Source organism: Collinsella sp. LCP19S3_A7 (assembly GCF_052121995.1).
Classification (GTDB): domain Bacteria; phylum Actinomycetota; class Coriobacteriia; order Coriobacteriales; family Coriobacteriaceae; genus Collinsella.
Map to the genome: position 1 here is coordinate 1 of NZ_JBQKDE010000001.1, position 230,686 is coordinate 230,686.

Annotated in this window: 186 protein-coding genes, 2 tRNA genes, 2 pseudogenes and 2 riboswitches; of the genes and pseudogenes, 139 read left to right on the forward strand and 51 right to left on the reverse strand. The window is 60.7% G+C overall.

What is annotated here, in order from left to right; genetic code table 11:
* Nucleotides 1-310: 310 nt before the first annotated feature.
* From ACTQV3_RS00005 to ACTQV3_RS00045, 9 genes are all read right to left on the reverse strand, one after another.
* On the reverse strand, nucleotides 311-1,021 hold the full coding sequence (locus tag ACTQV3_RS00005; RefSeq protein WP_441535642.1) for a metallophosphoesterase family protein: 711 nt from the start codon (nucleotides 1,019-1,021) through the stop codon (nucleotides 311-313).
* Nucleotides 1,018-2,934, reverse strand: coding sequence for a BMP family ABC transporter substrate-binding protein (locus tag ACTQV3_RS00010; RefSeq protein ID WP_441535643.1), 1,917 nt, complete (start codon nucleotides 2,932-2,934; stop codon nucleotides 1,018-1,020). Before ACTQV3_RS00010 ends, ACTQV3_RS00005 begins: the two co-directional genes overlap by 4 nt.
* A gap of 116 nt (nucleotides 2,935-3,050) precedes the next feature.
* The gene (locus tag ACTQV3_RS00015; protein ID WP_441535644.1) at nucleotides 3,051-3,818 is read right to left on the reverse strand and encodes a mechanosensitive ion channel family protein; all 768 of its coding nucleotides are present in this window, start codon (nucleotides 3,816-3,818) and stop codon (nucleotides 3,051-3,053) included.
* Nucleotides 3,819-4,151: 333 nt separating this feature from the next.
* Nucleotides 4,152-4,946 (reverse strand): ABC transporter ATP-binding protein, encoded by a 795-nt coding sequence (locus ACTQV3_RS00020; protein WP_117839998.1) that lies wholly within the window; start codon nucleotides 4,944-4,946, stop codon nucleotides 4,152-4,154.
* Nucleotides 4,939-5,862, reverse strand: coding sequence for an ABC transporter permease (locus ACTQV3_RS00025; protein ID WP_427718394.1), 924 nt, complete (start codon nucleotides 5,860-5,862; stop codon nucleotides 4,939-4,941). The genes ACTQV3_RS00020 and ACTQV3_RS00025 overlap by 8 nt, the downstream gene beginning before the upstream one ends.
* A gap of 203 nt (nucleotides 5,863-6,065) precedes the next feature.
* Nucleotides 6,066-7,046 carry an ABC transporter substrate-binding protein gene (locus tag ACTQV3_RS00030; RefSeq protein ID WP_427747699.1) on the reverse strand — a complete coding sequence of 327 codons (981 nt, stop codon included), beginning with the start codon at nucleotides 7,044-7,046 and terminating at the stop codon, nucleotides 6,066-6,068.
* A gap of 160 nt (nucleotides 7,047-7,206) precedes the next feature.
* The gene (locus tag ACTQV3_RS00035; RefSeq protein ID WP_427793561.1) at nucleotides 7,207-7,995 is read right to left on the reverse strand and encodes a hypothetical protein; all 789 of its coding nucleotides are present in this window, start codon (nucleotides 7,993-7,995) and stop codon (nucleotides 7,207-7,209) included.
* A 250-nt stretch (nucleotides 7,996-8,245) separates the two neighbouring features.
* Nucleotides 8,246-9,649, reverse strand: coding sequence for an asparagine--tRNA ligase (gene asnS, locus ACTQV3_RS00040; protein ID WP_441535739.1), 1,404 nt, complete (start codon nucleotides 9,647-9,649; stop codon nucleotides 8,246-8,248).
* Nucleotides 9,650-9,828: 179 nt separating this feature from the next.
* Nucleotides 9,829-10,392: a PTS sugar transporter subunit IIA gene (locus tag ACTQV3_RS00045; RefSeq protein WP_441032162.1), complete on the reverse strand. Its 564-nt coding sequence runs from the start codon at nucleotides 10,390-10,392 to the stop codon at nucleotides 9,829-9,831.
* Nucleotides 10,393-10,640: 248 nt separating this feature from the next.
* Between ACTQV3_RS00045 and ACTQV3_RS00050 the strand changes: the two genes are divergently transcribed.
* The 5 genes from ACTQV3_RS00050 (at nucleotide 10,641) to ACTQV3_RS00070 (ending at nucleotide 17,734) form a co-directional block, all read left to right on the forward strand.
* Nucleotides 10,641-11,540 carry an alpha/beta hydrolase gene (locus ACTQV3_RS00050; protein WP_441067680.1) on the forward strand — a complete coding sequence of 300 codons (900 nt, stop codon included), beginning with the start codon at nucleotides 10,641-10,643 and terminating at the stop codon, nucleotides 11,538-11,540.
* A gap of 365 nt (nucleotides 11,541-11,905) precedes the next feature.
* The gene (feoB, locus tag ACTQV3_RS00055) at nucleotides 11,906-14,317 is read left to right on the forward strand and encodes a ferrous iron transport protein B (protein ID WP_427748357.1); all 2,412 of its coding nucleotides are present in this window, start codon (nucleotides 11,906-11,908) and stop codon (nucleotides 14,315-14,317) included.
* Nucleotides 14,318-14,440: 123 nt separating this feature from the next.
* Nucleotides 14,441-15,637, forward strand: a complete 1,197-nt coding sequence (locus ACTQV3_RS00060; protein WP_441535645.1) for an MFS transporter — start codon at nucleotides 14,441-14,443, stop codon at nucleotides 15,635-15,637.
* Between the two features lie 153 nt (nucleotides 15,638-15,790).
* The gene (locus ACTQV3_RS00065) at nucleotides 15,791-17,167 is read left to right on the forward strand and encodes an alpha-amylase family glycosyl hydrolase (RefSeq protein WP_441535646.1); all 1,377 of its coding nucleotides are present in this window, start codon (nucleotides 15,791-15,793) and stop codon (nucleotides 17,165-17,167) included.
* Nucleotides 17,168-17,170: 3 nt separating this feature from the next.
* Nucleotides 17,171-17,734 carry a uracil-DNA glycosylase family protein gene (locus tag ACTQV3_RS00070; protein WP_441535647.1) on the forward strand — a complete coding sequence of 188 codons (564 nt, stop codon included), beginning with the start codon at nucleotides 17,171-17,173 and terminating at the stop codon, nucleotides 17,732-17,734.
* Nucleotide 17,735: 1 nt separating this feature from the next.
* On the opposite strand, the gene ACTQV3_RS00075 is transcribed toward ACTQV3_RS00070, so the two are convergent.
* Nucleotides 17,736-18,395 carry a hypothetical protein gene (locus ACTQV3_RS00075; RefSeq protein ID WP_441535648.1) on the reverse strand — a complete coding sequence of 220 codons (660 nt, stop codon included), beginning with the start codon at nucleotides 18,393-18,395 and terminating at the stop codon, nucleotides 17,736-17,738.
* A 93-nt stretch (nucleotides 18,396-18,488) separates the two neighbouring features.
* Here ACTQV3_RS00075 and ACTQV3_RS00080 point away from each other — a divergent pair, with 93 nt between their 5' ends.
* The 26 genes and pseudogenes from ACTQV3_RS00080 (at nucleotide 18,489) to ACTQV3_RS00205 (ending at nucleotide 45,277) form a co-directional block, all read left to right on the forward strand.
* A complete protein-coding gene (locus tag ACTQV3_RS00080; protein WP_441535649.1) occupies nucleotides 18,489-19,625 on the forward strand; it encodes a pyridoxal phosphate-dependent aminotransferase in 1,137 nt (378 codons plus the stop codon).
* 508 nt (nucleotides 19,626-20,133) lie between these two features.
* The gene (gene rplJ / locus ACTQV3_RS00085; protein ID WP_117646079.1) at nucleotides 20,134-20,655 is read left to right on the forward strand and encodes a 50S ribosomal protein L10; all 522 of its coding nucleotides are present in this window, start codon (nucleotides 20,134-20,136) and stop codon (nucleotides 20,653-20,655) included.
* 102 nt (nucleotides 20,656-20,757) lie between these two features.
* Entirely contained in the window at nucleotides 20,758-21,135 is a 378-nt protein-coding gene (gene rplL, locus ACTQV3_RS00090; RefSeq protein WP_154514707.1) for a 50S ribosomal protein L7/L12, read from the forward strand.
* A gap of 311 nt (nucleotides 21,136-21,446) precedes the next feature.
* Nucleotides 21,447-22,355: a UTP--glucose-1-phosphate uridylyltransferase gene (locus ACTQV3_RS00095; protein ID WP_368136490.1), complete on the forward strand. Its 909-nt coding sequence runs from the start codon at nucleotides 21,447-21,449 to the stop codon at nucleotides 22,353-22,355.
* Between the two features lie 559 nt (nucleotides 22,356-22,914).
* Complete coding sequence (gene rpoB, locus ACTQV3_RS00100) at nucleotides 22,915-26,343, forward strand: DNA-directed RNA polymerase subunit beta (protein ID WP_229770619.1); 3,429 nt, start codon at nucleotides 22,915-22,917, stop codon at nucleotides 26,341-26,343.
* A gap of 6 nt (nucleotides 26,344-26,349) precedes the next feature.
* A complete protein-coding gene (locus ACTQV3_RS00105; RefSeq protein ID WP_370450532.1) occupies nucleotides 26,350-30,825 on the forward strand; it encodes a DNA-directed RNA polymerase subunit beta' in 4,476 nt (1,491 codons plus the stop codon).
* 438 nt (nucleotides 30,826-31,263) lie between these two features.
* Nucleotides 31,264-31,641, forward strand: coding sequence for a 30S ribosomal protein S12 (gene rpsL / locus ACTQV3_RS00110; protein ID WP_154514699.1), 378 nt, complete (start codon nucleotides 31,264-31,266; stop codon nucleotides 31,639-31,641).
* A gap of 73 nt (nucleotides 31,642-31,714) precedes the next feature.
* Nucleotides 31,715-32,188, forward strand: coding sequence for a 30S ribosomal protein S7 (gene rpsG / locus ACTQV3_RS00115; protein ID WP_006235013.1), 474 nt, complete (start codon nucleotides 31,715-31,717; stop codon nucleotides 32,186-32,188).
* A gap of 19 nt (nucleotides 32,189-32,207) precedes the next feature.
* On the forward strand, nucleotides 32,208-34,307 hold the full coding sequence (gene fusA / locus ACTQV3_RS00120) for an elongation factor G (protein ID WP_154514697.1): 2,100 nt from the start codon (nucleotides 32,208-32,210) through the stop codon (nucleotides 34,305-34,307).
* Nucleotides 34,308-34,367: 60 nt separating this feature from the next.
* A complete protein-coding gene (gene rpsJ, locus ACTQV3_RS00125) occupies nucleotides 34,368-34,676 on the forward strand; it encodes a 30S ribosomal protein S10 (RefSeq protein WP_427717612.1) in 309 nt (102 codons plus the stop codon).
* Between the two features lie 140 nt (nucleotides 34,677-34,816).
* Nucleotides 34,817-35,971, forward strand: coding sequence for a cation diffusion facilitator family transporter (locus ACTQV3_RS00130; RefSeq protein WP_441535650.1), 1,155 nt, complete (start codon nucleotides 34,817-34,819; stop codon nucleotides 35,969-35,971).
* Between the two features lie 39 nt (nucleotides 35,972-36,010).
* The gene (locus ACTQV3_RS00135) at nucleotides 36,011-36,631 is read left to right on the forward strand and encodes a histidine phosphatase family protein (protein ID WP_441535651.1); all 621 of its coding nucleotides are present in this window, start codon (nucleotides 36,011-36,013) and stop codon (nucleotides 36,629-36,631) included.
* Between the two features lie 448 nt (nucleotides 36,632-37,079).
* On the forward strand, nucleotides 37,080-37,700 hold the full coding sequence (rplC, locus tag ACTQV3_RS00140) for a 50S ribosomal protein L3 (protein WP_089572481.1): 621 nt from the start codon (nucleotides 37,080-37,082) through the stop codon (nucleotides 37,698-37,700).
* Nucleotides 37,701-37,746: 46 nt separating this feature from the next.
* Nucleotides 37,747-38,373 (forward strand): 50S ribosomal protein L4, encoded by a 627-nt coding sequence (gene rplD / locus ACTQV3_RS00145; protein ID WP_006235032.1) that lies wholly within the window; start codon nucleotides 37,747-37,749, stop codon nucleotides 38,371-38,373.
* A complete protein-coding gene (gene rplW, locus ACTQV3_RS00150; RefSeq protein ID WP_006235033.1) occupies nucleotides 38,374-38,661 on the forward strand; it encodes a 50S ribosomal protein L23 in 288 nt (95 codons plus the stop codon).
* A gap of 179 nt (nucleotides 38,662-38,840) precedes the next feature.
* Nucleotides 38,841-39,671, forward strand: coding sequence for a 50S ribosomal protein L2 (rplB, locus tag ACTQV3_RS00155; protein WP_117583062.1), 831 nt, complete (start codon nucleotides 38,841-38,843; stop codon nucleotides 39,669-39,671).
* 32 nt (nucleotides 39,672-39,703) lie between these two features.
* The gene (rpsS, locus tag ACTQV3_RS00160) at nucleotides 39,704-39,964 is read left to right on the forward strand and encodes a 30S ribosomal protein S19 (RefSeq protein WP_006235035.1); all 261 of its coding nucleotides are present in this window, start codon (nucleotides 39,704-39,706) and stop codon (nucleotides 39,962-39,964) included.
* A gap of 14 nt (nucleotides 39,965-39,978) precedes the next feature.
* Nucleotides 39,979-40,350 carry a 50S ribosomal protein L22 gene (gene rplV, locus ACTQV3_RS00165; protein ID WP_006235036.1) on the forward strand — a complete coding sequence of 124 codons (372 nt, stop codon included), beginning with the start codon at nucleotides 39,979-39,981 and terminating at the stop codon, nucleotides 40,348-40,350.
* 6 nt (nucleotides 40,351-40,356) lie between these two features.
* Nucleotides 40,357-41,067, forward strand: coding sequence for a 30S ribosomal protein S3 (gene rpsC, locus ACTQV3_RS00170; protein WP_154514689.1), 711 nt, complete (start codon nucleotides 40,357-40,359; stop codon nucleotides 41,065-41,067).
* Nucleotides 41,067-41,483 (forward strand): annotated as a pseudogene (rplP, locus tag ACTQV3_RS00175) (50S ribosomal protein L16); the annotation flags it as partial. The gene rpsC and the pseudogene rplP, both read left to right, overlap by 1 nt.
* A gap of 86 nt (nucleotides 41,484-41,569) precedes the next feature.
* Nucleotides 41,570-41,785, forward strand: coding sequence for a 50S ribosomal protein L29 (gene rpmC, locus ACTQV3_RS00180; RefSeq protein WP_006235039.1), 216 nt, complete (start codon nucleotides 41,570-41,572; stop codon nucleotides 41,783-41,785).
* Between the two features lie 16 nt (nucleotides 41,786-41,801).
* Nucleotides 41,802-42,062 carry a 30S ribosomal protein S17 gene (gene rpsQ / locus ACTQV3_RS00185; protein ID WP_006235040.1) on the forward strand — a complete coding sequence of 87 codons (261 nt, stop codon included), beginning with the start codon at nucleotides 41,802-41,804 and terminating at the stop codon, nucleotides 42,060-42,062.
* A 118-nt stretch (nucleotides 42,063-42,180) separates the two neighbouring features.
* Nucleotides 42,181-42,549: a 50S ribosomal protein L14 gene (gene rplN / locus ACTQV3_RS00190; RefSeq protein ID WP_117734331.1), complete on the forward strand. Its 369-nt coding sequence runs from the start codon at nucleotides 42,181-42,183 to the stop codon at nucleotides 42,547-42,549.
* Nucleotides 42,550-42,562: 13 nt separating this feature from the next.
* The gene (gene rplX, locus ACTQV3_RS00195; protein ID WP_006235043.1) at nucleotides 42,563-42,868 is read left to right on the forward strand and encodes a 50S ribosomal protein L24; all 306 of its coding nucleotides are present in this window, start codon (nucleotides 42,563-42,565) and stop codon (nucleotides 42,866-42,868) included.
* A gap of 579 nt (nucleotides 42,869-43,447) precedes the next feature.
* Complete coding sequence (locus tag ACTQV3_RS00200; protein WP_154515174.1) at nucleotides 43,448-44,527, forward strand: Gfo/Idh/MocA family protein; 1,080 nt, start codon at nucleotides 43,448-43,450, stop codon at nucleotides 44,525-44,527.
* Nucleotides 44,528-44,530: 3 nt separating this feature from the next.
* A complete protein-coding gene (locus tag ACTQV3_RS00205; RefSeq protein ID WP_427717633.1) occupies nucleotides 44,531-45,277 on the forward strand; it encodes a DeoR/GlpR family DNA-binding transcription regulator in 747 nt (248 codons plus the stop codon).
* A 444-nt stretch (nucleotides 45,278-45,721) separates the two neighbouring features.
* On the opposite strand, the gene ACTQV3_RS00210 is transcribed toward ACTQV3_RS00205, so the two are convergent.
* On the reverse strand, nucleotides 45,722-46,381 hold the full coding sequence (locus ACTQV3_RS00210) for an RluA family pseudouridine synthase (RefSeq protein ID WP_441535652.1): 660 nt from the start codon (nucleotides 46,379-46,381) through the stop codon (nucleotides 45,722-45,724).
* 15 nt (nucleotides 46,382-46,396) lie between these two features.
* Nucleotides 46,397-48,892 (reverse strand): DUF3656 domain-containing U32 family peptidase, encoded by a 2,496-nt coding sequence (locus tag ACTQV3_RS00215; protein ID WP_441063345.1) that lies wholly within the window; start codon nucleotides 48,890-48,892, stop codon nucleotides 46,397-46,399.
* A gap of 299 nt (nucleotides 48,893-49,191) precedes the next feature.
* On the opposite strand from ACTQV3_RS00215, the gene ACTQV3_RS00220 reads away from it, so the two are divergent.
* Entirely contained in the window at nucleotides 49,192-49,569 is a 378-nt protein-coding gene (locus ACTQV3_RS00220; protein ID WP_152077077.1) for a RidA family protein, read from the forward strand.
* A gap of 244 nt (nucleotides 49,570-49,813) precedes the next feature.
* Here the strand turns inward: ACTQV3_RS00220 and ACTQV3_RS00225 are convergent, their stop codons facing one another.
* Entirely contained in the window at nucleotides 49,814-50,470 is a 657-nt protein-coding gene (locus tag ACTQV3_RS00225; protein WP_441535653.1) for a helix-turn-helix transcriptional regulator, read from the reverse strand.
* 351 nt (nucleotides 50,471-50,821) lie between these two features.
* On the opposite strand from ACTQV3_RS00225, the gene ACTQV3_RS00230 reads away from it, so the two are divergent.
* From ACTQV3_RS00230 to ACTQV3_RS00265, 8 genes are all read left to right on the forward strand, one after another.
* Nucleotides 50,822-52,216, forward strand: coding sequence for a uracil-xanthine permease family protein (locus ACTQV3_RS00230; RefSeq protein WP_441044594.1), 1,395 nt, complete (start codon nucleotides 50,822-50,824; stop codon nucleotides 52,214-52,216).
* A gap of 968 nt (nucleotides 52,217-53,184) precedes the next feature.
* Complete coding sequence (locus tag ACTQV3_RS00235) at nucleotides 53,185-53,919, forward strand: exonuclease domain-containing protein (protein WP_441535654.1); 735 nt, start codon at nucleotides 53,185-53,187, stop codon at nucleotides 53,917-53,919.
* 372 nt (nucleotides 53,920-54,291) lie between these two features.
* Entirely contained in the window at nucleotides 54,292-56,655 is a 2,364-nt protein-coding gene (locus tag ACTQV3_RS00240) for a hypothetical protein (protein WP_441535655.1), read from the forward strand.
* Between the two features lie 305 nt (nucleotides 56,656-56,960).
* Complete coding sequence (locus tag ACTQV3_RS00245) at nucleotides 56,961-57,167, forward strand: hypothetical protein (RefSeq protein WP_117773406.1); 207 nt, start codon at nucleotides 56,961-56,963, stop codon at nucleotides 57,165-57,167.
* A gap of 2 nt (nucleotides 57,168-57,169) precedes the next feature.
* Nucleotides 57,170-58,966, forward strand: coding sequence for a type I restriction-modification system subunit M (locus ACTQV3_RS00250; RefSeq protein WP_441535656.1), 1,797 nt, complete (start codon nucleotides 57,170-57,172; stop codon nucleotides 58,964-58,966).
* A gap of 2 nt (nucleotides 58,967-58,968) precedes the next feature.
* Entirely contained in the window at nucleotides 58,969-60,249 is a 1,281-nt protein-coding gene (locus ACTQV3_RS00255; protein ID WP_441535657.1) for a restriction endonuclease subunit S, read from the forward strand.
* A gap of 2 nt (nucleotides 60,250-60,251) precedes the next feature.
* Complete coding sequence (locus ACTQV3_RS00260; RefSeq protein WP_441535658.1) at nucleotides 60,252-63,344, forward strand: type I restriction endonuclease subunit R; 3,093 nt, start codon at nucleotides 60,252-60,254, stop codon at nucleotides 63,342-63,344.
* Between the two features lie 40 nt (nucleotides 63,345-63,384).
* Nucleotides 63,385-65,508, forward strand: coding sequence for a DUF262 domain-containing protein (locus ACTQV3_RS00265; RefSeq protein ID WP_441535659.1), 2,124 nt, complete (start codon nucleotides 63,385-63,387; stop codon nucleotides 65,506-65,508).
* A gap of 67 nt (nucleotides 65,509-65,575) precedes the next feature.
* Here the strand turns inward: ACTQV3_RS00265 and ACTQV3_RS00270 are convergent, their stop codons facing one another.
* The 4 genes from ACTQV3_RS00270 to ACTQV3_RS00285 all read right to left on the reverse strand — a co-directional run bounded on the left by ACTQV3_RS00270 (nucleotide 65,576) and on the right by ACTQV3_RS00285 (nucleotide 67,936).
* Nucleotides 65,576-65,998 carry a hypothetical protein gene (locus tag ACTQV3_RS00270; RefSeq protein WP_441535660.1) on the reverse strand — a complete coding sequence of 141 codons (423 nt, stop codon included), beginning with the start codon at nucleotides 65,996-65,998 and terminating at the stop codon, nucleotides 65,576-65,578.
* Between the two features lie 8 nt (nucleotides 65,999-66,006).
* Nucleotides 66,007-66,097: riboswitch (SAM riboswitch) on the reverse strand.
* Between the two features lie 421 nt (nucleotides 66,098-66,518).
* A complete protein-coding gene (locus tag ACTQV3_RS00275; protein ID WP_441535661.1) occupies nucleotides 66,519-66,887 on the reverse strand; it encodes a type I restriction-modification system subunit M N-terminal domain-containing protein in 369 nt (122 codons plus the stop codon).
* Nucleotides 66,888-67,721: a GIY-YIG nuclease family protein gene (locus tag ACTQV3_RS00280; protein WP_441535662.1), complete on the reverse strand. Its 834-nt coding sequence runs from the start codon at nucleotides 67,719-67,721 to the stop codon at nucleotides 66,888-66,890.
* Nucleotides 67,722-67,723: 2 nt separating this feature from the next.
* Entirely contained in the window at nucleotides 67,724-67,936 is a 213-nt protein-coding gene (locus tag ACTQV3_RS00285; RefSeq protein WP_229770608.1) for a YlcI/YnfO family protein, read from the reverse strand.
* Nucleotides 67,937-68,202: 266 nt separating this feature from the next.
* Here ACTQV3_RS00285 and ACTQV3_RS00290 point away from each other — a divergent pair, with 266 nt between their 5' ends.
* Entirely contained in the window at nucleotides 68,203-69,732 is a 1,530-nt protein-coding gene (locus tag ACTQV3_RS00290) for a hypothetical protein (RefSeq protein WP_441535663.1), read from the forward strand.
* A 343-nt stretch (nucleotides 69,733-70,075) separates the two neighbouring features.
* On the opposite strand, the gene ACTQV3_RS00295 is transcribed toward ACTQV3_RS00290, so the two are convergent.
* On the reverse strand, nucleotides 70,076-70,498 hold the full coding sequence (locus ACTQV3_RS00295; protein ID WP_441535664.1) for a hypothetical protein: 423 nt from the start codon (nucleotides 70,496-70,498) through the stop codon (nucleotides 70,076-70,078).
* Between the two features lie 8 nt (nucleotides 70,499-70,506).
* Nucleotides 70,507-70,597, reverse strand: a riboswitch (SAM riboswitch).
* 267 nt (nucleotides 70,598-70,864) lie between these two features.
* Between ACTQV3_RS00295 and ACTQV3_RS00300 the strand changes: the two genes are divergently transcribed.
* Nucleotides 70,865-72,187: an ATP-binding protein gene (locus tag ACTQV3_RS00300; protein ID WP_441535665.1), complete on the forward strand. Its 1,323-nt coding sequence runs from the start codon at nucleotides 70,865-70,867 to the stop codon at nucleotides 72,185-72,187.
* A 35-nt stretch (nucleotides 72,188-72,222) separates the two neighbouring features.
* On the opposite strand, the gene ACTQV3_RS00305 is transcribed toward ACTQV3_RS00300, so the two are convergent.
* Together ACTQV3_RS00305 and ACTQV3_RS00310 are read right to left on the reverse strand one after the other, a co-directional pair.
* Nucleotides 72,223-72,912 (reverse strand): hypothetical protein, encoded by a 690-nt coding sequence (locus ACTQV3_RS00305; protein ID WP_441535666.1) that lies wholly within the window; start codon nucleotides 72,910-72,912, stop codon nucleotides 72,223-72,225.
* Between the two features lie 121 nt (nucleotides 72,913-73,033).
* Nucleotides 73,034-73,687: a helix-turn-helix transcriptional regulator gene (locus ACTQV3_RS00310; RefSeq protein ID WP_441535667.1), complete on the reverse strand. Its 654-nt coding sequence runs from the start codon at nucleotides 73,685-73,687 to the stop codon at nucleotides 73,034-73,036.
* A gap of 267 nt (nucleotides 73,688-73,954) precedes the next feature.
* Between ACTQV3_RS00310 and ACTQV3_RS00315 the strand changes: the two genes are divergently transcribed.
* Complete coding sequence (locus ACTQV3_RS00315) at nucleotides 73,955-74,545, forward strand: nucleotidyltransferase family protein (RefSeq protein ID WP_441535668.1); 591 nt, start codon at nucleotides 73,955-73,957, stop codon at nucleotides 74,543-74,545.
* Between the two features lie 113 nt (nucleotides 74,546-74,658).
* Here the strand turns inward: ACTQV3_RS00315 and yqeC are convergent, their stop codons facing one another.
* On the reverse strand, nucleotides 74,659-75,396 hold the full coding sequence (yqeC, locus tag ACTQV3_RS00320) for a selenium cofactor biosynthesis protein YqeC (protein WP_441535669.1): 738 nt from the start codon (nucleotides 75,394-75,396) through the stop codon (nucleotides 74,659-74,661).
* A gap of 102 nt (nucleotides 75,397-75,498) precedes the next feature.
* On the opposite strand from yqeC, the gene yqeB reads away from it, so the two are divergent.
* From yqeB to ACTQV3_RS00440, 24 genes and pseudogenes are all read left to right on the forward strand, one after another.
* Complete coding sequence (gene yqeB, locus ACTQV3_RS00325) at nucleotides 75,499-76,293, forward strand: selenium-dependent molybdenum cofactor biosynthesis protein YqeB (protein ID WP_441535670.1); 795 nt, start codon at nucleotides 75,499-75,501, stop codon at nucleotides 76,291-76,293.
* Between the two features lie 9 nt (nucleotides 76,294-76,302).
* Nucleotides 76,303-77,346, forward strand: a complete 1,044-nt coding sequence (locus ACTQV3_RS00330) for an XdhC family protein (protein WP_441535671.1) — start codon at nucleotides 76,303-76,305, stop codon at nucleotides 77,344-77,346.
* Between the two features lie 298 nt (nucleotides 77,347-77,644).
* The gene (locus tag ACTQV3_RS00335; protein WP_441038792.1) at nucleotides 77,645-78,958 is read left to right on the forward strand and encodes a uracil-xanthine permease family protein; all 1,314 of its coding nucleotides are present in this window, start codon (nucleotides 77,645-77,647) and stop codon (nucleotides 78,956-78,958) included.
* A gap of 307 nt (nucleotides 78,959-79,265) precedes the next feature.
* Nucleotides 79,266-79,823, forward strand: a complete 558-nt coding sequence (gene rplE / locus ACTQV3_RS00340) for a 50S ribosomal protein L5 (RefSeq protein ID WP_154516073.1) — start codon at nucleotides 79,266-79,268, stop codon at nucleotides 79,821-79,823.
* 79 nt (nucleotides 79,824-79,902) lie between these two features.
* On the forward strand, nucleotides 79,903-80,088 hold the full coding sequence (locus ACTQV3_RS00345; protein WP_022094280.1) for a type Z 30S ribosomal protein S14: 186 nt from the start codon (nucleotides 79,903-79,905) through the stop codon (nucleotides 80,086-80,088).
* 119 nt (nucleotides 80,089-80,207) lie between these two features.
* Nucleotides 80,208-80,606, forward strand: coding sequence for a 30S ribosomal protein S8 (gene rpsH, locus ACTQV3_RS00350; protein ID WP_006235262.1), 399 nt, complete (start codon nucleotides 80,208-80,210; stop codon nucleotides 80,604-80,606).
* 33 nt (nucleotides 80,607-80,639) lie between these two features.
* Nucleotides 80,640-81,176: a 50S ribosomal protein L6 gene (rplF, locus tag ACTQV3_RS00355; protein WP_370450587.1), complete on the forward strand. Its 537-nt coding sequence runs from the start codon at nucleotides 80,640-80,642 to the stop codon at nucleotides 81,174-81,176.
* Between the two features lie 75 nt (nucleotides 81,177-81,251).
* Nucleotides 81,252-81,620 (forward strand): 50S ribosomal protein L18, encoded by a 369-nt coding sequence (gene rplR / locus ACTQV3_RS00360; RefSeq protein ID WP_118270231.1) that lies wholly within the window; start codon nucleotides 81,252-81,254, stop codon nucleotides 81,618-81,620.
* 14 nt (nucleotides 81,621-81,634) lie between these two features.
* A complete protein-coding gene (rpsE, locus tag ACTQV3_RS00365) occupies nucleotides 81,635-82,159 on the forward strand; it encodes a 30S ribosomal protein S5 (protein WP_154516070.1) in 525 nt (174 codons plus the stop codon).
* A 2-nt stretch (nucleotides 82,160-82,161) separates the two neighbouring features.
* Complete coding sequence (rpmD, locus tag ACTQV3_RS00370) at nucleotides 82,162-82,344, forward strand: 50S ribosomal protein L30 (protein WP_154516067.1); 183 nt, start codon at nucleotides 82,162-82,164, stop codon at nucleotides 82,342-82,344.
* Nucleotides 82,345-82,347: 3 nt separating this feature from the next.
* The gene (gene rplO / locus ACTQV3_RS00375; RefSeq protein ID WP_006235267.1) at nucleotides 82,348-82,797 is read left to right on the forward strand and encodes a 50S ribosomal protein L15; all 450 of its coding nucleotides are present in this window, start codon (nucleotides 82,348-82,350) and stop codon (nucleotides 82,795-82,797) included.
* On the forward strand, nucleotides 82,791-84,077 hold the full coding sequence (gene secY, locus ACTQV3_RS00380) for a preprotein translocase subunit SecY (RefSeq protein WP_370450586.1): 1,287 nt from the start codon (nucleotides 82,791-82,793) through the stop codon (nucleotides 84,075-84,077). The genes rplO and secY overlap by 7 nt, the downstream gene beginning before the upstream one ends.
* Nucleotides 84,078-84,095: 18 nt before the next feature.
* Entirely contained in the window at nucleotides 84,096-84,722 is a 627-nt protein-coding gene (locus ACTQV3_RS00385; protein ID WP_154516064.1) for an adenylate kinase, read from the forward strand.
* Nucleotides 84,719-85,507 (forward strand): type I methionyl aminopeptidase, encoded by a 789-nt coding sequence (gene map / locus ACTQV3_RS00390; protein ID WP_154516061.1) that lies wholly within the window; start codon nucleotides 84,719-84,721, stop codon nucleotides 85,505-85,507. The genes ACTQV3_RS00385 and map overlap by 4 nt, the downstream gene beginning before the upstream one ends.
* A gap of 232 nt (nucleotides 85,508-85,739) precedes the next feature.
* The gene (infA, locus tag ACTQV3_RS00395) at nucleotides 85,740-85,958 is read left to right on the forward strand and encodes a translation initiation factor IF-1 (RefSeq protein WP_035137443.1); all 219 of its coding nucleotides are present in this window, start codon (nucleotides 85,740-85,742) and stop codon (nucleotides 85,956-85,958) included.
* 150 nt (nucleotides 85,959-86,108) lie between these two features.
* Nucleotides 86,109-86,222, forward strand: coding sequence for a 50S ribosomal protein L36 (rpmJ, locus tag ACTQV3_RS00400; RefSeq protein ID WP_006363204.1), 114 nt, complete (start codon nucleotides 86,109-86,111; stop codon nucleotides 86,220-86,222).
* 14 nt (nucleotides 86,223-86,236) lie between these two features.
* Entirely contained in the window at nucleotides 86,237-86,611 is a 375-nt protein-coding gene (gene rpsM / locus ACTQV3_RS00405) for a 30S ribosomal protein S13 (RefSeq protein ID WP_154516058.1), read from the forward strand.
* Nucleotides 86,612-86,625: 14 nt separating this feature from the next.
* Nucleotides 86,626-87,030, forward strand: a complete 405-nt coding sequence (gene rpsK / locus ACTQV3_RS00410; protein WP_006235274.1) for a 30S ribosomal protein S11 — start codon at nucleotides 86,626-86,628, stop codon at nucleotides 87,028-87,030.
* A 19-nt stretch (nucleotides 87,031-87,049) separates the two neighbouring features.
* Nucleotides 87,050-87,646: a 30S ribosomal protein S4 gene (gene rpsD, locus ACTQV3_RS00415; RefSeq protein WP_006235275.1), complete on the forward strand. Its 597-nt coding sequence runs from the start codon at nucleotides 87,050-87,052 to the stop codon at nucleotides 87,644-87,646.
* Between the two features lie 32 nt (nucleotides 87,647-87,678).
* Nucleotides 87,679-88,620 carry a DNA-directed RNA polymerase subunit alpha gene (locus ACTQV3_RS00420; RefSeq protein ID WP_154516055.1) on the forward strand — a complete coding sequence of 314 codons (942 nt, stop codon included), beginning with the start codon at nucleotides 87,679-87,681 and terminating at the stop codon, nucleotides 88,618-88,620.
* A gap of 30 nt (nucleotides 88,621-88,650) precedes the next feature.
* Nucleotides 88,651-89,132, forward strand: a pseudogene (rplQ, locus tag ACTQV3_RS00425) (50S ribosomal protein L17).
* Nucleotides 89,133-89,224: 92 nt separating this feature from the next.
* A complete protein-coding gene (gene truA, locus ACTQV3_RS00430) occupies nucleotides 89,225-90,049 on the forward strand; it encodes a tRNA pseudouridine(38-40) synthase TruA (protein WP_441535672.1) in 825 nt (274 codons plus the stop codon).
* Between the two features lie 155 nt (nucleotides 90,050-90,204).
* Nucleotides 90,205-91,245, forward strand: coding sequence for a glycosyltransferase (locus ACTQV3_RS00435; RefSeq protein WP_441549779.1), 1,041 nt, complete (start codon nucleotides 90,205-90,207; stop codon nucleotides 91,243-91,245).
* Between the two features lie 132 nt (nucleotides 91,246-91,377).
* Nucleotides 91,378-91,815: an arginine repressor gene (locus tag ACTQV3_RS00440; RefSeq protein ID WP_154516043.1), complete on the forward strand. Its 438-nt coding sequence runs from the start codon at nucleotides 91,378-91,380 to the stop codon at nucleotides 91,813-91,815.
* Between the two features lie 172 nt (nucleotides 91,816-91,987).
* On the opposite strand, the gene ACTQV3_RS00445 is transcribed toward ACTQV3_RS00440, so the two are convergent.
* On the reverse strand, nucleotides 91,988-94,168 hold the full coding sequence (locus ACTQV3_RS00445) for a transglycosylase domain-containing protein (protein ID WP_441535674.1): 2,181 nt from the start codon (nucleotides 94,166-94,168) through the stop codon (nucleotides 91,988-91,990).
* Nucleotides 94,169-94,328: 160 nt separating this feature from the next.
* Here ACTQV3_RS00445 and ACTQV3_RS00450 point away from each other — a divergent pair, with 160 nt between their 5' ends.
* The 4 genes from ACTQV3_RS00450 to ACTQV3_RS00465 all read left to right on the forward strand — a co-directional run bounded on the left by ACTQV3_RS00450 (nucleotide 94,329) and on the right by ACTQV3_RS00465 (nucleotide 100,955).
* Nucleotides 94,329-96,287 (forward strand): U32 family peptidase, encoded by a 1,959-nt coding sequence (locus ACTQV3_RS00450; RefSeq protein ID WP_441535675.1) that lies wholly within the window; start codon nucleotides 94,329-94,331, stop codon nucleotides 96,285-96,287.
* 96 nt (nucleotides 96,288-96,383) lie between these two features.
* The gene (gene tyrS / locus ACTQV3_RS00455; protein ID WP_117769435.1) at nucleotides 96,384-97,595 is read left to right on the forward strand and encodes a tyrosine--tRNA ligase; all 1,212 of its coding nucleotides are present in this window, start codon (nucleotides 96,384-96,386) and stop codon (nucleotides 97,593-97,595) included.
* 538 nt (nucleotides 97,596-98,133) lie between these two features.
* On the forward strand, nucleotides 98,134-99,954 hold the full coding sequence (locus ACTQV3_RS00460; protein ID WP_441535676.1) for an adenine deaminase: 1,821 nt from the start codon (nucleotides 98,134-98,136) through the stop codon (nucleotides 99,952-99,954).
* Between the two features lie 206 nt (nucleotides 99,955-100,160).
* Complete coding sequence (locus ACTQV3_RS00465) at nucleotides 100,161-100,955, forward strand: Cof-type HAD-IIB family hydrolase (RefSeq protein ID WP_441535677.1); 795 nt, start codon at nucleotides 100,161-100,163, stop codon at nucleotides 100,953-100,955.
* A gap of 118 nt (nucleotides 100,956-101,073) precedes the next feature.
* Here the strand turns inward: ACTQV3_RS00465 and ACTQV3_RS00470 are convergent, their stop codons facing one another.
* The 3 genes from ACTQV3_RS00470 to ACTQV3_RS00480 all read right to left on the reverse strand — a co-directional run bounded on the left by ACTQV3_RS00470 (nucleotide 101,074) and on the right by ACTQV3_RS00480 (nucleotide 103,784).
* A complete protein-coding gene (locus ACTQV3_RS00470) occupies nucleotides 101,074-101,916 on the reverse strand; it encodes a Cof-type HAD-IIB family hydrolase (protein WP_441535678.1) in 843 nt (280 codons plus the stop codon).
* An 87-nt stretch (nucleotides 101,917-102,003) separates the two neighbouring features.
* The gene (locus ACTQV3_RS00475) at nucleotides 102,004-103,422 is read right to left on the reverse strand and encodes a citrate synthase (RefSeq protein WP_441067552.1); all 1,419 of its coding nucleotides are present in this window, start codon (nucleotides 103,420-103,422) and stop codon (nucleotides 102,004-102,006) included.
* A 74-nt stretch (nucleotides 103,423-103,496) separates the two neighbouring features.
* Entirely contained in the window at nucleotides 103,497-103,784 is a 288-nt protein-coding gene (locus tag ACTQV3_RS00480) for an ACT domain-containing protein (protein WP_006235289.1), read from the reverse strand.
* Nucleotides 103,785-104,133: 349 nt separating this feature from the next.
* On the opposite strand from ACTQV3_RS00480, the gene rpmE reads away from it, so the two are divergent.
* The 18 genes from rpmE to ACTQV3_RS00570 all read left to right on the forward strand — a co-directional run bounded on the left by rpmE (nucleotide 104,134) and on the right by ACTQV3_RS00570 (nucleotide 121,833).
* Nucleotides 104,134-104,559: a 50S ribosomal protein L31 gene (rpmE, locus tag ACTQV3_RS00485; RefSeq protein WP_154516018.1), complete on the forward strand. Its 426-nt coding sequence runs from the start codon at nucleotides 104,134-104,136 to the stop codon at nucleotides 104,557-104,559.
* 190 nt (nucleotides 104,560-104,749) lie between these two features.
* Nucleotides 104,750-105,853 (forward strand): hypothetical protein, encoded by a 1,104-nt coding sequence (locus ACTQV3_RS00490; RefSeq protein WP_441067550.1) that lies wholly within the window; start codon nucleotides 104,750-104,752, stop codon nucleotides 105,851-105,853.
* A complete protein-coding gene (locus ACTQV3_RS00495; RefSeq protein ID WP_441032946.1) occupies nucleotides 105,840-106,112 on the forward strand; it encodes a hypothetical protein in 273 nt (90 codons plus the stop codon). Before ACTQV3_RS00490 ends, ACTQV3_RS00495 begins: the two co-directional genes overlap by 14 nt.
* A 156-nt stretch (nucleotides 106,113-106,268) precedes the next feature.
* Nucleotides 106,269-109,076: a preprotein translocase subunit SecA gene (gene secA / locus ACTQV3_RS00500; protein ID WP_154516012.1), complete on the forward strand. Its 2,808-nt coding sequence runs from the start codon at nucleotides 106,269-106,271 to the stop codon at nucleotides 109,074-109,076.
* The gene (prfB, locus tag ACTQV3_RS00505) at nucleotides 109,076-110,224 is read left to right on the forward strand and encodes a peptide chain release factor 2 (RefSeq protein ID WP_441042315.1); all 1,149 of its coding nucleotides are present in this window, start codon (nucleotides 109,076-109,078) and stop codon (nucleotides 110,222-110,224) included. Before secA ends, prfB begins: the two co-directional genes overlap by 1 nt.
* Nucleotides 110,225-110,387: 163 nt before the next feature.
* Nucleotides 110,388-111,278 (forward strand): YitT family protein, encoded by an 891-nt coding sequence (locus ACTQV3_RS00510; RefSeq protein ID WP_441067548.1) that lies wholly within the window; start codon nucleotides 110,388-110,390, stop codon nucleotides 111,276-111,278.
* Nucleotides 111,279-111,485: 207 nt separating this feature from the next.
* Nucleotides 111,486-112,316, forward strand: a complete 831-nt coding sequence (locus ACTQV3_RS00515; protein WP_154516003.1) for a transketolase — start codon at nucleotides 111,486-111,488, stop codon at nucleotides 112,314-112,316.
* 1 nt (nucleotide 112,317) lies between these two features.
* Nucleotides 112,318-113,259 carry a transketolase family protein gene (locus ACTQV3_RS00520; RefSeq protein WP_441067546.1) on the forward strand — a complete coding sequence of 314 codons (942 nt, stop codon included), beginning with the start codon at nucleotides 112,318-112,320 and terminating at the stop codon, nucleotides 113,257-113,259.
* Nucleotides 113,260-113,709: 450 nt separating this feature from the next.
* Nucleotides 113,710-114,927 (forward strand): cell division ATP-binding protein FtsE, encoded by a 1,218-nt coding sequence (gene ftsE / locus ACTQV3_RS00525; protein ID WP_441067544.1) that lies wholly within the window; start codon nucleotides 113,710-113,712, stop codon nucleotides 114,925-114,927.
* The gene (ftsX, locus tag ACTQV3_RS00530) at nucleotides 114,914-115,834 is read left to right on the forward strand and encodes a permease-like cell division protein FtsX (RefSeq protein ID WP_154515997.1); all 921 of its coding nucleotides are present in this window, start codon (nucleotides 114,914-114,916) and stop codon (nucleotides 115,832-115,834) included. The genes ftsE and ftsX overlap by 14 nt, the downstream gene beginning before the upstream one ends.
* A 268-nt stretch (nucleotides 115,835-116,102) precedes the next feature.
* Nucleotides 116,103-118,238 carry a ribonuclease R family protein gene (locus ACTQV3_RS00535; RefSeq protein ID WP_441067542.1) on the forward strand — a complete coding sequence of 712 codons (2,136 nt, stop codon included), beginning with the start codon at nucleotides 116,103-116,105 and terminating at the stop codon, nucleotides 118,236-118,238.
* A gap of 315 nt (nucleotides 118,239-118,553) precedes the next feature.
* Complete coding sequence (locus ACTQV3_RS00540) at nucleotides 118,554-118,913, forward strand: arsenate reductase family protein (RefSeq protein WP_441067540.1); 360 nt, start codon at nucleotides 118,554-118,556, stop codon at nucleotides 118,911-118,913.
* A 310-nt stretch (nucleotides 118,914-119,223) separates the two neighbouring features.
* Nucleotides 119,224-119,297, forward strand: a tRNA-Gln gene (locus ACTQV3_RS00545).
* 17 nt (nucleotides 119,298-119,314) lie between these two features.
* Nucleotides 119,315-119,391 (forward strand) — tRNA-Glu (locus ACTQV3_RS00550).
* Between the two features lie 95 nt (nucleotides 119,392-119,486).
* Entirely contained in the window at nucleotides 119,487-120,404 is a 918-nt protein-coding gene (locus tag ACTQV3_RS00555) for a hypothetical protein (protein WP_427727424.1), read from the forward strand.
* Complete coding sequence (gene smpB / locus ACTQV3_RS00560; protein WP_006235325.1) at nucleotides 120,394-120,864, forward strand: SsrA-binding protein SmpB; 471 nt, start codon at nucleotides 120,394-120,396, stop codon at nucleotides 120,862-120,864. The genes ACTQV3_RS00555 and smpB overlap by 11 nt, the downstream gene beginning before the upstream one ends.
* Before the next feature lie 232 nt (nucleotides 120,865-121,096).
* Nucleotides 121,097-121,600 (forward strand): flavin reductase family protein, encoded by a 504-nt coding sequence (locus tag ACTQV3_RS00565; protein WP_427717758.1) that lies wholly within the window; start codon nucleotides 121,097-121,099, stop codon nucleotides 121,598-121,600.
* An 89-nt stretch (nucleotides 121,601-121,689) separates the two neighbouring features.
* Nucleotides 121,690-121,833: a rubredoxin-like domain-containing protein gene (locus tag ACTQV3_RS00570; protein ID WP_035137395.1), complete on the forward strand. Its 144-nt coding sequence runs from the start codon at nucleotides 121,690-121,692 to the stop codon at nucleotides 121,831-121,833.
* 469 nt (nucleotides 121,834-122,302) lie between these two features.
* On the opposite strand, the gene ACTQV3_RS00575 is transcribed toward ACTQV3_RS00570, so the two are convergent.
* Nucleotides 122,303-123,559: an Nramp family divalent metal transporter gene (locus ACTQV3_RS00575; protein ID WP_441067538.1), complete on the reverse strand. Its 1,257-nt coding sequence runs from the start codon at nucleotides 123,557-123,559 to the stop codon at nucleotides 122,303-122,305.
* Between the two features lie 512 nt (nucleotides 123,560-124,071).
* Here ACTQV3_RS00575 and gltB point away from each other — a divergent pair.
* The 5 genes from gltB to ACTQV3_RS00600 all read left to right on the forward strand — a co-directional run bounded on the left by gltB (nucleotide 124,072) and on the right by ACTQV3_RS00600 (nucleotide 134,679).
* Complete coding sequence (gltB, locus tag ACTQV3_RS00580; RefSeq protein ID WP_441067536.1) at nucleotides 124,072-128,769, forward strand: glutamate synthase large subunit; 4,698 nt, start codon at nucleotides 124,072-124,074, stop codon at nucleotides 128,767-128,769.
* A gap of 5 nt (nucleotides 128,770-128,774) precedes the next feature.
* Nucleotides 128,775-130,256, forward strand: coding sequence for a glutamate synthase subunit beta (locus tag ACTQV3_RS00585; protein ID WP_441067534.1), 1,482 nt, complete (start codon nucleotides 128,775-128,777; stop codon nucleotides 130,254-130,256).
* A 424-nt stretch (nucleotides 130,257-130,680) separates the two neighbouring features.
* Nucleotides 130,681-131,388, forward strand: a complete 708-nt coding sequence (locus ACTQV3_RS00590; RefSeq protein WP_441067532.1) for a hypothetical protein — start codon at nucleotides 130,681-130,683, stop codon at nucleotides 131,386-131,388.
* Between the two features lie 352 nt (nucleotides 131,389-131,740).
* Nucleotides 131,741-132,817: a hypothetical protein gene (locus tag ACTQV3_RS00595; protein WP_441067530.1), complete on the forward strand. Its 1,077-nt coding sequence runs from the start codon at nucleotides 131,741-131,743 to the stop codon at nucleotides 132,815-132,817.
* A 491-nt stretch (nucleotides 132,818-133,308) separates the two neighbouring features.
* Entirely contained in the window at nucleotides 133,309-134,679 is a 1,371-nt protein-coding gene (locus tag ACTQV3_RS00600) for an amidohydrolase family protein (RefSeq protein ID WP_441063529.1), read from the forward strand.
* Between the two features lie 90 nt (nucleotides 134,680-134,769).
* On the opposite strand, the gene ACTQV3_RS00605 is transcribed toward ACTQV3_RS00600, so the two are convergent.
* The 4 genes from ACTQV3_RS00605 to ACTQV3_RS00620 form a co-directional block, all read right to left on the reverse strand.
* Nucleotides 134,770-135,243: a hypothetical protein gene (locus tag ACTQV3_RS00605; RefSeq protein WP_427717775.1), complete on the reverse strand. Its 474-nt coding sequence runs from the start codon at nucleotides 135,241-135,243 to the stop codon at nucleotides 134,770-134,772.
* A 146-nt stretch (nucleotides 135,244-135,389) separates the two neighbouring features.
* A complete protein-coding gene (locus ACTQV3_RS00610) occupies nucleotides 135,390-135,662 on the reverse strand; it encodes a metal-sensing transcriptional repressor (RefSeq protein WP_154515956.1) in 273 nt (90 codons plus the stop codon).
* 48 nt (nucleotides 135,663-135,710) lie between these two features.
* Complete coding sequence (locus ACTQV3_RS00615; RefSeq protein ID WP_441067527.1) at nucleotides 135,711-135,932, reverse strand: heavy-metal-associated domain-containing protein; 222 nt, start codon at nucleotides 135,930-135,932, stop codon at nucleotides 135,711-135,713.
* Between the two features lie 147 nt (nucleotides 135,933-136,079).
* Entirely contained in the window at nucleotides 136,080-138,422 is a 2,343-nt protein-coding gene (locus tag ACTQV3_RS00620; RefSeq protein ID WP_441067525.1) for a heavy metal translocating P-type ATPase, read from the reverse strand.
* Between the two features lie 638 nt (nucleotides 138,423-139,060).
* Between ACTQV3_RS00620 and ACTQV3_RS00625 the strand changes: the two genes are divergently transcribed.
* From ACTQV3_RS00625 to ACTQV3_RS00635, 3 genes are all read left to right on the forward strand, one after another.
* Nucleotides 139,061-141,265, forward strand: a complete 2,205-nt coding sequence (locus tag ACTQV3_RS00625; protein WP_441067523.1) for a DEAD/DEAH box helicase — start codon at nucleotides 139,061-139,063, stop codon at nucleotides 141,263-141,265.
* 974 nt (nucleotides 141,266-142,239) lie between these two features.
* A complete protein-coding gene (locus ACTQV3_RS00630) occupies nucleotides 142,240-142,443 on the forward strand; it encodes a type II toxin-antitoxin system RelB/DinJ family antitoxin (protein WP_055252556.1) in 204 nt (67 codons plus the stop codon).
* Nucleotides 142,444-142,531: 88 nt separating this feature from the next.
* Complete coding sequence (locus ACTQV3_RS00635) at nucleotides 142,532-143,443, forward strand: lysostaphin resistance A-like protein (protein WP_441067521.1); 912 nt, start codon at nucleotides 142,532-142,534, stop codon at nucleotides 143,441-143,443.
* Here the strand turns inward: ACTQV3_RS00635 and ACTQV3_RS00640 are convergent.
* Nucleotides 143,440-145,584, reverse strand: a complete 2,145-nt coding sequence (locus ACTQV3_RS00640) for a YgiQ family radical SAM protein (RefSeq protein ID WP_441067519.1) — start codon at nucleotides 145,582-145,584, stop codon at nucleotides 143,440-143,442. The two genes, ACTQV3_RS00635 and ACTQV3_RS00640, sit on opposite strands and share 4 nt — an antisense overlap.
* 250 nt (nucleotides 145,585-145,834) lie before the next feature.
* Between ACTQV3_RS00640 and ACTQV3_RS00645 the strand changes: the two genes are divergently transcribed.
* The 4 genes from ACTQV3_RS00645 (at nucleotide 145,835) to ACTQV3_RS00660 (ending at nucleotide 150,743) form a co-directional block, all read left to right on the forward strand.
* Complete coding sequence (locus ACTQV3_RS00645) at nucleotides 145,835-146,551, forward strand: YoaK family protein (RefSeq protein ID WP_154515938.1); 717 nt, start codon at nucleotides 145,835-145,837, stop codon at nucleotides 146,549-146,551.
* Nucleotides 146,552-146,780: 229 nt separating this feature from the next.
* Entirely contained in the window at nucleotides 146,781-147,947 is a 1,167-nt protein-coding gene (gene fucO / locus ACTQV3_RS00650; protein WP_154515935.1) for a lactaldehyde reductase, read from the forward strand.
* A 264-nt stretch (nucleotides 147,948-148,211) separates the two neighbouring features.
* A complete protein-coding gene (locus ACTQV3_RS00655; protein WP_441067601.1) occupies nucleotides 148,212-149,231 on the forward strand; it encodes a M42 family metallopeptidase in 1,020 nt (339 codons plus the stop codon).
* Between the two features lie 138 nt (nucleotides 149,232-149,369).
* A complete protein-coding gene (locus ACTQV3_RS00660; protein ID WP_441067517.1) occupies nucleotides 149,370-150,743 on the forward strand; it encodes a hypothetical protein in 1,374 nt (457 codons plus the stop codon).
* Between the two features lie 8 nt (nucleotides 150,744-150,751).
* Here ACTQV3_RS00660 and mnmA read toward each other — a convergent pair whose 3' ends face one another.
* Together mnmA and cysK are read right to left on the reverse strand one after the other, a co-directional pair.
* Nucleotides 150,752-152,017, reverse strand: a complete 1,266-nt coding sequence (gene mnmA, locus ACTQV3_RS00665) for a tRNA 2-thiouridine(34) synthase MnmA (protein ID WP_441067515.1) — start codon at nucleotides 152,015-152,017, stop codon at nucleotides 150,752-150,754.
* A 17-nt stretch (nucleotides 152,018-152,034) separates the two neighbouring features.
* Nucleotides 152,035-152,973 (reverse strand): cysteine synthase A, encoded by a 939-nt coding sequence (gene cysK, locus ACTQV3_RS00670; protein WP_154515926.1) that lies wholly within the window; start codon nucleotides 152,971-152,973, stop codon nucleotides 152,035-152,037.
* Between the two features lie 252 nt (nucleotides 152,974-153,225).
* Here cysK and ACTQV3_RS00675 point away from each other — a divergent pair, with 252 nt between their 5' ends.
* Complete coding sequence (locus ACTQV3_RS00675) at nucleotides 153,226-153,654, forward strand: RrF2 family transcriptional regulator (protein ID WP_154515923.1); 429 nt, start codon at nucleotides 153,226-153,228, stop codon at nucleotides 153,652-153,654.
* Between the two features lie 137 nt (nucleotides 153,655-153,791).
* On the opposite strand, the gene ACTQV3_RS00680 is transcribed toward ACTQV3_RS00675, so the two are convergent.
* Nucleotides 153,792-154,157, reverse strand: coding sequence for a phage holin family protein (locus tag ACTQV3_RS00680; protein ID WP_154515920.1), 366 nt, complete (start codon nucleotides 154,155-154,157; stop codon nucleotides 153,792-153,794).
* 326 nt (nucleotides 154,158-154,483) lie between these two features.
* Between ACTQV3_RS00680 and ACTQV3_RS00685 the strand changes: the two genes are divergently transcribed.
* The 12 genes from ACTQV3_RS00685 (at nucleotide 154,484) to ACTQV3_RS00740 (ending at nucleotide 177,026) form a co-directional block, all read left to right on the forward strand.
* Nucleotides 154,484-154,783 (forward strand): YerC/YecD family TrpR-related protein, encoded by a 300-nt coding sequence (locus ACTQV3_RS00685; RefSeq protein ID WP_154515917.1) that lies wholly within the window; start codon nucleotides 154,484-154,486, stop codon nucleotides 154,781-154,783.
* Nucleotides 154,784-155,023: 240 nt separating this feature from the next.
* Nucleotides 155,024-158,122: a PD-(D/E)XK nuclease family protein gene (locus tag ACTQV3_RS00690; RefSeq protein WP_441535680.1), complete on the forward strand. Its 3,099-nt coding sequence runs from the start codon at nucleotides 155,024-155,026 to the stop codon at nucleotides 158,120-158,122.
* A 3-nt stretch (nucleotides 158,123-158,125) separates the two neighbouring features.
* Nucleotides 158,126-161,752 carry a UvrD-helicase domain-containing protein gene (locus ACTQV3_RS00695; protein WP_441067511.1) on the forward strand — a complete coding sequence of 1,209 codons (3,627 nt, stop codon included), beginning with the start codon at nucleotides 158,126-158,128 and terminating at the stop codon, nucleotides 161,750-161,752.
* Between the two features lie 262 nt (nucleotides 161,753-162,014).
* Nucleotides 162,015-165,818: a DNA polymerase III subunit alpha gene (dnaE, locus tag ACTQV3_RS00700; RefSeq protein WP_427727452.1), complete on the forward strand. Its 3,804-nt coding sequence runs from the start codon at nucleotides 162,015-162,017 to the stop codon at nucleotides 165,816-165,818.
* 162 nt (nucleotides 165,819-165,980) lie between these two features.
* On the forward strand, nucleotides 165,981-169,454 hold the full coding sequence (locus ACTQV3_RS00705) for a DEAD/DEAH box helicase (protein ID WP_441535681.1): 3,474 nt from the start codon (nucleotides 165,981-165,983) through the stop codon (nucleotides 169,452-169,454).
* Nucleotides 169,455-169,619: 165 nt separating this feature from the next.
* The gene (locus ACTQV3_RS00710) at nucleotides 169,620-169,982 is read left to right on the forward strand and encodes a desulfoferrodoxin family protein (protein WP_154515902.1); all 363 of its coding nucleotides are present in this window, start codon (nucleotides 169,620-169,622) and stop codon (nucleotides 169,980-169,982) included.
* A 117-nt stretch (nucleotides 169,983-170,099) separates the two neighbouring features.
* A complete protein-coding gene (locus tag ACTQV3_RS00715; RefSeq protein ID WP_441067507.1) occupies nucleotides 170,100-172,085 on the forward strand; it encodes a hypothetical protein in 1,986 nt (661 codons plus the stop codon).
* Nucleotides 172,086-172,379: 294 nt separating this feature from the next.
* Complete coding sequence (gene ruvC, locus ACTQV3_RS00720; protein WP_035137351.1) at nucleotides 172,380-172,901, forward strand: crossover junction endodeoxyribonuclease RuvC; 522 nt, start codon at nucleotides 172,380-172,382, stop codon at nucleotides 172,899-172,901.
* Complete coding sequence (gene ruvA, locus ACTQV3_RS00725; RefSeq protein WP_441067505.1) at nucleotides 172,901-173,521, forward strand: Holliday junction branch migration protein RuvA; 621 nt, start codon at nucleotides 172,901-172,903, stop codon at nucleotides 173,519-173,521. The genes ruvC and ruvA overlap by 1 nt, the downstream gene beginning before the upstream one ends.
* A complete protein-coding gene (ruvB, locus tag ACTQV3_RS00730; protein WP_128620210.1) occupies nucleotides 173,521-174,588 on the forward strand; it encodes a Holliday junction branch migration DNA helicase RuvB in 1,068 nt (355 codons plus the stop codon). Before ruvA ends, ruvB begins: the two co-directional genes overlap by 1 nt.
* Nucleotides 174,589-174,732: 144 nt before the next feature.
* Complete coding sequence (locus tag ACTQV3_RS00735) at nucleotides 174,733-176,400, forward strand: formate--tetrahydrofolate ligase (RefSeq protein WP_154515893.1); 1,668 nt, start codon at nucleotides 174,733-174,735, stop codon at nucleotides 176,398-176,400.
* Between the two features lie 122 nt (nucleotides 176,401-176,522).
* Nucleotides 176,523-177,026 carry a hypothetical protein gene (locus ACTQV3_RS00740; protein ID WP_441067503.1) on the forward strand — a complete coding sequence of 168 codons (504 nt, stop codon included), beginning with the start codon at nucleotides 176,523-176,525 and terminating at the stop codon, nucleotides 177,024-177,026.
* Between the two features lie 332 nt (nucleotides 177,027-177,358).
* On the opposite strand, the gene ACTQV3_RS00745 is transcribed toward ACTQV3_RS00740, so the two are convergent.
* Nucleotides 177,359-177,595 carry a hypothetical protein gene (locus ACTQV3_RS00745; protein ID WP_035137347.1) on the reverse strand — a complete coding sequence of 79 codons (237 nt, stop codon included), beginning with the start codon at nucleotides 177,593-177,595 and terminating at the stop codon, nucleotides 177,359-177,361.
* A 138-nt stretch (nucleotides 177,596-177,733) separates the two neighbouring features.
* Here ACTQV3_RS00745 and ACTQV3_RS00750 point away from each other — a divergent pair, with 138 nt between their 5' ends.
* On the forward strand, nucleotides 177,734-178,690 hold the full coding sequence (locus ACTQV3_RS00750) for a hypothetical protein (protein ID WP_441067501.1): 957 nt from the start codon (nucleotides 177,734-177,736) through the stop codon (nucleotides 178,688-178,690).
* 18 nt (nucleotides 178,691-178,708) lie between these two features.
* Here the strand turns inward: ACTQV3_RS00750 and ACTQV3_RS00755 are convergent, their stop codons facing one another.
* Nucleotides 178,709-179,890 carry a cation diffusion facilitator family transporter gene (locus ACTQV3_RS00755; RefSeq protein ID WP_441067499.1) on the reverse strand — a complete coding sequence of 394 codons (1,182 nt, stop codon included), beginning with the start codon at nucleotides 179,888-179,890 and terminating at the stop codon, nucleotides 178,709-178,711.
* Between the two features lie 218 nt (nucleotides 179,891-180,108).
* Between ACTQV3_RS00755 and ACTQV3_RS00760 the strand changes: the two genes are divergently transcribed.
* A complete protein-coding gene (locus ACTQV3_RS00760; protein ID WP_441067497.1) occupies nucleotides 180,109-181,446 on the forward strand; it encodes a hypothetical protein in 1,338 nt (445 codons plus the stop codon).
* Nucleotides 181,447-181,713: 267 nt separating this feature from the next.
* On the opposite strand, the gene ACTQV3_RS00765 is transcribed toward ACTQV3_RS00760, so the two are convergent.
* From ACTQV3_RS00765 to ACTQV3_RS00775, 3 genes are all read right to left on the reverse strand, one after another.
* On the reverse strand, nucleotides 181,714-181,935 hold the full coding sequence (locus ACTQV3_RS00765; protein WP_441067495.1) for a hypothetical protein: 222 nt from the start codon (nucleotides 181,933-181,935) through the stop codon (nucleotides 181,714-181,716).
* Nucleotides 181,936-181,970: 35 nt separating this feature from the next.
* The gene (locus ACTQV3_RS00770) at nucleotides 181,971-182,759 is read right to left on the reverse strand and encodes an ADP-ribosylglycohydrolase family protein (RefSeq protein ID WP_441535682.1); all 789 of its coding nucleotides are present in this window, start codon (nucleotides 182,757-182,759) and stop codon (nucleotides 181,971-181,973) included.
* A 139-nt stretch (nucleotides 182,760-182,898) separates the two neighbouring features.
* Nucleotides 182,899-183,351 (reverse strand): helix-turn-helix domain-containing protein, encoded by a 453-nt coding sequence (locus ACTQV3_RS00775; protein ID WP_441067491.1) that lies wholly within the window; start codon nucleotides 183,349-183,351, stop codon nucleotides 182,899-182,901.
* A gap of 198 nt (nucleotides 183,352-183,549) precedes the next feature.
* On the opposite strand from ACTQV3_RS00775, the gene ACTQV3_RS00780 reads away from it, so the two are divergent.
* Entirely contained in the window at nucleotides 183,550-183,819 is a 270-nt protein-coding gene (locus tag ACTQV3_RS00780) for a hypothetical protein (RefSeq protein ID WP_441067489.1), read from the forward strand.
* Between the two features lie 94 nt (nucleotides 183,820-183,913).
* Here the strand turns inward: ACTQV3_RS00780 and ACTQV3_RS00785 are convergent, their stop codons facing one another.
* The gene (locus ACTQV3_RS00785) at nucleotides 183,914-186,367 is read right to left on the reverse strand and encodes a phosphatidylinositol-specific phospholipase C (RefSeq protein WP_441067487.1); all 2,454 of its coding nucleotides are present in this window, start codon (nucleotides 186,365-186,367) and stop codon (nucleotides 183,914-183,916) included.
* Between the two features lie 467 nt (nucleotides 186,368-186,834).
* Between ACTQV3_RS00785 and ACTQV3_RS00790 the strand changes: the two genes are divergently transcribed.
* The 7 genes from ACTQV3_RS00790 (at nucleotide 186,835) to ACTQV3_RS00820 (ending at nucleotide 201,339) form a co-directional block, all read left to right on the forward strand.
* Nucleotides 186,835-187,467, forward strand: a complete 633-nt coding sequence (locus ACTQV3_RS00790) for a cyclodeaminase/cyclohydrolase family protein (protein ID WP_441067485.1) — start codon at nucleotides 186,835-186,837, stop codon at nucleotides 187,465-187,467.
* 2 nt (nucleotides 187,468-187,469) lie between these two features.
* On the forward strand, nucleotides 187,470-188,324 hold the full coding sequence (locus tag ACTQV3_RS00795) for a bifunctional 5,10-methylenetetrahydrofolate dehydrogenase/5,10-methenyltetrahydrofolate cyclohydrolase (protein ID WP_441535683.1): 855 nt from the start codon (nucleotides 187,470-187,472) through the stop codon (nucleotides 188,322-188,324).
* 98 nt (nucleotides 188,325-188,422) lie between these two features.
* Nucleotides 188,423-189,946 (forward strand): C69 family dipeptidase, encoded by a 1,524-nt coding sequence (locus tag ACTQV3_RS00800; protein ID WP_441067481.1) that lies wholly within the window; start codon nucleotides 188,423-188,425, stop codon nucleotides 189,944-189,946.
* 153 nt (nucleotides 189,947-190,099) lie between these two features.
* Nucleotides 190,100-190,510, forward strand: a complete 411-nt coding sequence (locus ACTQV3_RS00805) for a hypothetical protein (protein ID WP_229770640.1) — start codon at nucleotides 190,100-190,102, stop codon at nucleotides 190,508-190,510.
* Between the two features lie 8 nt (nucleotides 190,511-190,518).
* On the forward strand, nucleotides 190,519-192,282 hold the full coding sequence (locus ACTQV3_RS00810; RefSeq protein WP_441535684.1) for an ABC1 kinase family protein: 1,764 nt from the start codon (nucleotides 190,519-190,521) through the stop codon (nucleotides 192,280-192,282).
* Between the two features lie 585 nt (nucleotides 192,283-192,867).
* The gene (locus ACTQV3_RS00815) at nucleotides 192,868-200,439 is read left to right on the forward strand and encodes a DUF4430 domain-containing protein (protein ID WP_441535685.1); all 7,572 of its coding nucleotides are present in this window, start codon (nucleotides 192,868-192,870) and stop codon (nucleotides 200,437-200,439) included.
* A 9-nt stretch (nucleotides 200,440-200,448) separates the two neighbouring features.
* Nucleotides 200,449-201,339, forward strand: coding sequence for a DUF4430 domain-containing protein (locus ACTQV3_RS00820; protein WP_441535686.1), 891 nt, complete (start codon nucleotides 200,449-200,451; stop codon nucleotides 201,337-201,339).
* Between the two features lie 584 nt (nucleotides 201,340-201,923).
* Here ACTQV3_RS00820 and ACTQV3_RS00825 read toward each other — a convergent pair.
* The 3 genes from ACTQV3_RS00825 to ACTQV3_RS00835 form a co-directional block, all read right to left on the reverse strand.
* Nucleotides 201,924-202,331 (reverse strand): GtrA family protein, encoded by a 408-nt coding sequence (locus ACTQV3_RS00825; protein ID WP_370450581.1) that lies wholly within the window; start codon nucleotides 202,329-202,331, stop codon nucleotides 201,924-201,926.
* A 219-nt stretch (nucleotides 202,332-202,550) separates the two neighbouring features.
* A complete protein-coding gene (locus tag ACTQV3_RS00830; protein WP_427719820.1) occupies nucleotides 202,551-202,946 on the reverse strand; it encodes a GtrA family protein in 396 nt (131 codons plus the stop codon).
* A gap of 78 nt (nucleotides 202,947-203,024) precedes the next feature.
* Nucleotides 203,025-204,941, reverse strand: coding sequence for a fructose-1,6-bisphosphatase (locus tag ACTQV3_RS00835; protein ID WP_441535687.1), 1,917 nt, complete (start codon nucleotides 204,939-204,941; stop codon nucleotides 203,025-203,027).
* Between the two features lie 318 nt (nucleotides 204,942-205,259).
* Here ACTQV3_RS00835 and ACTQV3_RS00840 point away from each other — a divergent pair, with 318 nt between their 5' ends.
* Nucleotides 205,260-206,150 carry a DegV family protein gene (locus ACTQV3_RS00840; protein WP_441535688.1) on the forward strand — a complete coding sequence of 297 codons (891 nt, stop codon included), beginning with the start codon at nucleotides 205,260-205,262 and terminating at the stop codon, nucleotides 206,148-206,150.
* A 107-nt stretch (nucleotides 206,151-206,257) separates the two neighbouring features.
* On the opposite strand, the gene ACTQV3_RS00845 is transcribed toward ACTQV3_RS00840, so the two are convergent.
* Nucleotides 206,258-207,349, reverse strand: coding sequence for a hypothetical protein (locus ACTQV3_RS00845; protein WP_441063467.1), 1,092 nt, complete (start codon nucleotides 207,347-207,349; stop codon nucleotides 206,258-206,260).
* A gap of 191 nt (nucleotides 207,350-207,540) precedes the next feature.
* On the opposite strand from ACTQV3_RS00845, the gene ACTQV3_RS00850 reads away from it, so the two are divergent.
* Nucleotides 207,541-207,711, forward strand: coding sequence for a hypothetical protein (locus ACTQV3_RS00850; protein ID WP_441068396.1), 171 nt, complete (start codon nucleotides 207,541-207,543; stop codon nucleotides 207,709-207,711).
* Nucleotides 207,712-207,732: 21 nt separating this feature from the next.
* Here ACTQV3_RS00850 and ACTQV3_RS00855 read toward each other — a convergent pair whose 3' ends face one another.
* Both ACTQV3_RS00855 and ACTQV3_RS00860 read right to left on the reverse strand, forming a co-directional pair.
* Nucleotides 207,733-208,836: an RsmB/NOP family class I SAM-dependent RNA methyltransferase gene (locus tag ACTQV3_RS00855; RefSeq protein WP_441068394.1), complete on the reverse strand. Its 1,104-nt coding sequence runs from the start codon at nucleotides 208,834-208,836 to the stop codon at nucleotides 207,733-207,735.
* 151 nt (nucleotides 208,837-208,987) lie between these two features.
* Nucleotides 208,988-211,138 (reverse strand): methionine--tRNA ligase, encoded by a 2,151-nt coding sequence (locus ACTQV3_RS00860; protein ID WP_441068392.1) that lies wholly within the window; start codon nucleotides 211,136-211,138, stop codon nucleotides 208,988-208,990.
* Between the two features lie 132 nt (nucleotides 211,139-211,270).
* Here ACTQV3_RS00860 and ACTQV3_RS00865 point away from each other — a divergent pair, with 132 nt between their 5' ends.
* The 3 genes from ACTQV3_RS00865 to queA all read left to right on the forward strand — a co-directional run bounded on the left by ACTQV3_RS00865 (nucleotide 211,271) and on the right by queA (nucleotide 213,827).
* Nucleotides 211,271-211,840 carry a DUF3267 domain-containing protein gene (locus ACTQV3_RS00865; protein WP_441031447.1) on the forward strand — a complete coding sequence of 190 codons (570 nt, stop codon included), beginning with the start codon at nucleotides 211,271-211,273 and terminating at the stop codon, nucleotides 211,838-211,840.
* A gap of 129 nt (nucleotides 211,841-211,969) precedes the next feature.
* On the forward strand, nucleotides 211,970-212,545 hold the full coding sequence (locus tag ACTQV3_RS00870) for an epoxyqueuosine reductase QueH (protein ID WP_441014868.1): 576 nt from the start codon (nucleotides 211,970-211,972) through the stop codon (nucleotides 212,543-212,545).
* A gap of 70 nt (nucleotides 212,546-212,615) precedes the next feature.
* Nucleotides 212,616-213,827 carry a tRNA preQ1(34) S-adenosylmethionine ribosyltransferase-isomerase QueA gene (queA, locus tag ACTQV3_RS00875; RefSeq protein ID WP_441068402.1) on the forward strand — a complete coding sequence of 404 codons (1,212 nt, stop codon included), beginning with the start codon at nucleotides 212,616-212,618 and terminating at the stop codon, nucleotides 213,825-213,827.
* A 398-nt stretch (nucleotides 213,828-214,225) separates the two neighbouring features.
* Here the strand turns inward: queA and ACTQV3_RS00880 are convergent, their stop codons facing one another.
* Complete coding sequence (locus tag ACTQV3_RS00880) at nucleotides 214,226-215,998, reverse strand: hypothetical protein (protein WP_441068390.1); 1,773 nt, start codon at nucleotides 215,996-215,998, stop codon at nucleotides 214,226-214,228.
* A 233-nt stretch (nucleotides 215,999-216,231) separates the two neighbouring features.
* Between ACTQV3_RS00880 and tgt the strand changes: the two genes are divergently transcribed.
* Both tgt and ACTQV3_RS00890 read left to right on the forward strand, forming a co-directional pair.
* Nucleotides 216,232-217,371: a tRNA guanosine(34) transglycosylase Tgt gene (tgt, locus tag ACTQV3_RS00885; protein WP_154515785.1), complete on the forward strand. Its 1,140-nt coding sequence runs from the start codon at nucleotides 216,232-216,234 to the stop codon at nucleotides 217,369-217,371.
* 233 nt (nucleotides 217,372-217,604) lie between these two features.
* Nucleotides 217,605-218,363 carry a TIGR00730 family Rossman fold protein gene (locus ACTQV3_RS00890; RefSeq protein WP_441068388.1) on the forward strand — a complete coding sequence of 253 codons (759 nt, stop codon included), beginning with the start codon at nucleotides 217,605-217,607 and terminating at the stop codon, nucleotides 218,361-218,363.
* Between the two features lie 187 nt (nucleotides 218,364-218,550).
* Here the strand turns inward: ACTQV3_RS00890 and ACTQV3_RS00895 are convergent, their stop codons facing one another.
* Nucleotides 218,551-218,709, reverse strand: coding sequence for a DegV family protein (locus ACTQV3_RS00895; RefSeq protein ID WP_441068386.1), 159 nt, complete (start codon nucleotides 218,707-218,709; stop codon nucleotides 218,551-218,553).
* A 157-nt stretch (nucleotides 218,710-218,866) separates the two neighbouring features.
* On the opposite strand from ACTQV3_RS00895, the gene ACTQV3_RS00900 reads away from it, so the two are divergent.
* The 8 genes from ACTQV3_RS00900 (at nucleotide 218,867) to ACTQV3_RS00935 (ending at nucleotide 227,812) form a co-directional block, all read left to right on the forward strand.
* Complete coding sequence (locus ACTQV3_RS00900) at nucleotides 218,867-219,529, forward strand: HAD hydrolase-like protein (protein ID WP_441014858.1); 663 nt, start codon at nucleotides 218,867-218,869, stop codon at nucleotides 219,527-219,529.
* A 54-nt stretch (nucleotides 219,530-219,583) separates the two neighbouring features.
* Entirely contained in the window at nucleotides 219,584-221,020 is a 1,437-nt protein-coding gene (locus ACTQV3_RS00905; protein ID WP_441068384.1) for a M20 family metallopeptidase, read from the forward strand.
* 275 nt (nucleotides 221,021-221,295) lie between these two features.
* Nucleotides 221,296-222,249, forward strand: a complete 954-nt coding sequence (locus ACTQV3_RS00910; protein ID WP_441068382.1) for a phosphate ABC transporter substrate-binding protein — start codon at nucleotides 221,296-221,298, stop codon at nucleotides 222,247-222,249.
* A gap of 24 nt (nucleotides 222,250-222,273) precedes the next feature.
* Nucleotides 222,274-223,182 carry a phosphate ABC transporter permease subunit PstC gene (gene pstC, locus ACTQV3_RS00915; protein WP_427719566.1) on the forward strand — a complete coding sequence of 303 codons (909 nt, stop codon included), beginning with the start codon at nucleotides 222,274-222,276 and terminating at the stop codon, nucleotides 223,180-223,182.
* Nucleotides 223,175-224,101 carry a phosphate ABC transporter permease PstA gene (gene pstA, locus ACTQV3_RS00920; protein ID WP_441068380.1) on the forward strand — a complete coding sequence of 309 codons (927 nt, stop codon included), beginning with the start codon at nucleotides 223,175-223,177 and terminating at the stop codon, nucleotides 224,099-224,101. The genes pstC and pstA overlap by 8 nt, the downstream gene beginning before the upstream one ends.
* On the forward strand, nucleotides 224,098-224,970 hold the full coding sequence (gene pstB, locus ACTQV3_RS00925; protein WP_441068378.1) for a phosphate ABC transporter ATP-binding protein PstB: 873 nt from the start codon (nucleotides 224,098-224,100) through the stop codon (nucleotides 224,968-224,970). Before pstA ends, pstB begins: the two co-directional genes overlap by 4 nt.
* Nucleotides 224,971-225,175: 205 nt before the next feature.
* Nucleotides 225,176-227,035 (forward strand): ABC-F family ATP-binding cassette domain-containing protein, encoded by a 1,860-nt coding sequence (locus tag ACTQV3_RS00930; protein WP_441068376.1) that lies wholly within the window; start codon nucleotides 225,176-225,178, stop codon nucleotides 227,033-227,035.
* A gap of 6 nt (nucleotides 227,036-227,041) precedes the next feature.
* The gene (locus ACTQV3_RS00935; RefSeq protein ID WP_441068374.1) at nucleotides 227,042-227,812 is read left to right on the forward strand and encodes a Cof-type HAD-IIB family hydrolase; all 771 of its coding nucleotides are present in this window, start codon (nucleotides 227,042-227,044) and stop codon (nucleotides 227,810-227,812) included.
* A 98-nt stretch (nucleotides 227,813-227,910) separates the two neighbouring features.
* On the opposite strand, the gene ACTQV3_RS00940 is transcribed toward ACTQV3_RS00935, so the two are convergent.
* From ACTQV3_RS00940 to ACTQV3_RS00950, 3 genes are all read right to left on the reverse strand, one after another.
* Nucleotides 227,911-229,863, reverse strand: coding sequence for a heavy metal translocating P-type ATPase (locus ACTQV3_RS00940; protein ID WP_441068372.1), 1,953 nt, complete (start codon nucleotides 229,861-229,863; stop codon nucleotides 227,911-227,913).
* A gap of 99 nt (nucleotides 229,864-229,962) precedes the next feature.
* The gene (locus ACTQV3_RS00945) at nucleotides 229,963-230,181 is read right to left on the reverse strand and encodes a cation transporter (protein ID WP_195363207.1); all 219 of its coding nucleotides are present in this window, start codon (nucleotides 230,179-230,181) and stop codon (nucleotides 229,963-229,965) included.
* A 63-nt stretch (nucleotides 230,182-230,244) separates the two neighbouring features.
* Entirely contained in the window at nucleotides 230,245-230,613 is a 369-nt protein-coding gene (locus tag ACTQV3_RS00950) for an ArsR/SmtB family transcription factor (protein WP_441068370.1), read from the reverse strand.
* Between the last annotated feature and the right edge of the window lie 73 nt (nucleotides 230,614-230,686).

Below are 230,686 nucleotides of genomic sequence, written 5' to 3' on the forward strand. Positions count from 1 at the left end.
AAGGAAGATGCTCGAGTCCGGCCTCGAGCTTGCGGACAGGGTCGAGGCGGCATAGGATATCAACCGTATTCCAGATTCTGGGACGCCGGGCCGACTCGCTTCGGATCGGGCACTACACCAACTTTCTCGACACTACCCTCCTAGATGTTACAGATTGAGATTTTCGATTTCGTTATCGTGGTTAATCTCGATCTGTAACATCTATTCGAGTATTTGGACCCTAACTGTTACAGATCGAGATGAACCGGCAAAACGATCTGGACAAGCCGGTCAAAAACCACCACGAAGGTGCCTGCTCCTTTTGTGGCGGTTACCAGGGGGTTTTGCCGAATGAGGACTCGATTGCCTCGTGGCGCTTGAGCTCGCGGCGCATGGTTTGCGAATTGAGCCAGGCTGCCTGCCATCCACGGATGGGGTAGCGCGCCTCGTCCAGCTCAAACTGCGTATAGCCGCAGGCGTTGATGATCGTTGCCCCGCATGCGTGCTGGCGTTCGCGTTGAAAGTCGCGAACATAGCATTGGTGCACATGCCCGTGCACCATGTAGTCGGGATTCCATGTCTGGAGCGCTGCGTTAAAGCATTCGAATCCCCGATGCGGCAGATCGTCCAGATCGCCCATGCCGGCGGCGGGCGCATGAGTGAGCAAGATGTCGCAGCCGCCGACCATCCTCACTTTGCGGGACAGCTTGCGCACGCGCTTGGCCATCTCGTGCTCGGTGTACATGTTAGCGCCATCTCGGTAGCGCATGGAGCCGCCAAGCCCCGCAATGCGGACGCCGCGATACACGTACACGGTGTCTTCGACACAGATGCAGCCGCCCGGTGCATGACGCGCGTAGCGGTCATCGTGATTGCCACGCACGTAGATGAGCGGTCTGTTGATGACCGTGACCAAAAACTCAAGATAGTCCGGGTCCAGATCGCCAGCGGACAAAATTAGGTCGACACCCTCAAAGCGTTCCTTGCGAAAGCACTCCCATAGGCATCGTTCTTCGGTATCGGCTATGGCAAGGATTTTCATAGAGCACGGACCTTCGGCTCATCGTCGGGCTGCGGAATGGTGCCCACCACGTTGTCTGCCAGCCAGTCCATCTCGACGATTTGCGTGCTCGGCAGTGGGGGAAAGCCCTCAATCTGCACCACGCCGTCTTGGCTATGGAGCTCGCCGCCAAATGGATTGATGGAGCCCTCGACGATGCCATTGCGGAGGAGCTGAACAAGCTTGCGCGTCTGATAGGGCAGACCCGGAGCGTAGCGAATATCGATAACGCCCGAGCTCATGCCATACCAGTAGTTGACGGCGCGAAGCTGGCTGTCGTCACTGGTCTCATCCCAGGTGCCATGCAGTAGACTTCGCACGATAAGCTCGTAGTATCGGCCCCAGTTCCATACCGGCATGGCAATGCCGGCAACCTTGCCATCGACCAGGCGGTGGAGTCCGTAGGCCGTGGGGTCTTCGAGCGACTTTGACATGTCGGCGCCGGTCATGACGCTCACACCTTCGCGGCACATGGCCTCGGCAAGGCCTCCGGCGGGCACATCGCCCCAGGTCAGGATAATTTGCGCGCGGGGGTCGAGCAGCGAGGCGCCAATCGCAAAGGCATTGATCTCGCTGAGTGCACCCGAGGCGAAGACCGACGCGTGGTAACCGATGCGGTGGTTGTCCGCCATGCTGGCGGCAAGGGCGCCCAGGAGAAACTTGGCTTCGTACATCTTGCCAAAGTACGAACGGACGCTTTGGTGGGGAAGGCCGATGGAGCAGTTAAGGAACCGAACCCGGGGATATTCAACGGCAGCCCTGAGCGTGTATTCCATCAGGCGGTGCGAGGTCGAGAAGATGACGTTAGCTCCATGTTTGACAGCCGTTTCCACGGCGGCGTAGAACACGTCCGGATCGTGACAGTCCTCAAACGCCTCGGTGCGCACGATACCGCCAAAGTGCTCATCGAGATACTGACGCCCTTGGTCGTGCAGGCTGTCCCAGCTCGACGTCGCACAGGTGAATTCATGGATAAAGGCGATGCGCAGGGGGTTGGCCGCCGAATAGACGGTCTTGCCCATAAAGAAGTTGAGCATGCCGGAGGTGGACTTGGCGGGCAACCCCTCCTCATCGACGTTCGGCGCTTCGACAAGATCGACCTTGTCCTCGTCACTTTTCCCGGCAATGACCAGTTCGCGCCAGATCTTGCACAGGCGGTTTACGACGATATCTGTCGGCGTATCCAGCAGGCGGTCCTGGTTGTACACATTGAGGTAGACGAGCATGGCGTCGGCGGGCGTAATGTCCAGGTGGTCGCCGCCCGCGCGAAGGTAGGCGCGCTTAAAGAGTAGGAAGGTGTGGCGCAGGTAATCGACCTTTTTCTGGGGCCATTTTTCGATAAGGTTCTGGCCGAGCATCTTGGCGAGCGTCTCGTAGCTTCCCTCACGCGAGAACTCGATCTCGTATAGGGGGCAGACGCGCCAAAACGCGCAGAACTCGCCGTACAGGCGGCTTTCGACGGAATCCCATTTGCCGGGATAGAGACGGGTGACCTTGGCCGAAACCGTTGGAGCGTCCAGGAATTTGAGGACACTGACGCGTTTGTTGCCCTCCTGGACATAGAACCGATGCATGAACTCGGTGACGATGATGGGGTCGCGATAGCCCTCGGTTACCTGAATGTCGTAGAGGTTGGACCACTTGCGGGCGAACTCGGTGCTAAACGGCAGCAGGGGCATAAAGTTGCATGAAAAGGCGGACTGACGGCCCTTGGTAACCGTGCCGACAACCATTTCGAGCGGAATATCCCGCAGGCCGACATTCTCTCGCTGACCTAGGGGGAGCTGAGCAACCAAACTGTCGAGGTCCGTAAGGTATGGATGCTCGCTTTGGCTAATGGCGCGTCGACGTCCTTGCTCGCCGCGCTTGCGTGCTTGACGGTAGGCCTCTTCCATAGTTTGCTCCCTTAGTCGTTTAAACAACTGTATGAATTATGGTACCACGAATGAAAACCTCCCATTTCCCGATGTCAAAGAAATGGGAGGCAGTTCACTGTCCCCTTTGTGGTGCTTTAGGCGATGATGGGGGCGATGGCGCGGATGCAGGCGTCGGCTGCCGTGAAGGTGGTGCTGTCGTCGCTGACGATAAAGATGATCTTGCCCTTGATGCCAAAGTCGCCGATTTCGCTAAAGAGCACGTAGGGCTCCTGGTCAAAGCCCGAGATGGGCGAGACGGCCGTTTTGGTGGCGCTGGTCAGCTCATCTGCCAGCGCGTCAAGGGAAGCCCATTTAGACGTGTCCTTTACGGCAAGGGGCACGGCCACACGTCCAAAGGGCATCAGATGCACGAGCGTGTCCTTGGAGATGTTGGAGTTGGGCACAATGATGGTCTGCCCGTAGGCATCCTCGATGGTCGTGTGGCGCCAGGTGATGTCCTGGACCACGCCCGACACGCCGCCGACCTCGATATTGTCGCCGGGCTTGATGATGCCCATAAAGGTCACCTGCATGCCGCCGATAAGGTTAGACAGCGTGTCCTGAAAGCCGAGCGAGATGGCAATGCCGCCGACGCCAAGAGCGGCGACGAGCGCGTTTGCGTTAATGCCAAAGCAGTTGTCGAGGATAAAGCTGCCGCCAATCATCCAGATGACGGCGCGCGCAATGTTGATGAAGATACTCGATGCCGGAAGCGGGTTATCGTCGCGGTTGAGCAGGTGACGCAGCGTCTTGGAAACGACTTTGGCGGCGACGGCGGTGCCTATCGCCAAGATGCCGGCCCAGATGATGTTGTGGACCCACCGCTGCTCAAAGAAATGAAGAATCGGCTCAAACAATTCCATGTAGGGAAAACCTCCTCATGATCGTTCAACCATGATACCCACCAAAAAGCCCGTCCGATCACAACGGACGGGCCGATAGCTTGAGATGGGGCGTCCGCGGTGGCGTAAGCTGGGGCGCCGGCGAGTACGCCGGCAAGGAGTGCGGCGGTCAAGCAAGACGAGGAAGAGATCCTCTCATGGCAGTTTCCTTAGTTCTTAACCAGTGGTCCCTGCTGACGCTGGATTATCGACATAATATGCGAAAACCGCCGCAAAGTGTCTGTCCCTTTGCGGCGGTTTTGACGTCTGCGCAGATAAAACCTGCCAAAATAAACCTGTCCCTTTTTGGTAGGTTTAGCTCAGCAGCATGCGGTCGTTGGCGAGCTCGCCGCCCGAGACCTCCTCGAACTTCTGAAGCAAGTCGGCCACGGTGAGCGATTTCTTCTCATCGCCCGCCACGTCGTAGATCACGTGGCCCTCGTGCATCATAATCAGGCGATTGCCCAGACGGATAGCGTCGTTCATGTTATGCGTGACCATGAGCGTGGTCAGGTGGTTCTCGTCGACGATCTCCTCGGTCAGATTGAGCACCTTAGAGGCCGTCTTGGGGTCGAGTGCCGCGGTATGCTCGTCGAGCAGCAGCAGGCGCGGCTTGGTGAGCGTGGCCATGAGCAGGGTGAGTGCCTGGCGCTGGCCGCCCGAGAGCAGGCCGACCTTGGCGTTGAGGCGCGTGTCCAGACCAAGGTCCAGGCGTTTGAGCAGCTTGACGTACTCGTCCTTCTCGGCCTTGGTGACGCCCCACGAAAGGCCGCGACGCTGGCCACGACGCTTGGCGAGTGCCAGGTTCTCGGCAATTTGCATGTCGGCTGCGGTGCCGCGCATGGGGTCCTGGAACACGCGGCCCAGGTACTTGGCACGCTGCGACTCGCTCAGACGCGAGATGTCGGTGCCGTCGAGCTCGATAACGCCCGAATCGAGCGGATACACGCCGGCGATCATGTTGAGCAGCGTGGACTTGCCGGCGCCGTTGCCGCCAATCACGGTTACAAAGTCACCGTCGTTGAGGGTAAGGTCGACGCCGGTAAGAGCGCGCTTTTCGGTGACGGTGCCCTTGTTAAAGGTCTTCTTGACGTGCGAGAGCTTAAGCATCTGCCTCATCCCCCTTCGTGTAGGAGCTGCGGAGCTTATAGCGCTCCCAAACTACGGGCACGCATAGGGCCACGGCGACAATCACGGCGGAGAGCAGCTTCATGTCGTTGGCGTCCATGCCCAGCTGCAGCACGATGGCGCGGATGAGGAAGTACACCACGGAGCCAAAGACGGCGGAGGCAAGACGGACGCTAAACTGCGTGAGACCGCCGGGCAGCAGGCGGCCGAGCACCTCGCCGATAACAATGGCGGCGAGACCGATAACGATGGCGCCGGTGCCCATGCCAATGTCGGCGTACTTCTGGCTCTGGCAGATGAGCGCGCCCGAAAGGCCAATGAGGGCGTTGGAGAGCACGAGGGCGATCATCTTAGTGGAGTTGGTGTTGACGCCCAGGGCACGGATCATGTACTCGTTGTTGCCGGTGGCGCGCAGCGCCGAGCCGATCTCGGTGCCAAAGAACCAATACAGGATGGCGACGATAGCCACGGCGAGCAAGATGCCCAGGATGATGGCAACGGTGGACTGCGGCAGGCCCGTCATATTGCTGACGGCCGAGAACACGGTGCCCTTGGCAAGGATGGGCGTGTTGGATTTGCCCATGATGCGCAGGTTGATGGACCACAGGCTGATCTGGGTGAGGATTCCGGCGAGGATCGCGGGAATCTCAAAGACGGTGGTCAGAATGCCCGTGACCGCGCCCGCAATGGCGCCGGCGCACATGCCGGCCAAAACGGCGAGCAACGGGTCGGCATTGTTGTTGACGATGAGCACGGCGCAGACGCAGCCGCCGAGGGCAAAGCTGCCGTCACAGGTCATATCGGGGATGTCGAGCAGGCGGAACGTGATAAACACGCCAAGCACCATAATGCCCCAGAGGACACCCTGCGAAACGGCGCCCTGCAACGCAATGAGCATGCTTCATACCTCCTAGGATAGGGTGGACACGTGATTTTCCATAATAGCGGTACCAATGCATAAAAGAGCAGCGGACGGACATTTTGTTTTACCAAAAACAAGCAGGGCGAACGCCGGTCTTTAGCGTTCGCCCCAATGACTCAGATATTGAATAACGCAGCTATGGCGCAAGCGCGTGCCTAGCTGCGTTACCGCGCATGGCGCTACTCGTCTAGAGCGGAAAGGTCGATGCCCAGGGCCTCGGCCATCTCGTCGTTCTTGATGACGACCAGATCCTTGCTTGGGAGGTGCTTGATCGGCATATCCTCGGGCTTGGCCTCGCCCTTCAGAATCTTAACGGCCATCTCGCCCGCGGCGTAGCCCAGGTCCTCATAGTTGATGGAAAGGGTGAACAGGCCGCCGGCCATGCACATGCCCTCCTCGCCGGTCACAAAGGGAAGCTTGTTCTCCTTGCAGATCTGACCGACCTGCGAAGCGCCCGCGGCAATGGTGTTGTCAGTGGGGGAGTAGAGCGCGTCGACCTTGCCCACGGCAGACTCGACGACGGACTGGATCTCGTTGGAGCTCGAGACGGTGAAATCGGTGTACTCCAGGCCCAGCTTGTCGAGTTCCTTCTTGGCGGCCTTGATCTGGACGTCGGAGTTGGACTCGGCGGTGCAGTAGAGCAGTCCGACCTTTTTAACGTCGGGCAGGACCTTTTGCATCATCTCGAGCTGCTCGGCGACCGGGGTGAGGTCGGAGGCGCCGGTGACGTTGGTGCCGGGCTTGTCGTTGTCCTGGACCAGGCCGGAGGCGGCGTAGTCGGTGATGGCGCAGCCCACGATGGGGATATCGGCCGTGGCGCCGGCGGCAGCCTGTGCGGCAGGCGTGGCGATGGCGTAGATCAAGTTGACGTTGTCGCCCACAAACTTGTCGGCGATGGACTTACACGTGGACTGGTCGTTCTGGGCGTTCTTCTGGTCGATCTTGACCTTGAGTCCGCTCTTCTTGATGGCCTTGACAAAGCCGTCGTTGGCGGCGTCGAGCGCGGAGTGCTCAGTGAGCTGCAGAACGCCGATGGTGTAGTCGGAACCGGCGGCTGCAGAGCCGGAACCAGAGTTGCCGCCGCATCCGGCGAGCGGGGCCAGTGCGAGCAGGCCGGCGGAGACCAGAAGGCTCCTACGGCTGATGGTGATGTCGTTCATGTCATTACCCCCAGTATAGAAATTGCTGGAAACACTGCACTCAAACAAAGTGCAAGTGGGTCTATAGTAGCGCCGATGCCCATTTTTTCAACATGTCCTGTCGGGTTTTTTAATACTGAACCGGATGGACGGCGGGGGATTTGGCGGGCAACGGCAAGACTTAGGCGGCGGGCGCGGGCCGCTCCCCCTCGTCCAGCGCGGCAAAGAGCTTCTTGCCGTCGAGCAGGCGCGTGCTAACGTTTCTCATGCGGCCGACCTCGACGGTGCGTAGGGTGTCGTCGGAGCCGTGCCCGTCGACGACCGTTCCCAGCAGATACGAGACGCCGTCTCGCTGTTTGATGGCAAAAGGCCGAACGGTCATCCTCGTCACTTCGATCTTGTCATGTGTCGTGACGCTTGAAATGTCAAAGCTCACCGTGGTTCCGTGGTCGATGGCCCGCTCGATGAGCTCGCAGGTATCGATGCGTTTGGCGGGCGGTCGCGTGGTCTTGGCGGGTTTGCCTTCTGCGCTTGGTGCCGGCTCGGACGTATCGAGATAGCCGCGAACGTCGGCGCTTGCCATGGCGACCAGATGGCGCGCTATGCTTTTCCTGGTCGCGATGGGTGTGGAGCGGTTGCGCATGACCATGCCATGGAGTCGAATGATTTCCTCGTCGGAGAGCGGTCGGGTGAGAAGTCGGTAACCCGCGCCGCGCTTGTACTCAATCTCGTATCCGGCATGTCGCAGGGCGGAAATCGCGGTATGGATACTGCGTCGCGCTGCCGAGATGGGCATGCGAGCGGGGTCGTCGGGATGGGCGAGGCGCTCGATCAGCTCATCGGGAGGAAGCGCTTTGTCCTCACCGGTATGCTCGCTTAAGAGTTGCAGGATGCGCACAGCGCGATAGGCTGCCATGGAAGCAGCACCCCTGGTCGTGGCCTCGTAGTTCTCAACAGCGGGTTTGGCCATTGCGTTCACGTCCTTTCCGTTTTTGGGTGATGACGCTACGGAGCCTAGGACACGGGGTTTGCTTAGGGGCACAGGGCACTCTGGGTGGTCGGTAGTCGTCGGCAAGCGGCGGGTCGAGTTTTCAACAGCCCTGATCAGCTGACCAAAAGCTTGACAAAAGCCTGACGGATGCTGTTGAAAAAAGCGCCCCTCGGCTTGCCGAGAGGCGCTGGTGCGACACGCTGTAACGCGCGGGACGGAGCTGTGGCGATTAGAAATCGGCGTTGCCCACGGTGCGGGGGTGCGGAAGGACGTCGCGGATGTTGCCCACGCCCGTCAGGTACATGACCAAGCGCTCGAAGCCCAGGCCATAGCCGGCGTGCTTGCAGGAGCCATAGCGGCGCAGGTCAAGGTAGTACTTGTACTGCTCGGGGGCCATGCCCAGGTCCTTGATGCGGGCCTCGAGCAGATCCAGGCGCTCCTCGCGCTGGGAGCCGCCGATAATCTCGCCGATACCGGGAACCAGGCAGTCGGCGGCGGCGACGGTCTTGCCGTCGTCGTTCATGCGCATGTAGAAGGCCTTGATCTCGGCCGGGTAGTCGGTCACGAAGGTCGGGCGCTTAAAGTGCTCCTCGGTCAGGAAGCGCTCGTGCTCGGTCTGCAGGTCAATGCCCCAGCTGACAGGATAGTCAAACTTGTGACCGGCGGCGACGGCCTGCTCCAGGATCTCGACGGCCTCGGTGTAGGTGACGCGGGCAAAGTCGGAGTTGGCCACGTGGTTCAGGCGCTCGATCAGGCCCTTGTCCACAAACTTGTTGAGCATGTTGAGCTCGTCGGGGCAAGTGGCCATAACGTCCTTAAGAACGTACTTGAGCATGGCCTCGGCGTTATCCATGTAGTCGTTCAGGTCGGCAAAGGCCATCTCGGGCTCGATCATCCAAAACTCGGCGGCGTGGCGCGTGGTGTTGGAGTTTTCGGCGCGGAAGGTGGGGCCAAAGGTGTACACGTCGCCAAAGGCCATGGCAAAGTTCTCGGCATTGAGCTGGCCGGACACGGTAAGGCTTGCGTGCTTGCCAAAGAAGTCCTGGCTCCAGTCGACCTCTCCGGACTCGGTGAGAGGCGGATTTTTGGGGTCGAGCGTGGTCACGCGGAACATCTCGCCGGCGCCCTCGCAGTCACTCGTGGTGATGATGGGGGTGTTGACGTAGACAAAGCCCTGCTCCTGGAAGAAGCAGTGGATGGCGGCAGCCGCGACAGAGCGGATGCGGAACACGGCACGGAACAGGTTGGTGCGCGGGCGCAGGTGCTGCTGGGTACGCAGGAACTCGACGGTTGCGCGCTTCTTCTGCAGCGGGTAGTCCGGGGCGCTCGTGCCCTCTACCTCGATGGAGGTGGCAGAAAGCTCGAAAGGCTGGGGCGCATCGGGGGTCAGCTTGACGGTGCCGGTGCAAATGAGTGCAGCCGAGACGTTTTGGTGGGCGATCTCGTCGTAGTTGCCGAGCGTCTCGCGGTTCATGACGACCTGCAGGTCGCGGAAGCAGCTGCCGTCGTTGAGCGTGACGAAGCCAAAGTTCTTCATGTCGCGGACGGACTTGACCCAACCGGCGACGGTGACGGTCTGACCGCCGAGCGACTCGGCATCGGCATAGAGCTGCGCGATTTTGGTGCGGTTCACGTATCCTCCCATAACGGTTGAATGATAGTTATCCATACAGTTCGATATTCTAGCAGCTCGGCTCATTTGGGCTATACAGATAAGGCATTGACGGGACGGTTTTCAAACGAAAAGCGCCCGCGGCCAGATGGTCGTGGGCGCTTGGCGTGTTGCCTATTGGCTGTACGGCGCAGGACTCGTTACTTGGTCTTAGCCACCAGCAGCGGGTCGCCCAGCTTGACGAGCGGGTTGCCGCCGATAAGCGTTCCAGACTCGCCGACATGGTCGATGCTCTTAAGACGATCGAGCTCGGAGATGATGACGGTCACGATGTCCTCGTGGCCAGCGGCCTTAATGGCATCGCGGTCGAAACTGATGAGCGGCTGGCCTGCCTTGACCACATCGCCCATCTCGACAAAGCGGGCAAAACCCTTGCCGTTCATTTGTACGGTGCCCAGGCCGACATGGATGAACACGCGAAGGCCGTCCTCGGTGATCATGCCAATAGAGTGGTTGGTGACGGTGGTGGCGCCGATGCGGCCGTTAGCGGGCGCATAGATGGTGCCGGTGATGGGCTCGATGCCGTAGCCCTGGCCGAGCATACCCGAGGCGATGGTCTCGTCGGGAACCTCGTTTAGATTGACGAGCACACCGTTAACGGGAGCGTAGATGACGCCTTCGCGGGTGGCGAAGCTTGCTGCGGGCGGTACGGACGCCTCGCCCGACGAGTTGAACGTGGACTTGAGCGAATCGAGCAGACCCATAGATGCCTCCAACGTATCAAGTGCGCATGTGGCGCACGCGTAGTTTTGCCGGAAACGTTTCGTGTGTGTTTACCGGCTCGGTCAGCGTCCCTATTTTACGCTGCTCAACGACGGCCCTGAGCTGGGATTATGTGATATATCAGTTGAAGGGAAACTTATTGCGGATACGTTTCGATGCCGTGCGTCCAAGTGGGGTACGCTTGAAGGCGATACATAACGTGCGCACGAATCGCGCGAAGGGAGCATATATGATTGTCGAGAGCCATGCGCTGTGGGGCGAGGAGCCGACCGAGGAATATCCGGCGACGTTTACCTATATGGGGGCCGAACCGCTGCCCGGCAAGCCCAATGGTCGTCGCCCGGCAGTGATTATCTGCGGCGGAGGCGCGTTTACGCACATCGCCCCGCATGAGCAAGATCCGGTGGCGTTTGCCTTTTTGGATCACGGGTACCAGACCTTTGTTCTCAACTATGTCACGAGTGGCACGGGTGACGTGAGCTTTCCGCACCCCCAGGCAGATCTTGCCAAGATGGTCGCCACGGTTCGTGCGAATGCCGACGAGTGGCATGTCGATCCCAAGCGCGTGTGCGTTGTGGGCTTTTCGGCGGGCGGCATGATTTGCGCCTCGCTGGCAACGCAGTGGAAGACCGGCCCCTTCGCGGCACTTGTCGGGGCGCGTCCGGACGACATTCGTCCCGATGCCGTGGTGCTGGGCTATCCATTGCTCGACTTTGCCTATGTCCGCGACATGCAGACGCGCGATCCGCGCATCGACTTGCGCGTGCCCAAGACAGGTGGCAAGACGGGGCGCGATTTGCTCAACGACTACCTGTCGATGGTGACCGGCGGCGAGGCCACCGAAGAGCACCTGGCCGATATCTGCCCTACCACGCATGTTTCGCGTCAGATGCCGCCGACCTTTGTGTGGGGCGTGTCCGATGACAAGACAGCGCCGATCGCGCAGGTCTATCCGTTTGCTCAGCGCATGGCCGAGGAGGGCGTCGCTTGCGAGATGCACGTCTTTGACCAAGGCGGTCACGGCCTTTCGCTCGGCAATGCCAATACCGCGGTCGACAACGAGGACAAGCAGGTGGCAGTCCGCCCTTGGATTCGCCTAGCCTTCCGCTTCCTGGAGCGCCATCTGTAAGAGTAAGAGGGCCAGCCCCATCCCGTCCCTTATAACTTGCGGTGAAATAGTTCCTGTTTTTGCTGGTTGAAGCCCCAAGCAGGAACTATTCCACCGCAACTTCGTTTTGATGCCCGGACCGGAAACCGCGTCCCAGTTTTGTCCGCAGTCCCAGCTTCAGAGTGGGACGCGGTTTCCTCGAGAGGCCCCATCGGGAAATCGGGGACCGGAATTCGCCTGAGTAGTGGGATGCAGTTTCCGCAGCAGGCTCGTCTGGAAAACCGGGGCCCGGAATCCCCATTGCAACAATCTGTTGATTGAACGTCGCTGTATGTTCGCGCTATCATGCATGGTTAAAATTGGTTAGCCATGGCAAACGGTTAGCAATGGTGAACATAAATGCAACGCCCTGTGGGCGTCGGGGGAGGAACACGGACGTGAAGCTCGATACACTCGAGATTGGAAAGGACGCCGTTGTCGCATCGGTGGCATCGGACGATCAGGCACTCCGACAGCATATTTTGGACATGGGCTTAACGCCGGGCACCGAAGTCACCATGATGAAGTACGCCCCCATGGGCGACCCGCTCGAGATTCGCCTGCGTGGCTACGAGTTGACGCTGCGCAAAGACGATGCTGCTCGCATTGAGCTCGTGGGTATTCACGACACCGATACGAGCCCGCGCGTTAACGCCGCAATCGGCACGACGGAGCACCCGGCGCTCGGTGAGGGGACGTATTCGCCCCGCGCGGCAAAAACGGCCGTGCCCGAGGGCGCGCCGCTGCACTTTGCCCTCGCCGGCAACCAAAATTGCGGCAAGACCACGCTGTTCAACCAGCTGACGGGTTCCAACCAACATGTTGGTAACTTTCCCGGCGTGACGGTCGACCGCAAGGACGGTACTGTCCGTAACCACCCCGAGGCGAGCGTTACCGACCTGCCCGGTATTTATTCGTTGTCGCCGTACACGGGCGAGGAGATTGTCAGCCGTCAATTCATCCTTGACGAGCATCCCGACGCCATCATCGACATCATCGATGCCACCAATATCGAGCGGAACCTCTACCTGACGCTGCAGCTTATGGAGCTCGACTGCCCCATGGTCATCGCGCTCAACATGATGGACGAGGTGACGGCCAACGGCGGCGCCGTGGACGTCAACCTGCTCGAGAGCCTGTTGGGCGTGCCTGTTGTCCCCATTAGCGCTGCCCGCAACGAGGGTATCGGCGAGCTGGTGGATCACGCTCTGCATGTGGCGCGGTTCCGCGAGCGCCCGGGTCGCCTGGACTTCTGCGCGCCCGATGGCCCGGACGGCGGTGCGCTGCATCGCTGCATCCACGGCATTGCCAACCTGATCGAGGACCATGCCGTGACGGCCCGCATTCCGGTACGTTTTGCGGCGACCAAGCTGGTTGAGGGCGACGAGCTGGTGACCGAGGCACTTCACCTGGATCGCAACGAACTTGACGCTATCGAGCACATCATTACCCAGATGGAGGGCGAGGCTGGCACCGACCGCCTGTCTGCGCTGGCCGATATGCGCTTTAGCTTTATCGGCGACGTGTGCGGGCGCTGCGTGGTGAAGCCGCACGAGAGCCGCGAGCACGTGCGCTCCGTTAAGATCGACCGCATCCTGACGGGTCGCTACACGGCCATCCCGGCGTTTCTGGTGATCATGGGCCTCGTCTTTTGGCTGACGTTTGGCGTGATCGGCGCGGCGTTGCAGGGACTTATGGAGGACGGCATCGCTGTCATCATCGCCTCGGCCGATGCGGGTCTCAAGGCGTTCGGAACCAACGACGTGGTGCGCTCGCTGGCTGTCGACGGCGTGCTTACGGGCGTGGGCAGCGTGCTGACCTTCCTGCCGATTATCGTCGTGCTCTTCTTGTTCCTCTCCATTCTGGAAGACTCCGGCTACATGGCGCGCGTGGCCTTTGTCATGGATAAGGTGCTGCGTCGCTTTGGCCTGTCGGGCCGCAGCTTTGTGCCCATGCTCGTTGGTTTTGGCTGCACCGTGCCGGCTATCATGTCGACCCGTACACTCCCATCCGAGCATGATCGCAAGATGACGGTCATGCTCACGCCGTTCATGAGCTGCTCGGCCAAGTTGCCGGTTTACGGCTTGCTGTGCGGAGCATTCTTCCCGCAGGCGACGGTCCCAGCCATGGTCTCGCTCTATCTGATTGGCATTGCGGTCGGTTGCATCGCGGCTTTGGTGCTCAACCGCACGGCATTTAAGGGCGACCCGGTGCCGTTTATCATGGAGCTTCCCAATTACCGCCTGCCGAGCATCAAGACGACGGTGATGCTGGCGTGGGATAAGGCCAAGGACTTTATTACCAAGGCCTTTACCATCATCTTTGCCGCCACCGTGGTCATCTGGTTCCTCCAGACGTTTGACATCCGCTTTAATGTGGTCGCCGATCAGTCGCAGAGTCTACTTGCCGGTCTGGGTAGCATCATCGCGCCGGCGTTGGCGCCGCTTGGCTTTGGCGACTGGCGTGCATCCACGGCGCTCGTCACCGGACTTATCGCCAAGGAGAGCGTCATCTCGACCCTCACCGTGCTTTTGGATGCAACGTCACCCGCGGCGCTGTCGACCATGTTTTCGCCGTTTACCGCCTACGTGTTCTTGGTCTTTACGCTGCTGTACCCGCCCTGCGTGGCGGCAATCGGTGCCGTCAAGAGCGAGTTGGGCGCGCGCTATGCCGTTGCCGTGTTCGCGTTTCAGGTGATGGTCGCCTGGATTGTGGCGTTTGTCGTGCATTCGGCGGGCATATTGCTGGGGTTGGCTTAGCTATTTATTGACGGCGCAACCTCTGTGTATTGAGTTGATTGCGGCCCCGCATCTGTACTGACGGATGCGGGGCCGTTGCTATATAATCGCCCACCGCCCAAGACAATCGGAGAGGTTTCCTACATGACTCAGGCAAGACAAGATGGCATCTCGCTCAAGCAGTGGCTCCCGCTTATCGGGCTCGCCTGCTGCGCGTTCGTGTTCAACACATCGGAGTTCATGCCCATCGGCCTTCTGACTGATATTGCCGTATCGTTCTCGCTCACCGAGGCCCAGGCAGGCATCATGATTTCGGTCTACGCCTGGGGCGTCATGCTGCTGTCGCCGCCGCTTATGGTGTTTGCCTCGCGCTTTGAGTTCAAGCGTATGCTGCTCGGCGTGCTCGCCGTGTTCTCTCTGGGTCAGTTCCTGTCCGCCGTGGCGCCCACCTATCCTATTTTGGTCTGCGCACGCCTGGTGGTCGCTTGCGCACATGCCGTGTTCTGGTCGGTCGCCTCGATTATGGCCTCGCGCCTGGTCGACACCCGTCACGGGGCGCTCGCCATCAGCATGATCGCCACGGGCTCGTCCATCGCGCAGATCTTTGGCCTGCCGATCGGCCGCGCCATCGGGCTGGCTGTGGGCTGGCGCATGACATTCGCTGTGGTCGGGGCCTTTTCTGCCGCCGCGGTGGTGTACCAGGCAGCGGTGTTCCCGGCCATGCCGGCGGGTGAGCGCTTTGCCGTTAAACAGCTGCCCGAGCTGCTCAAGAACCCGTTCCTCATCGCGCTCTACGCGGTCACGGTTTTTATGGCGACCGGCTATTACACAGGCTACAGCTATATCGAGCCCTTCCTGGCGCAGGTCGCGCACGTCGACGCGGGCGCCATTACCATGACGCTGACGGCGTTTGGCTGCTCCGGTCTGGTGGGCAGCTGGCTGTTTGGCCGCCTGTTCGACGGGCATCGCTTCCCGTTTTTGGCTATCACGCTCTCCGGTGTGCCAGCGGCCCTGCTGCTCATAGGTTCGGCCGCATCGTCGCTCGCAGCAGTGCTTGCCGTCTGCGTGCTGTGGGGCTGCTGCGCCACGGCCTTCAATGTGGCGTTCCAGGCCGAGCTCATCAAGTACACGCCCGCGGATTCGTCGGCTGTCGCCATGTCGATCTTCTCGGGCCTGTTTAATCTGGGTATCGGCACGGGCACCGCGATCGGCGGCGCCGTGGTTTCGGGTCCCGGTATCGCCTGGATCGGCTTCGTGGGCGGGGCGATTGCCGTCGTGGGCGTCATCCTCGCCATCACGGTGATGTTCCCGGCCATACGCCGCGCAAAGCCCGTCGCCTAATCACGTTTCCTCATCAGTTGCGGTGGAATAGTTCCTGTTTAAGGCCTCTGAAGGCCCAAGCAGGAGCTATTCCACCGCAACTTATTTTGGGGGAGGGGATACAAGCTGGGCATACAATGTATGTCGTTGTGTTGAGCTTACCGGGAGGTTGCTATGTGGGCATACGAGACGACGTTCTATCAAATCTATCCGCTGGGCTTTTGTGGAGCTCCGCGCGAAAACGCCGCGCCCGTTGCCGAGGATGAGCTTGCCCAGGCTGCCAACGACGCGCCCAACCCCGATGCCCCCATCATGAAAATCGCCCAATGGGCCGACTACCTGCAGGAACTAGGTATTGGCGCTGTGCTCATCAACCCACCGCTCGAGTCCGATAGCCATGGCTACGACACGCGCAGCCTGCGCCACATCGACCGTCGCCTGGGTGGGGATGCCGACTTTGCCGCCGTGTGCGAGACGCTGCATGCCCACGGCATCCGCGTGGTGCTCGACGCCGTCTTCAACCACGTCGGTCGCGGCTTTTGGGCCTTCCGCGATGTGCAGGAGCGCAAGTGGGACTCGCCCTACAAGGACTGGTTCCACATCAGCTTTGACGGCGACTCGTGCTACGGCGACGGCTTTTGGTACGAGGGCTGGGAAGGCCATTTTGAGCTCGTGAAGCTCAACCTGCAAAACCCCGCCGTGGTCGATTACCTGCTCGAGTCCGTGCGCCGTTGGGCCGAGGTCTTTGGCGTCGACGGTCTGCGCCTGGACGTCGCCTATATGCTCGACCGCGACTTTATGCGCCGCCTGCACGCCTTTGTCCGTGAGCTCAAACCCGATTTTGTCCTGATCGGCGAGACGCTCCACGGCGACTACAACCAGATCGTCAACGACGAGATGCTCGACTCCTGCACCAACTACGAGTGTTACAAGGGACTGTACTCCAGCTTTAACTCGATCAACATGTTCGAGATCGCCCACTCGCTGCACCGTCAGTTTGGCGGCGACCCGTGGTGCATCTACCGCGGCAAGCACCTGCTGTCGTTTGTCGACAACCACGACGTGCCACGCCTGGCGAGCATCCTTACCGACAAGTCGTGCCTGCGTCCCGCCTATGGCATGCTCTTTGGCATGCCGGGCATCCCGTGCATCTACTATGGCAGCGAGTGGGGAATTGCTGGCGAAAAGGGTGGCCCCGATGGCGACTGGGCGCTGCGCCCTGCGCTCGATGAGCCTGCACCCAACGAGCTGACGGCGTTCGTCACACAGCTTGCGCACCTGCGCTCGGCCGACGACGCGGCGGCACGCGCCCTCAACTACGGTGCCTATCGCAACGTGGTGATCCAGAACAAGCAGCTGCTGTTCGAGCGCGCCTGCGACGACGCGACGGTGCTCGTGGCGGTCAATGCCGTGAACGAGCCTTATACCTTTGGAGCCGGCGAACTCAACGGCTCCTTCGTCGACCTACTTGCCGACGATGCACCCACGGTCGAGCTGACGGGCTCTCTTGAACTTGCGCCCTACGAGGTGCGCTATCTGTTGAGGGCCTAGGTCATGGCGGCGTCAGACGAGGGCTATCAACATATTGAGCATGGGTTTGAACCCGTGTTCGACCAGCACTCGCGCGTTTTGGTGCTCGGGTCGTTTCCCTCGGTGCTTTCGCGCGCCAATGCCTTTTATTACGGCAACCCTCAGAATCGCTTTTGGCGCGTGATGGCCGCGTGCCTTGGTGTGCCTGTACCACCCAACGAGGGCGACCCTTTGGTGGGCGGCGAGCCCGCGACGCTCGACGCCTCTATTGCCGCCAAGCGATCCATGCTGTTGAACGGTGGTGTGGCCCTGTGGGATGTGGTCGAGAGCTGCGACATTAAGGGGTCGAGCGACGCGAGCATCAAAAACGTTGTGCCGGCATATATCGAACGCATCACTGGAGCTGCGCCCATCGAGCGGGTGGTATGCAACGGAGGTACGGCGGGGCGCCTCTATAAGCGCTATCTACAAGAACGCACCGGGCTGCCCGCTGTCGTATTGCCGTCAACTAGTCCCGCTAACGCGGCCTGGCGCCTGGAGCGGCTTGTCGAGCGCTGGCGCGAGGCAGCTGACTGGACCGCACGGTAATCTAGATCCTTGATTGAGCATGGGCACCGAGGCGTTTGATGATGGCATGCCAGATTGGTGCGGGCACGGCGGGCTTGGCGCGCACCATGCCGTCGGCATCGACACTGCCGGCATCGCCGCCGCCAAGCAGCTGCGCATGCTCTATGGAGCAGCCCATGCGTACGGCGCCTACAAGCTTATCCATCGCTTCGGAAAATGGCCGGCGTAAGAGGCCCATACGCGGGGAGTGGCGAAGCGCCGCAATACCGCTGCCGGCACAGATGACAACGCCACCGCACCACGACAGGTCACGAAGACGACAGGCCCGGCGCAGCCGCACGGCGGTTTCGTGTGCCCGTTCGGCGTCCTCGGACCCAGCAAGAACGACGACATAGACGCGTGTCTCTGTATCCCCGAAGCGATCGAGTATCTGCTCGACAGTGATCATCGCCTCATCATCAAATGCATCATCAACAGCGAACACCATGCCATCGACTACACCGGCATCATCCGCCTCCAAGTCGACCGAACGGGGGAGCGCGGTGTCGGAAAGCTGAGCATAGGCGGCGATGGCATCCTGCAGGTCCCAAAGCAAAAACTCAAGATCGGCGCTCTCGGGAATACTGATATATGCAATGGTTTGCAGCGTTTTTGGTACATCGCCGCGTGCAGTTGTCTCCATGCCGCCTCCTTTCCGGTTGGTTTCCGTTTAGGTTACACCGTCTGGTGGCGCGCGGGCGCGCTATCCTAGTGCAACCCTTGCGAAAGGAACGCCATGCGTCTACCCATGAACACCTCGCTTGCCACGCTTAAGCCCTCCGGTATCCGCCGGATCAACGCACTCGCCGCCCAGCATCCGGGGTGCATCGCGCTCGCGCTTGGCGAGCCCGATTTTCCCACGCCCGATGTGATTAGCGCCGAGGTGACCGCCGCGCTGGGCCGCGGCGACACGCACTATCCGCCCAACAACGGTCGCCCCGCCCTGCGCGAGGCGCTGTCTACCTACATGGGAGACGCGGGCCTTACGTTTTCGGCCGACGAGGTCATCCTGACCGACGGCGCGACCGAGGCCCTGTCGGCAACATTTATGGCCATGCTCAACCCCGGCGACGAGGTTATTATCCCCACGCCGGCCTTTGGTCTGTACGAGAGCATCGTCGTGGCCAACCACGCCAAAGCGGTCTTTTTGGATACGGAGCCCGCGCAATTTCAGATTGACGAGGACGCGCTTCGCGCCTGCGTGACGCCGGCGACTAAGGCCATCGTCATCTGCACGCCCAACAATCCCACGGGCTGTATCCTCGACGCGGCATCGCTCGACGCCGTGGCACACGTGGCAGAGCAAGCGGGCATCTACGTAATCTGCGACGACGTATATAACCGCCTGGTCTATGTGGATGGCTATGAGCGCTTTGCCCAGCGCCACCCGGAGCTACGCGAGCAGACGGTGGTCATCGAGAGCTTCTCCAAGCCATGGGCTATGACCGGCTGGCGCCTGGGTTGGCTCGCAGCTGCAGCCCCCGTCATCGCCGAGATCGCAAAGGCCCACCAATACTTAGTATCGAGCGCCGTCTCCTTTGAGATGGACGCCGCAGCCCGAGCCCTGACCGTCGACCCAACCCCCATGCTCAAAGTCTACCGAGCTCGCCGCGAACGCGTGCTCGCAGCCTTAGACACCATGGGCCTCGACGTAGTGGAACCAGCCGGCGCCTTCTACGCTTTCCCCAGCATCAAACAATTCGGCCTAACAAGCGAAGACTTCTGCATCAAAGCCATCAAAGAAACCAACGTAGCCCTAGTCCCCGGAGATTGCTTCGGAACCGAAGGCCACATCCGCCTCAGCTACTGCGTAAGCGATGAAAATCTGGACGAAGGCCTCCGCCGCCTGTCCACCTTCGTCTCAACCCTATAGCCCACCGGGACCCAAAACCATCAGCCCACCGACCCAAGCATTATGAGTGGGGCGCGCCGGCCAACGGAAAACCGGGCTGCCCCATAGTTGACGCAGGCCGCGCCGCCGAAGGCCAGGCGCAAGGTTTTCGTAGATTCCGCACGAGCCGAAGGCCACTTAATGTGGCCTTCGTGCGAGCCCAGGACTTGACCGAGCGAAAACCTTGCGCCTGGCCTTCGGCGGAGCGTGCCGGATGGTGGAATTGTGTGCAGCCCGGTTTTCCGTTGACCGACGCCGGGGTCCCCGCCATAATACTTTCGGTTCACGCACGAATCCGCTGCCAGAGACAGCCGGTGCAAACGGGCATTGCCCGCGAGCTCAATGGGATATCCCGCCAGCCGAGGTGGTCGAGTAGATATGTCTTCTCGCCCCCGTCGCTCATGCAGCGCGGGGGCTTTCTTTTTGGACATGCCCCCGTCACGTCCTTGTGGCGGACCGTGCCCGGAAAGAATTCGAGGAGGTGTAATTCATGCCCCAGCAGTACAAAATCGACAAGGTTGCAGAGATCGAGTCCCGTATCGCCGAGAATGCCGGTCTGTTCGTCGTCAACTACAACGGTCTGACGGTTAAGCAGGCTCAGGAGCTGCGTCATCAGCTTCGCGAGTGCGGCGCCGAGATGAAGGTCTACAAGAACAACCTGGTCAAGATCGCTCTCAAGAACCAGGAGCAGCCCGAGCTCGACGAGATCCTCGCCGGCCCCGTCGCTTATGTGTTCTACGAGACCGAGCCGGTCGAGGCCGCTAAGACCCTTAAGGACTTCTCCGCTAAGTCCAAGGGCGTCCTTGAGATCAAGGGCGGTATCTCCGACGGCAAGGCCGTTTCCGCTGATGATGTTAAGGCTATCGCCGAGCTGCCCACCAAGGACCAGCTTCTCGGCCAGATCGCCGGTCTCATCTCCGGTTTCGCTCGCGACATCGCTGTCTGCGTCAACGGCGTTTCCTCTGGTCTCGCTCGTTCGATCCAGCAGGTCTCCGAGCAGAAGGCAGCCTAGTCGCTGTTTTCACCCGCGGCGGCAACGCCGCACCCCTGGCGCATTCGCGCCGTGTTTTAACTGATCTCCGTGCACAGACACGGAAACCGAAAGGACTTAGAAATGGCTAAGCTTACCACCGATGAGATCATCGATGCTCTTAAGGAAATGACCCTTCTCGAGGCTTCCGAGCTCGTTAAGGCTATCGAGGACACCTTCGGCGTTTCCGCCGCTGCTCCTGCCGCTGTTGTCGCCGCTCCCGCTGCTGGCGCTGCTGAGGCCGAGGAGAAGACCGAGTTTGACGTCGTGCTCGAGGGCTTCGGCGACAACAAGATCCAGGTCATCAAGGCCGTCCGTGAGCTCACCAACCTTGGCCTGAAGGAGGCCAAGGAGGTCGTCGAGAGCGCTCCCAAGGCTGTTCTCGAGGGCGCCAAGAAGGAGGACGCCGAGGCTGCCAAGGAGAAGCTCGAGGCTGCTGGCGCTGCTGTCACCCTCAAGTAATCAGGCTTTCTCGCCAGATTTCTTTGCAGACGGGGTTCGCATTGCGAGCCCCGTCTTTTTTGTTTTGGCCCCTCATTCCCATTGCTCGGCACGCAGAACACCGCTGTCTTCGCCGTGCCAATCCCGTTACCGCTGGGGCATAAAATTGCACCATTCGAGCAATAATTTGCGTTGACCTGCTGAAGAATTGCGTTTGCCTTACGGCGACGTATGTCTCCGGCGGTAAGATACTTCGGTATCGCAATTTGGTCTGCGGCCGCCGTGCCGCACGCTTGGGGCGCTTTGCGCCTGCGAAAGGATCCTTGAATAATATGAAGGCAATCATCCCCGCCGCCGGTCTAGGCACGCGTTTTCTGCCTGGCACTAAGTGCACGCCCAAAGAGATGCTGCCGGTTCTCGACAAGCCGGTTATCCAGTACGTCGTTGAGGAGGCACTCGACCCCGAGGAGGTCGACGACGCCATCATCGTTACCTCTCCCGGTAAGCCCGAGCTGCTGAGCTACTTCCAGCCCGACCGTTCGCTCGAGAACCTGCTGCGCGAGCGCGGCAAGAACGCCTATGCCGATGCCGTCGCCCACGCTGGCGGTATGCCGGTCGACTTCCGCTATCAGTACGAGCCCAAGGGTCTCGGCCATGCCATTCGCTCGGCGGCCGATGCTGTGGCGGGGGAGAACTTCCTGGTTCTTCTGGGCGACTATGTTGTGCCCAACCATGACATTTGCGACAAGATGCTTGCCGTCTCCAAGGAGCATGGCGGCGCTTCGGTTATCGCTGTTGCCGCGTGTGCTCCCGAGGAGGTCAGCCGCTATGGCGTTATCGCCGGCGAGCGCGTGGGCTCCCTCGAGGGCGCTGAGGGCGTTGGCGATGCCGAGCCTGGCGCCGTGTGGCGTATCGGCGGCTTGGTGGAGAAGCCTGCTCCCGAGGCTGCGCCTTCTAACCTTTACATCGTCGGACGCTATCTGCTGAGCCCGCTGGTCATGGAGCTGCTTGCCGACCAGCAGGCCGGCAAGGGCGGCGAGATCCAGCTGACCGACGCCATGGCCCGTTCGCTCGACCGCGAGGCCATGTACGCCGTCGTCATCGATCCTCTGTCGGGCTACGACACCGGCACGCCTTCTGGCTGGATGGCCACCAACGCCCTTATGGCCGCAAGCGATCCTCGCTTTGCCGATGCCTTCTGGGATGCCATCGACGAGCGCGGCGGCTTGATGCGCAAGTAAACAGCGCTTACGGGTGCGGACTTCGGTCTGCACCCGTTTTTTTGCGAAGTGCCGCTTAGCTCCGGAAAGTGCGACCCACAATTTGGTCGAATTCTGGGATGCGCTTTCCGGCTGAGGACCCTAGCGGAAAGCGCATCCCAGAATATCGGCTCAGGACGGGATACAGTTTCCCAAACGGGGCTCAATCGGAAACTACGACCCAGTTTGAGGCCTCAAAACGGGACGCAGTTTCCGCCCGATCAGCCTTCGCCGCCATTCCGCCATTCAGCGACGCGCATCAGTAACTCTGTTCACAGAAAATATATGAACATATGTTCGATATATGCACATCTACCTGCGTATTTTCTGTCGAAAAAATTTGCTACTCCAAAAACCCAATCGCGTCAAGGCTTTTCTTGCCCAACGGTCGGTACCTGATAAACTATTAGGTTGCGATAACTGGCGAAGCTATGCCTCGCCAACCCACCGAGCATTTCCGTGAAGGAGGAAAAACCTGGTGACCTACGCATACACTGCCACTGAGCGCAAGCGCGTCAGCTTCGGGAAAATCCCGGAGGCCATGGAGCTCCCCAACCTTATCTCTGTTCAAAGGGAATCCTTTGAGCGTTTTAAGGACGAGGGCCTTCGTGAGGCGTTTAAGGAATCCAGCCCCATCCAGAGCCAGAACCATGTTCTCGAGGTTACTTTCGGCGAGCATCAGTTTGGCGACCCCGCGCATACCGTCGAGGAGTGCCGCGAGAAGGATATGACCTATCAGGCTCCGCTTCTGACCGACGTCCGTCTCACCAACAAGGAGACTGGCGAGATCAAGGAGCAGCTCGTCTTTATGGGCGACTTCCCCATGATGACTGATCAGGGCACCTTCATCATCAACGGTACCGAGCGTATCGTCGTCTCGCAGCTCGTCCGTTCCCCGGGCGTGTACTTCAGCTCCGAGATGGATTCGGGCAAGCAGATCTACAAGGCCCAGATCATCCCGTCCCGCGGTGCCTGGCTTGAGTTTGAGGTCGACAAGCGCGACCAGCTCATGGTCTCCATCGACCGTAAGCGCAAGCAGAGCGCCACGATGTTCCTGCGCGCCCTTGGCATCGCCGTCACCAACGACGACATCATCGAGCTGCTCGGCAACTCCGATGTGATCAAGCGCACCCTCGAGCGCGATACCGCCCTTACCCGCGAGGATGCTCTTATCGAGATCTACCGTCGCCTGCGCCCGGGCGAGCCTCCCACCGTGGATGCTTCCCGCAGCCTGCTCGAGGGCCTGCTCTTTAACCCGCAACGCTACGACCTGGCCCGCGTCGGTCGCTACAAGGTCAACAAGAAGCTCAACCTCACTACCGAGGAAGAGGTCACGGTGCTCACCGACGAGGATATCGTCGCGACGCTCCGCTACCTCCTGTCCCTCGCTGCCGGCGAGCAGGGCTTCAAGGTTGACGACATCGACCACTTTGGCAACCGCCGTATCCGCACCGTCGGCGAACTCGTCGCCAACCAGTTCCGTATCGGCATGAGCCGTATGGAGCGCGTCGTCCGTGAGCGCATGAGCTCCCAGGACATCGACGAGATTACCCCGCAGTCGCTCATCAACATCCGCCCGATCGTGGCCTCCATCAAGGAGTTCTTCGGTTCCTCGCAGCTCTCGCAGTTCATGGACCAGGCGAACCCTCTGACCGGTCTGACCCACAAGCGCCGTCTGTCCGCACTCGGCCCTGGCGGTCTTGCCGGCCACAAGTCGGGCTCCAGCCGCCGCACCAACGTGCCGACGGCCGTCCGCGACGTTCACAACTCGCACTACAGCCGCATGTGCCCGATCGAGACCCCCGAAGGCCCCAACATCGGCCTGATCGGCTCGCTTGCCCTCTACGCCCGCGTCAACGAGTATGGCTTCATCGAGGCCCCGTTCCGCCGCGTCGAGAACGGCGTTGCCACCGACCAGATCGACTGGATGACCGCTGACGAGGAAGAGAAGCACGTTATCGCGCCGGCCAACACGCCGCTCGATCCCAAGACCAACGAGTTCATCACGACCGATGCCGAGGGCAAGATCGTCCGTCCGCATTCCGTGATCGCCCGTACCCGCGACTTCGACGGCTCCTTCGGCGCTCCCGCCGACGTGCCCGTCGAGGACGTCGACTACATGGACGTCTCACCGCGCCAGATGCTCTCCGTCGCAGCCACGCTGATCCCGTTCCTCGAGCACGACGACGCTAAGCGTACGCTCATGGGCGCCAACATGCAGCGTCAGGCCGTGCCGCTGGTTCACCCCGCCGCTCCCTATGTCGGTACCGGCATGGAGCGTCGCGCCGCCCTGGACTCTGGCGAGGTCACCCTGGCCAAGAACGCCGGCGAGGTCATCTTTGCCGACGCCTCCAAGATTATCGTCAAGCATGCCGGCGGCATGGACGAGTATCACCTGGCCAAGTACCAGCGCTCCAACCAGTCCACCTGCATCAACCACCGCCCGCTCGTGCGCGTCGGCGACACCGTTGAGCAGGGTGAGCCTCTGGCCGACGGTCCTTCGACCGATCACGGCGAGCTCGCACTGGGCCAGAACCTCACCGTGGCCTACATGCCGTGGGAAGGCTTCAACTACGAGGACGGTATCGTCGTGTCCGAGCGCCTGGTGGCCGAGGACCTGCTGACGACCATCAACATCACCCGTCACGAGATCGACGCCCGCGATACCAAGCTCGGCCCCGAGGAGATCACTCGCGAGATCCCGAACCTCTCCGAGGACATGCTTGCCAACCTCGACGAGGACGGCATCATCCGCATCGGCGCTGAGGTCGGCCCTGGCGACATCCTGGTCGGCAAGGTTACCCCTAAGGGCGAGAGCGCTCTGACTGCCGAGGAGCGCCTGCTGCGCGCCATCTTCGGTGCCAAGGCTCACGACGTTCGCGACACTTCCCTTAAGATGCCTCACGGCGCTTACGGCCGCGTCATCGACGTCGTCCGCTTTAGCCGCGAGAACGGCGACGACCTGGCCCCCGGCGTCAACGAGCAGGTGCGCGTCTACGTCGCCCAGCGCCGTAAGATCCAGCAGGGCGATAAGATTGCCGGCCGCCACGGTAACAAGGGTGTTATCTGTAACGTTCTGCCGGTCGAGGACATGCCCTACATGGCTGACGGTACCCCGATCGACGTTATCCTCAACCCGCTGGGCGTTCCTTCGCGTATGAACGTCGGCCAGCTGCTCGAGTGCCACCTTGGCTGGGCTGCTGCCTGCGGTTGGGATACCGAGGATGCCGATTCCGACAAGTACGTCCCCGGTCCGTTCTTTACCGCGACGCCCGTCTTCGACGGCGCCAAGGAGGACGAGATCGCCGAGGTCATCCGTCGTGCCAACAAGAATATGCTCAACAAGGCCACCGCTGCCTTTGGCGATCACATGCGCCCCGAGTTTGTCACCCAGCTTGACGAGCGCGGAAAGACCCGCCTGTTTGACGGCCGTACCGGCGAGGAGTTCCGCGAGCCCATTACCGTGGGTACGTCCTACATCCTCAAGCTCGGTCACATGGTCGACGACAAGATCCACGCCCGTTCGACTGGCCCTTACAGCTTGGTTACCCAGCAGCCGCTGGGCGGCAAGGCCCAGTTCGGCGGCCAGCGCTTCGGCGAGATGGAAGTTTGGGCACTGTACGCATACGGTGCTTCCAACGTCCTGCAGGAGATCCTGACCGTCAAGTCCGACGATACCGTGGGCCGCGTCAAGACCTACGAGTCCATCGTCAAGGGCGAGAACGTCCCGGTTCCGGGTATCCCCGAGTCCTTCAAGGTTCTCGTCAAGGAGATCCGTTCCCTCGCACTGGACATCGAGCCCATGCGCGATGCCGACGAGGACGCCTCCGCCCCCGTGACCGCCGAGGAGACCTCTGCCCTCGATGACCTGGCTGCGCTCGCCGGCGTTGACGCCGACGTCGAGGCCCAGGATGCCGAGACCGCCGAGGCACCCGAGGCTGTCGCCGCCACGACCACTGATAAGGAGTAGTTGACTGTGGCAGATTTCGAAGCTACTGAATTTGACTCGGTAAAGATCTCCCTTGCCTCCGCCGACCAGATCCGTTCCTGGTCGCACGGTGAGGTCAAGAAGCCGGAGACCATCAATTACCGTACCCTCAAGCCCGAGAAGGACGGCCTGTTCTGCGAGAAGATCTTCGGTCCCGCCAAGGACTGGGAGTGCTCCTGCGGCAAGTACAAGGGCATCCGCTTTAAGGGCATCGTCTGCGAGCGCTGCGGCGTCGAGGTCACCTCGGCTAAGGTGCGTCGCGACCGCATGGGCCATATCGAGCTCGCCGCTCCCGTGTCCCACATCTGGTACTTCAAGAGCCCCACGAGCTTCCCGATGAGCCGTATGCTCGACATCAAGTCCAAGGACCTCGAGAAGGTTCTGTACTTTGCCAGCTACATCATCACCGAGGTCGACTACGAGGCTCGCGAGGCCGACGCTGACGATCTGCGTGAGGAGCTCGCCGCCGATCTGGAAGAGATCGATGCCGAGTGCGCCCGCCAGATCGAGTCCCTCAAGGAGCAGGGCAACCCCGAGAACTTTGACGAGTTCTCCGACGAGGAGCCGCTGACCCCCGAGGAGATCGCCTCCGGCATCGTCGACATCGAGGAAGAGTGCAAGGACGAGAAGCAGCTCCGCACGGACGCCTTCAACGCCTTCATGAAGCTCACCGAGCGCGACCTCATCTCCGATGAGCCGCTGTTCCGCGAGATGACCCGTTACTACTCCATGTACTTCAAGGGTGGCATGGGTGCCGAGGCCGTCCGCGACCTGCTCGCTGCCATCGACCTCCCCTCCGAGGCCGAGAAGCTCAAGGCCATCATCGCCGACGAGGACTCCCAGAAGCAGAAGCGCGAGAAGGCCGTTAAGCGCCTCGAGGTCGTTGACGCCTTCCTGAAGGGCGGCAACAGCCCCGCGAACATGATTCTGGATGTCATCCCGGTCATTCCGCCCGATCTGCGCCCGATGGTCCAGCTCGATGGCGGCCGCTTCGCCGCGTCCGACCTCAACGACCTGTATCGTCGCGTGATCAACCGTAACAACCGACTCAAGCGCCTGCTCGACCTGGACGCCCCTGCGATCATCGTGAACAACGAGAAGCGCATGCTCCAGGAGTCCGTGGACGCCCTGTTCGACAACGGCCGCCGTGGGCGCCCGGTCTCTGGCCGTGGTGGTCGCCCGCTTAAGTCGCTCGCCGAGGCCCTCAAGGGCAAGCAGGGTCGTTTCCGCCAGAACCTGCTGGGCAAGCGTGTCGACTACTCTGGCCGTTCGGTAATCGTTACCGACCCCAAGCTGCTGCTGCACCAGTGCGGTCTGCCCAAGACCATGGCGCTGGAGCTCTTCAAGCCCTTCGTCATGAAGCGCCTGGTCGAGCTTGGCAAGGTCGAGAACATCAAGGGCGCCAAGCGCGCTATCGACCGCGGTGCCACCTTTGTGTGGGACATCCTCGAAGAGGTCATCGACGGCCGTGTCGTGCTGCTCAACCGTGCACCGACCCTGCACCGTCTGTCCATCCAGGCCTTTGAGCCGGTGCTGGTCGAGGGCAAGGCTATCCACCTGCACCCGCTGGTCTGCGCGCCCTTCAACGCCGACTTCGACGGCGACCAGATGTCTGTCCACGTGCCGCTGTCCAGCCAGGCTCAGGCCGAGGCCCGCGTGCTCATGCTCTCTGCGAACAACCTGCGCTCGCCGGCATCCGGCAAGCCGGTCAACATCCCCTCGCAGGACATGATCATTGGTGTGTACTACCTGACCCAGGTCCGCGACGGTCTGCCGGGCGAGAACCACGTGTTCTCGAGCTTCGACGACGCGCTGCACGCCTATGACTGCCGCTCCGAGGTCGACATGCAGGCCAAGATTCAGGTCCGCGTGTCCGCCGAGAACGCCAACGTCATCAACGAGGACGGTACCCGTATCTTCCGCGTCAAGAACGGCAAGAACGAGTTCGTCGACTACGATGTCACCGGCAACAAGACCGCACGCTTCGAGACGTCTATCGGCCGCATCATCTTCAACCGCCAGTGCCTGCCCGAAGACTACGAGTTCATGAACTACAAGATGGTCAAGGGCGATGTGGCCAAGCTGGTTGCCGACTGCTGCGATCGTTACCCCGAGGCCAAGGTCGGCCCGATCCTCGACTCTATCAAGTACTCCGGCTTCCACTACGCTACCCGCGCCGGCCTCACCATCTCGGTGTGGGACGCTCTCATCCCTGCCGAGAAGCAGGAGCTGCTCGACCGCGCCCAGGCCAACGTCGACCAGATCAACGAGTACTTCGAGGAGGGCTTCATCAACGAGACGGAGCGCCACATCGAAGTCGTTAACGAGTGGACCGCTTGTACCGACAAGGTCGCAGCGCTCATGCTCGACATGTTCGACGAGGAGAACCCGCTGTACATGATGGCCGACTCCGGCGCCCGTGGTTCTAAGACCCAGCTGCGTCAGCTCGGCGGCATGCGTGGCCTGATGGCAGATATGTCCGGCGAGACGATCGACCTTCCCATTAAGGCGAACTTCCGCGAGGGCCTGCTGCCGCTCGAGTACTTCATTTCGACCTACGGCGCCCGTAAGGGCCTGGTCGATACCGCATCCCACACCTCGGACTCTGGCTACCTGACCCGTCGTCTGGTCGACGTGGCCCAGGACGTCATCGTCCGCGAGGAGGACTGCGGTACGCACGAGGGCGTCACCTACAACCTCATCATCCCCGGCACCACCGACCTCAACACCGATCTTGTCGGCCGTTGCTTCATTGAGGACGTCGTGGCTCCCGATGGCACCGTGCTCTTTGAGCAGGACGGCTATATCGAGAAAGTCGCTGACATCCAGAAGATGGTCGATGCGGGCCTTAAGAAGGTCAAGCTTCGCGCGCTGCTCACCTGCCGCTCCAAGTACGGCGTGTGCCAGAAGTGCTACGGCTGGGATCTTTCCACCCGTCGTCCGGTCGCCATCGGTACCGCAGTCGGCATTATTGCCGCCCAGTCCATCGGCGAGCCCGGTACGCAGCTTACGATGCGTACCATTCACTCCGGCGGCGTCGCTGGCGTCGACGATATTACGCAGGGCCTGCCTACGGTCAGCCGTATGTTCGATATCGTCGGCAACGTCAACGAGAAGATCCTGGGTCGCGAGGCCGAGCTGGCTCCGTACTCCGGCCACCTCTCGATTAAGCCCGAGAAGTCCGAGTACGTGCTGACGCTCACCGACTCCGAGGATCACACCCGTGTCCTCGACGAGCGTCGCGTCCCCGCTTCGGTGCGCTTTATGCCCGAGATCGAGGACGGCTGCGAGGTTCGCGCCGGCGACCAGATCACCAAGGGCTTCGTCAACTTCCGCAACCTGCGCAAGCTGACCGACATCGAGTCGACGATGCACACCTTCGTCGAGAGCGTCAAGGACGTCTACACCAGCCAGGGCGTCGACCTGAACGACAAGCACATCGAGGTGCTCGCACGTCAGATGCTGCGTCGCGTTCAGATCACCAACCCCGGCGACTCCAAGTACCTGCTTGGTCAGTACGTCGACCGCTACGAGTTCGCCGACGAGGTCGAGCGCGTTGCCCGTCTGGGCGGTCAGGCTCCCGTGGCTGAGCCCGTCATCTTGGGTACGCTCAAGGTTGCGTCCAACATCGACTCCTGGCTGTCGAGCGCTTCGTTCATCCGTACCGCCGGCGTCCTTACCGAGGCTGCTATTGAGGGCAAGGTCGACCACCTGCTCGACCTTAAGTCCAACGTCATCGTCGGTAAGAAGATCCCGGCTGGTACCGGCCTCAAGCCGTACGCTAACGCCAAGCTGACGTATCGCACGGCCGACGGCTACGTGGACATCGATGGTCCGGCTTCGCCCAACGCCAAGTCGCTGCCCGAGTGGGCTCCCGTGGAGCTCAAGGACCTGGACGAGCGGCTCCCACAGCAGCTCGACTGGGCCGGCTACGACGAGTTTGGCGGTGCTGACGGTTCGTTCACCCGCAACGGCCACACCATCTCCGCCGAGAAGGCTCGCCTGTACCTGTTCGACGACCTGGGCGTGTCGCAGCGCTGGACCAACAAGTTCAGCGAGGTCGGCATCGAGACGGTCGGCGACCTGGTTGGCAAGTCCGAGGAGGATCTGCTGCGCATCGATGGTATCGGTGCCAAGGCGATCGAGGAGCTCCGTGACGGCCTCGAGGCCCACGACCTGCTCTACATCCTCGAGAACAACGACGACGTTGCCGACGAGGAAGACCTCTCGCAGCTGCTGCAGATGGTCTTTAGCCCCGACGGTCCGGACGACATCCTGCTGGGCACCTCCGCTCCGACGCATCACGCCGATGCCGACGAGGAGCTCCTGGGCGCCCCGATCGACGACAAGAAGGCTTCCGCCAACGGTGCCATCAACGAGGACATGGCTTCCCTCGACGAGCTGCTCAACCAGCTCGTGGACACCGACGACGCCGAAGAGGCCAAGGACAACGACGGGGAGTAATTTCCCAGTACGTTAACCGCCCTTCCAAAGACCCGCTTCCCAACAGGGGAGCGGGTCTTTTTTGTTGAGGAACGTTGCCCTGACGAGCACGTAGGATTCCCGGGACGGGCGGCCCTGGGGTTAAGTTTGTCGCGAGTTCCGCACGCAAAGGAAAGCACTTAATGTGCTTTCCGTCTTGCGCAGGACTGTAGAGCAGCAAACTTAACCCCTGGGCCGCCCGTCCAGGAAATCCGCCCTCGCGCACAGGAGGGGATTCCTTTTGTGTAGGCTTTGCGGAAATGTGGCTATTTTAGGATACGCCCGGCGGCGTGGTCTGTTGACGACACAGCTAACGGCACGTATCCTATCGAACTGCGTGTTTCGTAGGGGGATGCTGACCCCTCGATTCAAGCCGTTGCACTTTACAGAAAGCTGGAATCATTCGAGAAGGAGTACGCTTTGCCTACTATTAACCAGCTGGTTCGCCAGGGCCGTCGTTCCGCGCCCAAGAAGTCCAAGAACGCTGCTCTGCAGCACAACTCCCAGAAGCGCGGTGTGTGCACCCGCGTCTTCACCACGAGCCCCAAGAAGCCGAACTCGGCGCTTCGTAAGGTTGCCCGTGTTCGCCTCGTCAACGGCATCGAAGTTACTGCTTACATTCCGGGTGAGGGCCACAACCTGCAGGAGCACTCCATCGTGCTCGTCCGCGGCGGTCGTGTTCGTGACCTCCCTGGTGTCCGTTATCACGTCATCCGTGGCGCCTACGATGCTGCTCCGGTCCAGAACCGTATGCAGGCCCGTTCCAAGTACGGTGCTAAGCGCCCCAAGGCCAAATAAGCCAGATAACGTTTTGATACTTTCGCCGTGTGCCGCCTAAGCGCCGCACGGTAGACACTTAAGGAGATTTCACATGCCGCGTCGTGCAGCAGCTAATCGTCGTGAGGTTCAGCCTGACGCCGTTTACAACAACCGCCTGGTGACTCAGCTCATCAACAAGGTCCTTCTTGACGGCAAGAAGGCCACCGCTGAGCGCATCGTTTACACTGCTTTCGAGATCGTTGCCGAGAAGTCCGAGGGTGGCGACGCTCTCGCTACCTTCAAGAAGGCTATGGACAACGTCAAGCCCACGCTCGAGGTTAAGCCCAAGCGTGTCGGTGGCGCTACCTATCAGGTCCCGATGGAGGTCAACTCCCGCCGTTCCACCGCTCTGGGCATCCGCTGGATCGTCAACTTCTCCCGCGCTCGCAAGGAGAAGACCATGGCTGAGCGTCTCGCAAACGAGATTCTGGACGCTTCCAACGGCCTGGGCGCTTCCGTCAAGAAGCGTGAGGACGTCTTCAAGATGGCCGAGGCCAACCGCGCGTTCTCTCACTATCGTTGGTAAGTTAAGGTAAGGAACTAACATGGCTAAGGCTAAGCACAAGCTTTCCGATACCCGTAACATCGGCATCATGGCCCACATCGATGCCGGTAAGACCACCACGACCGAGCGTATTCTTTACTACACCGGTAAGACCCACAAGATCGGTGAGGTCCATGAGGGCGCTGCCACCATGGACTGGATGGTTCAGGAGCAGGAGCGCGGCGTAACCATTACCTCCGCTGCTACCACGTGCTTCTGGAACAAGGACGGTAAGGACTACCGCATCCAGATCATCGACACCCCGGGCCACGTTGACTTCACCGCCGAGGTCGAGCGCTGCCTGCGCGTCCTCGATGGCGCTGTCGCCGTCTTCGACGCCGTTGCCGGCGTCCAGCCCCAGTCTGAGACCGTTTGGCGTCAGGCTTCTACCTTCAACGTTCCCCGCATCGCCTTCATCAACAAGTATGACCGCGTGGGCGCTGACTTCTTCAACGCTATCGAGACCATGAAGGATCGTCTCGACGCCAACGCCGTGGCCGCTCAGGTCCCGATGGGCGCCGAGGACAACTTCTGGGGCGTCATCGACCTGGTCACCATGACTGCATGGGACTTCAAGGCCGACGAGAAGGGCATGACCTACCCCGAGCCGATGGACGAGATCCCGGCTGAGTTCGCCGACATCGCTGCCACCAAGCGCGAGGAGCTCCTCGACGCCGCTGCCAGCTTTGACGACGAGCTCATGGAGAAGATCCTCATGGAGGAGGACTTCACCGTCGAGGAGCTCAAGGCTGCTCTGCGCAAGGGCGTTCTGGCCAACGAGCTCAACCTCGTCTTTGTGGGCTCCGCCTACAAGAACAAGGGCGTTCAGGAGCTGCTCGACGCTGTCGTCGACTACCTGCCCAGCCCGCTCGACGTTGAGGCCGTCACCGGTACCGATCCGGAAACCGGCGAGGAGATCGTGCGTCATCCCTCCTTCGACGAGCCCTTCTCCGGCCTGGTCTTCAAGATCATGACTGACCCGTTCGTCGGTAAGCTCACCTACGTCCGCGTTTATTCCGGTCGCGCCGAGTCCGGCTCCTACGTGGTCAACGCCTCCAACGGTCAGCGCGAGCGTCTCGGCCGCATCCTCGAGATGAACGCCGCCGAGCGTATCGACCGTGACGACGCTTGCGCCGGTGACATCGTCGCCTGCGTCGGCTTCAAGAACTCCACCACCGGTGACACCCTGTGCGCCGAGGGCAAGGAGATCGTCCTCGAGAAGATCGAGTTCGCCAAGCCCGTTATCGACGTTGCCATCGAGCCCAAGACCAAGGCCGAGCAGGACAAGATGTCCCTGGCTCTGACCAAGCTCGCCGAGGAGGACCCGACCTTCACGGTGTCCACCAACCACGAGACCGGCCAGACCATCATCGCCGGCATGGGCGAGCTGCACCTCGAGATCATCGTTGACCGTCTGCTCCGTGAGTTCAAGGTTGACGCTAACGTCGGTAAGCCCCAGGTTGCCTACCGCGAGACCGCTGGTCACGACGTCGAGAGGGCTGAGGGCAAGTTCGTCCGTCAGTCCGGCGGTCGCGGTCAGTACGGCCACGCCGTCATCAAGCTCGAGAAGATGGAGGAGGGCTTCGGCTACGAGTTCGTCAACGCTATCGTCGGCGGCGTCGTGCCCAAGGAGTACATCCCGTCCATCGACAAGGGCATCCAGGAGGCCCTGAACACCGGTGTTATCGCCGGCTTCCCGGTCCTCGACGTTAAGGTCACCCTGTTCGACGGTTCTTACCACGAGGTCGACTCCTCCGAGGCCGCCTTCAAGATCGCCGGTTCTATGGCTATCAAGGACGCCCTCAAGAAGTCTGATCCGCAGCTGCTCGAGCCGATCATGGCTGTCGAGGTCGAGACCCCCGAGCAGTACATGGGCGACGTTATGGGCAACCTCTCCGGTCGCCGCGGCAAGATCGAGGGCATGGAGGATCGCAAGAACACCAAGCTCATCCGTGCCAAGGTGCCGCTGGGCGAGATGTTCGGTTACGCTACCGACCTTCGCTCCCAGACCCAGGGCCGTGCATCCTACACGATGCAGTTCGACTCTTATGAGCCTGCGCCCAAGTCCATCGTGGACGAGGTCATGAGCAAGAACGCCTAAGTTCGAGCTCCCTGTTACGTAATCCGCGAGAACATCTCTCGCACTCTTTGGAGGTTTAAGTTGGCTACCCAGAAGATCCGCATTCGCCTCAAGGGCTATGATCACGAGGTCGTCGATCAGTCCGCGAAGCTCATTGTCGAGACCGCTCAGAAGACCGGCGCTCGCGTTTCCGGTCCTGTCCCCCTGCCCACCGAGCGCAACCTCTACACGGTCATCCGCTCGCCGCACAAGGACAAGGACTCCCGCGAGCAGTTCGAGATGCGCACCCACAAGCGCCTCATCGACATCCTCGACCCCACCTCGGGCACCGTTGATTCGCTCATGCGTCTCGACCTCCCCGCTGGCGTCGACATCGACATCAAGCTCTAAGCTTTTTGCTCGATAGTGCGATTTGTAAGGCCGCAGCCCTAAGGGTTGCGGCCTTTTTTGTATCGATGGGGTAAAGGGTCTACACTACTGAGCTATTCGACAAACGAGTGTATGAGTAAAACTGTTGGGGGCAGATATAGATGGTCGAGTGGATCGTTCGTCGTGCGCAGGGCGACCGTGCGCGTGTGGGCACGTTGGCGGGCGTGATGTGTATTCTCGCCAATGTGGCGCTATGCGCTGCGAAGGGTGCAATTGGCGTGCTGTCGGGATCGGTTTCGATTGTGGCGGACGCCATGAACAACCTGTCTGACGCCAGCTCAAACATCGTGAGCGTGCTTGGCTTTAAGCTGGCTGGCAAGCCGGCAGACCCCGAGCATCCTTACGGCCATGGCCGCTACGAGTATCTCTCGGGTCTGGTCGTGGCGGCGCTCGTGCTGCTCATCGGCCTCGAACTGGTGAAGTCCTCGTTTGAGCGTATCGTCCACCCCGAACCCGTCGAGTTCTCGCTTGCCCTGGTGGCAGTCTTGGCGCTTTCGATGGTTGTTAAACTGTGGATGGCGGCCCTCAACCAAAAGCTCGGTGACCGTATTGAGTCTGAGACGCTGCATGCGACCGCGCAGGATTCCAAGAACGATGTCCTTGCTACAGGCGCCGTGTTAGCGTGCGCAATTGTTTCGCAGGTGACGCATATCAATCTTGATGCTTGGGTCGGCCTTGCCGTTGGCGCCTATATTGGCTGGAGCGGTTTTGAGCTCATCCAGGATACGGTGAGCCCGCTTTTGGGTCAGGCGCCCGATCCCAAGCTGGTCGAATATATTCGCGGCAAGATCATGAGCTACCCTGGCGTTTTGGGCGTTCATGACCTAATGGTTCACGACTACGGCCCGGGCAGGAAGTTCGCAAGCGCTCACGCCGAGATGGCGGCCGAGGCCAGCCCGCTGGAAAGTCACGACACGCTCGACAACATTGAACAGGCATTTAGGGACGAAGACGACATGATTGTCACGCTTCACTACGATCCCATCGTGACCGATGACCCCAAGGTGGCGAGCATGCGCTTGCGCATTCACGCCATGGCCCAACAGATCGATAGCCGCCTTTCGATTCATGACCTGCGCTGTGTGCCGGGTCCTACGCACACCAACGTAATCTTTGACTGCGTGCGTCCCTCGGATTTGGGCATGGGGTCCGATGAGCTCAAGCACGCGTTGGCCCAGAGGGTCGAATCGGAATTTCCCAAGTCGATTGCCAAGATTACGATCGACGATGACTACGTAGGGCATACCCACGAGTAGGTCTGCGCCGGCAAAGCACGTTATACAGAAGGGGAGAATATGAAGAGGCTGTATCTGCTCCGCCACGGCCAGACGGAATTCAACGTAATTAAGCTCGTCCAGGGTCGCTGTGATTCACCGCTTACCGATTTGGGCCGTCAACAGGCCCAAGCGGCAGCCGAATGGCTCAAAGCCCACGGCGTTGTCCCCGACAAAGTGGTCTCATCGCCTTTAGGCCGAGCCATGGACACGGCAAGTCTCGTCGCATGCGAGATCCTCGGTCCGGATGCCACTGTCGAACCCTGCGAAGGCATCATCGAGCGCGGCTATGGGACCTTCGAGGAAGGCCCGCACGACGCATTGCCTACCGACGTTTGGGATCCGGGCGAGGATTTGGTCCCCTTTGGAGGAGAAGGAAGCCGCACGCTGCAAGAACGCATGGTAGACACCCTCACCAATATCATGGGCGCCGAGGGCATCGAAACCCTCCTAGCAGTAAGCCACGGCAGCGCCAGCCGCCAATTCATCAAGGCTGCAGCTCCAGAGGGCTTCGAGCTCCCAGCAAAACTCCCCAACTGCGCCATTATGATCTTCGATTTCGACGATGCGCGAGAAGAGGACGATACGCCCCAATGCAAGTTCACCTTGCAGCAAATTGTGGATCCCCAACAAAGTCATTAGCTGAGCGAGCAGAGTTAAGCAGACATCAACGTGTCGTCTCCCGAGCTTGGCAGAGGGGCGGCGAAATATATTAAGTTTGTCGCGAGTTCCGCACGCAAAGGAAAGCACTTAATGTGCTTTCCGTCTTGCGCAGGACTGTAGAGCAGCAAATTTAATAAATTTCGCCGCCCCTCTGCCAAGCCCAGGCGACTTCACGCACTTTACCTGCGTAAACAATGTGAGTGAAATATGAATCTCGATGGATACGCCCGCAGCCGTGTATACTAAACAGCTGTGTGAAACCAGGGGAGTATTCTGGCTGGACAAAATGCCTGCTTAATAGGGTTGTCAGGTAGTCCGGACGCAATACAAGGCTGGGGAGCACGTCGTGTAAGTAGTGGTCCTCTAGGGGCGTACGCTCGGTGGTGTACGCATTGTCCCAAGACCACGCGAGAGTTGGGATCATATCTTGATCAGCATGATTCTCGGCCGCAAGATTGGCATGACCCAGGTTTGGGACGAGAACGACAACGTCGTTCCCGTCACGGTCATCCAGGCTGGCCCCTGCGCTGTCTCGCAGGTTAAAACTCAGGCAACCGACGGCTATGACGCCGTCCAGATCGGTTTCGGCGACATCAAGGCCAAGAATGTGAACAAGCCCATGGCTGGTCACTTCGCCAAGGCCGGCGTCGAGCCTGTCCGCTTCCTTCGTGAGGTCCGCGTCGAGAACGGCGAGGAGCACAAGGTCGGCGAGGTCGTCACCGTCGCTGATTTCGCTGATGTCGAGAAGGTCGACGTCATCGGTACCTCCAAGGGTAAGGGCTTCCAGGGTCGCATCAAGCGCTGGGGTCAGCGCCGCGGTCCTATGACGCATGGTTCTCACTTCCAGCGTCACCCCGGTTCTATCGGTCAGTGCGCCTATCCTGCGCGCGTCCTCAAGGGCGTCAAGATGGCCGGCCACATGGGTAACGAGCGCGTTACCGTCAAGAACCTTTCCGTTGTCCGCATCGATGCCGAGCAGAACCTCATCTTGGTCAAGGGCGCTGTCCCGGGTGCCAAGAATGGTCTCGTCGCCATCCGTATGGCCTAAGGGCCCAGCCCATTTAGCCCAGCGTCATACCAAGGAGAACACTTAAATGGCAAAGTTTGAAGTAAAGAACAGCGAGGGCAAGAAGGTCGCCGAGGCCGAGCTCGCCGCTGAGGTGTACGGCATCGAGCCGAACATCCACGTTATGCACCACATCGTCAAGTGCCAGATGGCCTCTTGGCGTCAGGGCACCCAGTCCGCTAAGGGCCGCTCTGAGGTTTCCGGTGGCGGCAAGAAGCCTTGGCGTCAGAAGGGCACCGGTCGTGCCCGCCAGGGTTCCATCCGTGCTGCCCAGTGGCGTCACGGTGGCGTTGTCTTCGCCCCCAAGCCCCGTTCCTACGCTAAGCGTATGAACAACAAGGAGGTCAAGCTGGCTATGCGCTCTGCGCTGTCCGCCAAGCTGGCCGATGGCGAGCTCGTGCTCGTCGACGACTACGGCTTCGAGAAGCCTTCCACCAAGGCTGCCGTTGCCATGCTCAAGGCTCTTGGCCTTGAGGGCAAGCGTCTGACCATCATCGTTCGCGATGAGGACGTCAACGCCTACCTGTCGTTCCGCAACATTCCCAAGACGTTCATCATCACTGCCGACGAGGCCAACACCTATGATCTCGTCAACAACAACGCTGTGCTGATGCCCGCCGACATCGCCGCTCACTTCGGGGAGGTGCTTGCATAAATGACCGCCCACGAGATCATCATCCGTCCGATCGTGTCCGAGCGTTCCTTCTCCGGCATGGAGCAGAACAAGTACACGTTCGAGGTCGCCAAGGATGCTAACAAGTATCAGATCAAGGACGCTGTCGAGGAGATCTTCGGCGTCAAGGTCGTTCGCGTGAACACCCTGACGGTCAAGCCCAAGACCAAGCGCGTGCGCTATGTCGCCGGCAAGACCCGTTCTTGGAAGAAGGCCATCGTTACGCTGGCCGAGGGCGACACCATCGAGGTCTTTGGCAACCAGGCCTAAGACTCGCTGCTGTTGAGTGAGCTCATGCCTCCCAAATAGGGGAGGCGAGAGCTCAAGGTTTTGGGCGTATAAAATGGACACGCCCGGAACCGTGTATACGTCCGGTGTCATCGCACCCGAGGCAGAACCTCGAATCCCTGTCTGCGATGGCTAACGGATACCTATTGAAAGGGATTGTAATGGCTGTAAAGCACCTTAAGCCGACCTCCGCTGGTAGGCGTTGGCAGACGATCTCCGACTTCTCCGAGATCACCTGCACCAAGCCCGAGAAGTCTCTTCTCGAGCCCCTGCCCAAGAAGGCCGGTCGTAACAACAACGGCCGCATCACCACCCGCCACCAGGGCGGCGGCGTGAAGCGTCGTTACCGCGTGATCGACTTCAAGCGCAACAAGGACGGCGTGCCCGCCAAGGTTGCCACGATCGAGTACGATCCGAACCGTTCCGCTCGCATCGCTCTGCTGCACTATGCTGACGGTGAGAAGCGCTACATCCTGGCCCCCAAGGGCCTCGAGGTCGGTCAGACCGTCATGTCCGGTTCTGACGCCGACATCAAGCCGGGCAACGCTCTGCCCCTCGCCGACATCCCCGTCGGTACGCTCATCCACGCCGTCGAGTTCCAGCCGGGCAAGGGCGCCGCTATCGCCCGTTCCGCCGGTAACTCCTGCCAGCTGATGGGTAAGGAGGGCAAGTACGCCATCGTCCGTATGCCTTCCTCTGAGATGCGCCGCATCCTCGTTACCTGCCGCGCCACCGTCGGTGAGGTCGGCAACGCTGATCACGCCAACATCGTCATCGGCAAGGCCGGCCGTAAGCGTCACATGAACGTGCGCCCGACCGTCCGCGGTACCGTTATGAACCCTGTCGACCACCCGCACGGCGGTGGCGAGGGCAAGAACCACACCTCTGGTCGTCCCTCTGTTACCCCCTGGGGTAAGCCGACGAAGGGCCTTCGTACGCGCAAGAAGAAGAAGGTCTCGAACCAGCACATCATTCGTCGCCGTAAGAAGTAATTTCGGATACCGAGTTTTAGGAGAAAGCACTTATGAGCAGAAGTCTCAAAAAGGGCCCGTTCGTGGAGACTCGCCTTCTCTCGCGTATCACCGCGATGAACGAGGCTGGCAAGAAGGACGTCGTGAAGACTTGGTCCCGCGCGTCCACCATCTTCCCCGAGATGGTTGGTCACACCATCGCCGTCCACGACGGCCGCAAGCATGTGCCCGTGTATGTTACCGAGTCCATGGTTGGTCACAAGCTCGGCGAGTTCGCGCCGACTCGTACGTTCCGTGGCCACAAGGCCAAATAGGGGGTTAACCGTAAATGGCAACTAAGTCTATTGAAACTGAGGCCACCGAGGTTCGCGCCGTCGCTAAGTACGTGCGTGTTTCCCCCAGCAAGGCCCGCCTGGTGGTCGATCTGATCCGCCGCAAGCCTGTCGCTCAGGCCTTCGACATCCTCCACTTCTGCGACCGCGCCGTCGCCGTGGATGTCGAGAAGGTTCTCCGTTCCGCCGTTGCGAACGCCGAGAACAACAACGGTCTGCGTGCCGACAACCTGGTTGTCGCTGCTGCCTATGTTGACGAGGGTCCGACGCTTAAGCGCATCCGTCCCCGCGCCAAGGGTTCCGCTTCTCGCATTCTGAAGCGTACTTCCCACATCACCGTCGTCGTTGCTCCTCGAAAGGAGGCGTAAAGCTGTATGGGTCAGAAAGTCTACCCCACCGGCTTCCGTCTTGGCATCACCGAGAACTGGCGCTCCCGCTGGTTCGCAGAGAAGGATTACGCTAAGACCCTCGGTAACGATCTCGAGATCCGCAAGTACCTCGAGAAGCGTCTCTCCCGCGCAGCTGTCTCCCGCGTCGAGATCGAGCGCGCTGGCGACAAGGTGAAGGTCATCATCTTCACCGCTCGCCCCGGCGTTGTCATCGGTAAGAAGGGTGCCGAGATCGATACCCTCCGTACCGAGCTCGAGAAGGTCGCTGGCGTCTCCAAGGGCCAGCTCTCCGTCGACGTTGTCGAGATCAAGCGCCCCGAGCTCGACGCCAACCTCGTTGCTCAGTCTATCGCTGAGCAGCTCGAGGGCCGCGTTGCCTTCCGTCGCGCTATGCGCAAGGCTGTCCAGTCCGCCCGCAAGGCCGGCGCCAAGGGCATCCGTATCCAGTGCTCCGGTCGTCTCGGCGGTGCCGAGATGGGCCGTCGTGAGTGGTACCGTGAGGGTCGCGTGCCTCTGCACACCCTCCGTGCCAAGATCGACTACGGCACGGCTGTCGCCAGCACCACCATGGGTGCCTGCGGCGTGAAGGTCTGGATCTACCTGGGCGAGAAGCTCCCGGGCCAGCCTGTTCCCAACCCTGCACTCGAGGGCTCTTCCCGTCCTCGTCGTCGTAACTCCGAGAGGAGGGGTCAGTAGTGCTTGCCCCTAAGCGTATTCTTCACCGCAAGGTGCAGCGTGGCTCCATGAAGGGCCAGGCCAAGGGTAATACCGAGCTGCATTTCGGCGAGTTTGGTATCCAGGCTCTCGAGGCCCATTGGATCACCAACCGTCAGATCGAGGCCGCTCGTATTGCCATGACCCGCTACATGAAGCGTGGCGGTCGTGTCTACATCACGATCTTCCCCGATAAGCCCATCACCAAGAAGCCTGCCGAGACTCGCATGGGTTCTGGTAAGGGTAACCCCGAGGAGTGGGTGGCCGTCGTCAAGCCCGGCCGCATCATGTTCGAGGTCAAGGGTGTTCCCGAGGAGGTCGCTCGCGAGGCTCTGCGTCTTGCGCAGCACAAGCTCCCCATCAAGACCAAGATCGTTGCTGCCAAGAACGCCGAGCAGCGCATCGAGAAGGAGATGGCTGAGGAGGCCGCTCTCGAGACCAAGTGGGCTGCTGAGGACGCCGCCGCCGCCAAGGAGGAGAACTAATGAAGCCCGCAGAGATTCGTGAGCTCTCGGACGCTCAGCTCGTTGAGAAGCTGAAGGAAATGCGCGCCGAGCTCTTTAACCTTCGTTTCCAGATGGCCACCAGCCAGCTGGACAACACCGCTCGCGTCAACACCGTGAAGAAGGACATCGCTCGCGTCCTCACGGAGCAGCGCGCCCGCGAGATCGCAGCGGAGAAGTCCGCTGTCGCCGAGTAGGACCTAAGGAGAGAACATGACTGATTCGCGTAACTCGCGTAAGGTCCGTACGGGTGTCGTTACCTCCGTCTCCGGTGCTAAGACCATCGTTGTCACCATCACCGAGCGCAAGCGTCACCCCAAGTACGGCAAGATGATGACCAGCTCCAAGAAGCTGCACGCTCACGACGAGGAGTGCACGGCTGGCGTGGGCGACACCGTCCGCGTTATGGAGACCCGTCCTATGTCCAAGATGAAGCGTTGGCGCCTCATCGAGGTCGTCGAGCGCGCTAAATAAGCAGTCGCTCTTACGACTTATACGTTTCCGAAGATGTGCGTATGCCTGGCTTGCATACCACGGGCCGCATAAAGGCTGCGCACCTCTCTTCGGTTCTTAGTTCGGAGGAACATCTACCATGATTCAGATGCAAACCATGCTGAACGTCGCCGACAACTCCGGCGCTCGCAAGATTCGCTGCATCAAGGTGCTTGGCGGTTCCAAGCGTCGTTATGCAGGCATCGGCGATGTGTTCATCGGTGCTGTCCAGGAGGCTACCCCTGGCGCCAACGTCAAGAAGAAGGACGTTGTCCGTTGCGTCGTCGTTCGCACCGTTAAGGAGATCCGCCGCAAGGATGGCTCCTACATTCGCTTTGATGATAACGCCTGCGTTGTCATCAACAACGATGGTTCGCCCGTCGGCACCCGTATCTTCGGGCCCGTCGCTCGCGAGCTTCGTGACAAGAAGTACATGAAGATCGTCTCGCTCGCTCCCGAGACCCTGTAGTTAGGGGAGATATATGTATATCAAGAAGGGCGATAAGGTCCAGGTTCTCTCTGGTAAGGATCGCGGCAAGCAGGGCGTTGTCCTGCGTGCTCTCCCTGCCGAGAACAAGGTCGTTGTCGAGGGCGTTTCGGTCGTCAAGAAGGCCGTCAAGCCCAACGCTGCCAACCAGCAGGGCGGCATCGTTTCGCAGGAGGCTCCTATCGATGCCTCCAACGTCAATCTCGTTTGCCCCGAGTGCGGTAAGGTTACCCGTGTCGGTCACGAGAAGGACGGCAAGAACAAGCTGCGCGTCTGCAAGAAGTGCGGCCACAAGTTCTAAGCTGCCCGCAACATCTAAGTTGCTAGCAAAGGCCCGGATGCCACGGCACTCGGGCCTTTTTCTATCCCTACTCATTGGGGACAGACTTAAATGAGTGGCTACTTCTGACATACTCATTGGGGACAGACTTAAATGAGTGGCTATACTCATTGGGGACAGACATAAATGACTAGTCGTTGGGGACGTTCTTAAACGGCTAGTTGATGGGGACAGTCTTGCCACGAAAGCGTCGTACGGGAAACGCCCCCAGGATTCGACAGCCTGGGACAGTCCCTATGTGCCGGCAGTTAGGGATGATCTTTTGATGTCTGATGCCCCTAGGGGGCAGAGTAAGACAGCCTGCTTTGCCTTTAGGGGTTTTGGTGTTCCGCCTTTTTCTGCATCATAACGATCGATGCATGCGTATTTACGCACAGAGTCTTGCGCGATAATGCGCATAGCCGCGCAAATATCTGCTAATTATGGTTTAATTATAACCGATAAACAAATAAACACGCAAATACAAGCAAATGCGCGCAAATTTGTGCGAATATAAGGCTGTTGGAAATGAAGAACTTCCGGTGACTCAGGAGGCACATGATGACAGATTCCAAACAGGCTCCGCTCGACGCCGAAGCAGCCGCTAAGGCGGCGTTTGCCTCGGTCCAAGATCAGCCGTTCCCTAACGACATCTTTACGGCTCCCGAGCTTCGTTGGGCTGTGATCGGCTGCGGCGTTATCGCCAACCAGATGGCCCAGTCTCTCGCCCTTGCCGGCCGCAAGCTTGCGGGCGTCGCCAACCGTACGCTTTCCAAGGCCCAGGCTTTTGCCGAGCAGTATGGCGTCGAGAAGGTGTACGAGACGGTTGAGGACCTCTACGCCGATCCCGACATCGACGCCGTTTATATCACCACGCCGCATAACACGCATATCACCTACCTGCGCGCCGCTCTGGCAGCAGGCAAGCACGTGCTTTGCGAAAAGGCCATCACCCTCAACTCCGCCGAGCTCGACGAAGCACGTGCCATTGCCGACGAGCATAACGTGGTCCTTATGGACGCCACCACGGTGCTCCACATGCCCTTGTATCGGGAGCTGCGCCGCCGCATGGATGCCGGCGAGTTTGGCCGCATGAACCTCGCTCAGCTCAACTTTGGCAGCTACAAGGAATACGGCGACCTGACCAACCGTTTCTACAATCGCAACCTTGCTGGCGGTGCCATGCTCGATATTGGCGTGTATGCCCTGTCCGTCATGCGTCTCTTTATGGCAAGCCAGCCTGTTGAGGTCGTTTCGCTCGGCAACACCTGTGAGACCGGCGTTGACGTTGCGGGCGGCATCGTCTGCCGTAATGCCGAGCAGCAGCTGGGCGTGGTGAGCCTTACACTTCACTCCAAGCAGCCCAAGCGCTCGGTCATCAGCTTTGACAAGTGCTATATCGAGGTCAACGAGTATCCCCGCGCCGATCACGCAACGATTGTGTGGACTGCGGACGGGCACCGTGAGGAGGTCCACACCGGCACCGAGGCATACGCTCTGTGCTACGAGATGGCCGACCTGGAGAAGGCCGTTGCCGGCGATGATTCGAAGCGCGAGCTTCTGGATTATGCTTCTGATGTCATGGAGCTTATGACCAAGCTCCGCGCCGACTGGGGAGTCGTGTACCCCGAGGAGGAGTAAGCGATGCTTGCGGAGGATAGGCTCAACGCGATCGTCTCGATGGTCCAGCAGGCTGGCTCGGTTACTGTGCAAGAGCTTGCCGATACCCTGGGCGTGACGGCGTCTACCATTCGGCGCGACCTGCAGACGCTCGATCGAGCACACCGTATCGCCAAGGTCCACGGCGGAGCGACAAGTCTTGAGCGCGCGCACGTGACGCGCGACCTAACGCTCAATGAGCGCAGCGACCTCCATAACGACGATAAGGAGCGTATCTGCGCCCGCGCCGCGGCGCTGGTGGAGCCCGAGAGCTTTGTATACATCGATTCGGGCTCGACGACGCTCAAGCTCATCGAGCATCTTCCACACCTTGAAGATGTCACCTATGTGACCGATTCCGTGCTCCATGCTCAGCACCTCGCTTTGCGCGGCATGCGTACCGTGGTGCTGGGCGGCGAGCTCAAGCCCGAGACCGAAGCACTCGTTGGCCCCGATGCCTTGGCAACCTTAGACCGCTACAATTTCAACTGTGGCTTTTGGGGTTCTAACGGCATTGCCGCCGAGCAGGGCTTCACGGCGCCCGATATCGAGGAGGCGCAGGTTAAGCGCATCTCGATGCGCCATACGGCCAAGCGCTTTGTAATCTCGGATGCCAGTAAATTTGGCATGGTGGCGCCCGTCAAGTTCGCGGACTTTCGCGACGCTACAATCATTACCGCGGGCGAGGTGCCCGCCAAGTATCGGGCAATGGACAACGTCATCACGGTCTAGCGACGGGACAAGGCCAAAACCATCACAAAGGTGCCTGTCCCCATTGTGGTGGTTAGTAACGAAAACCGAGTAGTTTTCTCAATAGAAAAGCGGCAACGTCCATCACAGGCGTTGCCGCTTTCGTTGTCCGCCGGTTTGTCTAAGTCTGTAACAACTGGACCGTTAAAAGTGGGCTAGATGTTACAGATTGAGATACTTCCGAACCGCGCCATCCCTTTGTCTCAATCTGTAACATCTGGGATCGATTTTGCCGAGTTATTGTTACAGATCGAGATTTTCCCTTGAGGGGGATTTGAGTGTCTCGATCTGTAACAGATAGGCCGGAAAATGGGTTCTAACTGTTACAGATCGAGATGTTTTGGGGCCGCGGCTGAGCCATCGTGGCGGCTTGACGTTTGCCCAGATAAAACCTGCCAAAATAAACCTGTCCCTTTTTGGCAGGTTTTAGGGCTCCCAGGGGCAGGGGGCTTCGATGTAGATGTGCTCGCCGGTTACGGGATGGGTAAAGGATACGCTGTGGGCGTGGAGCATGAGGCCACAGGGGCGCGGCGTTCCGTACAGGTCGTCGCCAACCAGGGGATGATGCTCGCTTGCCAGGTGCACGCGAATCTGGTGTTTGCGGCCCGTGAGCAGCTCAACATCGATATACGAACGGGTGGGCAGGCCTCGACGGCTCTTAAGGCGCTTGAGCACCTTGACGCGCGTCTGCGACGGCTTGCCGCTGGCGCCGACGCGCATCTTGCGGCTATCGTGGCGGTCGCGGGCGATGGGCTTGTCGATGAGTTTTTCGTTCCAGTCGATCTTGCCCTCGGCGAGCGACAGATAGTGCTTTTCGAAGGCGTGGTCGATGACCATCTGGTCAAAGGCGGGCTGCGTCTGCTTGTCGAGCGAGAACAACACCACGCCGGTAGTGTCGCGGTCCAAGCGGTTGAGCGGCTGCATGTCGGTCGCGGCAAAGCCGTCGCCCATCGCCAGCAAAAGGTCGCTGGCATAGTCGGTAAGCGTGCGCTCGCCGGTGCCGTCGCCGTGGACGATCATGCCGGCGGGCTTATCGATGGCCATGAGCCAGGCGTCGCAATAGAGGACTTGGGGTTCTTCGTTCACGTGTAAGCCTTTCGGTTAGCTAATTCCCACAAACATGCAGCCCGAAGTGGCGCCGCGCAGGCGGGCGGCGGGCTTACGGCCGGCCTGCGCGGCCTCGACGGCGCGACGGACGCGTGCGACGGCGCGGCCAATCTCATCGGCCTCGAGCAGGGTTCCGTCGACCATGAGACGGCGCACGCCGGCGTCGAGCAGCTGTGGAACCTGCGGTGTGAGGTCGATGGGGTAGGCGTCGTACAGGCGCGAGCGGCCGTGGATGTCGGTGCGCACCGGCATGACCTTGCCGTCGATATTCTTGAGCGACAGCTTGCGGGCGCGCAAGCGGCAGTGGGCGCAATCGTGGATGCAGCCATTGGCCACCTGCAGGATGCAGTGCTCGCTCGTCATAACGCGCGGGCGCCCGAAAACGGTGATGCCCAGGGCCGCGGGCGCGGAGGTACCAAGCGAGATAATCTCGTCGAGCGTGATCTCGGGCGAGAGCCAAAACGCCCCGGCTCCGCGCTCGGCGAGTGCCTCCATGCAAGGCGTGTTGTGCACGGGCAGGCAAGAGCGAATCTCGGCCGTGGCACCAACCTGGGCGGCCAGGGCAAGCTCAGAGATGTTGCCAATAGCGACCGTGGCACCGGCAACAACCCACGGGTCGACGCGCGCGTGGTCGACGGCGCGGCAGACCTCATCGAGCACGGGAACAATACCCTGCTCAAACGCATCGGCGGGGGAGAGCTCGGCCGCATCGAGCGCGTCGGTGGTCATGTAGATGCGCGCGGCTCCCTCCGCGCGCGCTGCCTCGGCGGCCTCGAGCGAGGTGACGGTGGCACAGATCTGCGGCTCATCGCGGTAGTGCTCGGGCGCGGGGCGGGAATCACTGGTGACAATCGCCGGAATCTCGAGCGTTTTCGCGCGCTCCTCGTAAGGCGCCAGAATGGCCTCCTCGAGCGCCTTGCAAGCGGCGGCGCGCACCTTGTGCACAGCGGAGAAGCCCATGCCACAGCCCTCATCGAGCGCCACGTCAAAGCTCGCGGCCTCAAAGGGCGAGGAGCCCATGCGGCCCACATGCTCCACCAGATCGGACGCCTCAACCGCGCGGGTCTTGGCGGTCTCGACGGTAAAGCCGGTGGCGGTGGCGGTGAGCGTGGGGTCGTCGCAGCAGGTGAGCGTGACGGTAAACGGCTCGCCCAGACGCGCCGCGACGGACACGTCTACGGCGCGGCGGCGTAGCACGTCGCGCTTGAGCGCGGCGCCGGCAGCGTCAATGGCGCGCTGACTGCGAATCACACGCACGCGGCAGCCCTCGGGCATACTACGGGGCACGCGGCACTCGATGATGTCGCCGGCGGCGGCATCATCGGCGGCGATGGTAGTCAGGAACTGGTCGAACTCATCGTCGTGACGAAGCTCCAACAGGTCGCCCTTGCCCACGGGCTCAAACAGCTCAATGCGGGCGATGGCGGCGCGGCGACGACGGTCGTCGGGTTTGAGCCCGCGCACGTCGCGGTTGGCCATACGGCTGCCCAGCACCGTGCCCACGATCTGGCCGCGGTTGTTGGAGCGCCCGTAGCTCATCATCTCGTCGCCCGAGGTGCCGTCCTGATAGGCGTGCGTAAAGTCGCGGTTAAAGCAGCGCTTGAGTTGGCGCTGGCGAGCGGCGTCCTCGTCCTTATCTACGACGGCCCCGGCCAGCATGTCATCGATCTGATGACGATACACATCGACGATGGAGTACACGTAATCGGGCGCCTTCATACGGCCCTCGAGCTTGAGCGATGCGGCGCCGGCGTCATACAGGCGGCGAACAAGCTGTGAAGTGTTGGTGTCGCGCGGGCATAGCGCGCGCTCGCGACCGGCGGGGGAGAGCGTGCGGCCGTTCTCGTCAATTAGCTCGTAAGGCAGGCGACAGGGCTGGGCGCACATGCCGCGGTTGGCCGAGCGGCCCGCCATGGCAAAGCTCGAGAGCAGGCACAGGCCCGAGTAGCAAAAGCAGATGGCGCCGTGGCTAAAGACCTCCAGGTCAACGTCGGGCGCGGCGTCGTGGATGGCGGCGATCTCGTCGATGGAAAGCTCGCGCGAGAGGGTCACGCGGTCGGCGCCCTGCTCGCGGCACCAGATGGTTCCACGGTCATCGTGGATGTTCGCTTGGGTCGAGATATGGGTCTCGATGCCGGGCATGGTGCGCTTGACCTCAAAGAACAGGCCCCAGTCCTGGATGATAAAAGCGTCGGCGCCCAGCGTGGAGCAGCGGTGGATGAGCTGCAGTGCATCGCTCATCTCGGACTGCTTGATGACGATGTTGACCGTGACGTAGACGCGCGAGCCGGCCAGGTGCGCGGCGCGGCAGGCCTGCTCAAAGGCCTCATCGGTAAAGTTGGTGGCCTTGCGGCGGGCGTTGAAGCTGCCCATGCCGCAGTAGATGGCGTCTGCCCCGGCGGCGAGCGCGGCGGCAAAGGGCTCCGGGCCTCCGGCGGGGGCCAGAAGCTCGGGCCTGCGGTTGGTGGTTCGGCTGGCGGTTGCGGTCATATCCTGCCTTTCAAAATGCTCAGATACTCAAAAGTATAGTGGCACCGTCGCGATGGGCGATGCCCGCAGCCTAAGCAGGACAAAGTCTTCAGCAGCCTGGGCTGGCTGACCCCGTGGAGAACCGTTCAGCGGTTCGGGGAAACCGTTGGGCGATAAAATATTCTCGCATTCTGATAATTATCTTGCAGCGGGCAAAATCATCCCCTACTATCCCAATCAAGCGCGGTATTCAGACCGAACTGTGCCTCCCGGTGCGAACGCCGCGCTCACGCTCTCTATTTGATCGTAAGGAGAAAAACATGAGCAAGACCGTCGTGTCTTCCGATAACGCGCCCGCAGCCATCGGCCCGTATTCCCCCGGTATCCAGACCGGCAACATGGTGTTCCTGTCCGGCCAGCTGGGCATCGATCCCGCGACCGGCAAGCTGCCCGAGGGCATCGAGGCCCAGGCCAAGCAGTCCCTCGCCAACGTCGAGGCCCTGCTGACCGCTGCCGGCGCTACGTTTGCCGATGTCGTCAAGACCACGGTCTACCTGGCTGACATCGCCGACTTTGCCGCCGTGAACGAGATTTATGCCTCCAAGTTTGAGGCCCCGTTCCCCGCGCGCAGCGCTTTCCAGGTTGCCGCTCTTCCGGCTGGCGGTCTGGTCGAGATCGAGGTCGTCGCCGCTCTCTAAGGCGTTGGCAACAACTAAACATGACATGCAAAAAGACCCTGCAGCGCGTGTGAGCTGCAGGGTCTTTTGTCACGTGACGGATCGCTTGCGGAGCCACCAAGGGCAGTCTTTTTGGGACGGGGCCATTTTAGCTACCCCTATATGCAGGATTGATTTTACTTGCGGCTCATCGAAATCGTGGGCAGAGGGAGGGTAGCTAAAAGAGCCCCGTCCCAAAAAGACTGCCCGCGCTCCATTTTGCTCGTTAGCCCTCCTTGCGAACTTTTTGCAGGTAGCGGTAGACGCTGGGCTCCGAGATGCCCAGCGAGGTGGCAGCGCAGGCAACAGCGCCCTTGAGCATAAATACGCCGTTGCCGTTAAGGTGGCGAATAACGTCCACGCGATCGGCCTGCCCAAGCGAGGCGACATCCTGGCCGCGGCTTTCGAGCAATTCGGAAATGCTGTGGTCGATGAGCTCCTGCGTGGACTCCGAAAGGCTTTCGATCTCGATGGGGGAGGGCTCCGTGCGGACCGGCGCGGCGTCGAAGCAGGCCATGAGCTGCTGAGCCATGGCGTTGATGGAGCGTACCGTGGAAAGATCGGTGTTGACGCAGAGCATGCCGACGATCTCGTTATCCTCGCGAATAAAGTACGTTGCGGATTCCAACGCCTTGCCACCGGCGCCGCGCCCCTCGTAGCCCGTAATAAACGGCAGGTCGCGATACTTGGGGTCGTGCATGATCTTGAGTGCCAGATCGGTGGCGGGACCGCCGACCTTGCGGCCGCTCACGATGCCGTTGCGGATATCGACGATGGCGTGGTCGGGATCCGAGAAATCGTGCAGCACGATTTCGCTGTTTTTGCCGAGTATCTGCTCCAGGAAATCGACCATCGGCAAAAAGCGACGTACAGTCTCGTTCACGGGCAACTCCTTTGGATGAAATCGGAAGTTTTATAACAATTTTTTCTCATGGTAACACGGTGTCTATTGACTCGTATATTCGCAGGTACATTGCGTAATACAGACGAACGGTAGGATTTTGGCGGTAAGCGGTCGACCAAAAGAAAAGTTAGATGTTATTTTGACCAGACACTTTCCTGACCTGCGGAAATGCGTTGTCTCAGCTGAAAAATAGTCTGATAACAAAAAATTATTATTGAGAATGAGAAAATTCTTAAATACGATATTCACCGAAGGCACAACCTCAACCCCGCACTGCGTCACAATAGAGCGCTAGATGCGAAAACAACTACTTCGAGGATTGGTGGTCAAATGGCCCAGGAGACGGTTACGAACGGCACTGAAGCCCTGTTCACTCGCGAAGGCATGCCGCCCGTTAAGGAAATGATTCCGTGTGCCCTTCAGCACGTGCTGGCATCGTTTGCCGGCATCATTACCCCGGCGGTCATCATGGCCGGCGTCTACGGCTTTAACAGCCAGCAGAGCACCGACATCATTCAGGTGGCGCTCATTCTTTCGGCAATCGACACGGCCCTTCAGGCCTTCGCTCCTTTCCGTCGCATCGGCGGCGGCCTGCCCATCGTCATGGGCGTCTCGTTCGCGTTCCTGCCGGCCCTGCAGGCTATGGGTGCCTCGGGCTTTAGCTTTGGTGCGCTGCTGGGCGGCGAGATTGTCGGCGGTGCCGTCGCGGTCCTCTTTGGTCTGGCCTACAGCAAGATTAAGTGGCTGTTCCCGCCCGTCGTTACCGGTACGGTCATCTTCTCCATCGGCGTTTCCCTGTATCCCACGGCCGTCAAGTATATGGCCGGCGGTATGGGCACGCCGCTGTGGGGCACCCCGCAGGCCTGGTGCGTCGCTCTTATCACCTTCGCCGTGGTCTTCGCGCTCGCCAACTTTGGCAAGGGCACGTTCAAGCTGGGATCCGTGTTCTTTGGCATGATCGTTGGCATGATCGTCTCCATCCCCTTTGGCATGATCGACTTCTCCAGCGTCGCCACCGCTCAGGTCTTCGCCCTTCCCAAGCTCATGCCCTACGCGCTCGAGTTTGATCCCGAGGTCTGCATTACCCTCGCCGTCGTGTTCCCCATGGTTGCCATCCAGGTTATCGGCGATGTCTCCGCCGCCTGCCTGGGCTCCATCGACCGTATGCCCACCGAGCGCGAGCTTTCCGGCGCCATCGTGTCTCAGGGCCTCACTTCTATGGCCGGCGGCCTGCTGGGCGGTCTTCCCACCAGCGCCCTTGGCCAGAACGTGGGCATCATCTGCTCCAATAAGGTCGTCAACAAGTGGGTCTTTGTGATCATCGCGTCCGTCTTTGCCATCGCCGGCCTGTTCCCGCAGCTTTCTGCCGTCCTTTCCGCCATCCCGCAGCCCGTCATCGGCGGCGCGACCGTCGGCGTCTTTGGCACCATCACCATGAACGGCGTGCGCATGTTCACCCGCGAGGGCCTTACGCAGCGCACTACCACCATCGTCGGTACCTCCGTCGTCTTTGGCTTGGGTATCTGGATGGCCAGCGGTTGCCTTGCCGGCGAGGGTATGCCCACCTGGGTGTCCACCGTCATCGGCTCCAATGCCGTAACCCCCACCGCCATCATGGCCATCGTGCTCAACCTGATCCTTCCGCAGACGCCGGTCGTGGCTCAGCACATCGATGCTGCCAAGGACGCTGCCGTGGATCTGGTCTTGCCCGAGAGCAAGAAGTAACCCATTTGGTGCTATTCGTCGGCGGACACATCGCCTCGTCCGCCGACGTCATGCGGCGCCAAGCCGCACTTCAAAGGGTTTGTCCCGTGGGTAAAATAAGGCTGACGGCAGCCCAAGTGGTGAAGAGCTGGGCAGTGTCGTTGTTTAGATTAAGGGGTCGATGCCTTAACGGCGTCGACCCCTCTTTTTATGCTTCGGACGCTGCTTGAGTGCCTCGGAAAGTCCGATGAGCGCTGTGAGGAGCGAGACCAGAGCGGTCAGGAGCTTCCGGAACGGTCCGTGTGCGGTGGTGTACCGCCCCTTTTGCGTGCGCCGCTTGTCGAATTACGTTATAGCTAGCTATATTATCGGAAAGTATAATATAGCTAGCTATAACGTAAAGGAAGCTGAGGGTCCGTCCTGTGTTGTTGGTGACGGGGCTTTGCCCGATCGCGTGGTCTTTAGCATTTGCGGTTGAGTGCTCCGTGGATGTTGAGTGGTGGCTGGAGTAGAGCGACGAGTTGAGCGAACGCAGGAGCGGGCGCCGAGGCCTCGTTACTGAAAATTCATTTGTTAAACCTGGCAACCGTGGGTAGAATGAAGTCGACGGCAGCCCAAGGGTGATAGCTGGGCAGCGCCGTTACTTAGTTCAAGGGGTCAATGCCTTAACGGCGTCGACCCCTCTTCTTTTGCTTCGTACGCTGCTTAAGTGCCTCGGAAAGTCCGATAAGCGCGGTGAGGAGCGAGACCAAAGCAACCAAGAGCTCTACGAGCTCTGATGGGCCCGGGATGACCGCTGATTCAAGTCACCGGGCCTCAATCTTTTTCATGCATTTGAATAGAGCGGGCGACTCTCTTGGGGCCGTCTGCATGGCGTGCGACCGGCGCATGGCATTGCGCCCCGCTTTCATGTCCGCACGGGCGCCTATCCTTACGGCAATGTAGCCGCCTATGTAGCAAGCGGCAGGCAACGGAGAGAGGCCATAACCGTGTCAGCTGAAAAGACGCCGGGTATCTCGGCTATCGATACGACAAACTTTGCGCGCCAGATCGTGCTGGACTTTGAGTTTGCGCCGGTGCCAAAGCAGCGCCAGCGCCGTGGGCTGCGCAACGAGATTATCGAGGTCGGCGCCGTCAAGCTCGATTACCACGGCAACGTTATGGGCGAGTTCTCGCAGTTTGTGCAGACGGAATTTACCGAAGGCGTTGCGTATCCCGTCCGCGAGCTCACGGGGATATCGGCCGTGGACACCGCGATGGCCGATCCACTCTATGTGGTGATCAAAAGGCTCAGCGATTGGATCGGCCGCTACTCCGCCCAGATAGTTTGCTGGAGCGGGACGGACCGTCGACAGCTTTTGACCGAGTGCCAGGCAAAGCGCATCGACCTTTCCGTATTTCCTACGGACTGGGCCGACCTGCAGGCGTTTTACACCTCGATCATGGATGTGGGCAGCCATGGGCGCGTTTCGTTGGGCGACGCGGCGATGTGGTTTGGCATCGAGTTCGACGAGTCGACGGGCCACGCCCACAGCGCCCTAGCCGATGCGCGCGTGACCGCCAAGCTGCTCAAGCAGGTGATGGACGGGGACTACCACGTGAGCCCGCGCGCCCAGGAAGTCCGCCAGCGGTGGGGGATGGGCGAGCGAGCCGAGACGTGTCTTTCTAGCAAGTGCCCCGAGCTGGGCGACTTGCTGCTGAAGCTGAAGGCGGAGGGGAGGTAGGGGGCTCATTTGGCGACAAGCGGACGGAATGGTTGCGCGAAGGATTCTAGGATCAGCAGCAGATGACTGCGTTTGGGATCCTGCTCAAGGACGTGCTGACACTCGCTGGGACCAAGCGGGTCAAGAGCGTGGACATCGAGATGGCTTCCATTATCGAAGAGCGGCTTGCTAACATGATTCGCTGGACGGATAGGCAGAGACCCGTGACGCTGTGCGCGTTATCGTGCACAATGAGGCGTGCAGGCTGCCAGAGGCGAACTGTTCCGACGAGGTTCTGAGCAACTGCATCATCGAGATTATCGGGTACTTCTACGAGAGGGATTTGGCGGCGTAGAGCAATCTGATTTTACGCGTTTGCAGGAGGAAGCCGGTATGGCAGACGAGCTTGTTTTTAGTGGCGGCAAGATAGTTTACACCATGCCTCAACTGCCCAAAGTTACATCTGTGCCGCTGAACGGTAGCGCCGTGCTGGTTGGTTTTAAGGACGCTCCCAATGGGGAGGAGGTCCTCTTTGATTTTGACCCTCGGGCTGAAAAGGCTACGAAGCTCGACTATGAACTTGCAGCCGTTAGCGGGCTCCTCACGGGCGCGTTGAATATCCTGTGGCAGAAAGACTTCAACCTAGAGGGTGCCAAAGAGTGGGGCGACGAGAAGGTTGGCAAATTCGTTCTTACGATTGCAAAGTCTGCGGGTATGACAAAGGCGGATGCAACTCTAGAAGACGCCATTCGCTTTCTAGAGAAAGAGTATCCTCTTGCCGCGGACAAACTGACTGCCGAGTTTGGCGGCGGGCTCCAGCATCATCTGCGGGACTTCTCGCACCACCCGAGCTTGGTTGGCCTTGCGTGTTCGATTCTTTCGCAATTCACGTGCAAAGGCTATGGTACCGATACGGCCGGCCGGTTTGTCGCCTTTGACCTGCCTACCGCCGCCTTCGATCCCGACTGCCCTCTTATAGGCAGGAACGTTCCAGAGAAAATCGCGTTTGGCACTCTGTTCTGGGCGATGCATCTCGTGAGCGACATGGCGGGGTCTAGTTCAAACCCCGGTAAGGGGACGGGTGTTCCCGGTGTCGTGCTGTCCCTGCTAAAGGAGCTCTCCTCCCTGCCTGTTTTTCAAGACATACAGATTGCCTATAAGGGCGAGGATATTCGCATTCAGCAATGGATCTCAAAACTGTTTAACGGAACGGCGTTCAAAACCGAGGACGGCAAGCCCATTCGCTTCGACCTTCGGACGGAAGTCGGTCTTCTCGATCAGGCTTTAAGCCAGGTGCCAGCTGTCGTGGCCAACGAGGTTATCGTTCGTTGTCTCTACATGCTTTCAAGGCTCAAGGCCGAGCTAGAGCGTTGTGAAGTGAGCAAGGTCTCCGGCTTGAACAAACTCAAGGCTTCGCATTTTATGCCCTATAACAGTAGGGCCCTCACTCGCATGGTCACGGTTTCGAGCACTTCGTTTGTTCTGGCGAATCTGGCGACGGCGGCGGTCAGGGCGGGTATCGAATGCGAGGGGAACAAGGTCGTTTTCGCCCAGAAGTTCTTCTTGCGAATAAACTACATTGGAGTTGGACGCCTTGCGTTTGCCCTCCATGCGGACTGGGGCTATATGGCGGAGGAAATGTCCGAGGCTTGGGCCGAGCGCGCCAGGCGCCGCCAGGATATCTTCGATGGATTCCACTTTTATAGCCTAGATAGAGAAACGACGAGGATTGCCTTCTCGCTGAAGCTTGCCGCCATCAACTACGACTGCGGGAACGAGAAGAACGAAGTGCGCAAAGGGCAAAAGAGGAGCTGGGCTCGCGCGTGGCAGGATTCGGTCGCGGATGGCCTAGGCATTGATGCAGACGGCTACTTTTTGAGCGAGGAAGATGCGTACGGAGCCCTTGAGGCTATTTCGCGGCGGCGAGGCGGTAAAGTGCGTGCCTTGCTTGTTGCACAGGAGTTGGTTGAGTTTCGCCCCTATTCGCAGTTGGAAGATGAAGAGAAGAAGGAATACAAAGGTTTGAAGGAGAGTGGGTCTTGGGTTAAAGATGAATTTCCCAGGAGACAAGACGCGGTTGATTTGGACGCCGTACGTTCCCTAGAGAAGCAATGCGGGGCGCATATCCGTGAGCTTTCAGGTACATTGCCAAAGGTCTTGGTGGGTGGCGTCATTGCCGTGGCGGCGGCCCTGGGCACAGGAGGAGTGGCCGCGGCATTGGCTCCGGATATTGCTGTCGGTATCTTTGGAGGCTCGTTTGTCGGCCTTCACGGGGCTGCGCTTGTCAATGCGAGCCTTGCTGCGGCTGGCGGCGGTGCCTTAGCCGCCGGCGGCATGGGCATGGCCGGTGGCACTGCTTTGATTACGGGCGGCGGCGCCGCGCTTGGTCTATTGGGTTCCGGCGGCGTTGCCTTGGCGGCATCGATGGGGGAGAACTACGCGCAGTTCGTGCTCGTCGAATGTTCGAGGCTCCTTGCTTTTCTTGATGTGGCAACTGACCGCTGCCCGCATGAAGGGGCCATTTTGGTGTGGAAGGCAGCCGAGGCCGTGCGGCGCAGCATCGCTGGTGTTGAGGAAGATGTCGAGAAGGAGAATGGAAAGGGGGACCGCAGGGATAGCAGGTTGCTTAAGCAGCTGAAGAGGGGTCTTGGGTATTTGACTTCAACCCTTAAGCGGATTGAGAAGATGCAGAAGCGCCTTGGTACTGACGATGGGAGTGAGCCGCTCAACAGCTTGCCGGCAACAAGTGATGAATAGGTTCGGGCAGTCTGGCTGCAATTCTATGCCATTAGCGCCCTCGCTCAAGCTGGCGTCATGCTTACCCATCTCTTTGTGGAACGTGATAAGTGTGTTAGCGGCTTGCTCGGTGTCTTTTTGAGTTGCCGACTAGTTCTCGTCGAGCTCCTTCAGGCGGGAGAGACGACGGTTCAGAATGTTATTCCCCCTTCTTATTGGTGTTAATTACTTGTCTATCCATCTGTGCTAGACGGTAATTAGTTTTCAGTCCTTTGCTAGAATCATAGGCACATTTGTATTGCATCATGCAATCGTGGAGGTTGCCAATGAAATACGCCGAGCTTGTCGACGGAGAGGCCAAGACAAGCGAGCTCAAGAGCTTTCTTGTGGATGGCGAGAACGTTGCCGTGACCATTCGCATACCTAAAAACATGCGTGATGCGGCGAAGGACGCCGCTGCGCTTTCTGGCATCAGCTTTACCTCACTGGTAAAGATGAGCCTCATCGAATACCTGACCAAGAAGGAGAAATAGCAGTGGCGGATAGCGACGATCTCATCAAGGCCGTTGGTGCCAATATTCAAGAGAAGGCATCTCTCATCTGGGGCGCAGCCGATACCCTGCGCGGCCCTTACAAGCCGCATGAGTACGGCCTGGTCATCCTCCCCATGACAGTTATCAAGCGCTTCCATGACTGCCTCGCGCCCACCCACGACGCCGTCCTCGCCGCCGCCGAGAAATACAAAGCTTTCTCTGTAAAAGACGGCTTTCTGCGCGAGGCCTCCGGCTACCCCTTCTACAACACCTCTAAGTTCACCTTCGAAACGCTCAAGGCCGACCCGGAGAACATCGAGGACAACTTCAGGGACTTCATCAACGGGTTCTCGGACAACGTGCAGGACATTCTGGCGCGCATGAAGTTCGCCGACCAGATCGAGCGTCTTTCCGACCCGGACGCACCGCTGCTCTACCAAGTTGTCTGTGACTTCTGCAAGCCGCAAGCCGACATGTCGCCCGACAAGATCAAAGCTGTGGACATGGGCTACATCTTCGAGAACCTCATTCAGCGCTTCTCTGAGTCTTACGACGAGGACGCCGGCGCCCACTTCACGAGCCGCGACATCGTGTATCTCATGACCGACCTGCTCATTCAGGCCGACTCGCACGTATTCGACGGCGACCGCATCACAAAGACGGTTTACGACCAGACCATGGGCACCTCGCAGATGCTCGGCTGCACCGAGGAGCGTCTGCGCCAGCTCGACGCGGAGGCCCATGTAACTTGCTATGGCCAGGAGTTCAACCCCTTCACCTTCGGCATCGCGAAGGCGAGCGCGCTCATCCGCGGCGAGGACGACACCAACATGCGGTTTGGCGACACGCTTTCGGCGGATAAATTCGAGGGTTTCAAGTTCGATTACTGCATCTCAAATCCTCCGTTCGGCGACCCATGGAACCCACAGGCCGCAGCGGTGGAGAAGGAGTTCAAGTCTGCCGGCGGCGGGCGCTTTCCCGTCGAGAAGCTCCCGGCAAAGGGCGACGGGCAGATGCTCTTCGTGCTCAACGGTCTGTCGAAGCTCAAGGACGATGGGGTGATGGCGATCATCCAGGACGCGAGCCCGCTCTATAAGGGCAAACCCGGTAGCGGCGAAGACTCCATCCGTCGCTATGTGCTGGAGAACGACTGGCTCGATGCGATTGTGCAGCTGCCCTGCGACTCGTTCTACAACACGGGGATCGCCACCTATGTGTGGCTGTTCAGCAAGGCGAAGGCACCCGAGCATCGCGACCACGTGCTGCTTATCGACGCCTCCCAGTGCTTCGAGAAGCGCCGCAAGGGCATCGGCGACAAGAAGAACGACATAACCAAATCCTGCCGTGACCTTATCGTCCAGGCGTATTCCGAGTACCGCGACGGAAACTGGACGGGCATTGGATCAAACGGGCAAGAGGTTGCAGTCGAGGCTCGCCTGATGGAGACGGTCGAGTTCGGCTTCAACCGCGTGACTGTCGAGAGCCCCGTCGTCGAAGAGGATGGTAGGCCCGTCCTGAACAAGCGCGGCAAGATGCAGCCCGACAAGGCGAGGGAGGATACCGAGGACATCCCGCTGACGCAGGACATCGACGCCTACATCGAGCGCGAGGTGCGTCCATACAACGAGTACGCCTGGGTGGACAAGAAGAAGACCAAGGTGGGCTACACCATCCCGTTCACGCGCGTCTTCTACAAGTATGCCGAGCTCGAACCAGCTGACGAGATCGCAAAGCGCATCCTCGAACACGAGAAGACGCTCGAGAAGAGCCTCGAGACCCTCTTCAGAGAGGTGCGTTAGCTATGCGGGAGATGAAGGATAGCGGCGTCGAGTGGCTCGGCGAGGTGCCCGAGGAATGGACGTTGCGCCAAGCCGGCCAGCTTGCGTACCAGACGAAGGCACCCAACGAGGGCATGATCGAGACGAATCTTCTCAGCCTCAGCTACGGCAAGATCAAGAGGCGCGACATCAATGCCACCGATGGCCTGTTGCCGGCTAGCTTCGAGACCTACAATGTCATCGAGCCCAACGACATCGTTCTCAGGTTCACTGACCTGCAGAACGACCAGAAGAGTCTGAGGGTCGGCAGGGCCACCGAGCGTGGCATCATCACGTCTGCCTATGTGACCGTTCGGCCGCTTAACCCGTCCTACTCGAGGTTCATCTACTATGCTCTGCACGCCTACGACCTGCGCAAGGGTTTCTACGGCATGGGCGCAGGCGTTCGCCAGGGTCTTAAGTGGCAGGAAGCCAAGTACATAAAGCTGCCGTGGCCCGACGACGCCGAGCGCGACCGCATCACGGACTTCCTGGACGAGAAGTGCGCCGAGATCGACCGCGCCGTCTCTGCCGCTGAGAAATCTATTGAGGAGTACAGGGCATATCAAGGAACCTTAATTAGGCGTGCGATTATCTGTGGCGTGTCCTCATCTCCTAAAATGAAGAATAGTGGGATTTCAGCGATAGGGGCGATGAATGCGAACTGGCACTTAGCGATGTTGAAGCGCCTTGCGTCTTTTCTCAACGGGGACAGGAGTGGCAACTATCCCTCGGGCGAAGACATCAAGGATGCCGGGGTTCCGTTTGTCACATCTGCTGACCTTAGCGCTCGATATCTATCCGGCTCCTTTTCAAAGTACATTTCTCGAACTAAATACGACTCTCTTAAGGGCGTAAAGCTGCAGCGAGGTGACATTGTCTTTTGCTTACGCGGAAGCGTTGGCAAGTGCTCGATGAATCGGACTGAGGATTGTGGTTCCGTCGCCTCTTCGCTGGCGGTTGCGAGGCCGACTCGCTGCGTTCCCGAATGGCTAAACTACGCGTTGAGCTGTTCGACGACTACTGACCAGGCTATAGCAACCGCAATTGGCGCGACGAGCGCAAACCTTGCGGTAAATGTGTTGGAACAGGTGCTCGTTCCCCTCCCATCTCTCCCCGAGCAGCGCTGTATCGCGGACTACCTGGACGAGAAGTGTGCGCAGATTGATGCTGCCATCGCTGCCAAGCAGGCCATCATTGCCGATCTCAAGGCGTATAAGCAGTCGCTCATCTTCGAGGCCGTTACCGGCAAAAGGGAGGTCTAGCCATGTCTGCGCAGACCAAGGAAAAGAACCTCGAAGAGGATATCGAGGCGTTTCTCTGCTCGCTTGCAGGCGGCTTTCTCAAGTGCGATGACAAGCACTCGCTCCTCTACGTCGAGGACGGTACCTATCAGATGGTCGGCGGCGGCTACATGGAGCACCGAGACCGCGCGCTCGACGTCGCCACCCTGGTCAACTTCATTCAGACGACGCAGCCCAAGGCTTGGGAGCGCTTCGAGCGCATGTGCAACTCCGACCCCACGGCGAAGTTCGCCAAGGTCTTCAACGACGCCGTCGACCGCCTGGGCATGGTCTCGGTGCTCAAGCACGGCTTCAAGCACCGCGGGATCCCGTTCAAGGTCGTATTCTTCAAGCCTGAGAGCGGGCTCAACGAAAGCGCCGCCGACCGCTATGCCAAGAACGTCTGCCGCTGCATCCGCCAGTTCCACTTCGCCGAGACGGGCAACCAGACCATCGACATGGTCCTGGACGTGAACGGCATCCCCCTGGTGGGCATAGAGCTCAAGGACCAGTTCACCGGCCAGGATGTCGAGAACGCCATGCGCCAGTGGCGCGAGGACCGCGACCCGCGGTGCCGCTGCCTCAGGTTCAACACGCGCATGGTGGCGTTTTTCGCCGTCGACCTCGAGAACGTCTACATGACCACCAAGCTGGAGGGCTCGAAGACCTTCTTCCTGCCGTTCAACCAGGGCTCCGCCGGGGCGGGAAACGACGGCGGCGCCGGCAACCCCGCAAACGCGCACGGCTATGCCACGAGCCATCTGTGGGAGGTCGCCCTGCAGAAGGACAGCCTGCTCGACATCGTCAACAAGTTCCTCCACCTGGAGGTCAGGGAGGAGACGGAGCTCGATGCGCGCGGCAACGAGGTGAGGCGCAAGAGGGGGCGCATCATCTTCCCGCGCTACCATCAGCTCGACTCCGTGCGCAAGGTTATCGCCGACGTGCGCGCGAACGGGACTGGCAAGAACTACCTCGTGCAGCATTCGGCGGGGTCGGGCAAGTCAAACAGCATCGCCTGGACGGCCTATCGCCTGGCGTCCCTCTTCGTGGACGACGCCCCGCTCTTCGATTCCGTGATCGTCGTCACCGACCGCCGAGTGCTCGACAGCCAGCTGCAGGAGACCATTGCGGGCTTCGACCACGCCATAGGATCGGTCGTGACCATCGGCAAGGACAAGACCTCGGCCGACCTGCGGGACGCCATCAACGGCGGCGCCCGCCTCATCGTCTCGACCCTGCAGAAGTTCCCCGTGATCTACGAGCAGGTCGAGAGCGAGGGCAAGCGCTTCGCCATCATCGTCGACGAGGCTCACTCGTCCCAGACGGGAACGAGTGCGCTCAAGCTCAAGAGCGCCCTTGCCGACAAGCGCGACGCGCTCGAGGAGTACGCCGAGATCGAGGCGGAGGCCGAGGAGGCCGCAGCCGATTGGGAGGACCAGCTCGCCGACGAGCTCGCGAGCCACGGCCGTCACCGGAACCTGACCTTCGTGGCCTTCACCGCCACGCCGAAGGAGCAGACGCTCGAGATGTTCGGCGACGAGTGGCCCGACGGGACCTTCCATCCGTTCCATATCTACTCGATGCGCCAGGCAATCGAGGAGGGCTTCATCATGGACCCCCTCGCCAACTACGTGAGCTATTCGGAGGCGGTCGAGCTCGCGCGCACGGTCCCCGACAACCCCGACGTGCCGAGCAGTCCCACGCTCAAGCTGCTCCGCAAGTACAAGGAGCTGCACCCCTACGCTCTCGGCCAGAAGGCCGAGATCATCGTGGAGGCGTTCCGCAACGTAACGCGCACCAAGATCCGCGGCAAGGGCAAGATGATGGTGGTCACGGCGTCGCGCCTCGCGACGGTTCGCTACTACCACGAGATCAAGCGCTATATGCAGAAGAAGGGATACGACGACATCGAGGTGCTGGTGGCATTCTCGGGAGGCATCAGCGATCCCGCGGATGGCCCCGACGGCCCCGAGTACACCGAACCGTCCCTTAACGTCGGCCACGACGGCCAACGCGTCGCCGAAAGCCAGACGAAGGCCGAGTTCCACAACTACGGCGACGTGCTCGTCGTCGCCGAGAAGTACCAGACGGGCTTCGATGAACCCCTGTTGCACACGCTGGTGGTGGACAAGAAGCTCAAGGACGTGAAGGCGGTCCAGACGCTCTGCCGCGTCAACCGCATCCACCCGGACAAGGAGGACACCTACATCCTCGACTTCGTCAACAAGCCCGAGGACATCCAGAAGGCGTTCGAGCGCTTCTACACCGAGACGTCGCTCTCCGAGCAGATCAACACCGACCTCCTCTACCAGGTACAGACCGACATCCGCGGCTACGGGCTCTATGACGAGTCCGATATCGAGGCGGCTGCCGAGATAGTCTTCACCGATGGCAAGGGCAAATCGCAAGGCAACGTGCAGGGTAAGCTCGCGGCCGTCTTGAAGCCGGCGGTTGCGCGCTACAACGAGCTTGACGATGATGAGCGCTATCAGGTCCGTCGCAAGGTGCGCAGCTTCTGCAAGTGGTACACCTACATCACCCAGATCGTGCGCATGTTCGACCGTGACCTGCATAAGGAGTACGTGTATCTAAGCTACCTGCGTCATCTCCTCAAGGTCGAGAAGATTCCCGTCGAGGCGGTGGACGACAAGGTCGAGATGCGCTTCTACAAGCTCAAGCGCGAGTTCGAGGGGAGCATCTCGCTCGAGGGTACTGGCGGAGTGCTCGAACCCGGCGGCTCGGCCAAGACTGTTGTGCCCGACAAGAAGCGCGACCCGCTGCAGGTGCTCGTGGACAAGTTCAACGAGCAGTGGGCGGGCAACTTCACCGAGGGAGACCGCGTGGTGATCGATACGCTATGGAAGCGCATCGCCGACAACCCGCAGGTCGCCGATACTATCCGCCGCGATGGCAGACAGGTCTTCGAATCGAGCCTGCTGCCCAAGGTGTTTGACGAGGAGGCACGTAGAGCTTACGTGGAGAACACGGACTCCTTCACCAGCCTCTTTGAGGACAGTGAGAAGTATCGCGCCATGATGAGCGCCATCGGGCAGTTGCTGGTGGAGAAGTTCAAGTAGGATTCCTGAGATTGATGTTGGAAAAAGGGGACAACCGCAAATGAAAGCAACCGAGGCAAATCTACTCGACCTTATGGGCGTGGCGAAGATGCAGTTCGTCATTCCCGTGTACCAGCGAGTTTACTCGTGGAGTGTCAAAGAGTGCGAGGTGCTTTGGGATGACGTCATGCGAGCGGGTCGTGATGGCGTATCGCACTTCGTGGGGTCAATGCTTTATATCCCCGAGTCCGAGAGCTCTGCCACGAGTATATCGCGCGTGCTTCTAATCGACGGGCAGCAGCGCATGACGACGTTTTCGTTGATGATCGCTGCCTTGGCTGATTATCTGGAGAACAATCCCGACAAGGCCGGCTTCCTTGGCGACCTCAAGATTTCGGCGTTGCGGAAGAACTACCTCTTTAACGATGATGACTACAACGGTCTGGCGCGCTACAAGCTGGTGCTCTCGCAGGACGATAAGGAGACGCTGTTCTCCATCGTATCCGGGTCTCCCGTGCCGGATGAAAAATCGGATCGCATTGTCGAGAACCATGCGTTCTTCCGCGAAAAGATGCGCGGGAAATCATTCGATCCGGCAAGGCTTTGGGCGGGGCTAAACCGCGTGCAGGTCATCGACACTAAGCTCACCGCTGGCGTTGACAATGCCCAGCTCATATTTGAGTCCATGAACTCCAAGGGCAAGCCGCTCACGCCCATTGACCTCATCCGTAACTACGTTCTAATGTCGCTTCCCAACGACGAACAGACCAAGCTTTACGAGGGTTACTGGCATCCACTCGAGCACTTGTTCGGAAAAGGCGGCGAGGACGAGTTCAATGCATTTATCTGGTACTGGCTGTGGCTTAAAGTTCCCAATAGGATGCCAAAGGAGAACGAGGCCTACTACGAGTTTAAGCGCTATTTCACCGACGACTACGATGGTGACACCGAGGGCCTGCTTAAGGAGCTGCGCGGGTATGCACATAGATACGCCAGCCTGTTCCTTGGTAAGGAGAAGGACGACGGACTGCGCCGAGTGTTCGGCAGAATCGTAAGCCTCGACGTGAAGCAGATAAGGCCCCTCTTAATGTTGCTTTACTCGGTTTACGAGGGGAATGGGCTAAGCCGCAATGCGTTTCTACGTATCTGCGAGACTATCGAGTCGTTCCTGTTCAGGCGTGCGGTTTGCGGCAGACTTACCACGGGCCTAAATAATTTCTTTGCCGGCATGTATCGCAATCTCGAGCAGCAGGACGATATAGAGGAGTACGTTACGGCGATGCTCCTTATCCATGGCAGTGGCATGACTGCGTACTTCCCGACAGACGAGTATTTTGTCGAGGAGTTTAAGACGCGCGACTGCTACAACCGCTTCTCCAAAAAGCGCTATTACCTGGAACGCATGGAGAACTGGCACCACCCGAAGGAGCCCATCTCGGCTGACGATTACCAGATCGAGCACGTCATGCCCCAGACGATTGATGATGAGCACGGCTGGAAGGAATCGCTTGGCGAGAACTGGGAAGACATCCACGACAGGCTGTGCAACAACTTGGGAAATCTAACGCTGACGGGTTACAACCAGGAGTACTCAAACCGGTCGTTCTCGGACAAGCTCAATCTTCCGAACGTGGGACTTATGTGCAGTCCGCTCCACCTGAACAAGTCGATCGCCTCGCATGAAAAATGGGGCGAGGAGGAGATTAGGCAGCGTGCGGACGAGCTGGCGAAAGAGGCGTGCGAGATATGGAAGTACCCCGATCTTCCGGCAGATGTCGTCGATAAGTATCGCCCCTCTCGCGGGGAGTCCGACAAGGCTCCTGTCTGGACTCTGCAGGAGAATCACCCTACTTTTGCTGAAGGCGGACTCAACCAGAAGCTTTTCGATGAGGTATGCGAGTCTGTTCTGAGTGGTAACCCTTCGTGGGAGTCCTATATAGCCAAGTACTATGTAGGCTTCAGGTCGGGCAAGCGAAAATTGCATGCCGTGCTGGAAGGCAGGACCAGCAACGGTGGTTGGATTGCCGTCGGCCTGGCAAAGAGTGTGGACGAGCTGATTGACCCGGAGGCCATGTGTCAGGACAAGCGCACTCAGGGCGGATTTGGGCCGGGTATGCCGACCTATGTTGCACTCCGTAGCGCTGACGATATCTCCGCGGTGCTCGATCTTATAAAGCAGTGCTAGGTTGAAGGCCGGGAATCTAATTCCCGGCCCTTGCCAGCTCAAAATTGTCGATGGCTCATCCGCCCGTCTACACCCCCGCAATCCCGCGGGCCGCGCTCAGCAGCTCGTACTCCCTCTGGCTCCACTGGTGCAGTTCGGCCGCGCGCACGGCGTCGCGGCACAGGTCCAGGAATACCTCGGCTCCCTCGCAGAAGCACTCACGGGTAAAGGTGCCAGATCCGTCCGCAACGCACACGCCGTCGGCGAAGAGCTTCCAGCTAGACGGTTCGCGCGAGTCGTCTCCGAGCAGCTTGATCTGCAACACATGCGGATTGCCGGCGGCGCAGAGCTCTTCCTCGAGTACCTGCACCGTAAAGCGCATCTGGTAGGAGAGACTGCTCTTGACCATGGCCGAGGCATAGCCGTTCGGCCCGTCCAGAAGATGCATTCGTTTTGGCTTGGCTGCCAGGTTGTGGAAGTTGCGCTCGCTGCGCACGGAGAAATTGTCCATACGGACTCCTTTTATCGATGTTGGCAGGGCCACCGTGCCTCTTGGCCGGTTGGCGTCGGGATCGTGGAGCCAACTCTCTACCCCGACTCTGGATAAAACGCACCCGCTCCTTGCGGGCACGATGGAGTGTATCAGCGCGCGCGGACACAAATCAAGCGCGCCTGCGAAATGATGTGCAGACGGCGCTTGATTACGCGGCAATTATTCGGCCTGTATTCGGATAAGTGTCGAAATCGGCCGTAAGAAAGTACGGAAAAGTGTCAAATTCGAGCCGCCTAAATTACGGAAAAGTGTCGATTCGACCGTCATTTAACTACGGAAAAGTGTATCCTAGTGCTAAAACAGCACGTAACAAGGGGTGCGCTTATGCTGCAGAGAAAAGCGAAAGCACAGTTTGAATCTTGGCTTGCCTCGTCGCCTAACAAGGCTCTTTTGGTCAAGGGCGCCCGACAGGTAGGAAAGTCATATCTGGTCAACGTCTTTGCAAACGAATCGTTCGACAATGTCGTGACGTTCGACCTTATCGCCGACGCGTCCGTGCGCGGCGTGCAGGATCGATATTGCGGCTGAAAGCGGAAAGCGCGTTGCGAACGTTCGAAATCTCGAAGTCGCCGCCCTTTGCCACCCAGGTGGAGAAGAGGTTGTCGTAGGCGATGAAGTAGCCGCACTCGCCCTTGACGAACTCGACTGTCTCCTCGTCGTCTTCCACCAGGCTGGGCAGGTTCTCCTCGGCGAAGTCGCGCGCCTTCAGGCGGGCAACCTCGGTCTCGGACAGGAACTTGTAGAAGATGAATCCCAGAATGTAGTCCTTGTACTCGTTAGCCTCGATCTTGGATCGCATCTTGTTGGCGGACTCCCATATCTTGGAGGCCAGCCGCTGCTTGTTCATCTAGTTTTCCTCACTTCTATAGACTTGGCTGAGCGTTTCTCCGTCGTCATTTACCCATTCGATCCAGCCGTTCTGGCTGCCGCCGAGCACGAACACCGCTGCGGCGCTGGGCGTCGGGAGCTCGAGGTCCTCGACGAGTTCTGCGATGCCGCCCGAATCGCCGAAGATTGCCCTGCGCACGGCCGCCACGCCCGCGTTTTTCAGCACGGGCCTCGAGAGATTAACTTTCGAGCCGGCGAGCACGGTGAAGCGCCCGGTGGCCTTGTCGTAGCGCCCCGCTCCGCGTATGCCATTCTGCTTCGTGTGGAAGATTGCCGGCGCACCCGCGGGACCCTGGTCGACCCCGTCGAGGTCGTACCCCAGAGCCGCCATCCTGAAGAGGATCCTCTCGTGCAGGCGCTCGACGGCCTCTTCCTTGTACGGGTCGACGTAGGGCTTGGGCGTCGCCGAGTTGTCGGTCTCGTACGAGCCGTGGGTGCGCACGTAGTCGATGGCCTTCGCTTCGAGGACGTCCAGCGCATCCCTGCTGATGTTCTGGTCGTCATCGAGGAACATGATGGCCTTGTTCCAGAACTCCTTCTTTGCCTTGTGTACGTCGAGCCGGGCGATGCCCTGGGTCGTCTGTCCGGCGTAGACGCGGCTCACGTTGCCGTGGTCCTCGTCGAGCAGGTAGTAGATGCCGCACTGCGGGATGTTCGGCAGCGACTTCGCCTCGGCGAGGTCTTCCCTCGGAACGACGACGGTCACAAGCGACTCGCCGTCGATGCGGCAGATGCGGATGCGGTTCGGCTGCGCGTCTATGAGCTGGACGGTGAGAGTCTTGACCCGGATCATGCTCACGCCCCTTTCTTCGCGAGCTCTTCGATCATGCACGTGCGCACGAAGGCGGAGAAGCTCATGCCCCGCAGGGCCGCCGCCTCCTTCGCAGCGTCGCGCAGGGTGTCGGGGATGCGAAGGGTCACGGAGACCTGGTCACCGTCCACCAGGAAGCTCCTGATCTCGGTCTCGTCGGGATTGCTCTTGATGAGCTCCTTGTAGCTGTCGGGCATCTGCGCTCCCATCGCTCGAAATGCAATACAAATGCGTTCGCAACATTATACTGCGACAAGTTTTGGGGCGAAGAAGGGCTCAAGAGTTTCTAGACTCTTTGGCCTAAAACACCGAGACTTGCGTCGCCACAAGGCTTACTGTATGTAACGGGGTCTGCAAACTTCCCGAATTCAATTGCCCTGATGAAGTATTACGCAAGTGCATCGAGGGGATATACAACTACTTCTATGGCATGGACCGCGCGGCATAGTTGTTGGAGGATGCAATGACGATTGACTTGCAAAAGTGTTTAGATAACCGCGAAGGCTTTCTCGTTACGGGAACTCATGACGAACTGGCCGAGCTCGTATTCTCAGATGAGTCGGATGAGTACGCTTTTGTGGGCGCTCGCGGTTTCTTTGACACCGGTAAGAAGCGCAGTCTTATTCCGGATGGTTACATCCTGCGCGGCGCCTTTGAGCTCGGGGACATCCTGTCTGGGACTTCGCTTTTCCTCATGCTTTATGTTTTCGCACGACCCGGCTTCGGAGAGTGTCGATTTTCGACGCTCAAGCTCAAGAAACCGCTTGTCGCCAAGGCGCGTGGCTCGCGCAGGACTGACAATCTCTGCAAGATTCCGGCCGATCGATTCAGCGACGATTATCTCGCATATCTTCGGGCGGTCGAAGATTATGCAAATGGAGGGACTCCCGACTGCCCGTCTAAGTGCGGAGCTTTTTACGGTATGCCTCCAAGCGAACTTATAGAAGGAAGATTTACCCCCGCATTCTATTCTCCTCGAAATCGTAAGATACGTAGCACGCTTGCGAGTTCAAAGACCGTAGAGCTTTCGGAAGTCGCCAGCATTCTTTTGCCGCGAAAGGTTAGCGACGCCGCCAGAAACGTCTTGGTTCTCAGGCCAAGAAACATTAGATTCCCAGTTGATCTTGACTCGTTGGAGCGGGGCGAGGCAACAACGGTGCCCCTGCGCAAGGGTGATATTGTCATGTGCCTCATTGGCGAGGAGAATCACGCCATCGTCTTTGACCGCGATGGGCAAGAGCCCGTTTATGCGGGCACGAGTATGGCTGTTATTCGTGCCAACGGGATATCTCCGGAGTATCTCTGCTTCTACCTTTCCAGCGATATCGCAAAGCAGGCCCTGTCATCGTTGGCAGGTGGCGTCATCATGAAGCGTCTAGCGCTTCGCGACCTCAGTGTTTTTCCCGTTGTCGAACCATCGATGGACGAGCAGTACTATCTCACCGAATATGCCATCCTGTCCGGACGTGCGCCGAGGAACTACCAAGACCTCGAAGGCCTAAAGGGTGCGGAACCGTCTGCGGCGGAACAGATCCTTAACGCCGAAATCGCCGATAGGATTCAGGCATATAACGAGGAACAGTTACGCGCTTTCCTTTCCTCGGACATCCGTGAGCTAAATACTTGTTTTTCGCACGGCGCTTATAAGGCGTCAATCATCCTTGCCGGTTCCATTCTTGAGGCGGTTCTTATCGACTGGATTTCTGAAATCAAGCACGTTAACTACTTTGCGGAAAAGTATATGGTGCGGGACAGGAAGAGCGGCAAGATGAAACCCGCGGCCCTTATCGACTACATCAACGAGATTAAGTATCTGGAGAGGCCTCGTTGGATGAAGGAGGCGGACATGGCTCACCAGATTCGCAAGAAGAGGAATCTGGTCCATGCGAAACTTTGCATCGCTGCGGATGAGGTGAACGAAGAAACCGCGCGTATGGTTATCGAGTATCTCGACAAGGTTCTTCGAACCAGAGGGGCACACTGTCTAGGCTGATTTCGCTGAACTACACTCTCTCGTACCAAGCATTCAGCCATCTCTCATCAGCCCTTCCAAGCCGCATGTCGCTCGAAATGTCGACGCAATCGTTGCTGGGTGCCGGTACTTCGGCAATCAGGTCGCGGAAGGCGGGCATGTCGTGATTGGCGAGCTATCGGCCGTTGTATATGCCGTTGTGGTTGCCCAGTTTAGATCACTGACACTTGTGTATGTCAAAAGGCATACACAAGTGTCAGTTTTTTGACACCGTGTGGCCTATGTGGCCGCGCGCGACGGTGGCTAAGGGCTACGGTATTGTCGTTTTGGCGACATTGGGGTGCGCAAGTCTATTTCATCCTGTCTACATCCCCGCGATCCCGCGCGCGGCGCTCAGCAGCTCGTACTCCCTCTGGCTCCACTGGTGCAGTTCGGCCGCGCGCACGGCGTCGCGGCACAGGTCCAAAAACACCTCGGCTCCCTCGCAGAAGCACTCACGGGCAAAGGTGCCAGATCCGTCCGCAACGCACACGCCGTCGGCGAAGAGCTTCCAGCTGGATGGCTCGCACGAGTCATCTCCGAGCAGCTTGATCTGCAGCACATGTGGATTGCCAGCAGCACAGAGCTCTTCCTCGAGCTTCTGTACCGTAAAGCGCATCTGGTGGGAGAGGCTGTTCTTGACCATGGCCGAGGCATAGCCGTTCGGCTCGTCTAGAAGATGCATTCGTTTTGGCTTGGCTACCAAGTTGTGGAAATTGCGCTCACTGCGCACAGAGAAATTGTCCATACGGACTCCTTTCATCGATGTTGGCAGGGCCACCGTGCCTCTTGGCCGGTTGGCGTCGGGATCGTGGAGCCAACTCTCTACCCCGACTCTGGATAAAACGCGCCCGCTCCTTGCGGGCACGATGGAGTCTATCAGCGCGCGCGGACACAAATCAAGCGCGCCTGCGAAATGATGTGCAGACGGCGCTTGATTACGCGGCAATTATTCGGCCTGTATTCGGATAAGTGTCGAAATCGGCCGTAAGAAAGTATGGAAAAGTGTCAAATTCGAGCCGCTCAAATTACGGAAAAGTGTCGATTCGACCGTCATTCAACTACGGAAAAGTGTATCCTAGTGCTAAAACAGCACGTAATAAGGGGTGCGCTTATGCTGCAGAGAAAAGCGAAAGCACAGTTTCAATCTTGGCTTGCCTCGTCGCCTAACAAGGCTCTTTTGGTCAAGGGCGCCCGACAGGTAGGAAAGTCATATCTGGTCAACGTCTTTGCAAACGAATCGTTCGAAAATGTTGTGACGTTCGACCTTATCGCCGACGCGTCCGTGCGTGATTCGTTTTTGGCGGCGAAAAGTGCGGATGACCTGCTTATGCGCATGTCTATCGCTGCGACGCAGCCGATGGTTGCGAACAAGACCGTCGTGGTTATCGACGAGGTGCAGCGATGTCCCAACGTGGTGACGTTTATCAAATACCTGGTCCAGCGCGGCGACTTTCGATACATCCTTACCGGTTCGCTCCTTGGCGTTGAGCTCGAGGGCATCGATTCCCTGCCGGTGGGCTATGTCGAGCAGGTCCAGATGTACCCGCTCGACTTTGAGGAGTTTTGCTGGGCAAATGGCGTTGGTGCCAGCGTTTTTGACATGCTCAGGGGCTGTCTAAAGGATGAGGAGGAGCTCCCCAGCTACCTGTATGACCGCTTGCTCGATCTGTTCCATCAGTATGTGGTGGTGGGAGGCATGCCCGACGCGGTCAATTCCTTCTTGGCGACGCGCAATGTCGACGAGGTTCGAAACATCCACCGCGATCTTCACGCCCTGTATCGCGATGACATCGCAAAGTACGCTCCGCCCGAGCTGCGCCTGGTTATTCGCGATATCTACGATTTGATTCCCAGCGAGGCTGGCTCCAAAAACAAGCGATTCAAGCTGTCGTCGATTAACGGTGTCAAACGTTTTTCGCAGGTGACAGACCATTTTCTTTGGCTCTCGGAGGCGGGCGTTGCGCTTCCCGTGTATAACGTAACGGCGCCCGTGGCACCCCTTTTATTGGGGGAGCAGCGAAATCTGTTTAAGCTGTTTTACTTGGACACCGGAATGCTCATGTCGTCGTATTCCAAGAAGGTTGCCCAAGGGGTTTTTGATGGAGAGGCAGAAGGCCCCTTTGGCATGAATATGGGGGCGGCGTTTGAGGGCTTTGTCGCGCAAGAGCTCAAAGCCCACGGATTCAGATTGCGCTACTTTACGTCCAAAAAGGTTGGCGAGCTCGATTTTGTTGAGGAGACGCTCGATGGGGAGGTTCTTGCCATCGAGGTCAAATCGGGCAAGAGCTTTAAGTCCCACGCGGCACTCGACAACGCACTGGCAACGAAGGGCTACGGAATCGATCGCGCCCTGGTACTTGCGGAATGTAATTTGCATCGCGATGGTGACGTGCTGTATCTGCCCATCTTTATGGCAGGGCTCTTGGAGCCGTAGCGCACCGCTGACTATGTGGTCGCCCTCAGCCCTCGCTACTCGTCCCCGTCGTTGGGGTCGCCCTTGAGGTTGTTGACGTCGAGGTAGTCGTTGCTCTCGTCCTCTTTTTGCTGCGTTGCCAATTCGGACTCGACGGGGCTGCGGAACAGCTGAAATCCCTCAAACGCAATGACGCCAAGCAGCACCACGACGATCGCTATAAAGATAATCTTTGCTACTGGATTGAAATCCAAAAAGCGCGGCGCCTCTTCCGCAGCGTAGTAGTCGCCATAATAATCGTCGTTATCAGTGTGGCTATCGGTGTATGAGGATGTGGGTATAGCTTGCGCATGGTCGTCCGGCTCGTATTCGGAAGCGGACGCGGCGACAAGTGGATTTACCGGCTCGCCGAGCGTCGGCGCGCCGGCAGATGTTTCGTCCAGATCGGCATCAGCCCAGGAATCGAAGGCAAGCTGACGGGTCGCAAAGTCGTCGAGATCTGCAACGGGCGGTTCGGGCGCAAGATGCTGCGCCGCGGCGATAAACGATGCCGTCTCGGAAGGATCGCCTGCCGAATGGGTTTTGCCGCCCATGAGCTCGTCGGCGGTCCAAGGGCGGTCGCTCATCACGTCGTCGAGGCTCAACGCAAACAGATCGTCTTCGCCCTCGTCAAACACGCGTTTCGCATGCCTGGCGCCAGAAGCGAAGCCTCCGCGGCCGTTGCGCGATGCGTTGCTCGACCCCATCTTGTTCCATCCTTTCGAACTGTCTCGTCCTTCGATTATATGGAACTTGCCTTGCGGCCGAGTCTTGGATTCGTGCATTCCAGAACTCACGCCCAAAAGGGGAGGGGCGCAGGCGCGCTGACTATTTGTCGCCGGCGGCAGCCTTTGCCTCGTTGAGGTAGCTATAGAAGCTGTACTTAGAGATGCCAAAGAACTCGCAGGCACGCTCGCTCGACTTGGAAATGAGGAAGGCGCCGCGACGATCGAGGTAGCCAATGGCGCGAATGCGCTCATCTTTGGTCATAAGGGCTGCGGGCTTGCCCACGTATTGCTCGCACTCGCGCAGCAGATCTTCGAGCAGGTCGCCGATGGTTTTGGTAATGGGCTCGGGCTCGGTGTAGCCCGTGCCGTCGGTGCCGGTAAAGGCATCGAGCGAGCGCTCAAAAGCTTTCATGAGCGTAATGTCAAAGTTAATGCCCAAAATGCCGACAGGCTTGCCTTCGTCGTTGCGGATAAAGATGGTCGAGGACTTAAGCAGCTTGCCATCGGCGGTTTTGGTGAGGTATGGCTCGCGGTCGTGCACGTCGGTGATGTCCTCGTGCATGGACTCAAACACAATATGGCTGGGACCGTCACCCAGCTTGCGCCCGCTGACATGGCCGTTTTCGATTACCACGATAGAGTGATCCACGTCCTCGGTCTCCAGGTCGTGGACGACGACTTCGCAGTTAGGGCCAAACTGGAGCGCCAGGCCGTGTGCAAGGCGCTTATAAAACTCAATCTGTGCGGGGGTCATGGGTGCCTTCCTAAAAATTAGTTTGGGCACACTTTGCCATAAACCCCACTTGTTCGCAAATAACGAAAGCGTCTCAGCGTTATGAGCGCAACGCCGTCCGTTGGTTTCAGGCCTAAAGCCGGGTTGAGGTAAGCCATGTAAAGGGGGCGCCCTGCCAACCGGCGGGGTGCCCCCTTTTTGCATCGTGGGCGTGCGGGATAAGCGCTTTCGATGTAGGTGCCCCGCGGCGCGCGTTATGGGTACGATGGCTTCAGGGGAGGTATCGCCATGAAACTTGGTTGCGTCATTATGGCTTCGGGCGAGGGCAAGCGGTTTGGCTCTAACAAGATGCTTGCCGATATCTATGGCGAGCCGCTGATTGCCCGGACCATCGATTCGGTTCCCCGGGGCTTTGACGTTGTGGTTTCGACGCGTTGGCCCGAGGTTGCCGAGATCTGCCGTGAGCTGCGCTGCGCGTGCGTACGGCACGATGGCGCGCTCAGGAGCGAGAGCGTGCGCGCCGGCCTTACTTGGGGAGCCGATCGCGATTGGAGGGGCTGCCTCTTTTTGCCGGGCGACCAGCCGCTCGTGAGTTCGGATTCCTTTGAGGCACTCGCCGGTGCTTTTAAGGCCAACGGCGGTGTCGCGCCCGTGCGTCTTGCCCTGAACGGCGAGCCGGCCTCTCCGGTGCTGTTCCCCGCGAGCTTCTTTCCTAACCTTATGGGGCTTAAGGGCAAGGACGGCGGATCATCGCTGCTGCGCGGCCGTGCCGATATCCAGTTGGTCGAGGCACGTGCCTACGAGCTGTGGGATGTCGACACCGCCAAGGGCCAGCGCCGCGTCTCAGAACACGTTGCGGCCTGCTACGCGCCTCGCTAGCAGGGGGTGCCGCCAGGGTAGCTAATTTGGGACGGGGCTCTTTTAGCTACCCTGCCTACCTGATGATTTTTCTCTCAACATGGGGTAGCTAAAAGAGCCCCGTCCCAAATTAGCTACCCCTGGAGGCTGGTGGCGACGACGGGGCGGCCGAGGGCAGCCTCGAAGCGGTCGGCCATCGTGGGGTCGCTGAGCGCGTCGACTTGGTTGAGCATGACGCGTGCGGTGCAGAGTCCCAGCGCCTGCATCTCGGCATTGAGCACCTGGGCGACGCGCTCGGGCGTGGCGGTATCGGTGGGCTCGCAGCCGCAACGCTCGCAAAAGAGCTCGGGGCGGTGGACGGCTTCGTTGATGGGCTTGCCGAGCCCCGAGGCGCCAACGATCCAGACGATGTTGGCCGTGCCAGAGGGAATCACCGGCTCCCAGGCGGCGTGGGCCTTGAGCGGGAGCCGCTTGCTGCCGTCCGCCTCGGCCAAGACGTAGTTAAAGCGCTGTGCCAGCTTGCCGAGCGGCTCGGCGGGGGCGGAGAGCTTGCCCGTCTCGGGGTCCAAGACACCTGCTTGGCAGATGCTTCCCCGCGCAAGGCTCGCGCAGGCCTCGCAGGTGCAACCGGGGACATGTGAGGCGCCCGGCTTCCAAGGTGCGGCGTCCAGGCGACGACTCGACCCGTCCCATGGCACGCCGGCGACGGGAAACATATGCGTGGTGGTGCAGAGGAGCACGCGGCCGCCCGCGCGCATAAGCTCAAGGCCGAGCGTCTTTAGCAAGGTCGACTTGCCGCCACTGCCGATAATTGCGGTGATGCCCGGCTCGATCCTGAGCGCCGAGGCGAGATTGCCGCTAACCGTTTCCATCTGTTCACCGCCGTATAATACTGTGATAATAAATAATCATCAGAGTAGCGGTCGAACCGCTTTTGCTCTGCTCAAACCGTAGCACAGGGAGGTGCCCCGAAAATGCTCGTTTATGTTCGCGGCGCCGGCGATATCGCCACGGGCGTCGCCGCCCGTTTGGTGCGCGCCGGCGTGTCGGTTGTCATGGCCGATATCGCGGTTCCCACGTGCATCCGCCGCACAATCAGTTTTTGCGAGGCCATTCGCCTGGGCGAGGTTCAGGTCGAGGGCATTCGCGCCCGCTTGGCGCAGACGCCGGCAGAGGCGCTTGCAATTACCCAGGCCGGAGATGTTGCCGTCGTGGTGGATCCCCAGGCCAAGATGCTCGGCGAACTTAAGCCCGCTGCCGTGGTCGACGCGATCCTGGCCAAGCGCAATTTGGGCACCACGCGCGATATGGCGCCTGTCGTCATCGCCGTAGGGCCGGGCTTTACCGCGCCGGTCGATTGCGATGCCGTGGTCGAGACCATGCGCGGTCATTTCCTCGGCCGCGTCATCACCCAGGGCTCGCCCCAGCCCAATACGGGCGTGCCGGGTGTCATCGCCGGCTATGGCAAGGAGCGCGTTATCCACAGCCCCGCCGCCGGCGTGTTTAGGTCCGACCATGTGATTGGCGACATCGTGAGTGCCGGCGATGTGATCGGGTATGCGGGCGACACTCCCATGGTCACGCAGATTGACGGCTGCTTGCGCGGCCTTTTGGCCGACGGCGTTCTGGTGACCGAGGGCTTTAAATGTGCCGACGTCGACCCGCGCGGCGATGCCAGCTATATCAACTATATTTCGGACAAGGCGACGTCGGTCGGCGGCGGCGTACTCGAGGCGCTTGCCATGTTCACCGACGTTTTTAGGGGATAGGAAGCGACGATGGAAAAGCTCGATGTGGTGAATGCTGCGCTTGGCGCTCTGAAGGCCGGTAAGACGTGCGAGCTGGTGGTAGTTGCCGGCACGGCAGGGTCATCGCCGCGCGGCGTGGGTGCCTGGATGGCCGTCTTTGCCGATGGCAGCCAAGCGGGCACCATCGGCGGCGGTAAGATCGAGCTCTTTGCGCTGGACGAGGCGCGCGAGCTGTTGGCCGCAGGGCAATCGCGCCTGGTCCGCTACACCATGGGCGGCGAGAACTCCGATACCGGCATGATCTGCGGCGGAGCCATCTGCCTGTGCTATCTGCACCTGGATGCATCGCAGGCGCCGTTGTTCCAGTCGGTTGCCGACGTCTTGGCGTATCGACGCATCGGCGACTTCGTCATCGACTTTGAACCGTTTATCGCAAGCGCGCTCGAAAGCGACGCTGCCGAATACCATGGCGAGGAGTCGCGCCGCACCATTGTGGGTTGCCCCGGGCTTTCGCTGACGGAAGAGGGGAGTAAGGTCACCTACACCAACGCCGCCTCCGAGATTCCCCCGGCGCACATCGAGACGCTTTGCCCCGAGGGCCTGACATACATCTTTGGCTGCGGACACGTGGGCGCCGCGACGGCGCGCGTGCTCACGGCGGCGGGCTTTGCCGTCGTGACGTGCGATGACCGCCCCGGCACGTTGACGCCCGAATGGGTGCCCGGCGTCTACGATCGTCGTCTGGTCGACTACAAGAACCTGGACGAGCAATGCCCCATCGGTCCGCGCGATCTGGTAGTCGTCGCCACGGCGGGCCACAAGTCCGATATCGATGTGGTGATTCAGGCCTTGCGCGCCAAGCCCGCCTATTTGGGTTGCCTGGGTTCGCGCCGCAAGACGGCCTTTGTGCGGGCTCGCTTGGAGCAGGAGGGCTTTACGCAGGACCAGATCGACGAGCTGCACCTGCCGATCGGCGTTGCCATTCAGGCCGAGGACCCCGAAGAGATCGCCATCTCCATCGCCGCCGAGATGATCCATCTGCGTCGCACCAAGCTCGTCCCCCGCAAGCGCTAGTCGCATCCCAGGGGTAGCTAATTTGGGACGGGGCTCTTTTAGCTACCCTGCCTGCTCGATGATTTTTCTGGGACGGGGATTAAAAAATCATTAGGTACGCAATGATTTATAAATCCCCGTCCCAGAAAAATCATCTCGAGGCGTTCGCTCACTGTTGGGTAGCTAAAAGAGCCCCGTCCCAAATTAGCTACCCCAGCCCTCTGCCGCATGCGGGTCAAAATGCTACCTGTGCCATATGCCCTATAATGTTCGCCCGTTGGGCGGCATAGGGCCGCTGCCTAGGGTATGGGAGGCGCAAATGGCAGAGTCGGTGGCAGGGGACGCCCTGTTCGAGCGTACGGGAAAAGTTTCGTTTGTGCAGGTATTGCCCCATGCACTGCAGCATGTGCTGGCGGCATTCGCGGGTATCGTCACGCCCGCTATCATCATCGCGTCGGTCTGCGGCTTTACCCCTCAAGAGGAAGCCGCCGTCATTCAGGCGTCGCTCGTCCTCTCGGCGCTTGACATTTTCCTTCAACAGTTCCCCATAAAAGGCATCGTCGGCTCGGGCCTGCCCATCGTGATGGGCGCGAGCTTTACCTTCGTGCCGGCACTTAAAGCGGTCGGTCTTGAGCTTGGTTTCGAGGCCGTGCTGGGCGCTCAAGTTATCGGCGGCGCGCTCGTCGTGCTCTTCGGTCTTTTGTTTAAGCGCGTGAGCTTTTTGTTCCCAGCTCCGGTGCTCGGTACCGTCATCTTTGTCATTGGCCTGTCGCTGTGCCCGGTTGCCGTGGCGTCCATGGCAGGCGGGGAGGGCGCGGCCGATTTTGGCAGCGTCACCAACTGGACCGTCGCGCTCGTGACGTTTGTCGTCACCTTTATGGTCGGTAACTACGGCAAGGGCGCGCTCAAGCTGGGCAGCATCCTGGCCGGTATCTGCGCAGGTTTTGTCGTTGCGGCGGTGTTGGGGATGGTCGACTTCTCGGCTGTCGCGACTGCAAGTTGGTTTGCCCCACCGGCGTTTGGCGCCCATCGTCTGGTGTTCGATCCGGCGGCGTGCGCCGTGGTGGGCGTTGTGGCCATCGTGAACGCCGTGCAGGTTATGGGAGAGTTTGCCGCCGTGTCCTCTGCGGCGCTCGATACCCCCGCGACCGATAGTCAGATCTCGGGCGGATTGATCGCCAATGGTCTCGTCGGTATGCTCTCGGGCTTTTTGGGCGGCGTCCCCACGGCAACCTTTGGCCAGAATGTGGGCATCATCGCCGAGAACAAGGTCGTCAACCGTATGGTCTTTACGCTCGCAGCCGCCATTCTGCTCGTCGCGGGCCTGCTGCCCAAGTGCGCGGCAGTGCTCACGTCCATTCCGCAACCGGTGATTGGCGGCGCCACGATCGGCGTGTTCGCAACCATCGGCATGAACGGTGTGGTCATGTTTTCCCGCCACGGCCTGTCTCAGCGCGATACCACGCTCATGGGTCTCTCTATCGCCTTTGGCACGGGCATTGAGCGCACGGCCGGCGCGCTTGCCGGCGCTGGATTCCCCGCATGGGTCGACACCGTCTTTGGCGGATCCTCCATTGCCGTCGCCGCACTTGTCGCCGTCGTCCTCAACCTGGTCCTGCCTCGCCAAAAATAACGCCCCATATATGAGTTGCGGTGAAATACGGATTGTTTAAGCCGGTTAAGCTGTCAAACAGTCCCTATTTCACCGCAACGGCTTTTTGGGACCCATTTGTGCGAGGGAGTTGTGGAGTTGTGCAGGCAGACGATGTTTTTCTGGAAATACGCACCCAATGCGCGTATAGTACCGATTGTTTTGTCGGCTCCTGCTGCGTCGAGTCCAAACCGCGAAATGCCATGAGCGGCGCGGATGCAGTCAGGAGGCACGAGGACAACCCACCGTGGCCACGCCCCGTGCTTAAAACCCCAAGAAGGAGTGAACAATGGCAGAAGAGAAGTATGTGCCGCGTCTGAAGGCCAAGTACAACAACGAGGTCAAGCAGCAGCTTCAGGACAAGTTCCAGTACGAGAACGTCATGATGATCCCCAAGTTTGAGAAGATCGTCGTGAACATGGGTGTCGGCGAGGCCGCTACCGATTCCAAGGCCATCGACGGTGCCGTGCGCGACCTGCGCGCCATCACCGGCCAGCAGCCGATGATCACCCGTGCCCGCAAGTCCATCGCTACCTTCCGCCTGCGCGCTGGTATGCCGATCGGCTGCAAGGTTACCCTGCGTGGCGACCGTATGTGGGAGTTCTTCGATCGTCTGACCTCCGTCGCTATCCCCCGTATCCGCGACTTCCGCGGCATCTCCGCCAAGAGCTTCGACGGCCGTGGTAACTTCTCCATGGGCGTCACCGAGCAGCTCATCTTCCCCGAGATCGACTTTGACTCCGTCGATCACCAGCGTGGTATGGACATCACTTTCGTGACCACCGCCAACACCGATGAGGAGGCCAAGGCCCTTCTGGACGCCTTTGGTTTCCCGTTCAAGAAATAGGTTCACCTGCCCTATAAGCGCCGTTCCCACAAGGGGGCGGCGCTTGGGGCGAACAATACTCTATGTGAGGAGGATATAAGTGGCTAAGACATCGATGATCGTCAAGTGCAATCGCAAGCAGAAGTTCTCTACTCGTGAGTACACGCGCTGCCAGCGCTGCGGCCGTCCGCACTCTGTGTACCGCAAGTTCGGCCTGTGCCGTGTCTGCTTCCGCGAGCTTGCACTCAAGGGCGAGCTTCCCGGCGTTAAGAAGGCCAGCTGGTAAGTCACTACCAGCGTTTCAAGCATCCGTTTGGAACAGGGAAAACGTGCTAGTTAGGCTTTGCCGTTAAGGGCGGCGAAGAACCAAGAGCACGTGTTCATCAAGAACGAAGGAGAATCTGTATGAACCTTACAGACCCGATCGCAGATATGCTTACGCGCATTCGTAACGCTAACTCTGTGAACAAGGCCACGGTCTCCATGCCGAGCAGCAAGAAGCTCGTCGAGATCGCTCGTGTTCTGCACGAGGAGGGCTACATCGAGGGCTACGATGTCGAGGACACCGTTCCCCAGAAGACTCTGCACATCACGCTTAAGTATGGTCCCAAGAAGGCTAAGGTCATCAACGGCATCCGCCGCATTTCCAAGCCGGGCCTGCGTAAGTACACCGGCGTTGCCGACATGCCCCGCGTCCGCGGTGGCCTTGGTACCGCCATTATTTCCACCAGCCATGGCGTCATGACCGACCGCGATGCTCGCAAGCACAACGTCGGCGGCGAGATCATCGCTTACGTCTGGTAATTCGCTCGGTAGGTAGAAGGAAAGGAGATCACCGTGTCTCGTATCGGTAATAAGCCTGTCCAGATTCCCGCCGGAGTCGAAGTGGCAGTCAACGGCAACAACGTTGTCGTCAAGGGCCCCAAGGGCCAGCTCGAGCTCGATGTCTATGAGAAGCTCGCTATCAATATCGAGGACAACGTCCTCACCGTTTCCCGTCCCGACGACGAGCGTGAGACCCGTGCCCGCCACGGCCTCACCCGCGCCCTCATCCACAACATGGTTGTTGGCGTTTCCGAGGGCTTCGAGAAGAAGCTCGAGCTCGCCGGCGTCGGTTACCGCGTGCAGCAGAAGGGCAAGAACCTCGAGTTCTCCCTGGGCTTCTCGCACCCCGTGATCGTCGAGGCTCCCGAGGGTATCACCTTCGAGGTTCCCGACAACACCCACGTGAACGTCAAGGGTATCAACAAGCAGCAGGTCGGTCAGATCGCCGCTGAGATCCGCGGCCATCGTCCTCCCGAGCCTTACAAGGGCAAGGGTATCCACTACGTTGGCGAGCACATCCGCCGCAAGCTGGGTAAGGCCGCCAAGTAGTCGTAACCGACTCACTCGCATAAGACCAGCACCCCGTTAGGTGCTGGCAAGATCAACCTTTTTAGGAGTTTACGTATGAACAAGCATAAGGCGAAGCTGGAAGGCCTCAAGCGTCGTCAGCGTCGTGTTCGCGGCAAGATCTCGGGTACCGCCGAGCGTCCGCGTCTTCGCGTGACCCGTACTAACGCCAACATCTATGCCCAGATCATCGACGACAGCAAGGGCTCCAGCCTGACGCTCGTCTCTGCCTCGACCCTCGAGGCCGAGTTCAAGGGCACCCACACCTCGAACAAGGAGGCTGCGGAGAAGGTCGGTCAGCTCGTTGGCAAGCGCGCCATCGAGGCCGGCATCACCAAGGTCGCCTTCGATCGCGGTGGCCGTATCTACCATGGCCGCGTCAAGGCCCTCGCCGACGGTGCTCGTGCCGCCGGTCTCGAGTTCTAGGAGGTATGTAGCACATGGCTCGTAATCAGAAGCAGCAGCGCGAGGCCTCCGAGTTCGAGGAGCGCGTCGTTTACATCAACCGCGTGTCGAAGACCGTCAAGGGCGGCCGTCGCATGAGCCTCGTCGCTCTCGTCGTCGTTGGCGACGGCAAGGGCAACGTCGGCGTTGGCATGGGCAAGTCCGCTGAGGTGCCCATGGCCATCTCCAAGGCGTCTCTCGATGCCAAGAAGAACATGTTCCACGTGCCGGTGACCGAAGAGGGCACCATTCCGCACGAGGTTATCGGCCACTTTGGTGCCGGCCGCATCATCATCAAGCCCGCTGTCGAGGGTACCGGCGTTATCGCCGGCGGCGCTGTGCGTCCCCTCTTTGAGCTTGCTGGCATCAAGAACGTCCTGTCCAAGTCTCTCGGTACCGACAACGGCCTCAACATCATCAAGGCTGCCGTCGAGGGCCTCAAGGAGCTCTCCAGCCCTGAGGACGTCGCGGCTCGCCGTGGCCTGACGGTCTCCGAGATGTTCGTCGGTAAGGAGAACTAAGCATGGCTGACACCATCAAGATCAAGCAGGTCCGCAGCACCAACGGTTGCAAGCAGGACCAGGTCCGTACTGTCCGTGCCCTCGGTCTCCACAGGATCCGCGAGGTTCGCGAGATTACTGACAACGAGTCCGTCCGCGGCATGATCTTCAAGGTCAAGCACCTTGTCGAGATTGTAGAGGAGTAGCAAATGCAGCTTCACGATCTTACTCCCGCGCCCGGTTCCACCAAGAACCGCAAGCGCGTTGGCCGTGGCAATTCTTCGGGTCACGGCACCACTTCTGGCCGCGGCCAGAAGGGCCAGGGCTCTCGCTCTGGCGGCACCAAGGGTGCCGGCTTCGAGGGTGGCCAGACTCCGCTGGCTATGCGCCTGCCCAAGCTTCCGGGCTTCCGCAACCCCCGTCGTATCGAGTACACCGCTGTTAACGTTGAGCGTCTCGAGCGTAAGTTCGAGGATGGCGCTGTGATCGACGGTGCCGCTCTTAAGGCCGCTCGCATCACCAAGAGCGAGTTCGAGCCCGTCAAGGTGCTCGGCAATGGTGAGCTTACCAAGAAGTTCACGGTCAAGGTCGACAAGGTCAGCGCTTCTGCGCAGGCCAAGATCGAGGCCGCCGGCGGAAAGGTCGAGCTGCCGTGCTAAATGGTCTTAAGAATGCTTTCCGCATCAAAGAACTGCGCGAAAAGATTCTTTTTACCATAGCTATGCTCGTCGTGTACCGCATTGGTGCGCACGTTCCTGTGCCCGGCATTCCCTTCCAGGGGATGCTGGGCCTTTTCTCGACCGATAACAATTCGGTCGCCGCAGGTGCTATGGCCCTCCTGAATCTTTTCTCTGGCGGCGCGTTGAGCTATGTGTCGGTGTTTTCGCTGGGCATCATGCCTTACATCACCAGCTCGATCATCCTCCAGATGCTCCAGGCCGTTGTGCCTTCCCTGCATGAGCTTGCCCGCGAGGGCGAGGTCGGTCAGACCAAGATTACGCAGTATTCGCGTTACCTCACCCTGGCTCTGGCAATCCTCAACTCCGTGGGTTACCTCTTTCTCTTTAAGAGCTTCGGCATCAGCTTTAATGGCGCCGCCGCTCCCGAGATCATCTTCGACCTCATGATCGTCGGCACGCTCACCGCGGGCGCCATGCTGATCATGTGGATTGGTGAGCTCATTACCCAGCGCGGTATCGGCAATGGCATGTCGCTGATCATCTTTGCGAACATCATGGCCGGTCTGCCGCAGGCGATCTTCTCCAGCACCGAGGGCAATGGCGGTGGCATCATCACTATGGTGATCATCTGCGCCATCATCCTGCTGGTTATCCCGCTGATTGTTTTCCTTGAGCGCGGCCAGCGCCGCATTCCGGTCTCCTACGCTAAGCGCGTCGTGGGCCGTCGCATGATGGGTGGCCAGACCACCTACCTGCCCATCAAGGTCAACACCGCGGGTGTCGTGCCGATCATCTTCGCTTCGGCGCTGCTGTACTTCCCGGCTCAGGTTGCCGTGTTCTTCCCCGGCATCGGCTGGATTCAGGCAGTTGCCTCTGCGCTTTCGACCGGTTGGCTCAACTGGGTGCTTAACGTTGTCCTCATCGTGTTCTTCGCGTACTTCTACACCTCCATGGTGTTCAATCCCGATGACACGGCCGACAACCTTAAGAAGCAGGGCGGCTTTATTCCGGGCGTTCGTCCGGGTAGGGCTACCGCGGCCTACATCAAGAACGCGCTCAACAAGATTACGCTTCCCAGCGCTGTCTTTTTGGCGCTCATCGCCATCGTGCCTTCGATCATCTTCTCCTTCACGGGCAATCAGCTGATCCAGGCATTTGGCGGCACGTCCATCCTCATCATGGTCGGCGTCGTGCTCGACACGGTCGACAAGCTCGAAGGCCAGATCAAGATGTATGATTACGATGGATTCTTTAAATAGGCTAGAGGAGGATTGCTCATGAACCTCGTATTGCTCGGAGCTCCGGGTGCCGGTAAGGGCACCGTTGCACAGGAGCTCGTCGCCGAGTTTGGCGTCGCCCACATCTCCACGGGCGACCTGCTGCGTGCTGCCGTCAAGGGTGGCACCGAGCTTGGTATTCAGGCTAAGAAGTACATGGACGCTGGCGAGCTCGTTCCCGACCAGCTCGTGATCGACCTTGTCAAGGAGCGCCTTGCCGCCGATGACGCCCAGCAGGGCTTCATCCTCGACGGCTTCCCGCGCAACACCGCCCAGGCTGTGACGCTCGATTCCGAGCTCTCCACCATGGGTCGCGAGATCGACTGCGCCCTTCTGGTCGACGTTGCCCCCGAGGTCATCATCGATCGTCTGTCTTCGCGTCGCACCTGCCGCGCCTGCGGTTACACCGGCACTGCTGCCGATGTTACCTGCCCCAAATGCGGCGGCGAGATGTATCAGCGCGACGACGATAAGCCCGAGACCATCAAGAACCGTCTCGACGTCTACGAGAAGTCCACGAGCCCGCTTGTCGATTACTATCGTGGCCAGGGTCTGCTCAAGTCGGTCAACGGTGACCAGGCTCGCGAGACCGTATACGGGGATGTCAAAGAGGCCCTCGGTCTATGATTAAGATTAAGTCTGCAACGCAAATCGAGCAGATGAAGAAGGCAGGAGCGCTATCTAAGATGGCGCTCCGCCACGTTGGAGCCATGGTGCGCCCCGGCGTTTCGACTTTTGAGCTCGATCAGCTCGCGGAGCAGATTATCCGCATGCATGGCGGCACCCCGGCCTTTAAGGGTTACGGCGGGTTCCCGGGGACCATTTGCGCATCGATCAACGATGCCGTGGTCCACGGTATTCCCAACCCCGATATGATCCTGCGCGATGGCGATATTATCTCTATCGATACGGGAGCCGTTGTCGACGGTTGGGTTGGCGATAACGCATGGACGTTTTTCGTCGGCACCCCTACGCCCGAGGCCAAGGCCCTGTGCGAGGTTACGCGCGATTGCCTTAAGGCTGCCATTGAGCAGGCTGTTCCCGGTAACCATATCGGGGATGTTGGCCATGCCGTCCAGTCCCTCGCCGAGTCTCACGGTTATGGCGTGCTTCGTGACTATGTGGGCCATGGCATTGGCCGCGTGATGCACGAGGACCCCAACGTTCCTAACTATGGAAAGAAGGGGAGGGGCGTTCGCCTCCAGGCCGGTATGGTCATTGCCATCGAGCCGATGGTAACGATGGGTTCCAACCATGTGAGCACGGGCTCCGACGGTTGGATCGTCACCACCAACGACCACCTGCCCGCCGCGCACTACGAGAACACCGTCGCCATCACCAATGACGGTCCGGTGATTCTCACCACCGATGCGCAAGGATCCTGGTGTTCGCTCCAAGGCGGAGAAATGTAAAAGTCGCCGCCCCCTGATGCCCAACCTCGCCTTTCAATTTCGAAGGCATGACCCCAAGGTCTATGCCTTCTCATTTCAAGGCGATCTTGGGCATCAGGGAACGGCTTTGTTTTACATTTCAAATGTAACAAGTTCCACGTAGTTGTGGAGCCATTACGAAGTTATTACGATGCGTGTATACGTGTTGTAGAATACTCAATCGCTGTCGTTTTCTAGAGAAAGATGATTGCTTGTGAAGAAGGAAGACGCAATTGAGCTCGAGGGTACGGTGAAGGAACCGTTGCCTAATGCCATGTTTAAGGTCGAGCTCGAGAACGGTCATTCGGTTCTGTGCAACATTTCTGGCAAGATTCGAATGAATTACATCCGTATTCTCCCCGGTGACAGGGTTGTCGTGGAGCTTTCCCCGTACGACCTGACCCGCGGCCGCATCACCTATCGCTACAAATAGCGGCACGCATACACGCACTCTATTTCCGACTGCAGGCTTAGCTCAACCTACGGTCGGATTGTGTGTGAAGACCAGCCATAGTTTTAAACGCCTGCGGCTGGGCGAGTAGATAGTAGGGAAGTAGTTTGAGCGCTACCGAAAGGAAGAACGATGAAGGTACGTCCTTCGGTCAAGAAGATGTGCGATAAGTGCAAAATCATTAGGCGCCATGGCAAGGTCCTCGTCATTTGCGAGAACCCCCGTCATAAGCAGCGTCAGGGTTAAGAGAGGAGACTACGTTGGCCCGTATTAATGGTGTCGACCTCCCGCGTGAGAAGCGCGTTGAGATCGGTCTGACCTACATTTACGGCATCGGCCGCACCACTGCGACGAAGATTTGCGTCGAGTGCAACGTTAACGTGGATACGCGCGTTAAGGACCTCACCGAGGATGAGGTTAACGCCATCCGCGAGTATATCGACAAGAACCAGATCATGGTTGAGGGCGACCTCCGCCGTGAGCGCAACCAGAACGTCAAGCGCCTTATGGACATCGGCTGCAACCGCGGCCTTCGTCACCGCAAGGGCCTCCCGGTCCGCGGCCAGCGCACCCACACTAACGCTCGTACCCGCAAGGGCCCGAAGCGTCAGATCGGTGCTAAGAAGAAGAAATAAGGAGCGCTAGATAGATGGCTACTGCTAAGAAGAACGTTCGCGCTGCCCGTCTGAAGCGCGCGGACCGTAAGAACATTTCCGTGGGCCAGGCTCACATCCGTTCTACGTTCAATAACACGATCGTTTCGATCACCGATCCCCAGGGCAACGTCATTTCCTGGAAGTCGGCTGGCCAGGTGGGCTTCAAGGGCTCCCGTAAGTCCACGCCGTTCGCTGCCCAGATGGCTGCCGAGGCTGCTGCCAAGCAGGCCATGGAGCACGGTATGAAGAAGGTTTCCGTCTTCGTCAAGGGCCCCGGCTCCGGTCGTGAGACCGCCATCCGCTCCCTCCAGGCTGCTGGCCTCGAGGTCTCGAGCATTCAGGACAAGACCCCCATCCCGCACAACGGCTGCCGCCCCAAGAAGCGTCGCCGCGTGTAACTGAAAGGATCGTATCAATATGGCAATCGACAGGACTCCTGTTCTTAAGCGCTGCCGTCAGCTCGGGATCGATCCCGCTGAGCTCGGTTACAGCAGCAAGAAGGAATCTATCCGTCAGCCCAAGCGCCGTCGCAAGGAATCTGAGTACGGCATGCAGCTGCGCGAGAAGCAGAAGGTCAAGTTTATCTATGGCGTTCTGGAGAAGCAGTTCCACGGCTACTTCAACAAGGCCCGTAAGATGAACGGCGTCACCGGTGAGAACCTCATGATCATCCTTGAGTCTCGCCTCGACAACGTTGTTTTCCGTCTTGGCTTCGCTCGCACCCGTAAAGAGGCTCGTCAGTCCGTCCGCCACGGTCACTTCACCGTGAACGGCAAGCGCGTGGACATCCCGTCCTACCGCGTCAAGGCCGGCGACGTCGTCGCTGTCGGCGAGAAGTTCCGTGACCTCCTCCCCATCAAGGAGGCTCTGATTTCCTCCGAGCGCTTTGAGGTCCCTGGCTGGCTTGAGGTCGATATCGAGAAGCTGTCTGGTAACGTGCTCGCTCTGCCGACGCGTGAGCAGATCAGCGGTGATATCAACGAGCAGCTCATCGTCGAGCTCTACTCTAAGTAGTCCATCCGGGCTGCTGAGGCTGGAGGTAATACATGTCAGAATTCATTAGGCCTCAGGTTCAGGTCGAAGAGATCAACGAGACGTCTGCTCGTGTCTCCGTCGAGCCGCTCGAGCGCGGTTACGGTGATACGCTGGGCAACTCCTTGCGTCGCGTTCTTCTGTCCTCGCTCGAGGGTGCCGCTGTCGAGGCTATTCAGATCGATGGTGCGCAGCACGAGTTCATGACCATCCCTAACATGGTCGAGGATGTCACTGACATCGTCCTGAATGTCAAGGGTCTTGTCTTCAGGGCTCTCGGCACGACCGACGAGGCGACCGCCACCATCTCGGTTGACGGCCCCTGCGAGGTCACCGGTGCGGACTTCTTTATTCCGTCCGAGTTTGAGTTGGTCAACCCCGAGCAGCACATCGCTACGCTCACCGAGGGTGGCCATCTCACCATGAGCATGCGCATCGGCTATGGCCGCGGCTATGTCTCTGGCGAGGCCAACAAGCGCGACAACGATCCCATCGGTGTGATCCACGTCGACTCGCTGTACTCGCCGGTATCCCGTTGCGCCAAGCTCGTTGAGGCTTGCCGTGTCGGTCAGCACACCGACTACGACCGCCTTGTCCTCGAGATCGAGACCAACGGCTCCATCGCCCCGCGCGACGCCGTGGTCCAGGCTGCCAATATCATCAACCAGCATATGGCTGCCTTTATGAACCTTGCCGAGACCCCCGAGGTCGAGGAGGAGGTTTCGATCTTCGCTCCCGAGGTCACCAACGACAACGCCGAGCTGGATAAGCAGATCGAGGATCTGGACCTTTCTGTCCGTTCCTACAACTGCCTTAAGCGTGCCAGCATTCACTCGGTCCGTCAGCTCGTTGAGTTCTCGGAGAACGATCTTCTGAACATCCGCAACTTCGGTGTTAAGTCGATCGAGGAAGTGAAGGACAAGCTTGAGTCCATGGGCCTGAGCCTGAAGGCTTAATGCTTCGCATATTTGAGGAGAAACTAGACCATGCGTCACAACGTTAAGAAGGGCCTGAAGCTCGGCACCGATGCGAGCCACACCAAGGCCATGAAGAAGAGCCTGGCCAAGGCCCTCTTCGAGAACGACCGCATCAAGACCACCGAGACCCGCGCTAAGGCGCTGCGTTCGGTTGTCGAGCCGATCATCACCTGGGCCAAGAAGGGCGACCTGCACTCTCGTCGTCTGGCTATCGCCAAGCTCGGCGATAAGCAGCTCGTTGCCGAGATCTTCGACAAGGCTGCTCAGGGCATGTGGCAGGATCGCAACGGCGGTTACACCCGCATCATGAAGCTCGGTAACCGTAAGGGCGACAACGCTCCCATCGTTATCATGGAGCTCGTCACCGAGCCTTGCACGCCCAAGGCCAAGAAGGCTGCTCCGGCCCCAAGAAGGCCGCTGCTCCCAAGAAGGTCGAGGCTGTCGAGGAGACCGCTGCCGAGGAGGCTCCTGCTGAGGAGACCGCTGAGTAGACAATTCGTCTGCATAGGCTATATTCGAGGGGTACGTTCGCGTACCCCTCTTTTTTTGTCGCGATACCGTTGTTTGTTTGTTGGGAGCGCCCATGACCGCGCCGTCTGATTTCAATTTGACTCCAGAGCTCGATGCCACGTTGGTGTTTCGTGTTGCCTATGACGGCTCGTCCTATAGCGGATTTGCCGAGCAGCCAGGGCAGACGACGGTTGCCGGAGAGCTGCGTCTTGCCATAGAGACGCTCTTGCGCCGCTCAGTCGATTTGACTTGTGCCGGGCGCACCGATGCAGGGGTGCATGCGGTGGCCCAATACATCAGCGTGCCCGTTACGGACGCAGAGCTCGCTTTAACGCGCCGCAGGTGGCTGCGAGCTATGGATGCGCTGCTGCCCAAAGATATCGCCGTTAATGAGGTCTACAAGGCCCGTAAGGGCTTTTCTGCGCGTTTTGACGCACGCTCTCGGACCTATACCTACCGCATTGCCGATCGCGATGCGCGTCCGGTGCTATCGCGTGGTGCGGTATGGTGGCATCGTTATCCTTTGGACGTGGATGCGATGGCAGCCGCCTGCCCAGCGCTTTTGGGCGAACAGGACTTTAAGAGCTTTTGTAAGGTCGCTTCTGCCGTGGGCAAGCCAACGCATCGTTGCGTGATGCGTGCCGAGTTTGGCCACGAGGTCGTCTTTGGCGAGGATATCCTTACGTTTACCATCGAGGGCAATGCGTTTTTGCATTCGATGGTGCGCACCATCGTGGGAACGCTCGTCGAGATCGGCATGCATCGCCGCGATCCCGAGTGGATGCGCGAGGTGATTGACGCTTGCGATCGTACTGCTGCGGGTCCCACGGCGCCGGCGTGCGGCCTTACCTTTATGGGCGTAGATTATGACCCCACCGAGCTCGTCGCGCTCGAATAGGGGAGAAGCGAGAGCCATCTAAGTATGCTGCTCGTGTGGGCGAGCCGTGTGCAACATCTGTTCTTGGCGTGCAGCGCATCAGGCGACTCATTGCGTATATTGCCGGGGTGTACCATGAACGGCAGTTGATTATTGCTGTCGAGAGGATGGATAACTTGCTTCGACGTGGCTCGCTTCCGCGACTTTCGGTGATCCTTGTTGTGGAGGGTTCGCCCAGCTACGCGATGCGCGCACTCGAAAGCGTCCAAAACCAAGACCTCTACGATATGCAGATTGTCGTTGCATGTCGCAACGCTGCGCCGGGCGTTCGTCATTCGCTCGATGTTGCCGCGGGCAGAGATATTCACATCGATTTGATAGACGTTGACGATCCGTCGAGCGGAGCTTGCCTTCGCGAGGGTTTTGCCGCTTCGCGCGGGGCCCACATTATCGCAATGAGCGCCGACGAGTGGTTTGCGCCGCACGCGTTTTTGGCAATGCTCGATGTCGCTTGTGAGACCTCGGCAGATATCGTATTTCCCTCGGTGTCGCTCGATCGCTACGATACGCATCGGGAACGCCATTCTCGTATGTTGGACGCGCAATCCATTGCCCTTGCCGACGATGGAGACCGGGCTTCAGGCCTGGCCAAGCTGGTCGAGAGCGGTCTGGTTTGTCAACATTCCGGTGTGATGTATGAACGCTCCCTGTTTGAGTTGTGTCTGCAGCATGCCGAGTCGTATCGTGCGATCGCCTTTTTGGCGCCTGCCCTTTCGCATGCGGAACGCGTATTTGGGTGCGCCGAAGCTTGTTTCCATACGGCCGCGCGATCGGTTGCGGATTCATTCGACCCCACTATGTTCTCGCGACTTTCCGATGACGCCAAGGCGCTTGAAGAGCTTTGCGTGCCATTTGACGCAATAGATGACGATAACCATCTAAAGCTGGCCTGCCAACGGTTTTACTATGGCCGCCTGGTTGCTTGTATCGAGAATTTGTGCCTGAGCCCCCATGGGGTGTCTTCAATTGAGCGCACGGCACGATTGCGTGATATGCTCAATGACGTGCGGACCCGCCAGATGGCGGTGGCCCTTAAGGGAGAGCGCCGAGGCCTTGGACTTTTGTTTGGGCCGATTGCCAACGTTAAGCCTATGCGCTGCGTTATGTATGCGCATCTGGCTGCTTTTTTGAACAGAACGGGCGCAAGGATAGCCTAGCTGTGTCATATTCGCAAATAATTTGCATATAATTGTTTCGAAATGCGTTCTTATTCACAAATAGCCTCAAATAGCGCTAAACTATTCAATCACTGATAGATTGTCTTCGCCATCTATGGAGTGAGGTTTTATATGGCTAAAAAACGCAACGGGCGCCAGGATGCCATCAGAGATATCGTGCGCAATAAAGACGTGCGTACGCAGCGCGTGCTGGTGGACGAACTCCGCGCCATGGGCTTTGATTGCACGCAGGCGACGGTTTCGCGTGACATCGCCGATATGGGGCTGCGCAAACTGCCCGAGGGCATCTATGTTCTGGCTGAGGACCTGCACCTGCAGCGCATGGTCTCCGAGCTGGTTACCGGTGTGTTGCGCACCGACAACCTGGTTATGATTAAGGCTCAGCCCGGCACCGCCTCGGGCATTGCCGCGGCTGTCGATGCGGCCGAGCTGCCCGATGTGCTCGGGTCGCTTGCCGGCAATGACACGATTTTGGTTATCGCTCAGACTGCCGAGGATGGCGAACGCCTCGAAGCGCTGATTAACAAGCTCAGTGCCGCGCGTAAATAGCTTTACGCGCGTAAACAACGCCAGCTAAGACGGCAGAAATACAGGGGCGTCGGTTTTGAGCCGACGCCCTTTTTGTGGCGGTCCTGTCGTGGCATCTCGATTGCGCGCGATATGCCATGTATGTCCCAACAAAAAGCGCCCGAGCATTTGAGCTGCTCGGGCGCTTTGCTATCTACTGACCTGTGGAAGGATCGGGGGTCGGGCTAGGGCTGGGATCGGGGGTCGGGCCAGGGTCGGGGCTGGGGCTGGGATCGGGGCTGGGGCTGGGGTCGGGAGTAGGGGTGGTACTGCCGCCATCGCCTTCGCCGCCGGTGTTACCGCCCTCGTTGCCGCTCCCGCCGGTGGTCTCCGTCTCTTCTTCCTCGTCTTCGTCCTTATCCTCGTCCTCTTCCTTCTTCTTGTTGTTTGTGCCGTAGAACTTCCAGACGTTATTGTTCTTGTACGTGGGAGCCGTTCCGGTCGGGAACTCCTCGCGCTCGGCGCCCGCAAGAACGGTGTTCATGAACTTCTTAAAGACGGGCAGGTTGGTGCTGTCGCCCAGCAGGTCCGAACCGTACTTTTGGATGGGAATCTCGCCTGCGGAATAACCGGTCCACAGGGCGCATGCCAGTTGCGGCGTGTAGCCGCAGAACCACAGGTTGGTGGTGTTGTCAGTGGTGCCCGTTTTGCCGGCATAGGGCTGGTTGACGCTCAGCGCGCCGGCGGCACCCGTGCCGCTGCCCTGCATGACGCCGGATAGAACGTCGGTAACCGCGGCAGCCTCGCCTTCGGTGAGCACCCGCGTGGGATTGTCGGTGTGCTGGTACAGAACCGAGCCGGTACGCGAGTCGATCTCGGTGATGGCGATCGGCTGGCGATAATAGCCGCCGTTGGCAAAAGCGGCGTAGGCCGATGCCATCTCGAGCGGTGAGATGGACCCGGTGCCGAGCGTCATGACGGGAACGTCCTCGATATTGTCCTTGGCGGGATCGATGCCGAGCTTTTTGACGAGCGACATGATCTTGTCATTGCCGATGGCTTCGGCCACCTGAATGTAGCCGGTGTTGGATGAGTATGCCGTTGCCTGCTTAAGCGTGATGTTGCCATAGCTCTGCTTGTCATAGTTTTGCACCTCGGTCGTGGTGCCCTTGGCCTTGAGTGGCGAGTTGCAGTTGAGAATAACGTTGGGGTTCATGCCGTTTTGGATGGCAGTTGCCAGCGTAAAGGCCTTAAACGTGGAGCCCACGGGGCGCTTTGCCGTAGCGTGGTTCACGTGATTCTCGTCGGCGTTGTAGTCGTAGCCGCCCACCATGCACTTGATGTAGCCGGTCTTGGGGTCAACGACAACCATGCCCATGTCCAGGCCATCGAGCGAAAGCGTGTCGAGCTGGGCGCGCACAGCCTCCTCGGCCACCTGCTGCATGGTGGGGTCGATGGTGGTCTTAACAGTCAGGCCACCCTTAAAGAGTACGTCGGTGGAGAACTCCTGCTCGAGCAGCTGTTTGACATAGGAGACAAAGTAGGGCTGTGAGTATACGTCGACGCCGCTGCCCGAGATCTCGGTCACGTTGAGGGTGATGGGCTCAGCCTGCGCGGCATCGTGCTCTTCCTGCGTGATGTGGCCCAGGCGCAGCATGTTGTCGAGCACCTTATTGCGGCGGGACAGCGCCAGGTCGGGATTGACCGTGGGGTCGTACTGTGAAGGCGAGTTGGGCAGACCGATGAGCAGCGCGGCCTCGCTCAGGGTGAGGTCGGAAGCACTCTTGGAGAGGTAGGTCTCGGCGGCGGCCTCGATGCCATAGGCGCCGTGGCCATAGTAAATGGTGTTGAGGTACATCATGAGGATCTCGTCTTTGGAGTACATGTCCTCCATCTTGATGGCGATATAGGCCTCGCGCACCTTACGCTCGATGGTCGAGTCGAACTGCTCCTCCTGCAGGATGGTGTTGCGCACCAGCTGCTGGGTGATGGTCGAGGCTCCTTCGTGGCCGCCGGCAAGGGTTGCCACCGAGGCACGCGCGATGCCCAAGAGGTCGATGCCGCCGTGCTCGTAGAAACGCTCGTCCTCGACGTCGATCGTGCCCTGCAGGACGTACGGGGAGACCTGGTCCTTGGTGATGGACTTGCGGTTTTGGGTATAGAAGCTGGCGATCTTGTTGCCGTTGCAGTCAACAATCTCGGTGGGCTCGCTGACCAGATAGGCGTTGGCGTCGGTGTAGTCGGGCAGGTCGGACAGCCAGCGGTTGACGTTGCCGATCATGCCGATGCCAAATGCTACGCCCGCGATGAGCAAAAAGCCCAAAAGCGAAAGCAGGATGACGGGCAGGACGTGCGTCTTAGAGCGACCGTGTCCCTGTCGTTGGCGAGGACCCATATGTTGACCTCCAAGTATGTCGTGCCAGGCGGCGGGTGTGCGTCGGGCAGGATGGACATAAGTTATTACACGATAAACCAATCGAGCCGCGCGAAGCCTCGTGTATGCTGGTTGACGGCAATTAACAGAGTGATTGCATACCTTGGTAAGGAGTTTGCCGATGGCGATTTGGGCGACGGAGCCTAGCAGACAATGCGGGAATGGGACGCCAACATCGGGTCTGGCACTGCCCGAGCTGTTGGCTCCGGCTGGCGGGCTCAGTCAGATGCTCGCCGCGATCGCGGCAGGTGCCGATGCCATTTATGCCGGGTTGAGCGGATTTAACGCCCGCGTGAGTGCGCACGGGTTTAGTGACGACGAATTTGCGCGCGGGTGTGCCGTGGCGCACGCCCATGGTGTGCGCGTGTACGTGACGCTCAACGTATTCGTGTTCGACGACGAGCTGTCCGAAGCCGTGGCACTGGGGGCACATGCGCATGCGCTGGGCGCCGATGCGCTGATCGTGGCGGATGCGGGCCTAGCCCGCGCGCTGCATGCGGCAATTCCGGGGGTCGAGATTCATCTGTCCACCCAAGCGGGCGTCCATAGCAAGGGGGCCGTGCGTTTGGCGGCTGACGAGCTGGGGGTCGAGCGCGTGACGACGGCGCGCGAGCTGACCGTGGCAGAGATTGCGATGCTCTGCGCTACCGGTGTGCCCATCGAGGTGTTCTGCCATGGCGCCATATGCATTGGCTATTCGGGCGCGTGCGAGTTTTCGGCCCTGCGGCGCGGACGGTCGGCGATGCGTGGCGACTGCACGCAGCCGTGCCGCCTGGCATACGACTTGGTGGATGAGGCTGGGGAGAGCGTCGTTGCCGTCGAAGGCGATCGTCTGCTCTGCCCGCGTGACTATCTGGGCATTGCTCATTTACCCGAGCTTGTTGCTGCCGGGGTGGCGTCGCTCAAGATCGAGGGGCGTATGAAGAACCCCGACTACGTCTACAACGTGGTGCGGGCGTGGCGCCGGGCGCTCGATATGCTGCGTGATGGCGCGTGGGATCCCGATGCCGTGCAGGCGCTCGAACGTGAGCTGGGAAGGTCGTTTAACCGCGGGTTTACCGACGCGTATCTGCGAGGCCGCTCGGGCGAGGAGCTTATGAGTTTTGAACGCGCGATCAACCAGGGCGTGCATGTGGGCCGTTTGGTTGCCGTGGGACACGAGGAGGTTACCGTCGAGCTCGATGCCGCCGTGGCGGCGGGCGATACGCTCGAGATCAGGTTTTACCCGGGCGCCGACGCTCGGCCCGATGTACCTAAACGCTGGCCGCAAGTTCCCTGCCCGGTGGATGCCGCGGCGGGGGAGCGCATCGTTGTCCATTGCAAGCGCAAGGTCGACGCGGGCTGCGAAGTGTATCTGATTCGCAGCGCTGGCGTGCTTGAGCAAACGGCGGCGGCACTGGAGCGCATGCGGGCCGAGGCCGATACGGCCGTGCTTGCGAAACGCGCTGTCGAGACGCTGCCGTTTGCGGGCGTTCTGATGGATGGTGGCGCGCAGCCGGAAGAACCTGCAGAGTCTGTCGCCGCTCGCTTGGTCTTTGCCTGGCAGCTGATGGACCAGGACCCGAACGAAGAGCTCGACCTGTCCGATGCGACTGTTGTGCTCGACGAGGTCTGCCGTGTGGGCGATATCGAGCGTATTCGGTCGCTCATGCAGCGCGCCGGCCGCATCGTCTGTCGTAATCTGGGACAAGTGGCGATAGCTCGCGAACTGCGCGTCGCCTTTGACGTGGCGGCGCCGGTGTTCTGTGCGAACCGGGCAACGCTCGCCTGGTTGCGAGGGCTTGGGGCGCAGCGCGTGTTTTTGCCTGCCGAACTTGTCGCTCACGATGCGAAACGCGTTGCCGAGCTTGCCGCCTGTCCTGGCGTCCTGGGCCCCGTCGACACCGATCGTCCCGAGCTCATGGTGTGCGAGCACTGCCTGCTGACCGCCGAGGGCGTCTGTGCCACCGATGCGACGGGACAGGCCTGTTGCCGCGACTGCTTGCGTCGCCGGCAGACGCGCTATCTGGTTGAGCGTGACGGTACACGTCTGCCAGTTGCCATCGACGCATGCGGCAGGACGAGGATTTTCCTGTCGTAGGTGCTGCGTCGCGTCAGTTTGTTATCATATGAGAGTTTATGGACTTCCAGCACCGCCGTTTTCGGCGAGGGTGCTATAGCAAAAGGAGGATACCCAATGCTGTCTGTTGACGAGCAAATGCGTATCATCACCTCGGGCGCCGCGAAGATCGTCCCCGAGGCCGACCTTCGCAAGAAGCTTGAGAAGGGTGAGCCCCTCAACATCAAGCTCGGCGTCGATCCCACCAGCCCCGACCTACACCTGGGCCACGCCGTGCCCCTGCGCAAGATGCGCCAGTTCCAGGACCTGGGCCATAACGTCACCCTGATCATCGGCAACGGTACCGCGCTGATCGGCGATCCTTCGGGCAAGAACTCCACCCGCCCGCAGCTTTCTCAGGAGCAGATCGAGGCCAACGCCGAGACCTACGTGAGCCAGGCCATGAAGATCTTGGACCCCGAGAAGACCACCATCGTGCACAACGGCGACTGGATCTTGTCGATGGACCTGGCCGGTCTGCTGCAGGTGTGCTCCAAGTTCACCGTCGCCCGCATTCTTGAGCGCGATGACTTTACCAAGCGCTATCAGTCCCAGACGCCGATCGCCCTGCACGAGTTCCTGTATCCCGTGATGCAGGCATACGATTCGGTCATGATCAAGGCTGACGTGGAGATGGGCGGCACCGACCAGCTTTTCAACCTGCTCGCCGGCCGTGAGCTCATGGAGAAGATGGGCATGGAGCCGCAGATCGCGCTCACCATGCCGCTGCTCGAGGGCACCGATGGCGTCCGTAAGATGTCCAAGTCCTATGGCAACTACATCGGTCTGACCGACGCGCCCAAGGATATGTTCGGCAAGACTATGTCCATCCCCGACGAGATGATCGGCAAGTACTACCGCCTGGCGAGCTCGCTCACCCCGGCCGAGGTCGACAAGATCGACGCTGCCCTGGCCGATGGCTCTGCCGATCCCTATGAGCTCAAGCGCGCTCTGGGCCGCGACCTGTGCGACACCTACCACGGCGCCGGTGCCGGCGACGAGGCTCAGGCCGAGTTCGACCGCGTGTTCAAGGAGGGCCAGCTTGCCGACTTCCCCGAGAAGCACGTTGAGCTGACTGTTAACGACGAGGGCCAGATCTACCTCGCCGGCCTGCTCAAGGACCTGGGTCTTTCGGCCAGCGCCGGCCAGGCCCGCCGCGACATTGACGGCGGCGGTGTCAAGATCAACGGCAAGGCCGTGGCTCCCAAGAGCTACAACATCGACCCCAGTGCCCTCAAGCTGGGCGACACCCTCTCCGTGGGCAAGCGCAAGGGCTTCAAGTTGATTTAGTTACGCGGTTTTACCAAACCGCGTAACAGCTCGACGCTGCCCTCAGTTCCGCCGTTCTAACGAACGGCGGACCGGTCGACGCTGCGCGGGCTCCAGAGCGACAACTTGTCATTCAAAGAGGACGGCATGACCAGAATTTAGTTACGCGGTTTTACCAAACCGCGTAACGGCTCGACGCTGCAAACCCGCCAGAGCGGCAATCTGCCTTTCAACTTCGGCGGCATGACCAGAAGGTCAATGCCGCCTCGTTTCAAGGCACCTTGCTCGCTCTGGCGGGCTTTCGCTGGCGTTAGCAAAACATCGGCGTTTCCGTGGTTGGCACTTGGGTGGTGCTTAGGGGCGATCCTTTTGTGCCGGCACTTTGGGACACTCCTTGTCAGTGGTGCAAAGCAGCCTGTCCCCATTGCGCCAAGCGGTGTGTGCCGTTAAGCAGAGGGGCGTATTGCTGGCCCATCGTTTGGGCATACAATGGCTATTGGCTTGCTGCGGTGAAGGTCTGTCCGCTCCGCAGCTTTTTTCTACGGTTAAAGGAGTATGTATGTCCGTTGAGGTCATGAGGTCTGTGATCGATGCCGCCGAGGGCCGCGTGCCCGTCGACACGCTGTTTGCCAACGCACAGATCGTCGATGTGTACGGTCAGCGCGTGGCGCCCGGTAGCGTCGCCGTCAAGGACGGCGTGATCGTCGGTGTTCTCTACGATGGTCGAGATGACGCTGCTGGTACGTACGAGGCAGCTGAGGTCATCGACTGTCAGGGTCGCTATCTCGCACCCGGTTTTATTGACGGACACTTGCATATCGAGTCTTCGAACATCCGCCCTGCCGAGTATGCGCGCATGGCGGCGACGCGTGGCACCACCACCGCTATTGCCGACAGCCACGAGATCGCTAACGTTTCCGGCCTAGACGGCCTGCGCTTTATGATTGAGGACGGTTGTCGCGCGCCCATCTCCATCAAGTACATGATGCCTTCGTGCGTGCCCGCACTGCCCGACGAGCAGGCCGGTGCCGTCATCACCGCTGCCGATATGCAGGCGTTTTTTGCCGAGCATCCGGGCGATGTCTTTGGTCTGGGCGAAATGATGAACCTGCCGGGTGTCTTTATGGCCGACCCCGAGACCTGCGCTCGCATCGATGCTGCCAACCAGACGCCGTCCAAGCAGGTCGACGGTCATGCTCCGCTTGTTGCCGGCAAGGATCTCAACGCCTATGCCGCGGCGGGTATTATCGCCGACCACGAGTCGACGATTCCCGAGGAAGCGCTCGACAAGCTATCCCGCGGCATGTATGTCATGCTGCGCGAGGGCACCTGCAGCCATGACCTTGCCAACCTGTCGCCTATGCTGCTGGAAAACCCCGCCCGTGCTCGCCGCTGCTGCTTTGCGACCGACGACCGCGCTCCCTCCGATGCGCTTTCGACCGGCATGATCGACAACGCCTGCCGCGTGGCCATCGAGGCCGGCATCGACCCCGTGGTTGCCATCTCCATGGCGTCCCTTTCCACGGCCGAGGCCTTTGGCCTGGACCACGGTTGCCGCGATCCGCATGAGCTCCGCGGCGCCATCGCTCCGGGCAAGCGTGCCGACCTGCTGGTGCTCAACGATCTGACGTTTGCCACGGCCCCGCATCGCGTATATGCCGCCGGTGCTCTGGTGGCGCAGGATGGCACCTTTGTGGGCGAGATCGCACCCGAGATGGCTGAGGTTGCGGCCCTTGCCGACGAGCTGCGCGCTTCCGTTAAGCTGCCGAAGCTTTCGCTCGACGTTTTCGACTATGCCTTTAAGCCGGGCGAGGCTGTGATTGACGTGGTGCCGGGTAAGGCCATCACGGGTATGGCTCGCCCCGAGAGCGCCGAGGGCCTGCGCCGCATTATGCTGATTGAGCGCCATGGCCGCGGCGTGTCGCTGCAAGCCGAGGGCGTCGACGGCGACGGTCCCGCTGGCCTGGGCCTGGTCGGCAAGCATATCGGTCGCGGCTGGGTGCGCGGTTTCACCATCACCGGTGGTGCCATTGCCTCCACGATCGGCCACGACTCGCACAACGTGTGCGTGGTGGGCGACAACGCCGCCGATATGATGGCTGCTGTTGAGGCCGTGGGCCAGGGCGGTCACGTGCTGGTGCACAACGGCGAGGTCGTGGCGCGCATTCCGCTGGCGCTCGGTGGCCTGATGAGCGAGGGCACGGCCGAGGATGTCGCGGCGCAGCACGACGACTTTATGGTCAAGGCACGCGCCATGGGTATTGAGCCGCCGCTCGATCCCATCATGGGCATCATCTTCCTGCCTCTGCCGGTGATCCCGACGCTCCGCATCCGCCCCGAGGGCATGTTCGACGTCACCACCTTCACCTACGCCGACTAGTCATCGGGGACGTTCTTAAACGACTAGTCGCTGGGGACACTCTTTGGCGTGTCGCCTGACACCGCGACCGTGGGCTCTCTGGCGCGCGTGAGCTATTTGCCAGGTCTTTGTAACGTTTATGACTGCGGGGTCTTATTTGAGCTCCCTTTGGGTACGTTGGAATCGGATACACGTTCGATTCCAGCAAGCCCGAAGGGAGCTTTACTATGTTTAAGCTGATTGCATCCGATATGGACGGCACGCTGCTTGACGAAAACGGCCAGGTGCCTCCCGAGACCTACGAACTGATCCTGGCACTACGCGAGCATGGCGTGCATTTTGCCGCGTCGTCAGGCCGCCGCTACGATCGCCTGTGCGAGTTCTTTGCACCCGTTCGCGACAAGATGGACTTTGTCGCAGCTAACGGTGCCCAGGTCTACGCGGACGGCAAAATGGTAGACCGCGAGGTGTATTCGCACCTGGCGATTCGAAAGCTCGCCCAGGCCGTCGCGACGTTTCCCAATTTGCATCTTGCACTCTTTGACCGAACCAAGTCCTTTTTGCTCGATGACGAGTGCAAGTTCGTGCGCGAGGTCGATAAGGACCTTCCCAATGCCGAGCGCATTTGGGAGCTGCCCGATCCCAGCGTAAATATCATCAAGGCGAGTATCTTTTGCGATGACTGTGCCGTTATGGACAGCGCCTACGTGCTACAGCGCGAACTCGGCCAGTTCTTTACCTTTGCGCCTTCGGGCAACGCGTGGATCGATGCCATGCAGCCCGGTGTGTCGAAGGCCTCGGGCATCGCACAGCTCATGGAGCACTATGGCGTCGAACGCGACGAGGTCATGGCGTTTGGCGACTCGATGAACGACTACGAGATCATTCGCTTTGTCGGCACGGGCTGCGCGATGGAAAACGCGCGCCCCGCGCTCAAGGCAGTCGCCGATCGCGTGGTGGGGCGCAACCGCGACCACGCCGTCCAGCAGGAGCTCCGTCGCGTGCTGGAGAGTCTCGCCTAATTCGGCAGATGGGGACAGTCCTTGCAGCGCCCCGCGAAGAGTGCCCCCAACGACTACTGTGACCAGGGTAGCTAAAAAAGCCCCGTCCCAAATTAGCTACCTTGCCGGGTTGCTGCTGCTAGGCGAGGGCGGCCATGACGGCGCGGGCGACGCCGTCGTGGTCGTTGTCGTATTCGGTGATGGCGCCGGCGGCTTCGCGGTCCTCGGGCTCGGCATTGATCATCGCCGTACCGTGGCCCGCTGCCTGCAGCATGGGGATGTCGTTGATGTTGTCGCCGAACGCCCAGGCGTCGGCGAGAGGCTCGCCCAGATGCCCACATAGCCAAGCCAATGCCGTTCCCTTGGTGGCGCCCCCGCCCATGACCTCGATATTCATGGCGTACGAACGCGTGACCTCAATGCCTTCGAGTGTGTCGAGCGCCGCCACGATAGCGTCGCGGTCGGCTGAGTCGTGCCAGTACATGGCGATGCGTTCGAGCACCTCGACCTCGTCGATTTTGCTGTCGATATCCATGTCGATCGGCGTTCGCGTGCGCTTGAGCGAAGCCGCGATGTGAGGATCTCCGCCGCAGAATTCGTCCAGGCGCGTGTAGAGCGAGCGGGGGAGGAAGCACTGCCCGTCCGCGAAGATATCGAAGGTCACATCGTGGCCGGCGGCAATGCTATGGACGCGGTGGGCGATGGCGCGGTCGAGCGGTCGGCTCAATATGCGCGTGGCGCGTGAGGCATCGGTGGGCACATCCTCGTCGAGCTGCCAGACGCTAGCGCCATTGGCGCAGACCGCGTAGTGCACGGCGGGATGGGCGAGGATGGCCTCAAAGACGCCCGACAGCGGACGCCCCGTGCACGGTACAAACTCAATGCCGCGACGTGCGAGCTCGTCGAGCATCGCCCAGGTGGCGTCGCTCATCTGCTTGTCACTCGTCAACAGTGTTCCATCCATATCGGAAAAAACAATCATTCGATGCAGCCCTTTCTGCTGGCATAAAAAGCGTGGCCGAGGGCGGTGATGCCCTGGCCACGCTCGTGTTCTATAACGGTGCGCGTCCTAACGGTCGGCGAGCGGCTTGTACTCCAGTGGCTCGATCACCGGACGGTATGCCGGGCGAATAATACGGTGTGCGCAGAAGAGCTCTTCCATGCGGTGTGCCGACCAGCCTGCCATGCGGGCCACGGCGAACATCGGCGTAAAGAGCGTCTCGGGTACGCCGAGCATCTTGTAGATAAAGCCCGTGTACAGGTCAATATTGGCGCAGATAGGTTTGGTCATGCCGTGGTCGCGCATGACCTGGGGCGCCAGGCGCTCGATGCGCTCGATCAACGCGAATTCCTCGCCCAGATCTTTCTTGGCGGCGAGCGAACGTGCGTAGTGGCGGCAGACCTCGGCGCGCGGGTCGCTGAGCGTATAGACGGCGTGACCCATGCCGTAGATGAGCCCCGTGCCGTCAAAGGCCTGCTTGTCGAGAATCTTGCTCAGATATGCAGCGACCTCGTCATCGTCTTCCCAGTTGGAAACATGCGCGCGAATGTCCTCGTGCATGGATACGACCTTGGCGTTGGCACCGCCGTGACGCGGGCCCTTGAGCGAGCCGATAGCCGCGGCGTAGGCGGAATACGGGTCGGTGGCCGAAGACGACAGCACGCGGCAGGCGAAGGTGGAGTTGTTGCCGCCGCCGTGCTCGGCGTGGAGCATGAGCATCACGTCGAGCAGCATGGCCTCGTCGCGGGTGAACGCCATGCCGCCGCGCAGGACCTGCAGAATGGTCTCGGCGGTGGAGAGACCGGGCGTGGGGTGTGGCACGTGCATCTCCGAACCGTGGCACTTTGCGATCGATGCCATGTGCGCAAAAGCGGCGATGCGGGGCAGGCGTGCCAGCATGGAAATGGCAACGTCGATCTCGTGCTCGGGTGTGATTACATCGGGCTCGGCATCGAAGGCATAGAGCAGCAACACGGCGCGCTGAAGCACGTTCATGATGCTCGAGGATACCGTGGTCATGGGGAACACGCGGACGTATTCGTCGCTCAGGTGCCTAAAAGCACCCAGGCGTTCGCAAAAACCGTCAAGCTCTTCCTTGGTGGGCAGAGAGCCCGTGATGAGCAGGTAGGCGACTTCTTCGTAGCCGTAGCGGTTCTCGGCCTGGGCATTGTTGACCAGATCTTCGATGCTGTAGCCACGAAGCGTGAGCTTACCCTGATCGGGCACAACCTTTCCGTCGACCTTGTTGTAACCATGCACATCCGAGATGCGAGTGAGGCCCGCAACCACGCCCGAGCCATCTGCATTGCGCAGGCCGCGCTTGACATCGTGCTCGACAAACAGCTCCTCGTCATAAGGGTCGGTCGGCAGGCCGTAGTATAGATTTTCGCTTTCGGGCGAAATCTGGCGGCTTGCTTCGTAGTCCAAGACCAGGCGGCTCAGGTGGTCGTCGAAGCGGTAATAGATTTTCTTGGCGTCGTAGGCCATGCGCGCTCCTCTCCGGGCTATGTGGCGACGTTGCGCCTGGGCGCACGTTGGGCCGTCGTCACGCAGCCTGTTCGCTACAGGCGGTACATAAAGTTAAAGACGTCCTCGCGCTGGATGGACACGTTGACGCCCGAAAGCTCGCCGGCCTCGGCCAGGGCCTTCTGCAGCTCGGCGAAGTCGAGCTTGGACTCGGCGGTGTCGGCCAGCATGGTCATGGTGAAGATGTCCTCGATAATGGACTGCGTAATGTCGCGGATGTCGACATTGGCTTCGCCCAGGACGCGGGTGACGCCGGCGACAATGCCGGGGCGGTTCTTGCCAAGGACGGTGATGACGATACGGGAGGACGAGATCTCGGCCATGGGAAACCCTTTCGCGTGTTGGCGGCGCGCGGCGGCGCTCCGCTACGGTACAGTGTTCATCATTGTACCTGTCCCGTGCAAAAAGGGGCACCTTTGCTGCGGCGTTACACGTCTGCAACATGGAGCGCTTGTCTCGTAGGGTGTATTTTTGGCACCCTGGACAGCTCGGGCGGCTCTGTTGGCGCTGCGATCGGGCAGATTCGCCTGTGCGCTCCGGCGTAAAGACCGTGAACCTTTTGTGGGACGCTCGACGCCGTGGTAACATAGCCGAGTTTGTTGTCTTGGTCGGAAACCAAGACGCCTTATGCGCTGATCGGTAACCAGCGCCTGACCAATAAGGAGTCCTACCATGAAGCAGGGTATCCATCCCCAGTATGTCGAGTGCACGGTGACGTGCTCCTGCGGCAACACCTTCAAGACGCACGCTACCGTGTCCGAGATGAGGGTCGAGCTTTGCAACGAGTGCCACCCGTTCTACACCGGCCAGCAGAAGTTCGTCGACACCGGTGGACGCGTCCAGCGCTTCGCCGACAAGTTCGGTGGCGCCGCTGCCGCCCAGCTCAAGAAGGCCGAGGAGGCCAAGGCTGCCAAGGCCGCCAAGGCTGCTGAGGCCGAGGCCGCTCGCAAGGCCGCCGCTGAGGCTAAGGCTGCCGAGAAGGCCAAGCGTGCCGCTAAGTTTGCCGAGGAGGCTGCCAAGCAGGCCGCCGAGGCTCCCGCAGAGGCTCCCGTCGAGGAGGCCGCTGCCGAGGCCGAGACCACCGAGGCTGCTGAGTAAATAGCTCGCCGAGGAATCGCTCGCATTCATGGCAAAAGGGCCGTGCATCCAATTGGTGCACGGCCCTTTTCTTATCGACGCAAAGTAGCACGTCCTCTTTGCACCGAACGGTGGGGATTTTTCGTTTGCCCAGATAAAACCTGCCAAAATAAACCTGTCCCTTTTTGGCAGGTAACCGATAGGAGGCTACGTGGACACATCGACGTCCTTGGGCAATCGCGAGCTCGCGGTGGCAAAGAAGCGTGCGCTCGATGCTGCCTATTTTAGGAAGGGTATCGCTGTCGCGGCGCTTTCGAGCTGCATGTATGCGCTGTACACGGCCTTTGTTACCGCCGGTCAGCTCTTTGGCGTTTGGGCCGGTTGGTTCGATGCATTTGCTCCCTCCGGTCTTTTGGCGGTATTCATCTTGCCCACAATCGCCTCGGGCGTCAATGATGTGCTGAGTGCCGTCTGGGCCACGTTTTTCACTGCCGGTCAGGGCAAACTCGCCGACCTAGGCCGCTGCATCGCCTCAAAGCCCGGCGTCATCGTTATCGCCGCCGCCTTCATTGGCGGGCCCATCGCTTCTGCCGCCTACGTTATCGCGCTTTCGCAGGCAGGCACGCTTGCCGTGCCCATCGCCGCGCTCAACCCCGCGATCGGTGCGGTGCTCGCCCGCGTGCTCTACCGACAGCCGCTTAGCCCCCGTGTCGTCACCGGCATCGTTGTCTGCGTGGTCGCCGGCGCCATGATCGGTAGCGCCGGCCTGAGCGGGCAGGCATCTTCCGGCATGGCGCTTGGCCTGGGCCTGGCGCTGTTAGCCGCCCTGTGCTGGGGCGTCGAGGGATGCGTGGGCGGCCGCGCCACCTGCATGATCGATCCTCAGATCGCCATCAACATCCGTCAGCTTGTCTCGGGCGTCGGCAACCTGTGCTTGGTACTGCCGGCCCTAACCTTGGCATGCGGAGAGCCCCTTGGTCAGAGTTACGTCCTTGTCGCCCAAGCGCTCACCGACAAATCCTCCGTCGTGTTTTTCGCCTGCTCCGGTTTTGCCGCCTACTTTTCGTTTATGAGCTGGTATCGCGCCAACTCCATGTGCGGAACGGCGCTGGGCATGGCCATCAACGGCACCTATACCTTTACAGCGCCGCTGTTTACGTGGATTATCGTCGGCCTGGTCTTGGGCTTTGACGGCTACGCGCTTCCGTCCGTCGCATGGGTGGCGGCCGTCGTCAACCTCGTCGGCATTTGCCTGATCGCCGTGAATCCCCTCGACATGGTTAAAAAGGACGGTGATCGGGATGCTTCCGCTTAACTATGCCATGCTCGATTATTTTGTTTGCCATGACGAGGCTTGCGTCGACGATGTGATGGCCGATCTCGCGGCCGAGTACGCATCGTTTGCCGCCTTTGCAAGGCCGCGCATGCAGGAGGCGCTCATGACCGCGCACAAGAATGGCCTGATTGACGAGACGCGCTTTGATTTGGATGCCGAAGGCGAGCTTCGCGTCTACTATCGGGCGAGCGCCGAGCAGCGCAAAGTTATCGGCGCCTATCTGGGCCGTAGCCACTAAAATAAAACGTCCCTTTTTGGCAGGTCGGTCGTAGTTATTACGTGGGGGATGAGGTCGAGCGTATAGCGTGCGTCCCGTTTGGCTAAAGTACAACTATCTGTGTTTAACTCGCCCAGTGCAGTGCGCTACGGGCGATGGCCAAAAAAGGAAAACCACATGGGATTCATGTCAAAGCTGCTGTCCTTTGGATCCGATAAGGACCTTAAGCGCTACTACAAGATCGTTGACCAGATCAACGGGCTTGAGCCTCAGTTTGAGAAGATGACCGAGGAGGAGCTTCGCGGCCAGACCGATAAGTTCCGCGAGCGTTATGCTAACGGCGAGTCGCTTGACGACATGCTCCCCGAGGCCTTTGCCACCGTGCGCGAGGCTTCAAAGCGCATCACGGGCATGCGTCACTTTGACGTACAGCTCATCGGCGCCATGGCGCTGCACGAGGGTCATATCGCCGAGATGAAGACCGGCGAAGGCAAGACACTCGTCTCCACCCTGGCCGGCTATCTTAACGCCATCGCCGGCAAGGGCGTGCATGTCGTTACCGTCAACGACTACCTGGCAAAGCGCGACTCCGAGTGGATGGGCCGCATCTACAAGTATTTGGGCATGACCGTCGGCCTGCTGCAGAACAACATGCCGCTCGAGCTTAAGCGCCCGGCCTACCAGGCCGATGTTACCTACGGCACCAACTCCGAGTTTGGCTTTGACTACCTGCGCGACAACATGGTCACCCGCCCCGAGCAGCGCGTCCAGCGCGGCCACAGCTACGCTATCGTCGACGAGGTCGACTCCATCCTGATCGACGAGGCCAGGACCCCGCTGATCATCTCGGGTGCCGGCACCAAGTCTGCCAGCACCTACAAGGACTTCGCGCGCGCCGTGCGCGGGCTGGAGCGCGGCGAGGACGTGTCGCACGATATGCTCACTGCCACCGAGGACGTGGAGCCCACGGGCGACTACGTCATGGACGAGGCCAAGCACACCATTGCCGCCACCGAGCGCGGCCTCAAGAAGATCGAGCGCCGCCTGGGTATCGAGGACATCTACGCCGACCTTTCGGGCCAGCTGGTCAACCACCTGCAGCAGGCGTTGAAGGCCCAATACATGTTCCACCGCGACAAGCAGTACGTCGTTACCAACGGTGAGGTCAAGATTGTCGATGAGTTCACCGGCCGCATCATGGAGGGCCGTCGCTACTCCGAGGGCCTGCATCAGGCCATCGAGGCCAAAGAGGGCGTGCTCGTGCGCGAGGAGAACCAGACCCTTGCCACCATCACCCTGCAGAATTACTTCCGTCTGTATGACAAGCTTTCCGGCATGACCGGTACGGCGCTTACCGAGGACGCCGAGTTCCGCGAGATCTACAAGCTGCCCGTCGAGGTCATTCCCTCCAACAAGCCCGTTCAGCGTGTCGATCACGAGGACCTGGTCTACCGCACCATCCAGGCCAAGTACAACGCCGTTGCCAATGATGTCGAGCAGCGTCACGCCAAGGGCCAGCCGGTCCTGGTCGGTACCGTCTCCATCGAGAGTTCCGAGAAGCTGTCGGCAGCCCTTACCAAACGCGGCATCGCGCACGAGGTCCTCAACGCAAAGCACCACGAGCGCGAGGCTCATATCGTTGCCCAGGCCGGACGCTACGGCGCCGTGACCATCGCTACTAACATGGCCGGTCGTGGTACCGACATCCTGCTGGGCGGCAACCCCGACGAGCTGGTGCGCGAGCGCCTTGAGTACGAGGGCCTGACCATGGAGGACGTGACGCCCGAGCAGCTCGAGCAGTTTAACGCCGAGGCCAAGGAGACCTGCAAGGCCGAGCGCGAGCGCGTGCTTGCCGCCGGCGGTCTGACCGTCATCGGCACCGAACGCCATGAGTCCCGCCGTATCGACAACCAGCTGCGCGGCCGTTCTGGCCGTCAGGGCGATCCGGGCGAGACCCAGTTCTACCTGTCGCTCGAGGACGATCTGATGCGCCTGTTCGGTGGCGACAAGATGGACCGCGTCTCCAAGATGATGGTCACGGCAGAAATGGGCGACGACATGCCCATCCAGCACAAGATCATCTCCAAGGCCGTCGAGAGCGCCCAGCACAAGGTCGAGAGCATCAACTTCTCCATGCGCAAGAGCGTTCTTGAGTACGACGACGTGATGAACAAACAACGCCAGGTTATCTACGCCGAGCGCAACAAGATTCTGGACGGTAAGGACCTGACCGACCACATCACCGAGGTCATGCACGACACCGTGTACCGCTGCGTGCAGGAGTTTTGCACTAAGGACAGCCACGACGGCGAGCGCGACCTCGATGGCCTGCGCAAGTGGGTCGTGGAGCTGACCGGCCATATCGATACGCCCAAGTTCCCCGACGAGGATTACGAGGCCCTTGCTGCCGATGTCCTGGCCTACGTCGAGAAGTGCTACAACATGAAGGCCGAGCGCCTGGGCGAGGACCTCATGCGCGAGCTCAATACTCAGGTTATGTTGCGCGTCATCGATACCCGCTGGATGAACTACCTGCAGGAGATGGACTACCTCAAGACCGGTATCGGACTGCGCGGCTTTGGTCAGCGCGACCCGCTGGTTGAGTACAAGACCGAGGCCTATGGTGCCTTCCAGATGCTCGTTGACACCATGTACGAGGATTACCTGCGCACCGTCCTGCGCATCGAGATCAAGGCCGCCCCGCAGGCTGTGGAGCGCAAGGAGGACCCCGCGCTCGAGGGTGCGCGCTTCTCCGGCCCCGCCGACGTCGATGGCGACAACGGCAACTCGGTCCTGCGCAAGGAGGCACGGGCACAGGCTCGCACGGCCGTCCAGGGCGGACCGGCAGCTGTCAACAACGGCGCTAAGGTGACCACCTACCGCAAGTCCGAGAGCGACGACCCGTATGTCAACGTGGGCCGCAACGAACCGTGCCCTTGCGGCAGCGGTAAGAAGTTCAAGTACTGCCACGGCAGGAATCGTTAATGGCCGAGGCTTTAGAGGTAACGCCCGCCGAGCTGGACAAGTTTGCGGACCGGCTCGGCGAGGTTGAGTCGTATCTTCATTTGGACGAGAAGCGCACCCACGTGACCGAGCTTGAGGCCAAGAGCGTCGCTCCCGGCTTTTGGGACGACGCCGATGCCGCTCGCGCCACGATGGAAGAGATTGCGCGCGCCAAGGAGGATATCGCCGCCGTGGATACCGCGCGCGGCGAGCTCTCCGATGCCCGCGCGGCGCTGGAACTTGCCGAGGAAATGGGCGATGACCCCGATGCCGCTGCACTGCGTGAGGAGGCTGCCGCCACGGCGGATCGTCTGGCGCGCGCCATCGATGAGCTCGAACTTTCGAGCTGGTTTACCGGCGAGTTCGATCACGGTGACGCGATTGTGACCATCAAGCCCGGACAGGGCGGCTTGGAGGCGCAGGACTGGACCTTCATGCTCTTTAAGATGTACATGAAGTACTGCCAGCGCCGCGGCTGGAAGGTCACCATCAACGATTGCCCCGCTGCCGAGGTCATTGGCATTGATCGCGCGACCTTTACCGTTGAGGGCAAGGATGCCTTCGGTATGCTTCGTGCCGAGGCCGGCGTTCACCGTTTGGTGCGCATTAGCCCCACCGATGACAAGAAGCGTCGACAGACTACGTTTGCCGGCGTCGAGGTCATTCCGGTGCTGCCCGACGATATCGATATCGAGATCAACCCCGACGATATCCGCGTCGACGTGTACCACGCAAGCGGCCCGGGCGGCCAGGGCGTCAACACCACCGACTCCGCCGTGCGCGTGACGCATTTTCCCAGCGGCATTGTAGTGACCTGCCAAAATGAGCGCAGCCAGATTCAGAACAAGGCCGCGTGTATGCAGATTCTCAAGGCCCGCCTGTACGAGATTGAGCTCGAGAAGCGCGCCGAGGCGCTCGACGAGATCCGCGGTCCCAAGACTACGATTGGCTTTGGCAACCAGATCCGCAGCTACGTGCTCTATCCGTATCAGATGGTCAAGGACCTACGCTCGGGCGTGGAGACCAGCAACGTCGACGCCGTTCTCGACGATGGCGACTTGGATCCGTTTGTGATCGGCTACCATCGCTGGGCTACCGGCAATGCTGATGCGGAGTCTCCGTCCGCTTAAGCCCCGGGTGAGTCACGGACCGACACTAAACTCTGGAAAGGGCGGTTTTATATCCAGAGCAAACCCGCCGCGGGGTGGTTTTTCCTCGGCGAATCGGTAGAATCAAATACGGTAAGAAGTTCAAAGCGCACCCAAGGGGGTGCGCTTTTTTGAGGGAGGTAGCATGGCATATCGTTTGGATATCAAGCGCATTCTTTCAATGAACTTCTTCCGCGATCTACCCCAGATCATGCTTGGGTGCGCTTTGGCGGCCATCGCGACCGACCTGTTTTTGATTCCCAACGGTCTTGCCGCCGGTGGCGTTACGGGCCTTGCGACTATTATCCAGGCGGTCGGTGCCGCGCGGGGCGTGTCGCTGCCCGTCGGTATCCAAACCATCGTGATGAATGCCTTGCTGTTGCTGGTCGTAATGCGCGAGGGCGGCATGTTCTATGTGGTACAGACGGCGACAGGCTTTGTGCTACTGGGTTTCTTTACCGACCTGTTTGCCCCGTTTGTAGCGCCTCTGGCAGATGCAGACCTGATGCTTCCCGCTATGTGGGGCGGCATTATCACGGGCATTGGTTACGGCATGGTGTTACGCGCCGGCGCCAACACCGGCGGCTCCGACACCATCGGCCAGATTATCTCACGTAACACCTCGCTGCCGGTGGGTTCGACCGTCATGGCGATCGATGTCGCCGTATGCGCGGCATCGGCCCCCGTCTTCTCTCTGGAGAACGCGCTGTATGCAGGGCTTTCGATGGTAATTAGCGGCTATGTGATCGACGCTGTGGTCGATGGCGGCAACAAGCGCCGTATGGTGCTCGTCATCTCGGAGAATTTCCCCGATATCGCGGCCGATATCATGTATGGCCTGGGTCGCGGCTGCACTAAATTTAAGGCGACCGGCATGTATTCGGGCGCTGAGAAGCCGGTGATTATGGTGATCGTTAGCCGCCGCGAGCTCAATACACTCAAGACCATCGTGCGTGAGCGCGATCCTCAAGCTATCGTGACGGTCGCCGACGTTACGGAAGCCTTCGGCGAGGGGTTCAAGGACATTAACGCGTAGGGTAGACTGCTCTCCATCCAAAAGACATTCACATTGATAAACCGATTCATCAGCGGGTCTGCCTGCTAAATTATTCAAATAATGATAAAAACTCTGGTAAAGCCTTCAGTTTCCAGCATAATGAATGGCGCACGTGCATTGCGGCTGGGTTGGGATTACCTTCTGCGCCGTGCGCATCTTGTCTAAAGAGGATGAAAGGAAGGCACAATGAGCGACGAAGAGCTCAAAAAGGTTGCCAACGAGGTAAGGAAGGGCATCGTCACCGGCGTGCACGCTGCCAAGTCCGGCCATCCGGGCGGTTCGCTCGGCTCTGCCGACATCATGACTTATCTGTACTTTGAGGAAATGAATGTCGATCCGGCCGATCCTCGCAAGGCCGACCGCGACCGCTTTGTGCTCTCCAAGGGCCATTGCGCTCCGGGTCTGTACGCCGTGCTCGCCGAGCGCGGATTCTTCCCCAAGGAGGACCTCGAGACGCTGCGCCATATCGGCAGCCACCTGCAGGGCCACCCCAACATGAACGACACCCCGGGCGTCGACATGTCCACCGGCTCGCTGGGCCAGGGCATCTCCGCCGCCGTGGGCATGGCCGTCGCCGCCAAGCACTGGGGCGATACTTACCGCACGTACGCCCTGCTGGGCGACGGCGAGAGCGAGGAGGGCCAGGTCTGGGAGGCCGCCATGTTTGCCGGCAATCAGCAGCTCGACAACCTCTGCGTGATCGTTGACCACAACGGTCTGCAGATTGACGGTCCCGTCGAGGAGGTCAACGATCCCATGCCGCTCGCCGACAAGTTCCGCGCCTTTAAGTTCCACGTGGTGGAGCTCGCCGACGGCAACGACTTCGGTCAGATTCGCGCCGCCTTTGCCGAGGCTCGCGCCACCAAGGGTCAGCCTACCGCCATTATCGCCGAGACCATGAAGGGCAAGGGCGTTTCCTTTATGGAGAACCAGGTTGGTTGGCACGGCAAGGCCCCCAACGATGAACAGTTTGAGCAGGCCATGGCAGAGCTCACGGCCGCCGGAGAGGAGCTCTAGGATGGCAGACGTCAAGAAAATCGCCACGCGTGTAAGCTACGGCGAGGCCCTCGTTGAGCTCGCTGCCGAGCACGACGACTTTGTGGTCCTCGACGCCGACCTGGCCGCCGCAACGCAGACCGGTAAGTTTAAGGCCGCCTGCCCCGACCGCTTCTTTGATGTGGGCATTGCCGAGAGCAACCTGATGGGTGTCGCCGCCGGTATCGCGACCACCGGTCGTACTGCCTTTGCGAGCACCTTTGCCATGTTTGCCGCCGGCCGCGCTTTTGAGCAGGTCCGTAACTCCATCGGCTATCCGCACCTCAACGTCAAGATCGGCGCCACGCACGCCGGTATTTCGGTGGGCGAGGACGGTGCCACGCACCAGTGCTGCGAGGATATCGCCCTTATGCGTGTTATCCCTGGCATGACCGTGATTGTCCCGGCCGACGACGTGGAGGCCCGCGCCGTGGTCCGCGCCGCCTACGAGTGCGACGGCCCCGTGTACATGCGCTTTGCCCGTTTGGCCTCGCCGGTCATCAACGACCCCGAGACCTACAAGTTCGAGCCGGGCCGCGGCATCGTCATGCGTGAGGGCGCCGATGTGACCATCATCGCCTGCGGCCTGATGGTTGGCGAGGCTCTCGAGGCTGCCGAGCAGCTCGCTGCCGAGGGCATCGACGCCGAGGTCATCAACATGCACACCATTAAGCCCATCGACGCCGATCTGATCGTCAAGAGCGCCGCCAAGACCGGTCACGTCGTGACCGTCGAGGAGCACTCCGTAATCGGTGGCCTGGGCAGCGCCGTTGCCGACGTGCTCTGCGAGCAGTGCCCGACGCCGCTCAAGAAGATTGGCATCAACGACACCTTTGGCGAGTCCGGTCCGGGCGCCGAGCTCCTGCACAAGTACGGCCTGGATGCCGCCAACATCGTGGCAACCACCAAGGAGTTCTTGGCCTAGGGCAAGACGAGGCGAAGTATCGCTTCGGCAACCGTAAGCAAGCCAGAACAGGGGCGCCCCCAAAGAGGGCGCCCCTGTTTTTGTCGGTAACAAACAAATCAGGCCCGCACCAAGCAAGGGCTTCCTCCGGGAAGCGGGCCCAGACCAGCAAAGTGCAACTCAGCCCTTCCAACTTTGTATATGCAGCACCCCAAGAAAAACGCGGCGATTCCTTAGTAGCCGCAGGCCGCGCACAGGGCTACCTCCCAAATCATTCCGCAGGACGGAGGAGTCCCCGCAGCGCGAAGCGCGCAGCGGGGACTCCGACATGTCCGAGGACGATTTGGGAGGTAGCCCTGTGCGCGGCCGGTGAGACCAAAACCCTGCCATGCTTCTTATGTGCAGTGAAGCTAATGCTGCTAAAATACAAAGCGCTCATGTAGTTTAAACGCACGATGATAAGGAGCACCAGTGGGTAACCACTTCCGTACCTCCGGTGCGGGCGATGAGGCCCCCAAGACACGGCAAGGTGTCCCGGGCACACGTTTCGCCACTCCGGATTCAGAGGGCCAGCATATTGCCCAGGCCCCCGCACAGCCGGCAGATCAGGCACGGCCGGCATCCGATCCCTTTGCCTACAATCCCACCAGCGATGTCGAGCTTTCCGCCGCTGCGGGCTTTGAGCCCGTCCAAAAGGTGACTGCTCGCGTGAACCAGCCTCAGACGTCAGCCGAGCCTCAGCCGACCATGGCGGGCATTCCCGATCCCATGGCTCCTGCTGCGCCCGCGCCGCAGCCGGCGCAGTCCGGCCTCTTTGCCGGCATTCCCGATCCTACGCAGCCCGCTGCGCCCATGGTCGAGAATGATCAGGCTGCCGAGGTCGCAAGTCTTGACAATGCGCTCAACAACCCCGATTTTACGTCGGTGTTCGCGCCTATCGATCCGCAGGCAAGTCGCAAGAAGATGGCCAAGCAGGCCGGTGTCGAGCCCGTCATTCTGATGGAGCATGTCACCAAGATCTACCCGGCACAGCCCAACAAGCCCGCACTCGACGACATCAACATCGAGATCTATCCGGGTGAGTTCGTCTTCTTGGTCGGTCATTCCGGATCGGGTAAGACCACGCTGCTTTCCACGCTCAACCGTGATGTCAGGCCTACGAGCGGTCGCATTTTGGTCGCCGGTCAGGATCTCATGAAAATCAAGAACCGCAAGGTTCCCTTCCTGCGCCGCCAGATTGGCGCCGTGTTCCAGGACTTTAAGCTTCTGCCGCAAAAGACCGCCTATGAAAACGTGGCGTTTGCCCTGCAGTGCATAGGCAAGCCCAAGGGCGTCATTCGCAGCCAGGTGCCCGAGGTACTGCGTCTGGTCGGTTTGGCCGATCAGATGGACTCGCTGCCCGATCAGCTTTCCGGCGGCGAGCAACAGCGCGTGGCCGTCGCCCGCGCCATGGTCAACCGTCCGCCGCTGCTGATTTGCGACGAGCCAACGGGCAACCTCGACCCGGCAATTTCGCTCGGCATCATGAAGCTGCTCGAGCGCATTAACCGCACCGGCACGACCGTGATCGTGGCTACCCACGATCGCGAGATGGTCGATAGTATGCATCGTCGCGTGATCGCCCTCGAGGGCGGCCACGTAATCCGCGACCAGGAGAGGGGAGGTTACGGCAACTATGGCACCAACTAACGTGGGCTATTCGCTCAAAGAGGCAATGAGCCACTTCTTCCGTAACTGGACCACCTCGCTCGGCGCCGTCATCACGATTTTCCTTTCGCTGTTTATCATCGGCCTGTTCATCATGGGTTCCGCGATGCTGAACTCCGTGATCGGCACCGTTGAGGACCAGGTTGTTATCAACGCGTTTATTAGCGATGACGCCGACCAGGCCGACGTCCAGGCTTTCGAGAGTGAGCTCAAGACGTGGAACAACGTTAAGTCCGTGACCTATAAGGACAAGGACGACGCGCTGGCCGAGTACACGAGCAAGATGTCGGGTAACGCCGACGCCACTCTGAGCGCACTTGACGGCCAGAATCCGCTGCCTGCTTCGTTCGCGATCGAGATGGACGATCCGTCCCAGGTCGAGAGCACGGCCAAGAAGCTCAAGAAGAACTCCGATTTCCAGAAGATCGCGGATGACGGTGACGTCGATGCGAGCGTTCTGTACGGTCAGGAGGAAGTGAGCCGCCTGTTCCAGGTGACGAACTACATCCGCATCGCTGCCGTTGTGCTTGTTGGTTTGCTGACGTTTATCGCGTTCATCTTTATCAACAACACGATTCGCCTGTCGATTACGGCTCGCCGCCGCGAGATTGCTATCATGCGCCTGGTGGGCGCCAGCAATGGCTTTATTCGCGGTCCGTTTATCACCGAGGGCGTGCTGCAGGCCGTTTTGGGCTCGCTGCTTTCCATCGGTGTTTTGGAGCTGCTTCGCAACCTGTTGGTTCCGCGTCTTCAGGAGAGCATTGGCTGGATGTCGTTTGCGCTGCCGATGCAATACTATCTGGTGACGTATGCCGCACTGATCCTGGTCGGCGTGATCATCGGTCTCTTTGGTTCCGCCATTGCCATGCGTCGCTACCTGCGTGTGTAGACACAGCTGGAATTAGTTTTGCTAACGGGCCGTCCCGCTCTGGGGCGGCCCGTTTTTTAATTCCCGTGCGACGGAGGAAAAGGGCTCACCGGCAGTTCGGCTTGTCTCGATAATTCGATTTTCTCCGTCACATAGGGATCATGACGCGAGGTGCGTGCCCTGTTGTTGATTGGGTAGACTCATTGATGCGTGCGGTTTAGGCCTGCACAGTGTTTTGACATGATGCGGTTGCGCCTGCGGGCCCCGCAACAGATAGTAAGGAGGCGCCATGGGGCGCAATAACAAACATAAGCGTAGCGCTCGCAACAAGCGCGCGCCGGTGCGTAGCGAGCGGCGTCCCAGCCTGACGGGCCGCGTGCAGCTCCATGAGCATAGCGCCTATGTTGTCACCGATAATGGCGACTATAAGGTTATGGGTCGCGGCAAGCGCGAGATTATGGACGGCGACATCGTGGCCGTGAGCATTAAGACCGGACCGCGCGGCGATCGCCGTGCCGTGATCGAGGGCGTTGTCGAGCGCGCGGCCATAAGCGTGGTGGGCACGTATCAGACGGCAGGCCCCCTCGGTGTGATCGAGCCGCTTGATTCGCGTCTCAAGGCCGATTTCTTTATTTTGCCCGAGGATACTTCGGCGGAGCGTTTGGGCGTGCATCCGGGCGATGCAGTTGTCGCACGCATCTTGACCTATCCGACACGCTTGGAATCGGGCACCGTGACTCTTGAGCGCCGCATTGGCGGCGACGATGCACCCGACTTGGGCGTTCAATATGTCATGGCTCGTTACGGCTATACCGATAGTTATCCCGAGACCGCCCTTGCCGAGGCCGAGGAGCTATCGCTCGACGTGGCGACAGCTCTTAAGGACCCACTTCGCCGTGATCTGCGCGACCGTTTTATCATCACGATCGATCCGGTCGACGCGCGCGACTTTGACGACGCCATCTCTTTGGAGCGCACGACGCAGGGCGGCTACAAGCTGGGTGTCCATATCGCCGATGTATCGCATTATGTGGCCTGGGACGGACACATCGACCTAGAGGCTCGCCATCGCACGACGTCGGTGTACCTTGCCGATCGCGTGCTCCCCATGTTGCCCGAGCGCCTGTCGAATGACCTGTGTTCCTTGCGCCCCGACGAGGACCGCCTGGCGTTTACCGTCGACATCGAGCTCGATGCGCAGGGGCACGTCCGCCACTACGATCCGTATCCCAGTGTGATTCGCTCGCGCGTGCGCATGGACTATGACGGTGCCGAGGCACTGCTGGTGCGTGCCGGTGCGGTGGAGTACTCCGTGTTGGAAGGTGCCGCCGAGGATGTTGCTGCAGCCGAGGCGTCGCGCGAGGAGGCGCTTGAGCGCGGTTTGACTGGCGAAGAGACTGCCCGCGACTACGACGTGGATCTGAGCGATTTCCTAGTCGCTGCCAACGAGCTTGCCGAGCGACGCCGTCGCATTCGCCGTGCGCGCGGCTCGGTCGACTTTGACACGGCGGAGATTCGCGCTTTGCTGGACGAGGACGGCATTCCCGTGCAGATTGTGGCCCGCGAGCGCTCGTGTGCCACGTCGCTCATCGAGGAAGCTATGCTGCTTGCCAACGAGTGCGTTGCCGAGTGGCTGGCAGACCGCGATATTGAGGCATGCTATCGCGTGCATGAGGATCCCAGCCCCGACAGCTTGCACGGGGCCGCTGTGGCGCTGGCGCAGCTGGGTATCATCGACGATCGCCGCGCGGCCGGCATTGCCCTGGGAAGTCCCGATGAGCTGCAGGCGGCGGTTGACGCTGCCGCTGGCACGGCAAATGCCCCGCTTGTCAACACGTTGCTATTGCGCAGCATGCAGCGCGCGCTGTACAAGCCGCGCAACGAGGGCCACTTTGCGCTCGCCGCGCCGTGCTACTGCCACTTTACGAGCCCTATCCGACGCTATCCGGACCTTGTTGTCCATCGTGTGCTCAAATTGCAGCTGGCGTATGAGCAGCTGGGCGGCAAGGATGCCTTGGCGCGCACGCCGCGGTTGATCGGCAGGGGTCACGAGTCGCTGCCGCGCATCTTGCCGCAGATTTGCCGTGCATGCAGCGATGCCGAGCGTGCGGCCGACGCCGCCAGCCATGCGACGCAAAAGATCAAGATTGCCCAGTATTACGAGGATCGTCTGGGCGAGCGCTATGCCGGAACCATTTCGTGGGTCAGCAGCATGGGCCTCTTTGTGCGCCTCGACCTGACACAGGTCGAGGGCTTGGTCTCGATTAAGAGTTTGGGAAGCGAGTGGTTCGAGTTTGACGAGGACGCGCTCACGTTGACGGGTGCCGACACGGGGCGCCGTTTTGAGTTGGGGCAACGCGTGATTATCGAGGTCTCGCGTGTCAATACCACGCGCGGGCACTTGGACTTTAAGCTCATCCATTAGTTTGGCCAGAAAAAACTTGGTTGGCGACCGGGTGCATAAGATTTTTGTTCCCGGCAGGCACTTCGACATTATTGACCTGGGTTTCGATGCTGCGGGCGATGTCACCGCTATCGTGCTGGTGCTGCTGGTGGCCGCGTTGGCGCGTTATGCCACTTGTCCCATCGGCGCCCATGCAAGACGTGTCTGGATACCCAAGATACTACCGGCATCGTTGGATACTCTTTATGGCAACCGGTTACAATGTCAACTGTCGATACGCGCCATCGACGCTTCGGCGCTTACCCAGACATGCGTCTTTACGAAGAGGAGATTCCTGTGGCAGTGCTATTTGTTGAGTATCCCAAGTGCTCTACCTGTAAAAAGGCTAAGGCATGGCTGGATGAGCACGGGGTTGAGTATATCGATCGCGATATCGTAGCGGATAACCCAACAGCCGAGGAGCTTTCCGCGTGGGTTGCGCGGTCGGGATTGCCGGTGCGACGCTTTTTTAACTCGTCGGGCATGAAGTATCGCGAGCTGGGGCTCAAGGCTCGTCTGGACGCTGGCATGACGGACCAGGAGTGCTTTGAGCTACTCGCGACTGACGGCATGCTGGTTAAGCGCCCGCTGCTGGTGGGCGATGACTTTGCGATCCCCGGCTTTAGGGAAGCGGCTTGGACCGAGGCGTTGCTGTAGCGACTGCGGGGAAGCTGTATCCCGTTTTGGATGCCGATTTTGGGATACAGTTTTCGCTGACAGACTTGCTCCGGTCAGTTTTTGAACCGCGGCCACCCGAGCGGGCCGAAGAGCTATGCGTGCTTGTCGAAGTATCGCTTCGCCATCCTTTGTCCATAAGGGGCAGATGTGTCGCTTCACAGGTCCTTCACGGGTTGGCTAAAATCAGGCCAATTTTAAAAAAGTCAAAATTAAGACTTGCGTCATCGCGATGCTTCCCGTATATTTCTTTCTTGCGCAAAGGCACAGCCGAGCGCAGCGATGCAATCATTGGGATGTCGTCTAATGGCAGGACAGCGGATTCTGGTTCCGTCAATGGGGGTTCGACTCCCTCCATCCCAGCCATTGCATTTGCTACATATGGCCCGTTCGTCTAGCGGTTTAGGACGCCGCCCTCTCAAGGCGGAGATCACCAGTTCGAATCTGGTACGGGCTACCACAAATTGAATGCCCGGGCCTCGCAAGAGACCCGGGTTTTGTGTATACACCGCATGTGTGGAATGAGCCGCGTTTCACCTGGACCGAGGAGTTGCTATGGACCTGCCCATCAGCCTACAAGACATTACGTATGCCGAGAATTACCTGGCGCAGGGAGACCTGGCCACGGCGACGCCGCTGCTGGAGCGTTTGGTGGAGCTCGCCGAGGAGTATATCGATGCCGAGTGCAAAACGGAGGAGAACCGCCAGTACTTTAGCTTCGATAGCAAGTTTGAGCGCCTGGCCTACCGCCGCGTGGAAAAGGATCCACGCGAGCTGGTGCAGGTCGAGGTGCCCTTTGATCGCCTGTACTCCGACATGGCGTTTGCCTACATCCGTCAGCAGGATTATGTTAGCGCCCGCAATGCCTTGATGCAGGCCGTGCGCTGGGACCCCATGAACTGCAACTACCGACTGGATCTGGCCGAGCTGTTCCGTGCGCTCGAGGACAAGCAGGAGTGGGCTTCGCTTTCGTTTTCGGTGCTGGAGCGTGCGAGTGACGGCAGGTGCGCCGCCCGCGCCTACGCCAACTTGGGCCAGTACTTTTTGGAGCCCGAGACCGAGAACGTCTCGGCGGCCGTGGGTTGCGCACGTCTGGCGCTGCGCTTGGCCCCTGGCGATTCACATACGACGCGCTTGCTCAGCAAGATCCATGCCACCTATCCGGATGCCGCCGACGAGAGTGATGAGCATGTGATGGGCGAGCTGGCGTTGCAGGGCGTACCGACCTCGCCTTCGGCCGAGATTGCCATTTGTCTGATTATGTGTGCGACCGACGCTGCGGGCGACGGTGACAAGCAGGAGGCTACACGCCTGACGGTCCGTGCCCGCGACCTGGTGGGCGAGGAGGCATGCGCGGCGATCATTAAGCTGGTGCGCGAAAGCGATGCCGAGCTCAACGCCGAGCGCAAGGCCAAACGCGAGGCCGCGAGCGGGAAAGCCGATGACGCCGAGGAGGCCGGCGATGCCCAGTAAGCGCGAGCGCAAGCTCATCTCCAAGAATCGTTCGGCGCATCACGAATACTTTATCGACGAGACCTTTGAGTGCGGCATTGAGTTGAGCGGTACCGAGGTCAAGTCGATTCGCGAGCGCGCCTGTCAGATTACCGATACTTTTGCGCTGATTCGCGGCGGCGAGTGCTGGCTGGTGGGTTTGCACATCCATCCCTATAGTCACGGTGGCGTGTGGAACCGTGATCCCGATCGCCGGCGCCGTCTGCTGCTGCATCGCAAGGAGATTGATTTTCTTGACGGCAAACTGCGCAACCGCGGCTATGCACTGGTGCCGCTCGAGCTCTACTTTAATACCGATGGTCGCGTTAAGCTGCTGTTGGGCCTGGGCCGTGGCAAAAAGCTCTACGACAAACGCGAGGACATGGCCAAACGTGACGTTCAGCGCGAAATCGATCGCGCGCTTAAGGAGCGTAATCGCTAAGGGTTGATATCCGGGCGGGCGGGGATGTTCATCCATCACTGTTGTCGTACTCCCGGTCTGCTCCTCGCAAGTTGCGGTGGAATAGTTCCTGTTTGTTGGGTATCCAGGCTTAAACAGGGACTTTTTCACCGCAACTGCGTGTGGCTCATTTTTCTTACCGTTCTGACACATATGTCTCATTGTGGGTATATACGTCTGCAAGGCTCAATTCCGAGTTAGGGGAGTGATCGTTTTGGATAAAACTGCGTTCTTTACGATGCCCTGCGGGCTGTATGTGGTGAGTGCCGCGGCAGATGGATCGCGCGCCGGCTGCATTATCAACACCGCGGTGCAGGTGACGTCCACGCCGCCGCGCATTTCGGTTGCCGTGAACAAGGAAAATGTCACGTCTGGCGTTATCTCGTCTGCCAAGGCCTTTGCGCTGACCGTGATCGATCAGACGGCCGATATGCCCTACATTGGTAACTTTGGATTCCGTACCAGCAGCAACTATGACAAATTTGCCAAGTACGAGACGCGCGAGACCGCACTGGGCATGCCCTATGTTCCCGAGCATGCGGCGGCCTTGTTTAGCTGCCGTTTGATCGACACAGTGGATGTGGGCACGCATCTACTGTTTATCGGCGAGGTCGAGGATGCCGAGCGCCTGAGCGACGAGACGCCGCTCACCTACGATTACTACCATAAGGTCCTGAAGGGCAAGACGCCGCCCAAGGCGTCTTCGTACCAAGGGTAGAAATGCGGTAAAACCGCTTGCATTATATTATTAAGAATATATACTAATAAGCAAAGTACATCAGCAGCCACGTTCGAGAGGAGAACATCATGGCCGAGGAAAAGAAGACGTACAAGTTCGTGTGCACCGTTTGCGGTTACGAGGTAGAGGTCGACACGCCCGAGCTGCCCGAGGATTACGTGTGCCCGGTGTGTGGCGTCGGTCCCGATCAGTTTGAGCTCGTCGAGGAGTAGCTCGTAGACACACGACTTGCAGCAACATATAGCTCTGTCCAAGGGCCCCGGTCGGATATCCCGGCCGGGGCCCTTTTCCTCCGTCCCCAAGGGATCACGGCTGCTATTAGCCGATCCTGTCTGTTGTGAGTCCGGCCGACCTTTTGTCTTAACCTGCAACATCTAACGGCTCAAAACGGGTCTTCCTGTTACAGAACGAGACAAACCAAAACCATCATTCTCAAAATCTCAATCTATAACATTTAGGCACGTAAACCCCCTCTACTTGTTACAGATCGAGACAAAAGGTTGGGGCTGAAGAAATATCTCGATCTGTAACATCTGGGCGCGGAAATTGGGTCCACTTGTTACAGATCGAGACAAACTGAAACTATCTCTCAGAAAATCTCAATCTGTAACATCTAAGGGCTCAAAGCGGCCTCACGTGTTACAGATTGAGACGTTATATCTGGACAGTCACGCCATCCCATTACATCCCCGTTAGCAGCACGATGTCGAGAATCGTCACGATGACACCGATCCCTACGAGCAACGCGTTGAGCGGGCGCGAGTTGGCGTATTTGCCCATGACGCGGGGCGAGCTGGTGAGTCGTATGAGCACAAAGACCGTAATCGGCAGCTGAAGCGACAACAGTGCCTGACTCCAAATGAGACCCTCAAAAGGATTCGGGACGATCAGGCACGCCGCCACTGCGCCGACGAAACAGGCCGCCACTCCGATCGAGGAATGTCGGTCGTGGATGTCGTATTCCTCGTCGAATATGCCCGCGGTGATGGTGCCCGCCGCCATGCCCGCCGTCACGCTACTCGATATGCCCGCAAACAGCAGTGCCACCGCAAAGATGGTCGAGCTTGCCGGGCCCAGAATGGGGGAGAGCGTGGCCGCTGCGACGGCGAGGTCGTCTACGACAATGCCGTGCGCAAAGAAGGTCGTTGCGGCCAGGATGACCATGGCCGAGTTGATTGCCCAGCCCACACCCATCGAAAAGAGCGTGTCGAAGAGCTCGTAGTGCAGGCGTTCTTCGATAACCTGCTCGCCTTGGCCTTCGAAGTGCATGGATTGGATGACCTCGGAGTGCAGGAAGAGGTTGTGGGGCATAACGACCGCGCCTAGGACACTTACGATAATCGCGACTGAGCCGGTGGGCATACTGGGTGTGATCCAGCTTGTGGCGGCTTGCGGCCAGTCGACCTTTACCAGCAGAAGCTCGGCTAAAAACGAAAGTCCCACCACGCCCACGAAGGCGATGATCCAGCGTTCGGCGCGTTTGTAGGAGCTTGTCATGAGCATGACAATCGATGCCGCCGCCACGATGATGCAGCCGACACGTACGGGCAGGCCAAAGAGCATTTGAAGTGCGATCGCACCGCCCAGGACTTCGGCCATGGCGGTGGCGACCGTGGCTAGATACGCGCTGCCGAGTATCGCACGCCCGACGAGGCGGGGCAGGTGGCGCGTCGTGGCCTCGGCAAGACACATGCCCGTGGCGATGCCCAAGTGAGCCGCGTTGTGTTGCAGCACGATGAGCATGATCGTGGACAGCGTGACGATCCACAGCAGCGCGTAGCCAAACTGCGAGCCGGCGGCCATATTGGAGGCCCAATTGCCCGGGTCGATAAAGCCGACGGTCACGAGCAGCCCGGGGCCGATATGCCGTGCGATGTCGAGTCCGCCGTGGCCACCGGTGCGCGGGGAGCCAAAGTGTTGTTTGATATGGTCGATCATGGTGCACTCCTGCGTGCCGTTTGTTTGACGCCGCAAAGGATACCCGTTTTAGGCTCGAAATCTGACCATGACTAACAAAATTGTTGTGATGGTAAAAGGGGGTTGCCGAAATGTCTTGATCTGTAACAACTAGGGATGGAAATTGGGCCTAGGTGTTACAGATCGAGACAGGAAGAAATGGTCCTATGGAAAATCTCGATCCGTAACAGCTGACCGCCAAAACCGGCCCTTCATGTTACAGATTGAGACATTCGTAACCGTCTCTCGAGAACATCTCAATCTGTAACAGTTAGTCGTCGAAATTGGGTCTTCCTGTTACAGATTGAGATGTTTGAAGCGGTGAGCTTACAGGCCGAACCTGGGCCCTTGTTGTTGCCCTTGAGGTCGGCGGTGTCCACTCGTAGGGCGTGCATTACGCAATTGTTTCGAAACGGGCGGGAAACACAATGGGCCGGCGATGCTTCTAGTATGCCTATTCAACTGACTGTCTAAATATCTAGGGGAGGATCGCGATGCAGGCAGATTCCGCTCAGCAGCAGGGCCTTTATCGCCCCGAATTCGACCACGATGCATGTGGCATCGGCGCGCTTGCCGATATCAACGGTGAGCGCCACCACCAGATTCTGGACGATGCGCTGTCCATTCTGGTCAACCTGGAGCACCGCGGTGGCACGGGACTCGAGAAGAATACCGGCGACGGCGCCGGCATCCTGTTCCAGGTTCCGCATCACTTTTTCCGCAAAGAGGCTCAAAAGTGCGGCCAGATTCTGCCGGCAGAGGGCGACTATGGCGTGGCCATGCTGTTCTTCCCGCAGGACGACAAGGGCGTAGAGGATGCCCGCCGCGTGTTTGAGGAAGGCTGTGCCGAGGCCGGCGTGCCGCTGCTCTTTTGGCGCGAGGTGCCGGTCGACCCTCACGATCTGGGCGAGACGGCCCGCGCCTGCATGCCCACCATCCTGCAGGCCTTCCTGGGCCGTCCGGACGACACGCCCGCCGGCGATGCCTTTGAGCGTCGCCTGTACGTGTGCCGCCGTGCCATCGAAAAGAAGGCCGACGCCGAGTTTGCCCTGCGCGACAAGATCTTCTATGTGTGCTCTATGAGCTCGCGCACCATCGTGTACAAGGGCATGCTGGTCGCCACGCAGATGCGCCGCTTCTTTATCGATCTCAACGACGCCGCCGTTAAGACGGCCGTGGCGCTCGTCCACTCGCGCTACTCCACCAACACCACGCCTAGCTGGGAGCGCGCACATCCCAACCGCTTTATTATCCACAACGGCGAGATCAACACCCTCAAGGGCAACGTCAACTGGATTCGCGCCCGCGAACCTAACCTGTACAGCCCCGTGCTGCAGCATGATCTTGAGCGTGTGATGCCCATCATCAACCGCGAGGGTTCCGACTCCGCGATTCTGGATAATGTGCTCGAGTTTTTGGTCATGAACGGCCGTCCGCTCACGCGTGCCGCGTCCATGTTGCTGCCCGAGCCGTGGGACCACAACGACAACCTGAGCGAGGAGCGTCGCGCCTACGATGCCTACCAGTCCATGCTCATGGAGCCCTGGGACGGCCCGGCGGCCATCGCCTTTACCGACGGCCGTACGCTGGGTGCCGCCCTCGACCGCAACGGCCTGCGCCCGGCTCGCTACTACGTGACGCGCGACGGCCGCTTTATGCTGGCAAGCGAGGTGGGCACCATCGAGGTGCGTCCCGAGAATATCCTGACAAGCGGTTGTTTGGGACCGGGCCAGATGCTCGAGGTCGATTTTGCCCGCGGCCGTGTGATCTACAATGATGAGCTGCGCGCCCGCTATGCCAAGGAAAAGCCCTACCGCGATTGGATTGCCGAAGAGACGCTGACCGTTGACGCGCTCGACAAGCCCGCCGCGGCAACGCCCGCCGAGGATGCCGAGGTGCCTGCCGCCGTGCGTATGGCCAAGCTCGGCTACCACTGGGATGATGTTGACGAGGTCGTGCGCCCCATGGCCCAGCAGGGCAAGGCCCCGCTCGCCTCGATGGGTATCGATGCGCCGCTGGCCTGCCTGTCCAAGAAGACGCGCTCGTTCTTTGACTACTTCTATCAACTGTTCGCCCAGGTCACGAACCCGCCGATCGACGCCCTGCGCGAGCATATGGTCACCTCGACCACGCTCTACCTGGGCAACCACGGCAACCTGCTCGAGGACTCTCGTACGGCCTGCCAACTGGTGCGTCTGGAGCGCCCGCTGCTGAGCGAGGAGGAGTTCGACCGCATTTGCGCGATTGACCGTGTTGGCTTTAAGACCTGCCGTTTCCGTGCCGTTTACCGCCGCGATGCCGGAGAGGGCGCGCTGCAGGCTGCGCTCAAGCAGCTTGCAGAGGACGTTGAGGCTGCGGTCCGCGACGGCGTGAACATCGTGGTGTTGAGCGATCGCGCCGGAGCGGACGAGGTACCCGTGCCGTCGCTGCTCGCCGTGGGCTGCGTGCACAACCACCTGATCCGCGCCGGCGTGCGTACCTTTGCCGACATTGTGGTGGAGTGTGGCGACGCCGTGTCTCCGCACGACTTTGCGGCGCTGGTGGGCTACTCCGCGAGCGGCATCTATCCGTACAACGCGCATGCGTGCATTCGCGACTTGGCGGCGCACGGCGATCTGGACGTGACAGCCGAGCAGGGCATCGCCAACTACAATAAGGCTGCGACCGCCGGCATCGTTTCCATCATGTCCAAGATGGGCATCTCCACGGTGCAGAGCTACCATTCGGCGCAGATCTTCGAGGCCGTGGGCTTTACGCCGGAGTTCGTCAACGCGTACTTCGCCGGCACGGTGAGCCGCGTGGGCGGTATGGGTGTCGAGGACGTTGAGCGCGAGCAAAACGAGCGCTACGACGCCGCGCTCGCAATCCTTAAGAGCCCGGCTCCCGATCAGCTGCCCACGCTGGGTCTGACCAAGTGGCGCCCGCTCGGCGGCGAGGATCACCTCATCGATCCGCAGACTGTCTACTTGCTGCAGACCGCCTGTCGTGAGGACAGCTACGACACCTTTAAGGAGTACAGCGCCCGCCTGCACCGCACCGGCCGTGCCGTGCGCCTGCGTGACTTGCTCGACTTTAATGCCAACGGCCGCACGCCGGTTTCGCTCGACGAGGTGGAGCCCGCGCGCAACATCGTCCGCCGCTTTAACACCGGTGCCATGTCGTACGGTTCTATCAGCAAAGAGGCGCACGAGTGCATGGCCATCGCCATGAACCGCCTGCATGGACGCTCTAACTCGGGCGAGGGCGGCGAGGATCCGCGTCGCGAGACCCCGCTGGCTAACGGTGACTCCAAGAACTCCGCCATCAAGCAGGTGGCAAGTGCGCGCTTTGGCGTAACGAGCCGCTACCTGTGCAGCGCCTTCGAGATTCAGATCAAGATGGCCCAGGGCGCCAAGCCCGGCGAGGGTGGCCACCTGCCCGGTAAGAAGGTCTACCCCTGGATCGCCGAGGTCCGTCAGTCCACGCCCGGCATCGGCCTGATCTCGCCTCCGCCGCACCACGACATCTACTCCATCGAGGACCTGGCAGAGCTGATCTTTGATCTTAAGAACGCCAACCCCGGTGCGCGCGTGTCGGTCAAGCTGGTCAGCGAGGCCGGCGTCGGCACCATCGCCACCGGTGTGGCCAAGGGTGCCGCCGACAAGATCTTGATCAGCGGCCACAATGGCGGCTCGGGTGCCGCGGCGCGCGATTCCATTTGGCACGCCGGCCTGCCGCTGGAGCTCGGCCTTGCCGAGGCTCAGCAGACGTTGCTGCAAAACGGCCTGCGCTCCCGCGTGGTGCTCGAGGCCGACGGCAAGCTCATGGACGGCACCGATGTTGCCGTCGCCTGCCTGCTGGGCGCCGAGGAGTTTGGCTTTGCGACCATGCCGCTCATCTCCATGGGCTGCCTCATGCAGCGCGACTGCCAGCAGGACACCTGCCCGGCCGGCATCGCCACGCAAAACTGTCGCCTGCGTCGCGGCTTCCGCGGCAAGCCCGAGCACGTTGAGCACTTTATGCTCTTTGTTGCCGAGCAGCTGCGTGAGGTCATGGCGAGCCTGGGCTTCCGCACCGTCGACGAGATGGTCGGCCATCCCGAGTGCCTGCGCCAGATCGAGGTACCGGGCAACCGCAAGGCCAACCTGCTTGATCTGTCGCCCGTGCTGGCGAGCGCGACCTGCGAGTTCGGTGCCCATATCCCGGGCGCCGACGGTCGCCACTTCCTGCCGCAGATGGCTGCGGACAGCGAGCTCGACAAGACGCTCGACTCCACGTTGTTTGTGCCCTATACGGCCGATGCCCGTGCGCACCTGCGTCCGATTCGCTTCCGCGCCGATATCGCCAACGTCAACCGTTGCGTGGGCACCATCCTGGGCAATGCGGTGACCAAGGCGCATCCCGAGGGTCTGCCCGCCGGCTCCATCACCATCGATTGCGATGGTTCGGCCGGTCAGAGCTTTGGCGCCTTTCTGCCGCGCGGCATTACGCTCAACGTGTGCGGCGACGCCAACGACTACTTTGGCAAGGGCCTTTCGGGCGGCGAGGTGTCGGTGCGCCCCAACCCGCATGCGACCTACAAGTTCGACGAGAACATCATCGTGGGCAACGTGGCGTTCTTTGGTGCCACGAGCGGCCGCGGCTTTATTAACGGCCTGGCAGGCCAGCGCTTTGGCGTGCGTAACTCCGGTGCCACCGTGGTGGTCGAGGGCTGCGGCAACCATGGCTGCGAGTACATGACGGGCGGCCTGGCGCTCATCTTGGGCGAGGTCGGGCAGAACTTCGCCGCCGGTATGACGGGTGGCGTGGCCTATGTCTTTGACCAGTACGGCACGCTCGAGGCCCGTGTGAACCACGAGAGCGTGGAACTCAAGGCCCCGACGGCTGTCGAGCTGGCGCAGATTCGCGCGCTCATCCAGGAGCACGTGGACGCGACGCAGAGCCCGCGCGGCATTAAGCTGCTCTACAGCTTCGAGACGATGAGCAAGCACTTTGTGAAGGTCATTCCGACCGAGTACGAGCGCGTGCTGGCGATTGTCGCTGCGGCCGAGGCCGTGGGCAAGACGCATGCGCAGGCCGAGGAGTTGGCGTTTGACATCGTGACCGGCCGCGCGAGCAACGCGGATGTCGCTCGCTTTGATGTCGCGGGCGGTGCAGCGGGCACTGCGCCCGTGGCTGTCAGCTCTGTTGCTTCGACCAAGAAGGAGGCGTAAGTGCCATGGGTAAGCCCGGTGCTTTTCTTGATATCGATCGCGTGACCCACGAGCTGCGCCCCGTGGAGGAGCGCAGCCGCGATTTCGATCCGCTGTATGTGGAGCTCGACGACGATACGCGCCGCGCCCAGGCGAGCCGCTGCATGATGTGCGGCGTGGCGTTTTGCCAGATGGGTGCGAGCTTTGGCAAGGCGCGTCCGAGTGGCTGTCCGCTGCACAACCTGATTCCCGAGTGGAACGAGCTGGTGTATCGCGGTCGCTGGGACGAGGCGGCCGAGCGCCTGTCGCTCACCTCGCCCATGCCCGAGTTTACGAGCCGCGTGTGCCCGGCACTGTGCGAGGCTGCGTGCAACCTGGGTTCGGTCGACGGCCAGCCCACAACGATTCACGATAACGAGCGCGCGATCAGCGACCACGAATGGGCAAACGGCGGCCCGCGTCGCTTTGAGCCGGCAGGGGAGGACGCGCCCTCGGTCGCCGTGGTGGGCTCCGGCCCGGCTGGCCTGGTGGCTGCATGGGAACTTGCGCGTCGCGGTGCCCGCGTGACGGTGTTTGAGCGCGACGACCGCCCAGGCGGTCTGCTCATGTACGGCATTCCCAACATGAAGCTCGAGAAGTCCGTGGTCGAGCGCCGCGTGGCGCTCATGCGCGAGCTGGGCATTGTCTTTGAGCTGGGTACTGACGTTACGAACCCTGCGGTGGCGGCCAAGCTCAATGGTTTTGACGCCGTTGTGGTGGCTGCCGGTGCTCGTACGCCCCGCGGTCTTTCGGCTACGAATGTGGATGCCCCGGGCGTGGTGTATGCCGTGGACTACCTGACGGCTTCGACCGTCTCGGTGCTCGACGGCGACGAGCCCGCGGTGAACGCGCGCGGCCTGGACGTTGTGGTCATTGGCGGCGGCGATACCGGCAACGACTGCGTGGGTACCGCGGTGCGCCAGGGTGCACGCAGTGTGCGTCAGTTTGAGTTTTTGCCGGCCGCGCCCGATAAGCGTGCGGCGAGCAACCCCTGGCCACAGTGGCCCAACGTTAAGAAGACCGACTACGGTCAGCAGGAGGCTATCGCTGCCATGGGCGGCGAGATGCGTGCTTGGGGCGTGGATACGCTTGAGGTATTGCTGGACAAGAAGGGCGCTGCCGCGGGCCTGCGCGTGGTCGATCTGGACTGGTCGGCCGGCAAGCCCGAACGCATTGCGGGCTCCGAGCACGAGGTGCCGGCCCAGCTGGTGCTGATCGCCTGTGGCTTTACGGGTCCGGAGCACGGCGTGTTCGATGCTGTTAGCGTGCCTATTGCCACGGCGGGCCGTCCGTTGCCCGTGATGGCCTCCGAGGACTCGCATCTTGCGGCTCGCGTGGATGGCGTTGCTGCGGATGCCGCGCCGGTGTATGTGGCCGGCGATGCCCGCAACGGCAGCTCGCTCGTGGTGAGTGCCATGGCCGACGCCCTCGCCTGCGCAGCCGAGGTCGCCGAGGCGCTGGGGCTGTAAGACAATCACGGAGTTACTCAACAATCGAATCGGCAAGGGCTGTCCCCAACGGCCGGCATATAAGGAACGTCCCCAAGTGCCGGCAGCTGGGGACGTTCCTTATATGCCGGCATCCGGGGACACTCCTTGCGGGTTTGCGAGCGTTTTGCTCGTTTGCCGACGTTTGGCTGCCTACCCGTTGGCGTTTGCGCTCGTTGCGCTCTGCTGTTTATGTGGCGGCTTTAGTTGTTTGCGGACAGCGGCGCGGGTGATTCGTCTAGTTCTACCTGCGATTTTGTGGCAATTTGTATAATCTGCAAGTATCCCGTCAAGTGCTTGGTCAGCATCTGGTTTGCAGCCCGATGCCCATTTCGCCCGTGATGGCGGCGACCACCCGCCCTCCTCGTAAGCTCAAATTGAGGTTTATCAGTTTGAGGAGGATGCCATGGCTGATCATGTTTTGGACCGGGGACGTCTGGCCGAGGCCGTCGGTGACGATATTGCCGGCATGGCCCAGTTTTGGATGCTGCGCAAGTTTCAGTTTTTGGAGGCGGCGCGTACACAGTTCGAAGTGATAGTCGATCCATGGCTCAGCTATTGCGAGGAGCCCTCGCAAAATGAAATCATGGCCTATAACATGGCATTTACCGATTGGCTGCTGTTCGAGCGTCCCTATTACCATGGCAAGACGCTGCTTGAGCTGTATGTTGACGAGCCGCCGGCGTCGCTTTCGCCCGTCTCGCTCAAGCGGCTCGAGCAGGTGCGCGACACGCACTATTTCTCTCGCTTTGGCATTTTGGATAAGGATCCCGCGACCGGTATGGTCGCGCTGCGTGACACGCGTACCGACCGTCGCTTTGACGTCTACGATCCGCATATCGTGCAAAAGGAACACTGGCGCGATGGCGCGATTGCGGTGCGCCTCGCGTGCGTCGACGATGTCTGGCTGACGGCGGGGCAGCTCTACCTCTACGACATTGCGCGCCTGAGCGATACGGCGGTCGACGGGCCTGGCGCCGTGCATCCTGAGGACCTAGAAGATGGCTTCGATACCTCGTGTATCAGCTTCTTCTTACGGCTGGTTCGCGACATCATGGGTGCCCAGGGGCGCTACGTAAAGTCACTCAACATCTACAAACAGGAATGGGAGTAGGGGATGGGCATCTGCCACCGCCGCCCGTCTATTTGTCTAAATCTGTAACGTTTAGGGGTCTGGAGAACGTCTAACTGTTACAGATTGAGACGTTTGGCACCTGGCAGGGGGGATGTCTTGATCTGTAACATCTGCAGGCCAAAACTCGATCCAACTGTTACAGATCGAGACGTTTGGCACCTAGCTGGGGAAATGTCTCAATCTGTAACATCTACAGGCCAAAACTCGATCCAACTGTTACAGATCGAGACAAAGGCTGGACGCGGTGCCGAACAATCTAAATCTGTAACAACTAGAGGCTCAAAGACTGTCTTCCTGTTACAGATCAAGACATTTGTCAGCGGAGGCAACGGTGACGATGGTCCATTTGTCTGACGTGGTGGTGATGGAAGTGTCTAATACCGTTTTCAAACACAAACATGCAGCACGTAGCACCTTGGCGCGGAATAGGATGCTTGCCAGGCTCACGGAGACGGCTGAACAAGGCGTGCTGCTTGCGACGCACGACAATGCCGAGCTCATGTGGCTGCGGCGCCATGTGGGCACAGACGATATTGCGGAGCCCGAATCGCACTTATTCTGTTTTCAGCATGAATGGGATGCGTTGACGCCGCCGGAGCGGGCTCGGCGGACCATCAAGGGGCTTGCGGAGTTTCATCCCGATTGGGCGTTTTGGGGATATGACGCTGCGCTGATATGGGGTCTGGAGGTGCCTAATGATCTGCTCGGGCCGCGTTACTTGGTCAAGACGGGTTGTTCGGTGGCGTTGAGTACGGGATATAGGCTGCTGCGTCCGCAGGCGGCGGGTGCGCTTGAGCGCGTCGACGGCGTGCGAGTGACGCCGTTTTGGCGCACGGTGGAGGATTGTCTGCTGCGTGCGCCGTTTTCATATGGTCTGGCGATTGCCGATTCTGCGCTGCGGGCGAAGGGCATATCGCGCGACGACCTCTGCGAACGGCTCCAGGCCGATTGCGAGGGCAGACGCGGGTATCGCAGAGCTCAGGTGATTGCGTCGCATGCGGACGGGCTGTCCGAAAACGGTGGCGAGTCTCGGTTCCGAGCGTTCTTTATTGCATACGGTTTTCCGGTGCCAGAGTTGCAGGTGGAGTTTCGCGATCCGCTCGATTCGAGCCAGGTGTTTCGGGTCGATTATTTCTGGAGGCTCGAGGACGGGACGTGCGTGATTGGCGAGCTCGATGGAAAGGGGAAGTATACCTTACAGAACGGTGGGGATCGGGAGTCGGTCGATCCGTTCGTAGCAGAGCGTCAGCGGGAATCTCATCTGACAATGCTCGGGCACAAGGTGCTGAGGTTCACGTTTGATGAGCTCAAGAACCCGGGGAAGCTGGCTGAAAAGATGAGGCTGGCGGGTATTTCGCAGCGGGCCGATTTGGCTGAGGGATGGAAGCGTCAGTGGTATGGGCGCTGAGGGATACGACTAACGCGGATGTGGTTGTTCCTGTCGAGTTTGTCTCGATCTGTAACAACAAGGGGCCGTTTGGCCTCGTAACTGTTACAGATCGAGACAGAAGGTTGGCTGCCGCTAAAAGATCTAAATCTGTAACATCTAGAGGCCGAAAACCCGTCTACATGTTACAGATTTAGATGTTTGACGACAGGGCTGGAGAATATCTCGATCTGTAACATCTAACGGCCAAAATTCGACCCAACTGTTACAGATTGAGACAAAGGCTGGACGCGGTGCCGAAAGATCTCGATCTGTAACATCTGACTGCTAAAACCTGGTCTACCTGTTACAAATCAAGACGTTTTGCTGGAACGGCTGGAGCATTGCCGTGCTGTCTCCGTTTGCCCTCACATCTCTCTCGTCCCTCCGCTAACCGATATGTTCGACTTTAGTTTGCTGCATTAGGTGATAATGGACAAATGTTCAAGTTAATCGTGAGGGAGGAGCTCGATATGGCGTCTGCCGATCGTTCCACGTTGTTTATCAATGCGACCGTCCTGGATGGTTCGGAGCATATGGAGCCGCAGCCCGACATGGCCGTGGCCGTTGAGCGCGGTGTCATCACGTGGATGGGGCCGAGTGCTGTGGCGCAGGCGCCTGCAGGTGCCGAGGTCCTCGACCTGGCCGGGGCGTATCTCATGCCGGGCCTCATCAATATGCATGTGCATCTGTGCGGCTCGGGCAAGCCGGTTTCGGCGGGCGATGCGGGCACGCTGATGAAGAAGCTCGATAATCCCGTGGGGCGCGCTATCGTGCGCCATATTCTTAAGGGCAGCGCCCAACAACAACTGGCAAGCGGCGTGACCACGGTGCGCGGCGCGGGCGACCCGCTGTTTGCCGATCTGGCTGTGCGCGATGCTATCGACGCCGGCAAGTATCAGGGTCCGCGTTTGGTGGCGCCGGGAACGGGCGTCACGGTGCCGGGTGGCCACGGCGCGGGCTTGTTCGCCCAGGTGGCCAACAGTCCCTCCGAGGCGGCCGAACAGGTGCGCGACCTGTATGCGCGCGGTGCCGACGTCATTAAACTGTTCGTAACGGGCGGTGTGTTCGATGCGACCGAGGTGGGCGAGCCGGGCGTGCTGCGTATGCCGGTGGAGGTTGCCGCGGCGGCGTGCAAGGCAGCGCACGATATGGGCCTTCCGGTTATGGCTCATGTCGAGAGCATCGAGGGCGTGAAGGCCGCGCTCGAGGCCGGCGTCGATACGATCGAGCACGGCGCTCCGTTGACGCCCGAGATCCTGGAGCTGTACCGCGGCGCCGCGGGAACTCAGCTCGAGGGGCGTGCGCCGAGTGTGACCTGCACGATCAGCCCCGCACTGCCGTTTGTGCTGCTCGATCCGGAGAAGACTCATTCGACTGACACGCAAAAGAAGAACGGCGATATCGTGTGCTCGGGCATTATCGAGAGCGCTCGTGCGGCGCTGGAAGCCGGTATCAAGGTAGGTTTGGGTACGGATTCGAGCTGCCCGTTCGTGACCCAGTACGACATGTGGCGCGAGGTGGCCTATTTTGCCAAGTACGTGGGCGTGAGCAATGCGTTTGCGCTGCATACGGCTACGCAGGTCAATGCTGAGCTGCTGGGGCTGGGCGGCGAGACCGGTGCGATCGAGTGCGGCAAGGCTGCCGATATCCTGGTGACGCGCGAGAACCCGCTCGATGACCTGTGCGCTCTGCGCGAGCCGATGCACGTGATGTGTCGTGGCGATCTGGTGCGCAAACTCAAGGTGAGGCGTATTCCCGAGGTGGACGCCGAGCTCGACACGATTATGGCCATGCCAGCCGAGGCGCTTGCCGAGGAGCTTGCCCGCGACGGCGTGGCGTAGGTGTGACGGGGGCGGGCCCTTTGTCGCATTCAAAAAAGCCGAGGTCCCAGTGCGAGGCCTCGGCTTTTATTTTGTCCTGCGGTATGGCGGCTACGAGCGCGTCTCCATCTTGGCGTGGCACTTGGGGCAGGTGACGCGGATCTTGCCTTTGCCCTTGGGAACGGAGAGCATCTGGCCGCAGTTGGGGCACTTGAGGTATGCCGTGGTCTTGCGACCCTTCCACATCTTCTTGGCCGTGCGCTTGGCACGCTCAAAGTCTTCCTTACTGGTGCCGGCCGCGCGTGAGGTGCTGGCCGCTGCAGCGCCGCCACCCAAGCTGGCGACAAACTTGCCCAAGCCGGGGACCTTAGCCGAGCCGGCGACAAAGGCCTCGTTCTCCTTGCGACGTGCGTCGATGTTTTTGGACAGGCCGCGCAGTACGCCGATCACGATGACGGCGATGGCGATCCAACTGAGCCACTGGACGCGGGCCATCGATCCGATCATCGCGATGACGATGCCCGCAAAACCCATCACGATGGTGAGCTCGTCGGCGCCATTGCGGCCCTTCATAAAGTCATTCATGCAAATTGCCTTTCATTCGATATGCCGCACGCCTTTATACCCGATTTAGAGCAAGGGGGACAGGTTAATCTGCACCAATGCGGTGCAAACATACCTGTCCTCGGAACATCAAGACGGTGCAAAGTGGTTTGTCCCCAATGCGCCGATTACTTAGAGAGCTTGTCGACGACGCGTTCGATCTCGGCGAGCTTCGCGGCTTTGAGGTCTTCGTCGCCCGATTCGATTGCCGAAGTCACGCAGCCCTCGATATGCGCCTTGAGCACGTCGGCGTTAATGCGCGCGAGGAGTGCCTGTGTGGCCATGAGCTGCGTGGAAATATCGACGCAGTAGCGGTCCTCCTCGACCATCCGCAGGATGCCGTCGATCTGGCCGCGCGCCGTCTTGAGCATACGGTTCACCGATTTGTGGTCTGCCATCATGGCGGGTCCTCGTTTCTGGTCGATGGGGTCGAATGCTTCTGGTAGCTGCTAGGCTGCGGTCACGGACAGGGCGTGGAACTTCTCGCCGGCGCCCTCGACGGCGGCAGCGAGCTGCTCAGCGGCCACGGTGTCGGCGCACTCCACCTGTACCGTCTGAGTCTCGTGATCGGCATCGGCGTCGGTCACGCCGGCCACGTTGAGCAGTGCCGTCTCGACAGTAGCGTCGCAGTGGCCACACATAAGGCCGGAAGTCTTAATTGTGTAACGCATGGGTATTCCTCTCTGTTATGTCGGCTTTCCCAGGCACCCGACCTTGACCTTCAAGCCGTCGCTCGCGTACCAAAGTACGCGTCGCTCCTCTTTCAGGTCAATCTCGGGCACCTGGAAAACCCGTGCTAAATGGACGTAATGGTGAGCCTATTTTGCCACTTTAGGCTTAAAGGATTTCAGGCGCAGAGCATTGGACACGACGCACACGCTCGACAGGCTCATGGCTGCGGCGCCAAACATCGGCGAGAGCTGCCAGCCGGTGAGGGGGAAGAACGCGCCCGCAGCGAGCGGAATGCCGATGCCGTTGTAGAACAGCGCCCAGAACAGGTCTTGCTTGATGTTGCGAATCGTGGCGCGCGAAAGCTCGATAGCGCGGGCGACGTCCATGAGGTCGCTGCGCATGAGTACCACATCTGCCCCTTCCTTGGCGATGTCGGCGCCGGTGCCGATAGCAAGGCCCACGTCGGCGCGCGCCAGGGCGGGGGAGTCGTTGATGCCGTCGCCCACCATGGCGACCTTGCCGCCCGCATCCTGCAGTTCGCGCACGTGGCGTTCCTTGTCGGCGGGAAGCACGTCGGCAATGACCTGCTTGCTGCTCAGTCCTACGCGGCGGGCGATTGCTTCGGCAGTGACGCGGTTGTCGCCGGTGAGCATATGCACGTCGACGCCGAGCGAACGCATTACAGCGATGGCCTCGGCGCTCGTCTCCTTGACCTCGTCAGCCACGGCAATGGTGCCGACAAGCTCGCCGTTCTTGGCAAAGAACAACGGTGTCTTGCCCTCGGCGGCGAATCGCTCCGCAAGTCCTGAGGGCACGGTGATACCCAGCTCGCTCATCAGGCGAACGTTACCGGCAGCGATGGCGTTTTGTCCCTCGCGCGCCGTAACGCCTCGTCCAGGCACGGCGGCAAAGTCCTCGACCATGCGCGCCACGATTCCGCGCGCCTCGCACTCGGTCATAATCGCCTCGGCCAGCGGATGCTCGCTCGAGCGCTCCAGCGCGGCAGCGAGCTTCAGTAACGCCTTTTCACTCATGGCGGGCGAGCCATCGGCGCGCGTGGCTACCACGATATCGGTCACGGCGGGTTTGCCGCGGGTGACCGTACCCGTCTTATCGAGCACCACGGTACCCACGCCGCGCAGGTTCTCCAGCGCCTCGGCGCTCTTAAACAGAATGCCCATCTCGGCGCCCTTGCCGGTGCCTACCATAATGGCGACGGGCGTGGCTAGGCCGAGCGCGCAGGGACAACTGATCACCAGCACGGCCACGGCGGAGGTGAGCGCCTCGTTTATGCTGCCGGTCAGTGCCATCCACACCGCAAAGGTCACGGCCGAGATCACGAACACCACGGGCACGAACACGCCGGCGACCTTGTCGGCCATGCGGGCGATGGGCGCCTTGGTGGCGTTGGCGTCCTCGACGAGCTGGATAATCTTGGCGAGTGATGTCTCGGCACCAACCCGCGTGGCGCGGAAGGTAAACGAGCCGGTGCGGTTGACGGTGGCGGCGTTGACGGTGTCGCCGGCGGCCTTTTCCACGGGGATTGACTCGCCGGTGAGCGCACTCTCGTCCACGGCCGAGCTACCCTCGAGCACCACGCCATCGACGGGGATTGACTCGCCGGGGTGCACACGCAGGACCTGGCCGGGAAGGATGTTATCGACGTCGACGGTGGTTTCGCTGCCGTCGTCGGCAACGACGGTCGCGGTTTTAGGCGCCAGATCGATGAGCGCCTCGATGGCGCCGCCGGTTTTGGACTTACTGCGCGTCTCGAGGTATTTGCCCACGGTGACGAGCGACAGGATCGTGCCCGCGCTCTCAAAATACAGATTGTCCATGCCTGTCATCATGGCCTCGTGCACCTGCCCCGTGGCCAGCTGGTCGGCCATGATGAACATGGCATAGAGCGACCAGGCAATGGAAGCGGTGGCGCCCACGGCGATGAGGGCGTCCATGGTGGGTGCGCCGTGCGCGAGCGATTTAAACCCGTTGATAAAGTACGCGTCGTTGACGTAGACGATGGGGATGAGCAGAACGAGCTCGGTGAGGGCGAGCGTCATGCTGTGGATATGGTCGGTGAAGATGCCGGGCAGCGGCCAGCCGAGCATGTGTCCCATGCCTATGTAGAACAGTGGGATGAGGAAGACGATCGAGACGATGAGGCGGGTGCGCATGGCAGAGGCGGCGGCCTCCAACTTTTTGGTGGGCGACTCCATATGGGCGGCGCCGGACCTGGCTTGCGCGCTGCCGTTTGAGCCGGCGGCACCGGTGCCCGTGCTGACGGGTGAGGCCGAGTAGCCCGCGCGGTCGACGGCGGTGCAGATATCGTCGGGGGAGACCTGCGCGGGGTCGTAGTCGACCATCATGGAACCGGCGAGTAGGTTGACCGCGACGCTTTGGACGCCGTCGAGTTTGCTCACGGCACGGTCCACGTGCGCCTGGCAGGCGGCGCATGTCATGCCGCCTACGTCGAACTTATCTTGAGCCATGGCTTCTCCTTTCTGTGGTTCGGTGTTGGAATTGTTAACCTCTCGATACTATACACCCATACCCCCTGGGGGTGTATGGCAAAAGTTGAAATGTATGACATTCCGATACGGGTGTCGACTGCCAAGTTAGTGCACCATCCTCGCCCTTCGTCTCAATCTGTAACATCTAGTTCCGTTTTTGCCGAGTTACTGTTACAGATTGAGACAAACAATTCGGAGGTTGCTTAACATCTCGATCTGTAACATCTGGCAGGGAAAATGACCTCTATCTGTTACAGATCGAGATGTTGTTTTGCGAGGCTTTGGTTTGTCTCGATTCGTAACGTGTAGACCTGGTTTTGCCTCGTAACTGTTACAGATTGAGACAATTGGCCCAGACCCGCCCCGCCCGCCCCGTCATCTGTGGTTTACGTGGGGGCATACGGAGTACGGGTATACTAACCGGCGGCGAATCTGCTCCATCGCTTAGAGCTGCTGCGTCTGGACGGCGCGTGATATGGCTGCCAAAGCGATCGCCAGCGTGCTGAGCAACGTCCTCTCTGTGCGCACCCGTTTTTGTATGTACTAGCGCACTACCAAGCACGCCCGCGCGGCCGCATGCCGTGCCCCTTGCGCGTGCAGATAAGGAACAACAACATATGCGTAATTCTGTATCCGACGTCACCGACGCCGAGATCCTGGACGAGACCCGCGAGGCCATGGCCCAGGCTGCCTTCGATGCGGCCGACGAGGCCAGCGCCGCCGAGACCGTCGAGTCCGCTACCGAGAACCTGCCCGCCTTTGACGAGCTGGGTCTTTCGGACGAGATACTTCGTGCCATCGAGAACCTGGGTTACACGGCGCCGACGCCCGTGCAGGCCGGCTCGATCCCCGTGGTGCTCGAGGGCCGCGACCTGCTTGCCGCCGCTCAGACCGGCACCGGCAAGACGGCCGCCTTTTTGCTGCCGACCATGAACAATCTGGAGCACATCGCTCCTCCCAAACCTGTGCGCGAGCGCGGCGGCCGTAACCGTCGTCGCGGTGCTAAAAAGCCCGAGGGCAACGGCCGCGGCCCCGTGATGCTCGTCATCACCCCTACGCGCGAGCTCGCCCAGCAAATCGACGAGGTCGCGAGCAAAATCGCCGACGTCACCGGCCATGTTGCCGTGACCGTCGTGGGCGGCGTGAGCTACAAGCCGCAGACCGCTGCCCTCAAGTACGGCTGCGACATCCTGGTCGCAACGCCGGGCCGTCTGGTCGATCTGATCGAGCAGGGTGCCTGCCACCTGGACGAGGTCAAGGTGCTGGTGCTCGACGAAGCCGACCGCATGCTCGACATGGGCTTTTTGCCCGCCGTTCGCCGTATTGTGCGCGAGACGCCGGCCGAGCGCCAGACGCTGCTGTTCTCGGCGACCCTCGACGAGGAGGCCGTGGGAGAGATCACCGACCTGGTGAGCGACCCGGCCCGCGTGGAGATCGCGCCCGCCACGTCGACCGCCGACACCGTCGACCAGTTTGTGTTCCCGGTGTCCATCGAGGCCAAGAACAACCTGCTGCCCGAGTTCCTCAAAAAGGAAGGCCCGGAGCGCACCATCGTCTTTATGCGCACCAAGCACCGTGCCGACAGCTGCTGCCGTCGCCTGGAGCGCAAGGGCATCAAGGCTGCCGCGATTCATGGCAACCGCAGCCAGGCCCAGCGCGAGCGCGCGCTTTCGGCCTTCCGCGACGGCACCGTCGACGTGCTGGTGGCAACCGACGTGCTCGCCCGCGGCATCGACATCAGCGACGTGCGCTACGTCGTGAACTTTGACGTGCCGGCCGAGCCGACCGACTACATCCACCGTATTGGCCGTACGGGCCGCGCCGGCGAGCTGGGCTGGGCCATCACGTTTGTGACCGAGCAGGACGTGGATGAGTTCTACGAGATCGAGAAGCTCATGGACAAGACTGCCGACATCTACGAGGCCGGCGACCTGCACGTGGGCCCCAATCCGCCCGCGGTTGATCCCGAGCGCGACCCTGCGGCCTTTAAGGTGAAGAAGAAGACCAAGCGCGGCAAGTCCAAGAGCAAGAAGAAGCTTGAGCAGGCGCGTCGCGACGGCAAGCGCAACGGCGACGATTACGGCGATGTGGCCGGTCGTTCCAACCGTGGTCGCGATGAGCGTCGCGGCGACAGCGAGCGCCCGAGCCGTCCCAAGCGCGGCGGCAAGACCCGCGTGCGCGAGGGCGTTCAGGCTCGCGTGGACGAGGCCGTGGAGAGCGTGGCCCGCGAGGTGGCTGCCGAGGAGCGTGCCGGTGCTGGTGCCGTCGAGCCGGCCCCGCGCGGCAACCGTGCCGAGCGCCGTGCCAAGCAGTTCCAGGGCGAGGCACATCGCCGTCGCCGCGAGGACGAGGACCGCGGCGGTCGTCGCCGTGTTGAGCGCGAGGAAGAGGGCCGTGGCTCGCGCGGCGGCAAGCGCGGCGCGGGCGACCGCCGTCGTTCCGGTCGCGATGGCGAGCGCGGCGGCCGCGGCGGCGAGTCCCGTGGCGGCAAGCGCTTTGAAGAGCGCGGTGGCCGCGGCGGTGAGCGTCGCGAGGATGCTCGCGGAAATGGCGGCCGCAGTGGCGCCGGCCGTTCTGGCGAGTCGCGCGATCGTCGCGATCCGCGTGCCAGTCGAGATCGTCGCGATGACTGGCGCAACTACGACGATACCCGCGAAGAGCGCCGCGGCGGCTATCGCGGCGGACGTGGCGGCAACCAGGCCGGCTCCCGTGGTGGCCGTGCCGGCGGTCGCGATAACCGTGGCAGCTATGGCAACAGCCGTGGCGGCAAGCGCGGCGGCAGCTCCCGTCGCCCCGGTGACGGCGGCGGCAGGCGCAAGTAACTATACGCGTCGCGCGGTAAGGCGACACGAGTTTGGGCCTCGAGCAGACTATGCTCGAGGCCCTTTTACTGAGCTCAGTATTAGTTGGGGCCAGTCTTCTTCGTGGAAACGCGCGGAGACGGTCGCGGCAAGAGATACGGGCTATCGACCTAGTTGGAGATTCGCGTATGCGGGGGCCGACATCAACGCAGGGCATGAGGTTTTCTGCTGACGCGCGGCGGCTGCGGTGCCCGGGCGGACACGCCGGGGATTTCGCCCGCTGCCTGGCGCCCTTGCCGCCATCCGGCTTTCGCGCTCGCATTCTTTTGGATGCGGGCGTGTTTTTTCACGGCACGCACGGGTCCCCTAGGGCGCGCCGTGCATTTTTGGGAGTTTTCAGCAAGCCGGGGTGGCTGCATACGCGCCGGAATCGTCTTTTTGAGCCAGCGGGATCCTTCGGCAGGCGATTTGGGTTGGCTGACGGCGTCCGGCGCGGCGATAACGCGCGTTTCGCGTCGCGCCGTGCCCCAAAACGACGCCAATCGCGCGGCGTCCACGATTCGCGGCACCGCCTGCGGGGGCCGCGATGCTGAAAACTCCGGTTTTTGCACGGTACAAGCGGGGGTACGTTGGGACGAGAAGGGGTGCCCCCGTCTTTTTATGCATGACGCAAGCGAAATTATGCAAGACAATAGGGCGCCATGCGCCGGATACCCAGCCTGGGCGCGCCATACGCCGACGCTTAGGCCCTCGATATCTCGGACATCATCACGCTCTAAATACTAACCCAGCAACAAAATCATCCGTCTTTTCTCCGTCCCCATGGGATCGGGTGTGGTATTCTATCTACTGGGTATAACTTAGGGATACCAAGTAATACCAACGCCGCAGAAACAAACTCCAGATGCGGGCCAATCGGGTTGCCTTCACAGCCCGTCGCCCAGCCGCGTGGCCCGCATCTATCCGCACTACCGTCGTTTCAAAAAGGAAGCGCCATGGCAGAACACATGACCCCGGTTGTCGCGAAGGTCTTGCCCGAGGAAAAGGCGGCCTTCGCGGCGGCAACCCAGCTCGTGGGCACCACGCCGTCCAACGCCATCCGCATGTTTATCGCCGCGTTCAATCGCTGCGGCACCTTCCCGTTCGATATCTCGCCCAACGGGGCCTTTGGCGCTGCACCCGATTCTCATCAACAATGACTGTCCCAAACTGCCGGTACTTGGGGACGTTCATTTTCTGCCGGCAGTTAAGGAACGTCCCCAAGTACCGGGTTTTGAGGAGGCTGGCATGCTCAATGCGATAGCGTGGGCGCTCGCCTGTTTTGGCGTTGTCGCTGCCGATATTGCCCTGAGCGTGGTTCTGTTTTCTGTTCTCGATGCCGTGTCGGTGCTGACGGGCTATCCGATTGACAATCTCGATATTCAATGGTTCCAAGCCGCCGCTCAGACGGCGTCGTTTTTGATGGCGCTGCTGTGGTGGCGTTATCTGTGGCCGCGCTCGTTTATGGCGCGCTCGCAAAGCGAGCATCCGCTCAGCGGGGGAGCGCGTGGGGCGTGGAAACGCATCGCCTGCGTTATCGTGATCGGTCTTGCCCTGCAGGTGGTCGTTAGCTACGTGACCGACGCCGTGCTGTCGCTGTTGCCCGATGCCGCGGCCGACTACAGCGAGCTTGTCGAGGAAACGGGCATGGGCGATACCAGTCCTCTTGCCGTCCTGACCACGGTGCTCGGCGCGCCGTTTTGCGAAGAGCTCCTGGTGCGCGGTGTTATCTTTGAGTTTTCGCTGCGTGCGTTTAATCCCCAGTGCCGTCCGCTCTGGAAGCGTCGGCGTCGTGCGAGTGCGCAAGACGGCGCCATAGTGCCCTGGGCGGCCCCAAGCACGTGGGGTGTCGCCGCGGCGATTGTGCTGCAGGCGGCAATCTTTGGTTTTATGCACATGAATTGGGTGCAGGGTTGCTACGCGGGTGCCGCCGCCCTCATCTTTGGTTGGGTGCTCGTGACGACCGGAAAGCTCCGCTACACGATCCTGCTGCACTTTGCCTTTAATGCCGGGTCGTATCTCATGGGCCTGCTCTGGTTTGTGAACACGCCGCTCGACGTGGCAATTACGGTCGCTATCGCCGGCGTCATCCTCGTTGAGGCAATGCGCTCGTTGCGCCACGCGTGTGGGATGGACGCAGCGAGCGCATTGCTGCCTTAGTTTCGGCGACCGCCTCCGTTGGCACCCTGACGCCCCTGAGCCGCACGGTTGCGCCCGGCGGTGTTCTGCGCGCGCGACATGCCGCTGTGCCCTCTGCTGCCCTTGGGTCCCTTGGCTCCAGCGCCGCCAGCGCCACCGTGGCCCTTGCCGCTCTTCTTACTGGTGCCATGTCCGCCGCCGGCAGATGTCTCGCCCGGGCGCGGCGGCACGGGACGGATCAGGCAATGCTTGGTGTAGCCGATCAGGTCGCGACGGCCGGCTTTCTCTAGCGCCTCGCGCACGAGCTTGTAGTTCTCGGGCTTGCGATACTGGATGAGTGCGCGTTGCATGGCCTTCTCGTGCGGGTCGCGCGCCACATAGATCGGCTCCATGGTGCGCGGATCCACGCCGGTGTAGTACATGCACGTCGACATGGTGGACGGCGTGGGGTAGAAGTCCTGCACCTGCTCGGGCATGTAGCCCATGTCTCGCACGGCTTCGGCAAGGTCCACGGCTTCCTTCATCGTCGATCCGGGGTGGCTCGAGATCAGATACGGCACCACGTACTGCTTGAGTCCGTACTCGCGGTTCAAGCGTTCAAATTTACGGCAGAATGCGTCGTAGACGGCTCGGCTCGGTTTGCCCATCACGGAAAGCACCGCGTCGCTCACGTGCTCGGGTGCTACGCGTAGCTGGCCCGAGACGTGGTGCTCCAGCAGCTCGCGCAAAAACTCGTCCGAGGCATCGGCCATGGTGTAGTCGAAGCGGATGCCGCTGCGGACAAAGACCTTCTTGACGCCCGGCAGCTGGCGCAGGTCGCGCAGCAGCTGGGTGTAGCCGCTCTCGTCGACCACCATGTTCTTGCACACGCTCGGCCACAGGCATCGCTTGTTCTTGCATACGCCGTGCTTGAGCTGCTTGTCGCAGGCGGGACGGCTAAAGTTGGCCGTCGGCCCGCCCACGTCGTTGATATAGCCCTTAAACTCGGGATCGCGCGTGAGCAGCTCGGCCTCGCGCATGATCGAGTCGTGGCTGCGCATCTGCAACACGCGACCCTGGTGGAAGGTGAGCGCGCAAAACGAGCACTCGCCAAAACAGCCGCGGTTGGAGCTAATGGAAAACTTGATCTCGGCAAAGGCCGGCACGCCGCCCGCCGCGTCGTAATCGGGATGCCAATCGCGTGCGTAGGGGAGCTCGGCCACCTCGTCCATCTCGTCGGTGGTGAGCGTCGCCGACGGCGGGTTCTGCACCACATAGACGCTGTTGGGGTAGGGCTCTACCAGGCGATGTCCGGTGATGGGGTCCATATTCTGCTGCTGCACGTTAAAGCTGCGCGCGTAGTTGAGCTTGTCGGCGGTAAGGTCGTCCCAACTGGGCAGCAGGTCATAGTCGTAGACCTCGTCGAGCGAACCCGTGCGGTAGACGGTGCCGTTGATATAGGTAATCTGATCGACGGGCAGTCCCGCGTCGAGCGCGTCGGCGATCTCGACAATCGCGTGCTCGCCCATGCCGTAGATGAGGATGTCGGCGCCCGAGTCGAGCAGTACCGAGCGCTTGAGCTTGTCCTGCCAGTAGTCGTAGTGGGCCAAGCGACGCAGGCTTGCCTCGATGCCGCCGATGATGATGGGGGCGTCCTTGAATGTCTGGCGGATGAGGTTGCCGTAGACCGTGACGGCACGGTTGGGGCGGTGTCCCTCCTCGCCACCGGGGGTATAGGCGTCGGTGTGGCGGCGGTGCTTGGTCACCGAATAGTGGTTGACCATGGAGTCCATGTTGCCGGCGCTGACGAGAAAGCCCAGGCGCGGCTCGCCGAGCACGGTGATGCTGGCGGGGTCGGTCCAGTCGGGTTGGCAGATGATGCCCACCTTGTAGCCGTGCGCGTCGAGGACGCGGCTGATGATGGCCATGCCAAAGCTGGGATGGTCCACGTAAGCGTCGCCGCAGATGTAGACAAAGTCGCACTGGTCCCAGCCGCGCGCATCCATGTCGGCGCAGCTGACGGGGAGGAACTTATCGCGGCCCGGGCGCCAGGGGCGGACAGGCGCTGCCGGGGCATGCGCGGGGCGCGAGCCCTGGGCTTTGCTTCCACGCTTTTGCTGCTGGCCGCGCTGGGCATGCTTGCCGTGCTGGTTGTGCTGAGCGTCCTGGGGCTTTTTTGCCACGATTCCTCCCGGTGTTTGTATGCTACACGTAATTGTAACCAGTCTTTTTGGGACGGGGCTAAAAAGACTGGTGGAGTACACGAGGTGTCGGGTGTCGATGCCGCGCCCGCCGTTTGTTTCCAGACGGTGTATCTGCGCGTTGGGGAGTCCGTCTCGAGGGCGCGCCATGTTGTCAATGGGTTACAGTATGAACGGCGGCTATGTTTCCGCCAACGCACGAGAGGGTCGTCAACAAGGAGGGCGCACGACGATGCAGCGTGCCAAACAGATATCGGAGTCTATTGAGCTGGGCATCATCTTGGCGCTCGCCGGTGGCTTTATGGACGTTTATTCGTACATTGGGCGCGACCATGTTTTCGCCAACGCGCAGACGGGCAACATCTTGCTGGTGGGCGTGAGCATCTCGGAGGGCAATTGGGCGCTCGCGGGGCGCTATTTCTTCCCTGTGGTGTCGTTTGCCGTGGGCATTATGCTTGCCGACCTGGTACACGAACGGTTTGGCAGCGTGATTCACTGGCGCCAGGTGACGGTGTTCTTTGAAGCCGTCATCTTGCTGGGCGTGAGCTTTATCCCCGGTGGCGGCTACAACTTGCTCGCCAACTGCCTCATCTCGTTTGCCTGCGGTATGCAGGTCGAGAGCTTTCGCAAGATCCACGGTCACGGCATTGCCACGACCATGTGCATCGGTAACCTGCGCAATGCGCTGCAAAACGTGGACGACTACATCATCACCCACAAGCGCGGCTTTTTGGAAAACGGCCTGCTGTACTTTGGCGTGATCTTTACCTTTGTGTTTGGCGCTGTGCTGGGAAACTGGTGTATTGAGCGCATGGGGCTGCACGCTATTGCGGTGGCGAGCGTGCTGCTGTTCGTGGCGTTTGCCATCATGTTTATCGACCGCGAGCGCGACCTGCGTTTTCGCTGGAAGCGCGCCTGCGAAGATTGGAAAGAGGCCTGCCAAAAATAGCGGCAGGGTGTGGCAAGGGGCTGACCCCTTGCCACACTGATCAATAATGGGGAGGGGGCGGTCATCTCGGCCGCCCCTTTTTTGTTTAGTGGTCAGGCAGTGACGATACCAGTTGTTGAAACGCTTTAAATAATCTGACGTTCTCACGCGTTTTTCGCTTCAAAAGCGTTAGGATGGGAGCCATAGCGTGGGGCGTAATGGGTGCCCCGCACACGATGGGAGGCTATCAATGGCTAATCGTTTCGTTCTCAACACCATCTCTTATCATGGTTCCGGCGCCATCAAGGAGATCCCCGGCGAGCTCCAGCGTCGCGGCTACAAGAAGATTTTCGTCTGCTCCGATCCCGATCTGGTCAAGTTTGGCGTTACCGCTAAGGTGACCGACGAGCTCGATGCCGCCGGCATCGCTTGGAGCCTCTACTCCGAGATCAAGCCCAACCCCACTATCCAGAACGTCAAGGACGGCGTCGAGGCCTTCAAGGCCGCCGAGGCTGATGCTATCGTGACCGTCGGTGGCGGCTCCTCTATGGACACTGCCAAGGCCATCGGCATCATCATCAACAACCCCGAGTTCGCCGATGTTCGCAGCCTCGAGGGCGTTGCTCCCACTAAGAACCACGCCGTGTTCACCATCGCCGTGCCGACGACCGCCGGTACCGCTGCTGAGGTGACCATCAACTACGTCATCACCGACCCCGAGAAGGTCCGCAAGTTCGTGTGCGTCGACACCAACGACGCCCCCGAGGTCGCCGTCGTCGACCCCGACATGATGGCTTCCATGCCCGCCGGCCTGACCGCTTCCACCGGCATGGACGCTCTGACCCACGCCATCGAGGGCTACACCACCAAGGGCGCTTGGGAGCTCTCCGACATGTTCCACTTTGAGGCCATCAAGCTGATCAGCGAGAACCTGCGCGACTCCGTTGCCGAGGCCAAGTCCGGCCAGCCCGGCTCCGGCCGCGAGGGCATGGCTCTTGGTCAGTATGTCGCCGGCATGGGCTTCTCTAACGTTGGTCTGGGCATCGATCACGCCATGGCTCATACCCTGTCCGCTCACTACGACACCCCGCACGGCGTCGCTTGCGCCATGCTGCTGCCGATTGCCATGGAGTTCAACAAGCCGGTTTGCGCCGAGCGCCTGGCCAAGGTCGCCGTCGCCATGGGCGTTGACACCACGGGCATGAGCACCGATGAGGCTGCCGACGCCGCTATCGCCGCCGTTAAGCAGCTCTCCGCTGACGTGAACATCCCGCACGTCTGCGAGGCCATGAAGGCTGACGAGATCGAGGTCCTGGCCAAGGACGCCATGGCCGATGCCTGCTTCCCGGGCAACCCGCGCGAGGCGACGCTCGACGACGTCATCGAGCTCTTCAAGAAGATCTGCCCGGCTGCCTAACATGGTTCGGCGGGCCCCTGCCCGTTAGCCCCACAATCGTCCTCGGACATGTCGGAGGCCCCGCTGCGCACTACGTGCGGCGGGGCCTCCTTCTGTCCTGCGGAAAGATTCTGGGGCTAACGGGCGGGGCCCGCCGGCTCGTTGTCGTGGTGGGCGCCGCTCTGAGAAGCCCGATGGGTTGTCTCGCTAGGTAAAAAGATGGTTCGCGGTGGTATCGTTGCTGTGGGTTTAATTCGATATGAAAGGGTGACTTTGGTGTCCAAGATGGATTCTATGCTCTCCTATATTACTGACCAGTTGAAGGCGCTTACCTCGATTGCTTCGCCTACGGGCTATACCCGTGCGGCGACTGATTATCTAATGGGAACGTTGCGCGATATGGGCTTTGGCCCCGAGCGTTCCAATAAGGGCAACGTGCTGGTTGAGCTTGGCGGCGAGGGCGAGCCGCTTGTGTTGGCGAGCCATGTCGATACCCTGGGCGCCATGGTGCGCTCCATTAAGGACAATGGTCGCCTGCGTCCCACGACGATCGGCGGGCATCAGTGGTCTACGGCCGATGGCGAGAACTGCACCGTCTACACGCGCGATGGCAATGTGTACACGGGTGTGGTCCTCAATACCGAGCCTTCGGCGCACGTGGCCGATGAGCCGGTCAAGACCATCGAGAAGAACATGGAAATCCTGCTCGATGAGAATGTCGACAGCAAGGATGACGTGCTTGAGCTGGGCATTCAGACGGGCGACATCATCGCTATGGATCCGCGCACCACGGTGACGGAGAGCGGCTATATTAAGAGCCGCTTCTTGGACGACAAGCTGTCGGCCTCCATTTTGCTGGGCTTGGCGCGTGCCGTCGCCGCTGGCGAGGTGACGCTTTCGCGCAAGGTGTCGCTGCTCTTTACCGTGTACGAGGAGGTCGGCCACGGTGGCGCTTTCGTGCCGGCCGACACGCGCGAGATGATCAGCGTGGACATGGGCTGCGTGGGCGACGACCTGGGCTGCACCGAGCGCATGGTGTCGATTTGCGCCAAGGATTCGGGCGGCCCCTACAACTACGATCTGGTGACCACGCTGTCCAATATCGCGCGCGAGCTGGAGCTCGATTACGCCATCGACGTGTACCCGCATTACGGCTCAGACGTTGAGGCCACGCTTTCTGCCGGCTACGACATCCGTCACGGCCTGATCGGCCCCGGCGTGTACGCGAGCCACAACTACGAGCGCAGCCACATGGACGGCGTTCGCAACACCTACGAGCTGGTTCGCGCCTACGTTCAGCGCTAGGGGAGCAGCTTGCGACTCGGCTGACCAATCGCTAAAGCCCGATTTCTCGGGCTTTTTTTCGCTTTAGGTCGTTTAGTATTATGATGTATCTAATCTATTAACTAAACGTGTAAATTACTTAACGAGGTGATGCGGTGTATGGATACGTCTGAGTACTTGTCTATGGGTGATGCTGCCCGCCTGCTGGGCGTTACGAAAGCCCGCATATCTCAACTTGCCGCATCGGGAACGCTCGCGTGCGATATTGTGGGCGGACGGAAGATGGTCGAGTACAATTCCGCGGTCGCTTATCAAAAGGTCCGCAAACGTGGACGCCGTCCTGCGGCCGATGTGGGGCGCAAGTTTACGCTGATGTCGGCCGACCATGAGGTCGCGCATCTCTCATTTGATCCGTCGCGCGAATTTCCCTTCGAAATCGCGGAGGTCCTCGATGCACAACGAATGCCGTTTGGCACGTGCTCGAGCTCTTCTCCTACGGTGAATAAACGGGAGCTCAACGTGTGGTGGAGCCATCGGTCGGTGCCCGATGTTCGCCCCGGACTCGTCTCGCGCTATCGCGAACTGGGAATTGCCAGTGGCATCGAGGTCCCGGTTCAGTGCCTGGGCCTCTCGCTTTCGGATTGCTATTGGCTGCGGCCGGCAGAATGCGACGGGCTCAAATGGCGAAACCTCAATTACTTCGAGAATGATTTTGAGCGATCGGCGCCCGAGGGACGTTCGGGTTGGCTGGAGGGCATCGGTCTTAAAAATCCCGACAACACATCCGAGGGCGAGCTCCCTAAATCGTGGGTGATCCGAAACGGCATTCGCGTTTTGGCTAAAGGTTGCGGCATGGACGATCAGCGTCCCTTTAACGAGGCGGTTGCAACGGCTCTACATCGTCGCTTGTTGTCGGAGGGCGAGTTTGTTCCTTATACGGTTGAGCGAATGTTCGATGGCCCTGTGTGTCTGTGCGACGACTTTCTTGACGGCCGCGAGGAATACGTTCCGGCTGTTTACGTTAAGGGCGCACTTGGTAGCCAGCGGGGAAACTCGACATACGACCGGTACTGCCGCTTCCTTGGTAAACATGGAGCAGACGAGGCTGCCGTGAGAAGGTCTATGTCGCAGATGATTGTCTGCGATGCCCTTTTGGCCAACAGCGATCGCCATTGGCGAAACTTCGGCATCATCCGCAATGTCGACACCCTGGAGATAAGGCCTGCTCCGCTGTTCGATAGCGGCAACTGCCTGTGGTACAACGTACCAACTGCCGTGCTCGCAGCTGGGGAGTTTGGGTTTTCTGCTAAGCCGTTTGGGCCCGACCCTTCCGTCCAGCTGGCGCTTGCGGACTCACTCGATTGGTTCGATTCATCGCGGCTCAACGGATTTGTTGATGAGGCGATCGAGATTCTTTCGCAGAGCGAATGGGCCACAGCGGAGGGCCGGCTCGAGTCCATTTGCCGCGGCCTCGAGCGTCGCGTTATCGAGGTGAATGCTGCTGTTGAGGTGCTTCGACACGTGCGGCGATAATCCTGCGGCTACCTGATGGCGGCGGTCACGGTGCCGCCGCCCAGGACGACGTCGCCGCGGTAGACTACAACGGCCTGGCCGGGGGCGATGGCTCGCTGCGGCTCGTCAAAGGTCAGAAGCATCTGTCCGTCGGCGCCACGTGTAAGGGTCGCTGCCTGGTCCTTTTGACGGTAGCGGTACTTGGCGCCCACGCGAATGTCGCCGGACGTGAGCTCTGCCTCCATGCGGTCGGCAGGGGCACTCCAGATCCAGTCGTTGGCCGTGAGTGCTGTCGCCGTCAGGTCCTCAGCCTCGCCCAGATGCACAATGTTGTTGGCGGCATCGACGCCCGTTACATACACGGGGCGCGCCATCGCGACGCCCAGGCCCTTGCGCTGGCCGACGGTATAGCGCAGTGCGCCGTTGTGGCGTCCGACCACGCTGCCGTCGCGCCATACAATATCGCCTGGCTCGGCGGCATGCCCGCAGCGGCGCTCGATATAGCCCGCGTAGTCGCCGTCCGCGATAAAACAGATATCCTCGCTCTCGGCCTTCTTGGCGTTGATGAAGCCCTGCTCGGCGGCAATGCGGCGCACGTCGCGCTCTTTGTCCAACCCTGCCAGCGGAAAGATTGTGCGTGCCAGGCGCTCTTGCGTGAGCGAATACAAAAAGTAACTCTGGTCCTTCTTGGAGTCTTCGCCGCGGTGCAGCTGCCAGGTGCCATCGGGCGCTTGGCTCGTTTTGGCGTAGTGACCCGTGGCAATGTAGTCACAGCCCATATCGAGCGCCGCGTCGAGCAGCGCGCCAAACTTAATATGGCGGTTGCAGATGATGCACGGGTTGGGCGTCAGCCCCTCCTGGTAGGCGGTCACGAAGCGCTCGATAACGTTGCGGTCGAAGGCCTGCTGCAGGTCGAGCACATGGTGAGGTATCCCCAGGCGATCGGCGACGGCCTTTGCATCGGCGATGTCACGGTCGACCTTGCTCATGCCCGTGACGGGATCGGGCGCAGGGCAGGTGAGGCGCATGGTGGCACCGACGCATTCGTAGCCTTGGCACTTGAGCAGATAGGCAGTCACGCTGGAATCGACGCCGCCGCTCATGGCGACGAGCACGCGCTTGTTGTGCATGGGGAGGTTCTCCTTGGTGGCATGTGGCCAAAAAAGAAAAGCGGCGCGGGAGGCTGGTTCCGCGCCGCAGACATTGTAGCAAGTTCGGACGTCTCGTGGGACACCCTGACGGGATGGGCTCAGACCGCCGGGAGAGAGAGGAGGCAGGTTCGTCCCTGAGCTCAACCTATGGGAAATAAGCTCTAGTCCTGGAACAGTGCCGTGGACAGGTAGCGCTCACCGGTATCGGCGAGCAGTGCCACGATGGTCTTGCCCTCGTTCTCGGGGCGCTTGGCCAGCTGCAGCGCGGCCCACACGGCGGCACCGGACGAAATGCCCACGAGCACGCCCTCCTTGTGGCCCACGGCGCGGCCGGTGGCAAAGGCGTCGTCGTTCTCGACGGGGATGATCTCGTCATAGACCTGGGTGTCGAGGACGTCGGGCACAAAGCCAGCACCGATGCCCTGGATCTTGTGCGGACCGGCCTGGCCCTTGGAGAGTACCGGGGAGGTGGCGGGCTCGACGGCGACAACCTGAATCTCGGGGTTCTGCTCCTTGAGGAACTCGCCCACACCGGTCACGGTGCCGCCGGTGCCAACGCCGGCGACGAAGATGTCGACCTTGCCGTCGGTGTCGTCCCAGATCTCGGGGCCGGTCGTGGCCTTATGGATGGCGGGGTTGGCGGGGTTCACAAACTGGCCGGCGATGATGCTGTTGGGGGTCTCCTTCTGCAGCTCCTCGGCCCTGGCGATGGCGCCCTTCATGCCCTTGGAGCCGTCGGTGAGCACGAGCTGTGCGCCGTATGCCTGCATAAGCTTGCGGCGCTCGACGGACATGGTTTCGGGCATGGTGATGATCACCTTGTAGCCGCGAGCCGCCGCCACCGAGGCGATGCCGACGCCGGTGTTGCCGCTCGTGGGCTCGATGATGGTATAGTCGCCGCCGCGCACGAGCTTGCCGGCCTTCTCGGCCTCGTCAATCATGTTCTTGGCGACGCGGTCTTTGACGGACCCGGCGGGGTTGAAGTATTCCAATTTGACGAGCACGCGGGCCTTGAGGTCCTCATCGGCCTCAAAGTGAGTGAGCTCCAAAAGCGGGGTGTGGCCGATAAGCTGATCGATGGACGTATAAACCTTGCTCATGGTGAACCTCCAAAGTGTTCAAATGACTGGATACCGTGTGGTTTTACGGTGGCCTAGTAGCTAAACCCATAAACCTTATAGGTTGTTTGTTTAGCTGTTGGCAAGCATAGTAGACACTAAAGCCTAGTAATGCAATAGGAAATAGAAGATTATTACGAGTCGATTAACCATCTTGACCGGAACGGGTATTTTCAAAGCCAATTTTTCGGCTAGAATTTCAACGGATTAAAAGACCGAAAGGCAGCACTATATATGTTGGTTTCTACTAAGGGCAGGTACGCCCTGCGCGTTATGGTCGACCTGGCCGAGCACCAGGCGGCCGGTCGCATCCCGCTCAAAGAGATTGCGGCGCGACAGGGGATTTCCGAGAAATATCTCGAGAACATCTTGGCTACGCTCGTGCGCGCCAACATGCTCTCGGGCATGCGTGGCAAGGGCGGCGGCTACGTGCTCACGCGCCCGCCCGAGCAGTACACGGTGGGAGAGATCTTGCGCCTGACCGAGGGCAGCCTGGCGCCGGTCGCCTGCCTGGATGGCGACTGCAAGGGCTGCTCGCGATCTGATGAGTGCCCCACGCTCGACGTGTGGAAGAACCTGGACAAGCTCATCAACGACTACCTCGACGGTGTGACGCTCGATGCGCTCGTCGCCCCCAACGGGGGCTACGACTACGTCATCTAGCCCCACCAGCCATTTGGGGACGGGGTAGAAATGGTAGATTCTTTTGTCCTCTGAGGCTTGACAAAGGCGAAGGCCGTCCATCGTTGCGATGGACGGCCTTCGTTTTGGCGTGTTGTGGCGGTCCGTATCCGGTTGCTTTAGTTCCTGGCGATGCTGTCGAAGATGCTTCGAGTGATGGACACCAAAATGCTACCCATAAAGGCCGACCCAAAGCCGGCAATGGAGATGCCCGCGCCCAGCAGATTTACCGATAGGTAGCTGGCAAGCTCGAGCATAAAGCTGTTGACTACAAGCTGAAAAATACCCAGCGTGATAATGGTGAGCGGCAGCGAGATGACCGTCAGGAGCGGCTTGACGAGCGAGTCGACGACGTTGAGGAACAGTCCCACAAAGGCAAAGCAGACCCAGGCGTCGGCCATGCCGAAGGGCTGAATGCCGGGGACGAGGAACGTGGCGATCGCGATAGCGATTGAGGTCAAAAGCCAGTTGAGCAAGAAGCGCATGGTAGGTTCCTTTCCGGTGCGCGTGACGTGTTGGTGGCGCGTAAGCTCGTTTGCCGCGGCGAATCGGATGGTTGCCTTGGCGTGCGCCTCTGCGTTGGGCGCCCATTGTCTCAGATATTCGTGGAGCTTGCGTGCGCATTCGGTTTCAAAACGGCGTTCGTCCTAAAAAACGCGCCGCTGACAGAGAGTCTTGTCACTTTAGTTTGGTGGTGTGCTAAACTGCTACGGGCAAAAGCCACATGCGTTGCCCTATTGCATAGAATGGGCGAACGATGCCCGGTGCCAGTATCAACTTCGATGCCTTTTGGCGGGTTTGGCGGTGATCGATGAATATCGAGAACATGTTTGACAAGCCTGATGTCAAGCAGCTAGTCCACGCATTTAGTCTTTTGGACGACGAGAAAGATATCCAAGCGTTTTTGACCGATATCTGCACACCGCGCGAGATTTGCGATCTATCGCAGCGTCTGCAGGTCGCGCGCTACCTGGACGAGGGCGAGCCCTATGTCGAGGTTCAGGTCCGTACCGGCGCTTCGTCCACCACGGTGAGCCGTGTATCCAAGGCGCTCAACGGCGAGTACGGTGGCTACCGCAAGATCCTCATTAAGCTGGAGGATGGCGAATAGGCCGCGGCAAAACGAATTGTGAAAAACCGCTCCTCCGGGGGCGGTTTTTATATGCCGAATAATTGGTGCAAGCGAGCCTGTCCCCTTTGCACCAACGGACGAGTCTGCCCCCTTGGCACCAATGTGGTGCAAAGCGACTTGTCTCCAAAGCGCCAAAAGATGAAGCTGCGGTGGCAATGTGTCCGCTTGGGCGGGTAGGATGGATGCACTGATTATTGCGAACAGTTTGAGTGGAGGACCATGCCTGTTCGAATCTATACCACTAATGCCGGCACGGATTTGAGCGATGCCGAGTCGGCGCTGCTTGCCGACCTTATTGCCCGCCACGGGCGTGCCGTGCTGCTGGCGCCAACGTTTGCCGAGCTCGACCTGTGCCGTCATGATGCGGCGGAAGCCGGCGTTTCGCTGGGCATCGATTACAAGACGCCCGCGTCGTGGCTTCGCTCGCTTTGGGAGCTTTTGGGCGACGGGCGCGGTTTCGTCGACAACCTGCAGCGCCAGATGCTGTTTTCGGACATGGTCACGCGTCTCGATGATGTCGACCTGCAGCCGCTTTCGCGCAGCCAGGGCACGGTGCGCATGCTTGCGCGCATGGCCCGCGATGTGCTGCCAGGTGTGGCGGGGACAGCTGCCGAGCGATGCCGTGGCAACAATTGCCGGCCTGAGCCAAAAAGCGATGCCGAGGCTCGTGTGTTCGAGCTTTTGCGTGCCTACGCGGGCGGTCTGGACCGTCGAGATATGGTCGAGCCCTGCGAGGCGGCTGACATTATGGCCAGCGCTCTGGCCGATAATCTGCCGGCGTGCGCCCGTGCCGTCTGTGTACGCGGCGTCACGTCGTTTACGCACGGTCTGCTCGAGCTGCTGTCTGCTGTGGCGAACAGTGGGGGAGAGGTCGTCGTGCTGCTTGCTCGCGAGCAGGCGGCGATGCGCGAGGAACTTGCCGCGGCATTTGATGCCAGCGGTGTGCTGTTTGAGGTCGCGCCGCTGAGGGAGGACGCCGTCGCGTCTGATGCCGCTTGTGGAGCTACCGCTCAGCCTGCCTTTATTGAGGTCGCGGGCCCCCACGCCCGCGCTCATGCTTATGCGGACGCAATTGATGATCTGGTAAAAGCGCGCCAGGGTTTCGGGGCCGACGATACCGCCGGCCTCTCCGCCGACCCCGTACGCGTGCTCGTTGTTTCTGCCCGGGCACCCCAGCTGTTCGGTGAGCTCGCCTCTCGTCTGGCGGCTCGTCATATCGCTGCCGAGACAACTGAATTCACGGCGTTTTCCCAATCCATTGCGGGCAGGCAGTTTGCGGCGCTTGCCAGCTTGATCGAGCGCATGAAGGCGGCCGATGAGGGTGTGGCGTCAAAGACCGAGTGGTGGCCCGCGCCTGAGCTTGCCGACTGGATCTACAGCCCGCTTTCGGGCGCTGATGCAGCCAATGCCCGTATCTTCGATAAGAATATGCGTCTCTCGCGTAGCAAGACTACCGCGGGCGTTAAGAGCCTGCTGCAGAGCGTGCAAGGCCAGGTGAGGGGCGCACGCAAGGCGGCGAGCGACGAAAACTGGTTTAAGAACGTACCGTGTGTGGTCTCGGACGTGTTCCAGGCACTGTGGCGCGACAAGCCCGTGACGGCGCTCAAGGCCATGCTTGCCGTTGCCGAGGCGTTGCCCGATCGCTCGCTGGGCAGCCTGGATGGCCAAGCTCGTCGCCAAGCGGAGGCGGCCCTGCTGCGCCACGCCATCGACATCCTTATGAATGACGCCCGCGCGCTCGACGTGTCGCAGGCCGCGACCGTGCCCGTGCTCGATGGCATTCGCACCAAGGTGGACAAGCGTAGCACCGCCTACGATTACGAGACCTACGAGGTTGACGGTGCGCCACGTGCCCAGGTTCGCTTTGCCTCGCTTGCCGATGTGGCGGCTCTGCGCCCCGGCAGCTACGATGCCGTGCTGTTTGCCGATGTCGATCTGGACAGCTATCCGCTCTCACACGAGGAAGGACCGCTGGCCACGTTGGCTGCGAGCCTTGGTCGCGAGGGCGTGACGCTTGAGCCTGCGGCCTTGTTGCGCGTGCGCTTTGGCCACGCGATGCGGGCGGCACGTGGCCCGGTTGCGCTTGCGCGCGTGACGCACGATCGCCAGGCGCGCGAGTGCTATCCGGCTGCCGTGTGGACCGAGTTGCGGGCGCATGCCGAGGCCACCGGTGCCGCTCAGGTGACATGCGTGGGCGAGGGCGATATCGTAGGTGATTTTGACCCTGCAGCCGGCAAGGGCCTCAAGCGCGAGCGCGTGGCATGCGAGGCTCCTCAGCATTTGAGCGAGGCGGCCGTGCCATATCTGGTCTTGCGCCGTCGGGACGGCGAGGGCGAGGACGCGCCGCTTGTACCGCGTCTGACGTCTGCCTCGCAGATCGAGGCCTATTCCACCTGCCCGCTGTGCTGGTTCGTCTCGTATCGCGTTAAGCCCCAGTCTATCGACGCGGGTTTTGGCAACATGGAGAAGGGCAACTTTGTCCACGACGTGCTGGAACATCTGCACGCCCGTTTGCCCCAAGAGGGCATGGAGCGTGTGACGCCCGAAAACCTGCCGCGTGCGCAGGAGCTGCTGCACGAGGTCTTTGCCGAGACCTTGGCCGAGCACGCCGGCAAACGTGGCAACGAGGGCCCGCTGGTGCCGCTCTCGCCGGTGGAGGAGCGTCAGGTGGCCGAGATCTTGCCGCAGCTGGAGGGCGTGCTTGCTTACGAGTCCGAGGCGCTTGCCCCCTTCGCTCCGCGCTACCTGGAGTTTGCGTTCAACGAGCTCCAGGTCGAGTATGCCGGTTGGCCGCTCAGCGGGCGCATTGACCGCGTGGATGTGGATGCCGAGAATCGCGCTGTGGTGATTGACTACAAACATCGCACGGGCGTTGAGGAGTTTAAGCTCGCCGATCCTACGGTGCGCGACGAGGAATCGGGCACGGCGCCCATCGACGATCCGCGCTGGTTGCCGCCACATACCCAAACGCTCATCTACGCCCAGGCCATGCGCCGGGCGCTGGATTTGGATACCCGTGCGGCGCTCTATTTTTCGACCAAGGGCGGCAAGCCCGCGTTGCGCGGTGCCGCGAGCGCCGAGCTGCTCGAGGAAGAGCGTGGCGACGGTCGCATCCCGGGCCTTAAGAAAGGTTTCCCCGGCGAGGGTGGCAGCATGGACTTCGACGCCCTGCTCGATCGCGTGGAGGCCGGCATCGCCGAGCGCTTGCGCGAACTCGAGGCGGGCAACGTCACTGCTGTCGACCCGGCGTCGACGCAGGCCGCGCATGCCCGCTGCTCGTATAACCACGAAGGAACGTTTGTAAGGAGGGACGTGTAGACCATGGATCTTTCGACCTTGATGCCGCAACAGCTGCAGATCGTCAAGACGCTCGACCGTCCGCTGTTTGTCTCGGCGGGCGCCGGTTCGGGCAAGACCTTTACCCTCACGCGCCGCATCGTCTACGCGCTCTCGCCCGAATCCGGTCCGTTCGTCGAGCATCTGGACCAGGTGCTCGCCATTACCTTTACCAAGGATGCCGCGGCCGAGATCCGCGACCGCGTGCGCCGTGCGCTTATCGACGAGGGCATGGACGAGGAAGCGCTGACCGTCGACGACGCGTGGATCTCGACCATTCACGGCATGTGCTCGCGTATCCTGCGCGCACACGCGCTGGAGTTGGGCATCGACCCCGAGTTCACGGTGCTCACCGATACCGACGAGCTCATGGACCAGGCTGTTGAGCATGTGCTGGGTCGCGCGACGGCACCCGATGCCGCCCCCGAGCTCGCGGCATCGCTCAAGGCCCTCTACGCCTGGTATCCCATGGCGGGCGAGGGCGGTCCCTTTGGCGCCGGCACGACCATCAAGGGTCTGGTGCGCGAGATGCTGGAGCTCTCGAGCCAGCTGCCGGGCGGTATGGACGACGTGTGCGTGGCGCGCGGCCAGGCCGATACCTCGGCGCTCACCGATGCCTATCGCGCGGCGCTGGGCGCAAGCAAGGCCGCGACCGAAAAGGCGCAGACGGCGCTCGACGCCATCGACGCGTTCGAGGCGAGCGGCAAGACCATGGTCGATGCGGCGCGACTCATGATGTCGTGCGCCATGCCGCGCGCGAGCAAGGCCTTCCCCAAGGAGCAGGTCGAGCTGCTCAAGGCCGAGGCCGCCGATGCATTTATCAATATCGTGCTTGCCTGCGGTGGCCCCGCGCTCGATGCACTGGTGGGCTTGGCCCGCTCTGTAGAGGCCGAGTATCGCGCACTGAAGGCTGCCCAGTCCGCCCTCGATAATAACGACCTGCTGCGCATGGCCTACGAGGCCCTGCGCGATTACCCTGCCATTCGTGCTGCGTACGAGGGCCGCTTTAAGATGGTCATGATCGACGAGTTCCAGGATACCGATCAGATGCAGGTCGATCTAATCCGCTACCTGACGGGTGCGGGGGAGCGCGCGCTGTGCACCGTGGGCGATGCGCAGCAGTCGATCTATCGCTTCCGCGGCGCCGAGGTCGAGGTGTTCCGTCGCCAGGAGCGCAAAGTGGAATCGACGGCGGCGTCGGAGACGGTTGCCACGTCCGACGCCCCCGCCGGCGAGCTCGTCAAGCTCGTGCGCAACTTCCGCAGCCACGACGAGGTGCTGCGCTATGTGGCCCGCGTCTTCGACGGCGACGACGGCGGCCTGATGCAGGGCTTTTTGGATCTTGAGGCGAGCGACGGCCGCAAGGACACGCTGGTGGCGGATGCCTCGCGCCGCCAGGCCCTCTTTGTTGCCGGCGGCAGTACGCAGGAGCGCACACAGGCCAAGGCCCGCGCGATCGCGGAGCGATTCCGCGCGCTTGCCGATGCCGGCCAGCCCCAGGGCGGCATGGTGCTGCTGCTGGGCCGCATGACCAACGCAGACGTCTACGCACAGGCCCTCCGTGACCAGGGGCTCGACTGCGTCATCGCGGGCGGCTCGGTCTTTGCCCAAGCTGCCGAGGTGCAGACGGTGCGCGCCCTGGTTTGTGCCCTCGCCAATCCGGCCGATACGGCGCAGGGTCTTATGCCACTGCTGGCCTCGCCGATGTTTGCGCTGGGCGCCCAGGAGTTCCTGGCGCTGGCGACCAAACTCGACGATCAGACGGGCGAGACGTCGCGCCGCAACATCGATGCGGGCATCATGAGCGATTCCGATGTGCCGGGCTTGCAGGGCTTGCCGCTCGTGACGCGTGCCCGCGAGGTTCTGCGCTACGCACTGCGTCGCGTGGGGCGTGATTCGTTCGCCGCCATCGCGCGCGACGCGGTCAATGCCTCCGGCTGGTTCGTGCGCCTGGCGCAGCGCGGCCCCGAGGGCAAGGCCATCGCCGCCAACGTGCTCAAGGCGCTCGATGCCGTGGCCGAGGCGGAGGCCGAGTTCGGTAACTCGCCGCGCTCCATTGCGCTTGCCTTCGATCGCTTCCTGGCGGGCAAGGAGGCCCCGGGCGCCCTCAACGAGGAGGGCGACGGCGCGGTGCGCATCATGACGGTTCATGCCTCCAAGGGTCTGGAATATCCGGTCGTGGCGGTCTCCGAGTGCTTTGGCGTGCGTAAGTCCTCGGGTGCGGCACAGATGGGTCGAGTCGAGGGCGGAGCGCGGGTCGTGGCGCTGCCGGCACGCTTCGACGGCGTTAAACTCGCGGACGGCACGTTCGTAAAGGGCGATGACGTCAAAAAACAGTTTGAGCATGCGTTTAAGGGCAAGGGCACGTCGCTGTGGCTACCGCCGGAGCTCATGGAGGACGTCTGTGCGACGGGTTCTCCCGCCGAGGCATTTGCTCGCCTGCGCAACGACGACCTGCAGCTTTCGCTCGAGGAGCGGGCCCGTTTGCTCTACGTTGCCATGACCCGTGCGCGCGAGCTGGTGATCTTGGCGATGGATGCCGGCGTGAGCCGTGGCAAGGTGACGGCGCCGACCTTCGATGTCGAGACCGATCTGACCTACGACGTGCTGCGCCGCATTCTGCCGACCGACGCTCTGGACATGCCGCAGCTCGATGCCGACCGCCTGGTATTCGACAACTCCCAGCCGGGCGACTACGAGCTCATTTCGCTTTCGGACTTTACCTTTGGCGAGCAGGCGTTTGAGGCCAACGCTTCGCTGGATGCCGAGGGCAGGCTCGTTCGTGGCGATACCGATGTCGCCGATAATGCTGCGCACTCAACCGTGCCCGGTCCTGCCGACCCCATGCCCGATTCGTTTGAACTCGTATATCCCCAGGCGGCGGGCGTGCGCATGGGCACGTGTCCGTTCCCGGCGCGTGATTCGTACAGCTATTCGTCGATCGCCGCGGCGCTCCATGCCGAGACGGAAGACCGTGCCGCCGAGGCGCGTGTTCCCATGGACGAGGCGGGCGACGATGCCGAGTCGGATGGCTCGGAGATGGCCGATGCAGACGTGGCTGCTGTCGAGCCCGCCGGCAATCCCATGGCGCTGGGCTCGGCGTTCCATGCCGCCTGCCAGTGGCTCATCGAGATGGGTGCCGATGCGCTGCCCGCTGAGCGTGCCGATGCGCTGACGCGCCTGTGGTGCCTGACGCCGGAGCAGCGCGAGCGTTTTGACGTTGCCCTGAATCGCTGGCTCAGGTCGTCGGTCCGTGCCGAGCTTCTTGCCTGGCCGTGCGTCCGTGCCGAAGTGCCGTTCTTCTCGCTGGGCTGCGAGGACAAGGACATTGCCCGCTACGGTGCATATGCCGAGGGCGCCATCGATGCGCTGGCGACCGACCCGGCCGATCCGTCACGCGCACTGGTTATCGATTACAAGACGGGTGGCACGCCGGATGAGACACCCGACCAGCTGCTCGAGAAGCACGCCCTGCAGGCGCGCGTCTATTCGGATGTTCTGCATAAGGCGGGCTTTAAGACGGTGACCGTCAAGTTCGTCCGCGTGGAGCAGACGGCCCCAGCTGTCTTAGTCGAGCTCGCCGAGCCCCAGGTGGTCACCTACGACCTCTAGCCCTCAATAACGTGCGGTGGAATCCTTTTCGATTCCACTGCAGCTCAGGGGTAGCTAATTTGGGACGGGGCTCTTTTAGCTACCCCCATACATCGGTTGAGATGTATTCCGACCCCGACTCGTTCGCCGTCAGTCAAAGGGTAGCTAAAAAAGCCCCGTCCCAAATTAGCTACCCGTGTGGGTTTGGCTAGGTTCGGGCGCTGTCCGTGCCGTGGGGTAAAATCGTTCAATCAGAACACGAACCCGCATCGGAGCTCATCACATGGCATTCGTCCATCTGCACAACCACACTGTTTTCTCCATGCTCGACGGCGCAACCCGTATCCAGGATATGGTCAACCGTGCCGTAGAGCTGGGCATGCCTGCCGTGGCCATTACCGACCACGGCTACATGTATGGCGTGCCCGATCTGGCGCTGGCCTGCGACGCCGTCAACCACAACACGCCCGAGTACAAAACGTGGAGCCACGACAAGGCCTTCTTGGAAAAGGACCGTCGCGACGAGCTGGTGGAGCCCGATCCCGAGGCAAACCCGCGCGAGCATGCCCAGTATGTGAAGGACATGGCCATGTGGGACGAGAAGGGCAATATCGACGAGCTCAAGCCGCCTCTGGTCATCAAGCCCATCTTTGGCTGCGAGGTCTACTTTACGCCGGACGAGACGCTCGCCCGCGACCACAAACCCGAGCTCTACCACATGATCCTTCTGGCCAAGGACCAGGAGGGCTACGTCAACCTGATGCAAACGGTCTCCGAGGCCGCCGTGCAGGGCTTTTACTACAAGCCGCGCGTGACGCTCGACAACCTGCGCCGCCACGCCAAGGGCATGATCTGCACCAGCGCCTGCATCGCGGGCATCATCCCCAAATACATCGACCGGGGTGACATGGAGGGCGCCATCAAGTGGGCCGAGACCTTCCGTGATACCTTCGAGCCTGGTGACTTCTACATCGAGATCCAGGAACACGGCATTACCACCGATAACGGCCTGACCGACGAGCAGATGGACCGCACGCTCATTGATATCGCCAAACAGGTGGGCGTCAAGGTCATCGCCACCAACGACTTCCACTACCTGCGCCGCGAGGACGCGCCCGTGCAGGACGTCATCATGTGCATCGGCATGAACGCCAAGGTCGACGACCCCAACCGCATGCGCATGACCGGCTCGGAGTTTTACATGAAGACCGAGGAGGAGATGCGGGCGATGTTCCCGTATTGCCCCGAGGCCTGCGACAACACGCTCGAGATCGCCGACAAGTGCTACGTTGAGCTGGACTGGGACTCCATCATCCTGCCGCGCTTCCCGCTGCTCGATCCCGGCGAGACGCACGAGAGCCAGTTCCGCCGCGAGTGCGAGAAAGGCCTGCGCCAGCACTACGGTGACGACTGGGCCACGCGCGAGATCGGTGGCGTCAACATCAAAGAGCGCTTTGAGTACGAATACAAGGTCATTTGCGACAAGGGCTTTGCCGCCTACTTTTTGATCGTCGCCGAGTACGTGCAATGGGCCAAGGACAACGGCATCGGCGTCGGCCCCGGCCGTGGCTCGGCCGCCGGCGCTATTGTCGCCTACGCCATGAACATCACCGCGTTCGACCCGCTCGAGAACGGTCTGATGTTCGAGAGGTTCCTGTCCCCGCAGCGTACCGAGATGCCCGATATCGATATGGACTTCGACGATGAGCGGCGTCTCGAGGTCGTGGAGCACGTTCGCCAGCTCTACGGTCCCGAGAAGGTCACCCACGTCATCACCTACTCGACCATTAAGGCCAAGCAGGCCATCAACGACGCCGCGCGCGTCCTGGACTACCCGGTCTACATGGGCCAGCGCCTGTCCAAGATGGTCTCGAGCGACCCCAAGGTCAAGCTCAAGCAGGTGCTCGAAAAACAACCCGGCAAAGAGGATCTGTTTAACCCCGACTTTGCCGAGGCCTATAAAAAGGACGACGACGCCCGCCGCATCATCGACACGGCGCTCTCGATCGAGGGCCTCACCCGTGGCGAGGGCGTGCATGCGTGCGCCGTTCTGATCTGCCGCGACCCCGTCAACGAGCACGTGCCCACCAAGCTCGACACCAAGGGCGGTGTCGAGATTACCCAGTACGAGGGCCATACCGTTGCCGACATGGGCCTGCTCAAGATGGACTTCTTGGGCCTGCGTACGCTGACGGTTATCTCCAAGGCCAAGGCAAACATCAAAAAGAACTTCGGCATCGACATCAAAGAGGAAGAGATTCCCTTTGACGATCCCGAGATCTTTAAGCTCATGGGCTCCGGCCACACCGCCGGCGTCTTCCAGGTCGAGTCCGCCGGCATGACGGCCACGATCAAGAACATGAAGCCCACCGAGTACAAGCACGTCGTGGCATTGATCGCCCTGTACCGCCCGGGCCCGCTGGGCGCCGGCATGGTTTCGTCCTACATCAACCGTATGAACGGCAAGGAGCCGGCCGTCTCCTACGACGACCGTCTGGACGACATCCTGGGCGAAACCTACGGCACCATGGTCTACCAGGAGCAGGTTATGCTCATCTCCGTCGAGATGTGCGGCTTCTCCAAGGGCGAATCGGACTCGCGTATCCGTAAGCCCGTGGCTAAGAAGAAGATCAAGCTGCTTACGTCGACGGTGCTCCACTGGGAGGATGGCTCGGACGAGACCACCTACGACCACTGGATGAACGGCGCCATCAAGAACAACTACACGCGCGAGGTCGCCCAGAAGATTTGGGACGATGTTCTCGAGTTCGCGTCCTACGCCTTTAACAAGTCGCACTCCGCCGGCTATGCCATCTTGGTTATGCAGACGGCGTGGCTCAAGGCGCACTATCCGCACGAGTACATGGCGGCCGTCCTGACGTCCTATACGGGCAAGACCGACAAGATCGTGCACTACGTCTCGGCATGCCGTCACGACGGCATCCCCGTGCTTTCGCCAGATGTCAACGAGTCCGGTACCGAGTTCACGGCTACCAAGGAAGGTGTGCGCTTTGGTCTGGCCGGCATCCGCGGCGTGGGCACCGGCGTGGCGCAGGCGATTATCGCCGAGCGCGAGGCGGGCGGTCCGTTTAAGACGCTGCATGATTTTGTCGAGCGCGTGGATTCGAGCCAGGCCAACCGTCGCGTGATCGAATCGCTCATCAAGGCAGGTGCCTTCGACTCCACGGGGTATCCGCGTCGTCAGATGATGCACTTTGTGGACAAGAACAACCCCGAGAACATCATCGATGCCGCGGCAAAGCGCCAGAAGGATCGCGCGAGCGGCCAGACGTCGTTCTTCGACATGTTTGGCGACGTTGAGGGCTCGGGCTTTGAGGTGAGCGTACCCGATCCGGATGGCCAGGAGTGGGACCGCCACCTTAAGCTGAGCCAGGAGAAGGAGGTTCTGGGCATCTATGTCTCGGACCACCCGCTGCGCCCGTTTGAGTATGCGCTCAGCAAAGCGCGCGACTTCTCGTTCTCGCAGATCGACACCGGCTACGAGGTGCAGAACCCCACGGGCGGCACCATCAACCAGGAAATTCCCGAGGGCAAGGCGCTGTGGTGGGCCGGTATGGTCTCGAGCGTGTCCAAGCGCGTGACCAAAAACGGCGACCCCATGGGCATCGTGCAGCTCGAGGACATGGAAGGCGAGGCCACGGTCGTGGTGTTCCCCAAGACCTTCAAGGAGGCCGAGGGGTATCTGTACGGCGAGGTCGACCCCGAGACCGGCGCGCAGCTGTCCGATGCGTTTGTGCGCATTAAGGGCAAGCTCGAGCGCTCGGACCGCGGCGACCAGATCATCGCGCAGGAGATTGTGCCGCTTGAGCTCAACGAGGAGAACAACAAGCCCAAGGTGTTTGAGGTCATGGTGCCCAACAGCCGCTTTAGCCAGGGCAACATGGCGCGTCTTGCCACGGTGCTCACCGCCAACCCGGGCGGCGACCGCGTAGAGATCTTTATCGAGCAGGCGGACGGACGCGTGCTGCGTGCCGAGGTACCTGCTAAGGTCAACGCACGCTCGATTCCGCTGTTGGCCGAGGCCAAGGCCATCGTGGGTAACCAAGGTCGCGTGACGGTGATCTAAGGACGCCGTTGGCGGGGTAGCTAATTTGGGACGGGGCTTTTTTAGCTACCCTTTGGCTGACGGCGAATGAGTCGGGGTCGGAACACATCTCAACCGACATATGGGGGTAGCTAAAATAGCCCCGTCCCAAATTAGCTACCCCGGGTGAGATTGGAGGAAGCGATGGCGCAGGGGACGTTTGTGCAGGCGCTTCGTAAGGAGGCGGCGCTCAGCAGTACCTTTATGAAGGGGCGTTCGCTCATGCTCAACGGCGCCGTGCTGTCGTTTGAGGACTCCGGCTCGCGCTTCTCCAAAAACGTGAATATCGAGGGTGCGGTGCGTGGTTCGCGCGGCGACCTGTATAAGACGCACGTGGCGCTCGATATGGACGAGCACGAGGTTGTCGACTACGACTGCGATTGCCCCGCCGCCTTCCGCTATTCCGGCATGTGCAAGCACGCCATCGCCACGGCGTTGGCGTATCTGGATGCCAGCGGCGCCGAGCCCGTCGAGGGTTTGCGCACGCCGGTCCGCACGTTTACGGTGCCGCCCGCACAGTCCAAGCAGCCCACACGCCCCGCACCCAGCGCATCTGCGGTCAACCCCAACTTTCCCTTCCCGGCGCCCGTGCCCACGAGCCCGAGCCTTGTGGCAGCGCTTTCCGATCTTTCGGACGCGCGCATGGATAAACTCGTGGCCATGCGCCGCAAGCTCGCTGGCACCATTGACCCCGATGCGCCCAAAGCAGTGCTGGAGCCCTCGCTGGTGCCGTACTACAATCCGCTGTTTGCCGATCGCTTTAGCTGGGCGCTTGAGTTTCGCATCCGCTGTGGCTCGGTGTCCTACGTGGTTAAGGATATCGACGGCATGGCCGATGCCTATGAGCGCGGCGGTACGTTCTCCTATGGCAAGAAGCTTACGTTCCTTCATGCGCCCGAGGCTTTCGATGATGTATCGGCAAAGCTGCTCGACTTTGTTGCAATGACGGTCGCCTACCTAGGCGATATTACGAGCTCGCGCTCGACATCGTACGACTTTACCCGCAGCGGTTTTGTCGCCGAGCGTCAGCTGCCGGTATCCGAGTATTCCATCGTGTCCGTGTTGGACCTGCTGCGTGGCAGGACCATGTCCTTTGAACCTGCTTGGTCGCGGGGGACGACGACGCACCGCGCCTACGAGGTGACAGTCGAGCCGTTGCCGGAAGGGGAGAACGAAGTCCCGGCTAAGCGCCCGCCGCTGATTGCTGCCAAGATTGTGCCGGCGGCGGGGGGCAGCTACGACTTGCGCCTTCCGGCCGATACATACTGCTTTGCCTCGGGCGACGTCGCCTATCTGGTCGATACGCGCCGCGCGCGCCGTACCGACACGGCGTTTGCCCAACATGCCGCGCCGTTCCTATCGCACTTGTTGCCCTGCCGCACACCGGTCCATATCGCCGCCGACCAGGTGGGTGAGTTTTGCCGCATGGCGCTGCCTATCTTGCGCGACTACACCGACCTTACCGCGCCCGCTGTGCTCGATACCGTGGCGCCCGAGCCAAGCTTTGCCATGGCGATCGGCGTCGACGATGGGCTCGTGACCTGCAAAATTACGGTTACCTACGGCGACTGGTCGGCAGATCTCTTTAGCATGGGCGCTCCGGGCAGCCCCTTCGAAGAGCGGCGCCCGGGCGTGCCGCCGCGCGACGAGGTGGCAGAGTTTCGCGTTATGGACACGGCGGCTCTGTATTTCGACTTTTACGAGGGTGGCCTGGCGTTTGAGGAACGCGATGACGAGAGCCTGTTCCACTTGCTGACTGAGGGCCTGTCTGCCCTGTCCGATCTGGGCGAGGTCATGCTCAGCGACCGTCTGCGCCAGATCTCGGTCCGCCCTGCGCCCAAGCTTTCGGTGCGCGCCACCGTCAAGAGTAACCTGCTCGACGTCGAACTGGGCGCGAGCGGCCTTTCGGCGGCAGACCTTGCCATCTACCTCGATTCCTACAAGCGTCACCAGACGTTTGCTCGTCTCACGTCGGGCGATATCATTCGCCTGGACGAGGGAGCGCGCGCCGCGTTTGGCCTTGCCGAGGATCTGGGGGTCGATGCTGTCGACCTGCTCGACGGCGTGCCGCTTCCCGCGTCGAGTACCCTGTTCGTCGACAGCATGCTTGCGCGCACGCCCGCGCTCGAAGCCGATCGCGACGCTGCATTCCGTCGCACCGTCGAGCGCCTGGACACGCTCGGCAAGATGGACTTTACGGTGCCCGCTTCGCTCAAGGCCACGCTGCGTGGCTACCAGGTCGACGGCTACCAGTGGCTCGGTTCGCTCGAACACCTGGGCCTTGGCGGCATCTTGGCCGACGACATGGGCCTGGGCAAAACGCTCCAGATGATCGCGCATATCCTGGCGCGCGTGGAGGCGGGGGACGCTAAGCCCACGCTTGTGGTGTGCCCTGCGTCGCTCGTGTACAACTGGACTGCCGAGCTGGAGCGCTTTGCCCCGTCGATTGATGTGTGCGCCATTGTGGGCACCAAGGCCCAGCGTCGCGTGCAAATTGCCGGCGTGGCCGAGCATAACGTGGTCGTGACGTCGTATGACCTCATGCGCCGCGATATCGACGAGTACGTCGAGCAGGACTTTGCCCGCGTGGTGCTGGATGAAGCCCAGTACATTAAAAACCCGCTCACGCAGGTGGCTCGCGCCGCAAAGCGTCTGCCTGCCGGCGTGCGCTTTGCCTTGACGGGCACGCCCATCGAAAACCGCCTGTCCGAGCTCTGGAGCATCTTCGACTTTTTGATGCCGGGCCTGCTCGGCACGCGCGAGTCGTTTGCCAAGCGCTTCGAAAGCCCGGTCGAGCACGCCGAGGGTGACAGCGCCGCTCGCCTGCAGGCGCTCGTGTCGCCGTTTGTGCTGCGCCGCGTCAAGGAAGACGTGGTGGCCGACCTGCCCGAGAAGATCGAGGACACGGTAATGGCGCAGCTCACCGGCGAGCAGCGCAAGCTCTACCTGGCCAACCAGGACCGCATTGCCCAGCAAGTGCAGCACCGCGAGGCCGGGGAGTTCAAAAAAGATAAGCTCAAGGTACTTGCCGAGCTCACCAAGCTGCGCCAGATCTGCTGTGATCCTCATCTGCATTACGCGGACTACAAGGCGGGAAGCGCCAAGCTCGATACGTGTATGGAGCTCGTCCACGGCGCGCTCGACGGCGGTCATCGCATCTTGCTGTTCAGCCAGTTTACGGGCATGCTCGATATCATCGGCAAGCGCCTGGCCAAGGAGGATATCGCCTTCCTTAAGCTTACGGGCGCATCGTCTAAAGAGAGCCGCGCCAAGATGGTTGCGCAGTTCCAAGCGGGCGAGGCGCCGGTGTTCTTGATTTCGCTCAAGGCGGGCGGCGTGGGCCTTAATTTGACGGCTGCCGACGTGGTCATCCACTACGACCCGTGGTGGAACGTGGCGGCGCAGGACCAGGCGACCGACCGCGCCCACCGCATTGGCCAGCAGCACACCGTGACCGTGTACAAGCTCATCGCCAAGGACACGATCGAGGAACGCATCATGCAGATGCAGGAGTCCAAGCGCGACCTGGTCAACAGTGTGCTCGGCGGTGACGGCATCTCGTCGGCGCTGTTTACCCGCGAGGATGTTCTGGCGCTGCTCGGTGGCGACGGTCGCTAGCTGCGCGCGGGATGGGGCTGCCGGGCTGGGCCAGGTCGCCGGTTCGTCCTGGCCCGACCGCTTGCCTCACCCGTTATGTGTTCATTTGCAATGCCATGGATGGTTCGGCGCTCTTTGGGCATAAGAACTAACGAGAACATTGGCACATCAGCAAAGGAGAACATCATGGCGAAATTCTTTAAAGACTCCGACGGCAAGCTCGTTGCCGCTCTTGGCGACGACGTTGCGACCCCTGCCGGCTGCACGGAGCTGACGGCAAACACCGAGGATGCGGCGCACGAGAAGCACGTGCCTGTTGTCGAGATCGAGCGCGATGGCCACGTCATTCGTGCGCGCGTGGGCTCGACGGAGCACCCCATGCTGCCCGAGCACTACATCGAGTGGATCGCGCTTGAGGCCGAGGGCCGCCTGGAGGTCCATTACCTTGAGCCCGGCATGAAGCCCGCGACGTTTTTCGCTGGCGGCTCCAAGACCGGTACCGTCTATGCCTACTGCAACCTGCATGGGCTGTGGTCCGCGACGTTCTAGGAGCGCGCCCCCGCTCGGGGTATCATAGCTAGCATATGCACATGCGAGCGCCGACTGCATTATGCGGCCGGCGCTTTTACTACGGTTTCGATGGTTTACGACGGAAAGGGCTGGGCCATGAAGCTCGCGCTTGCACAGATCGATATGCGCCTGGGTGATATTGAGGGCATTTGCGGTCGCATCGAGGACCAGGCTCGTCTGGCCCACGAGCGCGGGGCGCGCGTGCTGTGCGTCCCGGCTCCGCTCTTTATGGGTGCTCTGCCCGGCGGCCTGATGGGTACTGCCGACTTTGAGCACGACATGCTGACAGGCCTGACCGGTGTTGCCGAGCGTATCCAAGAGCTCGACATGATCTGCATCGTGCCCGCGGCGGTTTCGTTTGAGGGCCAGCCGCTGCTCGACTACATGATGCTCAAGGACGGTCATGTGGTGCCGGCGCGATCGAGCATTGCCCTGCAGCGTGGCGAGAACAACGACACGCGTTGGGCGCCGCCGGTGTTCGACGTGGACGGCGTGCGCATCGCCGTGATTTTTGACTTGGACCGCGAACTCGAGATGTTGCCGACCGGTGTTGACCTCATTGCGTATTTCCAATTCAACGCGTTTGACATGACCGACCGCGAGACTGCCGCCATCGCCGCCGTTCGCAGCGGTGCCTACCGCAAGATCGCATCTAAGCGCAGCGTGTGGTTTGCCTGCATGGCGCCGGTCGGTGCGTACGACGAGTCGGTATATACCGGCGGTTCGTTTGTGCTCGACGACTGCGGTCGCGTGGTGGCCCAGGCGCCGTGTTTTGAGGAGAGCCTGCTGGTTCAGGAGATTCAGCGCGGCGTGATGCTCGATGCCCTGGAAGATCACGAACTGCCCGAGTTTCGTTCCGAGGAGTGGCTGTGGCAGGCGCTGGTGCTCGCCGTGCGCGACAACGCCCGCGCTCGCGGCACGTCGCGTGCTGTGGTGGCACTCGAGGGTGACTTGCCGTCGTCCCTGCTGGCGGCACTTGCCGTTGACGCTCTGGGCCCGCGTAATGTGATTGGCCTTGTGCTGGGGCGCAACCGTATCTTTACGCCGGCTCAGGAAGAGGCCGAGGCTGCCCGCTGTGCCGCCGTCCGCGCGATTGCCGAGCGCCTGCACATTCGCGCTGTCGAGCGCGATGCACCGGATGCGGCGCGTGTGCTCGATCGCGACGTGTCGGCGGGCGATGCCGAGCGTCTGCGCTCGCGTGCGCTGGGCCTGATGTTGGAGGACACGGCGCTCGAGCTGGGCGCCATGGCGTTGAGCCCGCTCTCCAAGACCGAGTACGCGCTAGCGGCGCCCGCACTGTCCGGCGGCTACCAGGGCGACTTTGCGCCCTTTGGCGATGTGTACCTGTCGACGCTTGAGTTTGTGGCGCGCGTGCGCAACCGCACGTCTGCCGTGGTGCCCCAAGAGCTCGTGACGCTCAACGCGGTGGAAGATTGTATGGAGCGAGTGCTGGCGCAGGCGCTCTCGACGCTCGACGGTCCGGTCGATATGCTCGACCGCGCGGCACAGCTGCTCGGCGGGCTTGAGCCTGGTGAGGTCGATGGCGCGCTCGAGGCGCACGTGGACCGCAATCGATCTTTCGACGACATCCCGATGGCCGCTGGCAAGCCTGAGGCCTGCTCGCTGCTGCTGATGCTCGTTCGACAGGGTGAGGCTGCCCGTCGCATGTTGCCGACGGCGCCGATCGTTTCGGCCCGTTCGTTTGCCGAGCGCGCTTGGCCGTACATGCTTGCGTGGTCCGATTTGGGGCTCAACGGCAAGGAGCGCATGACGGTTGATTCACTGGCGCGCGCCGAAGTGCGCCGCTTTGCCGATAGCGATACGGGCGATCGCATGCGCGGTGAGATGATGGGTCTGTTGGGTGAGCTGTTGGGTATTTCGCCCGAGCAGATGGAGGAGCTGCGCTCTGAGGACGGTCAGCGTCGTTTGCACGAGGGAATGAAAAAGTTCGAGGGCGAGGTCCAGGACGCCATCGAAAGGATGATGAGCGGCCAGGGCGGACCGCAGGGCGGGCCCCAGGGCACGCCGATGCCACATCCGCCGGTGGATCCCCGTCAGTTTCCTTTTTTCTCGCAGAACTAAACTGGGGATGGGGCAAAGGTTACGCGGTTTTGCCAAACCGCGTAACGAGTCGACGCTACGCGAGCCCCTGCCGGGCCATCTGCCGCTCAAACCGTCGTTTGCGTACAGAAGTACGCGGCGCTCCTCTTTCGCGACACCTTGCCACGGCACGGACTCGCTCGCTGACTTATGCTCAACCTATGGTTCGACCTTGCTTGCCAGATACGGTCGCTGTTGTGTTATTCTAGAACAGACGTTCGTGAATAGTGCGTGGGGCCTTGCCTTGCGCTGCGCTTGTGGCGAGGGGAGGTTGGCTTGGTTATCTTGGGTATCGACCCTGGTTTGGCCCATACGGGGTGGGGGATTATCGAGGAGCGACGTGGCGAGGTTCGCTGTCGTGCCTATGGCTGCATCGAGACCAGTGCTGGAAGTCCGCTCGCGGTGCGCCTGTCGCATATCGCTCGCGACCTCAAGGGCGTTGTCGAACGCTATCGTCCCGATACCGCTGCTATCGAGAGCATCTACTTTGGCGCTAACGTTCGTTCGGCCATCCCCACGGCGCATGCCCGCGGCGCTGCGCTTGTGGCGCTTTCGGAGTGCGCGCTCGAGATTGGCGAATACACGCCCATGCAGATTAAGCAGGCTGTTGTGGGCACCGGCGCCGCAGATAAGCGACAGGTCGCCTACATGGTGCGTACGCTTACGCAGCTCGATCACGACCCGCACCCCGACCATGCCGCCGATGCCCTGGCCTGCGCCATCTGCCACGTTAACCTCAGCCGCACCCGCGCGCTTACCGGCGGCGAGTTCTATCAACAGAGAGGAACCGGATACTGATGATCTCCCAGCTCCACGGAACGCTTGTCGAGGCCACGATGAGCTCTGCTGTCGTCGATGTGTCGGGCGTGGGCTTTGAGCTCGGCATCTCGGGCAGCACTGCGGCCACGTTGCCGACGCCCGGCGGCGAGGTCCGCCTCTACACGCGCATGCAGGTGCGCGAGGACGCCATGACACTTTTCGGATTTTCCTCAAAGGATGAGCGCACAATGTTCGACCGGCTCGTGTCCGTCTCGGGCGTTGGCCCGCGCTTGGCGCTCGCCGTGCTCTCTACCCATACCGTGGGGCAGCTGTATTCGCTGGTGATGGCCGAGGACGACAAGGGCATGGCTAAGGTGCCCGGTGTGGGTAAAAAGACAGCTCAGCGCCTCATTCTGGAGCTCAAGAGCACCTTTGCCAAGGATAAGGGCTTTGTGCCGGTCGACGTGATTCCCGGACAGGCTGCGATGCCCGTGCCCGCTGCCGCTCCCTCGGCCATCGATGATGCCCGCGCGGCACTCCTTTCCATGGGCTTTAGCCCGCAGGAGGCCGATGTCGCTCTGAGCGGGTATGATGGGCAGGATATGCGTGTCGAGGATCTGCTCGGCGCGGCGCTTAAGCGACTCGGAATGGATGCGTGATGTGGGAAGCCGATGACTCTCAGGACCTGTGGGCGACGCCTGGCAGCTCGCCGGCGGCATCCATGGCGCACGGTGAGCGCATGGTGGGCTCGGAGCTGACGCCCGAGGACCTCGATGTCGACCGTACCCTGCGTCCCCAGCGCCTGGACGACTACTGCGGTCAGGAGCATATCAAGCAGAGCCTTCGCGTGCTGATCGAGGCGGCGCAGAGCCGTGGCGAGACGCTCGACCACGTGATCTTCTCGGGCCCTCCGGGTCTGGGCAAGACCACGCTGGCCACCGTTATCGCCAACGAGCTGGGCGCTCAGATTAAGACGACGAGTGGCCCGGCCATCGCGCGCACCGGCGACCTGGCGGCCATCCTTACCAACTTGCAGCCGGGTGACGTGCTGTTTATCGACGAGATCCACCGCCTCAACCGTTCGGTCGAGGAGGTCCTGTATCCCGCGATGGAGGACTTTGCGCTCGATATCGTGATTGGCAAAGGTCCGGCGGCGCGCTCGATTCGCCTGGATATCCCCAAGTTTACGCTGGTGGCGGCAACGACCCGCTCGGGTATGCTGACCGGCCCGCTGCGCGACCGTTTTGGTATTTCGTATCGCCTGGACTACTACACGGTCGAGGAGCTTGCCCAGATTGTGACGCGCTCGGCAACCATTTTGGGCGTGACAATAGACCATCCGAGCGCGCTCGAGATCGGCTCACGCTCGCGTGGCACGCCGCGTCTTGCCAACCGCTTGCTCAAGCGCGTGCGCGATTACGCCCAGGTGCGCGGCAACGGTCCTATTGAGCTTGATATCTGCCGTCAGGCGCTCGAGTTCTTTGAGATTGATGAGCTTGGTCTGGACTGGATGGACATTCGCATCTTGGAGACGCTCGCCAAGACGTTCTCCGGCCGTGCCGTGGGTCTGACGACCCTTGCCAGCGCGGTGGGCGAGGATCCGGGTACGCTCGAAGATGTCTACGAACCCTACCTGTTGCAGTGCGGCTTGATGATTCGCACACCGCAGGGTCGCCAGGCAACCCTGCGCACCTTTGAGCACTTGGGGATTGAACCTACCGTTTAGGGCGCTTTGTTTTGGCTGGTCTGTAGGCTATCGCTGGGCATTGGATAAACATATCGCCGTTCATCGGTTACGGGTGTTTTACTATTGCGCGCCCGTGCTATGCTGAATTGGTCTTTTTCTCATCCGGTAACGAAAGGACCGCCCATGCCTACTGACATCGAAATCGCACGTTCCGTCACGCCGCTGCCCATTACCGAGGTGGCCAAGAACGCCGGCGTCGACGTTAAGCACCTGATTCCGTACGGCTTCGACAAGGCTAAGGTCGACTATTCACTGCTCAACGAGCCGACCGATCACCAGGCCAAGCTTGTCCTTGTGACCGCTATCAATCCCACGCCCGCAGGCGAGGGCAAGACCACCACGACCATCGGTCTGGCCGATGGTCTGCGTCGTCGCGGCGTCAAGAGCGCCGTTGCCCTGCGCGAACCTTCGCTCGGTCCCGTCTTTGGCGTCAAGGGCGGTGCCGCCGGCGGCGGCTGGGCCCAGGTCATCCCCATGGAGGACATCAACCTGCACTTTACCGGAGACTTCCACGCTATCGGTGCCGCCAACAACCTTCTGGCCGCCATGCTCGACAACCATATTCAGCAGGGCAACCAGCTCGGCATCGATGTTAAGCGCATCACCTGGAAGCGCGTCGTCGACATGAACGACCGTCAACTGCGCCATGTTATCGATGGCATTGGCGGCAAGGCCCAGGGTGTGCCGCGCGAGGACGGCTTCGATATCACCGTTGCCTCCGAGGTCATGGCGATTCTGTGCCTGTCCACGAGCATCAACGATCTTAAGGAGCGCTTGGGCGAGATCGTTGTCGGCTACAGCTATGCCGGCGAGCCCGTCCGCGCCCGCGACCTTAAGGCCCAGGGCGCCATGGCCGCGCTGCTTAAGGATGCGCTCAAGCCCAACCTGGTGCAGACGCTCGAGGGCACGCCCGCGTTTGTCCACGGCGGTCCCTTCGCCAATATCGCCCACGGCTGCAACTCCATCATGGCCACCCGCATGGCCATGCGTTTTGGTGACGTCGCGATTACCGAGGCCGGCTTTGGCGCCGACCTTGGTGCCGAGAAGTTCCTGGACATCAAGTGCCGCATGACGGGCGTTCGCCCCAGCGCTGTCGTGGTCGTCGCCACTGCCCGCGCGCTTAAGTACAACGGCGGTGTCGCCAAGGCCGACCTCAACGAGGAGAACCTCGAGGCCCTCAAGGCCGGCATGCCCAACCTGCTGCGCCACGTCGACAACATCCAGAACGTCTATGGTCTTCCCTGCGTGGTCGCCATCAACCGCTTCCCGACGGACACCGAGGCCGAACTTGCGCTCATCGAGTCCGAGTGCCAGAAGCTCGGCGTCAACGTTAAGCTGTCCGAGGTTTGGGCTAAGGGCGGCGAGGGCGCGCTCGACCTGGCCGATGAGGTCATGCGCCTGATTGAGCAGCCGAGCGAGCTCAAGTTTGCCTACGAGGACGGTGCCGATGTGGCCGACGCCCTGGAGGCCGTTGCCACCAAGGTCTACCGCGCCGATGGCGTCGACTTTACGCCGGCTGCCAAGCGCCAGCTCGCCGAGCTGCGCGAGAACGGCTTTGGTAACCTGCCGGTGTGCGTCGCCAAGACCCAGTACAGCTTCAGCGATAACGCCAAGGCTCTGGGCGCGCCCGAGAACTTCCGCATCACCGTGCGCGAGCTCAAGGTTTCCGCCGGTGCCCACTTTGTGGTCGCGCTGACCGGCAGCGTTCTGACCATGCCGGGCCTACCCAAGGTTCCCGCGGCCGAGAACATCGACGTCGATAACGACGGCAACATCACCGGCCTTTTCTAAGCCTGCTGCTCATAGCCGCTTGCCCGCCCCGCCGTGCCTACCAAGGCCCGGCGGGGCTTTTTGATCCCTTGGGGACGGAAGGATTACGGATCATTTTGTGGCTGTTGGGTCAATGAGGTGAAGTGTCCGAGCTGAGCGCCGTGCTTACCAGCACCGAGGAGAGCGTAGCCAGCACCATCGCAACGGTGGCCACGACGCTGGAGCAGCTGAAGTCGAAGGACGATGACAGTGCGCAGGTGGGCTACGAAGCCGCCTCTGCTACGCAGGATGTTGACTTTACGGCTGCGGTTGGCGAAGGCCCGCTGGACCCGTCCCCCGATGACACGTGCCAGATTTCGGCTGCGTGGACCTATCCTCAGGTAAAAGGCCAGGGCGTGGGTGTTGCCAAGTTCAACAAGGATGTGATTCAGCTTGTCGCGGACACGCTCGATGCGAGCAAGCAGGCCTCGATGGATGACGAGGACAGCCGTGTGACCACGATGTATACCGCCGAGATCGTCTCGATTGACGGCGATATCGCCTGCGTGCGAACCTACACCGATAGCTACATTCCTCCGTATCGTTCGGAACAGGTGACGAGGTCGGCGTACTACAAGATTCGAGCTATTCCTGCGGTCAGGATGTGACGCCTGAGTATCCTTGCGCCACGCATGTGCCCAACGAGTAGGGCAAAGCAACAGGGAGTGAACTGAACAGTCCCCGGTGACGCAAAACGCAGCGCCGCCGGGGACTTTTTGATGCAAATTGGCTCCGAAACAAGCTATCTGGGCCAGCCATGCCACGAAAAGCGCCCATCTACTACGTTTACCAGGGTTGGACCGACCATGGAGCGTTTTTTAACAATGCGGCAAGACGTTTACCTGCGGTTTTGTTAACACAGATATGGCTATGGTTGGCACCCTTGGGTTAAACGTAGTAGATGGGCGCATTTCTTGGTTCACAGTCCAAGAAGAGGTCGTTACCCGCGCTGGAGGCCGAAGAGTTTGGCGTTGCGCTCGGCGACCATCATGTTGATATCGGCGATTTCCATCTCGCCGTCAATGTAGGGCTGGTAGGTGCCATATGGATCGCCGGCTCCCAAGCTGCAGCTTCCGCAGTTGTCGCAACTGCCGTTGCCGCAGCCAGCGAGCGCTAGCTTGATGATCTCCTCACGCTCGGCACGCGTCGTGTCCTTGATGAGCTTGCTTTTTGCCATGACATATCCTCGATTCGCTTGTGACCGTCGGCCGCGCATGTCTTGTAAATACCGGCAGGCTTTGCCCATCATAGACTTTTGCGCGGGTAGAATGCATGGATAACTTGATGCTTACAGGCGACGGAAAGGAATCGTTGCATGGACCAGGATAAGACGACCGTAATGGGTGGCTACGGCTCCCCGCGGACGGGCAATGGCGCCGATGAGACCCGCGTCGTGCCGAATCCCGGCTACGCTGCCCCCGATACGACGCAGGCGTCGGCCGATTCCACGCGCGTTGTGAATTACGGAAACGCAGCGCAGGACCCGTATGGCGCCTCGTCGCAGAGCCCCTACGGCAACGCGGCGGCAGACCCTTATGATGACCTGCTGCAAAATCCCATTCCGCAGCCTCAGCAGACCACGTATATGCCGCGCACGGCACAGCCGCGCTACGAGTCGCACGACCGATACGCGCGCGAGCCGTATCGTGAGTATCCCAAGTCCATCCCCCAGTATGGCGAGGACGAGGAGAAGAAGCCTTCGCGTTCGTCGAGCGTGATCAAGAAGATCCTCATCGTGCTGGCGATTTTCTTTGCCTTGTCGGTTGTGTTCGCCATTGTGTCGGGCATGCTCAACAAGCGGGGCGCCACGACTGATACCACGGCCGAGCAGACCGAGACTGCCCAGTCCGGCACCGTCGACCTGAGCGATATCCCGGGTCAGTACTGGTCAAACGCCAAGAAGCTCCTCAAGTCGCGCGGGGCCGACCTTTCGAACGCCGTGATCCTGACCGACGACGGCTCGACGCCCGTCGTCGATGCCAATTGGGTCGTGACGTCTGCCTACTATAACGACAACGGCAACCTTGAGATTCAGCTCACGCGCAAGGACGGCTCGTCGGGCAATGCGTCCGCTGATCAAGGCGCCACGGACAGCTCGAGCTCTAACACGCTGGAGGACCTGAGCAACAAGGCGCAGGAGCTTGGGGATAAGGCCCAAGAGCTGGGCGACACAGCCCAGAACCTCGGTGATACTGCTCAGAATCTGGGTGATATGGCAACGAACGCCTGGGATGCCCTGCAAAATGGCATTTCGGGCGCGCAGGGAAACTAGCGGTCGAGCGGAGCGGGGCTACAACTGTTCTGCCGGACGGTCGGGCGAGCTAAAACCCGAGTCAAACGTGACAACGCATGATGCATCGGGCCTGCGCTCGTGCACGATATGCGTTACGCGCTCCAACAGCTCGTCGTCGGAGATGCGAAAGCCGTCGGGACGCACCAGGTCAAATGACACAAAGCCATCGTGCTCGTGCAGGTCATGGATGGAGAGCGCGGGATCGATCTGCATGACGCCACGCTTGACCCAGCTGCGCAGGTCGTCGCCGGTGGTGGCGATGGGGTCGCAGTGCAGCGTGATGTCGATGCCCATCTGGCGTTTGATATCGTGCTCGATGGTGTCCAGGATCTCGTGGTGCTCAAAGGCATCGCCCTCGCCGGGCATTTCCACGTGTGCGCTGGCAAACTGACGGCCGGGGCCGTAGTCGTGCACCATGAGGTCGTGTGTGCCCAAGACCTGGGGGTACGACATGATCCTGCCGCGGATTTCCTGGACGAGCTTGGGGTCGGGCGCTTGTCCCAACAGCGGGCTGATGGCGTCGCGCACCAGGCCCATGCCGCTGATGCAGATGAAGATGCCCACACCCAGGCCTGCCCAGCCATCGAGGTCAAAGCCGGTCGTCTGCGAAATAAGCGCCGCCGCCAAGACCGAGCCCGAGGTGATGACGTCGTTTTTGGAGTCCTGCGCCGTGGCGATGAGCGTCTCCGAGTCGATGCGGTTGCCCAGCGCGCGGTTGAATGCGGCCATCCATAATTTGACGAGCATGGATAAGACGAGGGCGGCTAGGGAGACCAGCGTGTAGGCGGTGGGGGAGGGCTTGATGATCTTGGTAATGGACTCGAGCACCAGGTTGATGCCGACGGCACAAACGAGGACGGCGACAAACAAGCCGGCGAGGTATTCGTAACGGCCGTGGCCATAGGGGTGGCCCTCGTCTGCCGGACGGCTGGCGAGGCGGAACCCGAGCAAGCTCACAATGTTGCTCGAGGCGTCGGAGAGGTTGTTAAAGGCGTCGGCGACAAGTGAGACAGAGCCGGCGAGCAGACCCGCGATGCCCTTGGCCAGGCACAGGGTAATGTTGAGGCCAATGCAGATGAGGCTTGCGGCAAAGCCCGCGTTGGTGCGACAAGATGCATCGACCGGCTCGCCCTCGCTGCCAGGAACAAGTGTATGTACCAGCCGATTTACAAATAGCATGGCGGACCTCCTCGCATCCTCGTTTAAGGGGATAGTGTAGCTCGCATGGGCACGCCGTGCGCCGATGCTCAGAAAATGCAGCAATGGTCTGCTGGAGCTAACGATCGGGGCTTCTTGTCCGACCGGGTGCTCCATTTTGGGCCACATGGGTATGGGCTTGTGCCTGCCTGCTCGACATACTTAATGTCGACAGCCCCTGCGTAAAGGAGGACGTATCCATGGACGAGATGTTTGCCATCAAATGCCAAAACTGCGGCGGCCCCATGTACTCACACCAGGCTAAACGCAGCTTTGAGTGTGCCTATTGCGGCACGGTCGTTCCGTGGCAGGCCGATGCGGGGGAGCCCAAGAGCGCCCTGGGCATTCGCCATGCGCCGCTGACGGTTGTCGATGGGTTGCTTAAGCTCACCCATGTGTCGCAGCTCGAGCGCCCGGTGGACCCCGACTGGTATTTCTTTCATGCGCACTGGCGCAACCAGTCGGTTCTGGAGCATCTGCTGTGGGAGGACCGCGGCACGGCGCAGGAGTTTCAAGAGGCCACGCACGTGAGCATCCCGTGCCCCTTCTGTGGCGCATCCTTCGAAGGCGAGTCGACCCAGCGCGTGTTTGAATGCCCGTCCTGCGGCAATAAGATCGGCGTTGCAGACCTACTCAAGCCCGGTGCCTTTAGCAAGCGCCTGACCATGGGCGTTGGTGCGGAGTATGTACCCGATCAGGGTATTCCCTGCGAAATCTCGCCGCAGCAGGCACGTGCTAACGCACTTCAGCTGGTGCGCCAGTATGCGGAAGCCTTTGCCGGGCACGATGTAGAAGACGCGATCCAAAACGACATGATGCTCTTCTACTTTCCCATGGCGCTCGCGGATTTGCGCATGATGGCGTCCTTCCCGGGCAAGGGCCTGAGCAAGGAGACCTTGGTGTACTACGAGGTGCTCGACTGGGCATATCCGCGGGCAAACTACCTGGACGTTCGTCTTATGGGCATTTTGGAGCCGTGGGACTTTGCCAAGGTGGGGCCGTTCGATCCTGCCATGCAGGAAGGCGACTTCCGCGTTGTCTCCGTCGATGCATCTACCAAGGACCAGGTGGTCATTGATAAGCTGGCGCTCGACGTTGCCGGAAACGATGCCGAGGCGGTGCTGGGGCTCAATAAAAAGAGTATCCGCACGTGGGCGCGCAAGGCCCGCAAGCATAAGGACGGCCTGGTGATGGTGCCGGTCTACTTTGTCGATCGTCCGGCGACGGACAGCCGCGAAGGCGAGCAGGTGCGCATTGCCGTAAACGGCCAGACGGGCCGCGCGGCCGCGGTGGTGTTTAGCGACAAGCGCGAGACGCATGTGGTGGCACCGCTCAATCCCAACGTGATGCTGTCGAGCGAAAGCACCGTGCACGCCACGCCCATCGAGGTCAAATACGTTAAATCGCCGTTTCTGTACCAGATCGTGCGCCATGGAGGCGGCGGGCAACCGCGTCAGGTGGCAGCGGTGGCTGAGGGCTCCTACCGAGAGGAAAAGCCCAAACGCCGCGGCCTGCTGGGTGCGCTATTTGGGAAGTAGGGGGGTGGTACGGGACAGTGCGCGGTAGTGCGAGCTGTCCGTTGTAGTAGATCTAAATAAACGGTGGGACGGCTGCAAAAGAGCCGCCCCACCGGGTAAAATCAAGGTGTGCCGCGGAACCCGCTCCTCAGTCGGTCAACTTTGTAAGCGCGGGCAACGCAGGTGCTAATGTCTAAGGGGCCGGCTGCAACCGGCCCCTTTCTATGGCCCCTTTCTCCACCAACCTCATGGTTTGGAACAGTGTCGATCTAACGGGCAATCAAACCTCTAGCGCTCTTGGAATTGGCTAGTCATCTGCCCGAAGAAACTAAGTTCGGATGGCTCATAAAGGAGCAAGTCGCCGTCCGCGGTCTTGTAGACTCCGCAGGGGAGGTAACGCCCGTCGGGGAGGACATAGAGGTTGGCTTCTTCCTTTAGTCCTGCTGGAAATAGCGGAATCCCGTTTTCGTCTACTTGGAACTCGTCTATATTCGCGATCTTCCTCTCCATGATGCCACCTGGCTTGTTTCTGTTGCCGCCGCGATCTAAAACAAGCAGCTCTCAATCAGCTTTTTACCGCGCAGGGTGTCGACCCACTCCTGTGGAATTGCGTCCATGCCGTATGCCGTGCCGGCGAGGGCGCCTGCGACGGCTGCGGTGGTGTCGGTGTCGTCGCCCAGATTGACGGCGGTAAGCACGCAATCTTCGTAACAGTTTGTGTTGACGAAGCACCAGGTAGCTGCCTTAAGCGTGTCGCGCACAAAGCCGCCGGATCTGATTTCGTGCTCGGGCGCGCTTTTCAGCTGCAGCGCCCACGAGGGGAGTGCGCCGCTCAGCACGTCTCTCATCAGCTCAACAAATATGATGCATGACTCGGTCGACGTTCTGTGAGCGTGCGTGATCGCAGAGACCTCACGGATCTCTTCACCTGTCGCATCGGTGAACGCCAGGGGCGCGATGCGCATGAGCGAGCCGTTACCGTTGTCGCGTTCGCCGGAGCCTCCTTTGCCGGTGTGCAAGGCGCGGGCGGTTGTGCCGCCATAATCGAAAACGCCGTCGATCGTATACTCGCCACGGGCAATCCAGCCTACGAACTTGTCGCGCATGTCCGCGGTGTCGATATGCCCGAGCTCCCTAATCGAGTCACAGGTAGCAAGCGTCATAGATGTGTCGTCGCTCCAGGTGCCGGCGGGCTGCCCGTGCGTGCCGTAGCCGATCATGTTCGTGCATTCGAACGTGCCGCGGGGCCTGAACTCGTAGGGAACGCCCAGCGCGTCGCCGACGGCAAGTCCGTAGATGCAGTCGCGCAGTGTTGTTTTCGGTCTGTCTGTCATGGAAAACTCCTCTTACACTTCGGATTGGAGATGCGTGGCAATTAGCGGCAATATGTCCAGCTCGATTCGCGACGCAGTACGTAGCGAATCGAGAGAACTCAATGGTCAATATGTCAAAATGGTATGCATAGACGTCTCTTTACACGGCAACAGGCATTTCTTTCGGGCGTCCTGCCTTTGGCGCATCGGCGAGTCGTGCCTCGATGGAAGCTTTGGACACCATGCGCTTGGCGCCATCCTTCCATGAATCCAACAGTCCTGCATTTATCAGTTGCGATACCCGTGCTGAGCTAACACCGAGCATACGAGCGGCATCCGCTGCGGTGACGGCGGGGATGTCGCCGAGCTCGCGGCTGACGGCCACGGCGACAATCTTGCCGCCGTGTTGTGGCTGGTGTCCAAAGTCCGGCGCGGGAAGATCGACGCCGCCCATAAGGTGATCGTCGACCATACATGCGAGAAAATCGGCGGCGCTTTCGACAGCGTCGTTTAGGTCGGATCCGAACGTTCCACCTCCGCCCAGCGAGCCACATGGCACAGCGTCGACAACGCCGTCCGAATCAAAGAACTCGAATTCCCATACGTAAACCATGTAAGACCTCCTCCGATGCCGGCGATTTGAGGAACATCCCACGAGCTCACCAAGCGCATCAAACACCTTTATTGACTCTAGCTTAAAGCCTCGTGCGGACACGATTTTGGTGCTCTGCGCACGACCGCGAAAAGGGTTTGCGGTGACTAAAATGTGGCCATAGAGGCAGTTTTAGCGAACCCCGCGGGAGCGACACGCATGGATAACAACACTTTGCTGTTCCAGGACAAAGGTTCGGGTAGGTTTAAAGACGTTAAGATCTACCCCAACCGTATTGAGGTGCTCAAGAAGGGCACTTTCGGCGGCAAGCACACCGAGATTGTCTATCTTAAGGACATTACGGGCGTCAATAGAATCAAAGGCCGCGATGTTTTCCCACGTAACAGGCTGTTGACTGCTTGTGTCTTTACCCTGAGCAGCCGCTCCCAGGCCCAGGAATTTGTGAACGCGCTGAACATGGTGATGTAGCATATGGCGGCGTTCGGGCTACGGTAAAAATCGGGGGCGCAGAACGGTATTCTGCGCCCCCGATTGAGTCGATGTGTCCAAACGGTCGGCTTGCCTATTCGCTAGCGCCTTCGCTGTCTTCGCGGTCGTTGACAAGCATTGCTGCGCCGGCGACCGTTGTAGCTATGGCGGCGGCAGCGAGCCCGGCGGCAATGCCAGAGCCGTCGCCCGTGTCGGCGAGCTTTCCGCCCGAGCCCTTGCCCTTGTTGCCCTTACCGTTCTTGTTCGCGCTGCCCGCGTTGGCGCCGGCGCCGCCTGCACTGTCCGAGGCCGCTACGGTAAAGCTTGCGGCTCCGTCGCTGGCGAGCGTGTAGTTCTGCGCCGCGTCGCCCAACAGGTCTTTTTTCGCACGCACCCAGTACGTTCCCGCGGCAAATGCCTCACCCTCGGCCATCGCCGTTCCCGGAGCGCCGTTTGCATCGTGCATAAACTCGAGTTGGGCGGTGCAGGCATCGTTTTCGAGCTTGCCCTCGAGTGATGCCGTAATCTTGGCGCGCACGTCCTCGCCGGCCTTAAGGCCCTCGAGCCCCTTAAAATGGGGTGTCAACGCGCGCGGATCGATATCGATGGGCACGGAGCCCCGCAGCGCCGTAACGGTCTTGTTGCCCAAGGCGTCGACATCCACATATACGATTTCAAACACATGGCCCGAAGCCGCCACGTTGAGTACGTTGCTGCTGTCGACGAGGCGGAAATAGCCCTCGCCAGCGGTCTTGCCATCCTGGAGCGAGGCATCGCTCAGCGAGTCGCCGTACGTCATGCGCATGCGGGTCGGGAGGTGGTACGAAGCCGTCTGCTTGTGCTCCGTATCGTAATTGCGCTGATAGATGCTCCGGGCCAGCGCTGCATCAACAAAGTCGGATGCGATGATGCCAATGTGCTTGAGGTAATCTGGCTCTGTATCCTCGGTGCCGTCGGGATTGATGTACGGGCTCTTGTACAGATGCTCGTTGACCACTCGCGCTGCGGTAAAAGGGTTGTTTTGCGTGCAGCTGGTGTAGTTGATAGACCAGCAGCGCTCCGTTGCCTGCATCGTTGTTCCATCCGCGGCAGTGATATCTACAGTCTTGCGCTCGAGTTCGGACGCTGCCTTCAGGGCGCTATCGACCCATGCTATCTTACTGGATCCCGTGCAGCTGTAATGGTCTTGGGCATATACCTTTGTGCAATAGGGCTCTATGTTGCCCGCATTGCCCGTAGTCTCAAAGCCCTGCGCGTCTTTGACGAGACACATAGAGGAGCTGTCTGAGTGTGCTGCGATTTTTTTGTCCCATTCGGTGAGGTCGAGGCCCCACGTGCGGCCGTTTGCGCTGCTGCCGGCGAGTCCAAATCGACGCAGCAGGACGATCTTTCCGCGCGCCTCGCCCAGTGTGGGAACGTGGCTCGACGTGTAGAACAGATTGGGATTATCGTCCATAACCTTGGCGAAAGCCGTCGTAGCACTTTCGTCGGTGGCTTCGTTGTTGCCTCGTGACACAAGCATGATGAGCGCTTCTGACGAGTGTTCGTTCAAAAATGTTTTGAAGTAACCGATGACATCGGAGAGCTGCATATAGTGCCCGTCTTTTTTGAACAGGTAGCCTCTTCCATGGACGATTCCGGGGTCGTCGTGCTCGTTGTTCCCTCCAAGTCGGATATCAAAATAGCGAATGCCTTCGAGCAACTGCGTGGGTATGTAATCCTGCTGGCACTTTACAAGCGAGGTTTGGGGCTCGGTGTCGTTGTCGACGCTGCAGGTACTCGAATCGTGAGTTCCCGGGATGCTCAGCTCGTCGAGGTACTTGTTGTCGTCGACGTGGCTCATCCAACATGGTCCGTCGATGTAGCTGCTATACGTGGTCCAGTCGATGCTGCTAACTGTGGCATTGGTCTCGCCCATGTCGTAACCGACAAGTTCGAGTTCCCACGGAATGCTCGTCCTCTTGTGGCAGATCTTGTTGTCGTCTTGGTCTTTGCCGTCCTTTTCTATGGCCAGGTAATTAAAGTCTTTGTCCTCGTTTGTGCGGTCTCGGATGATGTAGGTTCCGTCTTGCTGGCGGTCGAACGCAAAAGAGCGGCTGGGCTTGTCGTCATGCTCGCCACTCCATACGTGGATGACCTTTCCATCTTCGTCCGAGTCGCCATCGACCGACCAAATGCTGTAGCCCGTCTTCTTGTGCTCTTCGAAATTGAGCAGGGTGCGGATGGCATACCATTTTGTATTATCTGTATCGGTCGCTACGTGCTCAAGGATGAGCTTGCTGGACGTGCCGTCATTAAATAGGTGGCAGACGTTGCCGATGACGTTGCCGTCTTCGTTGACGCTCGCGGTGCGAAAATAGCCCGCGGGGCGAAGGCGAATGACGAAATTGTCGAGGCTGGCCGCTGGATCGGCCGTGCCGTCCGCAAAGGCTGTCCGCGGACTAATGCCCAGCATGGCGGTTTCGGGCAGGCTTGCCAGAGGCGACAACGCTGCAAGTCCAAGGCCCAGCGTAAACGCTCGGCGACTGATGGCGTGATGTTTGGTCATAACTCCTCCATTCGCAGGGTGCGGCTGCGCGCTCGTTGTGGTCACTATACTGCCCAGACGTTTAAAGAAGCCGGTTTAATTGTCTGCGCGGCGCAATAAATCGGCGGGCGGACGTGTTGGGGTGCTTGCCGTTTTCGTACTGTTGCCACATTTGGGGTGGTTCCGGCATCCGGCATCCTCGCGTTCGTCGGCTACCGGCATAAGAAAGTTTTTTATGGTCGTGTCTCCTCGATCTGTAACCGCCCATGGATTACCTGCCTTTACTGTACGCGCGGGCGGCTCGCTCGGCTGGGCCATGTGTCCCATGCTTGCGGTGCCGACGCCTATCGTGTGTCATAGAAATCCGCGATGGCCAGATGCGCTGACGCTCATGTGCTTATGGGCTAGACTTAGCACCATTACTTGATCGATACAGTTGGCCGGCGGTTGCCGCCCGACCGATCTATATGACTTGAAGGTGCGTGCGTATGAGCCAAGAGATGATGGATAAAACCTGTCGCGGATTTGCCGAGGCACTTGCCGCGCGCGAGCCGGTTCCCGGCGGTGGCAGCGCGAGCGCCTTTGTGGGCGCGCTGGGAGCCTCACTTTGCGGGATGGTTGCCCGCTACGGTGCGACCAATCCCGCGCTTGCCGATCGAGCGGACGATTTGGCGCACGCGTTTGCCCAGGCGGATGAGTTGGCGCAGGAACTTGTGGGTCTGGTCGCCGAGGATGTTCGTGCCTACGGGCAGGTGTCCGCGGCGTACGGTATTTCGCGCGAGGATCCGGCTCGACCGGCTGCGATTCAGGATGCGCTGCACGTGGCGGCTATGCCACCGTATCGCATTATGGATGCCTGTGGGCGCGCGCTGGCGCTGCTCGAGGACATGGCGGATAAGGGGTCGCGCCAGCTGCTGTCCGACGTGGCTTGTGGCGCCGTGTTCTGCCGCGCCGCCATGCAGGGCGCGAGTCTGACGCTCTTTGCCAATACCACGTCTATGAAAGACCGGGCGCGCGCCGAGGAGCTCGAGGCGGCGTGCGATGAGCTGCTGGATACGTGGCTGCCGCGTGCCGATGCGCTGGCGCGCCGTGCCGCCGACGCAGCCAGGAAGAGGGGATAGCCATGGCAGAGCTGCTCAAAGGCGCTCCCGTTGCCCGTACTTTGACCGAGGAACTTGCCGCTCGCTGCGTTGCTTTGCGCGAACGCGGCGTTGTGCCGACGCTGGCCATCGTTCGTGTGGGCGAGCGCGAGGACAATCTATCGTACGAGCGCGGCGCCCTCAAGCGCTGCGAAAAGGCTGGCATCGATGCTTGCCGCGTTTTGCTTCCTGCCGATGCTTCGCAGGATGAGCTGCTGGCGGCTATTAAGGACATCAATGCCAACCCCGCCGTTCATGGCTGCCTAGTGTTTCGCCCGCTGCCCGCTGGGCTTGACGAGGATGCGGTTGCCGCGGCACTTGATCCCGCCAAGGATGTCGACTCCATGACGCCGGCCTCGCTGCTTACCACGCTTTCGGGGCGAGGCGAGGGCTTTGCTCCCTGCACGGCTGAGGCCGTGTTGGCGTTGCTGGACCATTACGGTGTTGAGCTGGATGGGGCCAAGGTCGCGGTCGTCGGTCGGTCTCTGGTGATTGGCCGTCCCGTTGCCGCCATGCTTACGGCTCGCAATGCCACGGTGACGACGTGCCATACGCATACGCGCGACCTTGCTGCCGAGTGTCGTGCGGCTGATGTTGTGGTTGCGGCCGTTGGACGCGCGCGCACGATTGGCGCGGATGCGGTTCGCGAGGGCCAGACGATCATCGATGTGGGCATTAACTGGGACGAGGCCGCTGGCAAGCTGGTCGGGGACGTCGATTTTGATGCTGCGGAGCCGATCGTTAGCGCCATCACGCCCGTGCCGGGCGGCGTGGGGGCTGTGACCACCGCGATTCTCGCCAAACACGTGATCGAAGCGGCCGAGCGCGCATCGAAATAGGCTTTTGACCACGGGGCTGCCGAGGCTGTGGTTTCGCCCTTTTTGCATCGAAGCGATACACTGTTGCCGTTTGATTTTTTCGCTCAAGGAGGATGCGCATGCCGTGCACAACGATTTTGGTCGGTAAGAACGCGAGCTATGACGGGTCGACGCTGGTTGCCCGCAACGAGGACTCGCCCAATGGGGTATTTGAGCCCAAGCGCATGCGCGTAGTGCATCCCGACGAGCAGCCGCGTGTCTACACGAGTGTCCTGAGCCACCTGACCGTTGAGCTGCCCGACAATCCCATGCGTTACACAAGCGTCCCCGACGTTGTCCCGGGTCATGGCATTTGGGCCGAGGCCGGTTTCAACGAGCTCAATGTTGGCATGTCCGCAACCGAGACGCTCACCACCAACGAGCGCGTCCGCGGCGCCGATCCGCTCGTGGACTACGTGCCCGCCAAGGGTAACGAGGGCGAGGACGGCTATGTGCCGGCGCAGCCCGGCGGTTTGGGCGAGGAGGATATGGTGACCCTGGTGCTGCCATACGCCAAGTCCGCCCGCGACGGTGTGCGCATTCTGGGCGACCTGCTCGAGCGCTACGGCACCTACGAGAACAACGGCATCGCCTTTAGTGACGTTGACGAGATCTGGTGGCTCGAGACCATCGGCGGCCACCACTGGATCGCCAAGCGTGTGCCCGACGACGCCTATGTGACCATGCCCAACCAGCTGGGTATCGACAGCTTTGACTTGGACGACGCCGAGGGCGCGCAGGTCGACCACATGTGCTCGGCCGACCTACGCACCTGGATGGCCGAGTGGCATCTGGACCTGACGTTGGGCGTTAAGGGCGACGGTCCCGCCGCGGTCTTTAACCCGCGCGAGGCCTTTGGCTCGCACAGCGACAGCGACCACGTCTACAACACGCCGCGCGCCTGGTACATGCAGCGCTGCCTCAACCCCAGCGATGTGTGGGACGGTCCCGACGCCGACTACACGCCCGAGAGCGACGACATTCCCTGGAGTCGCGTGCCCGAGCGCAAGGTGACCCTCGAGGACATCAAGTACGTGCTTTCGAGCCACTACCAGGGCACGGAGTACGACTGCTACGGCAGCAAGGGCACGCCCGCCACGCGCGGCGCCTATCGTCCCATCGGCATCAACCGCAACAGCCAGCTCGCCGTGCTGCAGCTGCGCCCCTATGCGCAGCCGGCGTATCGCGCCGTGCAGTGGATGGCGTTTGGCTCCAACTCGTTTAACGCGCTTGTGCCGCTGTACGCCAATGTCGAGACCATGCCCGAGTACTATGCCGACACGCAGGCTCGCGTGACGTCCGAGAATTTCTATTGGGCAAATCGCCTGATTGGCGCCTTGGCCGATGTTCGCTTCCATGAGTGCGGTCGCGCGGTCGAGGATTATCAGGAGAAGGTCGGCGGCATGGGCCACAAGCAGATCCACGACGTTGACGCCGTTGTAGCCGTACTGCCCGAGGCCGAGGTGCCCGCCGAGCTCGCCCGCGCCAACGAGGCCTTTGCCGAGCTTGTGCGCGTGGAGACCGATGCCCTGTTGGGCAAGGTGCTCTACACCACGAGCTGTGCCATGAAGAATTCCTTCGCGATGAACGATAACATTAGGTAAAAGCCACATTGCAGCGAGCGAGCGGGGCAAACGCCGTCAAAGGCTTTGCCTCGCTCGATTTCTATCCCGGTGACAAACGATTTTGTGTCGTTTGCCCAATCTTGGGTACAAGTAGGCCAATGAAGTTGTTCACGATTGGAGCCAACCATGGTTATGAAATTCGATCAGCTTGTTAACGGTGCCATCAACGTGGGCTTCGGCGCCGCCGCCGTTGCCGTCGAGGGCGGCAAGAAGGTCCTCGACGACCTCAATGCCAAGGGCGAGCAGGTGCGCAAGGACGCCGGCACCCCCGATATCGCCCGCAGCGTGTCCGACATGTTCGAACAGGCCGGCGGCACCATCTCCGACCTTACCGAGCGCCTGGGCATGCAGGGCGAGACTGCGGCCCAGCGCGTGCTCGACGAGCTCATCCTCGCCCGCGTGCGCGTCATGACCGCCCCCGAGCGCACGGCCTTTTTGGCCCATGTGCGCGACATCGTCGATTCGGTCGAGGACAACGTGACCTCGGTGCCCGTCGAGTCCGTTGAGCCCGACGACGCAGAGGACGCCGAAGAGGCCGAGTAGCAGCGCAGATGGCAGATTCCACCACCGATTACAACAATCAAGATCCCTTGGGTGACGAGGCGGCGGTTGTCGACGAGGTCGAGGCCGCCGTCTCGGGCGCTCGCAAGAAGCCGCGCGCTGTCGATATGGTCCCTGAGGAGCCCGACGCGATGGCGCCGGACGAGGAATACCAGCTCACGCCGGCAGGTCGTCGTGAGCGCATTGGGCAGATCGTTCGCCTGATCAAAAAGTATCGCGTGTGGGACAACCTTACGCCGGTGCGCCTGCGTCGTCTGCTCGAAGAGCTCGGCCCCATGTTCGTTAAGATGGGGCAGATTCTGGCCAACCGCTCCGAGATTTTGCCGCAGCGGTTTTGCGACGAGCTGCGCCGTCTGCGCTCCGACGTAGAGCCGGTGCCGTATGAGGTGGTGCTCCGCTGTTTGGAAGAGGAATACGGCCAGCGCCTGGGGCAGATATTCGACGCGATTGACCCCAACCCGCTCGGTAGCGCGTCGCTCGCGCAGGTGCACCGCGCCCGTCTGGTGACTGGCGAGGACGTGGCCGTTAAGGTGCAGCGCCCCGGCGCGCAGCAGGTGATGGCTCAGGACATCGACATCATTCGCTCGGTGGTACGCATCGTTTCCAAGTTCGTCAACACTGATCAGTTTGTGGACCTGCATGGCGTGGTCGAAGAGCTGTGGACCTCGTTTCGCGAGGAGACCAACTTTTTGGCCGAGGCCAAAAACCTCAACGATTTCTATGACTTCCACAAAAGCGTGCATGGCGTCTCGTGTCCCAAATCCTACTTGGACCTTTGTACCGAACACGTCGTGGTCATGGACTACATTGACGGCATCTCTATTGCCGATCCCGAGCGCCTGGTGGCCGAGGGTTATGACTTGGAAAAGATTGGCGCCGCGATTGTCGAGGACTACTCGACGCAGGTGCTCGACGACGGCTTTTTCCATGCCGACCCGCATGCGGGAAACATCATCCTCAAGGACGGCATCGTCTACTTTATCGACCTGGGCATGGTCGGGCGCATGTCGAGTCACGACCGCGGTATCGTCAAGGACATGATCTTTGCCGTGGCCGAGGGCGACGTGCCCAAGCTCAAGGATTCGCTTATGCGCTTTGCCGTGACGCGCGGCGATTCTGCCGAGCTCGACCATTCGGCCTTTTTGTCCGACTTGGACTTTATCGTCGCCGACTTTGCAGGGCTCGATCTTAAGGACCTGGATATCGGCGAGTTTTTGACCTCGCTGTTAAATCTGGCGCGCAAAAACGACGTTGAACTGCCGAGCGTGGTGACGATGTTCGCCCGTGGCATGGTGACGCTCGAGGGTCTGCTGACCGAGTATATGCCCGATGTCAACATGATCCAGATCATCCAGACGCACATCAAAAACGAGAAGAGCACCTATGCGCGCGTCCGCGAAATGGGGCACGATCTTGCCGCGAGCAGCTATCGCGCGGCAAAAGGCTCGCTCGAGGCGGCCGAGTATCTGGGCTTGGCGTCGCGCATGCTCACGCGCGGCCAGCTTAAGGTGAACACACAGATCATGAGCAGCGATAAGGCGCTGCGACAGCTGGGTGGAATTATCGACCGCATGTCGATGGCAATTGTGATCGCCGGCCTGTTTATCGGCTCGTCGGTTGTGTACTACGCGCGCATCGAGCCGGTTGTGTTCGGTATTCCGGTCATTGGCTTTATGGGCTACGTGAGTGCGCTGGTGCTGGCGCTGATGCTGGGCCGCGAGATCTGGCGCAACAGTCACGGCGGCAAGCGTTAATGGCCCCTGGGGGACGGAGGAAAACGGATCATTTTGCCTTGCGTCGCGCCGGCGTGGGCTGGTCCGAACAAAACTATGCCGGTTTACGGGGCTGGAGCGCCGAACCTCGAGCATACCGAAATTCGCGCTTTTAAAACCGCAGGTAGATGAGTCGTTGGTTTTCGAAAATGGCAGATATGGTTGCGAAGTGCTGAATTAGCCCCGTAAACCGGCATAGTTTTGAAACGGGCTGTTCTTGCAAGGTCCGACGACAGTCTTTCCTATCGCAAACCATAGCTTTTACCTTGGGCTTCGCCTGCGTGCGGGGCCCTTTTGCGTGCTACCATATTGACAGTAATAATCGATGGCCTAGATGGTGGTGCGGAGACGCACGAATGCGCGGTTTTCCTGCGTGTTTGGGAGAATCGGGGTGCAAGTCCCCGGCTGTACCAGTAACCGTAATTCCTCTTGGCTCGGGATGGTCGCGTCGCAGATCGGACGGCGCGCCCGGGTCGGTAAGGTTAAGTCGGATCGCCTCCCATCTTGCACGCGGCCGCGGCGCATGCCGCCGGTACGCGTTGGGCTCTGGAGGGAAGGGGGACCCCGATGGGGGTACTCGAGCGCAATGTGCGCGATGACGTGGGGCAGCCGCTGGGCAATGTTCCAAGTTTAGATAATAGGAGACAAATGGATATGTTTGAGGACGAGTGCCAGCGCGCCTCGTGGCGTCGTCATGGAGCGATTGCCCGCGGCATAGCCAAGCGCGGTCTGGTGGCGTTCCTGGCTTTTGCCATGGCTTTTGGCACCACGCCGGCGCAACTTTGGGCCGAGGGCGCCGAGGGCATTGCCGAGTCTGTGGCTCAGGCTGCGACGGCCGGCGAGGGCGCGGCGGCCGACGATGGCACTGCTGCCGATACCGGTGCGAACGGTGCTGCCGTGGAGGACGGCACGGGTACCAGTGACGCTGCTGCCGATCAGGGTGCGGTTTCGGGCGCCGCGAAGGGCGTTGACACCGCAGGTGATGCGGCTGATTCCGACAGTTCCACCGCGATGCCTGCTGTCGCTTCGGAGCAGGGCGAGCCGAAGGCCGCTGCCGCTTCCGCCACGACGCTTTCGAGCGAGGCCAAGGTCTACATTCAGGATTCCAAGGATAAGGACGATTCGGATTCCACGAAGCGGGGCGCGCTCAAGGCTGGCGAGACGCTTTGGGCAAACATGTACGACGAGGTGGATACCGAGGACTATTGGGGTGACCCCATCACCGAAACTCACTCCGTCGCCAACTCCAGCACCTGGACCTACACTTGGCTCGCCGACACGGTCAAGGCTAGTGATGTTGCCGATTACACTGAGGTCGTAGGCCACGAACAGTCGCTCAAAGTTACCGGCGCCATGGAGGGCAAGTACTTCATCTGCAAGGTGACGGTGGATGGCAAGGACTACTACGGGCCCTCGGTTCCGTACGGCTCGGGCATTAACGCCAAGGACATTCCTGGCCCCGTGCTGGGTGCCGGGCAGGCAAACCTCTACTCCGTCAAGCTGAGTAGCTCGTCTCCCGCCGTTGGCGACACTCTGACCGCTACGCCGTACACTGCGTACAACACGCCCGCCGCGAGCGATACCAAGGTGACCTACGCCTGGTACGAGTCGACGAATAAATCCTCTGGTTGGACCAAGATCGAAGGCGCAACGTCGGCGACCTTTACGGTGCCCGAGGACCTCGCCGGCAAGTATCTCAAGGTGGCTGCCAACGCGGGCGTCAATGACGTCGATGCGACGACCTCCGATGCCGTGCTCAAGGCCGGCGCGGTCAAGCTCGCAGGCGTCGAGCTCTCCGCTTCCTCCACGGAGATCGGCGCGACCCTCACGGCTAAGGCGTACACAGGCTTGAGCTACAGCCCCACCTACGTCGATAACTCTAAGGTCACCTACACCTGGAAGAAATACAAGGGCGCTGCGGCCCCAAACAGCTCCACAAAGTGGGAGACCATCGAGGGAGAGTTCGATCCCACGCTTACCGTGACTGACGACCTTGAGGGCTACTATGTCTCAGTGTCTGCGAACGCGGGCGCGAACGATGTCTCGTTCGGCAACTGGTCGGCCGGCTATGGCGTGGGTCCCTTCAAACAGGCCGGTGCTGTGGTCATCTACTCCGCCATTCTGGCCCCCGTGGGCTCGATCTCGGGAACCTACGTCTACACCGCCGCCGATACTGTCCAAGCCCTCGCTAAAGAGAAGGGCGCCTCTGAGTACATCGATGCGTCCAAGCTGAACTATCAGTGGCAGGTTGCGGATAAAAAGGGCGGCGACTACACCGATATCGAGGGCGCGACGTCCAGCACTCTGAAGCTCGCGCCTTACGAGGGCAAGTCGGTTCGTTGCTACATTACCGCAAAGATTGGCAACAGCGACTACATCACCAAGGGCTCGAGCCTTATCGGTGCTGCCGGCTCCGTCAACATCACGAGCGTTAAGCTCGACAAGACGGGCGAGGCCAGCGTAGGCGAGGCCATCACGGCGACCGCTAATGCGGCTTCGGGTGATGTGACCGCCAACGAGCACGTTGCATGGTCGTGGTACTGCGGCGACACGTCGACGACGTGCACGACGAAGATCGATGGCGCGACCATCAATACCTTTACACCCGATGCGTCCTACGCTGGTAAGTATGTCAGGGCATGTGCTAACGGCGGTTTTGGTGACGAGGAGTCGAGTGCTGTTCTCGTTGTCGAGGCCGGCTCTGTTGAGCTTTACGGTGTGACGGTTGAGGGTGCGTTGGCATCTGGTCAGATTGCCGCAGGCAACGTTCTGACCGCGAAGGCGACCAAGGGCAACTCCTACACTGACGTCTCCGCGACGGACACGGTCCACTATCAGTGGCAGTGCTCCAACGACAAGAGCTCCTACGACAGTCACTTCGTCAACATTCCCGATGCGACCGACTCCGCGACGTATGCGCCGACCAACGACATGGTGGGCAAGTACATCCGTGTGATCGTTACGAGCAAGAACTCGGTGAAGAGCACCGAGAAGAAGAGCACCTACGGCGGTACGCAGTCCGTCGACCCCGTTGGCCCCGTGACGCTTGCCGGTCAGTACAAGCTCAAGTCCGTTGCGCCCAACGAGGCTTCTTCGACGACGCTCTCCGTCGGCTCAGTGCTCACTCCACGCGTGAAGATCCCTGGTTCTTCGAGCTGGTCCGATTCCGATCTGCCCGAGGACGCTAAGCTCACGCTCGCTTGGTATGCCAAGGGTGAGGGCGATTCGGACTGGGCGGAACTCACCGAAGGCATTGACGCCGAGACCGGCGCGCTGACGCTCAACGATTCTCTCGTCGGAAAGCGCATCAAGCTCACGGCGTGCGCACTCGACAATACCGTCGAGTGGGTTTCCTCCGATGACGTCACGGCGGCGGGGGAGTATAACCTGCTGCGCGTGATTGCCGACCCGCAGATTAATAGCGATTCGACCCATCTCGTCTCGGGAGATAGCGTCAAGGCGACGGCGCAGGCTAAGCGCGCCGACGGTTCGGCCACCAACGGTATCGACGTCACCGGTCAGGCGACTGTTGCCTGGTATGCGGCCGACGACGCGAAGGCTCCGGCGGCCGACTGGACGCTGCTGTCCGATATGTCGGGTGCCACGGCAACGGTTTCGGCTTCTGCCGCGGGCAAGTATCTGAAGGCCGTCGCCACGAGCGGCGACTCGACGGTCGAGCTCGTCTCTGCCAACAAGGTTATCGCCGCGGGCTCGCTCGAGGCTGCAGTCCAAAAGCTCAACGATGCCAATAAGCAGATCTCCGTTGATTACAGCGCTAAGGGCGGCAACGTTAACGACGCGCTGAAGGCGCAGCTTGCCGATCTGGGATTTACCGACGTTGACGTCAAGGTCTCCGAGGGCGGCGTTGCCTTTAAGGCCGAGGACGCCAAGGCTACGGTCGGTATCTCCGACGCCCAGGATAAGACCAATGGCGATGTCACGTTCTTCTACATCGACCCCAACGACTACACCGGCTATAACATTGACGGCCTGCGCAGCGCCGACGTGGTGTTTGAGCTGTCGCGCGACGGTAAGACCGAGTACTATCTGCCTGGCAAGACGGTTCAGGTGGCTTGGGACGAGGCCCGCGTTCAGCAGATGCTCGACGATGCCGCCGAGCAGGTTGCCATCGGTTACGCCGCGGGCGATTCGGCTGAGTCCGTCACGTCCAACCTCACACTTCCGTACCGCGCAGGCTCCAAGAGCAAGTTCGAGGTTGAATGGAAGAGCTCCGACCGCGATGCCATTTGGCCTTCCGGCTATGGCTGGAGCGACTACACCGGCAAGGTGACGCGCGCATCGAGCGATCGCGAGGTTACGCTGACCGCGACGGTCTCGTTTGTAAGCGGTGGCCCGTCTGACGTTAAGGGCGCGCACGACTTCACGGTGACCGTCAAGGGTGATCCCGAGAAGGTCGCCGCCGACAAGAAGGCACTGCAGGAGAAGGTCGATGTGGCCTTTACCTACGACAACATCAAGTACTCCGGCACTGACGCGGTCGCCAACAAGGATGGCCTGACCGCCGACCTGCAGATGCCGCGCACGAGCACGCTCAATATCGACGGCAAGTATTACGAGGTCAAGTACTCTGCCAGCACCGATGACATCACGTTTAACGGTTACAAGGGCACGGTCTATCAGCCGCTGCCTGGCGCCGAGGCAGCGAAGACCAAAGTCACCCTTACGGTGACCGATAAGTCCAACGCCGAAGTCACGGCAAGCAAGACCCTCGACTTTGCGATTGCCCCGCAGGACCAGGACGAGCTCGATGCCGAGCTTTCTCTTATGGAAAAGGCGAAGGCCGGCTATGCTGCCGCCATTCTGAATGGCCAGGAGGCCAATTCCGTTTCGGCGGACATGCACGCCTTCCAGAAGGCGTATCTCGATGCCGACGGCAACCTTGCCTGGAGCTACAACAAGGCAACGACCGATTCGACGTCCCCTGGTATTGTTCCGGTCGATCTGCCTGGCTATGACGCGATGTCCGGGCAGGATTGGCGTCTGTTTAAGTCGAGCAACAGCTCTATTGTCTCCGCAGAGAACCTGAAGGTCACGCAGCCGCAGTACAACACGAAGGTTGTCGTTTCCTCGCGCCTGACGAGCGAGAAGTTCGCTCGCTATGCTGAGCGCTATCCCGACAATGCCACGTATGCCAAGCTTGCGAACCAGGATGTCTCGGCAACGTTGACGGTCGTGGGCACGAGCGGTCTAAACGATCTCGAGGTTACGGCGACGTGCACAGTTATCGGCGTCGATGCCAAGGGCAAACAGCAAACGTGGGCTGCCGCGACGCAGTACACGCTCAAGAATGGCTCGACGGCCGCCGATCTTTCCGAAGAGCTCTTTAAGCAGGCCGGTCTCAAGGCCGACTACGACCCCAATGGCTCTTGGGGCTGGGTGCTCAACTCCATTGCGTCGCCTTTCGATGCAGGCCGCACTCTTGCGTACGATTCAGCGACGGGCGCGTATTGGCAGCTGTTCATTAACGGTGTCGCCGCATCGGTGGGCGCTGGAAGCTACTCCCTCGAGGCGGGCGACTCCGTCGTCTGGTGCTACTCGAAGTACGGTGACGCTGCACCCACCGACCAGCTTTCGGTAAGCTGCACCGTTATCGGTCAGGACGCTTCGGGTGCCCAGCAGACGTGGGCGCAGCCTACGACTGCACTGGTGGAAGAGGGCGCAACTGCCGCCGATCTTTCCGAGCAGGTCTTTAAGCAGGCCGGCATTGGCGCCGACGTTCAAACCGGTTCGTATGGTTGGTTCCTCAATTCGCTGACTTCTCCGTTCAATAAGAGCGTGAAGCTTTCGACCGTACAGGTTAACGAAAGCACCTGGAAGTCCTGGCAGTTCTTCGTTAACGGCAAGATGGCCAATGTTGGCGCCGGCAACTACACGCTTAAGGCCGGCGACGAGGTTACCTGGGTCTATGGTTCCGATGGCGCCATGCCCGGTCAGGTCTCCGTCTCGATGGAGATCATCGGCAAGAAGGACGATAAGGCGCAGCGCTGGACCGATCCTTCGACGCAGGTGTTTGTTGAGGGCACGACGATTAAGGACGCCACTGCCGCCTACTTTGATGCTTTGGGCATCAAGTCCGAGATGTACGATCAGCTGGGCTTCTGGGGCGTTCACAGCCTTGTCTCTCCGCTTGACGGCACTAAGTTGGCCGGCGCTTGGTCGTTCTTTGTTAACGGTGTTCCCGGACCCCAACTCGATAGCGACTACGTTGTCAAATCGGGCGACACGATCGTCTGGGCCTATGCTGCCGGCGACACGGTGCCTAATCCCGACGAGGTCGTAGTCGATCCGAGCGCCCCGCGTCCGACCGATTGGAAGTCCGATTGGGACGGCCAGTCCAATGCGGCGGTCGAGAACGTTTCGACGCCTACGGGTGCGCTAGCGAGCTCCTGGACGTTCGATTGGAAGGCGTATTCCGGTTCGGCGTATCCCAACGCGAGCGAGCCTATTGTCGTGAACGGCAACGTGTATCTTGCCGTCAACAAGCGTTTGCTAAAGATTGACGCCGAGTCGGGCAAGGTCCTTGCCGAGTCGAAACTTAAGGCTGCGGTCGGTTATACCTCGCGCCCGATTTATGCGAACGGTTTGGTTGTCGTCCCGCTCAATGGCGGTGCGGTTCAGGCCCTGACTGCCGATGCTCTTACGACAGTTTGGATTACCGATGCGGTGAGCGACGTTGCCCAGTCGAATTCTCAGATGACGGTTGATGGCAACTATCTCTATGTTGGTACCGTTGATGTCGATTTTGGATCGGGTACGTACAACAACGGCCACCTGACGCGCATTAATATGCTGACAGGTGCTGTTTCCTGGCAGCATGTCAATGCCAATGAGGGCTATTACTGGACAGGCGCTACGGTGGGTGATGACTTTGTCTTGGTTCCCACCAGTGCCGGTACCGTCGAGATGCTCAGCAAGTCTTCGGGCGATGTGCTCGGCAGCGTTTCGGTTGGGGCGATTGTCAACTCCACCTGCGTGCTTTCGGCTGACGGCAGCCATGCCTATCTCATCTCGCGCGACGGCAAGCTGCACATGTTGGCGATTTCCGATGGCGACTCACGCGATGCGGATGCCGCTTCGCGTATTACCGAGGAGCGCGTTGTTGACCTTGGCCTTACCGGCTGCGCGTGTGCGCCTACGTCGTATGATGGCAACAAGCTGATTGTTGGCGGCGAGGTTGCTGGCGGCTCTGCGCTAGCGATTATTGATCCGGCCGACGACTTTGCCACGACGCTGGTTTCGTCTGCTGATGGCACTGCGCTTCCTGCTGGTGGCATCAAGGGTGCTCCGCTGGTGAGTGCTCAGGCCGATGGGACCTACTACGTGTATTTCACCGTCAACTATGGTGGGACCACTGCCCAAGGCAATTACACCTCGGGCGGTGGCGTATATCGTTACAAGTTGGGTGACACTGAGGCTTCTTGTGTGTTTAGTGCAGCAGGACACAACAACTACTGTGACTCGCCAATCGCTTGTGATGCCCAGGGCAACTTGTACTACATCAACGACTCTGGCGCGCTGTTCAAGCTGAATGCTGGCGTTAAGGTTTCGTTCAATGCCGGCGAGGGGTCCAAGGTCGATTTTCAGACTACGGCCGCCAACGGCTCTGTCGCCAAGCCGGCCGATCCGACGCGTGAGGGCTACACCTTTGGTGGCTGGTATACCGATGCTGCCTGCACCAAGGCGTATGACTTTAGCGCTGCGGTGACGGCTGATATGACGCTGTATGCCAAGTGGACCAAGAATGCCGTTACCCCTGGCGGTAACGGCGGCTCTGGCTCCAACGGCGGCAATGGCGGCTCGGGTAATGCTGGTTCTGGTTCCGGTAACGGCACAAACGGCCAGCAGGCTGGCGGTGCTGTTGCTCCGGGTCAGAAGCCGGTGTCCACCACGACCATGACCGAGACCAAGGACGGCAAGGATCCCAAGAAGGATTCCGACAAGTCCGACAAGAAGGACGACAAGTCCGATACGGGCTCGGCTGCCACGACTACCACCAGGAAGTCCGCTGAGGCTCCGGCACAGGAGTCTGGCTTCAACCCGCTCGCCATTGTCGGCGTAGCGGCCGGCGTGATCGGGCTTGCGGTCATTGGCGTGTTCGTGTTTACCAAGCGTCGGTAGGTGAGAGCTGTGTCCAATAAACCTCAGGATGCCGACTCCAAGCAACCCGACTCGTCGTTCATTCAGCTCGACGATGCTAAGCAAAAGGGCGCCACCTCGGCGGCGTCCGCCTCTCGGCGCAAGGCGCTGCTTGGCTCTCTGACGGCCGTCTGCATCGCGCTGATTGTCGTCTCGCTGGGCTTTGTTCACCCTTCCGCCAGCGGTGCCTGGTCCATCGATTGGATCGCTCGGGCCGTGGCGGGGAGGAGCGTTGCCGACTCTGGCTCTATCGCCTCTCGCAAGACGGAGACAGCGGGCTTCTCGTCTTCTGACGCTGTGGACTCCGAGTCCAAGGACTCGAATGAATCGGATTCCAAGGACGCTTCCGAGTCTTCGGACGAGAAGTCAGACAAGGATTCGAAAGAGAGGAAGTCCGAAGGCAAGGGCGGCAAGAAGTCCAACAACGCGTCTGCCGGACAGGGATCTGAATCCGCTGGTGGATCGAGTTCTTCTGACGGCTCCTCTTCGGGCGGCGGCTCGGTGTCTGGCGGTGGGTCTGTATCCAACGGCGACAGCGCCTCTGCTGGCAATCAGGGCGGCTCGCAGCAGCCTGGCTACGTTACTGTGACGGTCTCTGTGACGTCGAGTGCCGTGGGTAACCCGGTGTCTTCTGGCGGTACGTTCACCTTCAACGAGGGCGCTACCCCCTACGATGCCCTGTGCGCCCTGGGCCTTTCCGTAAATGCGCACGGCTCATCGTACGGCACGTATGTCGCCGCTATCGGTGGTTTGGCCGAGAAGGAGCACGGTGGTACAAGCGGCTGGATGTACTCTGTCAACGGCGTAACGCCCAACACGGCTTGCAGCAACTACGTTCTCTCCAACGGTGACAGCGTGGTCTGGTATTACGTAACGGGTTAAATGCCTCGACATAACACGCCAAACGGGCGGTTCGGACCAACACCCGAGCCGCCCGTCTTTATGCGAATGGGACGTCGTTTCCCAATCGAGGCTCAACCGGAAATTGCATCCCACTCTGAAGGTGAATTCCGGGACACAGTTTCCGCATCAGCATCCATTGGGAAAGCGCATCTCGTTCTAGACATCGATAACGGGATACGCTTTCCGTTTCGGCGTCCGCGGGAAACTGCGTCCCGGAATCCACGCTCAGACCGGGATACGGTTTCCCGATGGGGCGGGTTTCGGAAAGCGTGTCCCGCTCTGGGGGCTCATTCCGGGATGGATTTTCCGTATGGGGGCTCATCTGGAAACTGCGTCCCGTTCTGTTGGCTGATTCCGGGACACAGTTTCCGCTAGGACGGCGTTGCGGAAGCTGCATCCCATTCTGAGGCTGCAATCTGGGATACACTTTCCGGAACAGCGCTCATGCGGAAACTGCGTCCCATTCATGCACCGTAGCCCGCCTTCCTCGGCAGACTCTGCAAACAAAAACCGGCTGGAATGGGAATTCCAACCGGCTGCGAAGCGAGATTATGTTTGGCTGACTACGACCGTGCGCCTTCGAGGAAAAAGCGACGGCTAAAGTAGTTGTACCAGGTGACCAGGAACGTGGCGATGGCCTTCATGGCCTGGTAGCCGATGCTCAAAAACGTGACGCCCACAAACATGTACAGGTCGTTGAGGCCCAGACCGATCACCGACAGGATGGTAAAGATCGTGAACTCGCGCTTACGGCTCATGCCCTCGCGATGGTCGAACACGTACTTCATGCTGAGCCAGTAGTTGACCACGACGGACGTGGTAAACGAGACCGTCGTGCTCATCAAAAAGTCGAGGTGGAACAGCTCGACGAGCGCAATAAGCATGCCCCAGTCGACGCCAAAGGAGATAAGGCCCACGACAGCGAACTTGAGGAACTGCTTGGTATGAGGTTGTGCCAGCGCGTTGCGCACGTAATCACATCCAATGCGTTGATGAATCGAGCAACGAGATACTTTAGAGCTTTTGCATGGCAAACGTAAGGTCTTTGGCAAGAACTATACGAACTCGCCAAATATTCAAGAGGTAATCCGCAAACGCTGCAAATCTTCCCGTAAACGAGCAAGGCCCAGGCAACGCTACGCTTGACGCGCGTCATCCGCAGGTCCCCGTAGTGCAACGAGGAGGCCGACCTATTTGGCCTGCTCGCCCTCTAGGAAGATCTTTCGCGTTACAAAGTTGTAGACCATGACGAGCGCGGTAGCGCAAATCTTGGCGATATTGGCCTCGAGGCCCAGGCCGGCGTTGAGGGCCAGCACGATGCCGTCGTTGAGCGCCAGGCCAATAACGGATAGCACGACAAAGATGATGAACTCGCGGCGGCGGCTCATGCCCTCCTTGTGTGCAAACACGTACTTCATGCTCGCGACGTAGTTAAAGATGAGCGAGACGATAAAACCGCTGGTGTTGGCGATCAAGATGTTGAGGCCCAGGCCGTAGTGGAGCAGATTCATGATGCCAAAGTCGATGACGGTGGCAACGACGCCGACGACGCCAAACTTTATGATCTGCGCAAGGAGCTTTTGCATGGTACCTGCCTTAGGGTGACGCCGGGGCGCCGCGGGGATGACAAACCTAGCAAGTTTAACCAATCCCCGCAGGCGGGGCTAGGCGCGCTCCTCGATAGCACCGTTTCTATATGCATCGAGGAGCTGGCGCAGGTCTTGGATCTGACTGCGAATCTTGACGCCGGTATCGGTGTCGCTCACCATGCGGCGCCGGTCGGCCTCGTCAAAGCGGTTGGTCTCGCTTTCGATATCGATGTTGCGGGTGAGCGCCTCGGCAACGCTGGTAAAGGCCTGGTGCGACTTGAGGCGGCATCCGCGCGAGCTCGAGATGAGCGTGTAACCGGCGATGCCCGTTTTGGGGTGGTAGGCGCGACAGAAACCGCCGTCGATGACCAGCAACTTTCCGTTGGCGCGGATGGGCTGCTCGCCCTTGGTGGTCTTGACGGGCGTATGGCCGTTGATGATATGGCCCGTCGGTGAGCAGGCCATGGGGGCGACGCCAAACTCGCGCATGATGTCGTCGCAAACGGACGAGGACGTGGTGAGCGTGTAGTACGGGTCCATCGGCTCGACCCACGTGCTCTTGTCGGCAATGTAGGCGCGCTCGAAGGTGCGCACCACGCGTCCGCTGGCGGGTGAGTTAAAGCCGATCCACAGGTACCACATCCAGTCGAGGGCATCGCGGTCGCCGGCACGCCAGGCGCGGCGGGCGATATAGTCGCAAAAATCAAAATAATCGCGGCCGGCGTGCCAGGTACCCAGGCAGTTCATGCTGCTAAAGGTGCCGTCTTCGTTGAGCGGTACGCAGCCGTGGAACAGCAGATTGCCGTTGGCGACCTTATACATGGAGCCGTGGGTATAGAGGAAATCGATGTGGCGATGCAGATGATCGGCGGTGACAAACTCGGACACGAGCTTGTCTATGATGTGCTGTTCCTCGGGCGTGAGCGTGTAGGGGTCTGCCGGATCGACGGTGGGGAAGTCGTTGGTCGTGAGCGGCCACACGCTGCCGTCGGCGAGGGTGACCGTGCCGGTGTCGTGATCGACCTTGTCAAGCAGTAGACGGTCGGCCATGTCGAACTCGGGGTGGCGCTGGATAATCTGGCCCTCGAGCTTAAAGAGCAGAACGTTGATGGCTTTGATGAGCGGGCTGATGGGCTCGCCGGCGGTATAGGTAGCGTTGGCAAAGGCGACAAGCTCGCGCAGCGAGATGCCGTAGTCGTTCTCGAGAATCTCGTAGTTGTCGTAGCGCAGGTTGTTGCGTAGCACCGTGGCGATGCAGGCGGGCTCGCCGGCAGCGGCGCCCATCCACAGCAGGTCGTGATTGCCCCACTGAATATCGAGCGAATGATAGGTGAGTAGGCGGTCCATAATCTTGGCCGCGCCGCCGCCGCGGTCGAAGATGTCGCCCACCAAGTGCAGGTGGTCCACGGCGAGGCGCTTGATGAGTGAGGCGAGCGACTCGATAAAGTCGTCGGCGCTGGCGGTCTCCAAGATGGATTCGATAATGCGCTCGTGATAACGCACGCGGTAGTTGTTCTCGTCCGGATGCGTGTGCAGCAGCTCGTCGATGATGTAGGCGTAATCGCGCGGGATGGCCTTACGTACCTTGGAGCGGGTGTAGCGGCTCGAAAGCGAGCGGGCAACCACAATGAGCTGGTTGAGCATGGTCTTGTACCAGGTGGGCGAGTCCTCGTGCCGGCTGCGGACCAGATCGATCTTCTCGCGCGGGTAGTAGATGAGCGTGCACAGCTCGCCCTTTTCGTTAAAGGAGAGCGTGTCGCCAAAGATTTCGTCGACATGCTCGCGCACGACGCCCGAGCAGTTGTTGAGGATGTGCATAAAGGCTTCGTACTCGCCATGCACATCGCTCATAAAATGCTCGGTGCCCTTGGGTAGGTTGAGGATGGCCGAGAGGTTGATGATCTCGGTGAATGCGGATTGCTCGGTGGGGAACTGTCTCGACAGCAGGCGCAGATACTTGAAGTCTTGCGGATTGCGATCGAATGCGACCATGAAACACCTTCCGATGGGGTTGGTAAAACTGATAAACAGCGTCAAACGTTTATCAGTATGCGCTGCTTTTGTTTCGATTGGGGTTAGGAGATTGAATTGTTGGCCGAAGGGTTTGCTAAATCGATTTAGTCGAGGTAGATATGGCGGTTGAGTGGAGACGTAGGGTCGTTTTTGCAGGCGCATACCTCCGGGATCGCTAGAGATGATGACGGTAAAGATGTTCACTACCTTTGGTTCAATTTGGTAAATAACGGACATTTGTACCGTATTCACGCATGCTGTGCGATAATTTGCGCAACAATGAGTAAGGAGCCTCATATGAGTGATTTTGTCCTGACCTGTGAATCCGCCGCCGATCGAACCCGTGAGTTCTTTGCGTCGCGCAATATTCCTGTCGTGTGCTTTCATTACGAGATCGACGATGTTGTCTATACGGACGATCTGTATCAGTCGATTACGCCGGACGAGTTTTTTGCCCAGATTGCCGCGGGCGCTATGCCCAAGACGTCTCAGGTGAGCGTGGGTGAGTACGAGGAGTTTTGGGAGCCGCTTGTTGCCGAGGGTAAAGACGTGCTGCACCTGACGTTGTCGTCGGGTATTTCGGGCACGTATGGATCGGCCTGCGTTGCGGCGCAGATGCTCGCGGATCGCTATCCCCAGGGCGGCAAGGTGCGCGTCATCGATTCGCTGGCGGCGTCTTCGGGCCTTGGCCTGCTGGCGGAATGTGCCGCCGACGTTCGCGATGGCGGCGCTTCGCTCGACGAGACGGCCGCTTGGATTGAGGAGCATAAACTCAACCTGCACCACTGGTTCTTCTCGACCGATCTGTCGAGCTACCTGCGCGGCGGTCGCATTTCGGCTGCGAGCGCGATTATCGGCACGGCACTCAAGATTTGCCCGCTTATGACGGTCGATTGCGAAGGTGAGCTGGCGCCGCGTGAGAAGATTCGCACCAAGAAGCGTGCGATTTCCGAGATGGCTAAGACCATGATGGCACACGTGCAGGGCGGTGCGGATTATTCGGGTAAGTGCATCATGTCGCACTCGGCGTGTCGCGAGGATGCCGAGGCAGTTGCGGCGCTGATCGAGGAACAGGTTCCGCAGCTTAAAGGCAAGATTGAGATTAATGACATCGGTACTCTGATTGGCTCGCATACCGGACCTGGTACGGTGGCGCTCTTCTTTATGGGCGACAAGCGCGTGGACTAACGTTTGTGGGCTGGCTGACGGTTTTAACGGCTACGCCTGTCCTCCTGACATTTGATAACAGAAAAAGGCCCGTCCCGTTGTTTGCGGGGCGGGCCTTGCTGTTGCGGCTAGCGTTTCTTTCCACGGAAGAAGAAACCGTGTAGCGAGGGCTTGAGTCCGCGGTTGGCGCGACGCTCCTCGATATGATCGTGGATCGAGGCGACGCGCTCGATGACCTCGTCGGGAATCGGCACGTCGGGATTCATGTTCTCGACCTGGCTGATCTCGGCGGCGGCGACCTGGTCGATAATGGGCACATCGTCGCGCGAGATGACAGGCGTGGCGTCTTCCTTCATCTTGCGGTAGCGCTCCATCATGTCGGTTTGCAGCTGCTGGGCCGAAGGCGGCGTCCAGATGATAGCGTTGGCGCCGGCGGCGATGGTTTCACGGATGCTCTCGGGCGTCTTGCCACCCGGTGCGATGAGCGGCAGGCTGGGATAGTGCTCTCGCAGTTCGCGTAGGACCTGGGGTGTGTTTTTGCCGGCGGCGATGTTGAGGATCTTGGCCCCGGCGCGCACCTTGGCGTGGGCATCGTCATCGCAGCGAACGACCGTGGCGATGACGGGGATGTCGGCGATGTTGGTGATGTGCTCGACCATCTCGGCGGTAGCGGGGGAGTTGACCACGCAGCCCGCCGCGCCTTGCATCTCGGAGACGGCCGCCATCTGCACGGAGCGCTTACCGGTGGTGGTACCGCCGCCAACGCCCACAAAGACCGGGCACTCGGCAACAGTCAGCAGCGCCTGCGTAATGGCGGGCTGCGGCGTGAAGGGGTAGACGGCAAACACGGCGTCGGCATTGGAGTTGCGGATGACCGCCACGTCGGTGGTGTAGATGAGCGATTTGATGCGGCGTCCAAAGAGCGTAAAGCCGCTGGCCTCCTCGATCTCATCGGGCATGCGGAGGGCCGCCTTGCGCAGGCGCCCGTCGATGGGCAGCGGCTCCATGGGCAAAAGGCCGCTGGGGGTTACAGCCACCTGGGGCTCGGTAAATTCGTCCGCAAGCTCAACCTCTGAGAAATCGACCGAGGCGACGATGTCCTCGTGAACCTCGGCGGGAACATCGATGGGGGCTTGGTCGTTCGTCGCGGCGGGCGTGTCGAAGGAGCTGGTGGCGACAAAAGCGTCAACACGCTCGTTCAAATCGTTGAGAGAATCCATTGCGGTCCGTTTCTATAATGTGCGGTCGGCAGCGTGCGACCGGCGCTACGTTGCTAAAACGTTTGACGAGTTGATTTTTCCCCGCCGCGCTATCCGTTAGACCGAAGGGCCGGCGAACGTGAAGGAGCTGTGGTGGCAGGTTTTGAGGTGCTATCTTGGATGTCCCGTATACAAAAGAGAGGTGACGCGGTATGGAAATCTCGACATTATTGGGCTCGATTGGCCTATGCGTGGGCGCAATCGTAGCCGCCGCGGTCATCTACTTTGTGGTTACGGCCATTAAGGGCAAAAGAGCCGAGCGCAAGGAACGCGAGGCACTTAAGCAGCACCGTGACCAGCAGGACAAGCGCGCACGGAGATAGCTTGTTGAGTTGGTCCGTGCGCTAGCTGCGTTTTCGGATCAGAGCGATGTAGAAGCCCTCAAAGTCGCGGCTGGGCGGGATGGTCAGCGTGCCGGGCATGCCGTTGGCGACGGTCGAGACGTGGCCGGTGGCGATGGCCTCGGTGAGGGCGTTGCTCTCGACGCGTGGCTCTTCGCCAGCTTCCTGAGCACGGCGCGTTTCGCTTTCGCTCGGCATGCCGTCGAGGGGGATGAGCTCGCAGTCCATGTGCTTGTCGAGGGCCTCTTGCAGGGCGTCCTCGTTTTCCTGCGGCATGATCGAACAAGTGGAATAGACGAGCGTGCCGCCTGGCTTGAGGGCGCCCATGGCGCGGTCCAGAAGCGCGCGCTGCGAGCGGGCGCACTTGCAGAGCAGCTGCTCGGTCAGGCCGCGCAGGCTTTTCTCGTTGCCGCTGATGACGGTGCCCGTGCCGGTACAGGGGGCGTCGAGCAGGATGCGGTCAAAGCGGAAGAACTCGTCAAGCTCGCGTGCGTCGATGCGCATGACGGGCACGTTTTTGGCGCCCTGGCGGCCCAAGTTGGCCTCGAGCTTTTCGGCGCGGGGAATGCTCATCTCGCAGGCGGTGAGGTGCGCCTGTCCCTGGGTAAGGGCGGCGATCTGCGTCGTCTTGCCGCCGGGGGCCGCGCACATGTCCAGGATATCCTCGCCGGCCTGAGCGCCCAGCACCAAAGGAGGCATCATGGACGACAGGCTCTGCAGATAGATTTTGCCGTTGCGGTAGATGTCGAGATCCCACAGATCGGATACCTGGGCCTCGGGCAGGATGAAAGCGTCCGGGTACCAGGCAACGGTTTGGTGGGCGATGCCGGCTGCGTCGAGCGCGGCGGCGATGTCCTCGGCGGTCGCCTTGAGCGTGTTGGCACGCAGCGTGACCGGGCGCGTGGCAGCGGCGCCAAAGCCTTCGATTATGAGCTCGGCATCGGCAGGCGCATAGGCGCCGGCGACCGTGTCGACCAGAAAGCGCGGCAGGTCGGCGGCGGAGTGTTGGGCGGCAAGCTGGTCGGAAAGCTCGGTAGCGGCAAACTGCCTAAGCTTGAGCTCGGGCTTAACCTGCTTTTTCTGCTTACGACGACGCGGCTTGGACATCCGTCTTTCCTTCCCATTCCATTAAAAGTAGTCAATTTGGGACGGGGCTATTTTAGCTGCCCGTCCGTTTCGGCAGGCGTTGCAGTTAAATTTGGGACGGGGTAGCTAAAATAGCCCCGTCCCAAATTGACTAGTCTGCCTTGGCGTTTGTCTAGTACTGGCTCTCGTGCTTGCTAAAGAAGTCGAAGCGCGGGGGCAGCGGCTTTACGCGGTGCTCGCCGGGCTTCTCGCCCAGGCTCTCCACAAACTCGTCTGTGGAGGCAAAGATGTTATCCCAGCTAAAGAAGGCGACCGGATCGACGTCGAAGTACTCGCAGATGAGCTCGCAGCCGGCCGGCACAATACCGTGCATGAGCACGGTCGCCACGCGCAGCTCGGTAAAGGCGTCGACCAGTGCCTGCGTCATTGCGGCGTTTGCCTCGCTACCATCGAGCTTGTTGGCAGCCTTGGAGGCGTCGCTCCAGCGCTTGTTGGCGGCACGCAGGTAGTCGTCGCACACGGCGAGCGCGCGGTGCGTCTCGAACTTGTACATGGCCTGCTCAAAGGCGAGAGCTGCTTGCTCGGCGGCTTCGACCACGGTGGCGGAGGCGGCACCGGCGGGGATGCAGCCGTTGCGGTAGGGGCTCTCGTCGCCCTCCTTGACGGCGACGCCGTAGAAGCAGCTGCGGGCCAGGCGGTTGAACACGCCGGTCAAAAGCGCGCTCTCCTTAAGGGCCGGGTCGATAACGCGCTTGTCGTCGCAGGCGCGCACCTCGTTGCCGTCCTTGTCCTTGCCGGTTACGCGTGTGTCATATGCCTTGGGGCTAAAGCTCACCGGCTTCTCGGACAGGCCGAGCGACAGCCAATGCGCACGCATCTGCTCGCAGGTGTAGTGGTTGAGCAGGTCGTCTGCCGGCGGGGGAGGCGTCTGCGAGGACGAGCTGGCTTTTTTGCCCATGTAGAGCAGGTGATAGCAGGCGCTGACGGTGCTCTGCGTGAGGTTCCAACCCAGGGCCTCCCACATGGCGGTCTGCGCGATACAGTAGAAGTAGATGTTGTCCTGACCGATAAACTGGTAGATCTGTGCGTCGTCCGAGCACCACCAGTCGCGCCAGTCGAGCGAGCTGTGCTGGTAGGTGGGCGCGGGGACCTGCGTGGAATCGGCGGCGGGCTCGCCCATGAGGGCGGCATCCTGGGCGGCGACGCCCTCGGTCACGCCGGCGGCGCGGGCGTCGCGGGCGAGCACGGTGCGGGTGTAGCTGATGGGCGCCCACAGGCTCTCGGGCCAGCACCAGCAGGTGACATCGGTCACGCCATCGACCTCGGGCACCGGAACGCCCCAGTCGATGTTGCCGGTGATGCGGAAGGGCACGAGCGCCTTGCCGCTACGGAAGCGCACGCCGCCGTTGGCGAGCACCGCGTGGGCGGCGTCGCGCTCCTTCCAGCTGGGGAAGGTGACGGTAAAACTGCTCTTGTTGCCCTCGGGCTCCAGCACGGTGTGCTCGGGGAGCTGATCCTCGACGGCATCGAAGGCCTCGCGGAACTTGTTCTGGATGTAGAGTTGTGCCGGCAGCAGCCACTCCTCCATGGTCTTGGAGACCACGGAGCGAACCTGCGGGTTCTGGGCGAGCTTGGCGGTGTAGGTCTTCATAAAGTCGAGGTAGGCCGGCAGGTCGAAGTAGAGGTTGTCGACCGGGCGCAGCTCGGGCACCTCGCCGGTGAGCTGGCTCTTGGGCGCGATGAGCTCCTCGGGCTCAAACTGGTGGCCCAGGTCGCACTCGTCGGCATAAGCCTTCTCGGACTTGCAACCTTGGATGGGGCAGCGGCCGATGACCTGGCGACCGTTGAGGAACGTGCCGGCCTTGGCGTCGTAGAACTGAAGGGTAGAGCGCTTGGAGATGGTGCCCTGCTCGTGCAGGCGCTCGATAATCTCGGCGGTCACCTTGTTGTGAATCTGGGCCGCCGGCTCAAGGCCCGAGCCGCCGTAGATGTCGCAGCTGATGTTGTAGTTGTTGAGGGTCGCGGCCTGACGGGAGTGATTGGACTCGACATACTCGCTAATGGACTTATCGTAGCCCTCGTTCTCCTTGAGCTTGCGGTAGCTCTCCATGATGGGCGAGCCGTAGCAGTCGGTGCCCGAGGTGAAGATGACGTTCTCGCGGCCCAGGCGGTCGCGCAGGAAGCGGGCGAAGAAGTCGGCCGGGACAAAGACGCCGCCAACGTGGCCAAAGTGAAGACCCTTGTTGCCATAGGGCTCGCCGGCGGTAACGATGGCGCGGCGAGGCCAGCTGGGACGGTCGTTCATGGAGTATTTGGATGCCATGGGACTCCTTCGCATATGGTGAGAGCGTGGCCGGACGCGGGGCTCGGCGACGCGGTGGTCAATTCGTGCATATCGTTCGACATTATCGCACATGCGGACGGGTACGTGGCAGGGGCGCTATCCTAAGATGCTATGAATGAGATTTCCAACATACATGCGTTTGAAGACGAGGATTTCCTGCACGCTTGCTTTGTGTGGGGGATGGCCGTGCTTGGCGCATTTGCCGTGTGCCTGGTGCCGGTGTTTATGCTGCTGGGCGGGCCCGCGGACTTGGATGCGGCTGACGCGGGTGGCTGGACGGCCGTCTTGGGCTGGATAGTCGGCTTGGCTGCGGTTTCGGCGGCGTCATTTGCCGTGCACGAGTTGGTGCACGGCGTGTTCTTTAAGCTGTTTGCGCCCGCCGGTGCGCACGTGACCTTTGGGGCGAACCTCGAGACGTGCATGATCTATGCCTGCGCCGAGGGCGTTGTGTATTCGCGCCGGCGGTACGTGGCAGTTTGTCTGGCGCCGACGGTTGTCGTGACGACAGCGTTTACCCTGGGGTTTGCGTTTTCGGGCTATCCGCTGCTGTGCTACCTGGCGGCCGGCTTGCATTTGTCGGGCTGTGTGGGCGACTGGTATTACGTGCGGACCATTTTGCGCGACCGCCGCATTGTCGCCTGCGAGGACACGTCCTTTGGCGTGCGCTTTTTTGGTCAGTAGTCTTTTTGGGACGGGGCTATTTTGACTACTTTTTGGAGATGGGTATTTTTGACTGCCTTACGTCAAAAGTAGTCAAAATAGCCCCGTCCCAAAAAGACTACCCTGGGCAAAGATTGGGAGGAGATGTCCATGAAGCCGCTGCTGCTGCATGCGTGCTGTGCGCCGTGCTCGCTTGAGCCGGTTCGTCTGCTGCGTGAGGAGGGGTTTGAGCCCACGATTTGCTGGACCAACCCCAATATTCAGCCGCGCGATGAATGGCAGCGCCGCTTGGACGAGCTGCGCCGGTGGTGTGCCGATGGCGACATCGAGCTCATCGAGGCGGGGGAGGACCGCGAGCGCTGGGAGGCCGGCGTGGCCCCGCTGGGCGCCGATCGACCCCGTCGCTGTCGTGCGTGCTATGCCCTGCGCCTGGCCGAGGCATGCCGTGTGGCCCAGGAGTGCGGGTTTGAGTTTGTGGGCACGACGCTCGCCGTCTCGCCGTATCAGTTGTTCGACACCTGCAACGATGTATTGGAGCGCTTGGCGGCGGCACATGGTCTCACCCCGGTCATTCGCGATTTCCGCCCGTATTATCCCGAGGCAACACGCCGTTCGCGCGAGCTGGGCATGTATCGGCAGAACTATTGCGGCTGCCGATTCTCGGCCGTCGAGGCGGCCATGGACCGCGCCCGCATCCGCGACGAGCGCAAAGCATCCAAAAAGTAGTCCTTTTGGGCTGGCAGCCTGCTAGGATGTAGAGCGGATTTTAGCTATATAAGGAGTATTCGACGTGTCTATGCGTACCGATGATTTTGACTACAACCTTCCTGAGGAACTGATTGCCCAGGCTCCTGCCGAACCGCGTGACTCCTGCCGCCTGCTGGTGGTGGATCGCAAGGGCTCCCAGGCGGGAACGCCGCTGGAGCATGGCGGCACCGTCGAGCACCGCATCTTCCGCGACATCATCGACTATATCGAGCCGGGCGACGTGCTCGTCATCAACCAGACGCGCGTGATGCCGGCCCGCCTTATCGGTCGCAAGGCCGGCTCGGGCGGCGTGGTCGAAACGCTGCTGCTCAAGCGCCGCGAGGACGTGAATCCGCTGGGTCACGTTTGGGAGTGCTTGGTCAAGCCGGGCAAGCGCCTAAAGCCCGGGGCTCAGATTGAGTATCGCGCCGGTGGCGCCCATGCGCCCGAGGGCGCGCCCGTGGTGCTGACGGCCGAGGTGGTCGACTTTGTCACCGATAGCCGCGGCGGCCGCCTGGTGCGTTTTGAGCCAGCCGGTTGCAATGCCGCCGGAGAGCCGCGCACACTCGATGAGGCCATCCATGCTGCCGGCCACGTGCCGCTGCCGCCCTACATTACCGATTACGAGGGCGATCCCGAGAAGTACCAGACCGTCTACGCCATGAAGGAGGAGCACTCAGCTGCCGCTCCCACGGCGGGCCTGCACTTTACTCCCGAGCTCATGGCCGCTATCGAGGCCAAGGGTGCGAAGTTTGCCGCTGTCGAGCTCGAGGTGGGCATTGATACCTTCCGTCTGGTGGAGGAGGACGACCCCACGCAGCACGTGATGCACACCGAGCGCTATCACGTGTCGCAGGAGGTTGTCGACGCCGTGCATAAGGCTAAGGCCGAGGGGCATCGCGTGATTGCTGTCGGTACCACCGCAGTCCGCTCGCTCGAGAGTGCGTTTGACGCGGACGCGCCGGTGTCCGATCCGGCTGTGACGGCGCGCTATTTTGAGGGCCGTAAGGACGGGGCCGACACGCTCGGCCGTGGTGACATCGTGGCGCGCGAGAACGCGACGACGCAGCTCTACCTCATGCCCGGCTCGACCTATCACGTGGTCGACGCGCTGATCACCAACTTCCATGTTCCGCGCTCCACACTCATGATGCTCGTGAGCGCACTTGCCACCCGCGACCAGATCATGGATGCCTACGCCGCCGCTATCGAGCAGCGCTACCGCTTCTTCAGCTTTGGCGACGCCATGCTCATTTGTTAGTTACGCGGTTCTACGAACCGCGTAACTGCTCGACGCTGCGCGGGCCGCATTTGGACAATCTGACGTTCAACTTCAAGGGCGCGACCAGAAGGTCAGCGCCCTTTCGTTTCACGTCACCTTGCCTCAAATGCGACCCGCTCGCTGTCGCTGGCAAAACATCGGCATTTCTTTGGTTGTCAAGAGATTGCCGTTCTGGCGGGTTTTCGCTGACTTCGCCAAAACATTGGCGTTGCCGTGGTTCAACCTGCCAAAAAGGGACAGGTTTATTTTGGCAGGTTTTATCTGGGCAAACGTTGTTGGTGCAATGGGGACTGCTTTATATGCACCAAGTTGGTGCAAAGTAGCCTGGCCCCTTTGTACCAATCAAAACGTTGCGGTGAGTGTTTTTGGCAGCTGGTTTACTTGCTCGCAAACAGCCAGATTAGGACGATCACGAGGATTACAGCGACAATGCAGACGATTGCGCCGGTGAATTTGACGCGTGAGTCGCGGGTGCGCTCGCGCACGTCGTTCTCGGCGGCTTCGAGCTGAGCCACTTCGCGCTCGGTTTCGGCACGCTCGTCCTTATCGCGAGCCAGGGAGCCCGCGAGCGATTCGGTGATCTCGGGATGGTTGTGCACCTCGGTCGCCTGCTCGATGATCGACTGCGCATGCGCGACGTCCGCCTGGGCATTGGCGATAGCTTGCTCTTGCTCTTGACGCGCTTTGTCCTCGGTGACGATCTTCTCGCGTAATTCGCGCTGGCGCGCTGCAGCGGCCGCCTTTGCGGTCTGCAGCTCGTCGCGCGTGGCATCGGCCTCGGCCGTCACGGCCTGATGGGCGCGCTTGGCGTCGGCGATGGGGGCTTGCGCCTGCTCGACGGCGTGCTCGGCGGCTGCGAGCGAGTGCTCAAGATCGGCGGTGATGCGCGGGACATCTTCCTCGGCTTTACGAAGGGCATCAGCCGTGTCGGAGATCTGCATCGAAAGCTCGCTGGTGCGTACCGTATAGTTGGCGGGATTTGCCGAGGGATTGCGCTGCAGCTCGGCATACTCATGACGCAGCGTCTCGAGCTGGGCACGCGTGGCGTCGACGGTTTGCTGCGCTGCGGCAACGCCGGCGTCGCGCTCGGCCTTCACCTTGTCGCGGATGCGCTTGGAATCCTCGAGACGTCGTACGAGGCGGTTACCGGTCTCGCGCGAGCTGGCTTCGCGCGCTTCGACGGCATCGAGTGCGGCCTTCAGGCGGCGCTCGGCTGCATCATCTTCTGCCTTCATTTGCTCGAGGTGGCACTTGAGCTCAGTCGCTTTGGCGGCATGGGTATCGCGGCCGATTTCTGCCGCCGCGGCGGCCTTTTGTGCCGTGTCGATAGCGTGGCGCTGCTCGGCGACGATTTGGTCGTAGCGGCCTGCGATATCCTGGCGCGTCTCGAGCTCCTCGCCTTGATCGGCGATGCGCTGATCAAGTTCGGCCAGGTGGGCACGAGCGTCCGCGAGCGCCTTCTTTGCGGCGTTCATCTCGCGCATGGCAGAGGCGCCCTGGGCGATAAAAGTGCCTATGGCGTTTGCTGTATTTGAGACGGCGGTTCCCAGATCGCGGCTGGCTGCAGGGGCGTGTGGAGCGGTCGGGTGACCGGCGTCGGCCGTACCCGCATCGGGCGCCTGCGACGTGGCGATATTGCCGGTGCCACCCTCGATCACGGAAAATCCGGCAGTGTGCGGGTCAACTGCATCTGCGCCAATTGTAGGGTGCTCGAGCTGTAAGAACGAAGGTACGGTGCTGCCTTGGTCGGCAACGGGGGTCTCGCCAGGCACGAAGGTCGATGCGGTCTCGGCGGCCTTCTCTTCTTCGGCGTCCACATCGGCGTCAGCCACGGCGTCTTTCATCGCTTTGACGGCATCCATCATGGAGTCCATGACGGCATCGAGCTCTTCTTCCGAAGATACCTCGATGGGGCCTGTCGCCTGTGACGCGGGGTCCGCGTCGGGCTCGGCGTCGTTCGACTCCGGTTGCTCGCCTTCGTCATGCTCGACAGTATCGCCTGTGTCTGTTGCCTTATCCGCACCGGCGTGCGCATCATCGGCGGATGCATCGACGGAAGCGGCGACGCAGGTAGGAGTGCTGCAGTCGTCGGCGACGTCTGCGGAATCATCAATATGCTGCTGAGTCTGGGGGTCCAGCTCGTCTGTCATAGGCATGTGCTCCTCATCGTTGATTGTCACCCTATGATAAAGTCTCGCGCCGGCATCCCGCGCGTCGCAGCAAAGTTTCAAAACGTGTTCGATGGCTCGCTTGGATAGCAAATAATCGGCCGCTCTATTCAGTTTGCGCTTGACATTCCCTTCTCCGAAAGACGTTATGCCGTTCACCTGCCGCGGTCTTTATAATGGTTTGCGTATGAACCGCAACCAAGGAGTTCCAGTTTATGGACCAGAGCCTATTTAAATTCGACCTGATCGCCGAGGATCCGACGACGCATGCGCGTGCCGGCGTGCTGCACACCCCGCACGGCGACATCGAGACGCCGATCTTTATGCCCGTGGGCACCAAGGCAAACGTCAAGGGCATTCCTGCCGAGACTGTCAAGCAGCTCGGCGCCCAGATCGTGCTCGCCAATACCTATCACCTGTCCATGCGTCCCGGCGAGGATACCATCGCCGAGTTGGGTGGTCTGCACAAGTTTATGAACTGGCATGGCCCCATCCTCACTGATTCCGGCGGTTTCCAGGTGTTCAGCCACAACGACGCCGTCAAGCTCACCGACGAGGGCGTGCGCTTTATCGTCAACGACTACGACGGCCGCCACGTGTTCTGGACGCCCGAGGACAACATGGAAATCGCCATGAAGCTTGGCTCCGACATCTGCATGCAGCTCGACCAGTGCCCGGGCTATCCCGCCACGCGCGCCTACGTTGAGCGCGCCGTTGAGCTGTCGAGCATGTGGGCCGAGCGCTGCTATAAAGCTCATACCCGCGACGACCAGGCGCTCTTTGGCATCGTTCAGGGCGGCATGCATCTGGACCTGCGCCTGCGTTCGCTGCGCCATCTGGAGGAGTGCGGTGACTTCCCCGGTTACGGCATTGGCGGCTACTCGGTGGGCGAGGACCACGAGACCATGTTTGAGACGCTGGCACCGCTCGCGAGCGAGTACATGCCCAAACATAAGCCGCGCTACCTGATGGGCGTCGGCAACCCGACGACGCTCGTGCGTGGTGTAGGCGTGGGCATCGACATGTTCGACTGCGTGCTGCCGACGCGCACCGGCCGCATGGGGACGGCGTTCTCGAGCGAGGGTCGCCTTAACTTCCGCAATGCCCGCTTTGCGCACGACGACGGCCCCATCGATCCCACCTGTACCTGCCCGGTGTGCACGGGCGGTTACAGCCGTGCGCTCATTCGCCACATGGTCACGCAGAAGGAGATGCTCGGCGGCATTTTGCTTTCGATGCACAACATCTACTACCTGCTCAACCTTATGCAGCGTGCCCGCCAGGCCATTATCGAGGGCCACTACGGTGCGTTTGTGAGCGACTGGATGAACAGCCCCGCGGCAGTGGATTACTAAGAGCTGCGGGTGCGCTTACGGGGGCGCTCGCGCGGTGTCGAGGCTACGTGCCAATCGACCGTGCGTAGCCGGCGCCGGGCATCGCATGCGTCGGCATCGCTTGCACGACCTCTGACCGATGCCTTGCAAGCGCTTGATGCATCGTGGGTACCATACCGAATGGTTGATGTTCGGGCGGGTGTTTGACGCATTGCGTCGACCCCGCCCGTTTCTATTTTCGATAGGAGTATCCCATGATTAAGAATGAGAACGTCGAGGGCGAGCCGGCCTACGACGAGACGTACCGACGCGGCCCCGTGGTTATGCGCGGCCCTATGATTCCTAAGGACAACACCTACGCCAACCTGCTGGCGCCCGAGGACTCGACTGACTGGTTGCACGCCGACCCGTGGCGTGTGCTGCGCATTCAGGCCGAGTTTGTCGATGGCTTCGGCGCGCTTGCCGAGCTCGGGCCCGCGGTGACCATCTTCGGCAGTGCCCGCACGCCCAAGACCGATCCGCTCTACAAGGCGGCGCGCACGGTCGGCCGCAAGATCGCGCAGCGCGGCGTGGCGGTTATCACCGGCGGTGGTCCTGGCATTATGGAGGCGGCCAACAGGGGAGCGGCGAGCGCCAACGGCAAGTCGGTCGGCTTGGGTATTGAGCTTCCGCACGAGCATGGGCTCAACAAATACGTGAACCTCGGCATGGACTTCCGTTACTTCTTTGTGCGCAAGACCATGTTTGTCAAATACAGCTCGGGCGCCATCGTGTTTCCCGGTGGTTTTGGTACGCTCGACGAGATGTTTGAGGTGCTCACGCTGGTGCAGACGCACAAGGTCAAGCGCATGCCGCTTGTTTTGGTGGGCAGCGAATACTGGCAGGGCCTGTTCGACTGGCTCAACGGCCCGGTGATGGATGCCGGCATGATCAGCCCACTCGATCAAGATCTCGTCCACATCACCGATGACCTCAACGAGGCCGTCGATATTGTCCTGAGCGGGCTGATGTAGGGTAGGTAAAATGGGACGGGGCTAAAAAGACTGGTCTGAAACGTTTGATATCAGTCTTTTTGGCCCCGTCCCAAATGAACTGCTTCCAAGTTGCGGTGGAATAGGGATTGGTTGGCGACGATGCGCTTGGCGCCACGACCCTTTTTGATCGCCTTGATCTCGCCCGATTTCCACTCCGGCGAAACGGTCAGGCGAATATTGAGCATCTGCGTGAGCTGGCCTGCACCTGGTCGAGCAGGTCTTCGCCTTCGATAATCATATGAAGCGGAATCACGTAAATGCCGAGCTCTTGGGCGCGGGCGGGGGAGATGCCCGACGTGGAGTCGGTTATGATGGCAAAAGACATAATTGCACTTTTCGTTGGGGCGCTTGCGCGCCGCCTTCTGAGAGCAAAGTGCGACAAGTATAGTAGAGTCGCTCCACATTGCTAGGTTCAATTGTTGAATAGTCAACAGTTTGAAGTGTCGATGTGGAAATCGTCAACTGGGGGAAGAGGGATGTCGATGGAGGCACTGGAGATATGCAAGCGGCCGGTCGTGCTGTTTGATTTTGACGGCACGGTGGCCGATACGGGCCGGGCGGTGATGACCTCGACGCGTAAAGCGCTGGCTGCGCGCGGGTTTTCTGAGGCGCAGATGGGTGACCTGCGCCGCATGATCGGGCCTCCGTTGTGGAAGAGCTTCCACGACTTTTACGGCTTCTCGCGCGAGGAGTCGCTTGTGGTGGCCGACGAGTACCGTGCCTTTTTTGATGAGCTGGGACCGGAAGAGTACCCCGTGTTCGATGGAATCCCCGAACTGCTCGATGGCCTGGCCGCCCAGGGGCATCACTTGGCCGTGGCGACGTCGCGCATGGAGGCAAAGTGCATCGACATGGTGGGCGAGCTGGGGCTTTCGCAGTTTGAGGCGGTGGTCGGTATGAATCCGCCGCAGGGGCGCGAGACCAAGGCCGATTCGGTTCGCGATGCCCTGGCGGCGCTCGGCGCGACGGCGGACGATGCCGTGATGATCGGCGATCGCTTTAACGATGTGGAGGGCGCGCACGCAAGGGGCGTGCCGTGCATTGGCATCTATTCGGGTGCGGCGGTGCCGGGCGAGCACGAGGCGGCGGGTGCCGATGCAGCGGTGCACTCGGTGGCCGAGCTTGCTAAACTTTTCGCCATCTAATGACGTTATGCGAGGGGCGGGTGTGGCCGTCGCTCATTGGTAAGGAGGTCGTCCATGAATCAGGTGGAGCAGAGCGTTACCGAGTATGTCGACGAGATCTGGGAAGATGTCGTTGCCGATATCGAGCAGCTGGTGAGCTATCCGTCCGTGGCCGTTGCTGCCCATGCGGAGCCCGGTGCGCCGTTTGGCCGCCCGGTCCGTGATGCGCTCGATTGTGCGCTCGGCATTGCGCAAAAGCTCGGCTACCAGACGAGCGACGACGAGGGCTATGTGGGCATCGCCGACATTCCCGGCCGCGGCGATAAGCAGCTTGCGACCATCTGCCATGTGGATGTGGTGCCCGCCGGTCCCGGTTGGAACACCGACCCGTTTGCGATGGAGCGCCGCGAGGGCTGGCTGCTCGGTCGTGGCGTGATCGACGACAAGGGCCCGGCCGTGTTGTCGCTCTACGCCGGTGCCTACCTGATCAAGCACGGCATTGTGCCGCGCTATACCTTCCGCGCGCTGCTGGGCTGCGATGAGGAAGTGGCCATGTCCGACGTTCACCATTATCTGGAGAACCACGCAGACCCCGACTTTTTGTTTACGCCCGATGCCGAGTTCCCGGTCTGCAATGCCGAGAAGGGCCAGTTTGGGGCGACGTTTGTGAGCTCCAAGATCGACGGCGGGCGCATCGTATCGTGGAGCGGTGCCGAGGCGAGCAACGCCATTCCGTCGCAGTCTATCTGCGAGCTCGCGATTGCCGCCGATGAGCTGCCGGCGCCCGTTGAGAACGCCGACCGCCTGGAGATCACGGCGCTCGATAACGGGCATGCGCAGATTTTCGCCCACGGTATTGGCGGTCACGCTTCGATGCCCGAGGGAACGATCAATGCCGTCGGCCTCATCGTGGCGTATCTGCGCGAGGCCGAGGACGCGTTTGGTGCACGCGACGAGCGCCTGCTGACGCCCGCCGAGCACGAGTTTGTCAAGTTTCTGACCTTTGTACATGCGGATGCCTACGGTCACGGCCTGGGTATCGACGCGACGAGCCCGGCGTTTGGCCCGCTCACGTGCAACCCCGGTGTTATCCGTGTGATGGATGGCCATATTGAGCAGGTCATCGACGTACGTTTCCCCGACAGCACGAGCGCCGATACCATCTGCGAGCAGCTCGAGCCGCTCGTGGGCCGCTTTGGCGTGACGTGCCGTGTGGGTCGTGCAAAGGTGCCGTTCTCGGTGTCCGCCGACGATCCGGCCGTGAAGGCGCTTATTGATACCTATAACGAGTTTACGGGCAAGCATGCCGAGCCCTTTGCCATGGGCGGCGGCACGTACGCGCGCAACTTTGCCCGCGCCGTGTCGTTTGGCCCCGAGGAAACCGGCCTGGAGCTGCCCGCATGGGGCGGCCAGATGCACGGCCCCAACGAGTGCGCCAACGAGGAACAGCTCAAGCAGGCGCTCAAGATCTACATCGTGGCGATTTTGCGCTTGAATGAGCTGGAGCTTTAAGGTTTCGCGGTTTCCTAATCTAAGTTGCGATGGAATAGTTCCTAGAATGGGCCATTTGATGGCCAAGCAGGAACTATTTCACCGCAACTTTGTTTTTATTGGTGTAAAAGGCGGGCCATGCTTGGGGGCGGGTTTGTTATTCGTCTGTAAAGCCGAGTCGCGCTTGCGGTAAGGGTCTATCAAATGCCCGTAAGAAACCGCAGTTGGCGCGGGCACCGCCCGATCGAGGCCGTATCTTTCCAAACAGCAAAGCGGGCAGGGTGCCCGCGAGTCGCATGAATGAAAGGAAGATTATGCTCGATCAGGCTTATTCTCGTCGTCAGTTCCTCGGCCTCGCCGGTGGTCTTGCCAGCTTCGTGGGCCTCGGCCTCGTTGGTTGCGGCGGCGCAGGCGCTTCCAACGCCGCCGACAAGGGCAGCGCCGCTGCCGAGTCCGTCTCCGGCGAGGTGACCTACGACGGCGCCTCCTCGTTCCAGGCTCTCGTCGAGGCCGCTGCCGAGAAGTTCATGGACGCCAACCCGGACGTCTCCGTCTCTGGCTCGGGCAACGGTTCGGGCAAGGGCCTGACCGCTGTTGCCGCCGGAACCGTCACCATCGGTAACTCCGACGTCTTCGCCGAGACCAAGCTCGAGGCCGATCAGGTCAAAAACCTCGTCGACCACGAGGTCGCCGTCGTGGGCATGGGTCCCGTCGTCTCCAAGAACGTGAAGGTCGACGACTTGTCCCTCGAGCAGCTCAAGGGCATCTTCTCCGGCCAGATCACCAACTGGAAGGAGGTCGGCGGCGACGACGCCACCATCGTCGTTCTCAACCGCAAGGCCGGCTCCGGCACCCGCGCCACCTTCGAGGCCGCCGTCTTTGGTGACGAGGCCGTCGACTTTAAGGGCGACGCCGAGCTCGACAAGTCCGGCGACGTCCAGACTCAGATGGCCAGCACCGACAACGCCATCTCCTACCTCGACTTCTCGCACTTCGACGACTCCAAGTTCAACGCCATCAAGGTCGAGGGCGTGGAGCCCAAGAGCGCAAACGTCACCGACGACTCCTTTAAGATCTGGGCGACCGAGCACATGTACTGCGCAAAGGACGCCGACGATGCCACCAAGGCCTTCTTGGAGTTCATGCTTTCCGACGACGTCCAGGGCAAACTCGTCGAGGAACAGGGCTTTATCCCCGTCTCTGCCATGAAGGTCGTCAAGGACGCCAGCGGCAAGGTCTCCGCTAAATAAGTAATCGCCCCGGAAAGGTTTGCAATGGCAAAACAGCTGCCAAAGCGCGACCTTGAGAACGTGGGCCTGGGCGTCACGGGCGCGTGCGTAGCGCTCGTGACGCTTGTCGTTGCCGCGCTCATCTTTATGGTCGCCCAAAAGGGCCTCTCGGCTTTTCTCAAGGACGGCGTTTCGGTCGTCGAGTTCTTTACCGGCACCAAGTGGGACCTGGCCAACACGGCCGAAAACGGCCTGCCCTATACCGGAGCCCTGCCCCTGATCGTCACCTCGTTTGCGGTCATGGTGCTCTCCACGCTTATCGCGCTGCCCATCGCCATCGGCTCTGCTATCTTTGCGGTCGAGATTAGCCCTAAGTTTGGCTCCAAGGTGTTTCAGCCGCTTATTGAGCTTTTGACCGGCATTCCCTCGGTCGTCTTTGGCCTGGTCGGCTTTCACGTGGTCGTCGGTCTTATGAAGAGCGTTTTCCACGTGAGCACGGGCCTGGGCATCTTGCCCGGCGCCATTGTGCTGGCCGTCATGATCTTGCCGACGATGACCACCCTTTCGGTCGATGGCCTGCGTGCCGTGCCCGATAGCTACCGTCAGGGTTCGCTCGCGCTGGGCTACACCCGCTGGCAGACCATCTGGCACGTGGTACTCAAATCCGCCATGCCGTCGCTCATGACCGCGGTCATCCTTGGCATGACCCGCGCCTTTGGCGAGACGCTCGCCGTGCGCATGGTTATCGGCGGCATCGAGGCCATGCCGACGTCGCTGCTGTCGCCGGCCTCCACCATCACCACCACGCTCACCACGTCTATGGCGGTCTATGCCGAGGGCTCGGCCCAAGACGACGTCCTGTGGGCGCTCGGTCTGCTGCTGATGGGCATGAGCCTCATCTTTATCCTGATCATTCACCTTATCGGCCGCAAGGGGGCGAAGGCTCGTGGCTAGCACGCGCATTCATATCGACGAGGCGAGACTCGGGCGCGTCCAAAAGCAGGACCGTATCGCCACGGGCGTGCTGACGGCAATCGTCGCCATCGTCATGCTCATCGTCGTCTCCATGGTGGCCTATATTCTGTTCGAGGGCATCTCGACGCTGTTCCAGCCGGGATTTCTCACGCAGCCCGCGCGCGCCAACGGAACCCAGGGCGGCGTGCTCTACCAGCTGTTCGACTCGTTCTATCTGCTGCTGATCACCCTAGGTATCTCGGTGCCCATCAGCTTGGGCGGCGCGGTTTTCCTGGTTGAGTACGCGCCGGACGGCCCCATCCGCGACATCGCCTCCACCGCCATCGAGACGCTGTCCTCGCTGCCTTCCATCGTCGTCGGCATGTTCGGCTTTCTGGTGTTCTCGGTGCAGCTGGGCTGGAAGTACTCCATCATCTCCGGCGCCGTCGCGCTCACCATGTTCAACATCCCCATCCTGGTGCGCGTGATCCAGCAGGCGCTCGAGGACGTGCCGCAGGCCCAGCGCGATGCGTGCCTGGCCATGGGCCTCACCCGCTGGGAGGCCACGCTGCACATCCTGATCCCCGAGGCCATGCCCGCCATCGTGACCGGTATCGTGCTTTCGGCCGGCCGCGTGTTTGGCGAGGCCGCGGCGCTGCTCTTTACCTCGGGCATGAGCTCGCCGGTGCGTCTGAACTTCTTGAACTTTAACCTGTCGAGTCCCACCTGTGCCTGGAACGTGTTCCGCCCCGGTGAGTCGCTCGCCGTGCACATCTATAAGATCTATGGCGAGGGCAGCCCCGAGGCACAGCAGATTGTTTGGGGCACCGCGGCACTGCTGATGATCTGCGTGCTGCTGTTTAACGTAGTCGCCCGTATCGTGGGCAAACAACTGGCAAGGAGGATGACGGCCGAATGAGCGAGATAAATGCAACGCCCGCAACCGAGGCGGCCGCGTCCGAGACCCAGGACTTTATGTCGAGCGTGGGGGAGAGCGAGAAGCGCGTGCGCGTAAGCGGCAAAGCGGTGAGCGACGAGGTCGTGCTTTCCACCAAGGACGTCAACGTTTACTATGGCGACCACCATGCGCTGCACGATACGTCGCTCGACTTTCACAAGGGCGAGATCACGGCGCTCATCGGGCCTTCGGGCTGCGGTAAGTCGACCTTTTTGCGCAGCCTCAACCTTATGAATCGCGAGATTCGCGGCTGCCGCGTGGAGGGCGAGATCAACTACCGCGGGCGCAACGTGAACACCAAGACCGAGAACACCTACGAGCTGCGTCGCTCCATTGGCATGGTGTTTCAGCAGCCCAACCCTTTCCGCAAGTCCATTCGCGACAACATCACGTTTGCGCCCAAACGCCACGGCATTACTGACCGCGACGAGCTCGATCGCATGGTCGAGGAAAGCCTGCGCGGCGCGGCGCTGTGGGACGAGGTCAAGGACAAGCTCGACAAGAGCGCCTACGCGCTTTCGGGCGGCCAGCAGCAACGCCTGTGCATTGCGCGCACGCTGGCGCTCAATCCCGACGTGATTCTGTTTGACGAGCCCTGCTCGGCGCTCGACCCCATCTCGACGCTGGCAATCGAGGACCTGATGTCATCGATTGTTGCCGACCGCGCCATCGTCATCGTGACGCACAACATGGAGCAGGCGTCGCGCGTGTCCAACCGCACGGCGTTTTTCTACATGGGCGATATGGTCGAGTACGACGAGACCGACGAGATTTTCCAACGCCCTAAGGATAAGCGGCTGAATGATTACCTCACCGGCATGTTCTCCTAGTCCGGGACATGCTTGAGGCCCGCGGCGGCCATGGTTGCCGCGGGACTGATTGGAGAGGCGGGTCATCTCTTACGGGAGATGGCCCGCCTTTTTGCTCTGCGACCGAAACGACCACCACAAAGGGGACAGGCACCTTCGTGGTGGTTTGGGGTGGGGCTCGCTGCTATCATGGACAGCGTTGAATTTCTACGAAGGAGCAGGGCATATGGCGATTCTTTTGGGATGCGATTCCGTCAGCCTAGAGTTTCCCACCAAGCATATTTTCGATAGCGTGACGCTTGGCGTGGACGAGGGCGACCGCATTGGCATCGTCGGTAAAAACGGCGACGGCAAGTCGACGCTGCTGAGTGTGCTCGCCGGTACGCTGGACCCCGACGACGGCCGCGTGACGCATCGCCGCGACACGACGATTGGTTTGCTCGGCCAAAAGGACAACCTGGTCGATACCGACACCGTGCATCATGCCGTCGTCGGCGACACGCCCGAGTACGAATGGGCGTCGAGCCCGCGTACGCGCCAGATCCTGGCCGGCCTTATTAGCGATGTGCCCTGGGAGGGCACGGTGGGCGAGCTTTCGGGCGGTCAGCGCCGCCGCGTGGACCTCGCGCGCCTGCTGATCGGCGACTACGATGTGCTCATGCTCGACGAGCCCACCAACCACCTGGACATGCGCACCATCAACTGGCTCGCGCGCCACTTAAAGGCCCGCTGGCAGCGCGGCCAGGGCGCCATGCTCGTGGTCACGCACGACCGTTGGTTCTTGGACGAGGTCTGCACCAGCATGTGGGAGGTCCACGATGGCCAGGTCGACCCCTTCGAGGGCGGCTACTCCGCATATATCCTGCAGCGCGTAGAGCGCGACCGCATGGCCGCCGTTACCGAGGAGCGCCGTCGCAACATGGCGCGCAAGGAGCTCGCATGGCTGAGCCGCGGCGCACAGGCGCGCTCCACCAAGCCCAAGTTTCGTGTGGAGGCCGCCCGCGAGCTCATCGCCGACGTACCGCCCGTGCGCGACGAGCTGGAGCTCAAGCGCCTGGCGGTGAGTCGCCTGGGCAAGCAGGTTATCGACGTGGTCGACGTGGACGCCGGCTATGCCGATACCGACGGCGCGCCCAAGCAAGTGCTCTCCGACGTGACCTGGCTCATTGGTGCGGGCGACCGCTATGGTCTTTTGGGCGAGAACGGCGCCGGCAAGTCCACACTGCTCGATGTGATTCAGGGCAAGATCGCGCCCCTGCGCGGCCGCGTGAAGATTGGCCAGACGGTGCGCTTTGGCGTGCTGTCGCAGCAGCTCGAGGAGCTCGAGCCCTACATGGGCGACACGATCCGCGAGGTGCTCAGCAACTACAAGAAGTACTACGTTATCGATGGCAAGGAGACCTCGCCCGAGAAGCTCTGCGAGCGTCTGGGCTTTACGACGCAGCAGCTCTGGAGTCGTATCGGCGATCTTTCGGGCGGACAGCGCCGCCGCCTGTCGCTGCTGCTGACGATCCTGGACGAGCCCAATGTGCTCATCCTGGACGAGCCCGGCAACGACCTGGATACCGACATGCTGGCGATTGTCGAGGACCTGCTCGATGGTTGGCCCGGCACGTTGATTCTGGTAACGCATGACCGCTTTTTGATGGAGCGCGTGACCGACCAGCAGTGGGCGCTGCTCGATGGTCACCTGACGCATATGCCCGGCGGTGTCGACCAGTACCTGCGCCTGTGCAATGCCACCGCCGAGGGCGAGCCCGTGGGTGCGCCGAGCGCCAAGACCGGCACGTTTGACACCGGTGCCGCGGCAGCTGCGGCCGAAAAGCCCGGGGCGAGCGGTCAGCCCAATGGCCTTTCCAATGCCGAGCGCCAGAAGCTCCGCCGCGAGGTGAGCTCGCTCGAGCGCAAGATGGAGACGCAGCGCGCTCGCGTGGAGGAGGCCGAGGCCGCGATGGCGCAGGTCGACCCCACCAACTACACGGCGCTGGGCGAGCAGCAGGCAAAGATCGACGAGGCTCACGCCGCTATGGATGAGCTGGAGATGGCGTGGCTCGAGGCGAGCGAGAAGCTCGAGGGCGAGGAGTAGACGAGGATGATCAAAGCCGCGTTTTTCGATATCGACGGCACGCTACTGAGCTTTAAGACGCACCGGATTCCGGCGTCGGCGCAGCAAGTGCTCGACAGCTTTCACGAGCAGGGGATTGCGTGCGTGATCGCCACGGGCCGCCCGACCTACCAGATGCCGGATTGGCTGTTCGACTTGGGCTGGGATGCGTACATTACGCTTTCGGGCCAGCACTGTTTTGATGCCGAGGGCGTTTACCGCAGCTGCCCGATTGATCCGGACGACGTTGCGGTGATTGTGGACCAGGTGGCGCAGGGGCGCTACGACTCACTGTGCATGCAGGGCGAGAACTCGTTTGTGAACCGCCTGTCCGAGCGCGTGGTGACGGCCGGCAACAACGCGGGAATCGTCTACCACGAGGAGCCGTTTGAGCACGCCTTCGATGCGCCGGTTTACCAGTTCTGCGCCTTTGTGGATCCTGCCGACGAGCATATCGTGACCGATGCCGTGTCGCATTCGCTCACCACGCGCTGGTGCGACCTGTTCTGCGACATTATTCCGGCAGACGGCGGCAAGGACCTGGGTGTGGCGGCGACGCTGGAGCGCCTGGGCATCGACGCGAGCGAGGCGATCGCCTTTGGCGATGGCGAGAACGACCTGTCGATGTTTGCCGCCGTGGGCACGAGCGTGGCCATGGGCAACGCGCAAGACACGGTAAAGGCTGCGGCGAGCTACGTGACGACCGCCGTGGACGACGACGGAATTTACAACGCCGCAAAGCACTTTGGGCTGCTATAGCTGCGGCCCGGCACTTGGGGACGTTCCTTTTCTGCCGGCAGTTGGGGACGCCCCTTGCGCGTTGTGTGCCGCGTCGCCCGGCCGGACAGCCACGCATGCTACAGGTTCTTGACACCCATCGCGCGCATGGCGTTCAGGATGGCGATGATCGCCACGCCTACGTCGCCGAACACGGCGAGCCACATGTTGGCAATGCCCAGTGCCGCAAGTACCAGAATCAGCAACTTAATGCCCAGTGCAAAGATGATGTTCTGCCAAACAATCGTCATGGTCTTGCGAGCCACGCGGATCGCGCGGGAAATGTTGGACGGTTTGTCGTCCATGAGTACAACGTCCGCTGCCTCGATTGCGGCGTCGGAGCCCATGGCGCCCATGGCAATGCCCACATCGGCACGGGTGAGCACGGGCGCATCGTTGATACCGTCGCCCACAAAGGCGAGCTTGCCCTTGCCCGATTCGGTCGCCAGCAATGCCTCGACGCGCTCGACCTTGTCACCTGGCAGAAGCTGCGCGTGGAACTCATCGACTCCCAGCTGATTGGCCACGGCGGCGGCCACTTCCTCGCGGTCTCCCGTGAGCATGACGGTGCGCTTGACGCCGGCGGCGTGCAGCTCGCGAATCGTTTGCTCGGCATCGGCCTTGACGGTGTCGGCAATTACGATGTGACCGGCATAGACGTCATCGACCAGCACATGGAGGATAGTGCCGACGACCTCACAGTCCGGTGTTTCAACGCCGGACGCGGCGAGCATCTTGGCATTGCCGACGACGACGTGCCTGCCGTCGATGTTCGCCGTCACGCCATGGCCCGCGTCGTTGGTGGAGTCGCATACACGCTTGGGGTCGAGTTCGCCCTGGAAGGCGGCGCGCACCGACTGCGCGATGGGGTGGTCGGAGAACGACTCGGCGAGGGCTGCGACTTCAAGCAGCGATTGCTCGGTATAGCCGTCCTCGGGGTGCACCGCGACGACCGAGAACGTGCCGTTGGTGAGCGTGCCGGTTTTGTCGAAGACGACGGTATCCACATCGGCGAGCGCCTCGAGGTAGTTGGAGCCCTTGATGAGAACTCCCAGCTTGGACGCGCCGCCGATGCCGCCAAAGAAGCTCAGCGGCACGCTAATCACGAGTGCGCACGGGCAGCTGACGACGAGGAAGGTCAGGCCGCGCAGGATCCAATCGGACCAAGCACCGGTCACCAGGCCGCCGCCGAGCGCGAGCACCGCGGCCGCGCCGGTGACGGCGGGCGTGTAGACGCGGGCGAACCGTGTGATGAAGTTTTCGGTGCGCGCCTTCTTTTCGCTGGCGTTTTCCACAAGCTCCAGGACGCGCGCGACGGTGGACTCGCCAAAGGGTTTGGTGGTGCGCACGCGGATAAGACCCGTCATGTTGATGCAGCCGCTGATGATATCGTCGCCGGTCTTGGCGGTACGGGGGACCGACTCGCCGGTGAGGGCGGCGGTGTCGAGCTGGGTTACGCCCTCGACGATAACGCCGTCGATGGGCACGCGCTCGCCGGGCTTGATGACAATGACGGTGCCGACGGCGATGTCATCGGGAAAGACCTGCTCGAGCGTGCCGTCAGCCTGCTCAACGTTGGCGTAATCGGGCGCGATGTCCATCATGGCGCTGATCGACTTGCGGCTCTTGCCCACGGCGTATGCCTGGAACAGCTCGCCGACCTGGTAGAACAGCATAACGGCGGCGCCTTCGGCCATGTGCGGGTCGGTATCGGGGAAGAGCACCGTGGCAAACGCGCCGATGGTCGCGACGGCCATGAGGAAGCTCTCGTCGAATGCCTTGCCGCGGCGGATGTTATTGAATGCCTTTTGGAGCACGTCGTAGCCGGCAATCAAAAACGGCACGAGGAACAGCACAAAGCTGGCGTAGATGTTGCCTGGGGTGCCGAATGCGGCGGTGAGGGCGCCGAGCTCATCGAGGGCGTACACCACGACAAAAATACCCAGCGCTACCAGGATGCGGTTGCGTTTATGCTCGAGTGACTCTTTTTTCTTGCGCTTCTTCTTTTTCTTCTTGGGGTCGGCGGTGGCCATGACTCGTATCCTCCCATTTGAATGTATGAACACCCACTCATATAACATCGCGACAAAGGCCGCGACAAGCGCGGCCTTGCAGGTTGGCGTAAACCTGGGCTAGAGAATGATCTCGCAGTCCGGCTCAGCGTCGGCGGTGAACTCCACGACGCGATCAAGGACCTCGTCGAACTCAGCGTCGTCGGCTTCGAGCGTCAGCTTCTGAGTCATAAAGTTGACCGAAACGGACTTGACGCCCTCGAGCTTGGCGAGTTCGTCCTGAAGCTTACGCGCGCAGTTGGCGCAGTCGATCTCGTCGAGTTTGAACTGCTTTTTCATGATGGGTTCCTTTCCCTGTATTTGCGGCTTGGGTGCAGACCGCGCTGGTACCGTGGTTGGTCGCTATTCGCAGATGTGGCTCATGCCTTGGTTGAGCATGGTGTAGACATGATCGTCGGCGAGCGAGTAGAGGATATTGCGCCCGTCGCGCCGGAATTTAACCAGGTGCGACTGTTTGAGCGTGCGCAGCTGGTGCGACACCGCGGACTGCGAAGTCGCAGTCGCTTCGGCGATGTCTGCCACGCAGAGCTCGCGGCCCATGAGAGCGTAGAGGATCTTGATACGCGTGGTGTCGCTGAAAACCTTGAACAAGTCGGCAAGGTCGTACAGCAGCTCCTCGTCGGGAAGGTCCTCGGGCGAGCAAGTGGTGGGGATGTCGGACACGATGGCGGTGTCGATGTCGGTCCTTATTTCATCGGCGTGTTCGCTCATTGCAATATCCTTTCATATGAACATGTGCTCATATAACTTACTTCCGAGTATATGAGCGCATGTTCATATGTCA

Coding starts and splice junctions, on each gene's coding strand:
- rpsK (WP_006235274.1), top strand. CDS start 86,626: ATGGCTACTGCTAAGAAGAACGTTCGCGCTGCCCGTCTGAAGCGCGCG.
- ACTQV3_RS00850 (WP_441068396.1), top strand. CDS start 207,541: ATGGAAATCTCGACATTATTGGGCTCGATTGGCCTATGCGTGGGCGCA.
- ACTQV3_RS00220 (WP_152077077.1), top strand. CDS start 49,192: ATGAGCAAGACCGTCGTGTCTTCCGATAACGCGCCCGCAGCCATCGGC.
- ACTQV3_RS00445 (WP_441535674.1), bottom strand. CDS start 94,168: ATGGGTCCTCGCCAACGACAGGGACACGGTCGCTCTAAGACGCACGTC.
- rpsE (WP_154516070.1), top strand. CDS start 81,635: ATGGCTCGTAATCAGAAGCAGCAGCGCGAGGCCTCCGAGTTCGAGGAG.
- ACTQV3_RS00790 (WP_441067485.1), top strand. CDS start 186,835: ATGAGCCAAGAGATGATGGATAAAACCTGTCGCGGATTTGCCGAGGCA.
- gltB (WP_441067536.1), top strand. CDS start 124,072: ATGCAGGCAGATTCCGCTCAGCAGCAGGGCCTTTATCGCCCCGAATTC.
- rplL (WP_154514707.1), top strand. CDS start 20,758: ATGGCTAAGCTTACCACCGATGAGATCATCGATGCTCTTAAGGAAATG.
- ACTQV3_RS00465 (WP_441535677.1), top strand. CDS start 100,161: ATGTTTAAGCTGATTGCATCCGATATGGACGGCACGCTGCTTGACGAA.
- ACTQV3_RS00045 (WP_441032162.1), bottom strand. CDS start 10,392: ATGGGTCTGCTCGATTCGCTCAAGTCCACGTTCAACTCGTCGGGCGAG.
- ACTQV3_RS00770 (WP_441535682.1), bottom strand. CDS start 182,759: ATGACAGACAGACCGAAAACAACACTGCGCGACTGCATCTACGGACTT.
- ACTQV3_RS00690 (WP_441535680.1), top strand. CDS start 155,024: ATGCCTGTTCGAATCTATACCACTAATGCCGGCACGGATTTGAGCGAT.
- ACTQV3_RS00300 (WP_441535665.1), top strand. CDS start 70,865: ATGCTGCAGAGAAAAGCGAAAGCACAGTTTCAATCTTGGCTTGCCTCG.
- rpmJ (WP_006363204.1), top strand. CDS start 86,109: ATGAAGGTACGTCCTTCGGTCAAGAAGATGTGCGATAAGTGCAAAATC.
- fusA (WP_154514697.1), top strand. CDS start 32,208: ATGGCTAAGGCTAAGCACAAGCTTTCCGATACCCGTAACATCGGCATC.
- ACTQV3_RS00460 (WP_441535676.1), top strand. CDS start 98,134: ATGTCCGTTGAGGTCATGAGGTCTGTGATCGATGCCGCCGAGGGCCGC.
- ACTQV3_RS00870 (WP_441014868.1), top strand. CDS start 211,970: ATGAAGCCGCTGCTGCTGCATGCGTGCTGTGCGCCGTGCTCGCTTGAG.
- ACTQV3_RS00590 (WP_441067532.1), top strand. CDS start 130,681: ATGGCTGATCATGTTTTGGACCGGGGACGTCTGGCCGAGGCCGTCGGT.
- ACTQV3_RS00930 (WP_441068376.1), top strand. CDS start 225,176: ATGGCGATTCTTTTGGGATGCGATTCCGTCAGCCTAGAGTTTCCCACC.
- ACTQV3_RS00750 (WP_441067501.1), top strand. CDS start 177,734: ATGGACCAGGATAAGACGACCGTAATGGGTGGCTACGGCTCCCCGCGG.
- tgt (WP_154515785.1), top strand. CDS start 216,232: ATGGACCAGAGCCTATTTAAATTCGACCTGATCGCCGAGGATCCGACG.
- rpsH (WP_006235262.1), top strand. CDS start 80,208: ATGAACCTTACAGACCCGATCGCAGATATGCTTACGCGCATTCGTAAC.
- ACTQV3_RS00895 (WP_441068386.1), bottom strand. CDS start 218,709: ATGTCTTTTGCCATCATAACCGACTCCACGTCGGGCATCTCCCCCGCC.
- ACTQV3_RS00135 (WP_441535651.1), top strand. CDS start 36,011: ATGAAGAGGCTGTATCTGCTCCGCCACGGCCAGACGGAATTCAACGTA.
- ACTQV3_RS00805 (WP_229770640.1), top strand. CDS start 190,100: ATGAAATTCGATCAGCTTGTTAACGGTGCCATCAACGTGGGCTTCGGC.
- ACTQV3_RS00840 (WP_441535688.1), top strand. CDS start 205,260: ATGAGTGATTTTGTCCTGACCTGTGAATCCGCCGCCGATCGAACCCGT.
- ACTQV3_RS00520 (WP_441067546.1), top strand. CDS start 112,318: ATGGCAGACGTCAAGAAAATCGCCACGCGTGTAAGCTACGGCGAGGCC.
- ACTQV3_RS00830 (WP_427719820.1), bottom strand. CDS start 202,946: ATGCAAAAGCTCCTTGCGCAGATCATAAAGTTTGGCGTCGTCGGCGTC.
- ACTQV3_RS00710 (WP_154515902.1), top strand. CDS start 169,620: ATGGCGAAATTCTTTAAAGACTCCGACGGCAAGCTCGTTGCCGCTCTT.
- ACTQV3_RS00845 (WP_441063467.1), bottom strand. CDS start 207,349: ATGGATTCTCTCAACGATTTGAACGAGCGTGTTGACGCTTTTGTCGCC.
- ACTQV3_RS00655 (WP_441067601.1), top strand. CDS start 148,212: ATGGATTCTATGCTCTCCTATATTACTGACCAGTTGAAGGCGCTTACC.
- ACTQV3_RS00440 (WP_154516043.1), top strand. CDS start 91,378: ATGGCTAAAAAACGCAACGGGCGCCAGGATGCCATCAGAGATATCGTG.
- ACTQV3_RS00510 (WP_441067548.1), top strand. CDS start 110,388: ATGGCATATCGTTTGGATATCAAGCGCATTCTTTCAATGAACTTCTTC.
- ACTQV3_RS00880 (WP_441068390.1), bottom strand. CDS start 215,998: ATGACAGACGAGCTGGACCCCCAGACTCAGCAGCATATTGATGATTCC.
- rpsQ (WP_006235040.1), top strand. CDS start 41,802: ATGACTGATTCGCGTAACTCGCGTAAGGTCCGTACGGGTGTCGTTACC.
- ACTQV3_RS00785 (WP_441067487.1), bottom strand. CDS start 186,367: ATGACCAAACATCACGCCATCAGTCGCCGAGCGTTTACGCTGGGCCTT.
- ACTQV3_RS00715 (WP_441067507.1), top strand. CDS start 170,100: ATGAAGCTCGCGCTTGCACAGATCGATATGCGCCTGGGTGATATTGAG.
- ACTQV3_RS00890 (WP_441068388.1), top strand. CDS start 217,605: ATGATTAAGAATGAGAACGTCGAGGGCGAGCCGGCCTACGACGAGACG.
- queA (WP_441068402.1), top strand. CDS start 212,616: ATGCGTACCGATGATTTTGACTACAACCTTCCTGAGGAACTGATTGCC.
- ACTQV3_RS00865 (WP_441031447.1), top strand. CDS start 211,271: ATGAATGAGATTTCCAACATACATGCGTTTGAAGACGAGGATTTCCTG.
- ACTQV3_RS00475 (WP_441067552.1), bottom strand. CDS start 103,422: ATGGCCTACGACGCCAAGAAAATCTATTACCGCTTCGACGACCACCTG.
- ACTQV3_RS00625 (WP_441067523.1), top strand. CDS start 139,061: ATGCGTAATTCTGTATCCGACGTCACCGACGCCGAGATCCTGGACGAG.
- ACTQV3_RS00295 (WP_441535664.1), bottom strand. CDS start 70,498: ATGGACAATTTCTCTGTGCGCAGTGAGCGCAATTTCCACAACTTGGTA.
- ACTQV3_RS00755 (WP_441067499.1), bottom strand. CDS start 179,890: ATGCTATTTGTAAATCGGCTGGTACATACACTTGTTCCTGGCAGCGAG.
- ACTQV3_RS00275 (WP_441535661.1), bottom strand. CDS start 66,887: ATGAACAAGCAGCGGCTGGCCTCCAAGATATGGGAGTCCGCCAACAAG.
- ACTQV3_RS00260 (WP_441535658.1), top strand. CDS start 60,252: ATGTCTGCGCAGACCAAGGAAAAGAACCTCGAAGAGGATATCGAGGCG.
- rplX (WP_006235043.1), top strand. CDS start 42,563: ATGTATATCAAGAAGGGCGATAAGGTCCAGGTTCTCTCTGGTAAGGAT.
- ACTQV3_RS00240 (WP_441535655.1), top strand. CDS start 54,292: ATGGCAGACGAGCTTGTTTTTAGTGGCGGCAAGATAGTTTACACCATG.
- ACTQV3_RS00230 (WP_441044594.1), top strand. CDS start 50,822: ATGGCCCAGGAGACGGTTACGAACGGCACTGAAGCCCTGTTCACTCGC.
- ACTQV3_RS00205 (WP_427717633.1), top strand. CDS start 44,531: ATGCTTGCGGAGGATAGGCTCAACGCGATCGTCTCGATGGTCCAGCAG.
- ACTQV3_RS00950 (WP_441068370.1), bottom strand. CDS start 230,613: ATGAGCGAACACGCCGATGAAATAAGGACCGACATCGACACCGCCATC.
- ACTQV3_RS00480 (WP_006235289.1), bottom strand. CDS start 103,784: ATGGCCGAGATCTCGTCCTCCCGTATCGTCATCACCGTCCTTGGCAAG.
- ACTQV3_RS00695 (WP_441067511.1), top strand. CDS start 158,126: ATGGATCTTTCGACCTTGATGCCGCAACAGCTGCAGATCGTCAAGACG.
- ACTQV3_RS00075 (WP_441535648.1), bottom strand. CDS start 18,395: ATGGAGACAACTGCACGCGGCGATGTACCAAAAACGCTGCAAACCATT.
- map (WP_154516061.1), top strand. CDS start 84,719: ATGATTAAGATTAAGTCTGCAACGCAAATCGAGCAGATGAAGAAGGCA.
- ACTQV3_RS00810 (WP_441535684.1), top strand. CDS start 190,519: ATGGCAGATTCCACCACCGATTACAACAATCAAGATCCCTTGGGTGAC.
- rplE (WP_154516073.1), top strand. CDS start 79,266: ATGGCAGAAGAGAAGTATGTGCCGCGTCTGAAGGCCAAGTACAACAAC.
- ACTQV3_RS00335 (WP_441038792.1), top strand. CDS start 77,645: ATGGCAGAGTCGGTGGCAGGGGACGCCCTGTTCGAGCGTACGGGAAAA.
- ACTQV3_RS00035 (WP_427793561.1), bottom strand. CDS start 7,995: ATGGCCAAACCCGCTGTTGAGAACTACGAGGCCACGACCAGGGGTGCT.
- ACTQV3_RS00010 (WP_441535643.1), bottom strand. CDS start 2,934: ATGGAAGAGGCCTACCGTCAAGCACGCAAGCGCGGCGAGCAAGGACGT.
- ACTQV3_RS00265 (WP_441535659.1), top strand. CDS start 63,385: ATGAAAGCAACCGAGGCAAATCTACTCGACCTTATGGGCGTGGCGAAG.
- ACTQV3_RS00620 (WP_441067525.1), bottom strand. CDS start 138,422: ATGGCTCAAGATAAGTTCGACGTAGGCGGCATGACATGCGCCGCCTGC.
- dnaE (WP_427727452.1), top strand. CDS start 162,015: ATGGCATTCGTCCATCTGCACAACCACACTGTTTTCTCCATGCTCGAC.
- pstC (WP_427719566.1), top strand. CDS start 222,274: ATGGCAAAACAGCTGCCAAAGCGCGACCTTGAGAACGTGGGCCTGGGC.
- ACTQV3_RS00290 (WP_441535663.1), top strand. CDS start 68,203: ATGACGATTGACTTGCAAAAGTGTTTAGATAACCGCGAAGGCTTTCTC.
- ACTQV3_RS00535 (WP_441067542.1), top strand. CDS start 116,103: ATGGGGCGCAATAACAAACATAAGCGTAGCGCTCGCAACAAGCGCGCG.
- rplR (WP_118270231.1), top strand. CDS start 81,252: ATGAACAAGCATAAGGCGAAGCTGGAAGGCCTCAAGCGTCGTCAGCGT.
- rpsG (WP_006235013.1), top strand. CDS start 31,715: ATGCCGCGTCGTGCAGCAGCTAATCGTCGTGAGGTTCAGCCTGACGCC.
- ACTQV3_RS00680 (WP_154515920.1), bottom strand. CDS start 154,157: ATGCGCTTCTTGCTCAACTGGCTTTTGACCTCAATCGCTATCGCGATC.
- ACTQV3_RS00015 (WP_441535644.1), bottom strand. CDS start 3,818: ATGGAATTGTTTGAGCCGATTCTTCATTTCTTTGAGCAGCGGTGGGTC.
- ACTQV3_RS00675 (WP_154515923.1), top strand. CDS start 153,226: ATGTTGGTTTCTACTAAGGGCAGGTACGCCCTGCGCGTTATGGTCGAC.
- ACTQV3_RS00515 (WP_154516003.1), top strand. CDS start 111,486: ATGAGCGACGAAGAGCTCAAAAAGGTTGCCAACGAGGTAAGGAAGGGC.
- rpmE (WP_154516018.1), top strand. CDS start 104,134: ATGAAGCAGGGTATCCATCCCCAGTATGTCGAGTGCACGGTGACGTGC.
- ACTQV3_RS00570 (WP_035137395.1), top strand. CDS start 121,690: ATGGCCGAGGAAAAGAAGACGTACAAGTTCGTGTGCACCGTTTGCGGT.
- ACTQV3_RS00900 (WP_441014858.1), top strand. CDS start 218,867: ATGGAGGCACTGGAGATATGCAAGCGGCCGGTCGTGCTGTTTGATTTT.
- ACTQV3_RS00200 (WP_154515174.1), top strand. CDS start 43,448: ATGACAGATTCCAAACAGGCTCCGCTCGACGCCGAAGCAGCCGCTAAG.
- ACTQV3_RS00635 (WP_441067521.1), top strand. CDS start 142,532: ATGCTCAATGCGATAGCGTGGGCGCTCGCCTGTTTTGGCGTTGTCGCT.
- ACTQV3_RS00735 (WP_154515893.1), top strand. CDS start 174,733: ATGCCTACTGACATCGAAATCGCACGTTCCGTCACGCCGCTGCCCATT.
- rplO (WP_006235267.1), top strand. CDS start 82,348: ATGCAGCTTCACGATCTTACTCCCGCGCCCGGTTCCACCAAGAACCGC.
- ACTQV3_RS00645 (WP_154515938.1), top strand. CDS start 145,835: ATGCAGCGTGCCAAACAGATATCGGAGTCTATTGAGCTGGGCATCATC.
- rpsS (WP_006235035.1), top strand. CDS start 39,704: ATGAGCAGAAGTCTCAAAAAGGGCCCGTTCGTGGAGACTCGCCTTCTC.
- ACTQV3_RS00130 (WP_441535650.1), top strand. CDS start 34,817: ATGGTCGAGTGGATCGTTCGTCGTGCGCAGGGCGACCGTGCGCGTGTG.
- ACTQV3_RS00575 (WP_441067538.1), bottom strand. CDS start 123,559: ATGATCGACCATATCAAACAACACTTTGGCTCCCCGCGCACCGGTGGC.
- ACTQV3_RS00285 (WP_229770608.1), bottom strand. CDS start 67,936: ATGCCCGACAGCTACAAGGAGCTCATCAAGAGCAATCCCGACGAGACC.
- ACTQV3_RS00910 (WP_441068382.1), top strand. CDS start 221,296: ATGAATGAAAGGAAGATTATGCTCGATCAGGCTTATTCTCGTCGTCAG.
- feoB (WP_427748357.1), top strand. CDS start 11,906: ATGGTGAACATAAATGCAACGCCCTGTGGGCGTCGGGGGAGGAACACG.
- ACTQV3_RS00470 (WP_441535678.1), bottom strand. CDS start 101,916: ATGATTGTTTTTTCCGATATGGATGGAACACTGTTGACGAGTGACAAG.
- rplD (WP_006235032.1), top strand. CDS start 37,747: ATGGCAAAGTTTGAAGTAAAGAACAGCGAGGGCAAGAAGGTCGCCGAG.
- ACTQV3_RS00600 (WP_441063529.1), top strand. CDS start 133,309: ATGGCGTCTGCCGATCGTTCCACGTTGTTTATCAATGCGACCGTCCTG.
- rplV (WP_006235036.1), top strand. CDS start 39,979: ATGGCAACTAAGTCTATTGAAACTGAGGCCACCGAGGTTCGCGCCGTC.
- rpmD (WP_154516067.1), top strand. CDS start 82,162: ATGGCTGACACCATCAAGATCAAGCAGGTCCGCAGCACCAACGGTTGC.
- ACTQV3_RS00800 (WP_441067481.1), top strand. CDS start 188,423: ATGCCGTGCACAACGATTTTGGTCGGTAAGAACGCGAGCTATGACGGG.
- ACTQV3_RS00630 (WP_055252556.1), top strand. CDS start 142,240: ATGGCAGAACACATGACCCCGGTTGTCGCGAAGGTCTTGCCCGAGGAA.
- ACTQV3_RS00030 (WP_427747699.1), bottom strand. CDS start 7,046: ATGAACGACATCACCATCAGCCGTAGGAGCCTTCTGGTCTCCGCCGGC.
- ACTQV3_RS00005 (WP_441535642.1), bottom strand. CDS start 1,021: ATGAAAATCCTTGCCATAGCCGATACCGAAGAACGATGCCTATGGGAG.
- ruvA (WP_441067505.1), top strand. CDS start 172,901: ATGATCTCCCAGCTCCACGGAACGCTTGTCGAGGCCACGATGAGCTCT.
- fucO (WP_154515935.1), top strand. CDS start 146,781: ATGGCTAATCGTTTCGTTCTCAACACCATCTCTTATCATGGTTCCGGC.
- ruvB (WP_128620210.1), top strand. CDS start 173,521: ATGTGGGAAGCCGATGACTCTCAGGACCTGTGGGCGACGCCTGGCAGC.
- ACTQV3_RS00685 (WP_154515917.1), top strand. CDS start 154,484: ATGAATATCGAGAACATGTTTGACAAGCCTGATGTCAAGCAGCTAGTC.
- ACTQV3_RS00245 (WP_117773406.1), top strand. CDS start 56,961: ATGAAATACGCCGAGCTTGTCGACGGAGAGGCCAAGACAAGCGAGCTC.
- ACTQV3_RS00760 (WP_441067497.1), top strand. CDS start 180,109: ATGGACGAGATGTTTGCCATCAAATGCCAAAACTGCGGCGGCCCCATG.
- ACTQV3_RS00610 (WP_154515956.1), bottom strand. CDS start 135,662: ATGATGGCAGACCACAAATCGGTGAACCGTATGCTCAAGACGGCGCGC.
- ACTQV3_RS00420 (WP_154516055.1), top strand. CDS start 87,679: ATGTCAGAATTCATTAGGCCTCAGGTTCAGGTCGAAGAGATCAACGAG.
- rplN (WP_117734331.1), top strand. CDS start 42,181: ATGATTCAGATGCAAACCATGCTGAACGTCGCCGACAACTCCGGCGCT.
- ACTQV3_RS00705 (WP_441535681.1), top strand. CDS start 165,981: ATGGCGCAGGGGACGTTTGTGCAGGCGCTTCGTAAGGAGGCGGCGCTC.
- ACTQV3_RS00215 (WP_441063345.1), bottom strand. CDS start 48,892: ATGACCGCAACCGCCAGCCGAACCACCAACCGCAGGCCCGAGCTTCTG.
- ACTQV3_RS00080 (WP_441535649.1), top strand. CDS start 18,489: ATGCGTCTACCCATGAACACCTCGCTTGCCACGCTTAAGCCCTCCGGT.
- rplJ (WP_117646079.1), top strand. CDS start 20,134: ATGCCCCAGCAGTACAAAATCGACAAGGTTGCAGAGATCGAGTCCCGT.
- ACTQV3_RS00780 (WP_441067489.1), top strand. CDS start 183,550: ATGGATAACAACACTTTGCTGTTCCAGGACAAAGGTTCGGGTAGGTTT.
- ACTQV3_RS00450 (WP_441535675.1), top strand. CDS start 94,329: ATGGCGATTTGGGCGACGGAGCCTAGCAGACAATGCGGGAATGGGACG.
- ACTQV3_RS00835 (WP_441535687.1), bottom strand. CDS start 204,941: ATGGTCGCATTCGATCGCAATCCGCAAGACTTCAAGTATCTGCGCCTG.
- ACTQV3_RS00855 (WP_441068394.1), bottom strand. CDS start 208,836: ATGTCCAAGCCGCGTCGTCGTAAGCAGAAAAAGCAGGTTAAGCCCGAG.
- tyrS (WP_117769435.1), top strand. CDS start 96,384: ATGCTGTCTGTTGACGAGCAAATGCGTATCATCACCTCGGGCGCCGCG.
- ACTQV3_RS00280 (WP_441535662.1), bottom strand. CDS start 67,721: ATGATCCGGGTCAAGACTCTCACCGTCCAGCTCATAGACGCGCAGCCG.
- ACTQV3_RS00815 (WP_441535685.1), top strand. CDS start 192,868: ATGGGGGTACTCGAGCGCAATGTGCGCGATGACGTGGGGCAGCCGCTG.
- ACTQV3_RS00935 (WP_441068374.1), top strand. CDS start 227,042: ATGATCAAAGCCGCGTTTTTCGATATCGACGGCACGCTACTGAGCTTT.
- ACTQV3_RS00495 (WP_441032946.1), top strand. CDS start 105,840: ATGCTTCCGCTTAACTATGCCATGCTCGATTATTTTGTTTGCCATGAC.
- rpsC (WP_154514689.1), top strand. CDS start 40,357: ATGGGTCAGAAAGTCTACCCCACCGGCTTCCGTCTTGGCATCACCGAG.
- ACTQV3_RS00905 (WP_441068384.1), top strand. CDS start 219,584: ATGAATCAGGTGGAGCAGAGCGTTACCGAGTATGTCGACGAGATCTGG.
- ftsX (WP_154515997.1), top strand. CDS start 114,914: ATGGCACCAACTAACGTGGGCTATTCGCTCAAAGAGGCAATGAGCCAC.
- ACTQV3_RS00860 (WP_441068392.1), bottom strand. CDS start 211,138: ATGGCATCCAAATACTCCATGAACGACCGTCCCAGCTGGCCTCGCCGC.
- ACTQV3_RS00095 (WP_368136490.1), top strand. CDS start 21,447: ATGAAGGCAATCATCCCCGCCGCCGGTCTAGGCACGCGTTTTCTGCCT.
- ACTQV3_RS00065 (WP_441535646.1), top strand. CDS start 15,791: ATGTGGGCATACGAGACGACGTTCTATCAAATCTATCCGCTGGGCTTT.
- secA (WP_154516012.1), top strand. CDS start 106,269: ATGGGATTCATGTCAAAGCTGCTGTCCTTTGGATCCGATAAGGACCTT.
- truA (WP_441535672.1), top strand. CDS start 89,225: ATGACCGCGCCGTCTGATTTCAATTTGACTCCAGAGCTCGATGCCACG.
- ACTQV3_RS00270 (WP_441535660.1), bottom strand. CDS start 65,998: ATGGACAATTTCTCCGTGCGCAGCGAGCGCAACTTCCACAACCTGGCA.
- ACTQV3_RS00765 (WP_441067495.1), bottom strand. CDS start 181,935: ATGGAGAGGAAGATCGCGAATATAGACGAGTTCCAAGTAGACGAAAAC.
- rpoB (WP_229770619.1), top strand. CDS start 22,915: ATGGAGCTCCCCAACCTTATCTCTGTTCAAAGGGAATCCTTTGAGCGT.
- prfB (WP_441042315.1), top strand. CDS start 109,076: ATGGCCGAGGCTTTAGAGGTAACGCCCGCCGAGCTGGACAAGTTTGCG.
- rplB (WP_117583062.1), top strand. CDS start 38,841: ATGGCTGTAAAGCACCTTAAGCCGACCTCCGCTGGTAGGCGTTGGCAG.
- rpmC (WP_006235039.1), top strand. CDS start 41,570: ATGAAGCCCGCAGAGATTCGTGAGCTCTCGGACGCTCAGCTCGTTGAG.
- ACTQV3_RS00025 (WP_427718394.1), bottom strand. CDS start 5,862: ATGCTCATTGCGTTGCAGGGCGCCGTTTCGCAGGGTGTCCTCTGGGGC.
- ACTQV3_RS00385 (WP_154516064.1), top strand. CDS start 84,096: ATGAACCTCGTATTGCTCGGAGCTCCGGGTGCCGGTAAGGGCACCGTT.
- yqeC (WP_441535669.1), bottom strand. CDS start 75,396: ATGGAAACGGTTAGCGGCAATCTCGCCTCGGCGCTCAGGATCGAGCCG.
- ACTQV3_RS00310 (WP_441535667.1), bottom strand. CDS start 73,687: ATGACCCCCGCACAGATTGAGTTTTATAAGCGCCTTGCACACGGCCTG.
- pstB (WP_441068378.1), top strand. CDS start 224,098: ATGAGCGAGATAAATGCAACGCCCGCAACCGAGGCGGCCGCGTCCGAG.
- ACTQV3_RS00775 (WP_441067491.1), bottom strand. CDS start 183,351: ATGGTTTACGTATGGGAATTCGAGTTCTTTGATTCGGACGGCGTTGTC.
- ACTQV3_RS00255 (WP_441535657.1), top strand. CDS start 58,969: ATGCGGGAGATGAAGGATAGCGGCGTCGAGTGGCTCGGCGAGGTGCCC.
- ACTQV3_RS00315 (WP_441535668.1), top strand. CDS start 73,955: ATGAAACTTGGTTGCGTCATTATGGCTTCGGGCGAGGGCAAGCGGTTT.
- ACTQV3_RS00020 (WP_117839998.1), bottom strand. CDS start 4,946: ATGCTTAAGCTCTCGCACGTCAAGAAGACCTTTAACAAGGGCACCGTC.
- ACTQV3_RS00305 (WP_441535666.1), bottom strand. CDS start 72,912: ATGGGGTCGAGCAACGCATCGCGCAACGGCCGCGGAGGCTTCGCTTCT.
- ACTQV3_RS00605 (WP_427717775.1), bottom strand. CDS start 135,243: ATGAATGACTTTATGAAGGGCCGCAATGGCGCCGACGAGCTCACCATC.
- ACTQV3_RS00945 (WP_195363207.1), bottom strand. CDS start 230,181: ATGAAAAAGCAGTTCAAACTCGACGAGATCGACTGCGCCAACTGCGCG.
- smpB (WP_006235325.1), top strand. CDS start 120,394: ATGCCCAGTAAGCGCGAGCGCAAGCTCATCTCCAAGAATCGTTCGGCG.
- ACTQV3_RS00615 (WP_441067527.1), bottom strand. CDS start 135,932: ATGCGTTACACAATTAAGACTTCCGGCCTTATGTGTGGCCACTGCGAC.
- ACTQV3_RS00660 (WP_441067517.1), top strand. CDS start 149,370: ATGGATACGTCTGAGTACTTGTCTATGGGTGATGCTGCCCGCCTGCTG.
- ACTQV3_RS00070 (WP_441535647.1), top strand. CDS start 17,171: ATGGCGGCGTCAGACGAGGGCTATCAACATATTGAGCATGGGTTTGAA.
- ACTQV3_RS00585 (WP_441067534.1), top strand. CDS start 128,775: ATGGGTAAGCCCGGTGCTTTTCTTGATATCGATCGCGTGACCCACGAG.
- ACTQV3_RS00555 (WP_427727424.1), top strand. CDS start 119,487: ATGGACCTGCCCATCAGCCTACAAGACATTACGTATGCCGAGAATTAC.
- cysK (WP_154515926.1), bottom strand. CDS start 152,973: ATGAGCAAGGTTTATACGTCCATCGATCAGCTTATCGGCCACACCCCG.
- ACTQV3_RS00795 (WP_441535683.1), top strand. CDS start 187,470: ATGGCAGAGCTGCTCAAAGGCGCTCCCGTTGCCCGTACTTTGACCGAG.
- ACTQV3_RS00330 (WP_441535671.1), top strand. CDS start 76,303: ATGGAAAAGCTCGATGTGGTGAATGCTGCGCTTGGCGCTCTGAAGGCC.
- ACTQV3_RS00940 (WP_441068372.1), bottom strand. CDS start 229,863: ATGGCCACCGCCGACCCCAAGAAGAAAAAGAAGAAGCGCAAGAAAAAA.
- rplW (WP_006235033.1), top strand. CDS start 38,374: ATGACCGCCCACGAGATCATCATCCGTCCGATCGTGTCCGAGCGTTCC.
- ACTQV3_RS00745 (WP_035137347.1), bottom strand. CDS start 177,595: ATGGCAAAAAGCAAGCTCATCAAGGACACGACGCGTGCCGAGCGTGAG.
- yqeB (WP_441535670.1), top strand. CDS start 75,499: ATGCTCGTTTATGTTCGCGGCGCCGGCGATATCGCCACGGGCGTCGCC.
- ACTQV3_RS00060 (WP_441535645.1), top strand. CDS start 14,441: ATGACTCAGGCAAGACAAGATGGCATCTCGCTCAAGCAGTGGCTCCCG.
- rpsD (WP_006235275.1), top strand. CDS start 87,050: ATGGCAATCGACAGGACTCCTGTTCTTAAGCGCTGCCGTCAGCTCGGG.
- ACTQV3_RS00050 (WP_441067680.1), top strand. CDS start 10,641: ATGATTGTCGAGAGCCATGCGCTGTGGGGCGAGGAGCCGACCGAGGAA.